Origin of the sequence: Staphylococcus sp. 2S1, assembly GCF_046721335.1 — a bacterium.
GTDB lineage: Bacteria > Bacillota > Bacilli > Staphylococcales > Staphylococcaceae > Staphylococcus > Staphylococcus equorum_A.
The window spans coordinates 230,687-461,372 of sequence record NZ_JBEUUJ010000003.1; the positions used below are offsets into that span (position 1 = coordinate 230,687).

General features: G+C 34.8%; 187 protein-coding genes, 54 pseudogenes and 2 riboswitches (2 of these 243 cut by a window edge). Of the genes and pseudogenes, 65 read left to right on the top strand and 176 right to left on the bottom strand.

Features of this window, described 5'->3' with window-relative positions:
* Both ABLV90_RS01455 and ABLV90_RS01460 read right to left on the bottom strand, forming a co-directional pair.
* On the bottom strand, positions 1-427 hold the 5' portion of the coding sequence (locus tag ABLV90_RS01455; protein ID WP_427706384.1) for a sodium:solute symporter family protein. It extends 1,112 nt beyond the left edge of the window; 427 of the gene's 1,539 nt are visible here — the first part of the coding sequence; its start codon is at positions 425-427; its stop codon lies off the left edge, out of view.
* A gap of 25 nt (positions 428-452) precedes the next feature.
* Positions 453-1,335, bottom strand: a pseudogene (locus tag ABLV90_RS01460) (N-acetylneuraminate lyase).
* 263 nt (positions 1,336-1,598) lie between these two features.
* Between ABLV90_RS01460 and ABLV90_RS01465 the strand changes: the two are divergent.
* Positions 1,599-2,471, top strand: coding sequence for an ROK family protein (locus ABLV90_RS01465; protein ID WP_460871991.1), 873 nt, complete (start codon positions 1,599-1,601; stop codon positions 2,469-2,471).
* Positions 2,472-2,577: 106 nt separating this feature from the next.
* On the opposite strand, the pseudogene ABLV90_RS01470 reads toward ABLV90_RS01465, so the two are convergent.
* A pseudogene (locus tag ABLV90_RS01470) lies at positions 2,578-3,376 on the bottom strand (MurR/RpiR family transcriptional regulator).
* 166 nt (positions 3,377-3,542) lie between these two features.
* On the opposite strand from ABLV90_RS01470, the gene ABLV90_RS01475 reads away from it, so the two are divergent.
* Complete coding sequence (locus ABLV90_RS01475) at positions 3,543-4,211, top strand: N-acetylmannosamine-6-phosphate 2-epimerase (RefSeq protein WP_460871992.1); 669 nt, start codon at positions 3,543-3,545, stop codon at positions 4,209-4,211.
* A gap of 124 nt (positions 4,212-4,335) precedes the next feature.
* Here ABLV90_RS01475 and srtA read toward each other — a convergent pair whose 3' ends face one another.
* Positions 4,336-4,935 (bottom strand): class A sortase SrtA, encoded by a 600-nt coding sequence (gene srtA / locus ABLV90_RS01480; protein ID WP_427706380.1) that lies wholly within the window; start codon positions 4,933-4,935, stop codon positions 4,336-4,338.
* Positions 4,936-5,169: 234 nt separating this feature from the next.
* Here srtA and ABLV90_RS01485 point away from each other — a divergent pair.
* Positions 5,170-5,672, top strand: a pseudogene (locus ABLV90_RS01485) (N-acetyltransferase family protein).
* 233 nt (positions 5,673-5,905) lie between these two features.
* Here the strand turns inward: ABLV90_RS01485 and ABLV90_RS01490 are convergent.
* Positions 5,906-6,580 (bottom strand): haloacid dehalogenase type II, encoded by a 675-nt coding sequence (locus ABLV90_RS01490; protein WP_460871993.1) that lies wholly within the window; start codon positions 6,578-6,580, stop codon positions 5,906-5,908.
* 1,491 nt (positions 6,581-8,071) lie between these two features.
* Here ABLV90_RS01490 and ABLV90_RS01495 point away from each other — a divergent pair.
* On the top strand, positions 8,072-9,994 hold the full coding sequence (locus tag ABLV90_RS01495; protein ID WP_427708062.1) for a helix-turn-helix domain-containing protein: 1,923 nt from the start codon (positions 8,072-8,074) through the stop codon (positions 9,992-9,994).
* A 109-nt stretch (positions 9,995-10,103) separates the two neighbouring features.
* On the opposite strand, the gene ABLV90_RS01500 is transcribed toward ABLV90_RS01495, so the two are convergent.
* The 9 genes and pseudogenes from ABLV90_RS01500 to pgsB form a co-directional block, all read right to left on the bottom strand.
* Complete coding sequence (locus tag ABLV90_RS01500; protein ID WP_460871994.1) at positions 10,104-11,828, bottom strand: glycosyltransferase; 1,725 nt, start codon at positions 11,826-11,828, stop codon at positions 10,104-10,106.
* Between the two features lie 150 nt (positions 11,829-11,978).
* Positions 11,979-13,668, bottom strand: a pseudogene (gene tarL, locus ABLV90_RS01505) (teichoic acid ribitol-phosphate polymerase TarL).
* 136 nt (positions 13,669-13,804) lie between these two features.
* The gene (locus ABLV90_RS01510; RefSeq protein ID WP_427706370.1) at positions 13,805-14,833 is read right to left on the bottom strand and encodes an alcohol dehydrogenase catalytic domain-containing protein; all 1,029 of its coding nucleotides are present in this window, start codon (positions 14,831-14,833) and stop codon (positions 13,805-13,807) included.
* Positions 14,826-15,542: a D-ribitol-5-phosphate cytidylyltransferase gene (locus ABLV90_RS01515; protein ID WP_460871995.1), complete on the bottom strand. Its 717-nt coding sequence runs from the start codon at positions 15,540-15,542 to the stop codon at positions 14,826-14,828. The genes ABLV90_RS01510 and ABLV90_RS01515 overlap by 8 nt, the downstream gene beginning before the upstream one ends.
* Before the next feature lie 404 nt (positions 15,543-15,946).
* Positions 15,947-17,597: pseudogene (locus ABLV90_RS01520) on the bottom strand (gamma-glutamyltransferase).
* A 2-nt stretch (positions 17,598-17,599) separates the two neighbouring features.
* Complete coding sequence (locus tag ABLV90_RS01525) at positions 17,600-17,758, bottom strand: hypothetical protein (protein ID WP_172793174.1); 159 nt, start codon at positions 17,756-17,758, stop codon at positions 17,600-17,602.
* Positions 17,748-18,820: pseudogene (locus tag ABLV90_RS01530) on the bottom strand (CapA family protein). The gene ABLV90_RS01525 and the pseudogene ABLV90_RS01530 overlap by 11 nt, the downstream one beginning before the upstream one ends.
* Before the next feature lie 14 nt (positions 18,821-18,834).
* Positions 18,835-19,287 carry a poly-gamma-glutamate biosynthesis protein PgsC gene (gene pgsC, locus ABLV90_RS01535; RefSeq protein ID WP_002506667.1) on the bottom strand — a complete coding sequence of 151 codons (453 nt, stop codon included), beginning with the start codon at positions 19,285-19,287 and terminating at the stop codon, positions 18,835-18,837.
* Position 19,288: 1 nt separating this feature from the next.
* Positions 19,289-20,447 (bottom strand): annotated as a pseudogene (gene pgsB, locus ABLV90_RS01540) (poly-gamma-glutamate synthase PgsB).
* Positions 20,448-20,890: 443 nt separating this feature from the next.
* Here pgsB and ABLV90_RS01545 point away from each other — a divergent pair.
* Both ABLV90_RS01545 and ABLV90_RS01550 read left to right on the top strand, forming a co-directional pair.
* Entirely contained in the window at positions 20,891-21,217 is a 327-nt protein-coding gene (locus ABLV90_RS01545) for a hypothetical protein (RefSeq protein ID WP_427706364.1), read from the top strand.
* 171 nt (positions 21,218-21,388) lie between these two features.
* Positions 21,389-22,543: an ArgE/DapE family deacylase gene (locus ABLV90_RS01550; RefSeq protein WP_460871996.1), complete on the top strand. Its 1,155-nt coding sequence runs from the start codon at positions 21,389-21,391 to the stop codon at positions 22,541-22,543.
* A 215-nt stretch (positions 22,544-22,758) separates the two neighbouring features.
* Here ABLV90_RS01550 and ABLV90_RS01555 read toward each other — a convergent pair whose 3' ends face one another.
* The 18 genes and pseudogenes from ABLV90_RS01555 to ABLV90_RS01640 form a co-directional block, all read right to left on the bottom strand.
* Positions 22,759-23,733, bottom strand: coding sequence for an alpha/beta hydrolase fold domain-containing protein (locus ABLV90_RS01555; RefSeq protein ID WP_427706360.1), 975 nt, complete (start codon positions 23,731-23,733; stop codon positions 22,759-22,761).
* A 150-nt stretch (positions 23,734-23,883) separates the two neighbouring features.
* Positions 23,884-24,402, bottom strand: a complete 519-nt coding sequence (locus ABLV90_RS01560) for a GNAT family N-acetyltransferase (RefSeq protein ID WP_069817195.1) — start codon at positions 24,400-24,402, stop codon at positions 23,884-23,886.
* A gap of 273 nt (positions 24,403-24,675) precedes the next feature.
* Positions 24,676-25,002 (bottom strand): thioredoxin family protein, encoded by a 327-nt coding sequence (locus ABLV90_RS01565; RefSeq protein WP_460871997.1) that lies wholly within the window; start codon positions 25,000-25,002, stop codon positions 24,676-24,678.
* A 179-nt stretch (positions 25,003-25,181) separates the two neighbouring features.
* A pseudogene (locus tag ABLV90_RS01570) lies at positions 25,182-26,154 on the bottom strand (D-cysteine desulfhydrase family protein).
* Between the two features lie 30 nt (positions 26,155-26,184).
* Positions 26,185-26,707: pseudogene (locus tag ABLV90_RS01575) on the bottom strand (VOC family protein).
* Between the two features lie 56 nt (positions 26,708-26,763).
* Positions 26,764-27,312 (bottom strand): GNAT family N-acetyltransferase, encoded by a 549-nt coding sequence (locus ABLV90_RS01580; protein WP_069833195.1) that lies wholly within the window; start codon positions 27,310-27,312, stop codon positions 26,764-26,766.
* A 179-nt stretch (positions 27,313-27,491) separates the two neighbouring features.
* A pseudogene (gene ptsG, locus ABLV90_RS01585) lies at positions 27,492-29,529 on the bottom strand (glucose-specific PTS transporter subunit IIBC).
* A gap of 226 nt (positions 29,530-29,755) precedes the next feature.
* Positions 29,756-31,149, bottom strand: a pseudogene (locus ABLV90_RS01590) (YfcC family protein).
* A 344-nt stretch (positions 31,150-31,493) separates the two neighbouring features.
* Positions 31,494-33,662, bottom strand: a pseudogene (locus tag ABLV90_RS01595) (heavy metal translocating P-type ATPase).
* Positions 33,659-34,027 carry an ArsR/SmtB family transcription factor gene (locus ABLV90_RS01600; RefSeq protein WP_460871998.1) on the bottom strand — a complete coding sequence of 123 codons (369 nt, stop codon included), beginning with the start codon at positions 34,025-34,027 and terminating at the stop codon, positions 33,659-33,661. The pseudogene ABLV90_RS01595 and the gene ABLV90_RS01600 overlap by 4 nt, the downstream one beginning before the upstream one ends.
* A 354-nt stretch (positions 34,028-34,381) precedes the next feature.
* Positions 34,382-36,124: a pyruvate oxidase gene (locus ABLV90_RS01605; RefSeq protein WP_460871999.1), complete on the bottom strand. Its 1,743-nt coding sequence runs from the start codon at positions 36,122-36,124 to the stop codon at positions 34,382-34,384.
* 92 nt (positions 36,125-36,216) lie between these two features.
* A pseudogene (locus ABLV90_RS01610) lies at positions 36,217-36,904 on the bottom strand (LrgB family protein).
* The gene (locus ABLV90_RS01615) at positions 36,905-37,291 is read right to left on the bottom strand and encodes a CidA/LrgA family protein (RefSeq protein ID WP_002511542.1); all 387 of its coding nucleotides are present in this window, start codon (positions 37,289-37,291) and stop codon (positions 36,905-36,907) included.
* A gap of 346 nt (positions 37,292-37,637) precedes the next feature.
* Positions 37,638-38,513 carry a cidABC operon transcriptional activator CidR gene (gene cidR / locus ABLV90_RS01620; protein ID WP_460872000.1) on the bottom strand — a complete coding sequence of 292 codons (876 nt, stop codon included), beginning with the start codon at positions 38,511-38,513 and terminating at the stop codon, positions 37,638-37,640.
* A 341-nt stretch (positions 38,514-38,854) separates the two neighbouring features.
* Positions 38,855-40,324 (bottom strand): Na+/H+ antiporter NhaC, encoded by a 1,470-nt coding sequence (gene nhaC, locus ABLV90_RS01625; protein ID WP_460872001.1) that lies wholly within the window; start codon positions 40,322-40,324, stop codon positions 38,855-38,857.
* Between the two features lie 293 nt (positions 40,325-40,617).
* The gene (locus tag ABLV90_RS01630) at positions 40,618-41,592 is read right to left on the bottom strand and encodes an SMP-30/gluconolactonase/LRE family protein (RefSeq protein WP_460872002.1); all 975 of its coding nucleotides are present in this window, start codon (positions 41,590-41,592) and stop codon (positions 40,618-40,620) included.
* A gap of 242 nt (positions 41,593-41,834) precedes the next feature.
* On the bottom strand, positions 41,835-43,115 hold the full coding sequence (locus tag ABLV90_RS01635) for a hydroxymethylglutaryl-CoA reductase, degradative (protein WP_069832825.1): 1,281 nt from the start codon (positions 43,113-43,115) through the stop codon (positions 41,835-41,837).
* The gene (locus ABLV90_RS01640; protein ID WP_460872003.1) at positions 43,115-44,269 is read right to left on the bottom strand and encodes a thiolase family protein; all 1,155 of its coding nucleotides are present in this window, start codon (positions 44,267-44,269) and stop codon (positions 43,115-43,117) included. The genes ABLV90_RS01635 and ABLV90_RS01640 overlap by 1 nt, the downstream gene beginning before the upstream one ends.
* Before the next feature lie 107 nt (positions 44,270-44,376).
* On the opposite strand from ABLV90_RS01640, the pseudogene ABLV90_RS01645 reads away from it, so the two are divergent.
* A pseudogene (locus ABLV90_RS01645) lies at positions 44,377-45,547 on the top strand (hydroxymethylglutaryl-CoA synthase).
* 245 nt (positions 45,548-45,792) lie between these two features.
* Here the strand turns inward: ABLV90_RS01645 and ABLV90_RS01650 are convergent.
* Positions 45,793-47,385: a BCCT family transporter gene (locus ABLV90_RS01650; RefSeq protein ID WP_460872004.1), complete on the bottom strand. Its 1,593-nt coding sequence runs from the start codon at positions 47,383-47,385 to the stop codon at positions 45,793-45,795.
* Between the two features lie 140 nt (positions 47,386-47,525).
* Positions 47,526-48,059, bottom strand: a pseudogene (locus ABLV90_RS01655) (methylated-DNA--[protein]-cysteine S-methyltransferase).
* A gap of 116 nt (positions 48,060-48,175) precedes the next feature.
* Here ABLV90_RS01655 and ABLV90_RS01660 point away from each other — a divergent pair.
* Positions 48,176-48,475 (top strand): YrhK family protein, encoded by a 300-nt coding sequence (locus ABLV90_RS01660; RefSeq protein WP_069818176.1) that lies wholly within the window; start codon positions 48,176-48,178, stop codon positions 48,473-48,475.
* A gap of 269 nt (positions 48,476-48,744) precedes the next feature.
* Here the strand turns inward: ABLV90_RS01660 and ABLV90_RS01665 are convergent, their stop codons facing one another.
* The 6 genes and pseudogenes from ABLV90_RS01665 to ABLV90_RS01690 all read right to left on the bottom strand — a co-directional run bounded on the left by ABLV90_RS01665 (position 48,745) and on the right by ABLV90_RS01690 (position 55,830).
* Positions 48,745-50,130, bottom strand: a complete 1,386-nt coding sequence (locus ABLV90_RS01665) for an MFS transporter (protein ID WP_069818175.1) — start codon at positions 50,128-50,130, stop codon at positions 48,745-48,747.
* A gap of 235 nt (positions 50,131-50,365) precedes the next feature.
* Complete coding sequence (locus ABLV90_RS01670; protein ID WP_427708087.1) at positions 50,366-50,731, bottom strand: alpha/beta hydrolase-fold protein; 366 nt, start codon at positions 50,729-50,731, stop codon at positions 50,366-50,368.
* Entirely contained in the window at positions 50,673-51,059 is a 387-nt protein-coding gene (locus ABLV90_RS01675; RefSeq protein ID WP_427708089.1) for an alpha/beta hydrolase-fold protein, read from the bottom strand. The genes ABLV90_RS01670 and ABLV90_RS01675 overlap by 59 nt, the downstream gene beginning before the upstream one ends.
* Positions 51,060-51,104: 45 nt before the next feature.
* A pseudogene (locus ABLV90_RS01680) lies at positions 51,105-51,570 on the bottom strand (hypothetical protein).
* Between the two features lie 157 nt (positions 51,571-51,727).
* On the bottom strand, positions 51,728-52,903 hold the full coding sequence (locus tag ABLV90_RS01685; protein ID WP_460872005.1) for a M20 family metallopeptidase: 1,176 nt from the start codon (positions 52,901-52,903) through the stop codon (positions 51,728-51,730).
* Positions 52,904-53,303: 400 nt separating this feature from the next.
* A pseudogene (locus tag ABLV90_RS01690) lies at positions 53,304-55,830 on the bottom strand (MMPL family transporter).
* A gap of 147 nt (positions 55,831-55,977) precedes the next feature.
* Here ABLV90_RS01690 and ABLV90_RS01695 point away from each other — a divergent pair.
* The gene (locus ABLV90_RS01695; RefSeq protein WP_069818170.1) at positions 55,978-56,529 is read left to right on the top strand and encodes a TetR/AcrR family transcriptional regulator; all 552 of its coding nucleotides are present in this window, start codon (positions 55,978-55,980) and stop codon (positions 56,527-56,529) included.
* 73 nt (positions 56,530-56,602) lie between these two features.
* Here the strand turns inward: ABLV90_RS01695 and pruA are convergent.
* Positions 56,603-58,148, bottom strand: a pseudogene (gene pruA / locus ABLV90_RS01700) (L-glutamate gamma-semialdehyde dehydrogenase).
* Positions 58,149-58,485: 337 nt separating this feature from the next.
* Between pruA and ABLV90_RS01705 the strand changes: the two are divergent.
* Positions 58,486-59,556, top strand: a complete 1,071-nt coding sequence (locus ABLV90_RS01705; RefSeq protein WP_427706326.1) for an acyltransferase family protein — start codon at positions 58,486-58,488, stop codon at positions 59,554-59,556.
* Positions 59,557-59,738: 182 nt separating this feature from the next.
* On the opposite strand, the gene ABLV90_RS01710 is transcribed toward ABLV90_RS01705, so the two are convergent.
* Complete coding sequence (locus tag ABLV90_RS01710) at positions 59,739-60,356, bottom strand: DUF4064 domain-containing protein (protein WP_069833184.1); 618 nt, start codon at positions 60,354-60,356, stop codon at positions 59,739-59,741.
* 201 nt (positions 60,357-60,557) lie between these two features.
* Between ABLV90_RS01710 and ABLV90_RS01715 the strand changes: the two genes are divergently transcribed.
* Positions 60,558-62,264, top strand: coding sequence for a BCCT family transporter (locus ABLV90_RS01715; protein WP_460872006.1), 1,707 nt, complete (start codon positions 60,558-60,560; stop codon positions 62,262-62,264).
* Between the two features lie 127 nt (positions 62,265-62,391).
* Positions 62,392-63,177, top strand: coding sequence for a putative hydro-lyase (locus tag ABLV90_RS01720; protein WP_460872007.1), 786 nt, complete (start codon positions 62,392-62,394; stop codon positions 63,175-63,177).
* A gap of 124 nt (positions 63,178-63,301) precedes the next feature.
* Here ABLV90_RS01720 and ABLV90_RS01725 read toward each other — a convergent pair whose 3' ends face one another.
* The 3 genes and pseudogenes from ABLV90_RS01725 to ABLV90_RS01735 all read right to left on the bottom strand — a co-directional run bounded on the left by ABLV90_RS01725 (position 63,302) and on the right by ABLV90_RS01735 (position 66,536).
* Positions 63,302-64,318: a PTS sugar transporter subunit IIC gene (locus ABLV90_RS01725; RefSeq protein WP_460872008.1), complete on the bottom strand. Its 1,017-nt coding sequence runs from the start codon at positions 64,316-64,318 to the stop codon at positions 63,302-63,304.
* A gap of 395 nt (positions 64,319-64,713) precedes the next feature.
* Entirely contained in the window at positions 64,714-65,274 is a 561-nt protein-coding gene (locus ABLV90_RS01730; RefSeq protein WP_460872009.1) for a sugar O-acetyltransferase, read from the bottom strand.
* A gap of 64 nt (positions 65,275-65,338) precedes the next feature.
* Positions 65,339-66,536, bottom strand: a pseudogene (locus tag ABLV90_RS01735) (DUF819 domain-containing protein).
* A gap of 160 nt (positions 66,537-66,696) precedes the next feature.
* Here ABLV90_RS01735 and ABLV90_RS01740 point away from each other — a divergent pair.
* From ABLV90_RS01740 to ABLV90_RS01765, 6 genes and pseudogenes are all read left to right on the top strand, one after another.
* Complete coding sequence (locus tag ABLV90_RS01740) at positions 66,697-68,118, top strand: SLC13 family permease (RefSeq protein ID WP_460872010.1); 1,422 nt, start codon at positions 66,697-66,699, stop codon at positions 68,116-68,118.
* A gap of 141 nt (positions 68,119-68,259) precedes the next feature.
* A complete protein-coding gene (locus ABLV90_RS01745) occupies positions 68,260-68,466 on the top strand; it encodes a hypothetical protein (protein WP_069818160.1) in 207 nt (68 codons plus the stop codon).
* 306 nt (positions 68,467-68,772) lie between these two features.
* On the top strand, positions 68,773-69,054 hold the full coding sequence (locus ABLV90_RS01750; protein WP_460872011.1) for a lactococcin 972 family bacteriocin: 282 nt from the start codon (positions 68,773-68,775) through the stop codon (positions 69,052-69,054).
* A gap of 57 nt (positions 69,055-69,111) precedes the next feature.
* Complete coding sequence (locus ABLV90_RS01755) at positions 69,112-71,061, top strand: DUF1430 domain-containing protein (protein ID WP_427708102.1); 1,950 nt, start codon at positions 69,112-69,114, stop codon at positions 71,059-71,061.
* A complete protein-coding gene (locus ABLV90_RS01760) occupies positions 71,061-71,372 on the top strand; it encodes a YxeA family protein (protein ID WP_427706307.1) in 312 nt (103 codons plus the stop codon). Before ABLV90_RS01755 ends, ABLV90_RS01760 begins: the two co-directional genes overlap by 1 nt.
* A 5-nt stretch (positions 71,373-71,377) precedes the next feature.
* A pseudogene (locus ABLV90_RS01765) lies at positions 71,378-72,035 on the top strand (ATP-binding cassette domain-containing protein).
* Positions 72,036-72,110: 75 nt separating this feature from the next.
* On the opposite strand, the gene ABLV90_RS01770 reads toward ABLV90_RS01765, so the two are convergent.
* From ABLV90_RS01770 to ABLV90_RS01780, 3 genes are all read right to left on the bottom strand, one after another.
* A complete protein-coding gene (locus ABLV90_RS01770) occupies positions 72,111-72,980 on the bottom strand; it encodes an SDR family oxidoreductase (RefSeq protein ID WP_427708104.1) in 870 nt (289 codons plus the stop codon).
* A 181-nt stretch (positions 72,981-73,161) separates the two neighbouring features.
* On the bottom strand, positions 73,162-75,051 hold the full coding sequence (locus ABLV90_RS01775) for an FtsX-like permease family protein (RefSeq protein ID WP_427708106.1): 1,890 nt from the start codon (positions 75,049-75,051) through the stop codon (positions 73,162-73,164).
* Entirely contained in the window at positions 75,041-75,802 is a 762-nt protein-coding gene (locus ABLV90_RS01780) for an ABC transporter ATP-binding protein (protein ID WP_460872012.1), read from the bottom strand. The genes ABLV90_RS01775 and ABLV90_RS01780 overlap by 11 nt, the downstream gene beginning before the upstream one ends.
* Positions 75,803-76,009: 207 nt before the next feature.
* Between ABLV90_RS01780 and ABLV90_RS01785 the strand changes: the two are divergent.
* The 3 genes and pseudogenes from ABLV90_RS01785 to copZ all read left to right on the top strand — a co-directional run bounded on the left by ABLV90_RS01785 (position 76,010) and on the right by copZ (position 80,294).
* Positions 76,010-77,460, top strand: a pseudogene (locus ABLV90_RS01785) (SulP family inorganic anion transporter).
* 183 nt (positions 77,461-77,643) lie between these two features.
* A pseudogene (locus ABLV90_RS01790) lies at positions 77,644-80,031 on the top strand (heavy metal translocating P-type ATPase).
* A 56-nt stretch (positions 80,032-80,087) separates the two neighbouring features.
* Positions 80,088-80,294 (top strand): copper chaperone CopZ, encoded by a 207-nt coding sequence (gene copZ, locus ABLV90_RS01795; RefSeq protein ID WP_069818151.1) that lies wholly within the window; start codon positions 80,088-80,090, stop codon positions 80,292-80,294.
* A 93-nt stretch (positions 80,295-80,387) separates the two neighbouring features.
* Here the strand turns inward: copZ and ABLV90_RS01800 are convergent, their stop codons facing one another.
* From ABLV90_RS01800 to ABLV90_RS01820, 5 genes and pseudogenes are all read right to left on the bottom strand, one after another.
* A complete protein-coding gene (locus tag ABLV90_RS01800; protein WP_460872013.1) occupies positions 80,388-81,401 on the bottom strand; it encodes a D-lactate dehydrogenase in 1,014 nt (337 codons plus the stop codon).
* 10 nt (positions 81,402-81,411) lie between these two features.
* Positions 81,412-82,571 (bottom strand): annotated as a pseudogene (locus ABLV90_RS01805) (aminotransferase class I/II-fold pyridoxal phosphate-dependent enzyme).
* A gap of 63 nt (positions 82,572-82,634) precedes the next feature.
* Positions 82,635-82,744: riboswitch (SAM riboswitch) on the bottom strand.
* 140 nt (positions 82,745-82,884) lie between these two features.
* Positions 82,885-83,644: pseudogene (locus ABLV90_RS01810) on the bottom strand (transglycosylase).
* 530 nt (positions 83,645-84,174) lie between these two features.
* Positions 84,175-85,218: a PTS transporter subunit IIC gene (locus tag ABLV90_RS01815; protein ID WP_460872014.1), complete on the bottom strand. Its 1,044-nt coding sequence runs from the start codon at positions 85,216-85,218 to the stop codon at positions 84,175-84,177.
* Between the two features lie 203 nt (positions 85,219-85,421).
* Positions 85,422-85,850, bottom strand: a complete 429-nt coding sequence (locus tag ABLV90_RS01820) for a 6-pyruvoyl trahydropterin synthase family protein (protein ID WP_427706288.1) — start codon at positions 85,848-85,850, stop codon at positions 85,422-85,424.
* A gap of 139 nt (positions 85,851-85,989) precedes the next feature.
* Between ABLV90_RS01820 and ABLV90_RS01825 the strand changes: the two genes are divergently transcribed.
* Complete coding sequence (locus tag ABLV90_RS01825) at positions 85,990-86,343, top strand: DUF488 domain-containing protein (RefSeq protein ID WP_460872015.1); 354 nt, start codon at positions 85,990-85,992, stop codon at positions 86,341-86,343.
* Between the two features lie 13 nt (positions 86,344-86,356).
* Positions 86,357-87,010, top strand: a complete 654-nt coding sequence (locus ABLV90_RS01830) for a DNA-3-methyladenine glycosylase family protein (RefSeq protein WP_427706284.1) — start codon at positions 86,357-86,359, stop codon at positions 87,008-87,010.
* 394 nt (positions 87,011-87,404) lie between these two features.
* Here the strand turns inward: ABLV90_RS01830 and ABLV90_RS01835 are convergent, their stop codons facing one another.
* The 17 genes and pseudogenes from ABLV90_RS01835 to ABLV90_RS01915 all read right to left on the bottom strand — a co-directional run bounded on the left by ABLV90_RS01835 (position 87,405) and on the right by ABLV90_RS01915 (position 99,291).
* Positions 87,405-87,986, bottom strand: a complete 582-nt coding sequence (locus ABLV90_RS01835) for a M23 family metallopeptidase (RefSeq protein WP_460872016.1) — start codon at positions 87,984-87,986, stop codon at positions 87,405-87,407.
* Positions 87,987-88,195: 209 nt separating this feature from the next.
* A pseudogene (locus ABLV90_RS01840) lies at positions 88,196-88,676 on the bottom strand (nucleoside hydrolase); the annotation flags it as partial.
* A 170-nt stretch (positions 88,677-88,846) separates the two neighbouring features.
* Positions 88,847-88,987, bottom strand: a complete 141-nt coding sequence (locus ABLV90_RS01845) for a hypothetical protein (RefSeq protein WP_460872017.1) — start codon at positions 88,985-88,987, stop codon at positions 88,847-88,849.
* A 22-nt stretch (positions 88,988-89,009) separates the two neighbouring features.
* Entirely contained in the window at positions 89,010-89,258 is a 249-nt protein-coding gene (locus ABLV90_RS01850; RefSeq protein WP_460872018.1) for a hypothetical protein, read from the bottom strand.
* Positions 89,215-89,418: a hypothetical protein gene (locus tag ABLV90_RS01855; protein ID WP_460872019.1), complete on the bottom strand. Its 204-nt coding sequence runs from the start codon at positions 89,416-89,418 to the stop codon at positions 89,215-89,217. The genes ABLV90_RS01850 and ABLV90_RS01855 overlap by 44 nt, the downstream gene beginning before the upstream one ends.
* Positions 89,419-89,604, bottom strand: coding sequence for a hypothetical protein (locus ABLV90_RS01860; protein ID WP_460872020.1), 186 nt, complete (start codon positions 89,602-89,604; stop codon positions 89,419-89,421).
* A complete protein-coding gene (locus ABLV90_RS01865) occupies positions 89,589-89,891 on the bottom strand; it encodes a hypothetical protein (RefSeq protein WP_460872021.1) in 303 nt (100 codons plus the stop codon). Before ABLV90_RS01865 ends, ABLV90_RS01860 begins: the two co-directional genes overlap by 16 nt.
* Positions 89,892-90,088: 197 nt before the next feature.
* Positions 90,089-90,214, bottom strand: coding sequence for a hypothetical protein (locus ABLV90_RS01870; RefSeq protein WP_411773959.1), 126 nt, complete (start codon positions 90,212-90,214; stop codon positions 90,089-90,091).
* 862 nt (positions 90,215-91,076) lie between these two features.
* Positions 91,077-92,810, bottom strand: a complete 1,734-nt coding sequence (locus tag ABLV90_RS01875) for an N-acetylmuramoyl-L-alanine amidase (protein ID WP_460872022.1) — start codon at positions 92,808-92,810, stop codon at positions 91,077-91,079.
* On the bottom strand, positions 92,810-93,106 hold the full coding sequence (locus ABLV90_RS01880) for a holin (RefSeq protein WP_392436364.1): 297 nt from the start codon (positions 93,104-93,106) through the stop codon (positions 92,810-92,812). The genes ABLV90_RS01875 and ABLV90_RS01880 overlap by 1 nt, the downstream gene beginning before the upstream one ends.
* Before the next feature lie 544 nt (positions 93,107-93,650).
* Positions 93,651-93,803, bottom strand: coding sequence for a hypothetical protein (locus ABLV90_RS01885; RefSeq protein WP_411773961.1), 153 nt, complete (start codon positions 93,801-93,803; stop codon positions 93,651-93,653).
* The gene (locus ABLV90_RS01890) at positions 93,793-96,162 is read right to left on the bottom strand and encodes a phage tail protein (protein ID WP_460872023.1); all 2,370 of its coding nucleotides are present in this window, start codon (positions 96,160-96,162) and stop codon (positions 93,793-93,795) included. Before ABLV90_RS01890 ends, ABLV90_RS01885 begins: the two co-directional genes overlap by 11 nt.
* An 18-nt stretch (positions 96,163-96,180) precedes the next feature.
* Entirely contained in the window at positions 96,181-96,414 is a 234-nt protein-coding gene (locus ABLV90_RS01895; protein WP_411773963.1) for a DUF2977 domain-containing protein, read from the bottom strand.
* Entirely contained in the window at positions 96,414-97,370 is a 957-nt protein-coding gene (locus tag ABLV90_RS01900) for a hypothetical protein (RefSeq protein WP_460872024.1), read from the bottom strand. Before ABLV90_RS01900 ends, ABLV90_RS01895 begins: the two co-directional genes overlap by 1 nt.
* Positions 97,357-97,698 (bottom strand): hypothetical protein, encoded by a 342-nt coding sequence (locus tag ABLV90_RS01905; protein WP_460872025.1) that lies wholly within the window; start codon positions 97,696-97,698, stop codon positions 97,357-97,359. Before ABLV90_RS01905 ends, ABLV90_RS01900 begins: the two co-directional genes overlap by 14 nt.
* A 14-nt stretch (positions 97,699-97,712) precedes the next feature.
* Positions 97,713-98,594: a phage tail domain-containing protein gene (locus ABLV90_RS01910; RefSeq protein WP_460872027.1), complete on the bottom strand. Its 882-nt coding sequence runs from the start codon at positions 98,592-98,594 to the stop codon at positions 97,713-97,715.
* Positions 98,595-98,703: 109 nt separating this feature from the next.
* On the bottom strand, positions 98,704-99,291 hold the full coding sequence (locus tag ABLV90_RS01915; protein ID WP_460872028.1) for a hypothetical protein: 588 nt from the start codon (positions 99,289-99,291) through the stop codon (positions 98,704-98,706).
* Here ABLV90_RS01915 and ABLV90_RS01920 point away from each other — a divergent pair.
* The gene (locus tag ABLV90_RS01920) at positions 99,257-99,895 is read left to right on the top strand and encodes a hypothetical protein (protein WP_460872029.1); all 639 of its coding nucleotides are present in this window, start codon (positions 99,257-99,259) and stop codon (positions 99,893-99,895) included. The two genes, ABLV90_RS01915 and ABLV90_RS01920, sit on opposite strands and share 35 nt — an antisense overlap.
* A gap of 117 nt (positions 99,896-100,012) precedes the next feature.
* On the opposite strand, the gene ABLV90_RS01925 is transcribed toward ABLV90_RS01920, so the two are convergent.
* From ABLV90_RS01925 to ABLV90_RS02050, 26 genes and pseudogenes are all read right to left on the bottom strand, one after another.
* The gene (locus tag ABLV90_RS01925) at positions 100,013-101,170 is read right to left on the bottom strand and encodes a hypothetical protein (protein WP_460872030.1); all 1,158 of its coding nucleotides are present in this window, start codon (positions 101,168-101,170) and stop codon (positions 100,013-100,015) included.
* Positions 101,171-101,183: 13 nt separating this feature from the next.
* Entirely contained in the window at positions 101,184-101,798 is a 615-nt protein-coding gene (locus tag ABLV90_RS01930) for a hypothetical protein (RefSeq protein WP_460872031.1), read from the bottom strand.
* A gap of 123 nt (positions 101,799-101,921) precedes the next feature.
* On the bottom strand, positions 101,922-102,131 hold the full coding sequence (locus ABLV90_RS01935; protein ID WP_460872032.1) for a hypothetical protein: 210 nt from the start codon (positions 102,129-102,131) through the stop codon (positions 101,922-101,924).
* 15 nt (positions 102,132-102,146) lie between these two features.
* On the bottom strand, positions 102,147-102,494 hold the full coding sequence (locus ABLV90_RS01940) for a hypothetical protein (RefSeq protein ID WP_411773967.1): 348 nt from the start codon (positions 102,492-102,494) through the stop codon (positions 102,147-102,149).
* A 44-nt stretch (positions 102,495-102,538) separates the two neighbouring features.
* Entirely contained in the window at positions 102,539-102,910 is a 372-nt protein-coding gene (locus tag ABLV90_RS01945; protein ID WP_232198610.1) for a tail assembly chaperone, read from the bottom strand.
* 133 nt (positions 102,911-103,043) lie between these two features.
* The gene (locus tag ABLV90_RS01950; protein ID WP_392436373.1) at positions 103,044-103,613 is read right to left on the bottom strand and encodes a phage major tail protein, TP901-1 family; all 570 of its coding nucleotides are present in this window, start codon (positions 103,611-103,613) and stop codon (positions 103,044-103,046) included.
* A 57-nt stretch (positions 103,614-103,670) separates the two neighbouring features.
* Positions 103,671-104,063, bottom strand: coding sequence for a hypothetical protein (locus ABLV90_RS01955; RefSeq protein ID WP_411773968.1), 393 nt, complete (start codon positions 104,061-104,063; stop codon positions 103,671-103,673).
* Positions 104,064-104,074: 11 nt separating this feature from the next.
* The gene (locus ABLV90_RS01960) at positions 104,075-104,428 is read right to left on the bottom strand and encodes an HK97-gp10 family putative phage morphogenesis protein (protein ID WP_411773969.1); all 354 of its coding nucleotides are present in this window, start codon (positions 104,426-104,428) and stop codon (positions 104,075-104,077) included.
* A 301-nt stretch (positions 104,429-104,729) separates the two neighbouring features.
* On the bottom strand, positions 104,730-105,065 hold the full coding sequence (locus tag ABLV90_RS01965) for a phage head-tail connector protein (RefSeq protein WP_411773970.1): 336 nt from the start codon (positions 105,063-105,065) through the stop codon (positions 104,730-104,732).
* 13 nt (positions 105,066-105,078) lie between these two features.
* Positions 105,079-105,216, bottom strand: a complete 138-nt coding sequence (locus ABLV90_RS01970; RefSeq protein ID WP_460872033.1) for a hypothetical protein — start codon at positions 105,214-105,216, stop codon at positions 105,079-105,081.
* A complete protein-coding gene (locus ABLV90_RS01975) occupies positions 105,200-105,349 on the bottom strand; it encodes a hypothetical protein (protein ID WP_460872034.1) in 150 nt (49 codons plus the stop codon). Before ABLV90_RS01975 ends, ABLV90_RS01970 begins: the two co-directional genes overlap by 17 nt.
* Before the next feature lie 71 nt (positions 105,350-105,420).
* Positions 105,421-106,344, bottom strand: a complete 924-nt coding sequence (locus ABLV90_RS01980; RefSeq protein WP_411773972.1) for a capsid protein — start codon at positions 106,342-106,344, stop codon at positions 105,421-105,423.
* Positions 106,345-106,364: 20 nt separating this feature from the next.
* Positions 106,365-106,877, bottom strand: coding sequence for a DUF4355 domain-containing protein (locus tag ABLV90_RS01985; RefSeq protein WP_460872851.1), 513 nt, complete (start codon positions 106,875-106,877; stop codon positions 106,365-106,367).
* Between the two features lie 30 nt (positions 106,878-106,907).
* Entirely contained in the window at positions 106,908-107,096 is a 189-nt protein-coding gene (locus tag ABLV90_RS01990) for a hypothetical protein (RefSeq protein WP_460872035.1), read from the bottom strand.
* Positions 107,097-107,108: 12 nt separating this feature from the next.
* Positions 107,109-107,255 carry a hypothetical protein gene (locus tag ABLV90_RS01995; protein WP_392436380.1) on the bottom strand — a complete coding sequence of 49 codons (147 nt, stop codon included), beginning with the start codon at positions 107,253-107,255 and terminating at the stop codon, positions 107,109-107,111.
* 172 nt (positions 107,256-107,427) lie between these two features.
* Entirely contained in the window at positions 107,428-109,176 is a 1,749-nt protein-coding gene (locus tag ABLV90_RS02000) for a minor capsid protein (protein WP_460872036.1), read from the bottom strand.
* Entirely contained in the window at positions 109,157-109,294 is a 138-nt protein-coding gene (locus ABLV90_RS02005) for a hypothetical protein (protein WP_460872037.1), read from the bottom strand. The genes ABLV90_RS02000 and ABLV90_RS02005 overlap by 20 nt, the downstream gene beginning before the upstream one ends.
* A 4-nt stretch (positions 109,295-109,298) precedes the next feature.
* On the bottom strand, positions 109,299-110,705 hold the full coding sequence (locus ABLV90_RS02010; protein ID WP_460872038.1) for a phage portal protein: 1,407 nt from the start codon (positions 110,703-110,705) through the stop codon (positions 109,299-109,301).
* A 13-nt stretch (positions 110,706-110,718) separates the two neighbouring features.
* Positions 110,719-111,996 carry a PBSX family phage terminase large subunit gene (locus ABLV90_RS02015; RefSeq protein ID WP_460872039.1) on the bottom strand — a complete coding sequence of 426 codons (1,278 nt, stop codon included), beginning with the start codon at positions 111,994-111,996 and terminating at the stop codon, positions 110,719-110,721.
* Entirely contained in the window at positions 111,977-112,420 is a 444-nt protein-coding gene (locus tag ABLV90_RS02020) for a terminase small subunit (protein ID WP_081225160.1), read from the bottom strand. Before ABLV90_RS02020 ends, ABLV90_RS02015 begins: the two co-directional genes overlap by 20 nt.
* Positions 112,421-112,513: 93 nt before the next feature.
* Positions 112,514-112,945, bottom strand: coding sequence for a hypothetical protein (locus tag ABLV90_RS02025; RefSeq protein WP_081225161.1), 432 nt, complete (start codon positions 112,943-112,945; stop codon positions 112,514-112,516).
* Positions 112,946-113,198: 253 nt separating this feature from the next.
* A complete protein-coding gene (locus ABLV90_RS02030) occupies positions 113,199-113,615 on the bottom strand; it encodes a transcriptional regulator (RefSeq protein ID WP_460872040.1) in 417 nt (138 codons plus the stop codon).
* 265 nt (positions 113,616-113,880) lie between these two features.
* Positions 113,881-115,247 (bottom strand): annotated as a pseudogene (locus tag ABLV90_RS02035) (SNF2-related protein).
* A complete protein-coding gene (locus ABLV90_RS02040) occupies positions 115,237-115,521 on the bottom strand; it encodes a VRR-NUC domain-containing protein (protein ID WP_081225164.1) in 285 nt (94 codons plus the stop codon). The pseudogene ABLV90_RS02035 and the gene ABLV90_RS02040 overlap by 11 nt, the downstream one beginning before the upstream one ends.
* A gap of 518 nt (positions 115,522-116,039) precedes the next feature.
* Positions 116,040-118,517 (bottom strand): VapE domain-containing protein, encoded by a 2,478-nt coding sequence (locus ABLV90_RS02045; protein ID WP_460872041.1) that lies wholly within the window; start codon positions 118,515-118,517, stop codon positions 116,040-116,042.
* A gap of 17 nt (positions 118,518-118,534) precedes the next feature.
* Positions 118,535-118,750 carry a hypothetical protein gene (locus tag ABLV90_RS02050; RefSeq protein WP_081225166.1) on the bottom strand — a complete coding sequence of 72 codons (216 nt, stop codon included), beginning with the start codon at positions 118,748-118,750 and terminating at the stop codon, positions 118,535-118,537.
* Between the two features lie 82 nt (positions 118,751-118,832).
* On the opposite strand from ABLV90_RS02050, the gene ABLV90_RS02055 reads away from it, so the two are divergent.
* Positions 118,833-119,147: a hypothetical protein gene (locus tag ABLV90_RS02055; protein ID WP_081225167.1), complete on the top strand. Its 315-nt coding sequence runs from the start codon at positions 118,833-118,835 to the stop codon at positions 119,145-119,147.
* Positions 119,148-119,150: 3 nt separating this feature from the next.
* Here ABLV90_RS02055 and ABLV90_RS02060 read toward each other — a convergent pair whose 3' ends face one another.
* The 13 genes and pseudogenes from ABLV90_RS02060 to ABLV90_RS02120 form a co-directional block, all read right to left on the bottom strand.
* The gene (locus ABLV90_RS02060; protein ID WP_081225168.1) at positions 119,151-119,459 is read right to left on the bottom strand and encodes a MazG-like family protein; all 309 of its coding nucleotides are present in this window, start codon (positions 119,457-119,459) and stop codon (positions 119,151-119,153) included.
* Positions 119,460-119,557: 98 nt separating this feature from the next.
* Positions 119,558-119,833 (bottom strand): hypothetical protein, encoded by a 276-nt coding sequence (locus ABLV90_RS02065; RefSeq protein WP_460872042.1) that lies wholly within the window; start codon positions 119,831-119,833, stop codon positions 119,558-119,560.
* Positions 119,833-120,246 (bottom strand): DUF3310 domain-containing protein, encoded by a 414-nt coding sequence (locus ABLV90_RS02070; RefSeq protein WP_081225170.1) that lies wholly within the window; start codon positions 120,244-120,246, stop codon positions 119,833-119,835. Before ABLV90_RS02070 ends, ABLV90_RS02065 begins: the two co-directional genes overlap by 1 nt.
* Positions 120,246-120,830: an SA1788 family PVL leukocidin-associated protein gene (locus ABLV90_RS02075; protein ID WP_460872043.1), complete on the bottom strand. Its 585-nt coding sequence runs from the start codon at positions 120,828-120,830 to the stop codon at positions 120,246-120,248. The genes ABLV90_RS02070 and ABLV90_RS02075 overlap by 1 nt, the downstream gene beginning before the upstream one ends.
* Positions 120,812-121,030 (bottom strand): hypothetical protein, encoded by a 219-nt coding sequence (locus ABLV90_RS02080; protein WP_081225172.1) that lies wholly within the window; start codon positions 121,028-121,030, stop codon positions 120,812-120,814. Before ABLV90_RS02080 ends, ABLV90_RS02075 begins: the two co-directional genes overlap by 19 nt.
* Positions 121,031-121,179: 149 nt before the next feature.
* Positions 121,180-123,131, bottom strand: a pseudogene (locus ABLV90_RS02085) (DNA polymerase).
* Between the two features lie 21 nt (positions 123,132-123,152).
* Positions 123,153-123,717: pseudogene (locus ABLV90_RS02090) on the bottom strand (DUF2815 family protein).
* A gap of 77 nt (positions 123,718-123,794) precedes the next feature.
* Positions 123,795-124,974: pseudogene (locus tag ABLV90_RS02095) on the bottom strand (DUF2800 domain-containing protein).
* Entirely contained in the window at positions 124,974-125,351 is a 378-nt protein-coding gene (locus tag ABLV90_RS02100) for a hypothetical protein (protein WP_081225176.1), read from the bottom strand. Before ABLV90_RS02100 ends, ABLV90_RS02095 begins: the two are co-directional and overlap by 1 nt.
* On the bottom strand, positions 125,351-125,530 hold the full coding sequence (locus ABLV90_RS02105; RefSeq protein WP_460872044.1) for a hypothetical protein: 180 nt from the start codon (positions 125,528-125,530) through the stop codon (positions 125,351-125,353). The genes ABLV90_RS02100 and ABLV90_RS02105 overlap by 1 nt, the downstream gene beginning before the upstream one ends.
* The gene (locus ABLV90_RS02110) at positions 125,505-125,663 is read right to left on the bottom strand and encodes a DUF2482 family protein (RefSeq protein WP_460872045.1); all 159 of its coding nucleotides are present in this window, start codon (positions 125,661-125,663) and stop codon (positions 125,505-125,507) included. The genes ABLV90_RS02105 and ABLV90_RS02110 overlap by 26 nt, the downstream gene beginning before the upstream one ends.
* A gap of 61 nt (positions 125,664-125,724) precedes the next feature.
* Positions 125,725-125,907, bottom strand: coding sequence for a hypothetical protein (locus tag ABLV90_RS02115; protein WP_081225178.1), 183 nt, complete (start codon positions 125,905-125,907; stop codon positions 125,725-125,727).
* A gap of 78 nt (positions 125,908-125,985) precedes the next feature.
* The gene (locus tag ABLV90_RS02120) at positions 125,986-126,183 is read right to left on the bottom strand and encodes a helix-turn-helix transcriptional regulator (RefSeq protein ID WP_081225179.1); all 198 of its coding nucleotides are present in this window, start codon (positions 126,181-126,183) and stop codon (positions 125,986-125,988) included.
* Between the two features lie 379 nt (positions 126,184-126,562).
* Here ABLV90_RS02120 and ABLV90_RS02125 point away from each other — a divergent pair, with 379 nt between their 5' ends.
* Positions 126,563-126,901 carry a helix-turn-helix domain-containing protein gene (locus ABLV90_RS02125; protein WP_460872046.1) on the top strand — a complete coding sequence of 113 codons (339 nt, stop codon included), beginning with the start codon at positions 126,563-126,565 and terminating at the stop codon, positions 126,899-126,901.
* Positions 126,902-126,925: 24 nt separating this feature from the next.
* Complete coding sequence (locus ABLV90_RS02130; RefSeq protein ID WP_460872047.1) at positions 126,926-127,534, top strand: ImmA/IrrE family metallo-endopeptidase; 609 nt, start codon at positions 126,926-126,928, stop codon at positions 127,532-127,534.
* A 40-nt stretch (positions 127,535-127,574) separates the two neighbouring features.
* On the opposite strand, the gene ABLV90_RS02135 is transcribed toward ABLV90_RS02130, so the two are convergent.
* Entirely contained in the window at positions 127,575-128,126 is a 552-nt protein-coding gene (locus ABLV90_RS02135) for a DUF4352 domain-containing protein (RefSeq protein ID WP_460872048.1), read from the bottom strand.
* 138 nt (positions 128,127-128,264) lie between these two features.
* On the opposite strand from ABLV90_RS02135, the gene ABLV90_RS02140 reads away from it, so the two are divergent.
* On the top strand, positions 128,265-129,383 hold the full coding sequence (locus tag ABLV90_RS02140) for a recombinase family protein (protein ID WP_460872049.1): 1,119 nt from the start codon (positions 128,265-128,267) through the stop codon (positions 129,381-129,383).
* Between the two features lie 292 nt (positions 129,384-129,675).
* Here ABLV90_RS02140 and ABLV90_RS02145 read toward each other — a convergent pair.
* Positions 129,676-130,161: pseudogene (locus tag ABLV90_RS02145) on the bottom strand (nucleoside hydrolase); the annotation flags it as partial.
* A 446-nt stretch (positions 130,162-130,607) separates the two neighbouring features.
* On the opposite strand from ABLV90_RS02145, the gene ABLV90_RS02150 reads away from it, so the two are divergent.
* From ABLV90_RS02150 to ABLV90_RS02160, 3 genes are all read left to right on the top strand, one after another.
* A complete protein-coding gene (locus tag ABLV90_RS02150; protein ID WP_460872050.1) occupies positions 130,608-130,805 on the top strand; it encodes a hypothetical protein in 198 nt (65 codons plus the stop codon).
* Positions 130,792-131,553, top strand: a complete 762-nt coding sequence (locus ABLV90_RS02155; protein WP_460872051.1) for an amidohydrolase family protein — start codon at positions 130,792-130,794, stop codon at positions 131,551-131,553. The genes ABLV90_RS02150 and ABLV90_RS02155 overlap by 14 nt, the downstream gene beginning before the upstream one ends.
* Before the next feature lie 329 nt (positions 131,554-131,882).
* Positions 131,883-132,446 carry a TetR/AcrR family transcriptional regulator gene (locus tag ABLV90_RS02160; RefSeq protein ID WP_460872052.1) on the top strand — a complete coding sequence of 188 codons (564 nt, stop codon included), beginning with the start codon at positions 131,883-131,885 and terminating at the stop codon, positions 132,444-132,446.
* Positions 132,447-132,510: 64 nt separating this feature from the next.
* Here the strand turns inward: ABLV90_RS02160 and ABLV90_RS02165 are convergent, their stop codons facing one another.
* Positions 132,511-133,305 carry a trypsin-like serine peptidase gene (locus ABLV90_RS02165; protein WP_069817872.1) on the bottom strand — a complete coding sequence of 265 codons (795 nt, stop codon included), beginning with the start codon at positions 133,303-133,305 and terminating at the stop codon, positions 132,511-132,513.
* Positions 133,306-133,619: 314 nt separating this feature from the next.
* On the opposite strand from ABLV90_RS02165, the pseudogene ABLV90_RS02170 reads away from it, so the two are divergent.
* Positions 133,620-134,570: pseudogene (locus ABLV90_RS02170) on the top strand (LLM class oxidoreductase); the annotation flags it as partial.
* A 3-nt stretch (positions 134,571-134,573) separates the two neighbouring features.
* Positions 134,574-134,807: a DUF896 domain-containing protein gene (locus ABLV90_RS02175; protein ID WP_069817870.1), complete on the top strand. Its 234-nt coding sequence runs from the start codon at positions 134,574-134,576 to the stop codon at positions 134,805-134,807.
* 106 nt (positions 134,808-134,913) lie between these two features.
* Here ABLV90_RS02175 and ABLV90_RS02180 read toward each other — a convergent pair whose 3' ends face one another.
* Positions 134,914-135,768 carry a fructosamine kinase family protein gene (locus tag ABLV90_RS02180; protein WP_460872053.1) on the bottom strand — a complete coding sequence of 285 codons (855 nt, stop codon included), beginning with the start codon at positions 135,766-135,768 and terminating at the stop codon, positions 134,914-134,916.
* Between the two features lie 265 nt (positions 135,769-136,033).
* Between ABLV90_RS02180 and ABLV90_RS02185 the strand changes: the two are divergent.
* A pseudogene (locus ABLV90_RS02185) lies at positions 136,034-137,099 on the top strand (quinone-dependent dihydroorotate dehydrogenase).
* A gap of 77 nt (positions 137,100-137,176) precedes the next feature.
* Positions 137,177-137,599 (top strand): universal stress protein, encoded by a 423-nt coding sequence (locus ABLV90_RS02190; protein ID WP_069817867.1) that lies wholly within the window; start codon positions 137,177-137,179, stop codon positions 137,597-137,599.
* Between the two features lie 87 nt (positions 137,600-137,686).
* Here ABLV90_RS02190 and ABLV90_RS02195 read toward each other — a convergent pair whose 3' ends face one another.
* From ABLV90_RS02195 to yut, 10 genes and pseudogenes are all read right to left on the bottom strand, one after another.
* Positions 137,687-138,502, bottom strand: a complete 816-nt coding sequence (locus ABLV90_RS02195) for a Cof-type HAD-IIB family hydrolase (RefSeq protein ID WP_427706196.1) — start codon at positions 138,500-138,502, stop codon at positions 137,687-137,689.
* A 57-nt stretch (positions 138,503-138,559) separates the two neighbouring features.
* Complete coding sequence (locus ABLV90_RS02200) at positions 138,560-138,940, bottom strand: VOC family protein (RefSeq protein WP_427706194.1); 381 nt, start codon at positions 138,938-138,940, stop codon at positions 138,560-138,562.
* 165 nt (positions 138,941-139,105) lie between these two features.
* Positions 139,106-139,516 carry a MarR family winged helix-turn-helix transcriptional regulator gene (locus ABLV90_RS02205; RefSeq protein ID WP_069817864.1) on the bottom strand — a complete coding sequence of 137 codons (411 nt, stop codon included), beginning with the start codon at positions 139,514-139,516 and terminating at the stop codon, positions 139,106-139,108.
* 253 nt (positions 139,517-139,769) lie between these two features.
* Entirely contained in the window at positions 139,770-140,687 is a 918-nt protein-coding gene (locus ABLV90_RS02210; RefSeq protein WP_427706192.1) for an ABC transporter substrate-binding protein, read from the bottom strand.
* Between the two features lie 130 nt (positions 140,688-140,817).
* Complete coding sequence (locus ABLV90_RS02215; protein ID WP_427706190.1) at positions 140,818-141,507, bottom strand: ATP-binding cassette domain-containing protein; 690 nt, start codon at positions 141,505-141,507, stop codon at positions 140,818-140,820.
* Entirely contained in the window at positions 141,504-142,280 is a 777-nt protein-coding gene (locus ABLV90_RS02220; RefSeq protein ID WP_460872054.1) for an ATP-binding cassette domain-containing protein, read from the bottom strand. The genes ABLV90_RS02215 and ABLV90_RS02220 overlap by 4 nt, the downstream gene beginning before the upstream one ends.
* Positions 142,273-143,095: pseudogene (nikC, locus tag ABLV90_RS02225) on the bottom strand (nickel transporter permease). The gene ABLV90_RS02220 and the pseudogene nikC overlap by 8 nt, the downstream one beginning before the upstream one ends.
* The gene (gene nikB / locus ABLV90_RS02230; RefSeq protein ID WP_069833156.1) at positions 143,095-144,072 is read right to left on the bottom strand and encodes a nickel ABC transporter permease; all 978 of its coding nucleotides are present in this window, start codon (positions 144,070-144,072) and stop codon (positions 143,095-143,097) included. The pseudogene nikC and the gene nikB overlap by 1 nt, the downstream one beginning before the upstream one ends.
* Entirely contained in the window at positions 144,069-145,547 is a 1,479-nt protein-coding gene (gene nikA, locus ABLV90_RS02235; protein WP_427708141.1) for a nickel ABC transporter substrate-binding protein, read from the bottom strand. The genes nikB and nikA overlap by 4 nt, the downstream gene beginning before the upstream one ends.
* Before the next feature lie 118 nt (positions 145,548-145,665).
* Positions 145,666-146,571: an urea transporter gene (gene yut, locus ABLV90_RS02240; protein WP_427708143.1), complete on the bottom strand. Its 906-nt coding sequence runs from the start codon at positions 146,569-146,571 to the stop codon at positions 145,666-145,668.
* Positions 146,572-146,786: 215 nt separating this feature from the next.
* Between yut and ABLV90_RS02245 the strand changes: the two genes are divergently transcribed.
* From ABLV90_RS02245 to ABLV90_RS02275, 7 genes and pseudogenes are all read left to right on the top strand, one after another.
* Positions 146,787-147,089 (top strand): urease subunit gamma, encoded by a 303-nt coding sequence (locus ABLV90_RS02245; protein ID WP_069817856.1) that lies wholly within the window; start codon positions 146,787-146,789, stop codon positions 147,087-147,089.
* A 15-nt stretch (positions 147,090-147,104) separates the two neighbouring features.
* Entirely contained in the window at positions 147,105-147,503 is a 399-nt protein-coding gene (locus ABLV90_RS02250) for an urease subunit beta (protein WP_427706180.1), read from the top strand.
* Positions 147,500-149,216 (top strand): annotated as a pseudogene (gene ureC / locus ABLV90_RS02255) (urease subunit alpha). The gene ABLV90_RS02250 and the pseudogene ureC overlap by 4 nt, the downstream one beginning before the upstream one ends.
* A gap of 10 nt (positions 149,217-149,226) precedes the next feature.
* Positions 149,227-149,680: pseudogene (gene ureE / locus ABLV90_RS02260) on the top strand (urease accessory protein UreE).
* Positions 149,673-150,362 carry an urease accessory protein UreF gene (locus ABLV90_RS02265; protein WP_460872055.1) on the top strand — a complete coding sequence of 230 codons (690 nt, stop codon included), beginning with the start codon at positions 149,673-149,675 and terminating at the stop codon, positions 150,360-150,362. The pseudogene ureE and the gene ABLV90_RS02265 overlap by 8 nt, the downstream one beginning before the upstream one ends.
* Positions 150,363-150,375: 13 nt before the next feature.
* Positions 150,376-150,990, top strand: coding sequence for an urease accessory protein UreG (ureG, locus tag ABLV90_RS02270; protein ID WP_069817853.1), 615 nt, complete (start codon positions 150,376-150,378; stop codon positions 150,988-150,990).
* Entirely contained in the window at positions 150,990-151,832 is an 843-nt protein-coding gene (locus ABLV90_RS02275; RefSeq protein ID WP_427706174.1) for an urease accessory protein UreD, read from the top strand. The genes ureG and ABLV90_RS02275 overlap by 1 nt, the downstream gene beginning before the upstream one ends.
* Before the next feature lie 175 nt (positions 151,833-152,007).
* On the opposite strand, the gene ABLV90_RS02280 is transcribed toward ABLV90_RS02275, so the two are convergent.
* Both ABLV90_RS02280 and ABLV90_RS02285 read right to left on the bottom strand, forming a co-directional pair.
* A complete protein-coding gene (locus tag ABLV90_RS02280; protein ID WP_002511563.1) occupies positions 152,008-152,214 on the bottom strand; it encodes a hypothetical protein in 207 nt (68 codons plus the stop codon).
* A gap of 124 nt (positions 152,215-152,338) precedes the next feature.
* Positions 152,339-153,421, bottom strand: coding sequence for a hypothetical protein (locus ABLV90_RS02285; protein ID WP_460872056.1), 1,083 nt, complete (start codon positions 153,419-153,421; stop codon positions 152,339-152,341).
* 340 nt (positions 153,422-153,761) lie between these two features.
* On the opposite strand from ABLV90_RS02285, the gene ABLV90_RS02290 reads away from it, so the two are divergent.
* Positions 153,762-154,232, top strand: a complete 471-nt coding sequence (locus ABLV90_RS02290) for a thioesterase family protein (RefSeq protein WP_427706170.1) — start codon at positions 153,762-153,764, stop codon at positions 154,230-154,232.
* 163 nt (positions 154,233-154,395) lie between these two features.
* Here ABLV90_RS02290 and ABLV90_RS02295 read toward each other — a convergent pair whose 3' ends face one another.
* Positions 154,396-155,541, bottom strand: a complete 1,146-nt coding sequence (locus ABLV90_RS02295) for a bifunctional cystathionine gamma-lyase/homocysteine desulfhydrase (protein ID WP_460872057.1) — start codon at positions 155,539-155,541, stop codon at positions 154,396-154,398.
* Positions 155,541-156,440: a PLP-dependent cysteine synthase family protein gene (locus ABLV90_RS02300; RefSeq protein WP_427708147.1), complete on the bottom strand. Its 900-nt coding sequence runs from the start codon at positions 156,438-156,440 to the stop codon at positions 155,541-155,543. Before ABLV90_RS02300 ends, ABLV90_RS02295 begins: the two co-directional genes overlap by 1 nt.
* A gap of 224 nt (positions 156,441-156,664) precedes the next feature.
* Between ABLV90_RS02300 and ABLV90_RS02305 the strand changes: the two genes are divergently transcribed.
* From ABLV90_RS02305 to ABLV90_RS02315, 3 genes and pseudogenes are all read left to right on the top strand, one after another.
* Positions 156,665-157,951, top strand: a complete 1,287-nt coding sequence (locus tag ABLV90_RS02305) for a homocysteine synthase (protein WP_069817847.1) — start codon at positions 156,665-156,667, stop codon at positions 157,949-157,951.
* A gap of 258 nt (positions 157,952-158,209) precedes the next feature.
* Positions 158,210-158,962 carry a threonine/serine exporter family protein gene (locus ABLV90_RS02310; protein WP_069817846.1) on the top strand — a complete coding sequence of 251 codons (753 nt, stop codon included), beginning with the start codon at positions 158,210-158,212 and terminating at the stop codon, positions 158,960-158,962.
* Between the two features lie 12 nt (positions 158,963-158,974).
* A pseudogene (locus tag ABLV90_RS02315) lies at positions 158,975-159,434 on the top strand (threonine/serine exporter family protein).
* Between the two features lie 85 nt (positions 159,435-159,519).
* Here ABLV90_RS02315 and ABLV90_RS02320 read toward each other — a convergent pair.
* The 7 genes and pseudogenes from ABLV90_RS02320 to ABLV90_RS02350 form a co-directional block, all read right to left on the bottom strand.
* Positions 159,520-160,086 (bottom strand): ROK family protein, encoded by a 567-nt coding sequence (locus ABLV90_RS02320; RefSeq protein WP_460872058.1) that lies wholly within the window; start codon positions 160,084-160,086, stop codon positions 159,520-159,522.
* A complete protein-coding gene (locus tag ABLV90_RS02325; RefSeq protein ID WP_460872059.1) occupies positions 160,040-160,417 on the bottom strand; it encodes an ROK family protein in 378 nt (125 codons plus the stop codon). Before ABLV90_RS02325 ends, ABLV90_RS02320 begins: the two co-directional genes overlap by 47 nt.
* A gap of 109 nt (positions 160,418-160,526) precedes the next feature.
* Complete coding sequence (gene manA, locus ABLV90_RS02330) at positions 160,527-161,462, bottom strand: mannose-6-phosphate isomerase, class I (protein WP_460872060.1); 936 nt, start codon at positions 161,460-161,462, stop codon at positions 160,527-160,529.
* Positions 161,463-161,478: 16 nt separating this feature from the next.
* Positions 161,479-163,443, bottom strand: a complete 1,965-nt coding sequence (locus tag ABLV90_RS02335) for a fructose-specific PTS transporter subunit EIIC (RefSeq protein ID WP_460872061.1) — start codon at positions 163,441-163,443, stop codon at positions 161,479-161,481.
* 79 nt (positions 163,444-163,522) lie between these two features.
* The gene (locus ABLV90_RS02340; RefSeq protein ID WP_460872062.1) at positions 163,523-165,388 is read right to left on the bottom strand and encodes a BglG family transcription antiterminator; all 1,866 of its coding nucleotides are present in this window, start codon (positions 165,386-165,388) and stop codon (positions 163,523-163,525) included.
* A gap of 202 nt (positions 165,389-165,590) precedes the next feature.
* Entirely contained in the window at positions 165,591-166,523 is a 933-nt protein-coding gene (locus tag ABLV90_RS02345; RefSeq protein WP_427708155.1) for a lactate/malate family dehydrogenase, read from the bottom strand.
* Between the two features lie 84 nt (positions 166,524-166,607).
* Positions 166,608-167,427, bottom strand: a pseudogene (locus tag ABLV90_RS02350) (MetQ/NlpA family ABC transporter substrate-binding protein).
* A gap of 92 nt (positions 167,428-167,519) precedes the next feature.
* Positions 167,520-167,624: riboswitch (SAM riboswitch) on the bottom strand.
* Positions 167,625-167,931: 307 nt separating this feature from the next.
* Here ABLV90_RS02350 and panE point away from each other — a divergent pair.
* Positions 167,932-168,850, top strand: a pseudogene (gene panE / locus ABLV90_RS02355) (2-dehydropantoate 2-reductase).
* Positions 168,851-169,141: 291 nt separating this feature from the next.
* Here panE and ABLV90_RS02360 read toward each other — a convergent pair.
* The 3 genes and pseudogenes from ABLV90_RS02360 to ABLV90_RS02370 all read right to left on the bottom strand — a co-directional run bounded on the left by ABLV90_RS02360 (position 169,142) and on the right by ABLV90_RS02370 (position 172,093).
* Positions 169,142-170,642 (bottom strand): annotated as a pseudogene (locus tag ABLV90_RS02360) (tripartite tricarboxylate transporter permease).
* Positions 170,643-170,656: 14 nt separating this feature from the next.
* The gene (locus ABLV90_RS02365) at positions 170,657-171,100 is read right to left on the bottom strand and encodes a tripartite tricarboxylate transporter TctB family protein (protein ID WP_069817837.1); all 444 of its coding nucleotides are present in this window, start codon (positions 171,098-171,100) and stop codon (positions 170,657-170,659) included.
* A 12-nt stretch (positions 171,101-171,112) separates the two neighbouring features.
* Positions 171,113-172,093, bottom strand: coding sequence for a tripartite tricarboxylate transporter substrate binding protein (locus ABLV90_RS02370; RefSeq protein ID WP_460872063.1), 981 nt, complete (start codon positions 172,091-172,093; stop codon positions 171,113-171,115).
* Positions 172,094-172,421: 328 nt separating this feature from the next.
* On the opposite strand from ABLV90_RS02370, the gene ABLV90_RS02375 reads away from it, so the two are divergent.
* The gene (locus ABLV90_RS02375; RefSeq protein ID WP_460872064.1) at positions 172,422-172,634 is read left to right on the top strand and encodes a hypothetical protein; all 213 of its coding nucleotides are present in this window, start codon (positions 172,422-172,424) and stop codon (positions 172,632-172,634) included.
* Between the two features lie 64 nt (positions 172,635-172,698).
* On the top strand, positions 172,699-173,241 hold the full coding sequence (locus tag ABLV90_RS02380) for a thioesterase family protein (protein ID WP_427706150.1): 543 nt from the start codon (positions 172,699-172,701) through the stop codon (positions 173,239-173,241).
* Positions 173,242-173,323: 82 nt separating this feature from the next.
* Here ABLV90_RS02380 and ABLV90_RS02385 read toward each other — a convergent pair whose 3' ends face one another.
* The 4 genes from ABLV90_RS02385 to ABLV90_RS02400 all read right to left on the bottom strand — a co-directional run bounded on the left by ABLV90_RS02385 (position 173,324) and on the right by ABLV90_RS02400 (position 177,201).
* Positions 173,324-174,466 (bottom strand): FAD-dependent monooxygenase, encoded by a 1,143-nt coding sequence (locus tag ABLV90_RS02385; RefSeq protein ID WP_460872065.1) that lies wholly within the window; start codon positions 174,464-174,466, stop codon positions 173,324-173,326.
* A 143-nt stretch (positions 174,467-174,609) separates the two neighbouring features.
* Complete coding sequence (locus tag ABLV90_RS02390) at positions 174,610-175,722, bottom strand: cupin domain-containing protein (RefSeq protein ID WP_427706147.1); 1,113 nt, start codon at positions 175,720-175,722, stop codon at positions 174,610-174,612.
* Positions 175,723-175,750: 28 nt separating this feature from the next.
* Positions 175,751-176,239, bottom strand: a complete 489-nt coding sequence (locus tag ABLV90_RS02395; RefSeq protein ID WP_427706145.1) for a DinB family protein — start codon at positions 176,237-176,239, stop codon at positions 175,751-175,753.
* Between the two features lie 20 nt (positions 176,240-176,259).
* Positions 176,260-177,201 (bottom strand): fumarylacetoacetate hydrolase family protein, encoded by a 942-nt coding sequence (locus tag ABLV90_RS02400; protein ID WP_427708331.1) that lies wholly within the window; start codon positions 177,199-177,201, stop codon positions 176,260-176,262.
* A 268-nt stretch (positions 177,202-177,469) separates the two neighbouring features.
* Here ABLV90_RS02400 and ABLV90_RS02405 point away from each other — a divergent pair, with 268 nt between their 5' ends.
* The 5 genes and pseudogenes from ABLV90_RS02405 (at position 177,470) to ABLV90_RS02425 (ending at position 179,879) form a co-directional block, all read left to right on the top strand.
* Positions 177,470-177,904, top strand: a complete 435-nt coding sequence (locus ABLV90_RS02405) for a helix-turn-helix domain-containing protein (RefSeq protein WP_411775825.1) — start codon at positions 177,470-177,472, stop codon at positions 177,902-177,904.
* Positions 177,870-178,181, top strand: a complete 312-nt coding sequence (locus ABLV90_RS02410; protein WP_460872067.1) for a hypothetical protein — start codon at positions 177,870-177,872, stop codon at positions 178,179-178,181. The genes ABLV90_RS02405 and ABLV90_RS02410 overlap by 35 nt, the downstream gene beginning before the upstream one ends.
* A 325-nt stretch (positions 178,182-178,506) precedes the next feature.
* A complete protein-coding gene (locus tag ABLV90_RS02415) occupies positions 178,507-178,689 on the top strand; it encodes a hypothetical protein (RefSeq protein ID WP_460872068.1) in 183 nt (60 codons plus the stop codon).
* A 23-nt stretch (positions 178,690-178,712) separates the two neighbouring features.
* Positions 178,713-179,361, top strand: a pseudogene (locus tag ABLV90_RS02420) (MFS transporter).
* Positions 179,362-179,552: 191 nt separating this feature from the next.
* Positions 179,553-179,879, top strand: a complete 327-nt coding sequence (locus tag ABLV90_RS02425; RefSeq protein ID WP_460872069.1) for an MFS transporter — start codon at positions 179,553-179,555, stop codon at positions 179,877-179,879.
* Positions 179,880-179,938: 59 nt separating this feature from the next.
* On the opposite strand, the pseudogene galU reads toward ABLV90_RS02425, so the two are convergent.
* Together galU and ABLV90_RS02435 are read right to left on the bottom strand one after the other, a co-directional pair.
* Positions 179,939-180,803: pseudogene (gene galU / locus ABLV90_RS02430) on the bottom strand (UTP--glucose-1-phosphate uridylyltransferase GalU).
* Between the two features lie 70 nt (positions 180,804-180,873).
* Positions 180,874-182,369, bottom strand: a pseudogene (locus ABLV90_RS02435) (glycosyltransferase).
* 191 nt (positions 182,370-182,560) lie between these two features.
* On the opposite strand from ABLV90_RS02435, the gene ABLV90_RS02440 reads away from it, so the two are divergent.
* Positions 182,561-182,920 (top strand): MmcQ/YjbR family DNA-binding protein, encoded by a 360-nt coding sequence (locus ABLV90_RS02440; protein WP_460872070.1) that lies wholly within the window; start codon positions 182,561-182,563, stop codon positions 182,918-182,920.
* A 116-nt stretch (positions 182,921-183,036) separates the two neighbouring features.
* Here the strand turns inward: ABLV90_RS02440 and ABLV90_RS02445 are convergent, their stop codons facing one another.
* The 8 genes and pseudogenes from ABLV90_RS02445 to ABLV90_RS02480 form a co-directional block, all read right to left on the bottom strand.
* Entirely contained in the window at positions 183,037-184,395 is a 1,359-nt protein-coding gene (locus ABLV90_RS02445; protein WP_460872071.1) for a PTS ascorbate transporter subunit IIC, read from the bottom strand.
* Positions 184,396-184,418: 23 nt separating this feature from the next.
* The gene (locus ABLV90_RS02450) at positions 184,419-184,703 is read right to left on the bottom strand and encodes a PTS sugar transporter subunit IIB (RefSeq protein ID WP_069817825.1); all 285 of its coding nucleotides are present in this window, start codon (positions 184,701-184,703) and stop codon (positions 184,419-184,421) included.
* 5 nt (positions 184,704-184,708) lie between these two features.
* The gene (locus tag ABLV90_RS02455; RefSeq protein ID WP_460872073.1) at positions 184,709-185,149 is read right to left on the bottom strand and encodes a PTS sugar transporter subunit IIA; all 441 of its coding nucleotides are present in this window, start codon (positions 185,147-185,149) and stop codon (positions 184,709-184,711) included.
* Between the two features lie 14 nt (positions 185,150-185,163).
* A pseudogene (locus tag ABLV90_RS02460) lies at positions 185,164-187,108 on the bottom strand (BglG family transcription antiterminator).
* 242 nt (positions 187,109-187,350) lie between these two features.
* On the bottom strand, positions 187,351-187,677 hold the full coding sequence (locus tag ABLV90_RS02465; protein WP_460872074.1) for a PTS lactose/cellobiose transporter subunit IIA: 327 nt from the start codon (positions 187,675-187,677) through the stop codon (positions 187,351-187,353).
* A gap of 10 nt (positions 187,678-187,687) precedes the next feature.
* A complete protein-coding gene (locus ABLV90_RS02470) occupies positions 187,688-188,008 on the bottom strand; it encodes a PTS sugar transporter subunit IIB (RefSeq protein ID WP_427706129.1) in 321 nt (106 codons plus the stop codon).
* Between the two features lie 30 nt (positions 188,009-188,038).
* A pseudogene (locus ABLV90_RS02475) lies at positions 188,039-188,936 on the bottom strand (haloacid dehalogenase-like hydrolase).
* A gap of 13 nt (positions 188,937-188,949) precedes the next feature.
* Positions 188,950-190,278, bottom strand: coding sequence for a PTS sugar transporter subunit IIC (locus tag ABLV90_RS02480; protein ID WP_427706125.1), 1,329 nt, complete (start codon positions 190,276-190,278; stop codon positions 188,950-188,952).
* Between the two features lie 158 nt (positions 190,279-190,436).
* Between ABLV90_RS02480 and ABLV90_RS02485 the strand changes: the two genes are divergently transcribed.
* The 5 genes from ABLV90_RS02485 to ABLV90_RS02505 all read left to right on the top strand — a co-directional run bounded on the left by ABLV90_RS02485 (position 190,437) and on the right by ABLV90_RS02505 (position 195,814).
* Positions 190,437-190,844 (top strand): winged helix-turn-helix transcriptional regulator, encoded by a 408-nt coding sequence (locus tag ABLV90_RS02485; protein WP_460872075.1) that lies wholly within the window; start codon positions 190,437-190,439, stop codon positions 190,842-190,844.
* Positions 190,820-191,635, top strand: coding sequence for an ROK family protein (locus tag ABLV90_RS02490; RefSeq protein ID WP_460872076.1), 816 nt, complete (start codon positions 190,820-190,822; stop codon positions 191,633-191,635). Before ABLV90_RS02485 ends, ABLV90_RS02490 begins: the two co-directional genes overlap by 25 nt.
* A gap of 243 nt (positions 191,636-191,878) precedes the next feature.
* A complete protein-coding gene (locus ABLV90_RS02495; RefSeq protein ID WP_069817817.1) occupies positions 191,879-192,703 on the top strand; it encodes a zinc ribbon domain-containing protein in 825 nt (274 codons plus the stop codon).
* Between the two features lie 15 nt (positions 192,704-192,718).
* Entirely contained in the window at positions 192,719-194,023 is a 1,305-nt protein-coding gene (locus ABLV90_RS02500) for a TcaA second domain-containing protein (RefSeq protein ID WP_427708168.1), read from the top strand.
* Between the two features lie 540 nt (positions 194,024-194,563).
* Positions 194,564-195,814, top strand: a complete 1,251-nt coding sequence (locus ABLV90_RS02505) for an aminoacyltransferase (protein ID WP_460872077.1) — start codon at positions 194,564-194,566, stop codon at positions 195,812-195,814.
* 249 nt (positions 195,815-196,063) lie between these two features.
* On the opposite strand, the gene nagB is transcribed toward ABLV90_RS02505, so the two are convergent.
* The 4 genes and pseudogenes from nagB to ABLV90_RS02525 form a co-directional block, all read right to left on the bottom strand.
* Entirely contained in the window at positions 196,064-196,786 is a 723-nt protein-coding gene (gene nagB / locus ABLV90_RS02510; protein WP_427706117.1) for a glucosamine-6-phosphate deaminase, read from the bottom strand.
* Positions 196,787-196,920: 134 nt separating this feature from the next.
* Positions 196,921-198,459 carry a PTS transporter subunit EIIC gene (locus ABLV90_RS02515; RefSeq protein WP_460872078.1) on the bottom strand — a complete coding sequence of 513 codons (1,539 nt, stop codon included), beginning with the start codon at positions 198,457-198,459 and terminating at the stop codon, positions 196,921-196,923.
* A gap of 377 nt (positions 198,460-198,836) precedes the next feature.
* Positions 198,837-199,870 (bottom strand): annotated as a pseudogene (argF, locus tag ABLV90_RS02520) (ornithine carbamoyltransferase).
* A 528-nt stretch (positions 199,871-200,398) separates the two neighbouring features.
* Positions 200,399-201,653: pseudogene (locus ABLV90_RS02525) on the bottom strand (MFS transporter).
* Between the two features lie 424 nt (positions 201,654-202,077).
* On the opposite strand from ABLV90_RS02525, the gene ABLV90_RS02530 reads away from it, so the two are divergent.
* The 3 genes from ABLV90_RS02530 to ABLV90_RS02540 all read left to right on the top strand — a co-directional run bounded on the left by ABLV90_RS02530 (position 202,078) and on the right by ABLV90_RS02540 (position 204,564).
* Complete coding sequence (locus tag ABLV90_RS02530; protein ID WP_460872079.1) at positions 202,078-203,667, top strand: L-lactate permease; 1,590 nt, start codon at positions 202,078-202,080, stop codon at positions 203,665-203,667.
* 236 nt (positions 203,668-203,903) lie between these two features.
* On the top strand, positions 203,904-204,326 hold the full coding sequence (locus ABLV90_RS02535) for a VOC family protein (protein ID WP_460872080.1): 423 nt from the start codon (positions 203,904-203,906) through the stop codon (positions 204,324-204,326).
* Positions 204,313-204,564 (top strand): hypothetical protein, encoded by a 252-nt coding sequence (locus ABLV90_RS02540; RefSeq protein ID WP_460872081.1) that lies wholly within the window; start codon positions 204,313-204,315, stop codon positions 204,562-204,564. The genes ABLV90_RS02535 and ABLV90_RS02540 overlap by 14 nt, the downstream gene beginning before the upstream one ends.
* Positions 204,565-204,636: 72 nt before the next feature.
* Here the strand turns inward: ABLV90_RS02540 and ssuE are convergent, their stop codons facing one another.
* From ssuE to ABLV90_RS02610, 14 genes and pseudogenes are all read right to left on the bottom strand, one after another.
* A complete protein-coding gene (gene ssuE / locus ABLV90_RS02545) occupies positions 204,637-205,176 on the bottom strand; it encodes an NADPH-dependent FMN reductase (RefSeq protein ID WP_460872082.1) in 540 nt (179 codons plus the stop codon).
* A gap of 114 nt (positions 205,177-205,290) precedes the next feature.
* Positions 205,291-206,701: pseudogene (locus ABLV90_RS02550) on the bottom strand (LLM class flavin-dependent oxidoreductase).
* 128 nt (positions 206,702-206,829) lie between these two features.
* The gene (gene acsA / locus ABLV90_RS02555; protein WP_460872083.1) at positions 206,830-208,539 is read right to left on the bottom strand and encodes an acetate--CoA ligase; all 1,710 of its coding nucleotides are present in this window, start codon (positions 208,537-208,539) and stop codon (positions 206,830-206,832) included.
* A gap of 537 nt (positions 208,540-209,076) precedes the next feature.
* Positions 209,077-209,838, bottom strand: a complete 762-nt coding sequence (gene argB, locus ABLV90_RS02560) for an acetylglutamate kinase (RefSeq protein ID WP_460872084.1) — start codon at positions 209,836-209,838, stop codon at positions 209,077-209,079.
* Positions 209,839-209,850: 12 nt separating this feature from the next.
* Positions 209,851-211,089 carry a bifunctional glutamate N-acetyltransferase/amino-acid acetyltransferase ArgJ gene (gene argJ, locus ABLV90_RS02565; protein ID WP_460872085.1) on the bottom strand — a complete coding sequence of 413 codons (1,239 nt, stop codon included), beginning with the start codon at positions 211,087-211,089 and terminating at the stop codon, positions 209,851-209,853.
* A gap of 22 nt (positions 211,090-211,111) precedes the next feature.
* A complete protein-coding gene (gene argC / locus ABLV90_RS02570; protein WP_460872086.1) occupies positions 211,112-212,143 on the bottom strand; it encodes an N-acetyl-gamma-glutamyl-phosphate reductase in 1,032 nt (343 codons plus the stop codon).
* Positions 212,144-212,183: 40 nt separating this feature from the next.
* A pseudogene (rocD, locus tag ABLV90_RS02575) lies at positions 212,184-213,378 on the bottom strand (ornithine--oxo-acid transaminase).
* A 1,076-nt stretch (positions 213,379-214,454) separates the two neighbouring features.
* A complete protein-coding gene (locus ABLV90_RS02580; protein ID WP_460872087.1) occupies positions 214,455-215,537 on the bottom strand; it encodes a gluconate:H+ symporter in 1,083 nt (360 codons plus the stop codon).
* Entirely contained in the window at positions 215,500-215,799 is a 300-nt protein-coding gene (locus ABLV90_RS02585) for a hypothetical protein (RefSeq protein ID WP_460872088.1), read from the bottom strand. Before ABLV90_RS02585 ends, ABLV90_RS02580 begins: the two co-directional genes overlap by 38 nt.
* Before the next feature lie 205 nt (positions 215,800-216,004).
* Positions 216,005-216,671: pseudogene (locus ABLV90_RS02590) on the bottom strand (ABC transporter ATP-binding protein).
* A 10-nt stretch (positions 216,672-216,681) separates the two neighbouring features.
* On the bottom strand, positions 216,682-217,605 hold the full coding sequence (locus ABLV90_RS02595; protein ID WP_427706095.1) for an ABC transporter permease: 924 nt from the start codon (positions 217,603-217,605) through the stop codon (positions 216,682-216,684).
* The gene (locus ABLV90_RS02600; protein WP_427706093.1) at positions 217,602-218,768 is read right to left on the bottom strand and encodes an ABC transporter permease; all 1,167 of its coding nucleotides are present in this window, start codon (positions 218,766-218,768) and stop codon (positions 217,602-217,604) included. Before ABLV90_RS02600 ends, ABLV90_RS02595 begins: the two co-directional genes overlap by 4 nt.
* 51 nt (positions 218,769-218,819) lie before the next feature.
* Complete coding sequence (locus ABLV90_RS02605) at positions 218,820-220,367, bottom strand: hypothetical protein (protein WP_460872089.1); 1,548 nt, start codon at positions 220,365-220,367, stop codon at positions 218,820-218,822.
* A 288-nt stretch (positions 220,368-220,655) separates the two neighbouring features.
* A pseudogene (locus ABLV90_RS02610) lies at positions 220,656-222,054 on the bottom strand (MFS transporter).
* 365 nt (positions 222,055-222,419) lie between these two features.
* On the opposite strand from ABLV90_RS02610, the pseudogene ABLV90_RS02615 reads away from it, so the two are divergent.
* Positions 222,420-223,362 (top strand): annotated as a pseudogene (locus tag ABLV90_RS02615) (nucleoside hydrolase).
* A 94-nt stretch (positions 223,363-223,456) separates the two neighbouring features.
* On the opposite strand, the gene ABLV90_RS02620 reads toward ABLV90_RS02615, so the two are convergent.
* From ABLV90_RS02620 to ABLV90_RS02630, 3 genes are all read right to left on the bottom strand, one after another.
* Positions 223,457-224,599: a CapA family protein gene (locus ABLV90_RS02620; RefSeq protein ID WP_427706087.1), complete on the bottom strand. Its 1,143-nt coding sequence runs from the start codon at positions 224,597-224,599 to the stop codon at positions 223,457-223,459.
* 190 nt (positions 224,600-224,789) lie between these two features.
* On the bottom strand, positions 224,790-225,407 hold the full coding sequence (locus tag ABLV90_RS02625; protein ID WP_460872090.1) for a nitroreductase family protein: 618 nt from the start codon (positions 225,405-225,407) through the stop codon (positions 224,790-224,792).
* Positions 225,408-225,641: 234 nt separating this feature from the next.
* The gene (locus tag ABLV90_RS02630) at positions 225,642-226,085 is read right to left on the bottom strand and encodes a GNAT family N-acetyltransferase (RefSeq protein WP_069816593.1); all 444 of its coding nucleotides are present in this window, start codon (positions 226,083-226,085) and stop codon (positions 225,642-225,644) included.
* Positions 226,086-226,596: 511 nt separating this feature from the next.
* Here ABLV90_RS02630 and ABLV90_RS02635 point away from each other — a divergent pair.
* Positions 226,597-228,758: pseudogene (locus ABLV90_RS02635) on the top strand (CDP-glycerol glycerophosphotransferase family protein).
* A gap of 68 nt (positions 228,759-228,826) precedes the next feature.
* Here the strand turns inward: ABLV90_RS02635 and ABLV90_RS02640 are convergent.
* The 4 genes and pseudogenes from ABLV90_RS02640 to betA form a co-directional block, all read right to left on the bottom strand.
* On the bottom strand, positions 228,827-229,084 hold the full coding sequence (locus tag ABLV90_RS02640) for a hypothetical protein (RefSeq protein WP_460872091.1): 258 nt from the start codon (positions 229,082-229,084) through the stop codon (positions 228,827-228,829).
* Positions 229,044-229,403, bottom strand: a complete 360-nt coding sequence (locus ABLV90_RS02645) for a hypothetical protein (RefSeq protein ID WP_460872092.1) — start codon at positions 229,401-229,403, stop codon at positions 229,044-229,046. The genes ABLV90_RS02640 and ABLV90_RS02645 overlap by 41 nt, the downstream gene beginning before the upstream one ends.
* Before the next feature lie 225 nt (positions 229,404-229,628).
* Positions 229,629-229,951: pseudogene (locus ABLV90_RS02650) on the bottom strand (DMT family transporter).
* Between the two features lie 253 nt (positions 229,952-230,204).
* Positions 230,205-230,686, bottom strand: a pseudogene (gene betA / locus ABLV90_RS02655) (choline dehydrogenase); it runs 1,203 nt beyond the window's last position.

Below are 230,686 nucleotides of genomic sequence, written 5' to 3' on the forward strand. Positions count from 1 at the left end.
AATAAATTACTATTGCAACTCTACCTATATGAAATAACACAAACAGTAATGAACCTATGACGCGGACACTCGGTCCAAATCGTGCTTCTAAATACTCGTATGCCGAAGTAACATTTAACTTTTTGAAAAACGGCACATAAAAATAAATTAACAGTGGAATAATTGCTACAATTGCAATATTACCAGCAATATAAGACCAGTCAGTTAGAAATGCTTTTTCTGGCGTAGACATAAATGTGATCGCACTTAAAGTGGTCGCATAAATAGAAAATCCTACCGCCCAAGATGGCAAACGTCCGCTTGCCGTGAAAAAGCTATCTGTATTTTGACTTGCTCGTTTTGTAAAATATGCCCCAACTAACAGCATAATTAATAAATAAACGATTACTGCTACCCAGTTCCATGTACCAAAACCTACCTGTTGCATTTACTTCATCCCCTTACGTGATGTTTTATAAATTATAGTTTTTGATTAATGTTTCCAATTTACTTCTATTACTTTCATCAAATGGTTTGAATGGACGCTTAGGTTGACCACCATCAATACCACGTGTTGCTAAAATTTCTTTTAATGTTGAATAAATGCCCATGGATAATACATTTTCAATAATGTCATTTGTATCATGTTGAATTTGATAAGCTTCCTCAATTTCACCATTTTGAGCTTTTTCAAAAATTTGTCTTGCGCGTTTGCCGTTTACATTATAAGTTGAGCCAATTGCACCATCTACCCCAGATATTGCGGCTTGAACTAACATTTCATCAAAGCCAGAAAGTATTAGTTTATTTGGATACGCTTTACGTATACGCTCAAGCAAGAAGAAGTTTGGTGCCGTGTATTTCACACCGATTACTTTTTCGTGATTGAAGAGTTCTCCGAATTGCTCAATTGATATATTTACACCCGTTAAATCAGGAATAGCATATATAATGAGATTATTTTGAGTTGCTTCAATTAATTCAAAATAATAATCTTTAATTTCTTCGAATGAGAAAGGATAGTAAAATGGCGTAACTGCTGAAATAGCATCATAGCCCAACTCTGTAGCATATTTTCCCAATTCAATCGCTTCATTTAAATCTAAAGAACCGACTTGTGCAATCATCTTCACATCATCATTTACTGCTTCTTTTGCAAGTTTAAAGATTTGTTTTTTCTGTTCTTTATTTATTAAAAAGTTTTCACCTGAACTACCATTAACATATAAACCATCTAAACCTTCTGTTTCAATTGCGTTTTTAACAATCTGTTGTAATCCTTCTTCTTTCACTTGGCCTTGCTCATCAAATGGTACCAACAACAGCCGCATATAAACCTTTTAAATTCTCTTCCATGTGATAACCCTCCATCTATTTTTCTTAAGTTATTATTATAAAAAATGTATATCATCACTCACTGATTTATATATCATCTTTCATAGATTTCTATTTACACTTAAAATTGTAAACGCTACCATAAATAGTAGCAATAGCTTTTTGAAAAGTTTCATCATTTGTTATGATATTTTATGAAAATAATTTTCAAATGTGATTATAACTACACATTTAAATACAAAGATGATACATATAATAAGAAGACGTTACAGGAGGCATCGCATATGGAAAATTATAAAGTCGCAATTGATATCGGAGGAACAGCTATTAAAGCTGCTGTTTTAGACGAAGATTTAAATTTTATCGATTATCACAAAGTTTCTACACCTGACAATATTAATCATCTTATCGTCGATACGGTATATGCATTAGTAGAGCACTTTCAACACACACACAATCTCAACCCTTTACAGGTAGGCATATCTAGCGCTGGCGTCATCGATGAAGAAAACGGCATCGTTGTCTACACTGGACCAACGATACCTAATTATAATGGAACAAATTTTCACAATTTACTCGCACCACTGAGTGCACAAGTACAAGTCTTTAATGACGTGAATGCCGCCTTACTCGGTGAACTTTGCCTTCACCAATATGAAGTGGATAATATATTTTGTCTTACACTAGGTACTGGCGTCGGCGGTGCTTTTTATAACAATACGTTGCAGTTATACAATGGAGAACGTAACAGGGCAAACGAAATCGGTTATTTATTATATAACCCGGAAGACAATAAGACATTCGAGCAACGTGCCTCAACTTCAGCACTTAAAGCTTTAATGCTATCTCGTGCTTTTCCTTATGAAGATGATGTCCCTAAACTATTTGAATTAGCTGAACAAGAAGACACGCTGGCCCTATCTATTCTTAACCAATGGAGCCAAGCTGTTGCTGAAGGGATTGCACAAATTCAAATCATCTATGATCCTGGTTTAATTCTTATCGGTGGCGGTATATCCTCTCAAGACCAACAATTACTAAAATATATCACACCAAAAATAGAACGTTTTTTACCACCACAATATGGTCACGCGACTATACAAACTACACGTACACAAAATCACGCTTCATTATTTGGTGCAATTTCTAAATTTTAAAAATGACCTGTGAAATCATGCGTTTCTTCTAACTTAAACGACGACATGTCGTTCAGTAAATATGAGGAAAGTCGCGCACCCAATTTCGCAGGTTATCTTTTTATTATCATTCATTTAAAATTACTTTTTTAGTTTGTTGATAGACATTATTCATATATTCGTCATCCGGCAATAAATAACTGACGATATCTATTAAGAAAAGTGTCGCAATTTGTGTATTAATAAATTGTGTATCATTAATTCTAGATTGATCCGTTGTAATTAATACTAAATCTGCGCATTGTGTTAACGTGCTGCCTTCATAATTTGTTATGACGACTACATAAGCACCGCGTTCATGGGCAATTTCAGCTGCGGCAATTAACTCTGTAGTCTCACCGCTATTTGAAATCGCTACAAAAGTATCAGAAGCTGTTAATAAGGACGCAAAAATTTTCATTTGATGTGCATCTGTAGAGACACTCCCTTTCAATCCCATGCGCATCATACGATAGTAAAATTCAGTTGCAGATAAGCCTGAACTACCGAGACCAAGCATAAATAATCTGACGACTACGATTAATTTGGTTTACAAAACGTTGAATTTTCTCATCAGAAATAAACTCTCCAGTTTGTTGAATAATATCTTGATGGTACTTATGAATGCGTTGAATAAGCGGGCTATTCTCAATAACTCTGTCTGTCATTTCCTGTTGTAAATTAAATTTCAAATCTTGAAAGTTGTCATAATTCAACTTATTGCTAAAGCGTGTAATGGTCGTCGGCGATGTTTTGATTGCATAGGCTAATGAATTAATTGTGGAAAATGTATCATCAAAATCATTATTTTGAATGTAATCAACAATTTGTTTATCAGTTTTTGTAAATAAATGATGATAACGTTGAACACGATTTTCAAATTTCATAAAATTCACCCTTTCAAAATAAATAATAATTAAAGTATATATGAAAATGTTTTTCATAACAACGAAAACTATTGATTATTATTTTCTTGATGTTATATTAAAATTACTAAGTCGATACAAATTAATTTTAATATTAAATCTACTAAAAGTTATGGAGTGCAAAATTATGTTACCACAAGGATTAATTGTTTCATGCCAAGCTCTATCTGATGAGCCTTTACACTCATCATTTATCATGTCAAAAATGGCTCTAGCCGCATACGAAGGTGGCGCAGTTGGCATTAGAGCAAATTCTAAAGAAGATATCATTGCTATCAAAAAAGAAGTTCACCTCCCAATTATTGGTATCGTTAAACGTGATTACGATAATTCAGACGTTTTTATTACCGCAACAAGTCAAGAAATTGACGAATTAATTGAAAGCAAATGTGAAGTCATTGCCTTAGATGCTACAAAACAACAACGTCCTAAAGAATCACTACAAGAACTTGTTTCATATATTCGTCAAGCGACACCAAATGTCGAAATCATGGCTGATATTTCAACGCTTGAAGAAGCTCAATACGCGGACGAATTAGGTTTCGATTATGTAGGCACTACATTACGTGGCTATACATCTTATACTAAAGGACATATTTTATATGAAAATAATTTCCAATTTCTTAAAGATGTTTTAGCAAATGTTGATGCTAAAGTCATTGCTGAAGGTAATGTTATTACACCTGAGATGTTCAAAGCAGTTACTAATCTTGGTGTGCATTGCACTGTCGTTGGTGGCGCAATTACTCGTCCAAAAGAAATTACAAAACGTTTTATCGACGTTATCGATAAATAATAAAAAGACCGTTATCAAGCGATTATTGCAAGCTCATGCTTGTCGTTAAACTACACTCTTGTTTAATCACAGTAGTTTAATACCATCGTCTCGATACGGTCTTTTTTTCACGTTCTAATTTCATTTAAGTTGCTTCTGCAACAAATATTTTACGGTCTTCCCATTCACCAGTTTGGTCATTATAGTTATCACAAGTGATTAAAGTTAGTTGCTGTTTATCTGATTGTTGTTCTTCTAGAACTTCAACATCTTCAGGTTTTACATCAAATATTTTAGTGATTTTATATGTCTTTTCCTCATTACCAGTTTTAAAATAGACACTGCTTCCTTCTTTTGCTTTTGGCAAATTAGAAAATTGATAGGTCGATGAACCTGTGAATGTATGGCCAGCAATTGCAATGTTTTGATCTTCTAATGATTCATCTGCTTCAGCAAAACTCACACCTCTTTTAAGTTGTGTTGGTGTCGCTGGTCCAGGATAAACTGGTGTTTTTATATCTGCATCTGGTACAGATATATAGCCTGCCATTTTTGATTTATCTTTTGGTATTTCAACATGCTTTCGTTGGTTCTTATTGTGTTGTTGATCGAAAGTTTCAACCTTTTCATTATTCTCTTTTTCAGTAAAATAATTATCAATATGTGGCTTGGCAAAGATATAAATAGCTGCCAATATAAGCAATACTCCAACAAGTGAAATGAGTCGGCTCCCCCATTTTTTCATGCTTTATAACTCCTTTATTAGCTTTAATTATTATAGAATTCTACATAAGTATAGCACAACGCATAATAGGCTATACATTCATTTCCTAAGGTAATATCTATTATATAATCTAAGATGTTAACTTTCATAACAATAAATTGCGTATTTATCATATTAGGTGTTAAATATAAATAAATGATTTTCTAACTACACTTATGAATTTTTTACAAAACCTCACTGAAAGGATGATATTTTATGATACGCCACGCAGTTCAATCTGACTTACCTAATATATTAGATATCTATAATGACGCTATACTCAATACTACAGCAGTTTATACATATAAGCCCCAAACCCTAGAATCGCGAGAAGCTTGGTTCAAAAAAAGACCGACAATAATGAACCTGTAATCGTATATGAAGAACAAGGAGAAGCAATCGGTTTTGCTACTTATGGTTCATTTCGAGATTGGCCCGCCTATCAATACTCAATTGAACATTCTATTTATGTTAATAAACACCATAGAGGTAAAGGAATTGCTTCTCAATTACTCTCAGAAATCATTCAACAGGCCCACAGCAATGGCTATAAAACATTAGTTGTTGGTATTGATGCTACAAATGATTATAGTATTTATTTACATAAGAAATTTAACTTTACGCATTCCGGCACCATACATAATGTAGGTTATAAATTTGATACGTGGCTTGATTTAGCCTTTTACCAATTAGATTTAAGTGCGCTTCCGTTGAAATAATACTATACATTTCAAATATTTGTCTTCGGCAACTTCATAAATAAAATTTAAATCTAACATATTATTTTTGTTTGAAGAGTCACATTGATTTGGGCCGACTCCTGACTAGTTAATAAAAAGACTACAGGCTCAGGCTGTGATCGCAAAAGTCTATACAAAAAATGCCGACAAAATCGTAAACTTTGTCGACACTCTGAACAGCCCTAAAATTTAGGGCTGTTTTATTATTATATTTATTTATTCATTTCTAACCATTTTGCCATTTCATTTAAATTATTCACTGTAATAGTTGGCGACTGACCGTTATTATCATATTGTTCACCTTTACGGTTTACCCATACGGTATCAAAACCAAAATTAGCTGCACCTGTTACATCCCAGGAGTTTGAAGATACAAACAAAATATCTTCTCTAGTCATTTTATAATATTCTAATATTAGCGCATAACTTGCAGGGCTTGGCTTATATTGTTTAATCTCATCTACACTAATTACAGTGTTTATATAGTCACTGATTTTGGAATTGTCGACTAATGGCATTAACATACTATCATTACCATTGGATAGTACACCTATATCAAAACCTTTGGCATTCAAACTAGAAAGTACACGTGGTATTTCATTAAAATAATTTAAATCTAAAAAGGCATCAAATAATTGATTTACATCATCTCTATTATACTGTATTTTATGTTCATCCAGTACATATCGTAAAGCATCTTTAGTTAAATCATCAAACGGAATATAGCGCCGCATAATTTGTCTTAAAAACATATGGTTTAATTGTGTCTTTCGCCATAGTTTTGAAATTGATGCGACTAGTTCATCATCAAATTGAGTCATATCATTTTCTAAAGATGACATATCAAAGATTGTTCCATATACATCAAAGATAATAGCTTTATACATATTGAACCTCCCCTTCTTGATAAAATCCAACTACTTACTCTTTAGCACAATATTGGTATGTTAAACAGTTTTGACCTAAAATTTAAAGTTATTTTATTAAATTCTCACTTTTTCTTATATGGCATTTATATTGTTCACTATAACTCGCTTTATTATACCTTTTGTAAAGTTTTAGTAAATTTATACATATTACTATTATTTATTGTTTAATCGGCTATAGAGAAATAAGAGAGGAGCTTGGTGACTATGAAAAAAATATTTGTGTCTGACATATTAAACCTTTTTGTCATAGCTTTACTATATATGATCTTTATCACGTTAATACTGTTTTCCCTTGATCTGTTTGAAATCAAGACAAGTGGCTCTATATTTTTAGAAAAACTTAGCTCTATCACTATTTTTCAAATTTTCAGAAATACTTTATTTAATGGCTTATTCACTTTGTTTTTATTTATTACTTGTTCAATTTTACTTTTTAAATCTATAGACTTATATGCTAAGCAAAAATGATTCCACTAAAAATTTATTTCTCTCTCTTTATTTAGTGCTAACTTATTTTAATTTCAAAAAAGTTAAAGCATTTTAATCATTCCACTTTAAATTGTACAAATTTTTATTATTTATGCAATTTATATTGTAAGACTACATTGTTAGTTATATAATATTTGTAGAGAATGTGTTTGCGTTTTATATAAAGGCCCATAAACGTGCCGTTTATCATCATAGTTATATTCCATTCCCAGAATTAAACTTTATGCACCCGTTTTAATAAAGCGTATAAACATGATTCTCAGCAAATGAGCATATACTACAATATAGGCCCTTTGCAAAGAGATCTAAAATCACTTTCAGGCTGTGGTTTTAGATCTTCTTGTATTGTTCACGCTTCCCCTTATTATCCTTTTAAATAAATCATAAAGTTAGTACGTCACCTTTCGTTCTAATTGCAAGAAGCGCATTACTTTTTCATTATTTAATACTTTCTCTCACTTTAATTTACAACACAAACACTTATATCCTCACTTTTATGTTTATTGCATATATTTAGCCTATATTTTAAAAATATATACAAACCCATTTATTTTCAACGCATCTAGATTTTTTCTTTTTAAATAAAGTACCTTATTTGTTAATTTAGAACACAATAATTTTAATGAATTCCCATGTTTCTTTAAGAAGTCATTTATCTAAATGACTAATTATTACTTTAAGATATCCTTTTGTTAATCTTATTTGATATTCGAACATTTTTTCATGTCACAGTTGTACAATAGCGTTATTACTATAAAGCAATCGGTTTATATTTAGGCAAAGGTGATATTTGTGATAAGTTCTTTATCTATTAGAAGTCATTACACAACTGAATTAACACGCTGTATAAATAAAGTAATTATACTACTTCCACTAGGAAAGCCATGTAAAATTAATTTGAATGGCTCAATTATAACGATAGAAAATGGCGTTATAATTAACAATGCTGATTTATATCAAATGATTGATGTTCAAGATCTTCTTGAACTAAATATCCCATTACCTTTATTTATTGAAAAGGATACGTGTTTATCCCATGCATTTTTTGACTTTAATAAAATACGTTATGTCGAGCAATTCAAAAACTTAATTTTACAAAAGCTCCAAAATAATTTTCAAGACAAAAATGCAATGAATTATTATATTTCTAATATAATTGAGTTTTTACTAAAAGAAGCAAAAGTGACATTACAAAATAATTATTTACCACCCCTATACACAAAGCACCCGCTAGTTTATCGCCTAACGCAATATATCCATAAAAACATCTATGATGCTTTAACTACTAAACAAGTATCCAAAACTTTTTTCATTTCGCAATCCTATATCTCTATTTTATTCTCAAAAATATTAACTATGAATTTTAAACACTATATAAGTTCATTAAAAATCGCTTTATCCATATTTGATTTAATACAGGATAATAAAGCGATTCATGATGTAGCAACAAAATATAAGTTTATGAATGTAAGTACTTATTCAAAACATTTCAAACATTATATTGGCGTACCTCCTAAAAGGTATATTTATCAATTTAGAAAAGGTTATTTCAACAATCCTTATCAAATAGCAATTAATGAGCCTAATTTGTCTAAATATTTTTCGGATATTTATAACTTTTCTCGTAATCAAATAGAATTGCCCTATACTTTAAATCTATCTAGCCTATCTTTTGACCAACACTTCGAAGATACTTTTATGGTTATTCGGTTAGATAATTTACAAGACTTATTAAAATTTAATTACCATGCTATACAAAATAATATTTATTCCAACTTCTCTAAAGTAAATTTTTTAATTAAAAATACAGACTTCGTGTACTTAAATGATTTAGATACGCAACAGTTATTGGATACAATTAAATATTTAATTACTCAAGGGTATGATTTAACATTTAAAATTACTACTTTAAATTTAGTAGAAACATTTGATTATCATGTACTTAAAGTATTGAAAGAAACCCTAAATACTAAAAATTTCTTAGAACAAATAACGCTATTGTTTGAACTTGAAACCAGTTCTATTAAAGATATGCCATTGCTCATCAAAAGATTAAATCACCAGTTTCCTTTGTTAAAAACAGGAATTGTTATAGACCCTTTTATTGAATATGGTCATAACCTCACTCACATTATTAAGAAAATTAATGCATTACAAGTAGATTATTTTTATGTTAATTATGACTTGATTACATTTGGAAATTTAATTTCAAAAAAAATAACTTATTCTAAATCAGAAAATACTTTAAAACAAAATATAGCGCTATTTCTTCATCAAATTGGAAGAAAACAATCAAAAAAATTAATCTTCAGTAAAATAACGCATAACGCATTGAAAGTTTATTTCAATAATGAGACTGATGCTACTCATATATTATTGATTGAACTATTGATTGAACTGAGTCAACAGATCGGTGGCTTTGGCTATGCATATTACACAGATGATAAAACACACTTTATGCTTATCAATCACCACCAAAGCGCAATGCCTATCGTTCATGTTTATAGTTTATTGAAGCCTTTTATCAACAATCAAGTTGTATTACTTTCTTATGGCATCATAGCTAAAACAAAAAACCATTATCATTTTTTACTGTTTAATAATCAAAGTAATAAGACTCATAGATCCTTAGAAGTCAATATTAGCCATAACTTCTCTAACGATTTCCCTGTTTTTACGCGGTTACTCAACCGTAATCATGGTATAGTTTCACACTTGGTACCTCACAAGCTCAACCAAAAATATATTAATCCTGCAATACTAAAACAGATAAATAATACCAACTATCCATTAGCAAAATTAAATATGCATGCTCATAAAGAACCTATGGTATTAACAGTTTCTAATTCTTCAATTTTATATTTCATGATCCCCATAAAATAATTATATTGTTAAATAAAAAATGACTGTTAGATTTCCGTAGAATTCTAACAGTCATCTATTCAATTTTGAGTTTATGCTTAGATATCTTTAAAGATATACTAATATATAATTAATACTTTAAAATTAAGTGCGGCGTTTCAATTCTAAAATTCTTTTTAAGTTCGTTTACTTTCACTTTCTCTTGAACAGTTAAATGATACGTCATCTTATCGTTTGTTGCTAAACTGTTTAAATAACCATACGTGAAGCGTTTAGACAACATAAGTGTTGTCATACCTTCTGATAATAAGTAATTGAATTTTAAGCTACGTAATTGTATTGTTTTACTGTCTTTAGAAGTAACTTCTAACATGTCATAAAGTTTATTGTTAGTTACATAGAATGACAGGTTATCAAAATCTTTTGTGAAGTATGGTGTAAAGCGATAATATTTATTATTATTTTCTGCAATTGTACTTGTCTCTACCTCATAAGGGTATTTTGCACGTTTACTACCAATACGTTTTTCCACAATCATGTTATCTACTCTCATCTCTAAAAAGGCATCCCAAACTTTTTCTTTCACCAAGTATGGGATTATATCATTCATCGACGCACTAAATTTAAAGTGAGATTGATCATTAATTGCTAATGGTACATAAATCAGCTCTTTTTTATTTCGAGATACAAGTTTTAATTGAATCATTGTCGCAACATGATTAGGATTAATAATTGATTTTAAGAATTCTAGTTCTATTTCAAATCCTTTATCATTAAATTTAAACTGTGACATTCTTAAATCAGGTTTAATCAATTGTTTGAATGTGAAAAACGGCTCATTTTCACCAAATTGTATTTCTAGCTCTCCTTGATGTGCATTATAGTTATAAAAGCGACCATTTTTATAACTTTCTTCAACCTTTTGGTAATGTTTCATATCTTTTAGACGTGCGTAATACAACAATGGTTTCAACGCATCGTTTACTAATTCATCTACTTCAGAAGGTACGTTTTGAATAAAGTCACCTAATGCATCCATCCATACTTCTTTTTTATCATCTGCTATTTTTAGAGAAAAATTATTAGTTCTTGAGAAAGAGAAATGACGATCTATAAAATAACCTAGCACCTTATGTTTATTATCTAAAGGACTGTCTAATATTGCTTCTGTTATCAATGACATGACCTTGTAAAAATCTTCTGGTGAAACGTAGGCTGAACTCATATGTTCGCCTTCACGTTTTGTAGCATAGTAATAAGGTTTATCAGCTAATACGGCTATTTTATCTGCATTAAGATAAGCTTTCATTGTAAATAGTTGATCTTCAGCGCTACGCAAATCTTCTGGAAAATCAATATTATTATTGCGTAATAATGAGGTTCTATAAAACTTAGTAGGACCTAGTGTATATATGATCCTCGAATTTTCTAGTGTCACAGAGTCGCTCGTTTCTTTAAACATAGACCTTGGAACACCACGACCATTTACACCTTCCATTCTTACTAATACCACATCTGCATTATTGTTATCTACAAATTTAGACACATCTTTTAACGTATCGTTATTAATATAATCATCAGAGTCTACAAAAAATACATATTCTCCTTGAGCAATTTGTAGTGCTGTATTTCTTGGTTTACCTGGACCACCTGAATTTGCATCAAGTTTTTTCACAATCAAATTCATTTTGTCTTTATATGGTTCTACAATTTTTAGAGTGTCATCTGTTGAACAATCGTCAACAAGTATCACTTCAAAATCTTTTTTATCATACTTTTGATTTTTTAAACTGTTTAATAACTCTTCAATATATTTTTCTGAGTTATAGCTTGGTACTATAATTGAAAATTTCACTTTATTTCACCTCATAAAAAGTGAGTTAAGATACAATGCAATATACTTAGTTTAATAGCAATTAAAATATACGCTATATCTTACCATCAGTCTATTTATCATTGTACTTAACTCACTATATTCACCTTATTATTTTAGTTGTTCTATAAGTTAACTTCCAAATACATTTCTTACTAAACGTTCACTTGATCGCCCATCTTGATATTTAAAGTGTTTGTCTAAGAAAGGTGATACTTTTTCTACTTCGTAATCGTTATTATCTAATGCTGTAATTAAATCATCAAATGATTCAATAATTTTACCTGGAACAAAAGTTTCATATGGTTCATAAAAATCACGTGAAGTAATATAGTCTTCAAGGTCGAATGCATAAAAGAGCATTGGACGTTTAAATACTGCAAATTCATATACTAGAGAAGAATAATCACTAATCAATATATCTGTAACAAATAGAATGTCGTTAACTTCTCTAAAATCTGATACATCTACAAAATATTGTTCATATTCTCTAGGTATATTCAATCTGTTTTTTACAAATGGATGCATTTTGAACAGTACAACAGCATTATTTTCACGACAATAGCGAGCAAATCTCGCAAAGTCTATTTTAAAGAATGGGTAATGTGCTGTGTGGTGGCCGCTGCCTCTAAATGTTGGTGCAAATAGAATAACTTTTTTACCTTTAATGATAGGTAAATCTTGCTCCATTTCAGCTACAATTTCTCTTTCATAATTTTCATCGAAAAGAATGTCTGTTCTAGGCACGCCTGTTGGTATAATATTCTGTTCTTTAATGCCAAATGCTTCCCCATAAAAAGGGATGTCTGTTTCAGAGGATACAAAGGCTTTTGTATAGTTTCTGTGGTTAACAGAATTAAAGAACGGACCGCCTTTTTTACCAGTACGGCTATATCCAACTGTTTTAAATGCCCCAACTGCATGCCAAACCTGTATAATTTCTTGGCTTTTTCTAAACTTCACTGTATATAGTAGTGGGTGAAAATCATCTACGAAAATATAATCTGCTTTACCTAATAAAAACGGAAACTTAAATTTATCAATGAAATTTCTTCTAGCTGAAATATTAGATTTAAACAAGGCATGAATTTTATACTTTTCATCTAAATTTTGACGCGAGCATTTCGTTATATACATACTCAAAGTTACCTGACATATATTCTCTTGAATCAGAAGTGAATAATACTGTATTCCCTTTTTTCAAGTGGAAAAATTTAGTAACTTTAAATATAGATTGAAATACAAAATTACGCACATTAAAAGAGTATCTATTGTATTTTAAACGCAAATCCATCATTTTTTTCTTAATTGGATTTACTTTCGGTTCAGGCGCTTTAAAATCAATATTTAATACAAATTCATTTACTTCGCTCGAAATCATGGGCTGAACAGCATATTCTGTTTTCTTAGAATTGCCACCTTTTTTAAATACAAACTCATAATGGGTCAAAAGATAATTATTTTTTCCATTTTGTGTTTCTTCTGCTTCATATTCTTCTAGTTGGATATCATCTAATTCATAACTATTAGGATTCAGTAACACTTCATTGATATGGGCAATATAATCAAAATCATCCTTGTAGACAATGAGATATTCACCAGATGGAAGATAGTTTCCATCATCTAAAATCGCCACGTTAAAACGTGCTCTAAATTTATTCCCTTCAATTTTCACATCATTTGTCGCTAATTCTTTAGTTTCAGTCAAATTTCGCAAAACAAAATTTTTCTTGTTAAGCTCAATATCATTAACGTGACCTTCAATAAATAATTGAATTCGCTCCCAATAGATGTCATCAATTATTATTTTAGATTTGCTCAATTTTAAAAACCCTCTCTTGTTCAATTAATTAGTTTTAAAACCCTTGAACCGATATTAATAACTAATTTAGAATAGTTGAAAATAAATATAAATTGAATTTTCAGTTATCTTGTTTATATTTATATATTCACGTTCTTTACATTGTCCATTTAAGCACAGTCTTGCCCCATGATGTGGATAAATCTGTTTCAAATGCTTTTACAGCATCATTAATGGTTTTAATATCAAATTCATTACCTTTTAGAAGTGCTAATTTTTCAACGACATCAGGATTGTCTTTATAAAATTGAGCAACATCTCTGAAATCTTGTGCACCACTTCTACTACTTCCAAACATCGTTATACCTTTTTCTAGTACAAGACGTGTATTTACTTCTATTGGATATTCACTTACGCCTAACAAACTAATTGTCCCTTCTGGAGAAATCAAATCAATAATCTGATTCACCGCAGACTGGCTTCCTTTACCGCCCACACATTCGAAACCATGGTCAAATGAGACATCTTCTGGAACTTCATGAATATGATATATATGTTCTACAAATGAAAAATGACTTAATTTGTAATCCGTTTTACCAAAAACATAAATTTTAGCGTCTGGATATAGTTTATGGAGTAAAATAGCTGTTATATAACCTAAATTCCCATCTCCCCATACGCCAAAACTATTTTTATATGAAATTGATTTACGTTCAAAACGTTGAATTGCATGCCAGGCTACACTGACTAATTCTGAATAAGCAATTGTACTTAAATCTTCGATACTATCATCTATTTCAACGACTCTATCGTGATCCATAAATACATAATCTTGCATAAACCCATCAAATCCACTCGATCTAAATTTACTGCTTGGTAAATAATTTTCAGCTATAACATCATCTTTTTCCACAGGTGTATTAGGCACCATAATGACTCTCGTACCAATCTCAAACACACCTTTATTGTCATAAACAACTTCACCAACACCTTCATGAATCAAGGACATTGGCAACTTATTTTTCAGCACTTTTTCATTTCTGCTACCTGTGTAATATCTTTGATCTGCGGCGCAAATTGACAAATACAATGGTCTTATAATAACTTTATCGCTTTTAATGTCTTCATTATTATATGTTACTTCAAATTGTCTCGGAGCAACGAGTTGATATACTTGATTAATCACTCGACATCCCACCTTTTATGATTGAGTTAGCAACTTTAAGATCATAAGGTGTCGTTATTTTTATATTGTATAATTCTCCCATAACTAGTCTTACAGATTTGTTTGCTACAACTAGTATCTTACAGGCATCTGTCATAATTTTCTTATCGTCGCTTGAGAGCTCATTATAACTATTTCTTAACAAATTAATATTAAATGATTGAGGCGTTTGACCTTGATACATTTCACTTCTAACTGGTATAGACTTTATAGACTCACCATCTTCTGATGTGATGATTGTGTCAGTCGCAGTTATTACAGTATCTACTGCACCATATTTTAAAACACTTGCTATGTTCTCTTTAATAATGCGATGTGTTAAAAATGGTCTAACTGCATCATGTGTAACGATAACATCTTCATCAGTAATACCGTTTTCGGCTTCTGTTGCTTCTATAATACTCATAATCGTTTCATTACGGTCCTCGCCGCCTTGCACTACTTTAATTCTGTCATCATTAATATTATGTTTACGTAAAGTATCTTTTGTATGAGAAATCCATTTTTGAGGTGTAGCAATATAGATTTTATCGAATTCACTTGTTAATAAGAATTTCTCTACTGTATGAATAAGAATAGGTTTCCCATCTAAATCTAAAAATTGTTTTGGTAATGGAACATTTCCCATTCTTGATCCAATACCTCCGGCCAAAATACCAGCATATATCATATATTTCCCTCCTATGTAGTTGTTGCTTTTTCAGTTTTTATTTTACTTTTTAAATTTTATTATTAAATATCTTGCTATATAAACATATTTTATAAGTCCATTTTTATACTCTACTCATAAAATGCATTATATAAACATTATATTACCAACTATTATGGTCTTTTTCTACTTATATCCATCCCCGTACAAGTTAATACAGTTTTTTTCTAATTTCAAACCATATCTTTACTTTAATAATAAATATTACAGAACTTTATAAAATTTATTTCCGACTAACATCCTAAACTTATTTAAATTAATATGACAAAAAAGCAGACTTCCTTAAATAGGAAATCTACCTTTTCACTTTTTGTCATCAAATTTATGTTGTTTTCTAGAATCATCAATTTAGCTTGCGTCTTATGTTATCTATTACCAACATCGTGACCTATTTCTACAGTCTTATCATTTTTATTGTAAAGTGCTCGCTTGCACACTACCAAAGTTAGGATCATTTCGTTTTTCTTCTACTTTAAAACCTAAACTTTTGAAAATAGCAACATCTGCCTTACTCATAGCATTTTCATAAAACACTGTACCACCATCATTGTAAAAGCGTGGCTTATCTATTGACTCTTGAAGCGTGCCATTACCCTTTAAGTAATCTATCAGGACTTCATTGGTTGTGGTAGGAATCTTATTACCTCCTGGCGTCCCAATACCCATATAATAATCAGGACCCACCACTATACTTGGAGCTGTATATGATCTAGGTGTTTTATGTTTCCCACCATGGTTAGGGCTTAACGGATCAGAAGAAAAGTTTGATAAAGAGTTATTCATATAGAAGCCTTCCTTCATAAAATCACCTGAACCAAAGAAACTTGATAAGGTATTAGTCGTACTTGTTACTTTGCCCTCTTTATCAACTACAACAAAGTGTGTTGTACTGGTATTATCTACATTATTTGTATTGAAATTACTTTCAAAGTTCACTTCATTTAGTTTGCCTAGTAAATAATCTTGAGATAAGTATTCATCGTAATCTTCATCTTGGCCATTGACTATATCTCTATTTCGATACATAAGTGCTCTCGATTTTAAAATACCAGTAATATAATCTAAACGGTTATTAGGGGTAGTTTGATTATTTGGATCTATTTGCTCATTTGTTGGTGCAGATTGGGTATTTTGTGGCACTTGATTGTTTGTTGCTTCATCTATTTCTAAACCTTGAAGCATCAATGTGCCACCTAATGGATTAGATGCAGAATATACTTTAGTATTTAAATAATCTGTACTAACCGGTTCTTTTTTCGTGGTTTTATAACTATTAAAATCTTTTTCAGTTATTTCTTCATCTACTTGATCAGAAACACTTTCGCCCACTTTATCATAGAAATAGTCTGGCCCATGATCTCTAATTCCTTTAATTGTTTTAGCTAATTCTGGCTGTTTAACTACTTCGCCTTCTCTTTTAGTTTTGTCATCTTCAAAGAATGGTGAGTTTCTATCAACATCAGAACCATATAATTTTAAACTGCGTTCTAATTCCGAATCCACTTCAAACCCATCTTCTGCTAAAGGAATCACATAGTTTAAGATTTTCTCTTCATCCATTTTACCCGCTTCTTTATGGGCATCATGTATCCCTCGTACAAAACCTGGTGTGCCTATTTCGTCTTTCTCATCATATTTAAACGATGAAATATCTTTGTATTGCCATTGCTTTGGCGCAACATTCGGTTTGCCATCATAGGATAACATCGCGCCTCCTCCACCTAAGCCAGAGGAGTGAGGCTCGGTTATTGCTAATGCATATGAAACACCCATGGAAGCATCTACAGCATTTCCTCCATCTTTAATAATTTTCTCACCAACACGGCTTGCTATTGGGTTATTAGACGCAACACCATAATTTTCATCAGATGGGTTTTGATCATGATCAGCAATCTTATTTTCATATAATTCATCTTTATTATAATTATCTTCTTTGGTTGCTATAAAAAAGATAAAAGAAATGATTATAGTAAGGAGTAAGATTACGATGAGTGTTTTTTTATTATAAATACTCATACTTAAGCTCCTTTAGACAAATATTGGTGATGCGATGTTTTAAGTTCATTTTGTTCATATTGATCTAAGCCTTCATTCGCACGAGCAAATACAATTAATAAAAAGATGACTAATACTATTGAAACTACCGTAATGCCCACCCATTGTGTTTTAATGTTCATATACGTAACCTCCATTCTCTTTTTTAAGGTCTACACTCTTACTTTCAATATTGTTCAATAATTTAATTTCTTCCACTTTGTTAGGATTGGATTCTGTAATTTTTCCACCTTGTGATTTAATTGGTGTTACCATAAATTCTGAATCTTTACCATTCCAATTTTGCTGAACAGCTAAGCCTTGTTTATTTTTAGATAAAAAATCTTCAGAAGTTACGTTACCAAGGCTATAAAAAATACTCGTATCTTTGTATTTTTCTATCTGTTGAATAACTGAGTTATGACCGATAATGACATCTGCACCAAGCATCAACAAGTGAATGTGCATATTTCTTTTGTCTTGTTGTAACAGCGCGTTCATCCGTTATTCCCCAATCAACATTAGCCACAACATAATCATTTTCCTCTTTTAACTTTTTAATTAATGGAATATAGATATTCGGTTCTAAACTCACCGATGTTGTATTTTTCAAGGTGTCCGTGTAATCAGATTCAACGTCTGTAAACGAAACGTTGGCAATTTTTTTACCTTTAACTGTTTGCTGTACTGTTTTACTATTAATAGGATTCGAACCATTTCCAGTTAAATAATTATAACCTGACCTGCCCTTCTACCGCTCTACTAAACTCTCTCGCTGTTATATTATCGGTGACTTTGTTGATAATATTTAAACTTTTAATATTTAAACCCTTCAAAAACATGACGTTCTCTAAATTCATATTAATATTTGTCTTTCTATCATCTGAAAAATTAGTGAGTTTTAAACTTGCTGTTGAGTAATCACTCGCATTTAAAACACTTTCTATCGGACTAAAGGTGTCATTAATATTATTTTTCCTTATATGCTTATTCATTTCTATATTGCCTAAATAAGTCATCCTTATATCATCCTTGGCTTTCTTCATAGCTTGAACTGGTTCAACTTTTTGTGATGACATAGTGAATATTAAAAGTGCAATTGCCCCTATTAAAATAATGCCGGTGTATATAGAGTTGCGTTTTTTGTGACGTTTCGTCCATTTTAATACCCGTTCCTCTATAGTAAATCGTTTAGATTGTTTCATATTTATGCTCCTTACTAATTGATAAAGCTATAAAAGAATAAGATGACATAAGTAATACATGTTAATAACATACATGTAGATAAAGTAATAATGACACCTTGTTTTTGAATTGTATTTGCTATGATACCTGGAATAACAACGCCAATCCCTGACATCTCCACCATTTCAAAAGGAGTTAAGGGATAAATGATGTCAAATACAAACTTTAATACCATACCAGTAAGTATCATTGCCGCAAATTTTCTACGACCATATAAAATTACGATTTTGCTTACACCATGATTAACAATGAAATATGTAATGCAACTAATAATGAGTACAGATAGTAACATAATCGGCTGATCAAAAATCAGTGCTAAATATCCTGGTACTACTAATCCAGCTGGACTAATACCAAATTTTTCGGCAAAGATGAGACTTAGTACAATGCCCACAAATAATGAAAAATATAACTCTGAACCTATCATATTATTTGATCCCTTCTATATATTGCGCTATTTCTTTACCTGGTCCGTGAATGTTACCAACACAGAAAATCAAGGCATTTTGAGACTCTTTATATAATGCGCGCTCAACTTCTTTTATATCTTTACCTTCGAAGTTTAAATACTTCTTATTCGGCTGGCCTTTCATTACATCGTTGACCATTTGAGTACTTTTACCAGTACAAATTAATGTATCGAATTCGACATCCTTTAAAAAATCTTCACAAAATTGTCTCGTTCTGTCGATCCTGTCAGAGCGACAATTTAATATAAGTACAATTTTTTTATATGGATAATTATAGGTTTCAACTTTGTCTAGTATTGCTTTTGAAGATTTCGGCTCATTTGCGAGCAAATGCATTAACATAAACGTTAGTTGAATTGTTAGCATTAAAGTATTTAACTTCAACCGCTCCAACATCAGGTGGCGCATTTAACATGCCACTCAGAGCTGTATCTCGATCTATGCCCATTGCTTCGGCAACGCCCATAGCAATTGCAACATTATCTGGGAATACAATGTAACCGAACTTTCTGAGATAGGATTCAGGTACATCTTCTTTATTAACAACAATTAATTTTGTTTTACGTTTTTTAGCAACTTTAGCAAAAAATTTAGTATAATCATCTTTCATCACTACAAGATGTCCTTTGTATGGAATGGTTGCGGTAAATGCTTCGGCTACCTCATCTAACGTTGGACCTAACACATCCATATGATCTTCCATCACATTCACAATCACACCAATATTTGCTTTCACTAAGTCTTTTTGGAATGTAATTTGATAATCTGGATTAACTGCCATACATTCATTTACTAACGCATTGGCTTTTTGTTTTACAACTTTGCGAATAATGTCACGTTGTTCGCCGATATTTGCTCCTTGAGGCTTCCTATAAACTGGATACTCTCTTGGTGTAAACCAATACAGCATACGTGCATCTGTCCCTGTTGTTTTACCTATAACTCGGTAGTTATCCTCACGCAGTGTACTGTAAATCAATCTAGTTATAGTAGATTTACCTCTTATACCATTTATATTTATGCGTATCGGTACTTTTTCTAATCTGTAGGAATGTTGTTTTTTCTCAACAATACCTAGCCAAAGAATGAGACCTACACATATGATGATGAGTAGCAAATTTTATCCCTCTTTTCAGCAGCGTATTTAATTTTATGTATATATCAAAGCGAGGTTAATCATGTTCTTAATACATAGTGAAGATGTATCAACTAAAAATAGCATTCACAACGTTTAAACAATTCCTACCTATCAATACCGTTATGCTACCATGCAGTTATTGATTTAATATAAATTGTTTGAATTATTGATTAATATTTCGTAAATTCAAATTTACAATACATGTAATATTCATCTTTTATCTTTATAAACCCTTATTTAATGGCATTTATATTTTTAGAAAAAATAAATATTTTTTATCGAAAAATTTAAATTTAATTTAGTATTGCGGTTTATTTTGCCATAAACAAATATATAATATTTACTGCTTCTTAACATGTTATTAAAAATTAAATGTTATCTTATGTGTGTAGGGAACAATAAATCTATATAGGAGGCAGTTTATGAGTAAATCTGTTAAATTAGTAGTTTCTATATATCTTGGTGTTGTATTTCTTATCACTTGTAGCTATCTCATTATGATTTTAGTTGGAAGTATGCAAGGTAATGATATGAAGGGTGCAGTATTAGATACTGATAAGCCTACAAACATTGAAAATGTAGAATACAATAATGAAGCTTCATCTGAAAAGACAACAACTGAAAGTAATCGCGTACCCGATGAATTACAATCTAATCTTACTAGTTCATTAAAAACAGAAACTTTATCACACAATGTTAATACTCATACAAGGTCCCTAGATCGCACTTCATCTAAGAGCCATGTATGATTTTTTTGTTAAACATACGATATGGGCTCAAAATATAAATAAAAACTCGAATAAATTTCACTTTCATTATTTATCCCCTATTTCAATACGTTAAAATTTAATTAGTCGGAATCTTCAGATATAATTAAGTTGACAGATGGTTATTATTTAAAGAAAAGGGGTTTTATTAAGATGAGTAAATTTTCAGAAGCAGAAAAAGTTCAAGTACTAGAAGATTTAGTAAGTATTAAATCTGTTAATGACCACGAAATTGAAGTATGTGAATATCTTAAAGGTTTATTATCTAAACATGGTATCGACTCCAAAATAATTAAAATCAACGATACACGTGCAAATTTAATAGCAGAAATTGGTGAAGATGGGCCTGTTCTAGGTATTTCAGGGCATATGGATGTCGTTTCAGAAGGCGATAAAAATAAATGGACATATGACCCATTCAAATTAACTGAAGTAGATAATAAATTTTATGGACGTGGTTCTGCAGATATGAAATCAGGACTTGTTGCATTGGTTATCAGCTTGATTGATATCAAAGAACAAGGGTTAATAGACCATGGAAGAATTCGTTTACTCGCAACTGCAGGCGAAGAAATCGTAGGTGAAGGCGCAAAAGCTTTCCAAGAACAAGGTTATATGAAAGATGTCGAAGCACTTGTTATTGCCGAACCATCTCAAGATAGAATTGTTTATGCACATAAAGGTTCAATGGATATTCGTGTTACTTCAAAAGGTAAAGCTTCACACAGTTCGATGCCACACCTTGGTTTTAATGCGATTTCGCCACTCGTGAAATTTGTTTATAAAGCGGATGAAGGTTTTGAAAAATTTGATAAAAGTAATACGCTTTTAGGTAATGCCATTATGAATGCTACTATCTTTAATGGCGGTAACCAAGTGAACTCCATTCCCGAACATGCTGAGTCAGAATTTAATATACGTACAATCCCAGAACATGATAACGAACAATTCATTTCCTATTTCAATGAAATTTTAAAACAAGTTGAAACTGATCATACAGATATTGAAATCGACACTTATATGTCTAGACCACCTGTTTATACAACGGGTCAAAATAAACTAGCAGAATTAGCACACGAAATGGGCACCAAATATTTAAATGCTGATTTACCTTTAGAAGCTTCACCAGGTGTAACCGATGCTTCTGACCTACTTGTAGATAAGGACGAAGATTTTTCATTTATTATGTATGGTCCTGGTTTAGTCAGTCAAGCGCATCAAGTAGATGAATATGTAGAAAAAGATGTGTATTTATCATTTATTGACCTATTCACAGAATTTTTCCCAGCTTATTTAAAAAATAAATAATACTACTTACGTGCGTCGTTTCCTAAAATAACTCGCGTAAGTAGTATTTTATAAAATAAAGGACCTTCCAAAAATTGAAAGGTCCTTTCAGTATGTCGACAAAGTCTAAGACTTTGTTGGCAATTTTTTTATGCACACTTTACGTAGTCACAGCCAAAGTCTTGTAGTCTTCGGCTCGTGCTTTTCTGCAGAAGTCGGCCAAAAAACAGCCTTTTTTAATGTTTATTGACAATTTGCTTTAGTTGTTCTAAAAATTGTCGTCTTTCCGGAATTGGAAAGATTGGATGAATATGGAATAAATTATAACCTGGTAAGAAATCATGTTCTATATTTTTTTCATTTAATAAGTTCGATAATTTCACTGCATCTGGGTATAACGTTTCTTTTGTGCCTATTGAAATTGTAATGTGTCCTAAGCCATCTAATGCACCATTTATTGGAGAAACACGCCAATCTGTTAATGGTGTGTCGCCTGTCCACAATTCTATGAAATATTGTGTACCTTTAATGCCTAACATAGGATCTATTTTTTCATACACTGGTGCTTCAGGATTAGATAATGTTAAATCTAAAACAGGAGAAATCAAGACAATATTACTTGGCTGTTCTAAGCCTAATGTTTTGATATATTGTGCAAATGACAATGCAATTTGACCGCCTGCCGAATCACCAATGATAATCACTTGTTGTGGATGTTCTACTTGAGCAATTATATTATTATAGATTTCAGTAAGCAATTCAAACGTTTCTTTGTAAGTTGCATGTGGGACTTTGGGATATACAGGCATAATGACTTTCGCATCCAATTCATCTGCAAGTATATCTATATACTCAAAGTGCATTTTAATGGGGTCTTGGAACCACGCACCTCCATGTAAATACAGTACAACTCGCTGCTGGCTATCTGCTTTATCATTCACTACATATGTCGTTGTATTTTGTATGTTTGTAGTTCGAACATCGTTACGAAAGCTATAGCCCGTGCCTTTATGTGGCCCCTCTGTATCTTTCATCACAATTTTCAAGATTTTTTGCGCATTTTCTACACTTTCAAATGGCTTTTTCATTTGAGTAGCTCTTATCATTGCTTCATATAAAAAGCTTTTATAACTACGTTTTTCTTTTACTTTAGCATAAAAGTAGGAAGTTATTACACCAATACTCGTTAATGCTACAATTTTTTTCAACAAAATATATAACCTCCTTCAATTCGTCTGATATATATATTTTATAATAAAGTAGTTCACATTTTTAGTAAAAGCAATTACGCAAGCTTAATATTTTAATTTTATGTATATATCATTGATTGCTCAATCTTACCTTGTCTTTTCGCCAGACAACTACAACATGCGCATAGCATTAGGAATAAGGTCTTGATCTAATATCATTGCCATATAAAGTTCATCATAGTAATGTTCATCCATATAAATCGATTCACGTTTAATACCTTCGATTTTAAACCCTAATTTCTCGTAAAAGTTTATAGCAGGTGTATTCGATGTGATCACATTTAATTCTAAGCGTCTTAACCCCTTGCGCTTCGCCCACCTAATTGTTTCACCAAACATTTTTGTTGATAAGCCTTGCTGTTGCTTGTTGTTAACGAGCCCTGTCACAATATAACCAATATGTTTCACCTTAGACAATGTACTAATATGTGCAGACAAATAGCCTAAGATTTCATTATCATCTGTTTTAACACCAATATAAAAATTGCGCTTAATATCATCAATAAATGCTTCTTTATCAAAACTACGTTCATCTGGCAAATACAACATATACTGCGTTTCTTGGTCGATTTTCTTCATACAAGTATATAATGCCTCTGCTTCATCAGGACAGATTCTTTCTATTCGCATATACATCCCCCTATTGCGCTATTAATATTCTTTATCATACATTAATTTTAAGAAACATGAAACTTTTAATCTAATTACCCTCATTTTTATTTGAGACAATTTAATTATTCTGTGTTATTAAAAATATCAACAACACAAAGATGGGAACATGAAATCAAAATTTCAGTTTCCATTGGTAGTGTTAACTGAGTCATATTATAATTTTTATACATAAGACACCTCGTTTTAAAGTTATGTTAGAGTAACTTTAAAACGAGGTGTCTTATTTTTGTATTAATTTATACTTTGATACATCAAATTCAACTGATGTTCAAATCGTTGCATATCAATAAAACGACCTTGTCTGTGCATTTCTTTTCCATCTAAATATATTAAATCTACCGGCACAGTAAATATCGATAGTTCACCGACGATAGCTTCTAAATTGCTTTGATTTATAACGCCTAGTGACACATTAGTGTATTCACCTACAAGTCCTTCTATCTGTGGTAAAACTGCATGACAAACGCTACAATTGTCTCTCATCACATGTATAATCGCTAATTTATGTTTGTTAACAAACGCGTGAAATGATTCTATCGTAGTCAATGTTTGCGTCATTTTAAACACCTTCCTCGTCACACAAATTGTATCTCATTATGAAACATTTTCAGAAGAATAATCAACGTATTTGCTCCAAAATACAATAATATAATATTTAAAAACAGCTCATATCCTTTGAGCAATTGTCCATTTTATATTTTTAAAGCATCGCTTTCGACTTTTATAGTGTCTACGTATTATTTTACATCAATTAATTGTTCAATTCGCGTTCTTATCTCTTGTGTATAGCCTTGTAAACCACCTGTATGAATAAACAAAATGCATTGCTTGATCATCATAATGACCTTGTTTTATTTCCTCAACAAGTCCTCGAAAAGCTTTTCCAGTATATGTGGGATCTAATATTATTCCTTCTTGTTGCGCGATGTCGATATAAAATTGGAGTTCTTCATCCGTTGCTTGACCATATCCTAAACCAATATATTCGTCGTTGATTAAAATGGATTCAAACGAGGCCGTCTCTTTGTCTAAATCTTTAATAATCTCAATGACTTTATTTTTAAAAGTTTCAGCATTTTTGTTTACAGCATATCCAATGATTTGAGTTTCTAAGTTATTACTCGTTTTGCCAAACCAAAGTCCAGCGTATGTTCCACCAGAACCTACAGCTAAATTAATAGAATCAAACTGAACGCCTAACGTGATTTCTTGTTCTAATATTTCTTCATAAGTATTGATATAACCATGAGCGCCTATCCAATCAGATGCACCTGCAGGTATTTTAAATGGCGTTTTACCGCCTTCTTCTAATTCTATATACAATGAATCCATTGCTTCTTCTCTTGAAGCATTGGGTTCTATAAGATGTATATGAGCGCCTAACATCGTTGCCAAAAACAAATTCCCTTCATAGTATTTCTTTGTGCCTCTCAATATTAAATGACATTCTATATTATATTGTGCACAGACAGCGACAGTTGCACGCGCATGATTAGATGTGATTGCTCCAGTTGTAATGACTGTATCATAACCGTTATCTAATACATACTGTATTGTATATTCTAACTTCCTTACCTTATTACCTGAAATTTCGGTTCCTGTATAGTCATCTCTTTTAATATAGATGTCTTTACCTAGTGACTGACTTAGTGACTCTAATTTATGAATAGGTGTCTTTAAATTCGCGATATTTAATTTTCTTTGTAACATCATCGATTCCCCTTAGTTAAAGTTTTATATTTATTTTTTAGGTATAAACACTTTAGTTTCACTGTCATCTGGATAATAATAACCCTCAGGAATAGTTTGTAATTCAATTAAACTTCCCCATGGCGTGCGTATATATACGGTTTTATTATTTGCTGTATCTTCATATTTTGTATTACTGTGTGGTTCTGAAATCGGTTTGCCCCCTGCTTGTATCACTCGCTTAAGAGTAGCTTCAAAATCATCTACGTAAAATGAAATATGTGTAAAACCCATATCTTGTAACGATGCTCGGCCTTTGCTGAGCCGCATCTTTAAATTCAAACATTTCTATATTAGGTCCATTATGAAATACCATCATACGTTTCTTTATAATTTTTGCCCCTTGCTCTATATCTAAGACATGTTCTACAAATTCACCTGATCGTGCATCATCGGCTTTTGTTTGACTATCATAGGCTACCTTTCCGTCCAAAGCTTTTTTGAAAAAAATAGTTGCAACTTCAATATCTGGTACCGTTAATCCAATATGGTTTATGCCTCTTGTGATATCCATATCCATCCCCTTTCAAATTATTATTTTTAAAACGCGATGAAAGTGTTTAATTTATTTTAGTGAAAGTGTTCTTTTAATAATATATAACGGTTCATATCTCTAAATACTTCTCCATCGAATAGATCTTGATAATCAGTAGCAACAAAAGAAAAGCCAACTTTTTCAGCCACTTTATTGCTTGGTATATTTCGAACATCGGCTAAAATAGTCAATTTATTTAAGCCTAATGTTTCAAATGCATAATGACACATATACTTCACGCACGTCGTTGTTATTTGCTTACCTGTATAATCTTCAGCAATCCAATAACCAATTTCTGCTTTGCGATTCTTCGTATCTATTTTATGTAAATCTATGGTACCTATAAGATCATCTTCATAATAAATAAGAAATAAGCGACCTGTATTGTCCGCATGCTGTTGAATCATCATTTTCAAATATGCACTTTCGTCTTGGACTGTAACATCTTCCGTAATAAATTCTAGAAATGGTTCTAAGTGTGAAAAATTTTCTTTAATTGTTTGATATAATGCTTCAGCCATATTTGACTCTGGTGGCACAAGTGTTACTTTAGGCATCACTTGCATTGATGGTCTATAGTTCATAATTTCACCCTCATTTTTAGTATAATCATAACTCCTATGATATTTATAATTTCAGAATATTTCAACATTTTATCTTAAAAAATAAAAAACAGTTCGAATTTTTATTAATTCGAACTGTTTGAGTTGCTATATAACTACATTATTGCAGTTTCACTTAAAGTTTATATTTTTATGATTATTTAGTCTTGTTTAACTGTCATAATCAATTGCTCTGATTTCACGTCTGTTACTTCAGTTATTTCAAGTGTTCGGTTTTCTAAGTTTGTTAATATCAATGGCGTCACAATACTAGGCGCGTTTGCTTTAATATAGTCTAAATCAACGTGCATTAGCGTTTGTCCTTTTTTAATTGTGTCTCCTGTACTAACCATACTTTCAAAACCAAGCACCATCTAATTTAACAGTATCAATACCAATATGGATAAGTAATTCTATACCTTCATCTGACTCAATACCAATGGCGTGTTTGGTAGGGAATATTGTTTTCACCGTACCGTCAAATGGTGCCACAATTTCTCCATCTTCAGGAACAAATCCTACACCATCGCCCATCATTTTTTGAGCGAAAACTTGATCAGGCACTTCTGATAAAGGTATGATTTGACCTTTACCTGGTGAATAAATTTCTACTTCATCCAAATCGTCCATCTGCGTTACTTTATTATCGTCCTCTACTGGCACTGTCGTTTCACTTGGTTTTGTAATTTCACCTTTCATAATCATAGCCATATCATGCTTGATTTGATCGGATTTAGGACCGAATATTGCCCGCATATTATTACCCACTTCAAGCACGCCAGAAGCACCCAATGCTTTCAATCCACCAACATCGACCTTACTCTTCTCTTTTACTTCAACACGTAGGCGTGTGATACAAGCATCAAGATGTTTAATATTCTCTTGACCACCCATTGCATCTAACACTTCAAATGGTAATTCACTTGCTGTTGCAGTAGAAGCTTCAACTTGCTTGTCTTCACGACCAGGCGTTTTGTAATTGAATTTTGTGATTAAGAATCGGAATACAAAGTAATAAATTACTGCGTATACCAGTCCTACTGGAATCACTAGCCACCAACTTGTTTGGTTCGGTAACACACCTAATAATACAAAGTCTATAAAACCACCTGAGAATGTATATCCTAAATGCACGTCTAATAGATACATTGTTAAAAACGCTAAACCATCCAATATTGCATGAATAAAGAATAATAATGGCGCTACAAATAAGAATGAGAATTCTAATGGTTCCGTAATACCCGTTAAGAACGAAGTTAAAGCTGCAGAACCCATCAAACCAGCCACAATTTTCTTACTTCCAGGTTTCGCTGTATGATAAATAGCCAAAGCAACTGCAGTGTAAGCCAAACATCATTACTGGGAATTCACCCTGCATAAATTTACCTGCTGTTAAATGGCTTCCTTCACGAATTTGTTCAACAAAGATACGTTGGTCACCACGAATAATTTCTCCTGCTGCGTTAGTCCATGAACCAAATTCAAACCAAAACGGTGCGTGGAAAATGTGATGTAAGCCAAACGGTATTAATAAACGTTTGATAAATCCGAATAAGAATACAGATAATCCTGTATTGGCGTCAAGTAAACCTTCACTAAATGCATTTAAACCCGTTTGAATATGTGGCCAAATTAAAGCCATAGGAAATGCTAATACAAACGAAGTCAGTGCCATCATAATCGGCACAAAACGTTTACCAGCAAAGAAACCTAAATATGATGGTAATGAAATATTAAAGAATTTATTATAACACCAAGCAGCAAGCGCCCCAATGATAATACCGCCAAATACCCCTGTTTGTAATGTTGGTATACCTAATACACTCGCATAACCACTCGCGAGCATCTGCTACATTATCTTCTGTGACATGTAAAAATGCGCCCATCGTTTTATTCATAATGATATAGCCGACAAATGCGAGCAATAGCTGCAACGCCGTCACCACTAGCTAAACCGATTGCAACACCCATCGCAAATATGATTGGCAAGTTATCAAATATAATACTACCTGCACTCGCCATCATATCAGCAATATTTTGAATTCCTCCATTTTGTATAAATGGAAGGTATTGTTGTAAGGATTCCCCTTGAATTGCTGTACCAATTGCTAGTAATAAACCAGCGGCTGGTAAAATTGCAACTGGTAGCATTAACGCTTTACCAATTCGTTGCAATTGTCCAAAAAACTTTTTAAACATATACAAAACATCCCTTCTCTATCTTTACCGTCAAAACGCACACAAAAAGGCATGAGCAAACAGACTATTCCCGATAGTCGCTTTGTTTGCTCATGCCTGCTTAACCAGTAACACGCAATATGACGATTTCTTTTAATTTAGTATATACTAAGTTAAAAATTTATACAATATCCATTCGTATTCTATTTTTCAAAATGCTATAACTTCTTTTCACTATGATGTGCAATTAATAACCGATTATTAACGCGATAGACATCCCGATACTACAAATCACGACCCATATCACAATTAATTTCCACGCAAATTTAAGCCATTGTGTGTAAGTAATTTTCCCAACAGCTAATGCGCCCATCAGAATTGCGGACGTTGGGAATAAAACATTACTAATCGCATCGCCATATTGGAAGGCAAGCACAGTAACTTGTCTATTAATGTTTAATAAGTCAGATATAGGCACCATTAAGGGCATTGTTGTTAATGCTTGGCCTGAACCAGATGGTATAAAGAAATTCAAGCAAAATTGTAGTATAAACATTGCTATGATTACCATTGAAGAAGGTATATCTGCTAATAAAGTTGTCATGCCATATACAATTGTATCGATGACTTGACCATTCTCTAAAATTACAATAATACCTTTAGCAAAACCAACAATCATTGCTCCAAATAGTATATCTTTCATACCTTCAATCATTGCATCAAAAGTGCCATTCATCCCTAAGCCACCAATGAAACCTGCTAATAAACCAGCGAGTAAAAAGTTGGCACTCATTTCATTAAACGACCAACCATAAGTAAAAATACCATATACGTTTAATACAATCGCCGCAACAATTAAACCTAGACCCATTGCCTGTCTTTTCGTAAAGCGTGGCGTGGACATTCTAGCTTCCACATCACCTTCTGCTTGTTCCAATTCATAAACGAGACTTTTAGTTTTATCCTTCTTAACTTTTCTTGCATAAAACATTACTGTCATTATCGCGGTCGCTAAAATAAATAGATAGATGATTGTCCTTAATCCCCAACCTGAAAACATGGGTAATTCAGCTACAGATTGCGCTACACCGACTGTAAATGGATTGAGCATACCACCTATAAATCCACTGGCTGCCCCAAGTATTACCATTGCGGCGCCTGTAAGTGCGTCATAACCTAATGTTCGAGCTATAATGATACCGATTGGCACGAAAATAATCGTTTCTTCTGCCAAGCCAATAGAAAACCCTAGGATAGAGAAGATAGTCATTGTTAAAGGAATCATAAATCCTTTATATGTTCCTAATGCTTGCATCGCTTTATTAACACCATTTTCAAATGCGCCTGTCTTATGTACGATACCGAATGCGCCACCTACTAAAAAGATGTAGAATACAATTTCTCCACCACTGATTAATCCTTCAGGTATCGCTCTAAATATATCGAAAAATGATACACCATGTTGTTCAACTTCTTGATAAGATCCTGAAACAAACAAGGTTTGTCCATCTTTTTTCTCACGTTCAAACTCCCCGTCGGTATCAAGTATGTAAGTAAGCTTGAAAAGGCAATAATTATTAATAATAATGCATATGTATGTGGCGTTTTAAAACGATTTGATTTGAAAAATGATTTGAACATCACGCTCTTCCTTTCTTCACCCAAACTAACGTCAGTCGCTATTTGTTGTTTATTTACATATATAGCCTATTTTTTGTGAAATAAGCTTTTCTGTTACTTGTTTTTTTATACAAAACGCCTACTATATATAGACGAGATACAGGGAACCCTGTAATCACTTCTGTTCATATTTTACGCTGTAATTGTATATAAAAAAGCTTAATCTCTCAACATCAAATTTGAGAAATTAAGCTTTTATCTTATATTTAGGGGGAAGGGCTTTTCAGCCAAGAGAATGTACTTTCTCGAAAGTGTTCGATAATACTCGCTTTTATTGTTTGACGAAAAAATTGTCTGCTTAATTGTTACTCATTTTCTTTAACTCGCATAAGTCTCATACCATTCAATGCCACAAGTAGCGTTGCACCCATATCTGAAAGTATCGCGATCCAAAGTGTTAGCCAACCCGGAATAACTAAAAGCAATGCAATAATTTTTATTATTATTGCAAAAGTAATATTCGCTTTAATGATATTCAGCGTTTTACGACTCAGTTTAATCGTAAACGGCAGCTTATTCAAATCATCTCCCATCAATACTACATCTGCCGTCTCAAGTGCTCGCATCCGTGCCTGCTCCACCCATAGCAACACCGACTGTCGAAGTCGCTAAAGCTGGCGCATCATTGACACCATCTCCAACCATAGCCACGCGTTTATATTTAGATTTTAATTGTTTGATCACCTTAAGTTTATCTTCAGGTAGAAGCTCTGCTTTTATATCTGTAACACCAACTTGATTACCAATCGCTCCCGCAGTATTCTGGTTATCACCTGTTAACATGACAGTGTTTTCAATACTTGCCTGATGTAGTTTGTGCAGTGCTTGCTGACTCGTTTCTCGCACTTCATCAGCCACAGCGATTATGGCTTCGACACCTTGATCCGTTCCTACTAGCATCACTGTTTTACCTTGCTCTTGAAGAGAGGCAATTAAATTTCTAACTTTATTTTCATTGTTTGCAGTTAATAATTCTGAAAACATTTTTGAATTTCCAACGTAAGTCATACGACCATCTATGCTACCTTTTATACCTTTACCTGTAATAGAAGAGAAATCTTCTACAATAATATCTGAATAAGAGATGTGTTCAGCATTCGCTTTACTCATAATTGCAGAAGCCAATGGATGTTGAGATCGATATTCTAATGCGACAATAATGGACAGTATTTCACGTTCATCCACTCGATTATTGATAACTTTGAAATCAGTCACGACTGGAACACCTTTAGTCAAAGTGCCAGTTTTATCAAATGCGATTGCTTTCAGTGCTCCGATTTCTTCTAAGTAAATGCCACCTTTGACAAGTACACCTTTCTTCGCGACATTACCGATTGCCGATACGATGGCTATTGGTGTAGAAATAACAAGGGCACACGGGCATCCAACCACAAGAACTGCAAGCCCTTGATATACCCATTTATCCCAACTTGCTTCAAAGAATAAGGGCGGCAATACAGCAACCATTGCCGCAATCGCTATGATGACAGGTGTATAGTATTTTGCGAATTTATCTACAAATGCCTGTGACGGTGCACGTTCTGCTTGTGCTTCCTCCACGAGATGTATAATTTTGGATATTGTAGTATCTTCAACTCGTTTTGTAATTTTTACTTCTAGAAATCCTTCTTCATTTAATGTGCCCGCAAACACATCATCATCTTTATACTTTTCAACTGGAACAGATTCACCAGTGATTGCTGATTGATTAATTGATGAGTAGCCATCAATTATAATACCGTCCATCGCAATTTTTTGACCTGGTTTTACAATCATAATGTCACCAACGACAATATCATCAACATGTACAGTCATTTCTTGATTATTACGTTTGATTAAAGCCTTGTTCGGCGCAACATCCATCAATGAAGTAATCGATGCTCTGGCTCGATCCATGGAGAAGCGTTCTAATGATTCGCTAATTGAAAATAGAATCACCACAACCGATACCTCTGCCCATTCACCGATAAGGACACCACCTATAACAGCAATTGTCATCAATGTTCTCATATCGAACTCTAATTGAATCAAATTCTTGAGACCAGTTGTTATCATGGAAGCGCCACCAACAATCATTGATGTGATAAATAAAAGCGCCGTTACGATATTTTCATTTCCATTAATAAACATGGAAATGAAACCCGCGCCATAAATAACGCCGAATAAATCAATGTACTATGTTTCTTATAAATCGGAATCTTTTCTTCTTGTTCATCCTTTGAATTCGAAGTTGTACGTGTTGTGGTTTTTGGTATTACTTTTAAATTTTCAAACGCACCGGCTTTTTCCAATTCCTCAATACTTGCTTCACCTTGCACAGAGATTTGAGAGGCGCCAAAATTAACACTTGCATCGTGTACATTAGGCAGTTTTTTAACATTAGTTTCAAACTTGCCTGCGCAATTGGCACATGAAAAACCCTGTACTCGATATGTACTACTTTCTTTATTTGTTACTTTGTCTTGTCTGCTCAGACATTAGCGCTCACTTCTTTCCTATGCGTTAACGCCATCATCATAATCTGCTTGATATGTTCATCATCCGGCGAATAGAAAGCCATTTTCCCTTCTTTTCTGAACTTGAGTATTCCTTGTTTATTAAGCATACGAAGATGATGAGAGGCATTTGCGACCGTCACACCTATGATATTTGAGATATCGCATACACATAATTCTTCTTCCTGACATAAAGCATAAGTAATTTTAGCTCTATTTTCATCCGCGATTGCTTTCAAAAGTTGAGAAACACCGGAAATATCTATACTTTGTAAATCATGCTGTACTTTATTAACCTTTTTTTCGTCATAACAGAAAACTTCACACGTTTCATTTTTATTCATATCCTCCAACCTCTCATTAAAGTATATATTTGAATATTATTATACATTCATCTATATACTCATTCAAGTGTCCACTTTAATGAATAAGGATATGTAACACTAAAATTTTTATGTAACATACTAAATAAAAATACCACCACTGTTTAATTTAAATATATTATATTATTTTCGTTTAAAAAATGGCAGTAATTTGTGCCGACTCCTGCGGGAAAAGCACTTGCCGAAGACTACAGGGTGAGGCTGTTCCCGCGGAAAGCATGCACAAAAAAGTGTCGACAAAGTCCGAGACTTTGTCGACACTCTGAAAGCTACCAAGCATAAAATTGATTGGTAGCTTTAATATAATATATAAGTTTAGAAGAAACGTTTTACCGCTGTAGACATTGGAGGTAACTCCTCTAGGTCTAATTTTCCATCTTCTGTAATTGATCTAAATGCCCATTTACCATAATTCATTGCTTCATCCATCACAATCTTACCTGGTAAAGGCGCCGCAGTTTCATCAACGTACACATTGACAATTGTTGGACGGTCTTGTGACATTGCATCTTCAACTACTTCATCAATTCTATTTGGATCAGTTAATGTGTAACCAACGCCACCACAACTTTCAGCAAATTTTGCGTAATCAATATCTGTGAAATCAATTGCATATTCTAATTCGCCAGTTGCTTGTTGTTCATATTTAATAAATGAAAGTTGTTGGTTATTTAATACAAAGAATGTCATTGGCAAGTCATATTGTACTGCTGTTGCAAAGTCTTGCATTACCATTTGGAATGCACCATCACCGGCAATACCGACAACTTGACGGTTAGGATATGCAGTTTTAGCGACAATGGCACCTGGCAATGCACAACCCATTGTACCTAACCAACTAGATACAATAAATTTATTGTTAACTGTTAAGTTTAAATAACGCGTTGACCATACTGTTGACGTACCCACATCAATAGAAAAGATTGCATCGTCTGTTCTCACTTGGTTAATCGCATCCATTAGACGCTCTGGTCTAATTGGCTTACTGTTATCTTCTATATCTTTTGCCATCCATGCATCCCAAGTTGCTTTTCTTTCTAATGTTTTAGTCAAGAAGTCACGCTCTGATACGTGTTTAACTGAATCAGTTAATTGTAGCAATGACAATTTACTGTCACCAACAATACCCACATTCACATCGAAACGATGGCCAATATTTTCAGCATTGTTATCAATTTGAATTGCTTTAATATTTTTCTTAGGTAAATAATCCACATAAGGATAATTCGTACCTATCATGATTAATAGGTCAGCATCTTGTATTGTTTGGTAAGATGTTTTCGTACCGATTTTACCTAGATTACCAATATTATAAGGATGCGCATCTGCTAATAAACCTTTCGCGGGTAGCGTAATAATTGAAGGGATTTTCACCGCTTCAATAAATTGAAGTAGTTCATCTTTGGCATGTTTAGCACCCATACCGACAAGTACTACTGGACGTTTACTTTTATTGATAAGCTTAGTTGCTTTTTTAATACTACGTGGTTTTGGTGTTACACGTGCTGGTGGTGCAGTGTCCACTTTTGTATTTGTTGTATCTTTAACTTTATTTGTTAATAAGTTATTCGGCAAGATTAATACGGCTACACCTTTTTTCTCATATGCAGTACGAATCGCTTCATTGACAATACCAAATATATCTTTGTCATTTTCAGATATTTGACGGTTATAAACTGACACGTCATCAACTAATTTGCTAATATCTGTTTCTTGGAATGCTTTCGTACCTAAAGCCGTGCTATCTGTTTGACCAGCTAAAATAAGTTGAGGTACATTGTCCATTTTTGCATCATACATACCATTAAGTAAGTGAATTACACCAGGACCACCAATACTCAATGCTACCCCAATTTTACCAGTCAATTTTGTATAACTTGAAGCAGTTAGACTTGCTACTTCTTCGTGTCTAACATTAACAAATTTAATATTATTTCTAACTGTTCTTAAACTATCTACGACTGCATCTATAGAATCTCCTGGAATACCATATAAATGATCAATATCCCATGCTTGCAACGCTTTTACTAATGCTTCATTTGCTTTTATTTTTGCCATTTTTAAAATAGCTCCTTTCAAATTTCAATCATTTTAAATCGTTGATTCTTTTGATGTTGTTTTCAGTAAAATATCTAGTTCGTTTTTAAAACTTAATATAATAAGAGGACGAGTATCGGTAAGACAATAGAACTTAATACGGCTGTTAAAATCATGCCGATAGAGCTAAAAGCACCCGACTCACCATCTATTTCAAATGCTTGTGCCGTACCAAATGCATGTGAAGCATTACCGTACGTTAAACCTTTTGCAATAGCGGTCTTAAATCTTCCCACTTTTAATAAATAAGACCCTAATATACTACCAATTAATCCTGTCGCGACGATAAACATAACAGTAATCGTATCTACCCCGCCCAGTTGATTTGAAACTTCTATACCAACTGCGGCAGTCATAGAGCGTGGTAACATCGTCATAATAACTTCTCTTGAATAGCCTAATATTTTCAACAAGCAGAAGATAAATACGAAGTTTAATATCACTGCTGAGAAGACACTACTGAATATGATATTGGCATGTTTTAATATTTTATGACGGTTTTGATATAACGGAAAAGCTAAACAAACCACTGTACAGTTTAATAGATAGTTAATCCATTGACCGCCAACCATATAACCTTGATAATCTACATTAAATAGAAGCAAGATAGCAATAATACCAATAGAAGATATGAGTGCTTGGATTTAAAAAAGGTTTTTTAAATTTTTGCTGTAATTTTTTAGCTCCAACATACATAACAATTGTTAAGACAATCATTATCAAACCATTTAAAAGTGTCATCTAATCTTGTCCATTCCCATATTCCGTAGTTCTAACCATTTTCTCCGCTATAAACCCTGAAATTAAAGCAACACAGCAAGTTCCTAAAATAATCATTGCGAAGAATAAAATGAAATTTAAATTAATCTCAGATACGACATCCATGACGCCTACAACGGACGGTACAAAGAAAAATACCATAGTTGTTAAGAAAAAATTCGAACCTTTACTAACCCATTGTGATGGGATAATTTTGAATTGTAGTAAGAGAAAAAATAAGATTAAGCCTACGATGCTTCCCGCAATTGGAATGTGCAGAACACTTTGCAAGACATTTCCAGCATACGTAATAGCCATAATCATTAATATTTGAAATAAAACTCTAACTACCTTTAGTGACATCTGCATTTTTATCATCCCTTTATCGTCATTTTTATTTGGTGTTTTGTTGATTACATATACTAGTATAAGCCCGTACGTAATATAATAAAAATATTGATTATCAATGACACCTATTACTTTTATTCATGTAAGCGATTGAGTCTATTATATTTCATTATATTAAATACTAAAATTAAACTTTTAATATTTACCCTTTTCATTCAAAAGTCTTTGTTATCACAACACTTACATGACTTTGTATTTGATTATTTACGTTGTTGTAAACAAAACAAGGGCAGGAAGAAATCAAAATTTGATTTCTTCCTGCCCTCTCAAGACTGACTAGAAAAACGATAAGCTATATAAGTACTTTTTATAATCGTTGTTTCATAAATTTAATCCACTTTTTAGTCGCATGACTTAAATATTTATCCTTCTTCCATATAACGCCTAACTCCCAACGCATTGTCGGGTCATCAATTTTTATACTTTTAAAATTACCATCAAGTAAATTCACAATATTCTCTGGTAAGATACTCACACCAAGATGTGCACTTAATAAATTTTCAATAAAGTTCCACTGAGAAATTTTAGAAATTGTATTTGGCACAAATCCTGAATTTTTAGCCGATTCAATAATTTTGTCATTTAAATAGAAATCTTCATTAAATAGTATAAAGTCCTCATCTTTTAACATACTCATATCTACTTGTTCATAATTCGCCAATCTGTGCTCTTTATTCAATACGAGTTTCAATTCTTCTTCGTATAGTAACACAGAATGAAAAATGGACTGATCTACTGGAATTGTGGTAATACCAATATCAAGCTCATCTTTAATTAACTGAGTCTCAATCATCTTCCCACCATTTTCCACTAAATTGTATGTTACATTTGGATATTTCTGATGAAACTCACCAAGTATATGAATAAACTTATTCATGTTCATCACTGCAGATAAACCTATACTGATATGACCTGTTTCTAAACCAAGTAGACTATTAACCTCTCTAGGCAAATCATTATAGAGTGTTAAAATTTCTTTGCTTTTTTGATAAAACACTCTTCCCGCATCAGTCAATGCAAGTTGTCGTTTACTGCGATCGAAAAGTGTCATGTTCAATTCTTTTTCTAAATCTTTTATCGCTTTACTAATTGTTGGCTGAGCAATATATAAAGATTTGGAAGCATTTGTCATACTATTTTGGTTTACAACTTCAACAAAATACTTCATCTGTTTAATATCCATGCACGTTCTCCTCTACTTGAAACATAATTAATACTTTCCAGTATACGTTTAAATTTCAATATTTCAATATTAACTCGTTACAAAAACGTTAACACACAGCCCCTTATTATTTTTAAATACTTATCAAAAACGAACCCTAAACATGAAAAATGCACTCCTAAAAATTGAAACTACATTCAACTTTGGAGTGCATTTATTTTTCAATATATTCGGACAATTTTAATTAATCAGATATATATCTATAAACTGAGTTCATATTATATTATTTACCTTGCTACACTGGTGTTAAATACAACTGTTACAAATCAACATGATGACTGATTTTAAAACACAATGCTGTATTATGTTAAGTTCGCTTCTTCTTCTTTTCTATTTTGTTCAATTTCTTCTTCACTTAATCCTATGATTTTAAAACCGATATATCCAAATATAATAGATATGATTGGTACTGTGTAATTTAAAATTGCATAAGGCGCATATTCTATAACAGACACACCTAATGTTGAAGCAATAAATACACCACATGTATTCCATGGTACAAATACAGACGTTAACGTACCGCCATCTTCTAAAGCTCTGGATAAATTTTTAGCATGTAAATTTTTCTTTTTAAATGCCCCAGCGTACATTCTAGATGGGACGATAATGGATATGTATTGTTCGGAACATGTAAAGTTTGTACCAATACATGACACTATTACAGATGCAATTAATGATCCAGTAGTTTTAGCAAATTTTAAAATAACTGAAATTAATGCAGTTAACATGCCTGAATATTCAAGTACGCCACCAAATGTCATTGCGACAAGTGTAAGTGAAATCGTATAGAACATCGATTCTAAACCACCACGGTTAAATAATTCATCAACCAGTGAATTGCCTGATTCAATCGTGTAACCTGTTTGTAGTGCTGTTAACCCCTCTACAATGGAATCACCTTGTATAAACAGTTGCGCGAAGAACCCTAATATAATACCTACGCAAATCGATGGGATTGTTGGCACTTTGACTACTACAAGTGCGATGACTGCCAATGGTACTATGAGTAACCACGGTGTAATCACAAAACTATCTTGCATCGTAGTCAGTATTTCATCTATATTTTTTGTATCAAAATTTTTATCACCAAAACGTATACCGATAAAGAAAAATGCAACTAGTGATATTACCAAAGCCGGTATTGTTGTATAAAACATGTGCTGAATATGTTCAAATAAATTAACACCAGACAAACCAGAAGCTAAATTGGTCGTATCAGATAATGGGCTCATTTTATCTCCAAAGTAAGCTCCACAGATGACTGCGCCCGCAACCATACCTGGAGAAATACCCATGCTCAGGCCAATACCCATAGATGCTACGCCTACTGTCGCCATTGTAGACCAACTACTACCTATAGCTAATGCCACAACGCCACAGAGCACAATTACTACGACTAAAAAATATCTTGGATCGATTAATTGCAGTCCATAATAAATCATAGTAGCTACTACACCACTACCTATCCACGAGCCAATTACTAAACCTACGAGAATAATGATTACTATAGCGGGCAATGCATGTCGAATCCCCTTATACATCATTTCTTCTACTTCGCTAAATGCGTAACCATGTAGCATGGTTATAATAATCGCGACTGCCGTACCAATCATTAATGGTATATGAGGCTCTTTTTCAAGCACAGCTACCGTAAATAACATTGAAGTTATCATAATGATTAAAGTAATTAAAGCAGACGTAAGTCCTAATTCTTTCTTTGTCCTAATCTTTTCGCCATTATTTTTAGTTTTCTTATTAAAAATAGTAGGCACCCCCTTTGTTATTTTATATCATACTTAACTTTTTATGCGCTTTCAACAGCGTATTTATTATTTAAAGGTAGTTATTATCACATTTGTAGTTATTTTACATTATCCAAATCACTTTTTTTATACACATAGGTCACTATTTTTTACAACTCGCTTTTTTATAAAATAATACGTCAAATTATATTTCCCGATTTTTATTAAAGAGCATTACTACGCATTAAGAACCTTAATATAGAAAAAATGTAACTCCGAGTCGAAGTTACATTTTTTCTATATCTGTTTATTCAGTTGGAGAATTAATGAAATTGATAACTATGATGGCCTTTAGCAAAACCTTTAGCAGTAAATAACCAAGAGTCTCCACCCATTTCTATATCGTTCGCACTAATAATTAATTGATCTGTGCCAGGAATAAAGGCAGGATGCGTTGATCTCAACATGTGTCCTTGGTCACGTCCTGGTATCAAGATTTGACCTATTGGATAGCCTTTTTTATTAAAAACAAGTACTCTTCCTTGGCCATACATTGCCACATAAAGGTTGTCATCGCTATCAATGCAACAAGAGTCTGGGCCTTCATGTCCTGTGAAGTGATAAGGAATAGAGGCACCAAATGGCGCAATCGTAACACCATCATCCAATAAATCTATTCGATGTAATCGATTTGCATTTGTCTCTGTAACCCACAATGTTTTTTCATCAGTACTTAAGGCCACACCATTGGCCACAGCAAGATTCTGAATAACAGGTGTAATCGTTTTATAATCTGATGACACATAATATACGCCACCTTTAGGGTTTGTAGAATAACCACGGAAATCTGTAAAATAAAATCCACCTTTACTATCAAATACTAAATCGTCAACGCAATATTCAGTATCAATATCTGAAACAATTGGAACTTCTTGTTCACCTTCTGAATCTACTGCGAAGATGCCTCCTGAGCTTTCAAAATCTCCCAAATAGCAAACAAAAAGTCTTCCATCTTTATGTATTTTAACTGTCGCTGGATTTTGTTTTTGTGATTGAAATAGTGTTGTCACTTTTTTCTCTGGCAAAGCTACGTGAAAGATTGTGCCCCCAAATACTTCACATAAAAGGAGATTCCCATCTTTATCAAAGCATAGCCCTTCAAGTTGTAAACCCTCATCAGAGATTTTTAACCATTGTTCTGCCGTAACCGTTTGGATATCCGCTTCATGTGCAAGTATTGGCACAGCTGTACTTGCATTCCCTTTATACGATAATGTCGGAATGTTGTTGTTTTCCATTATTCATACCCCTTTTCTACTTTTTCTTATATCACAAGTATATGATAGTATTTTCTTAAAATAAAATCATAACCGTAGCATTGCGTAATAAAAATAACGTTATAACATTTTAATCAGGGACATCTATTTTTCTTCAGACTAAGCACGCTAAAAAGGGGGAGACATTATTGTGTCTCCCCTAATATATCCAACTATGATTCAATGATAACTATCAAATTGAAAGTGCTTTATATACGCTACTTCTATTCGTTCTCTCTTAATTGATCTAACAATTGCTGTGCTGTAGCTGTATTGGCTCTTGGCTCATCTTTCAACATATCTGCGACTTGTGCGATTTCTTTACCTTCTGCACCCACGACAATGGCTAATGATTTATACTGTAAGCTCATATGTCCTTTTTGGATGCCTTCTGACACTAATGCACGACAGGCAGCAAAGTTTTGTGCCAAGCCAACAGCCGCAACTACATGTCCAAGTTGTTCAGCGGAATCTACTTTCATTAAATCTAGCGCTGTTTTAGCAATTGGTAACACTTTTGTGCCACCACCGACTGTCGCTAATGTCATAGGAACTTCAATCGTCCCAACCAGTGTCTGACGTTGCTCATCATAATGCCATGTTGCTAAGCCACGATACTGTCCATCTTTGCTTGCATATGCATGTGCAGTTGCTTCAACACCGCGTGTATCATTACCTGTTGCCAAGACCACAGCGTGGATACCATTCATTACACCTTTATTATGCGTCGCCGCACGGTGAATGTCTACTTGAGCTAATACAGAAGCACGTTCCATACGTTTCGCTACTGCTTGTCCATTGCGGCCACCCTTGGATAAAGCGGAAACTTCAATTTCACCTTGCACTTTAACTACAGACGCTGTCGCATGGTTAGATAAAATACTCATTAAAATATCAATATTGTCTAATTCATTTTTTAAATAAGCTGTAATACCTTCTAAAATTGTATTCAGCATGTTCGCACCCATAGCATCTTTTGTATCTACAAATACTTTTAATGACAATAAGCCTTCCGCTGAAAACGTGTCAATTTCTATGCGGCGGTAGCCCCCGTCTCTTTCTATAATTGAAGGATATACTTCGTCAGCAATTTGTTTGATTTGTGGTTCTAGCTGATTAATTTTTTGTGCAAGTGCCTGTGTATCATTTACGCCATCAAAAACAATTTGGCCAATCATTAAGCGTTCACTAGATACCACTTTGAAACCACCCGTTTGATTGACAAGTTTAGCGCCATAGCTTGCGGCCGCAACAACTGAAGGTTCTTCTACCATCATTGGCACGACATATGCTTTTTGATCAACAATAATTTCTGGTAGTAATCCTACAGGTAAAGAACCTTGGCCAATCACATTTTCAATTAGACTATTCGCAATCTCTTCAGGAATAAGTGGGTTATTTAGCAATACCGCTTTATTTTCATTACTTAACCAACCTTTTTGAACAAGTTGCTCTAATTTCTCTTCACGAGATAAATGACGAAATGACTTATCTAACGCTTCCATTATTTATTCCCCTTTTCAATTTCTAGTGCTATACCTAAGCCGCCGCCAATACAAGCAGTAGCGATACCACTTTGTTTACCCTCTTGAGACAATACATTCACAAGCGTCGTCACCAAGCGTGTACCAGTTGCACCGATTGGATGACCCAACGCAATCGCACCACCATATAGATTGAGTTTTTCTTCAGCTATGCCTAAATTATCTCGAACAGGAATACTTTGTGATGCAAATGCTTCAGTCATTTCAACAACATCTACATCATCAATATGTTTACCTGTCTTATCTAATAATTTTGTAACTGCATGATAGGGTGCATAACCCATATAATCGGGGTCACAACCTATTTCAGCATGCTCTCCTAGAAGTGCTAAAATTTCATGTCCTTGTTCTTTTGCATAAGTCGCGTCCATTAAGATAATCGTTGAACCACCATCATTAATACTAGAAGCATTACCACCAGTAACTGTGCCATTTTCTTTGAAAATTGTTTTTAAAGTTGCAAGTTTTTCTATACTCGTATTACCACGTATACCTTCATCACTTGTCATCCATTCACCATTTACGTCTTTTAACGGTACGATTTCATTATCAAATTTACCCGCTTCAGTCGCTTGATGTGCTTTTTGATGAGAATCATTTGCAAATTTATCTTGTTGTTCACGTGTCACATCGTATTTCTCAGCTATTTTTTCTGCTGTAATGCCCATTGGCACATTTGAAAAAGCATCTGTTAAACCGTCATGCATAAAGCTTTGAACAGGTGATTCTCCCTCTTTTAAAATAAGTTGTGGTGCGTTCGTCATACTTTCTACGCCACCAACTGCAACTACTTTCGCTTCTCCCAATTGGATCGCTTGTTTACCGAGGATAATTGATTTTAGTCCTGAGCCACACACTTCATTAATTGTCATAGTCGGCGTTGTATTCGGTACACCTGCATTGATACTAATTTGACGCGCTGGATTTTGTCCACTTCCACTTTGTAACACATTGCCATAAATGACTTGATCTATTGTATTTGGATCCAATTTAATTGCTTCTATCGCTGCTTTTAATGTTTTCTTTCCGAGTTCAACTGCTGAATAATTACTTAACTTCCCTTTAAATCTTCCAATTGGTGTACGTTTTGCACTTACGATTGCTATTTTATTCATTTTCAATCTCCTTTATTTACAGTTAATTTTAAATCATTGTATTTTATAAGCGTGATTTGGTATGATACAGGTGCTTATTTATATATAGAAAGGTGTCGATACGCTTTATGACAATTGGTATTGATCAAATTAATTTTTACGTTCCAAGATTTTATGTAGATATGGCTAAACTTGCAGAATCACGTCAAGTTGACCCAAATAAATTTCTACTTGGCATTGGCCAAAATGAAATGGCAGTTAGTCCAGTAAGCCAAGACATTGTTACAATGGGCGCAAATGCCGCAAAAGACATCATTACTGATGAAGATAAAAAACAAATCAGTATGGTTATTGTTGCAACAGAATCTGCAATTGATTCTGCGAAAGCTTCAGCAGTACAAATACATAACTTGCTTGGCATTCAACCATTTGCACGTTGTATTGAAATGAAAGAAGCTTGCTATGCCGCAACACCAAGCAATTCAATTAGCTAAAGATTATTTAGCACAACGTCCAGATGAAAAAGTATTAGTTATCGCTAGCGATACTGCACGTTACGGTTTAAACTCTGGTGGCGAACCTACACAAGGTGCAGGTGCAGTTGCTATGATAATATCACAAAACCCACGTATTCTTGAACTAAATGATGACGCAGTTGCCTTCACTGAAGATGTCTATGATTTTTGGCGTCCAAGTGGACAACCATATCCTCTCGTTGATGGTGCATTATCGAAAGATGCTTACATTCATTCGTTCCAAGAAAGTCGGAATGAATATGCTCGTCGCTACAATAAAACATTAGATAATTTTAAATCATTATGTTTCCACGTACCATTTACTAAAATGGGTAAAAAAGCACTTGACTCAATTTTAACAGATTCTGTTGATGAACAAACAAAAGCACGCTTAACTTCTGGTTATGAAGATGCTACATATTATAATCGTTATGTAGGTAACATCTATACTGGATCTTTATACTTAAGTTTGATTTCATTATTAGAAACACATGACCTGTCTGCAGATGATACAATCGGACTATTCAGTTATGGTTCTGGTTCTGTAGGCGAGTTCTTTAGTGGTAAAATTGTAAAAGGCTACCAAGATGCACTTGATATTCAAGGACATAAAGACCTTTTAAACAACCGTACTGAAGTTTCAGTTGAAACATATGAATCTTTCTTCAAACGTTTTGATAATTTAGAATTCGATCACGAAACTGAATTAGCTGATGAGCAAAAGAATATTTTCTATCTTGAAAGTATTAATGATCATATCCGTAATTATAATACCTTAAATTAAATCTGAAATCACTTAATCGTATCATGATTCAGGAACATAATTTAAATTATCATATTTAGCTTATGCCTTTAAATTATGTGCTGAGACGTCTTAACTGAATTTAGATAAATTTATGTATATAAAAAAGCACATTCATCAAAATGAATGTGCTTTTCTTTTTATTCAATAAACAAAAACAGAGGAGATATTTGTCAATTTACGACTGTATCTCCTCTGTTTTATGTACGTATCATGTTATAACGTAATTATTTTTCCGCTTGTTCTTGTTGTTCTTGTTCAATCTTACGAGTATATGCTTCGTATCGCTCTTTATTGGGCTGTAATGTCAAACCTAGATATTTCCGTTCTTTGTTTGCATCTTTATATAAAGCAATCATCATTAATATCACTACAAAACTAAACGGCAGTGCGGATATAATGGCAGCTGATTGTAAGGCGTCTAAACCAGTGTCCCCACCAGCTAATAATAAGACATACGCAATAGCCGCTAATGCTAAGCCCCAGACAATTTTAACAAAACCTGAAGGGTTTAACGTACCATGTGCAGTCTGCATACCTAATACATAAGTCGCTGAATCTGCAGAGGTAATAAAGAATGATGCAATAAGCGCTAAAGCAATGATTGAAAGGATAAACCCAAAGGGTAATTCATTAAAGATTCCAAATAGCTGTGTCTCAGGCGGTAATTTAAATAGTTCACCATGTTTTTGTCCTACTGTGATACCTGTCGTACCAAAAGCACTAAACCAGATGATACTAATCACTGTTGGAACACCTAAAACTGCAACAACAAATTCTCTAATACTACGTCCTTTTGAAATCCTAGCGATGAATATACCAACAAATGGACTCCAGCTCATCCACCAGCCCCAATAATATATCGTCCATGTTTGCATCCAGTCCGATTTTTGTTCATTTAATGGCGCTACGTCTAAAGTATTAAGTAAAATCGAATTCAAATAGTCTCCTGTGCCACTTGTCATCATGTTTAAAATGAGTAGCGTTGGACCCACGATAAAAACGATTAAGAGTAGTAAGCCTGCTAATACCATATTTAAATTACTTAAATATTGGATACCTTTACTTAAACCGCTCCATGCACTATATAAAAACAAGACAGTAACGACTGCTATAATAATACCTTGAACCAGTGAATTAGCTGGTATACCAAATAAATAATTAAGACCAGCATTGATTTGAATGGCCCCTACACCTAAAGAAACCGCAACACCGATTACTGTTGCAAAGACTGCTAGCACATCAACAACCGTGCCAATAGGCCCATCTACTTTATCTCCTAAGATAGGACGTAATGTTTTTGAAATTAAACCATTTTCTCCTTTACGGAACTGTGAATATGCCAGTGCCAAAGCTACAACACCATACATCGCCCATGGATGAATCCCATAGTCCAGAAATGATGATTGAAATGCTTCTGACATGGTTGCTTTTGTTTCAGCATCTGCAGTTGGCGGCGCTAAATAATGCGAAATAGGCTCTGATGCGCCATAGAATACTAAACCTATCCCCATACCCGCACTAAATAACATCGCTAACCACGAAATAGTACGAAATTCTGGTTTATCCGAAGGTTTACCTAGCTTTAATTTACCGATTGGGCTAAATGCTAGAAACACACAAAAGCCTAATATTACAGTATATAACAACATATAATACCAACCGAATGTATCTGAAACCCAAGTAGACACACTACCTGTAATACTCCCAAATTGTTGTGGGAAAATTGCACCAACCAAAACAAGTAATCCTATGATGGCAGCTGAATATATAAATACACTTGAAAATTGTTTTTTCTCTTTTGGCAAAATGCTCACCATCCCTTAATTTTTTAGCAAAGACGTGTAATAGAATACCATACTGAGTTAAATTATCAACTTAGTTAGAGATTTTTTACAACTTACAAGCGTATTTAAGAGTGGTTTTTGAAAAAATTAACTTATTTCTCAATACTACGGGCTCAAGGCTTTGTACTATTTTTCGGTCTATAAAATGCATCCATATCCATTTTTTCTAATTTAAGTAACTCGATTTTGGTATCAATGCCGCCACCATAACCTGTTAAGCTACCATCTTTACCAACAACTCTATGACAGGGAATGATAATTGAAATTGGATTGTTGCCTACTGCACCACCCACTGCTTGTGACGACATTTGGGTTTTACCTCTTTTTTCCCTATTATTTGTGCGAGTTCTCCATAAGTTACTGTCTTGCCATAGGGTATTTCTAAAAGTGCTTGCCCAGACTTGTTCACGAAATTCCGTACCTGACGCTTTTAAAGGAAAATCAATTTCTGGAATATTTCCCGAGAAATACGCGTCTAACCAATGTTCTACTTTATCAAAGATAGGTTGTTCTGTTTCAACTAACTTATCATCATATTTTAATTCGAAATCGGTTTGATTGGGTAGCCACAAGCCAGTGATATGCTCTCCGTCAGATGTTATTGCAATGCGTCCGATAGGTGCTTGATAGTATCTTTTATAATGCATGATGCTCCCCTCTTTCTGTCCTTCTGAATTTGTTTTATCATAAATCTTTCTTGGTTTTATGTAAACCATTAAGGGAATGAGTAAGACAACTCAAGATATGTATGGGAGGCCTTTCTATGTCTAAATCTAATCAACAAAATCCTATTAACAAAAGTGCTGATTTAAATTTTAATACACCTCAAAGATCTGAACGTCTCACAATGATTTATAAAGCACTATACCAATTAAACGATGTAGTTCTTGGCATCATATTCTTAATAGGTAGTTTTTTATTTTTTAGTGATTCTACTGTCACATTAGGTACAATACTGTTTGTAATCGGTAGTGTACAGATGACGGTTAGACCGCTTATTGCATTGTCACATGATTTACATTTGGCACATAAATATAAAAAATCAGAAATGCATGATGAATAGTACATTTTATCATTCAACGTAACAAACAGCCTGGGACATAGCACATGTCTCAGGCTCATTTTTTATATTGGCAGTGGCTGACTGAATTGAAAATGCGCTTATATCAAGCTTTTAAAGAACTACTACTTCATTTATGAAGACAAGTAGTTCTTATGCAAGCGCTGAAGCGCTTATATTCCATTTTACAGTAGCTGTGCCGGGTCGGGTTCATACGACGAAATTTTATTAGCAAAATTAGATTTCTGTCCCACTCCCTTTAATTTTAATATTTACGTATTTATTTTACGTGTTGGTATGATTAATGCACTTGCAAGAACACCACAACCAACGATACAAGCACCAACGATAAAACCTGTTGTTGCCGCTGTATGTACGCTTTGTCCACTTTGCATAATCGCTGTGTAAATAGAAGTCATAATCGCAATACCAAAGGCGCCACCAAGTGTTGAGCCCATTTTAAATATACCGGAAGCGACGCCCACTTTTTCTGGTGGTGTAGTTGAAACTGCAGTACTCAATGCAGGTGTTGCAAAAAGACCCGTACCTCCACCAAAAAAGACTGATGCAATTAACGCTACAACGATATATCCTGAGGTACCAAAGAACGTTAAACTAAATAATAATATACCTATTGCTGTAAATATTGGTCCGATAACCAACGCACGTTTCGCACCAAATCTTTTAATACTCTTTTCACCTAAGCGCACAACAATAAGAAGTGTAATTAAGTACGGTAAAGTAAGTAAACCTGCTTGGAACGCACTAAATTTCAATCCACCTTGCGCGTACATATTAAATAAAGCAATCACACCAACGCCTGTGTTAAGTAAGAAGTTCGCAAGTACTGCGCCTATATAAGGCTTGTTTTTAAATAATTCCAAATCGATAAACGGCACTTTTTTGCCACGTTCTACTTTGAAGAACATAAATACACATATGATAAAGACAGCTAATAATACTAATGTCGGTGTACTCAACCACCCCATTTTATATCCTTGCGTAATGACAAAACTAATACTCGCGATCATAATCACAAATATTGTCAGTCCAACATAATCAAAACGATTTGTTTTATCTTTAATTAATTCACTTTCTGGTAAATGTTTTAATAACATCATTGCTACAAGCGATAATATAATCGACAAAATAAAAATAGATTGCCATGATATAAACGTTGCCATCGCTCCCGCAAAGAAGGATGATAAACCTGTACCACCAAACGCACCAATTGACCAAAAACTCAATGCTTTTTGTCTTTCGTCCCCTTCAAAAAAGTCATTGACGATGGAAATCGTCGCCGGCATGATAATTGCTGCTGATAAACCTTGCACAACTCTACCTAGAATCAGTAATACAACGTTACCTGAGACGATAAGCATAAGTGAACCAACGATACTTAGTATGAGTGCAATACGTGTCATCTTTACCTTACCAAATTTATCTGAAATATTACCAGCTACTACCATAAACACACCGGTAACAAATGACGTTAAACTTATAGAAATATTGACTATACCTGGACTAGCTCCAAAAGTTGACTGGATTTGAGGGCCAATATTTAAAAATGATTGGGCAAATAACCAATAAGTTAATATTGATAATACAATACCCGTCAACAATTTACCCCCTGAAATTTGTTTCATTTTTTCTACCATAAAAGCATCCCCTATGTTTGTTAATAATATAAAGTTAGAATTTCAAAAGACACTTGTATTCGTATTTTACAAATGAGATTATTACACATTTTAGTGCACGATGATTTCTTTTAAAATTTCTTACACTTTAAATATTATCATTAATTAAACATAAAGGTCAGAATTTACATGCCGTTATTTTGAATTTTCTGATAACTAATGACTATAATTTGTCATATTTTCGTGGGTATATTAACTAAAATAATTTTTTTACCGCTTTATTAAAGTATTTTTTAAAATACATTTTCTGATGTAGCCCTTTACTACTTGTAACGAAGTGAAATGACATTTGTTCAGAAATTAAGAGTTCATTTAAAATGTCTACGCCTTGCTCAGTTTGAGCTAAGATATTGGTATTGATATCTGGATGTTGCTCATCTTCAAGCATGCCAATGTACCAGTAAACATGTTCTTCTGCTTTAATAATATGTTGTTGCTTCATAAATGTTAGAAAGCCTGGATACCATATTGAAGGTGAAATCAGTATATATGTGCCAAAAGCATCAGGTTTCTTGAATAAAGCATAAAGCGCAACTAATCCACCTAGTGACGCCCCCAGCAATACTTATATCCCTACGTTGTTCAGATATATTGAAACATTTTTTTAAATAAGGCAACAATTCATCAGAAATCCATAAGATATAATCATCCGCTGCTTTATAAAATGCTTCATCCTCGACTACATCTTGCCAAGACGCATAAATTGTATCATCATCATTCGGCAGTAACCCCACAAATATGACTTCTCGTTCAATATCCTTAAATAAATCATCGCCATCTTGAACAACAACTAAAGGGTATGGACCAGCGTTACGCTTAAAATATCCTTTAGGTAATTTCACTTTAATATCATGGTGTTGAAACCGAATATTGAAATTTCTTATATTCATAGCAATCAACCCTCTTCCTATTCACCGCTTTGACCTCAGGTGATTTTATAGAAAATTATATAATTCGACATCATTTTCTTTCGCATATTCTAAAGCAAGTATTTCCAAGATATTAATGAGTGTCGGGTTACCTTTAACTTTAATATATTGGAATTTCAAATTATGTTCTTCAGCTTTAATATTTTTTAATTCTGATTCATCTAAATTTTGTTGTACTACATAGGCTTTTCTAAATTTTGCTGTACCAAGCATCTGATTTCACATTGAATTGTGCCGACTTATCATTTAAATCTTTTTGAGTAAGTTTATATCCCGTCATAAACCCACCTGCTTGTCCTACATATAATGGTTTTTTATTTTTAAAGATAACAAAAATACCTTTTTGTTCTTGGACTGCACTTCTACTTTCTTTATCAAATGTAAGTGCCTTTGACTTATCATATTTGAATAATTTTTTTAATGGTTTATTATAATCTTCAAGCAATTCACTTAATTTTTTATCCGCATTCATTTTAATCATCCTTTTTCATTTTTTTATTATTCTATATATACACTTTAATGTGACTACATAAACTACATGTAAAATAAGAATAAAATCATAGGCGCACAAAAATAAAGGTTGTAGCCCAGTATAATAAGCTACAACCTTTATTTGATGTTTTAATAATTTATTTTAAGTAATTGAATACCGTAACGCCTACTGCTTCAGTCGCTACGCGTAATGATTTTTCACTGATATCAAATTTAGGATGGTGATGAGGATGAATGTCATCATTATCAGGGGCAACACCCGCATAAATAAATGTGCTAGGTATAGCTTTAGCATAATATGCAAAATCTTCAGATGGTGGTTGTGCTTCACATCTTTCTATACCTTTAATCGCATCTGTATCAGCGTTTTCAATAGATTCTGCAACAAATTTTGTGAACTCTGGATCATTGTATAATGCGGGGTAATCATCATTATATTCTAATTCGCATGTCACACCAAACATTGCCTCTAAGCCTTCAGTTAAACGTTTAACCTCTTTTTTAATCGTATGTTTGGTATCATCAGTCAAGGCACGTACATCGCCTTCTACTTCAATACTATCTTTAATCACATTAAATTGTCCTTTGCCATCAAATGAACCAATCGTTACGACGCCTGTTTCAAAAGGATTTAAGCGTCTCGAAACAATCGTTTGTAAAGCATTAACAAAATATGCTCCAGCTACTATACTGTCGTTTGCCGTATGTGGTGAAGAACCATGTCCTCCCTGCCCATTCACTTTAAGTTTAAAGAAATCTCTACCTGTTTGTACATTGCCTTCACGGTAATATACATTACCAGATGGCATATGACTCATCACATGGACACCTAATACATGGTCGACTCCATCTAAGACACCATCTTTAATCATCGCTTGTGCACCGCCTGGAGGCACTTCTTCAGCAGGTTGATGAATAACAACAACTTTACCCTTAAATTGATCCTTCAGTTCGATAAGTGTTTCTGCAAGAATTAGCATGTATGCTGTATGTGCATCATGACCACAAGCATGCATCACACCTTCATTTTTTGAAGCAAATGCTAATCCCGTATCCTCTTGAATTGGTAGAGCATCAAAATCAGCACGTATTGCTATCGTCTTACCAGGTTTCCCACTATCGATTGTCACCTTCAAACCATTCGGACCTACATTCGTTTCTACTTCACAATCTTTATCTTTATAAAAATCTTCTATATACTTAGGCGTTTCTTCTTCATGGAAAGATAACTCAGGATATTGATGAAGATAGCGGCGTATCTCAATCATTCGGTTTTCTTTCTCTTTCAATATATCTATTAATTGTTTCACCATGACAATTCCTCCTACATTAAATATATTTAACTTATTTACATTATATACTTTTTGAGTGTAATTTATGTGTTAGACCCTTTGGTAAATGACGTAGATGTGATGCTTCTTTAAATGATGGGAGCATAATCAATATAATCATCAACAATAAAAATATCACCTTTCTGGTATCGATATATTTCATTCTATTTCCATAACGTCAATCTACTTCTCAGCACTAACACAAAGCGTAATCCATCCTTTATGCTCGCTGTTACATTGTTTGGTTCATTAAAAATTAAAAATCCGGCTATACTCTATGCTATTTTATTGATCTTTGGACAACAAAACTGCCAACAAAACCTGAGATTTTGTTGGCAGTAAGTGATGCTCTTAATAATTAAGCACCTTAATATAATTAAACTTATTTTTTATTAATCGTTTTCTCGATTAATTCATTCAACTTGTTAATGTTTTTACTTTGTTGTGCTAACAGTGACATAACGTCTTCATCTTTGTTTTCTGTACTTGATGTTGTATTACGTTCTGTACTGTTATCTACATTATTAGCGTCATTATTATCGCTGTAATAATGCGGTTGTTTTTTACCTGCTTGATAGTCTTCTAATGCTTGATATAAGAAATCTGTCTGCGCCGTTTGTTGCGCAATCTCGTCATATAACATTTTAGTTTTTCTATCAACTGGAATTTCATTGTTATTTTTAGTTGTTGTAGTTGATTGTTGGTGAATGTTGAATGTACGATCATAACTTTCTTTTGATGTGCTGAATTTTTGAGCAGGCATCATACTTTGTAATTCATGACCTTCAATATCTACACTTGGTAAAATTCTGTTTAACCATGCTGGCATATACCACGATGCTTTACCAAACAACTGTGTAAGTGCGGTATCAATAGTAAACGCACGATAAATGCATCGAATAACACACCGAAACCGAGTGCTATACCCATTGATTTAATCATCACGTCATCTTGGAAGACAAATGCGATGAACACACTGAACATAATCAATGCCGCAGCTACCACAACTGGGCCACTTTCTTTAATACCCACTTTGATAGCATGTTCATTGTTTCGTGTCTTACTGTATTCTTCATGAATACGTGACATTAAGAACACTTCATAATCCATTGCGAGACCAAATAACAAACCGATTGTTATCACTGGCAAGAATGCGAGTAATGGTCCTGTAGTATCAACACCAAATAGACCAGACATAAATCCTTCTTGCATAATTAATGTCGTAAAGCCAAGTGTTGCTACTAATGATAATACGAACCCTAGTACTGCTTTCAATGGAATAATGATTGAGCGGAATACTACCATTAATAGAATAAATGCTAGCGCTACGATGACACTCGCAAATAATGGAATTGCTTCATTTAATTTTTGAGACATATCAATGTTGATTACACTTTGACCAGAGACTTCTGTTTTGAAATCATATTTATCTTTTGCATCATCATTATAATCTCTTAAATCATGGACTAAATCATTGGTAGATTGCGCGTTAGGTCCTTTTTCAGGAATTACAGCAACTAAGGCATAATCTTTACTATCACTTAGTTGTGGAGGCGTCGCCATATCTACGTTATCCATATCGTTAATATCTTTTGTCATATCTTGTAAATCTTTTTGTAATGCTTGTGGATCATCTTTCTTATCTTTAACATTCACAAGCATAGCAATTTGGCCATTATAGCCTTCGCCAAATTTGTCAGAAATAATATCATATGCTTTTTTCTGTGTTGTATCTTCCGATTTCATACCATCGTCTGGAATGCCTAAGCGCATATCACTAATTGGAATTGTCGCTACTACTAGAATAATAAGCCCAATTAAGACTGTCGCTAAAGGTTTACCTACAACAAATTTTGACCAAGCTGTATCAACATCGCCTTCAAATTCTGATTTACTTTGTTTAGGCTTTATACTCTTATGGAAAATACTGATTATTGCAGGTAATAATGTTAATGCACTAATTACCGCTACTAATACACTAATCGCTGACGCATAACCCATGACTGCTAAGAAGTCTATGCCAACGAGGGCTAACCCACAAACTGCAATAATTACAGTTACACCAACAAAGATAACAGCGCTACTGCTGTACCTACAGCTAAACCGATAGCTTTAATATGATCCGGTTCTGTCTTCACTATTTGACGATATCTAAATAGTATAAACAGTGCGTAATCTATACCTACTGCAAGTCCAATCATAACAGCTAACGTCAATGTAACGTTTGGAATATCAAACGCGTAAGTAAGTAATGAAATAATACCTACACCCGTACCTAACCCAAGTAATGCACTAATGATTGGCAAACCTGCAGCAATAAATGAGCCAAAAGTAATTAATAGTACGACGAATGCTACGATAATGCCTATTACTTCTGAAGCACCACCAATTTCAGTAGATTCCATGCCTGTACCCATTAATTCAGCTTGCACGTTATGCTTGTCTTCTAATTTTTCAACTTCATCTTTCACATTATCTTTAGAATCTGCTTTTAAAGCTGTAGCAGACACATCATAATTGACATCTGCAAAAGCAGTTGTTTTATCTTTACTTATTTGCTTATTATCATAAGGATCAGAAACATTCTTGATATCATCATCATTGTCTTTGATGTCATTCAATGTGTCTTTGATATCTTTAGTCATGTCTTCCTTAACTATGCCGTTCTCAGAATCGCTTTTAAATACAATCCTTATTTGAGCTTTTTCACTATCCTGGTTAAATTCATCTTCAATTTTTTTGTTAGTATCGAGTGACTCTAAACCATTCATAGTGATGTCATTATCAAATTTAGGTGAACTTATTGTAAGCGGTATAATAATTGCCACGAGTAAAACGACCCATGCAACTACACTCCACCATTTATGTTTTGCAATAAACGAACCTAATTTATACAAAAACTTTGCCAAACTATTGCCTCCTAATTTAATCAACGTTATAGTTTATACATATAGTGTAGATTATTTATATTAACATTTTACAAGCTCAGCCGCATTATAAAAAGAACTAATTATACGAATGTGTCTATTTAAACTACAAAAAAGGAGAAGTGTAGAATGAATGAAAAAGATCTCCGTGTTATTAAAACCAAACGTGCCCTGTCTAAGAGTTTTTATGATCTCTTAGAAAAACAACCCTTTTCAACAATTACTGTAAACCAAATTTGCAATGAAGCTTTGGTACATCGAACAACTTTTTATAAACATTTTTACGATAAATATGACTTACTCATTTATTTAATTACTTATTTAATGAAAGATTATTTTTCAATTGATTTTAAAGAACGTATTAACAATCCATTTACTATTATGGAAAAAACAATAACAGATATCGATGAACTTAACAAAGTTAAAGAAAAGCAAATAGAAGACAAAGATTTTGAACGAACGATTACAAATTATTTCATCCGTGTATTACAAAATGACATTAAAGATAATATGTCACGTATTTCTGTAGATCCAAGTGTTCCAATCGAACTGATTTTTTATGTATATGGCGCAAGTTTATTTGGTTTTATGGAGTGGATGCGCGACCACAATATCAAACGTCCCGCACACGAAATAGATGAAATCTTTCATAAAATGATTAATATCAAAGTAAAGACGTAAAACAATAAATTCACACCAAAAAGCCTCTCACTGCAAAGCAATGAGAGGCTTTTAAATTATTTTATAATTTTAATTAGAACATTTCTGAAGCGACTTTTTGTTCTAAGAAGTTTAATAGATAGTCTGGGCTACCTGTTTTAGCGTCAGTACCTGACATTTTGAAACCACCGAACGGGTGATAGCCAACAACTGCCGCAGTACATCCACGGTTAAGGTACAAATTACCTACATCGTATTCTTCAACTGCATGAATCCAGTTTTCACGATTATTAGTAATTACAGCACCTGTTAAGCCATAATCTGTATCGTTAGCAATGTCTAATAGTTCTTCAAAGTCATTACCTTTAACAAAGCCAACAACTGGGCCAAAGATTTCTTCTTGCATGATTTGGTCTCTTGATTTTAAGTCTGAGATGATTGTAGGTTCAATAAAGTATCCAGTAGTACCATCCGTGCCACCACCGAACTCTAATTTACCTTCTTTACTGCCAATTTCAATATAATTTTTAATTTTGTCGAATTGTTTTTTATTAATAACTGGTCCCATGTTCGTGTTATTCTCAGTATTGCCTAATGTTAAATTCTTAGTTAATTCAACTGATTTTTTCAATACTTCATCATATACATCTTTGTGTACGATTGCACGAGAACATGCTGAACACTTCTGTCCTGAGAAACCAAATGCAGAACTTACAATAGATTCTGCTGCTAAATCAGTGTCGATATCTTTATCAACTACGATTGCATCTTTACCGCCCATTTCAGCAATAACACGTTTTAAGAACTTTTGTCCTTTTTGTACTTTTGCAGCTCTTTCAAAAATTCGAGTACCTGTAGCAAGTGAACCTGTGAAAGTTACAAAATGCGTGTGTACACTATCTACAAGATAGTCACCGATTTCTTTTGGATCGCCTGGTACAAAGTTAACAACACCTTTTGGTAATCCAGCTTCTTCTAAAATTTCAATTAATTTATATGCAGTTAATGGTGTATCTTCTGCTGGTTTTAAAAGTACTGTGTTTCCTGCAACTACTGGCGCTAATGTCGTACCAGCCATAATTGCAAACGGGAAGTTCCATGGTGGAATTGTAACACCAGTACCAATTGGTTTATAGAAGTATTTATTATGTTCTCCTTCTCTATCCAATGTTGGTTTACCGTCCGCTAATTCCATCATTGACCTCGCATAGTATTCAATGAAATCAATACCTTCTGCTTGCGTCACCTACAGCTTCATCCCATGGTTTACCTGCTTCGTAAACCATCACTGCTGAGATTTCTTCTTTACGACGTCTAATAATTGCCGATACTCTAAGTAAAAATTCAGCACGATCTTTGTGTGACCATTTCTTCCATGATTTATAAGCTTCGTTTGCAGACTCAAATGCTTTATCCACATCTGCTTGAGTTGCTTTTGAAACTTCTGCAATAACTTCAGTAGTATTGGCAGGGTTGATAGATTGATACGTATCTTTTGTGAATATTTCTTCCCCATTAATTACTAAAGGAATTTTTTGATTTAATTCACCTTTAACTTTCTTTAAAGCCTCTTTAAATGATTCTACATTTTTACTGTCTGTAAAATCGATACCTGGTTCATTCTGATAATTAACTACCATTTTTCTACCCCCATGTAAGTTTGTAAATAGAAAACACAAATGGAATTATTCCATTCTTGATTTTATTGTATATGTATCACACCACAAATGCAATCGCTTACAATCACTTTTTTTAATTATATCGTATCTAACCTATTTCGCATTATTCCCTAAAATTTGCTATTATATTCATTGAAATTTATTGTTGTTATTGTACAAATAGTAAATGCTAATTTAATAAATTTTATTCTAATATTTACACTGAATTCTCATTACGTATGTTACTATTTAAACTTGAATATAATCATATCAATATTTATTTCAAAAATAAAAGAACAATCGAGAGGTTAAGCTATTTATGAAAACATATACGTCTGTTATTTTTTGGATGCGTACTATAGCTTGTTTAAGTATTGTTCTCATTCATTCGATTACAACCACGTTTTCCAAGATGGATTTTGTGGGACATGGCACTGCCATTAGAATATTTCAATTATTGCTAATGTTTAGTACGCCATTATTTGTATTCATTTCAGAATTTTTATTAGCGAAAAATTATCAGGTTAAAACAAAACCTGGTTTCTTTAAAAACAAATTGATTTATTTAGGTATCCCATATATCGTGGTTAATCTAGCTATCTCATATTTCTATTTTGAACCTGAGACATTAGAAGATTACTTTGGACATGTTTCAAATACGATGTTTCACGGTGGCGCTGTGACATACTTTATTGTAATTATTTTCCAATTCTATATACTACACATTCTCTTTGCTAAATACATCATCAAATGGAAGCCTATTCCTGTAATTATTGGTGCAACCATATTCGCCACATTGTATTGGGCATTTAGAGAATTTGTACCCCCATCAGAAAATCCAATTTTAGGATTGTTTTGGGGAAGAGAAGGTTGGATGCTCTTTTTAGGTTGGATTAGTTATTTCTTACTTGGTTTTTACACAGGCATATATTATGAGTCTCTCATGAAGAATATTAAAAAATATACTTGGCTTATTGTTTTTGGCACAATCTTGTCAGCGGGTATATTAATTAGTAACTATTTATTCGGTGTTAGTACTTGGGTAGAATCTAAACGCTTTGATATACCATTTTATGTCACAATGGTGATCTTGCTATTTTTCTTATTCTCATCCTATGTAAAATATGTACCAAAATTCGTATTATTTATAAGTAACTACTCATTCTGTATATATTTAGTTCATTACTTCTTTGTCCATGATTTAGGTTTATTGAGAGCGGATAGTTCATTAAGAAACATTGCTTTCACTTTCATCCTCACAGTTACAATATCAGTTTGTTTAGCATATGTATTCAACTTATTCAAACTCGGAAAATTTATGGTAGGTGGTATTGGACACATCAATTATGACAAAGTATATGAAAGTTATAAACACGGCAAAATGGACTAGTAAACTAACAAATTATAATGAAAAATTATATATCAAATACAATAATTAAAAGAGGACTAGCTGATTGTAAAATACAGCTAGTCCTCTTTCTTTATTTTATTATTCATAGGGTTACCGTTCATCAACTTACGTTCACCATGAAAGTATCCTATTTAATTACTTAAACTGACTTTGTTCCATTTTTATTTATCTTTACGATCTTGGCGACGTTGATACGTATGTTCACCAGAAGTCGATGCTTCTTCTTTATCATCGCCTAGTTCCCCTTGCTCTGTAAAGTCTCTGTCATCAGAATGTTGTTCAGGTGATTCATCTTTTAATTCAGCATTTCGCTCTTGATAATGATTGTCTGTATTGCTTCTATTATTTGAATGATTAACACCTTCATAGTTTGGTTTATGGGCTTTTCTTACTAATAATAAAATACCGGCTACTAACCACAATAATGCGGTAATCCAATTAAATGTAAATACTGTAACAATTGCAATTAATATCAGTACTACACCTGATACCTTAGGAATTTTATTGATTAATAATGCAAATATAATTGCGATAATTGTACATACGATAACGGCTCCTAAAGCTATAATAAACAAACTACTCGCCATCTCTAATAATTGTGACGGTGTCATTTGACTTGATAACTGGTTAAATTCTTGACTATTATTCATTGATTGTATGAGTGAGTCTTTCACACTCGCATCATTTAAAAATGGCGTTACGATAGCCATTAAAAATATTAAGATAAACTGTAAGATAATGCCTACCCAGGTTAATATTTTTTCCACAGTTCTTTTCATAATTTTCCTCCTCAGGAATTTACTTCTTGCTTCATTGATTCTATACCCCACACAAATAACGTTATGCAATTATATGACTGCTCAATCTATTCTATTGTATTTAAACCTTAAAACAAACAAATTTAGCCCAATGAATATCAAGATAATAATAGGGGTATCTAATTATTACCTAAATAAACAAAGGAATGATTAAAAAACGCCATGAATAATAAACATAAAAGAAAAACAAAAAATCGTAATTTGGTCTATATTATCTCAGTAGCTATCATTTTATTCATCACTTTAGTTGTCGGTATTTTCCCAAAGGGGTTTGGAACATACGCACAACAAGTTTATGACTACATATCAAATTCTTTCGGATGGTTATTCTTAGTTATTATTTTTATTTTAGATATCTTTTTAATAGCGCTAGCTGTATCGCGTTACGGACGCTTTAAATTAGGTAAAGATGATGAAGAACCTGAGTTTTCTATGCATTCTTGGATTGGGATGTTATTTTCAGCAGGCTTAGGTGTAGGGATTGTCTTTTGGGGCGTGGCTGAACCATTAAGTCATTATTTACATTCTCCCTTCCCAGGTACGGTCGCAGATGAGTCCGCCGAGTCTGCAAGAGTAGCAATGGGTTATACATTCTTCCATTGGGGGATTTCACAATGGTCTATATTCGCAATTGCCGGACTCACCGTTGCTTATTTCCAATTCAGAAAAAACCGTGACGGACTCATTTCAACAGCAATGGAGCCTGTATTTGGCGAAGCATATAAGCGCCCTTACAGAAACATCATCGATATTTTAGCTATTATTGCGACAGTGATGGGTATCGCAACTTCAATAGGATTAGGTATTATGCAAATTAGCGGCGGGTTAGAACATGTCTTCAACGTACCTAATAATAATATTACTAAAATCACAATTACTGTTTTAATGGTAGCTATTTTCTTAACTTCGGCAGTAACTGGTTTAAATAGAGGCGTGAAATGGCTAAGTAACATAAATATAGGCTTAGGTGCCTTACTCCTTATCTTTATGTTCATTTTTGGTGATTTAAAATTTATTTTCGAATCATACACTTTAGCAATTGGTGATTATTTGCGCCATTTTATTGAATATAGTTTACGTATTAGCCCATACACTGGAGACAATGGTCGGATTCAACAATGGACAGTCTTCTATTGGGCATGGGTGATTTCATGGTCGCCATTTATCGGTGGATTCGTTGCGCGCGTTTCACGGGGACGTACGATAAGAGAATTTATCGTTGGCGTACTCATTATTCCACCACTAATTTCATTTACTTGGATTGCTGGTTTTGGGGGCACCGCAGTTAAAATCGCACTCAACGAGAATGATAATATTGCTAACGTTGTAGATCAAGACTATACCGTAGCCTTGTTTGAATTATTGTCTAAATTCCCTCTTGCTGACATTACGAGTGCTTTAGCAATCGCACTGATATTTATATTTATTGTCACAAGTGCTGATTCAACAACACATATTGTCTCGGGCATGGCAACAGGTGGCATAGCAAATCCTAAGACGAAACACAAAATAATTTGGGGCGTTTTAATCGGGGCAATTTCAGTATCTATGACAATTGTCGGTGGATTAACAAGTTTACAAACTGCCTCTGTCGTCACTGGGCTCCCGTTCTCTATTATCTTACTCTTAATGATTGTGTCACTGATGCGTGCGTTACGTAGAGAACCAACGAAACATTTTAAAATGACACATATAGATGATGACAAAGATTATTCAATTCCACTAGAACAGCGTGAAGATGAGAATACTAGCGATTCAAAAGATGATTCAGTAAATGATAAACAAAGCACTATTAGTAATGATAAAGAAACTGAATCAAACAAAGAACATAGAAAAGATAAAAAACACGAAAATAATAACGACAAATAAAATGATCCCCCTTCATTCTCTAACTAATGGAGGGGAATTTTTATAAACTTGGAATATACATATATTTAACTGTTATGACTTATTTTTGCTAAACTAACGATAAGTCTTAAATTAAGGGGATGGTTTTATGAATTTAGATAATATACAACCACATAAATTAAGAGAAATGATTAGTAATGGCGAGCTTACTGATCCTACAAGTGGTATGGCTAAAGGTTACGTACAAGCTAATGTCGTTATTCTACCTTCAAGCTATGCATATGATTTTTTAAGGTTTTGTTTTAGAAATCCGAAAACATGTCCACTTTTAGATGTATCAGAAAAAGGTTCTACCACATTTCCTTTCTACGGAAAATTTGCAGATATTAGCACAGAAGTGGCAGAATACCGCGTCTATCGTTATGGAGAACTTGTTGAATCACCAACAAATGTCACACATCTATTTAATGATGATATGGTTAGCTTTTTAATCGGTTGTAGTTTCACCTTTGAACATGCGTTATTAGAAGCCGGCATTCCGATTCGACATATAGAAGAAGAGCACAACGTACCTATGTTCATCACTGATATACCCGCAGAACCAAGTGGCGAATTCACAGGTAATATCACTGTAAGCATGCGCCCGATGACAATGCGACAAGCCATTAAAGCAACTGAAATTACTTCGCGTTTTAAAAATATGCATGGGACTCCACTACATATTGGTGACCCGTCTAAAATAGGTATTGATAATATTACAAAACCTGATTTTGGAGAACCTGCCACAATAAAAGAAAATGAAGTTCCTGTCTTTTGGGGATGTGGTGTGACACCACAATCTATCGCTCTAGATGCGAAGCCAGAATTGATGATAACCCACGCACCAGGACATATGTTTATTACAGATATACTTAATAGTCAAATCAGTGATTAATAACTAGTTAGTTATTACTGATTCAAATATCTCAAAAATAAATGGACGTTTAGATTTCATTTGAAAAATCTAAACGTCCTTTATTCATCAATATTTTATAGTTCAACGCATTACAGCGTATGTTTTAACGGGATTCTATATCCTCTTGCGTTACAATTGGATAATTTTTGAAAATTTTAGAACATACATAGCCTACAATTAGACCAATAACAGCGATAATTGAGCCATAAATGAAAATTTTCAATGGATCATTAAATCCAAACATGACTAAGAAACCAGCTAGTGGTGTTGCCGTACCAGTTGCATCATTTATCATTCCAGAAGAAGCGATAACCGCACCTGCCAATGCACCACCTATAAAATTCGCAGTATATATTGGAACGGGATTCGCCGATACAATATCTGCTTGAGATAGCGGTTCAATACAAACAGCAATTCTTGATTTACGATCACCTAATTTCAATTTATTAAACATTGTGCCGTTAATAAATGATGATGAGAAAGAAACCATAGCGACAATTGCCATTGGCATACCAGTCAGACCAAGTAATGCCGTTAAAGCCATAGAACTTAACGGTGCTGTTCCTACTACTGTAATAACACCACCAAGAATAATTCCCATAATAATTGGGTTGATTTCTGTAGAACTTTGAATGATGTCACCTATTTTTAACAATGAATTATTTACTAATGGGGTAATACCCGTCGCAACTAATCTTGCTAATGGCGCAATAATTAAAATACCTACAATCAAATCTATACCATCTGGTACTTTTCTTTCCGCATATTTCATTAGATAACCAACAACATACCCAGCTACGAAACCAGGTATTAAATCTAGCCCTCCACATGACGCGACTATAACTAAAGCATATACAGGTGAAACACCGATAGCTAATGCTACAAGTCCAGCTGCAGCTACACCGCCAAGACCTCCAGCAAGATCGCCAAGTTCACCTAAAAATTTAATACCTAATAGGTCGCCACCTACGTATTTATGAAATGCCTCAACTAAGAATGTTGCTATTGCGGCATTTGCTAAAGCACCCATTGCACGCATACCCATAGGTGCTCGATATGTAAACAGTGTAAATAACGCTAATACTACAACTAAAAACAAAGTTCCAATTAATATATCCATCTTTGAAATGCCTCTTTCCTTTTCTTGAAGTAGTTATGTTTTGTGTGGAAATAATTGTTTCAATTCTAACTATAAGCGGATTTATCGATTCCTTTCTAAAAATCAGATTCATCTATCTTATATATTAATCTACAATTATACTACTTACCTTTTCACTCACATTTTTATATCTTAACACATTTCACTATTATATTCCGAACAATTTTATTATTTTAAATTTAAGCCCCGCGGAATATTTTTCTACATTATTTTAATTTGTTTTTTAATATTACACGATTTAATGATAATGACTATTGTAGATTATTTTTATATTTCATGATTATTTACACTATGTACAAGAAAAAAGCGATGGTAACATCCATTACGTAATGAATGCTATCATCGCTTTTTATCTATTAATTATCTATTTTACTGATAGGTTTAGTCGGTGACCCGACTGCTACTACATTTTCTGGAATATCCTTAGCCACAAGACTATCTGCCCCAATGACTGCTCCATCACCAATCGTAACACCTGGTAAAACTACAACATTGGCCTCTAGCCACACATGATTTCCAATAGTAATTGGCAATGCTTGCTCTAATCCTGAATTTCTTTGTTGATATTGAAGAGGATGGACAGCCGTGTAAAGTCCGCATTTAGGACCTATAAAGACATGATTTCCAATGAAAATCTTTCCGCCATCCATAAAATAACAATCATGATTTACAAATACGTTATTTCCTAAAAAAACATTATAGCCATAATCTACTTGAAATGGACTTAATATTTCTAAATTATCTGGCTTATCATTGAGTAAGTCAGTTAAAATTGCATTGCGTTTTTCTGAATTGCTCGGCTTTGTGTGGTTTAATTCAAAGCAAAGATCTTTCGCTTTATTTCTTTCAACATCCAAAGCTTCATCAAAGTTAGCGTCATACCATTCACCTGCTAACATCTTTTCTTTTTCACTCATACATTTACCCCTCCCTCACTAAATTTCGTCAAATACACCTACGTATTCTAGCACCTTTTACAATTTATCCCAGTTGGATAAGTAATTGATACATTATTGTTCCGAGCATAATTACCTATTACATAACCCAATGTACCAATAATAAGTATCGGTCCCACTAAACCAGACCAGCCTTTTCCAATAGCTAATGCTGCTGCAGTAGTAGGTCCTCCCGCAGTTGCATTACTTGCTAACAATATTTCTTCAATTTTAAATTTAAAGAGCTTACCTAAAATAAGACTTAAACCTAAATTGAAAATCAAAATAATAATGACAAAAACAAACAACAATGGTGCAGTTGTAATAATTGTAGCAAATGAAGCCGGTGTACCAATGACTACAAAGAATATATAAATAAGGAAAGTGCCGATTTCTGATGCACCTGCTAACTTCTCAAAGAAATCTCCCCAGATAGCAACAACGATTAATGTCAATGTTGTTAATAATAAATATGAATCACCAAAGAAAGATACAATAATTGTTAATATGAGATTACTTTTAGGTACCCATAGTTGTATCAATTCTGCTATTTTGAAACTAACTGCCACAAGCGCAATCGCACTTGCCATTGAAAATGCAATATCTAATAATTGAATTTTTTTCGGTTGCCAAAATGACTGATGTGTCTCAGGTGTCGTTTCAGTTTTATAATTAGTAGTAAAATGTTTTTTTATCCAAGGCATTGATGGAAGGGCTATAAGTAATATGAAATACAGTGCCATAACACTGTTATCAGCAACTACTGTCGAAGAAACCATGTCTCCAGGTGTTTGAAATTTAGAACTCAAAGCTGCAAAATTCACGCCACCACCAATGTAACTTCCAGTCATCATGGCACCTATTTTAGAAAGATAAGGTATCCATTGATTTAAAGTAAGAAATGCGACCACTGTACCTATCATTGTCCCTACTGAAGCAATCATGAAAATGAATAATAATCGTCTACTTTCTTTCCATATCTTTAAAATATTTGAACTGAATAATAATAATGGAATAGAAAGTGGCACGATAAAATCCCTTACCGTGTCATACACTGGTGAACTCGTTGGTATCACTTTAAAGTTTGATAAGAGCATTGCCCCCACCAGTGCTATAATTGCTCCTGAAATTGTACTTGCCCACTTGTATCGCTGTTCTAGGAATAAACTAACTGTTGCCCAAACTATAATAATAGCCCATAACGTCCACGTGTCATCTTTAGCTATAAGTGCACCTAATACCATGAACTTCCCCCTTGAAATAAATTTTTATTTTAAGATATTAAATACATTTTAACAGCATTTTTCATTAATTTTTATAATTTTCTGAAAAAATACATTGTTTTGCTCTTTTTAAATTGATATTCTTGCAACTGTAGACAATAACAAGGGGGGATTTTTGCATATGAAAGAAAAAATTGGTTTAATCTTAGGACCATCACTTTTCATCATTTTTTATTTTATACCTAGTATTACAGGTTTAGCGGATGAACCACGTGCTGTTCTTGCAGTCACACTTTTTGTGGCTACATGGTGGATTACAGAAGCAATTCCCATACCTGCTACATCACTCATTCCACTGATATTACTACCTTTGAGTGGTGGTACAAATGAACAAGTAGTCGCGAGTGCTTATGCTGATCCAATCGTATTTATGTATATGGGCGGCTTTATTATCGCACTGGCAATTGAAAAATGGAATTTACATAAACGAATTGCTATGACCATCATTTCTTTGATGGGTTCAAATAGTAATCGTATTATTTTAGGTACAATGATTGCAACTGCATTTATTTCAATGTGGATTTCCAATGCGGCAACTGCACTCATGATGTTGCCAATTGCTTTAGCATTAATAAAAGAAATTAAAGATGCACAATTCCTCAAACCAGAATCAGCGCACAAATTCGGGAAAGCATTATTATTAACTGTCGCTTATTCTGCATCTATCGGCGGCTTAGCAACGCTTATTGGTTCAGTACCAAATGCAGTTTTCGCAGCCATCGCTTCCTCTACTTTAAATAGAGAAGTGTCCTTTGCGCAATGGATGTTATTCGCCTTACCATTAACAATTATATTGTTAATCATTTTATACTTATTAATGACAAAATGGTTATTTAAAATTGAAGACTCCGATAAAATATCTTCAGATTTTGCAAAGAAAGCTTTACATGATTTAGGTCCGATGAGTTTAGAGGAAAAATTAACAGGTATTGTTTTCCTTTTCGTTAGTATCTTGTGGATTGGTGGCGGTCTCTTGCCTGCTTCCTTAAACTTATCAGACACAGTTATAGCAATGTTAGGTGCTGTGTTACTCTTCCTTATTCCCGCTAAGTCATCTAATGGCGCGTTACTCGTATGGAATGACATGAGTAAACTACCATGGGGGATATTGTTATTGTTCGGTGGTGGCTTATCCTTAGCTGCTGCATTTGAAGATTCAGGACTGACAAAATGGTTTGGTGGTATGTTAGGTTTCGTCGAACCTTTACCATTAATTCTTGTTGTTATCGTATTGACGACAGCTATTTTATTCTTAACAGAAGTGATGTCTAATACAGCTGTTTCTAATATGTTAATGCCAATCAGTATTGGTTTAGCCGCAACAATTAGCCAAGACCCATTTATTATTATGGGAATTGTCGCAGTATCCTCAACCTGCGCATTTATGTTGCCAATTTCAACACCACCAAATGTTGCTGTATTTAGTTCTGATGAATTAGAAATGCAAGACATGGTTAAAGCTGGATTTATTTTAAACATGTGTGCAATTGTTATCATCTCGCTATTCGTATATTTCTGGTTACCTATTGTATTCGGTTTATAAATTATAAATAGACGTTACTTAATAGTTTGTAACGTCGTGATACATCTAAGGTATGATATAATTTCGATACTAGGGACGCATGTCACAAAGTACAAAACGGTATAGAATAAGTATATAAACTTATAGAAGGAGTCATTTATTATGAAGACAATCATTAAAGGGGCCATCGCAGTATTACTGATATTAGGCGTAGTTAAAACATTCCAAGACCATGACGTACAAGCAGAAGTAGTTAATTATTATAACCAAGCTAAAAATGGTGAATTGCTTCAAAGTATAGAAAGTGTGAATTTCGATTCATTAAAGCACTTACAATTAGATGATCTTATCCCTTCTGATTTCTTTTAAAGTTTATCAACTTTCTTCTAGATAATTACAGAACAAACGTTATCTGATATGTCGGGTGTCAATCTTGTCCCAATTTCGTATCGATAGTGTAATTGTTGTACCTTATTAACATAAATTTCAACAAATAGATTAGCCAAGACAACCTTCATACAAATAAATTAAGCGCATCTCCTAATATTTAAAGGAGATGCGCTTTTTTTGTGGGAAAATATAAATTTTTAAGGGGTAAGTGTAAAAAAAGCATAATGACATATTTCGATTATAATTATATAATAATATTAATTTATACAACAGGAGGCTATATAAATGAAAAAGACTATTATAAGTATTTTATTGTATTTAGCAATAGTATTAGGCTCTGGAACAATAGCAAATGCGACAACTATCTATGCACAAGGTGGAATTTGGAATTATGGAGTAGGAAGCAAATATGTTTGGTCATATTACAGTAATAATTATAAAGCACATGGCTCTACAGCAGTGGGTAAATATAAATCCTATAGTGGAAAAACGAGAGCTGGTATCCAAGCTAGAGCATCTGCTCCAAAATCATTCTTCGTAAATAGAACATATTACAACGTTTACTAATAATAGCAAGGAAATGAATACAAATTGCATTCATTTCCTTAATTGATGAGGTACTGTATGAAAATAATAAAATTGACCTTAGATATTATAACGCTTTGTATCATTACTATATTAGTCCTGATATTCACATTAAGAGAAGAGGAAGAATTATTACCTGGTAGTCATACCATATTAAACATTTCTGCTTGGAATTATAGTCACAATAAGCAAGAAATTTATAAAACAATTGAATCCATTTCCCAAAAGGAAAATATAACAATCTATAAATCTATCTTAAATACGAATCAAGACACATACAAATATATATACTCATTTAATGAAGAAAAACCAAAATTCCAAAATCATATTAAGTATAAATATATCAACTATGACACCCTTCTTAGTAAAGATGTCCGAGGGAATTATTTTGTAATGGGCGCTTCATTTGATCCCCACAATATTAAACAGCTACTACAGGAAAAAGGCGTAGATTCAGAAATACTTAGTTTAAATAAATTCGTCTTATTTTTATCTGTCATAAATGATAAGGGACTGCTATTCCCTATGGTTTCAATATTAATACTTTATATTTTTTATTTTTTACAAATAGCCAATATAAAATTCAAAGAATATGGTATTAAAAAATTACATGGTTATTCAATTTCAAAAATAATATCTGAAGATATACGTAAGAAATGTTTATACTACACTTTCTTATTAAGTTTCTTTTTAATTTCTATACTAATTTTATCACTAGCATTGGACATTTTAGACAATACTTTTACTTTTATAGTACGTGTTTTCTTAGGCATAATCATTTTATTCAGCGTACTTTTTTTAATTTCACTTTGCTCTTATACACTATTTATAAAGACAGATATACCACTAATTATCAAAGGCAAAAAACCCTATACATTATTACGAATGATAACTGTATCGTTCAAGATAATTATTCTAATTGTATTAGCAATTTTGTTAGTACAAAATTTAAGTTCATATCATGAATTGAAAAAGATTAAAGAAACTGAAAAGTACTGGACAAAGTTAGATGATTATTACGTCATTGAAGTTGCACCACTTAAGTACACTCATTCAGAAGAAAGTGATATATCCAAAAAATTTCATAAATTAATCTCAAATACTGAAGCAAAACATGAATCATTACTTATTAGACACAATAATTTATATCATCCCCACCCTACGAATTACACTCCCGAAAATGGTAATGTTGTTTTTTTAAATAGCAATTTCGTAGATTTCTATAATAGTGCATTTAATAAACGATTGGAGCTTTCCAATTCTAAAAATACAATTGACTTATTATTACCAACTAAAGCGCATAACTTTAAAAAAGAAATTAAAAAAGATTTCAAAGATTGGATTAACTTCCAACAGGATAATAATCGAAATAAAGAAATTAACATGAAACAAACAAATGATAACTTTGAAATATTTACTTTTGATACCAGATCTAGTTTAAAAAATAATTTTAGTAAAAACCCTCTAGTTGTATTAATAGATGCAACAGACCTAGGAGATAACTTTTATTATTCATCAGTCACACAAGGTAGTTACTTGTTTAAAGATTTTAAAAATACCAATAAACATTTGAAGGAATATGGATTAGAAGATGTTGTAAGTGGCATTACAAATTACAAAGACATCGTATTAAAGGATTTTAAAGCACTTAACATAAAAATGCTTATTATATCTATTTCAATACTTTTATCTTTTATCACACTGGTATTAACAATAATTTTTGATATCCAACAATACTTTGAAAAAAACATGAAATTTTTAATGATAAGAAAAATACATGGTTTCAATTTGATTAAAAATCATAGTGAATACTTACTATTGAGTAATGGTTTAGTCATTTTAGTTGGTGTTATATCTATAGCAGTTATGAATAACAGCACAATCCTCCTTTTATTTATCTTTATTATAATTATTCAAATATTAATACAAAGTATATATATAAATAAGTTAGAAAAAAATAACCTAATCAATTTAAAGGAGTTAGAATAATGAGTAAAAAATTAACTATCGTTATTATTATTATCATAATACTTACTGTTACTACATTCCTAACAAATGATAACTTTGATAGATTTAACCCTTTTCTACAAGAAGAAAAATCGTATGCCATAGTTAAACAACACACACAGCAATATAACGATGTCACAGCGTATTCCAAGAATGGGGAAAAATTGAACTATAAATTAACATTCGGTGGTTATGATCCAAGTAAAAAGTTTGTAGAAATCATTCATAAAGGGACATACGTGAAAGAAATACACTATATTGAGAAACAAGCGCTCCCCAAAAATATTAGGTGATGATAATGATAAAAATACAAGGATTAACAATTACAAAAGAAGAAAATACTATATTTAAAGATTTAAATTACTCATTTAAAAATGGTAAGTCATATGCCTTAATGGGGTATAGCGGATCCGGTAAATCCACATTATTAAATAGTATTGCTCGGATTTGAAAAAATAGATTCAGGTCATATATATCTTAATGGCAAAAAATTAATTGCTGATAACCATTTCTATAAAACGCAATTAGGTTATCTATTTCAAAACTATGGATTAATAGATAATTTATCAGTTGATGACAATTTAGATATTGGACTAGCCTTCCAAAAACATTCGAAAGCAGAAAAACGAAAACGTAAAAATATATTATTAAAGGAATTAAATGTAAATGTTGATTTAAAGCGAAAAATATCAACATTAAGCGGTGGAGAACAACAACGCATCGCTTTAATTAGATTGTTATTAAAAAATCCTAATATTATACTAGCCGATGAACCAACAGGATCATTAGATAGAATAAATGGAGAAAAAATTCTAGATAAGTTATTAGCATGTTTAAATGACAATAAAATTATCATAATAGCAACACATGACATTGATGTTGCTAAAAAGTGCAATGTTGTCGTAAACATGGAAGCTTTAAAAGATTCGTTATTCAGCAATCTCGATACATTTTAAGGAAAACAAAAACAGCGAGACCCCTTTTCAATAGGAGTCTCGCTGTTTGACTTCTCTTAATCCTCATCTATAAATTTATGACGTCATATAATCTCCACCATTGACGTGTATGACTTGCCCAGTAATATACGAACTATCTGCGTATGTTGCTAAAAATACATAAGATGGTGCCAGTTCAGCTGGTTGCCCTCTACGTCCCATTGGTGTGTCAGAACCTTGATCTTCAACTTTGTCTTCTGTGAATGTTGCTGGAATTAATGGTGTATAAATCGGGCCAGGTGCCACTGCATTGACACGAATGCCTTTTTCAATCAACGTAGTTGCCAACGAGCGTGTGAATGCAACAATCGCGCCTTTTGTTGCTGAGTAATCTATAAGATGCCCCGAACCTCTATAAGCTGTCACACTTGTAGTATTAACAATCGCGTCACCATCACTTAAATGTGGCACTGCGGCTTGAGATAAAAACATCATTCCAAAAATATTTGTTTCAAATGTTTCTTTTACCTGTTCCGGTGTGATATCTTCAAAATTGTCTTTTGGAAATTGAACACCACCATTATTAACTAATATATTCAATCCACCAAAGTCATTCACGACTTTTTCAATTAAGTTTTGTGATGATGTTACATCTTTCAAATCATGTGCATAGGCTTTTGCTTTTACACCTAAAGCTTCCAAACGATGTACTACCGCTTCAGCATCTTCATGTTCATCATAATATCCAATCGCAACGTCTGCGCCCTCTTTAGCATATAGTGTTGCCACTGAGCGTCCAATACCTGAATCTCCACCGGTAATCAAAGCAACTTTTCCTTTCAATTTACCACCACTCTTGTAATCTTTCATTTCTGAAAGTGGCTGTGGATTCATATCTTTTTCAATTCCTGGCTGTCTATCTTGCGTATAACCTTTAATTTGTTTATGAAATTCAGTTAAGTTCATTTGTAATACCTCCATTTTTTACGCCTATTACTTGCTAGATACCACTTCAGAACATATACAAACATTTTGAATTTTTAATTAGTTTTGAACAATATAAAACGAATGCACTAACAACACACTATAACTGCTCCGTTATAGTGTGTTGACTAAACTTTTAAATTATTAATTTTATTATTCGGATTTAGATAGAATGTTTAACGATTCTACTTGAATGGATAAATGACATAACTGCAAATATGCAATAAACGATTGAATATGCACCCATAACAATATAGACAGGTAACATATTTGTAGTACTGAGGATCAACATAAATGCTTTAGCCGCAAAATATGCATGTAATAATGACACAACAAGTGGGAGTCCAAAATTAAACATTACTTTAAGTCCTAACCCTTTGAGCATATCACTATGCGTATATCCAATTTTGCGTAATATACGAAAACTCGGTATCTCATCTTCTGTTTCATCCATCTGTTTAATATAGATGATACAACCTGATGCAACTAAAAATGCTAATCCTAAGAATGATGTGACAAATAATAAAATACCTGCAGAGTCATTCAATTCTTGACGTACTAATTTTTGAGGATAGATATCAGAATGAACCGAATAAGCAATTTTATTAGCTTCTTTCCAATTATTTTGATTCTTCAAATCATAACCAAATTGCGCACGTGTTTCCTCGCCCTGTGGTTTTAATTGATTATATTGCTGTTCACTTATGAGTAATACAGGTGAAGCAAAGCTGACATCATTTTTAAAATCCACTTCTTTTTTAGCATCAATTACTTTAAATGTTTGCGCTGGTTTAGTGTCAAATTGAATTTTTGTATTTAAATTGAATTTCATTATACCCGCAGATGAAGCCATATTTATCATTTTAGCTTTATGATCCGTAATACCTTTATCATTAAAATATTTATTACTTGTTATAAACATTTTATCAGTTTCACCAAAATTACTACTGTAATCATAAAAATTCTCTTTAGTTACTTTTAATTGAGTAACTTCTTTATATACTTTGTTATAACCTATATCCTTTTGTTTTAATTCATCTTCAAATTGTTGTGCTTGTTTATTTTTTAGAAAATTGAAATCTTGTGGTGAGGATTGTTTCACTGTATCGTCAATCGTTGACTTACTGATTGCACCAAAACACAGCACGGTTACAGTAACAGCAGATATCGTCGCTATTATTGTGAGTGACAATGCATTTTTCTTCATTCTGTGCATAATTGAAGACGTAAATACAACATCTGTTATAGACACGTTACCACTTTTTGAACGTTTTACTGTTTTAAAAATCAACGACACTGAACTTCTAAAGAACAGGTATGCACCTACAATAGTTAAAAACAGAATGGCGAATGGTGCGAACATTAATTGCTCTGCGAATTTGCCAAACAGTTCAGTAGACATGTAGTAACCAAAAACAATCATGGCTATGCCTAAGATACCCGAGATAACTTCAATAACTGTCATCTTAGATTGAGTTGCTTCAGATTTTGTACTATCATTCATCATTGATAATATACTGCGCTTACGTAAAAAAATGAAACTTTGTGCCATAATCAATAGGAAAGACACGATAATTAATAAAATGGTTTGTATAACAGCAGGTAATTGGAACGTTAATGATACACTCGTGTCTATAGTTAATACCTTGAGTACAATCATTAAGAGAATCTTCGAACCAAAGACACCAATAATGATGCCCATCAATCCTGTTATTAAAAACATTGCGGCCTGTTCAATTAATAATATGCGCATAATATTTCTTCGTGTTAAACCTATCAATTGATATAAAGCAAATTCGCGTGTCCGTCGTTTTATAAATAATTGATTTGCGTACATTAAAAATATAAGTATAATCGCAAATAAGAAATATGATCCTACTTCAGACCCTTTTCTAATAATAGACATTGAATTTACATTGTTTATACTCTCTGTATACTTTAATGTAACGAAACTAAAATATAATACGATACTGACAATCAACGAAAATATATACATCGCATAATGCCGTATATTTTGTCTGAAGTTCTTAATTACGATTTGATTAAAACTCATTCGCTACACCACCCAAGGCAGTTTGCATATGAATGATATTTTTGTAAAATGCTTGATTCGAGTCATCACCTTGGTATATTTCAGAATGAACACTACCATCTTTCAACATAATGACACGATTAGAATAGCTTGCTGCCACTGGATCATGTGTGACCATTACAATCGTTGCATCTATGCTTTCATTCAAATCTTCAAGTCTATTGAGAAGATCTTGTGCGCTTTTTGAATCTAATGCGCCTGTAGGCTCATCAGCAAAAATAATAGCAGGTTTATGTACCGAGGCACGTGTTGCTGCAGTACGCTGTTGCTGTCCTCCAGAAATTTCATTCGGATATTTATGACCCAGTTCATGAATACCTAGCGCTTTTGTTACTTCATTATAATTATTTTCTTTTTCTGCTTTAGACATTTTTTGAATTGATAAAGGAAGCATGATATTTTCTTTTACTGTTAATGTGTGTAAGACACTATAATTTTGGAAAATAAAACCTATCTCTTTTTTACGAAAATCTGCTAACGCTTTGTTGCTCATGTTATTTATTTTATTGCCATTAATTTCAACTGTGCCACTCGTTATATAATCAATAGAACTTAGGACGTTTAAAAGTGTTGTTTTACCAGAGCCTGAAGGCCCCATTATGGTAACAAATTCACCTTTTTCAATTGAAAAATCTATCCCTTTTAACACTTCTTGTTGCTGATGTCTGTTACCGTACTTTTTTGTTAGTCCTTCTACTTTTAATATCGACATGTTTATTCACTCCTTGTCATCTTTTTCTCTATATAACTATCATAGCTAATTATTTTTTCTTTTCGTTTGTTATAACTAACAAAAAGCTATTTTAAAATGACAACTTTGTCACTTATATGAAATTGTTTTGATTCTAATTTTTTAAATCTACACTTCTGTCATATGATATAATAGTCTAATTGAATTTTAAATAAGGAGTACAAGAAGATGTTAAATAAACTTAAACGAGAATGGCTCACTGCTCCGGGCACCAATATCCTAGCTGGTATCCTTGTGGCGCTTGCGCTCATTCCTGAAGCCCTCTCATTCTCTATCATTGCCGGCGTAGATCCTATGGTCGGTCTATATTCTTCATTTATTATAGCAGTTGTTATTTCTTTTGTTGGCGGTAGACCAGCAATGATTTCAGCAGCTACAGGGTCTGTTGCCTTAGTCATTGTGCCATTAGTAAAGGACCATGGCGTTCAATATTTACTGGCGGCAACAATATTAATGGGTATTATACAAATTATTTTTGGTGTATTAAAAGTTGGTCGTTTAATGAAGTTCATCCCAAACTCTGTCATGATTGGCTTCGTTAATGCTTTAGCGATTCTTATTTTTATGACACAGATTAAACATATATTTGGTATATCGATACCTACATATTTATTTGTTATTGCTACACTACTCATTATTTACTTATTGCCACGAGTATTCAAAAAAATTCCCGCGCCACTTATCGCAATTGTTTTGCTTACTATTGTTTACTTAGCAACTGGCGCAAAAGTCGAAACTGTTGGTGATTTAGGACAAATCACACGTTCATTGCCACAATTTTTCATTCCTGATGTGCCATTTAACTTAGAAACATTACAAATTATTTTGCCTTATTCGTTATCTATGGCAATTGTTGGACTTGTGGAAAGTTTATTAACTGCACGTATCGTAGACCAAGCAACTGATACGTATAGTAGTAAAAATAGAGAATCACGTGGACAAGGTATTGCCAACTTCATTACAGGATTCTTTGGTGCAATGGGTGGCTGTGCTATGATTGGTCAATCCGTAATTAATGTTCGCTCTGGTGCAACAACGCGTCTTTCTACTTTTACAGCTGGTGTATTTTTGATTGTTTTAATTATCGTATTTGGTGATTGGGTCGTTCAAATTCCTATGCCTATATTAGCCGGTATCATGATTATGGTATCCGTAGGGACGTTTGATTGGCATTCATTCCAATTTATGAAAAAAGCACCACGCACTGATGCATTAGTCATGGTACTTACTGTAGCTATTGTGCTATTCACGAGTAACCTTGCCTTAGGTGTTATCGTTGGTGTCATTGTAAGTGCCCTTTGTTTTGCTACAAAAATTTCAAATGTTACTGTAGATTATGAAGAAGTCGATGAAACTATTCACTACAAAATCAAAGGACAGATTTTCTTTGTCTCTATAGATTCTATGATGAATCAACTTGATTTAGAATTACGTAATAAAATAATTTACTTAGATTTTAGTCAAGCTCACTTATGGGATGATTCCGCAGTGAATGCGATTGATACTTTAATAGAAAACTATCATAAGAAAAAAATACAATTTATGTACAACACCTCAACAAAGACAGTCGTAAAATTGTTTCAGAATTAAGCAAAGTAAACAAACAACATCTTTTATAAAATATGAATCTATGAGATTGAAATATCGGTAAGTTTTTAAAACTAAGCCCTTATTTCAATCTCTTTTTTTAAACACAAAAATTGACATTTATACCTAGCGGGGGTATATTAAAAATATAGCAATTTAACAAACGACTCTGTCACTAATATTTAATTATATATATATGAAAGGAGGTAGTCTTCATGACCGAAAAGAAAAAAACGACTTTAGGTATCACTGGTATGACTTGTGCAGCATGTGCAAATCGTATAGAGAAAAACTTAAATAAAATAAATGATGTAGATGCCACTGTGAACGTTACAACTGAAAAAGCAACGGTTGCTTATAATCCTGAATCAACAACCATAGAAGATCTTACGCATTCCATTGAAAAAACAGGTTATGGTGTCTTAACCGAAAAAGCGGAACTCGATGTTATCGGCATGACTTGTGCCGCATGTTCGAATAGAATTGAAAAAGTATTAAACCGCGACACTGGCGTTGCACATGCTAATGTCAATTTAACTACTGAAAATGCAACGATTGCTTATAATCCAGAAATGACTTCTATTGATGATTTGATTAAAAAAATTCAAAAAATAGGTTATGATGCAAAACCGAAACAAGTCGCCAGTGAAAAAAGTTCGCAAAAAGAACAAGAGTTACAACACAAACGTACTAAACTTATTATTTCAGCAATTTTAGCGAGCACCCTTATTGCTTACAATGTTCGTGCATCTTTTTGGTATGCAAATTCCGCATATTTTTATGAACCCATGGTTTCAATTTGCATTAGCTACACCCATCCAATTTATTATCGGTTGGCAATTTTACGTAGGTGCCTATAAAAATTTACGCAATGGCTCTGCCAACATGGATGTGCTTGTCGCCTTAGGTACAAGTGCCGCATACTTCTATAGTTTATATGAAATGATTAAATGGTTAAGCTTTGCGAATTATACACCACATCTATATTTTGAAACGAGTGCAGTGCTAATTACATTGATTCTCTTCGGAAAATATTTAGAAACGCGCGCAAAAACACAAACTACAAACGCTTTAAGTGAATTGCTCAACCTTCAAGCAAAAGAAGCACGTGTGTTACGTAATCAAGAAGAACTAATGATTCCATTAAGTGAGGTTGTACAAGGTGATTACCTTGTCATTAAACCTGGTGAGAAAATACCTGTAGACGGTAAAGTCATTAAAGGAACCACTTCTATAGATGAATCTATGTTAACTGGTGAATCCATACCCATTGAGAAAATTCAAAATGATAATGTCATCGGTTCCACAATGAATAAAAATGGTTCTATTACAGTAGAATCAACTAAAGTTGGGAAAGATACAGCGCTCGCTTCGATTATTAAAGTTGTGGAAGAAGCACAAGGATCTAAAGCACCTATTCAACGCCTTGCTGACATTATTTCTGGCTATTTTGTGCCAATTGTAGTTGGCATTGCTTTACTCACATTTATTATATGGATTACACTCGTACAAACAGGACAATTCGAACCTGCCTTAGTTGTCGCCATCGCAGTGCTCGTAATCGCCTGCCCTTGTGCACTTGGGTTAGCTACACCTACTTCTATTATGGTAGGTACTGGAAAAGCTGCGGAGAATGGTATTCTTTTTAAAGGTGGCGAGCATATTGAACGTACACACCAAGTCAATACTGTTGTATTAGATAAGACAGGTACAATTACAAATGGTAAACCCGTAGTCACTGATTTCGATGGTGATGATGACGTGTTACAACTACTCGCAAGTGCAGAAAAAGGTTCTGAACATCCTTTAGCGGAATCTATTGTGAATTACGCTAAAAAGAACTATATACCATTTTTAGAAGTAGCGCATTTCGAAGCAATACCAGGTCACGGTATAAAAGCAACGATTGATGGTAAATCATTACGCGTTGGTAATCGCAAATTCATGATAGAACAAGATATTGCAATAAACAGTGTAGAAACACAATTATCACGTTTTGAACAAGATGGAAAAACAGCAATGATGATTGCCATAGATAGCGAATTAAAAGGAACAATCGCTGTTGCAGACACTGTTAAAACTTCAACAAGTGAAGCAATTCAACAACTTCATGATTTAAATATTAAAGTCGTGATGCTCACCGGAGATAACGAACGTACTGCACAAGCCATTGCAAAACAGGTAGGCATCGATACAGTAATTGCCGACGTACTACCTGAAGAAAAAGCCTCAAAAATTGTAGCGCTACAAGATCAAGGCAAGACAGTAGCCATGGTTGGTGATGGTGTCAATGATGCACCGAGCACTTGTACAAGCAGACATTGGTATTGCAATTGGTACAGGTACAGAAGTTGCCATAGAAGCTGCTGACGTTACAATTCTTGGTGGAGACTTATTATTAATTCCAAAAGCCATGAAAGCCAGTAAAGCAACGATACGCAATATTCGTCAAAACTTATTTTGGGCATTTGGTTACAATGTAGGCGGTATACCGATTGCGGCATTAGGGTTACTCGCACCATGGGTCGCCGGTGCTCGCAATGGCGTTAAGCTCTGTGAGTGTCGTCACTAATGCATTGCGACTTAAACGCATGAAATTATAATTCAATTTTAAAATAATCATAATAAAGACATTCATTATTTTAAGGAGGTGATTTGTATGACTGCAGAAACAATTAAAGTAGAAGGCATGAGTTGTGATCACTGTAAACAAGCAGTAGAGTCAGCACTTACTAACCTTGATGGTGTTAACACAGCAGATGTTAGCCTTGAAGAAAATAATGTTAAAGTAGATTATGATGACAGCAAAGTCGAAATGTCTCATATGAAAGAAGCAATCGAAGACCAAGGTTATGATGTAAAATAAATGAATAGTACACAAATATAGTGGACGCCTCATCTTTGATGCGCCCACTTTTTTTATTACTTATATTACTTTTAATATTATGTTAAAACCACTTTATAAAGTATTGACACGCAGTCCTGTATCACCCGTGTTCAATACTTCTAGTGTTGCATCTAGTGCATCCACAATTAAATTTTCGACTGCCGCATCTGTATAAAATGCAATATGAGGAGACACTATAACATCTTGTCGTTCAATTAATTGAGTTAAAATATCATCTTTAAGTTCTGTGCCTCTTTGATCACTAGGGAACAATCCTTTCTCTCCCTCATATGTATCAAGCGCCGCACCTTTTAACGTTCCATTATCCAAGGTCGCTATAAGTGCACTTGTCTTTACAATCGTGCCACGTGCACAGTTGATAAATACAGCCCCCTTCTTAAACGTATTAAATAAATCTTCATCAAATAAATAATCATTTTCTTTACTCGCTGGAATATGTACAGTGACAATGTCTGCATCTTTTACAGCTTCAGTCACACTATCTTTATAAGTTAAATATGTTTCGCATTGCTCATTCGGTTCAATATCATATGCCACAACTTCAGCGTCAAACCCTTGAGCAAAAATTTTACCTACAATAGAACCAATACGTCCTGTGCCGATTACAGCGACTTTTAAATCTCTGATAGAACGTGATAATATCGCAGGTTGCCATCTGAAATCATAAGATGCTGTTTTTTGTTGAATATCATTATAATTACGAATTAAGTTAAGTGCTTGAGACACTGTATATTCTGCAATTGAATGTGGTGAATATGAAGGTACATTTGAAATAATCAAATTATATTTTTGAGCTAAATCTAAATCATAGCTATCAAAACCTGCACTTCGTTGCGCAATTTGTTTAATACCAAAATCATGTAATTTTTTGTATACTGCTTCATCTAATGAAATTTGCTGTGATAAAGATAAACCATCAAATCCTTCTACACGATCTACTGTATCTAAAGTAAGTAAATCTTTATCTAAATCCACTTCTACTTTGTTTGTTGTTGCCCATGCTTCTATGTAAGGAATATCTTCTTCACGCACGCCAAAAGTTTGATTCTTGTCATCTAAATTCACTCCTATTTTATTATTGATAAAGATATTTAAGCGATTGAATACGTTCTGCTTGCTTCCATCAATGCTTGATCATCAAGTGCCAATGAAATACGTACATAGTTACGCCCATGTTCACCAAAAGGTATGCCAGGTGCAACAAGTATAGATTGTTCTTGTAATAAATATTCAACAAACGCTTCGCCATCGTATTCAGATGGTGTTTTCAACCATAAGAAAATACCGCCCTTCATCGGTTCAAAAGGTATATCTACTGCTTTGAGTTTTGCTTCAAATTGGTTTCTACGTCTTTTAAATGTTTCGTTTTGTTCTTCTAAAAAATCATCATAATGATTCAGCGCGTAAGTAGCCGCATCTTGTAACGCACCGAACATACCAGCGTGTGTATGCGATTGATATTTCTTCAATGATTGAATCATGTCTTTATTCCCTACTGCAAAACCCACTCTGAATCCTGACATGTTGTAACCTTTAGATAGTGAAAAAATTTCTACGCCTAAATCTTTCGCACCTTCAGATTGAAGCAAACTTGGGTTCTTACCATCAAAACCAAATGCACTATATGCAAAATCATGAACAATTTTAGTTTTTGTATTTTTAAATTTTGCGACAGCTTCATCAAATACAGCCTTTGTAGCTACTGAACCCGTTGGATTATTAGGATATGTTAAATAAACTAGACGTGTATTAGCTAACACATCTTTATCTACTTTATCCCATTCAGGTAAATAATACGGCGCTTTAAGCACCAGTCGCTCAGGTCTGCGCATCAGCCAACATCACACCTGCCAAATAATCCGTATAACCAGGATCTGGTAGTAATACATTTTCTCCCGGATTAACAATACATGTTGGGAGTGCTACTAAACCATTCTTCGTTCCATATAAAATACAAACCTCTTCTTCTTTATCTAATTCTACTTGATACTGTCTTTCATAAAAATCTACAATTGCTTGTTTCAAGCTATCTTTACCATGAAATGCTACATACTTCTGATTCTCAGGAAGACGTATCGCATCGGCGAAACAATCAATAATACCTTTTGGCGTTTCGCCATCAGGGATACCGACTGCCATATTGATTAATGGTAAAGGCCCATGTTCAACCTTTTGCCCCATCGTTTTACCAAAGTAGCTATCGGGAATTTGTGCTAATATATCTGAAATTGACATTAAAAAGTCCTCCTATATAAAAAAACTATATACCCAATGAAGTGGCATATAGTTTTCACATGTCACCTATCTATCAAGTCATGTCACTTGTTGGAAGTAGCACAGTACTTACGACATAAGTCTGCTCGCTGAAGTCTCATAGGGCCAAATCCCTCAACTTCTCTGGATAAGTTTTCGTTTATTTAATTAGCTTTAATTTTATCAGAATATTCGCTCTTGTCAATAAACTTTAAAGTATATAAAAAAAGAGCGACTCTTGTGAGTCACTCTCTTGATTTACATCACTAAATTTTATGATTTAGCGATATAAATCCTACCACCAACCGTGTGATGAACGGAATGCTAATGCCGCATCAATTGAACCGTAACGTTCTTTAGCGTAATTTAACATACCTTTAGTTTGAGTAGATACTGAACCAGTACCCCATGATTCTTTAGTTTGACCTAAACCACTGTAACCAGCTGGGTTAACAGCATTTGGGTTACCGCTTGATTCAGGTAATACGATAGTATTCCACATAGCTTCTGTACCACCAGCAGCTAAGAATTGAGCTTTAACTGATCCACCTGTTGCGACAGCTGAAGTTTTAGCAGCTTCGTAAGTTTTAGTAGTTGTACTTGTTTGTGTAGTTTCAACTTTTGTAGTAGTTGAAGCTTTAGGAGCTGCAACTGGTTTTACGTCAACATTACTTGATTGTTGTTGCGTACTTACTTCGCTTGTTGATTTTTCGTTCGAGTTAGTAGTTGCTTGCGCGCTAACGTCTTGAGTTGTATTTGTAGAAACGTTAGAAGATGCAGTTTGAGCACCTGCTACATCATATTCCCATGACCATGATTGACCATCTGAAGTGAATGTATATTCATAACCACCTAATACGAAATCATAGTTGTATGCACCTGCGTGTAATGGCTTTTCATTTAATTCTGCAGCACCACTTTGTGCTAATTCAGCTAAATGCGCTTTGTCGATGTTTTCTTCTGAAGCGTGAGCTTGATTGTTGTCTGCTGTTGCTTGCGTATCCTGTTACACCTAATGCTACTGCTAATGATGATGCTAAAATTGTCTTCTTCATAATTAAAAAATCCTCCATTTAAATCTTTTTAAGTAAAATTATATTTTCGTTAATTAAATTATCCTATGTGCTTCAAGCAATTAATTTTTATGTATTATTTTTTCGCCACAAATAATATACCATAAATTTCGGTCAATTATATTACACTAAGATAACAAAACGTTACAGATAAAGCTTCTCTTTGTAACATTGAAATATAATCGTTTTGTTTTGTTACGCTCTAAACAAATAAAATATACTTTTCATATACCTCTAAATGTTATTATATTGCGCTTTATATCAATTTTCTTACGAATTTTTCATATAGTCTGAAATATTACAAATCCATCTACTGTTATCAAACTGTAAAATTAAAATTCGACATAAAATTTATAATTTGGGGCGAAACTTGCAATTAATTTTGTCGAAATATAAAAAAAGACCACTGTTATGTGGCCTTTTAGATTATCTAAATACATTTTTAAAAAATTAATTTGTATGTTAGTTTATTACAAATCATTACTCGCTTCATATTCAAAATATATAACCTCTTATGCTAAGAATTTATAAATATTACTATCATATAGTTTTAATACCTTCATATAGAAAAGATTAATTAAATACCCCATAATAAATGGAACTACAAAGAATGTGATAAATACAAGTAATAAATTCATTAATATCGAGTCTTCCATAAATTTAAAGGCACTAATGGGTCCTACAAGTCCGATAATACCAAATCCGGCAGATTCTTTTGTACCTTCTATACCAATAAGTCCACCTACAAATCCTGTGATAAGTGCATTTGTAAAAATCGGTAATAAAATAATAGGATGTCTTACCATATTCGGTATCATCATTTTAACGCCGCCTAGAAAAATTGTGATCGGCACGCCTGGTCTATTCATTTTCATTGTTCCCGCAACAAGTGCACCTTCACACGCTACGATACCAAGCGAAGCAGAACCAGCTGCTAAACCACTTATACCTATTGCTAGGGCTGTAGCAACGGTGGATATCGGTGAAATAATTATGAAACTGAATGCAAGTGCAATAAGCATAGACATTAATATAGGTTGTAATTCTGTAAATGAATTTACCAGATTACCTATACCTGTAGTAATCATTTGTACGTATGGCAGTATGAGTACGCCTATAAATGCGACCAAGCCTCCAACAATTGTTGGTAAAATAATTAGCGTTAAACTACCAAAACGTTCTCCTACTATTAATATAAAAAACACTGCAATTGCCGCAGTAATCATTGTATTGATTAAATCCCCAACGCCTACAAGCGTCCATACACCATCATTGAATTGTGCAACGCCACTACCAACAAATGCCGAACTTGCAACTACTGCTGTAGCTAACGGCGTTAGATTGAAGCGCATTGCAATCAATGCTCCTACAAGAAGTGGTACTGTAAATTGTATACTTTCTACTACTTGTAACATGGTTTCGAATATTGGATGCGTTGGTGAAAGAAATTTAAATAGTTCACCTAAAATTGCATTTGGAATCAGACCTGCAACAATCGCTATTGCTACACCTGATAATACATTATTTATAAATTGTTTCGGACTGATTTTCATCATAGCAGTTCCTCCTAAGTTGTAATAATTACTAATATATCATATTATCTTAATTTTCAGAATATTACTTTTGTATTTAATTTTTTAAAATAAGTCTGGTAAAACAGCAAATAAAAAGCCAACAGATAACGATTAAGTAATCTGTTGGCTATTCATTATATATTTAATTGGTATCTTATGATTTTTAGTTTCTTCCATAATAGCTTTTATTTTTCCATTAATTCAGAAGTTATGACAAGACCTTGTGTTTCAGTTTCAAAAAATTCCAGCTTTTGCAATTTATTATTTTTTGGTAATAAACTATCGAATTGTTCCCAAATCCAAAAAGCGATATTTTCAGCAGTAGTATTCATATCCGGCAACGTTTGATTCACTAATTTTCCATCTAGATAAGGCGCAATTTCTTTTTTATATAACTTATCAACTTCATTAAAATCCATTGCTAGACCGTAATCATCAATTGCAGATAAAATTTCAATGTTAAATTTATATAAATGATGCTCTAAATCTTTGTGGAATTTTTCAGTGAAATAAATACGATTGTCACATGTGAATTCATAATAGTTTTTTATACATACATCGTTATCTCGATATTTGAATTGTTGAGGTGGTTGCACATTATCGAAATTTGTCATTAAACTCCCTCCTATTCTACGCTTTGTATCTATATACCCTTTCTCATTCTTCTATAATTAAAATAACTATGTTTTTCTCTATTCACTATAGGTAATTAAGTATTATAAGAGGTTTTTATTTATAGAAAGGATGAATGGTATGACTATTCACATTCAAAGAATTTATGATAATGAACAAAAAGATGGTGTACGTATACTTGTAGACCGAGTTTGGCCAAGAGGTGTATCTAAGGAAGATGCAAATTTAGATCATTGGTTAAAAGAACTTGCGCCTACATCTGAGTTAAGAAAATGGTTCGATCATGATCCTAAATTGTACGCCGCTTTCAAAGAAAAATATGAAAAAGAATTACGTGAAAATGACGATCAGCAAGCAACATTTAACGAACTTAAAGAAATCATAGCAAATACTAAAAAAGATATTATTTTATTATTTGCGGCTAAAGATGAAGCGCATAACCAAGCTGTCGTACTTCAAGACTTGTTAAAATAAGGTGATGTTAGAAATGACCACATGGGATATTCATGTACAAGATAACTGTGTTCAACAATTAATAAAAAAAGATGCAACATTAGCATTACTTATTAAAAAAATTGGGAATATCCAAATCAATATTCGTCCTGATCCATTAAAATCTTTAATTCGCTCTATAATAGGACAACAAATTACAGTAAAAGTGGCCGCATCTATTTTCAAACAGTTAACGGATGCTCTCAATGATGAATGGACAGTTGATAAACTGTCTGAAATCGAAGATACGCAAATGAGATCTTTTGGTTTATCTAAATCTAAAATTAATTATATTCATAATTTAGTAACACATATACAACATGGAAAACTAGATTTAGAAAATTTACACAAGTTAAGCAACGATGAAGTTATTCGTACGTTAACTGAAGTGAAAGGTATTGGACAATGGACTGCCGAAGTTTTTTTATTATTTACATTACAGCGTCCAGATGTTGTCCCTGTACATGATGTTGGCCTACAAAGGTCAGCGCAATGGTTGTACGATACAACTAAAGCGCAACGAAAAGCACAGCTTTCTTTATGTTCGGAACGTTGGGAGCATTGCGCTTCTATTGGTGCGTTCTATTTATGGGAAGCTATACATCAAGATTATTTAGCTTACGATTCCATACATGACATCAATGACTAATATGTATACAAAAGTTTTAATTATAAACAAGGACATGAGACATAAATAAATGTCTCATGTCCTTGTTTTTTTACAGTTTTTACCTTGATACAATCTTTGTTTATTAATTTCATTGTTAAATACTTATTGGAAATGTAGTTACTCTTTTTGCGTTAATTCATCTATATATTCATTTTATGTGTGTTTCCTCTATAGATGTTCCATCAATAATAAAGACTGCTTTATTTTATCGTTTTTATGGCAGTTATTTGTGACGACTCCTGCGGGAAGAGCACTAGCCGAAGACTACAGGCTGAGGCTGTGCCCGCGGAAAGCGTGCACAAAAAAACTGCCAACAAAGTCGCATACTTTGTTGACACTCTGAGCTTTGGCAACATATTACCAAAGCTTTTTATTATTTTTTATATAAACTTTTTTCGCCATCAGGCAGTTTTTCTACAAATGATTTAGGATCTTCAGCATACGTATTACCAACGCCACCATTCATTCTTTGGAAATGAAGATGAGCGCCTGTAGTTTGTTCACCAGTATTTCCTGAAAGTGCAACGACATCGCCGCCTTGCACTTTGTCACCCACTTCAACCTTAAAATCATTTAAATGCATATACCACTGATGATACTGACCATTTGATTCCGAAATTTGTAAGACTTTCCCACCTAAGTCATTATTAAATGTACGTGTTACCGTACCATCTGAAGCAGCTTTTATAGGCGTATCTTCTGGTAAATGATAATCTATACCGTAATGTTTGCCATCAAAATTACTTCTCTCGTATTCACCAAATGTTTCTGTTTCTCTACTTCCATCAAATAACATGCTAAATGAGTTGTCACTATCTTCATCAGCCTCGTTACTACTTTCTTCAGTAAAAGTTTTATTCATACTGTCTTGAATGTCGTCTATGTTAATAATGAGTAGTGTTAACGGAACTATAATAATAATAAGTAAGACAATTGTTTTTATCGTATTTTTCACTATTCAAATCACCTTTAATATATTTAAGTTGTGATATATTAGTATACTTTTTATAGTTTTGATACGCTAATCATACAGCTTGGACAAGGCTCATACTTTAGTTTGACGTAACTAAAAAAGTCATCGTATATCGTTTATACAATGACTTTTTTCACTACTCTAATCTTATTTTAGATTACACTTCTTAAATTTTAAAATTACACATTGCATTAAGCACTATAACTTCCAAGCATATTTTCCATCAGTTTCCATACGCTTTCAACATCCACTGCAGTAGCAAAATAAGCATTTTTTTCTTTATCTGTAATATCATTTAAATCGACTGCCATCGTCCCATATGTAAGCGGACTTTGATGTTCAATATCTATGTGTGTATGTTGCATCGTAAACAAATCTGGTTGTAATAAATACAAGATAGTACAAGCATCATGTATTGGACCGCCATCCATATTAAAATGTGTTTTGTAAGTTGCTTTGAAAAACTCCAAAAGTTCAACGACAAATTTAGCAATTTGATTGTCGATTCGCTTAAATCGATTAATCACTTCATCCGTTGCCAATACTTGGTGTGTAACATCTAGTCCAAATACATTAATCGTCACTCCACTATCAAAGACACGTTTAGCCGCTTCAAGCATCTACCCAAATATTGAATTCCGCGTTAGGCGTCCAATTACCGAATAACACACCAAAACCCCCACATATGCCACGCCTGGCCTCAGCCCTAATTCAAATATAAAAATAAGAGCCTAACCTCATTTGAGGCTGGGCTCTTTTATTGCTCTTTTAGAATTGTATCAGAATATTCATATAGCGTCATAGCTTTTTGAAATGTTACGTTTTCAAGTTTAACCTCGCCCTTACGTAAACGAGTGATAAGTGAACGTTGTAGGCCTGTTATAGCTTGTATTCTGTTTGCTCGGTACGTTTGACTCTAACACTTGATTTATACGCTCTGTGAGTCGCTGAGTAGTGTCTGTGTTGATTTTAGTATCAGTCATCGCCTGCACCTCCTAGTCAATATTATTGTGTCCAGCCCTCGTCAAGGTCTAGTTCGTCTGCATGTTGTGTTGCATAATCATCTAGTTGTGACTGTAGTTCGTGTAACTCGTCTGCGTCAGCACCTTGACTTGCTCTTTCTTTCATATGTTTTATTAATCCGTTATATTGCTCCTGTATATATTGATTATCTGACATGCCTTGTTTCATGTCCTGTTTCTCTGTATTTTCATTCTCGTGTGATGGTATGGTTGCTCGGCGCTGTTTGTTCATTATCAGCTTGTTGTGTTGGCGTTTCATTTGATTGGTTGTTCTGTTCATTTGTTTGTGCGCTATCGTTGTCGCTTGATTTAAGTTCTTTATATGCGTATAACCCTGTTAAGCTTAGGGCTATGATTACCGTTGCTGTTATAAAGCCGATGAAGAATTTCATTTATCCTATATCCTCCCATGTTAAGTTTAGCTCTTTCATTACTTCTTTGATTTCCTCGTCAAGTCTGTCTCTCGTTGTCGGGTCGTTCGACTCTTCCATAATCTCTAGTAGGCTGAGAAGTAAGCCTGAAAACACTGCATGTTCTTTTTTATCCATGTTCTTACCCTTTTTTAGTTTTTCCGACATTGGCTTTTATAGTGTGCCTCGCCTATTCTACTTATATTTTTACGCATTTCTTGTAAGGTTGACTCATCTATATAATTTTTCCATCTCAAAGTTTCAGTAATTGACCATAAAGCATGTTTTTGTGTAGCAACACCAAAATCCCCCTTTTGGAATTTGCAACTTATTCCGTACCCTTTACCCCCTTTGCGTATTTCAAAATCTAAACCATTACAACTTAGGCTCATGTGTTTGTTGTCACCACTGTGTTCTAAATTAAAATCTTTAGCAAACTTCTTAATGTTTCTCATATTCTTACTCCTTTTTATTTTCTGTCCATATATTTAAAATGTACTTTCCTGATTAACTTGATGATTTCGGGGAAAAATACTAATACAACACATATAGCAATTGTAATAAGCATGATATGTTGAAACCTCCCTGAGAATGTAATATAATAAATTTTGAAAAAGGGATAGCCCGAATTAACGGGCTTTGTAACAATGGATTATTTTTCATCTTGGTTGTTGTGCTTTCGGTCTAGATAACCGAGGTGCCACAATCTAAGTTGTTTTATTAACGCCGGTATTCGGAGCGCAATTCCGAACGCTAGCGTTTTTATTATGTCCTCCACTTTTACACCCCCTTTTTCAAGAGAGTTTGTAAGGCGCTTGATTACCTTACAAAATTCATTATACAGACTTTGTACCAATATCGCAACATATTTTATACATTTTATGCAAAATTCCTGCGTTGCCACCCATTTTTAAGGTGGAAAATAGACAAACCCCTTGCGCCTCTAATGCTAAACCCATGCGTTGCCCAAAACACCCCTAAAAAATATTCCCAAACTTATAAAAATACGTGTTAGGGAATAGCCTATGTAATAATACACTTTCTATATTCCCTATACTCTATTTTTTAACTCAATAGGAACTTTTATGGAACCAGGGCAACGATAGACCTTAAAGTCAACGGGCTGTTGGTGTTTACCCGTTGCCCAGGTTAGAAATTCAGGGCAACCAAGTGGAACCAGGGCAACGCCTCGAATTCGAGATGATTTTTAGGGCAACACACATATTTATGCACAAAAAATGTCTGTTTTGCATATATTATGAATATATTTTGCATAAAATAAAAACGACCTATGAACGGTCGCTTGAATAATTTGAGTGTAGGAATGAGAGATAACAACCTAAGAAACACAACACAGCCATGTAGATAGCCCCTAGCATTCTCTCTATTCCTAATGTAACTGTAAATAGTAAAAAGATTAGAGCTCCCAACCCTAACGCTTTCATTAATTCCCTTAAATGTAATAACAAATTTATCCCTCCGAAAAATGCTTACTTTTCCATTCTATACAAATTTGAATATGTGGTAAACGTTATTTTTCAAAATTGAACATAAAAAAATAGGGCAAGCACAAACCAAAGTGCCTACCCTAAAACATAATATAGTATTAATTAAGTGAATTGTATTTATAATAACAAATTTTAGTAAATTTCAACAACCCTTAGACGTTCATGCCACACCCAGCCGTTATTGTTAGAGCTGTAAACACGAGCCCAACCGTCCAAGATTTCAAATATATAGAAATCGTCATAGCCTGCTTGATACGTTTCATTTGTGAGGTTCCGGCTGTAGTTGCCTTTACTTCCTGAACGTTTTGCAATCGTAGCGCCGTAGTAATCGAGTTTACTTCTAAATTTCGCACTACGACCCCACTTGATTGTATCTGGTGGAATACCTCCAACTCTTAACTTGCTAGCTTGTTTCGCTTTCTCTTTTTGGCTAACGGCCTGCTTGTCAGCCTTGTCGTGTTTGCTGTCGCCACCTGCTGGCTTGTAAATCTCAGTAATGCGTAAACGCTCATGCCAAACATAACCGTCATTGCTAGGGCTGTACACGCGCGCCCACCCGTCACGTATTTCATAAACATAGAAAACGTCGCCCTGTCCGTATTCTTCGCTAGTCAATGTCATGACATTATTATGATTAGGCTTGCAAATTGTAACGCCCTCATTGTCTGCGACTGCTTTGAAATATGCCTGATTTGACCATGTAAGGTTTTGAGGCGGTATCGTGTTGAGTTTCAACGCTTTGCCTGATTTCTTCTCTTTAGGCTTAACTGCGCCGATGTCTGCAAGGTCGACACTGTCGTCAGCAAAGTCAGGGACGATAAAGTGCGTTAAGCCTGAGTAGTCATCGACTCTTAGCTTAGGCGGGCTGTTTGCTAAAGTATCAAAGTTCTGCTCTAATATTGTGAATGTCTCAGTACCGCCTGAGTTATCCCACACTAGGCCTGTATGCCCCCATTTGCTATAGATGCCCTCTGTATATACAGCAATTGCTGTTACAGGTGGTATATAGTTTTGCGTGTTCTCGACAACTTTCCAGCCTTTAGGCATAACATTATTGATAAGGTCTTTTGCGTTGCCCCAAAATCTGACACCTTTTGTGACATGATGTACAAAATCAGTAATAACATCGACACATTGATATGCAAACTCGTCGTCAAAATCAATGTATTGGCCTTTCATACTGTGCATGTACTCAATAGCCTCTTTCAGATTGACATGCGACTGAGGTGATTGCGTCGGTTTTTCTTTTGTCGGCTCTTTGACCTCATCGGGCATGTTGTCATCTTCTTGCACACCGCCGATGTATTTGTTCACTAGCTTATCAAGATTGCTGATATTGCGGCTGTAACCTGCTGCCTCGAGTAAGTTGCCAGGGTCAACCTTACCTGCTTGAATGTCTTGGTGGCCTGGCATCTCTGTTTTGTGGTCTATCTTCCAGTAGTCGCAAAGATAAGCCAAGATACGCGCTAAGTTATCAAGTGACTTTTTAGAACGTGCTTTATCTGTGAAATATGACCCCTCAACGCCAAATGCGGCATCGTTTGAGTCTAGGCCGTACCAATTATTATCTGTAACGGCGTTATAAAGCACATGCCATGCTTTCTCTGTAACAGGTATGCAAATGATTGCCTCTTTGTCATCAACGAAAACATGCGCACTCGCTACAAGCGCCCAGTCGATGTTATATGAGTTTCTGTAATAGTCCACATTGTTTTGTGCTGTAGTGCCTTTATTGCCTGTATCGTGCGCTACAGCAAAGGCCGGTGTACCTGTTGTGAGCTGTTGCCCACTGCGTCTTGTGCCAATCGGCAATAAGTCGAAATATACATCTACGCCGTTCCATTTACCTATATATTCTCTTGCCATTACTTAACGCCTCCGCCTCCGATTTTATTTACGTTTTTGCCCTCACGTTTCTTGAATGTTTCCCAAATACCAGTTGCCATTAAGCCACTGATTAGACCAGCTAACAATCGACCTCCAATAGACAATTCTGAAACTATTTCAGGAATGAAAGTTGTTACACCGCCAATGACTACACCGACAACCATGCCCGCAACGGGCAGCCAATTTTTAGGTACTACATTCAATTTCTTTAATACTTGAACTAATGCGATTGTGATAACTGAAATCACACCCGCAAATGCGATAATTTGTTCCATTTATAAAAACCTCCGTTAATTTAAAATAAAAAGGCCACCACTATAAGTGATGACCTAACTGAAATGTTAGCCGCAATGGTCAAACCAAAAACACGTCCAAAAATCAACGCCGCCTAACGCTAAACTGTTAAATATATCTAACATATACTCACCTCCTCTCAGTGCGGCACTGAGCTACAAGCCTGCCCACATTCTCAAGCCCGCCCATGCTCGCTGAGGTTAGTATCGTAATAATTCCGCTTATAATAAGCCAAGATAAACGGCTAAACCGCTTTTTACTTTCTTCTCGCTCTTTGTTGACTGCATCAAGCGTGATATTCATTTTTTGATTTGTTAGTTCTTGCGAGTGTTGCCCTCTCTCAATTTCGCGTAATGAGTCGTTTATCTTCTCAATAGAGTCTCGAAAATGCTGCCTGTCCTCTTGCTCGCGTATCTTCGATTTTCCGAAAACGTTTATCATTGTATCGGTCTTTGTCCTCCAGAATGTGGACTCTACGCTCAATATCTTTTGTTTCTACATCTGCCAAAGTTACACCCGCCAATGCTACTCGTCGTTATAGTCTACTTGCGATTTGTACGCCTCTAATTCTCTATGAGTCGCCTCTAGTTCAGTCTGTAACTGCACTGAGCGTTGAATTTCTTCAAATAGTCTGTTTTGTAATACAGCTTTCTCAATATCTTGTTCATTATTTGCCATTAGTTAATGCCTCCAATTTTTCGTTTAATTGTTGAATTGCTCTAAATGAGTGGGCAAGCATGTCGTACAAGTTAACGCCCTCACCGTCAATAAAGTTTTCAGGCGTTTTGTAGTTATCGCCTATTACTAAACCATAATGCTTTTTATCATTACTGTTATTTTTATAATTAAATGTATACAAGTCTGTCTCTTTAGAGATTACTGACAATGCGTCATCTTCCCATTGATTGATATTTTCCTTGTATCTCTCAAGCGATTTGTTGTTAAAACCTGAGGCCTGAACTTCTTTATATATAGGGTTTCCGTTGTTATAGCCGTTCATATCAGTAACTCTCAAAGCACCGTTTACACAAGCATATAAATTAGTATTTTTTGTCAGCCAATCCCCTTGAAAGCCTGCGCCGTAAAAGTACCCTGAGCCTATGTCCCCGTTATCATTAGTGGCGTACACAACAGGCAACTGTTTAGCAAATCTTATGCCCGACCCCATTTTTGTACCTGAGCCTGTGAGGTTTCCATACAATAAAGCCCCGTCAGTTTCTAGTGCGCTCGGATTGTCTTTAACATAGAACTGAAACTCATTTACGCCCATTCGGGTATTTGAAAAGGGTCTCATATAGACTGAATATTTATTGCCGCCTATGTTCACCGTGTCATCTGCCTCAATGACCATTCTGTTAGAGTCAGACCTTAGAGCGACAACGCCAAGCCCTGACTGTAAGGTCACACCCCTTGCGTCGCCCCCGTAAGTGTAGTCGAAAAATTCTAATGTACCTGATGCCTCTCGAGGGTTGCCGTCAAGGTAGGTAGATATTCCGAAATCAGAAACGTAGATAGAACGGTCATTGTCGTTGTTCCTAAATCTTAAATGACCATCTTTAAATCTTGTAAAAACGTTATTCGTAGATTGTTCACTTTGCCATGTACGCTTATAAGTACCGTATAAGGTCATTTCGTCGTTTTGCATAGTGATATATTTGTCGCCGTCGCCGCCGACCACATTGACAAGGTTTGCATCTAAAGTGCCGCCTCTGATGTAATCGGCGTTCAATGAGCCTGCAGTAATCAAGTCGGCATTTATCTGACCACGTGTGATTGCATTGTGAAACGTTTCGCCCCCGTCCTTGCTGACACCTAAACCGCTTGAGTTGAGCAGCGTCACATAGTTAGGGTTGTCTTTATCAACGGCCATGATGCCTTGTTCACTGAATGACAGCTCACTTGCTGTGTCCATTAGCATTTGAGTTGACTCTTTGATAGCTGCAGGCAGCACAGACTCTTTTATTTTCGTACGTCCCGCAAGCAAATCATTCATGTTAGATATTGCACCCGATTGGGCTTGCTTGTATCTCGTCTCACGTTTAGGGTCGCCGACCACGATTGACTGCTTAATAACTTTATGGTGAGCGTCACGTGTTGTTTTAATCTCTTGTATTCTCAGCAATCTATTAAAGTTGATTGTTTCATCAATAACGGGTATCTCGTCACCTATCTCGGGTTGTGCAAACGGGTAATTTTTACCAAGCGTTACGAAATCAAGCTCAATACTCATCTTGAGTGATTGCTCAACTTGTTGCCTCATCATATCGTCCATAAGGTCTTTATCTGTCACACGTCCGTCAGTGACGGGAGGAGCCTCTCTGATACCGAATAGCTCAATCATCGGGCTTGTCTTGCCTTGAGGATATTCCAGCTTATAGTTAGCCGCATGTAAGTTGTCAGCCCCGTCATAATCAAAATAACCTTGAACATAGGTATAAAAGTTTGTTGCGTCCTCCTCAAAACTGATGTCATTCGCGTTGAGTTTCTTAGAAATGTAATAAGCTGGACGACGCGAAATGCGTTTGCCCAGCCTAAATGTTTTTGAAGATGCTACATACTGAAACTCAAAGCCGTAACGGTCTAGCCAATTGAGGAGCATTTCAAACTTGCTTTGCCCGTCGCCTGCATTTTCCCATTCCTTAGCGTATACGCCGTCTAACAACGTGTAGCTGTACGGTGTGTCATCAAATATCAAGTTTAAGAAGTCAACGCCTGTGCGGCTCCCTGTGATATTCTCATACACCCTGTGCGTTTCTAAATAGTCGAACTGTGCCTCTTTAGCTGTGATTTGCACGACCCGCTTATCTTTATACGCTTTTCGGTTTGCAATAACGACAACATAAACCATGTCGTCAGGTTTGCCTGTGACGTTCTCTACTTGCCATAGTTTAGAAATGTCATTAATAAAATGCGCTGTTTGGTCGTTTTCAATCACGTTGAAAGTCAGCATACCGTCACCATTCATGCGCACTGTGTGATTAGTAACGGTTTCTACAGGATAGGCTTTCCCGTCTAAGTCTTTAAGAATTAAAGCCATTTAATCACCTGCCTCTATTTATTCAATCTCATGACTAGGCTCAAAGTCAGGATTGACTGTAATTTTACCGTCTTTATAAAGAAAATAACCATTTTTAAAATCAGTCATAAAGTTTTCAGGTGCTACGTCGTAAGATACGAAAATACCCTCGTCGCCTAGACCTCCGACAATTGCATATTGAGTTATTTCATCATTTGCATTAACTTTTATGTTTAGCTTGTCATTGATATTGCCCTCTGTGTCTATATTCATTATTTTACACCTACAATCTTTTCTATTATTACAGTGCTATCTGAGGAGCCGCCGCCGCTGAATGTATAACTAGCCTCATTTGTGATAGTTAAAGTAGTCAGGTCTGTCCTAGCGATTGCCATTTCATAGGCTTTCGCGTTTGAGGCATCATTGTAAACATTGTTGACACTAATAACAATCCCGTCAGAGTTTTGAGCCTCAAAAATTTTAGTCTGTTTTCCAGGTGTTGCATTGAAAGAAACAAGTAAATACTCGAATTTATCATAGGGAGCCGCAAGTGAAATGGTTGAGTCTACACCTGAGGCACTGCCTTTGAATAACTCGACTTTAGTGCCGCCTACAGGCTCCCATTCTTTCCACTCTTTATAATATCTTTTCACAAACTCTTGATTTGAGTTGTAAGGTCTAAATCTAATATGTTTTAAATTATCATAGTCACTGCGGACAGAAACCTCTGAAAAGCCTGCTGTTGAAGATACAGGCAAGTCTATTGGCGTGCTTGTCGTGTAGTGAAAACCTGGCTCTAAAGCGTGCGGCTTGTCGTAATCGTCGGCCAATGAAATTGTTTCATGAGCGCCCTCATCTGTAGTGAGTTTGTATTTTTGCCAATTGCTAGTGTCGATATTTTGAAAATCTTCAATCGCCGCAATAGCTGCCTGTTTGGCACTATCCACCTCAGCAAGTGCTGTATCTTGCTTGTTAGTGAGTTTATCCATTGAGTCATTAAATAATGCCGTCAGTTCTTCCGTTTTACCTTTAAGCGCTGCCGTACTATCGCTTATTTGACTCTCAGCCTCTTGCTGTGCTTTATTAATTGAATTTACGGCGCTTTGTTCCGTTTGTTTAATATTGCTCTCAGATTGGCTCTGTGTGCTTTCTATGGACTCGATAGCTGAGTCCTTTGTAGATTGCACCTCTTGCGTGATGTTTTGTATTTGCTTTTCATAAGCGAGCAACAATCTCAGACAACTCATCTTTGAATGGCTCGAACGGGTCTAAGTCAATCTCGTTGAACGGTTGCCACTCACCATTTACAAAACCGTAAACACGCTGCTCGTCAATAACTGTAATGAGTGACTTGTCAGCCGCTTCACTTGGCAAGTCTGCAGCCGTCTGTACTGGCTCAAGCATTTTCATTGTGTTAGCGTCTTTGATTTCTTCCCACATGTCCTCACTGATGCGTCTGTCGGTTTCATCAACCAAACTGTACAGCTCATCATAGTTATCGTTGTGATTATCAAGGTTTTTCAGGTCTAATGGTGTGGTGATTTCTTTTCTTGCCATATTGTCATGACCTCCTATAAGTAGTAAAAACGACACTCGACCTCGATAGTCAGGTCATAAGTGCCGTTAAACATTAATTTGTTTAAGCCCTCTTGTAATTCAGGCATTTTGTAATTTGTTGCGTTTAATATGCTTAAATCATTATTGAAATAGCCGCCCATTTCATAAGTGACAGTGTCGCCTGCGTTGATGTTGGCCTCTGAGCCGTCAATATGAATGTCAGTGTCGTTAAAACCGAATTTTATCGTGTCGTCTAAATCTTGATTGAATTTAAGCCTTAAAATTAAATGCTGGTTAAATTGGTCGATAGGTACATCGCCGATATTGTATACATCGAACTCAGTGCCTGTGTTCACATCGAACGTGTATTGTCTTGTAGCAGGGTCTCTACTCAAGCCCATGCCGTATGACCATATAGGGTTTTTTGTGTAATGCAAACCGTCACGCTCTAAGTCTATTGATGTGCCTATGCTTTCAGCAAATGGCAGCTCTGTCGTATGGAACGCTAGCTCACCTTTGCCTTTAGCATTATGCTTGTTTTGCTCTATCTCAGTAGCGCCTGAAAGCCTTACAAGATAACGTTTGCCTGTGCTGACCTCATTCTCTGATTGCGTCTCATCAAATACGGTATCTTTGCCGTACTGGTCAATTGATACTGCGTTTGAGTTCTTCACATCTTTGAATGTATAGCCTGCCACTTGTGGCCTGCGCATTTCTTGAATATAAAAAGGCTCAGTTTTAGTCGTTAATTTATACATTAAATCTCTGAATAGTGGATAAGATGCCAAATTCTGACCTTGAAATGAAAAAGGAACGCTAATATCGCGCCCCTTGTATGTTGCCCCCATGTCAAATGAGCCGTTAAGCCCTTGTATGTCACGGGTTTCCTCCTCCATTTCGATACCACTAATCACAACGTCAGTAACGTCCACGCCGTACTCACCTAATGTGAATGAGTCGCCGTTTTGTCGTGTGATTTTTAGGTCGATAGGTCACACCTCCTTATTAGAATGATAATACCTCGCCGTCACGTGCGTTTACGCCGTTGACTTTAGCTGTCAGAACTTCGTCGTCAGTGTCTAGCTGTATGCGTAAGTTCATTGTGCTAGGCTCAGCTTTGACTGTTGTCGTATGGTTTGCCGTAACATGACCGCGTGTAGATAAGTTGTTTAATTCGCGATTAATGCCTTTGACTGCGGGTCTAGCCTGTAAGTCAGGTCTGAATCCTTGTGTCATTTGTTGTGCAATTCTTCCTGTATCGCGAACAACTTTCTTGCCGCGGTCGTTTAAGCCTATCTGCATACCTTGCATTGTGTATTGTCCGATTTCTTTAAACACTTTAGACGGTGAATGTATGCCTAGTAATGACTTAGCGCCCGCAACTGCGTCGCCTACAACGCCTTTAGCTGCACTTATCAATTTACCGGCCATCTGTTTAACACCGTTTATCATGCCTTGAATCAAGTCAACACCTGCTGACACCATGTCGCCAACGAATGACTTGGTCGCACTCACTGCGTTTGATACGCCTGATGTGACTGCGCTGACTACATTGCTCATGCCTGATGTGACTGCACTGATAATGCCGCTCATTGCTGATGTGATAGCGCTTAGAACATTATTCCAACCTGATGTTACTGTGCTAACAATATTTGAAATGAATGAGCTTATCGTGCTAACGATTGACGACCAAATGCTTGATACGGTTGACGCAATCGAGCTTAGAATTGATGAAATCGTACTCATCACATTATTCCGGCCGCTTGATACCGTACTAACGATATTTGAGATAAAGCTAGAAATCGCACTCACGATTGACGACCAAATGCTTGATACGGTTGACGCTATTGAGCTTAGAATTGATGAAATCGTACTCATTACGCTGTTCCAACCGCTCGACACGGTACTGACAATGCTTGAGATAAAGCTAGAAATCGCACTCACGATTGATGACCAAATACTTGATACAGTAGATGCAATCGAGCTGAATATTGATGATGTTGTGCTTGATATGCTCGACCACGCTGAGCTTACTGCGCTTACGATACTTGAAACGATAGAGCTTATCGTGCTAACTAGCGACCCCCAAATTGAGGACGCTATGCCGACCAATCCTGACCACATAGAGCTTGCTGTGCTAGTGATAGCCGACCAAATAGAGCTTAATATGCCAACTAGCCCCTGTACTACGGCTTGAATACCTGAAACGATACTCTGCCAAATTGAGGAGGCCTGACCTTTAAGCGCCTGCCAAGCTGTTATAGCATTTTGCTTAATAGAGTTCCACAAATTCATAAGCCAATCTTTTAAGATATTAAAGATGTTCTGTGCTTGCTGTAACAATGGCCTGCCAAATATTCTCGCCTGCTGATTTAATCGTCTGCCAAGCGCCTGACCAATCGCCTGACAAGGCTTGAAGTAGCGCTGTAATCGTACTAACGACAACCTCCATTGCGACTGTTATGACCATTTTGATAAGCTCCCAAGCAACCTGCGTTGCGGCCTTAATGGTATTCCACGCTTGCCGCACGATTGGTGCGATTAAGTTTACCGCCGTCTCTACGACAGTTACAATATCCTGCCAAGTATTTTGGAATATCGGCACAAGTGGTGCTACGATTTCTTGTATTCTTGAAATCAATTGAGATACAAATTGCACAATAGCCTCGACGGCTTGCATTACTGCATTTTTTATTGCGTTCCATGCGTCTATCATTTGACCTCTTAGCTGCTCTGAGCTAGTAAGTAGTGCTGCGAATATGCCTATAAGCGCTGCTACTACGCCGATTATAGCCCACACTGGAGCTGTAACTGCGCCAAATGCAGCCGCTAGAGTTGATAGCATACCTTGAACTACTGTGCCAATGCCTAGAAAACTAGAAAATTGTGATGCTAAAGGAATGATAACCTGTATCACAAATTGAATTGCTGGCCATAATGCCATAAATGCGCCCGCAAGTGAAGTCACAACGCCGATTAATACGCCGATGACTGGGTGCGTTGCTGTCAATTGAGCTAACCACTCGGCAAATGCGTTTGCGACTTCTAGCACTTTAGCTCCTAGTGGGGCTAACGCTACGCCAATATTGACTAATACTCTAATAATATTGCCTATTAGGCTGATTAATACAGGGCCATTTTCTTGCACATATTGCACAAATTTTTGGAAACCGTCTGACTCAGCAATCGTCGCGCTCCACTGCTCGAAACGGTTGGCCATTTGAGCTAACGACTCAAATATAACCTGTGAGTTAGGCGCAAATGCTTTCATTAGGTTGAATATGCCCTTAAATGTTGAGCTGAATATATCGCCAATGATAGGCAAGTTTGTTTTTACAAAATTTGTGAAATCTTGAATGGCTGTGCTGCCCTCGACACTTGTCGCCCACTCATTGAACGATTTGCCCATGTTTTCAAAGCCTTTAGATATCCATTCAGTCAGTGGCGCAAGATTAGTTAATACTGCGACCAAGCCTGAGCCGAAATTACCTGCTCGCGCTTAACATATTGTTGAATATGCGTACGCCTGTACTGCCCATCATATCAAAGAAATCAGATGCGACTTGTGAATTTTTAGCCCAATCAAGTGTCGCCGCACTGGCTGTTTCCATACCTTGTGCTACACCTGATAGGAATGGTGTTAAACCTGCAAGTGCGGCCTTAGCCGCGTTCACTGCATTGGCTAACGTGTTAAATATCTCAGATTGGTTTTGAGCAATAACGCCCTGCCATGCTGATTTAAGACTCTGTACGGCTGATTGGTAGTTCTCGACTTCGCTAGTGACGGCCAATGTGCCGTCCTCGACCATTTGCAATGCGCTCATAGCCATTGCTCCGAAACCGACAACGCCTGCGCCTGCTGTAGCGAACGCGCCAACCATTCCGATTGCTCCCCCGCCTACGGCTGCTGCTGCGTTAAGTACAGCCATTAAAGCAGGAACTAATGACGCTATTGCGGGAACTAAGGCTGTGACACTTGATAGGAACATTCCCTTGAACACGTTGCCTGCTACAGTTCCGACTGTGCGGATATTGCCTGCGATTGTGCTTAGTGTGCTTTTGAAATTATTAGTTGCTCGCTGTAATAGCCCTGAAAGCACTTAGTGCAGGTCTACTGTTTACATCGAGCCGTGTGCGATGTCTGTTCGGAATTGATTTCAACATGGCTTTAAATTTTGCAATTTTAGCTGATGCTTGCTGAGCTGTTCACGTCTAGTGTTGACTTAGCTCTCATTCGGCTGAAACTGTTCATCGAGTTTCTTGCTCGCTTTCATCTTAGCCCTAAAACTTGATGTGTCAGCGTCAACGTCAGTGTCTTTCATACCCTCAGTAGCGGCTTTAAACTGTTCAGCTATACGTTTAGCCTTATTAAAAGCACTTCGGAACTTCGACACGTTAGCATCAATACTTGTACTTATCTTGTAGTCTGCCATGTATTCCCTCCTCTGCTATGATTTGTTATGATTTCTGATTTGTTTCAACACATCAAGGGACGGTTTGTCATCTTCTTTGCTTGCTGACTCGCCCATTTGTACTGGCTCACCACGGTTAAGCCTGTTAATGTTCTCTTGATAGTTGATAATATCGTCAGCTCCATTGTATTTGAACTCATTCTCGCCTTTTTTGCCGCCTTTTTTCTTTTGCTCAGCTTTAGCATCACGTATAGCAAAGGCTAAACGGTAAATGTCGTATTCTTCCTTGAGCATTTCATATTCGCGGGCATACATGCGATAATTGAACTCAGTCAATGTCATCATTTCAATTTCTTTCATATCATAAACGCCTAGCTCACTCATGCAAAGGATAACCGCTCTGTCATAGGTGAGCTTGGGCTGTTCTTCTATTTCTTCGCTGCTGCTTTCTTCGCTTGTCTGTATTCTTCGGGAACGAGGTTTTGGGTCATAGGTTGCTTTCCCAGCTCCTTAATGATTTCTTCTGCGAACTCGTCGAGTCCTTGCTCTGAGGCAATATCATTTAATACTTCTGAGATTTCTGCATCTGTTTTAGGGGCTTTCTTGTGGTGAGAAGTTGCGGCAATGATAGTATGACCAATTGCTACGGGGTTGCCGCTTTCTAAGTTAGGCGCTAGCATTTGAATACCTTGACCGAAACTCATTTGCTCCATTTCCATACCTAATTTCTTATCAATGTCATTCATAAACTTAAAGCCAAATGATAATTCGATTTCTTTTCCGTTAAATTTAATTTCCATAATATAATTACCTCGCTTATTTTTGTATTAATTAAAAAGACGGGCTGTGCGCCCGCCTGTGCTGTCTTTCATTCCCTACTGAACTGATAACCTAACACTTTTAATATTAGGCTTTACATCAATTATTTCAGGCTTAACTGGGTGTAGACTCACCTGTGCCGCCGTCACCTGTGCTGTCGTCAGGTTGTGGAATAGCCACAAGTCCGTCGTCTGCGGGGTCGTCAGATGTTGTATCGTGGAAACCATAAGCCGTTTTGTTTTGCTCTACGATTTCAGGTAGTGAGGCATAGCCTCTTTGTTTCTTAGCGTACACGCCGAACTCAGTCTCGAACTCTGCAATAGAGTCAGCCTCATTGGTACGTGTAATGCTGTTCCAAGTGCCTTGACGGTACTCAGCCTTATATTGCCCTTGTTCGTTTTGGACTTTTTTGTTGATTATCCATAACTCGTAAGCCGTACCCTCCTCAGTAGCGTCCTCAATCTCATCACTCAACTCGTCCTCAACGTCCATATAAGACGTGATAGTTACAGTTGACTCTAATGTACCACCTGAGCTAACTGAGCCGTCAATTGTCGCCTCTTGGTCTGAGTCGCGTTCTGTTTCACGCTCAAGTTCAGTTATCCACATAATTTTGTTTGCCTCTACGGCCTCGCCTGCTTTACGAATTAATGCAAGCTCGTCAGTACCTTGTTTAATTGCCATAATGTCATGACCTCCATTTATTTAATAATAAAAAGGCACACCTGCTATGAGGCGCGCCTAAAGTGTTTGAAATTCTGTATCAATAATACTGTGCTGTAAATGCGTGTTTGTCGTATCGTCGTTTATATCATTTGTATTGATGCTGACCAATGAAACACGATAGGAGGGTAGCTGCTCAGTTTTCATGAGAATATCTTGAATTTGAATATATAGCCTGTCATGCGTCTGTAGGTCGTCCGCGTCGCTCCATAAGTGAATACGTGCATTAGGCTCGCCGCCGTAATTGTCGAATGATTGAACTGTTACAAGGTCTTGTATTTCTTCAATCGCAATGAACGGATAGCCTAGCTCTGTATATTGGTCTACTACTCTAACGACTGGAACGCCTAGCTCGCTGAACGCTTTATATAAATAATTAAATAGCTCATACTTTATTGATTGCTTAGCCAATGTCTTGCCTCCTAACTGTTTATAAGTCGCTCAATATCTGCTGGAATTTGCTTATCATATTTCTGATAAATTTGATACATGAAAGTCTCAGGTGCCATGTAACGCGTGCCGTATTCAAGGAAACCTGAGTAGTGTGCATTTGAGGCTATGAGGTAGCTCAGCTTACCTTGCTTGGTGTCCTCGACCATGCGGGCTAGGTTGCCCGTCCAATAGCCTTTAGTCATAACACGGCGTGCCTCTTTCACTGTATCAGCCCGAAATTGCTCACTTCTTTTCTTGAGAATGAAATCAACATCGTCCTCAATGTCGTCCTCAGCATCTTCTAACGCCGCTATCAGCTTGCCAAGCCCTTTAACCTTAGCCATTGTTCACCTGCTCTAAATACATCACTGTGTCGTGTCTGTAATAGGTATGGCGTACAACAATGTACTTGCGGTCATTTATATAGGCATGGCTGACGTTATCCATTATTTGGCCTCTCAGCCTTATGATGCTTACATCACAGCCGCACATTGCCGAACTCGACGGCTGTGCGTTCAGGTGATAAGGGCGACTTGTGACAAGGTATGCTCTTATAGATAATACGTTCATCTTTTTCGGTCTTACCTGTATCGGGGTTGTACCGCTTATCCCCCTCATATACAAGTCTAGCGCGTTGGTCATACCTCAATAGAATGTCACACTGCCTGTGCGGCCTGTGCCTTGCTGAGGAGGATATAGACGCTCAATGAAACTCAGGAACTCGTCAAAGTCATCGTCTTGGAACTTTGTTGAATGTCCGTCTAATGTTTCTGAGGTCATGCCCTCTGCGCCGACACGGTTATATCTTTTGACCGCTACCTCCTCGACAACGAAATCAAGCCTTTGCGGTACATCTTTTTCGTTGAGGGGTAGGAATGTGAGCAAACGTTTTTCAGTATTATCTATAATTTTGCTGAGCAATTCGTCCTGTTCATTATCCGAAATGGATAACAAAGTCTTAACATTTTCAAGGTAAGCCATTCGCTATGCCTCCTTATTCAGCGCTTACGTCTGCTGTGTCCTCAGTTGTTTCAGTTGATACGTTTTGAGGCTCAGCAGGTGCGCTTTCCTTAGTAGTGAAAGCGGGCACGTCAACCTTAGCCGACTCACCCGCATCATTGCTGAAAGTCACTTGATAAGTGCCTGCTCGCGTACTCAGTAGCAGCATCTAAGCCGTCAATCGTAACTGACGCTGTGCCGTCTGATGCACGCTCTGCTTGTCCTACAACGTTTTCACCTTGATATACTTTTAATACGTCTGCCATATTGTAAAACCTCCTAAATTTATTTCACTGTCAGCCTAGCTGATTTGACATTCGGTCTAACATCAATGCTATTAGGCTTCACTGGGAGTAGTTTCGCCACCGTCTGCGGGTGCCTCAATTGCTACTGACACAACTGCGTCAACGTTTTCAGGGAACATTGAGATAGCTGATGCGAACACTGTATCTGCTGTTAAACGGTTTGATTGAATATCATGCAATACGCCTACAAAACCTGTTTGGTCTGTCGCAAAGTTAAATGCACGGCCTAGCTCACCTTGAGGGTTTGCATAAGCTACGTTTAAGTTTTCTGCTGTAGTCATGTAAACAGTGCCTTGTGGTACGTCAGCGAACTCAATCACTTGCACGCCTACATATGGTGTCAATAAGTTCAAGCCAAATTGCGCTCCGTTTGAGTTGATGAAACCGTCTGCTAAATGACCTGCTACGTCGTTAGGGTTTACTAACGCGATTGGCGTTACTTCATCATCTAATAATACAGATAAGTTAGCACGGCCACGAGATAAAGCACCTTGTAAGTTCTTACCTGATAACGCCTCGTTGTTCGTACGGTCAGGGTTGTTTACTGCGTCCTCAATAGTGCTAAAGAAGTCAGTTCTGAATTTCTTCTGAACATAGCGGATAAGCTCAGCGTCTGTACGGTTGATTGCTAAATCATAGCCGTGTGACTGAATAGCCTCTGCTGATGTTGACTTACGGAACTTGCGGAACTCAAGCTCTGTGATGTTCACTAGCTCACGCTCAACTTTAGTTAATGGAATGATGTCGCCCTCAGCAACATCACCGTTTGGAGCCTCTGACTCAATTACGTTGAAACGATACTGTTTTAATGCTGAGCCTACGTTCATTGGAATTTTGTTTGTGATGCCTAATGCTGTGAACAATTTGTTTAAGCGTTCACCCATTTTATTTGCGAAATCAATCGACTTTGCCTCTCCTAATGCCTGTACATCAATTAAGTTGTTTTCTACTGCCATAATGTAATACCTCCGAAATTTTATTTAAATAAATGCATATTTTGTGCAATGGCTTGCTGACGTGCTGAGTCATCTTTGATTTGTTCGATTGACTCTCGTGTAACGCCGCCACTGCCATTTGAGTAATTCTTAGGTGTGCCTTGATACAATTTAGCCTGTACCTGCTCTTTGACCATGTTATTAAGCACATCATTGAAAGCCTGCACGTTTGCTTGAGTTTGGTCTGCTGTATCAGCCGTGACTATCTCAAGCGACTCGTCGTTTGGTGTGATTTCATTATTCTTGAATACATCGCTTGCATGCTTTTTCATTTCGTTGCGTGCCTCTTTAGCCTTGTAAGCGTCTAGCTCTTTTTGCATTTGCTCGCGCTCATATTCAGCCTTTTGGTCTTTGTTCATTTTTGCCAACTTCTCAGCCTCTTTGACTGCGTCCTCTTTGTTTTTCTTCTCACGTGCTAAACGGTCTTTAAGAATTTGGTCAACTTCTTCCTGTGTGAACGTTTTTCCGCCTTGCTCGGTCGTCTTTATCGTCAGAGTCTGCTGCCTTGTTGGTCGGTTTTGTCCTCATTGCCGCCTTGCTCGGTCGACTTTGCCCTCATTGCCGTCGCCTTGCTCAGCGAAATGTTGTAAATTTAATCTTAATTTTTCAGTCATATTGTTACCTCCATTTATAGCCCGTCGGCTGTGATTTCCATACATGCTTTTAATGCCGTCAGCACGTTTTGGGCATAATAAAAAGCCACCCCCGAGCAATAGGGAAGTAGCTTAAATAAAGTTATTTGGTTTAAATTGCTTTTCTTTTTCTTCGGGTTTAGCTTGATTGCTCGGGTGCGTTTGATTAAGTTTTATCAGCTCTTTGTGTATGCCATATAGGCTTTCAGCAATAGAGCGTAAACATTCAATAGCTTTCATTATGAAAAGTAGCCCTCCTCGTTGGCATGTTCGCCGAAACTCTTGCCGTCCGCTACACGCTCATTGATTACTGCGGCTTGTTCATCTAACGTTAAGCCTCTCAGGAACATTAGGGGCGGCTCCTCATCGAACTTAGCCTCATAGGCCTTGTATGCTTTATCTAATTCAGTCATTATAACCCCAACCTTTTCACTATAGATTTGAGCATTTCTAAATATAATGCGTATGATTTGGGAACTTCTTTTTGTAAAACTTCCCGTTTGCTTTCACTCATAAACGTTTCTGACATCTCTGCAAAGGCCTCAAGGTTTGCTTGTAGAGGCGTTTTGTATGCAGGGTGTTTCTTCCAATATGATTTGCCGTGACCATATGCAATGTTAATTCTGCCGTTAGTCGCTGCCTCAATCATATCAGATAAGCCGTCAGAGTCGCCTAAATGATATTGCTCTCTGAGTCGTCTGACCATTTTTATGCGCCCGTCGTCTATGCGCGGCTTGCTCGGTCTGTCCCAAAGGTCAGTGTTGCCGCTCTTGTGTGCGTCTTTAAGCGTTTTAAGCTCGGCTTTGGCCATGTCGTCTATTTCTTTTTTCAGAACGTCCGCCAACATTTCGCGCTCGTCCGTATCTTCATTCATGAAATAGTTAGGGTCGGCTGAATAAGCCCCATTCAGCATGTTTTTAGCGCCTTTCAGCTCTTTTTGGATAGATAGGTCAATCATGTGCGAAAACTCGTGTATGACTGTCTTATAGCTGTCTGTACCCTCACGTATTTCGCCACTTATTCTTACTTGGTCACGTTCACCAAGATTTGAGGTCTGCATTTTCACTTTTTCTGACATCGGGTCGAAATGAGCCGTTTTGTTACTTGGTAAATTTTGAATGGTCATATCAGGTGCAAAGTGATTCCATATTTTACGGTATTCCTTAGCGCCCTCAGCATCTTTGTTGTTATCAAGCTGACGTTTTATTTCGTCTATTTGCTCCTCACCAAATGCCTCAGTGAGCTGCTCATTGAAAACTATTTCTTCGGGTGTCGGCTCAGGGTCGAGCTGTTCATCAAGCTCATCATCAACATTCTTGAGATTATACTTGCCCTCACGCTCTTTGAAAAACGCCTCTAGCTCGTCCTCAATCTCATCAACTGCGTGCACTGTTGTTGACCTGCAATAAGGGTGGAGCGGCGGAACGTTCACGCCTGCGACCATTTCAGAAACTTTTATCTTATTGCCGTCTGCATGTCTGCACTCGTCGGACGTGCGGTCATCTAGCTTGGCGACAAATTCGATTGTGGCATCTTCCCCGATTGTTTCCTTGTAGTGCAGCTTTTGTGCCTCTGTCTGCACTCTAGCCGTTTCTGTGATAAGCAATCGCTTAGCATCTGAGGTTGTAACGCCTAATTTCTTTTTAAGCTCAGGAACGAACTCGTCAGGGTGTCGACCTCTCAGCATTGTGTTTTGCACTGTCTTGAGTACGGTCTTGCGTGTCTGCTCCATATCTGCCCATAAGCGCTCGCTCCATGTTTCACCGTGAAAATCAGCGTTGACAATAGCTCGTACATGATTAGGCTTGATAAGTGCGCTCTCGCCTAGTATGCCCGCCTGACGTTCGACCTCTCTGTCTACTGAATTAGTCAGGTACTCGTTCATTTCTACCTCAGTGAGCGCTGTGCCGTTCACCATGATAGCCGAAAGCTGCCGCAATAACATGCGCTCACGGCTTACATACATTTTAGTATTGTATTGTCTGAGTTCAGCATTGGCTTTCTCGCTGAAATCTTTATTCTTAACGTATTGAGCGACTCTGTCCTCGAACTCTTTGATGTCCGTCTTTTGAATTTTCTTCTTAGCCTCGTCGACTGATATGCCCTCAGCGTCTGCGTATTTAGCATAAAAGCTGTATATCTCATTGGCTAACTGGCTCATTGTCGAGTTGGTTATGCTTGCGTACCTCGTCGATAACATCATCGTCTTTTTTAGCCTCAACTGCTATGATACGTTTTGCTCTATCACGCCAATATTTTTTGCTTGTTAAGTCTGCCATTTAATCACTCTTTCAGTTCGTCGTTAAAACTGTACTCGCGATTGTCCGCACGTGTGAGCTGTTCGTCCTCCTCTTGCCGCAAGCGTTCAAGCTCAGCGTCAGGGTCGTCGATAAAGTCCAACAATCCTAAACGCGTTTTCTCTGATATTGTGCCCGCAAGCAAGTTGACTACTTCCACATTGTCTTTCATGGACTTAGGCAGGTTAGGCGTAAAGGATATATCCATTTCTTCATGGTTATGCGTTTTAGTGCCTAGAATGTTTAAATTATTGAATAGCAGCTTGTAGCGTTTAGCCAATCCTTTTTTAAATAAACGCTCCTTAACAGCTCTTGCTTGCTCTAATCCGAATAATTTATATTTCATCGCCTCACCTGACTGCGCACCTGTGAAATTCTCATCTGTCAGGTCAGGGGTGTTAGTAAATTTATGAATATCGTTTTGCAATCTTGTTTTGTAGGCCTCTGACCCTTGCACATCGTATTGCTTATAGATGTATTTGACATCGGCATTACCCTCGCTGCCATTTGCGTTCATTTCAGGCTTAACATGTATCATGTTTGCATCTTTGAATTTCTGTGCGTCCTCGCCGTCCATTTCAACGTTGCCGACTACTGCAAGCATTGCATCGTTTGTGTCAGTCATATAGTTCGCTGTGTCTGATTGAGCCGCATCGTACAAGTCAATTAAGCTGAGGACGTTCTCAAAGTCGCCCTGCTTAAATTTATTGTTCAGATACTCAATGATTGGCACATCGTTATAATGATGTTCAATGTCCTGTACGCTGTTTAGCTCACCTTTGCGGATAGTATAGCTGTGCAGGTGTGTTGCTGTGTACACATCAATATGATTGGTTGTGTAGCCCTCAGCGTCCACTGTGTCATAATATCTTACGCCCGCAATGATTTTCTTATCAATATCATAATTGTAAACAACGAACGTGTTTTTAGGGTCGAGTGTTAGAAATCTATCTTGTTCGTTTTCGTCCCTGAACACAATCTCATATGCACGGCCATATATGCTTAAATCAAGTGCAATGTCACTGTTCACTGCATCTGCATCGTTTGCATCGTTCAAGTCGTGTATAACCTGCTGTGTGTCCTCATCATCGTGTGCGAACGTCAGCGGATTGCCTGTTAGATAACCGACAATAAATTGTGAAATGTATTTTGCAAAGTTATGCACTGCACGGTGGTCAGCTTTCTCTGCATCTTTTCTGCGCTCACCTGTTAATATGCCTGTATTATCGCTTAGGAAATATTGCTCTAACATATTAAGGCGTGGCGCTTGTTCTATTTTGTGGCGCTCTACTAGCCTCTGCGGCTTAGTATAGTCCTGCACAATCTCGTCAGCATTTTCTGCCAATAAGTCTGCGTTTGCTAATGTGCTAAATTTCTTTTTCAGTTTAGACAAGTGCTCGCACCTCCTAGAAAAATTGTTTTAATCTGCGCAATTCGTTTGCGTCTTTCTTTTCTTCTCTGTTTTTAATCATAAGCTCCTCAACTGCATATCTGAGTGAGTCAATACAGTGATTGTAAGTATCAACAGGCTCGTTGTAATACTCATCGGTTTGCTTATCTTTTTTCCATGTGTAATTGTCTAGCTCCTCAATTGTCTTGTAGCATCTTTCATCTACCACAATATCGAACTGGCTTATAAACTGTATGCCTGACATGATACTGTCAGCGCCTTTCATCGACGGCTTGATGCGCTCAATGCCCTCGCGTTTCATTTCTGCAATTGATTTCTTCTCAGCACTGTCTGCTGTGATGCGTTCCTTTGCATAGCCTAGCCGCTTAATGACATTGGCTAGCTCATCGTTTAACATGCCTGTCTTGACGTATTCCTCTAATATATAAAGTTTCTTATTTTTCTTATCAATCTTCACATGAATAAAAGCACTCGGGTCGTTAATGTAACCATAATCGAGGCCGAAAAACGACGGTAAGTGCTTTAAATCATCTTTGTTTAATATGTCTGTGTCGTATTTAGGAAATACGCGCTTATCGAGTGTAGCAAATTCGCCCAATGCGTATATTTTGTAATAAGCAGGGTTTCTGTTCGCTAAATCTTCAAGGTTTTGCTTGGTCATTTCATCAAGAAACTTATTATCTTTGTAGCTTGATTGTTTTATTAGTGTGTTGCTGTGAGGCTCACCTGTAAAGAAATACTTATAAACCCAATTGAGCTTGCTCACAGGGTTGAACATCAAGAATATTTGTTTGTTTAAATGCTTACGTTCCCTCAGTCGTAGTGTCAGCTGTGTGTAATCGTTCAAGTGAAACTCTGAGGCCTCTTCCATTACTACGTCACTGATACCTTTAATTGATTTGATTTTCTCGCTATTATCCATACCCTTAAACAGGAACACAGCCCCATTAGGCAATGTGATACGATTATCTGTTTTGTTCCACTCGCAAAAGTCCCAAATTGCAAAGTCAACCAGGCAACCTTTCACGTCCTGGAATAGGCTGTCTGCAATCGTTGCCCCGACTTTCCTGAGCCAAAGTATCTTGCGTGGATATTTCCAATCCTGTAAGGCTTTGAGCACGACTTTCTGAACTACGCCGTGCGACTTACCTGACGAACCACCTCCATAATGCACCTCTGTGAAATGGCTGTAGTCTGTTAGGATATTGAAAATATTTCTGTTAAACACTTTTGCCGGCTTAGGAAAGTTAAGATTAATTGTCGCCGTCGTCATCGTCATAAGCTCCGATGTTCAAATCAATGTTACGCTGAGTAATTTCTTGCTTGTCTGTAAAGATTGCGTATCGTTTGCCCAGCAACTCTGCTGACTTGATACGCTGTGCTGTGTCTGCTCTCTTAGTGTGCTTTTCTACATCTGATAAAAAGTCGCCCTTAGGCACAACGATATTTTCCTCGTCCACCTCTTCGCCTCTCATGACTGATGTAAGGAATTGGAGCACTTCATCTTGTTCGGCAATTGTTTTCTTTTTCAATTCCTCAAAACGTGCCTCAACATAAGCTTTGACACTCTTATTCTCTAAGAGTTTGTGAGCCCCTGTGCTTGCATATTTTTCACTATATCCAGCTCTTACTGCTGACTGAAATGCGTTCGCTGTTCTTATGTATTCGTCTGCAAAACGTTTCTGTCTCTCATTCATCGGATATTACCACCTCATTATGCTAAATGCTTAGTTAAATTTGTGTACAAAAAAGCACCCACCGTAGTGAGTGCCGATAAGCGTTTCATTTTATCATTTTCTAAGTTCGTCTATAAAATTCTCTCTATCTTCTTCATGAATGTACGCTAAACCATAAACAGAAATTTCCGAATCTGATACTTCTTTAGATAAAACGTACACGTTGTGTTTCTCTTCTAGATTAGCTATTTTATTTTGGACAAAAGTTTTTGTTGTCTCATCTATACCGATTTCAATACGGTCAAATTTGATATCTCTTGCTATCCCTTTATCTTTAGATTTAAACCCTTTACTAACATAAAATTTAGTTACTAGATTAAGTATTTCGTCTAAATCTTGAAACTGTGTTTCATTCAATTGAATTTTAGCTATCATAAAATCCCCGTTTATAACAATAATACGGTCTTTAGTGTCTGTATCTTGATGAATTTCTCCCCCATGTTTTACATCTTCTATGTAAAACTCAAAACTTGTTTCATATTCCATTTTTATTGCCTCCCTTAATTTTATACTTTAATTTTAGCATAAAAATAGCCGACTGAGGTGCTCTCAGCCGACTTAAAGGAGTAAATAAGAATGTAATAAAAGAAAAATTAGGTCTGTGTCGCAACATAAAATTAGAAGAAGTCGAATAAACAAGCCAAGATTATCCGTAATCACTGCTAGTGTTCATCTTTTTTGAACACATTACCATAATAACCCCTAAATTCCTGGTTTTCCATAGGTAAAAAAACCAAATTTAGACATAACCGATAAATTTTGCTAATTTTTCAAGCTGTGCTGTTTTAAATCGTCTCATGCCTGAGTGGCTTATGTAGTATCTATCAGCAATAGCGTTCCAAGTGTTGCAATCAAAAGGCTTGTCCCAAAACTTAAGCCTGTATATCTCGATTATTTCATCGTCACATTGATTTAAGTATTTTTCAGTACCTTTCACAACGTCCCGCAAGCGTCTATATTGTGCGTCTTGGTTACATTTAATGACCTGTTGCTCAATTGGGTTGTTAACAAAATTTGCTTTGCCACCCTCAGGGTTGTCAGGTTCATGATTACTCATGAGCTCATATTCTCTGAACTTCAACTCTTCTCTGTATCTGTCTAAATTTTCAATATAGTCCTCTAATTTTGCATAATCAACCTTTTTCAACTCTTGCATGATTTGGCCTCCTAGAATAAGAATGCGTAAATGTTTTGTATTCCTACAAGCAACAACCCTAGTATTATCAGTGCTGTTCCTAGAATAATTGCTGTAAAAACTGTGTATATTAAAATCTCAAGTAACTTTTGATATATTTTCATGTTTTAACCTCCATAGCGTATAAACTAATTTAAACTCCTTATTTTATCTTTTAATCTATTTGTAGGGTAATTATCCTATTTTGTATTTATGTTCAATGTGTGGAGGCTGAGAGGCCTCAGAATTAAAGTAAACGTGCTTTTACTGCGTTCATAAGTTCATTCTGACCAAGTTTCTTATTTTTGAGTGACTCATAGACTTTTTGGTCAATGCTGTTCTCAGTAAGTAGATGATGAATGACAGTCGTTTTCTTTTGCCCTTGTCTGTAAAGTCGAGCGTTGGCCTGCTCATAATATTCAAGGTTCCAAGTTAGGCCAAACCAAACCATGATTGAACCTCCATACTGTAAATTGAGTCCATGCCCCGCACTTGCCGGGTGCGTGATAAGCATTTGTATTTCGCCATTGTTCCGAAGCGCTCCATATAGTTGTCACTGTCTAAGGTCTCAGCAAAGCTGTAGCGTTCCAATAATCGCTCCTTATCATGTTTGTAGTTATACATAACAAGTATTGGCTGGCCTTGTGACTCTTCGACTATCTCGTCTAACATTTCTAGTTTCTTATCATGTATGTGAGTAATAGAGCCATCATCAGCATAAACGGCACCATTAGACATTTGTAACAGCTTATTGCTCAAGTCGGCTGAGTTTAACGCCACTATGTCTTTATCGTCGTCTATGTCGTTCTCAATGACCATGTTCTGCTCTAGCTCGTCATATAAGGCTCTTTCTTTTTTACTTAGCTTAGCCTCTTTGACTGTGTCGACACGTTCAGGCATTTTCAAATAGTCCTTACTTTCCATGCTGACAGTTACATCGCTAATCATTTTGTAGATTTCATCTTTCGCACCATCTTTCAGCTCCCAATTGAATGTGTGCTCAGCAACCTTATGCGTTGGATAAAAATATCTTTGTCTAAAATGAGTTTTGAACTTTCCTAAACGCTCGCCTCCATCAATCAAATATATCTGAGCCCATAAGTCCATAATATTTTTAGGTGCTTGGCGTTCCTGTAAGTCCTACGAACCTATCAAACAATGGCCATTTCTTTTTAAGTATCTTAAAGCGTTGGCTGTCTGAGTTCTTGAAAGTAGATAACTCGTCAATCACGACCATATCGAACGGCCAATCTTTTTTAAATCTTTCACATATCCATTTCGTGTTTTCTTTGTTCGTGACATATATGTCTGCATTTCTCTCTAGCGCCTCGCTCTCGTCGCTTAGGTGTGCCCGAGCACAAGCGAAACATCTAAATGAGTTAAATGCGTCCACTTCTCGACTTCCTGTGCCCATGTGTCCTCTGCTACACGCTTAGGAGCTATGACCAGCACTTTGTCTACATCAAGATAATCATATTTGAGTTGCTCAATTGCTGTGAGCGTTGAGACTGTTTTGCCGAGTCCCATATCTAAAAAGAGACCAAATCTTTTGTTATCTATGATTTTATCTATCGCATAAGCCTGATAGTCATATGGCTTAAAATCAATTGCCATTCTTGACCACCTCGTTTATAAATTTATCGACGTCACTTTTTGAATATGGAACATAAACAGGTACGCCCCTTTTCTCAAATTGTCTGTGCATATATTTTTGTAATTTTGAGAGCCGACCTTTTTCCTGTTTCAACTCAACAAAATAAATTCTATTTTCAGGAAGTATCACAATCCTGTCAGGAACACCTGAAACAGATGAAGTAAATTTCAGACATAACCCTGAATATTTCCCGACTTCATTTTTGAGATATTCTTCGATTTTGCTTTCTCTCATTTTTTCATCAATTCCTTGCTAAAATGTAGTTTTACACCCGTTTTTAATGTAATTTTACATTGAAACTGCCCTCACGCCTACTCCCCGTAAGGCTCAACCCTTGCGTTGCCCAAAAATCTCTAAATTTTTTCGCCAAACTTATAAAAATACGTGTTAGGGAGTAGCCTATGTAATAATACACTCTCTATATTCCCTATACACTATTCTTTAGCTCAATGGGAGTTTTTATGGAACCAGGGCAACGATAGGACTCAACCCCTTGACATATAAGGGCTGAGGCCGTTGCCCTGCTTAAAATTTTAGGGCAACCAAGTGGAACCAGGGCAACGCAGGTTTTCTTGCGTGTCCCAGAAGTAGGGCAACGCAGAAAATTGCCTGTGAGTGCTTTTTAAAAAGATGGCCGTTTTTATGGAACCAGGGCAACGATAGCCTCCCAGGCTTACAGGCTCAAGGCTTTGCCCCGTGTCCCAGCTCCAAAAAGCAGGGCAACGCATGGGCAACGCAAGAAGTCTGACAATTTAATCATTTTCGACCCTTGAAAACGCTTTTTGAGCTCCATATCCTATGCCAAATTTTAATCTGCCTCGATTATTTCCCGTATAAGGTTCCCAACCTTTTAAACTTTTTAGCACTGATTTCAATTCCGTTTGTATCATTCTAGGGAAGTTACCTTTGTCTTTGCCTAAACATTCACACCATACCTCAGAGACGCAAATACGGTCTCTGTACTCATAGCCTGCTGGCTCTTGAGGTAATACATCAGGATTGCCTGACTGAATATAGGCACGTTTCGTGTCTAGGTCTAAGTCACGCCGGCTGTAGTCCTGTGTGTAAGGGATAGGCGTGTCGACAAATTCCTCTACAATGCCTTGATACACACTTTCCTCTGTATGTACGGCCTGACGCTCGCCCATTTTGCCCTCTAAGTGACTAGGCAAGTACAGCTTTTCGCCGTCATTGTAGCGCTGCTTAGCCTCTGCCCATAACTGCTTAGTAAGTGTCGGGTCATCTAGCTCATTAATGTTCTTGCTAGCGTTGCGCTTATCTACGGCTAACGCCCAAAAACGACGCCCTCCTGTTTCATCACGTAAGAAATCTATTTTGTTCGTTGTTCCGAAGAATACGCATTGACGAGGGAAGTCCTCAGCATGTCGCCCGTAAGCTACACGGAATGAGTCAACTTGCTTACTGATAAAGTGCTTAATAGCCTCAACCTCTGCTTTTTTAGTAGCAACTAGCTCAGCCATTTCAATAAGCCACGTTCCCTGCAATGCCTCATAGGCCTCCTTGCCTGTCACGCTTGTAAGTGACTCACTGAACCATGCGCCACCCATTTTGCGCAATACGGTTGACTTGTACTGACCTTGACCACCGTATAACGTCGTCATGTAGTCGAACTTAATGCCAGGCTGATAAATACGAGCTACGCCGGCCGTAAATGCTTTTCTCGTCACAGCTCTGTTGAGCTCTGTATCTTCCACGCCTAAATAATCAATGAATAACGTGTCTAATCTTTCGACACCGTCCCACTCTAGGCCGTCAAGGTAATCTCTGACAGGGTGGAACTTGTTCTCTGTAGCGATTTCATTCACAGCGTCATCTGTTTTACTTCTATTGTAAATACCGTGTTCCTGCTCTAAGTAAATGCGCAGGCCTGCGTCATCAGCGTCACGCCAATAGCTCACTGTGTCCTCTTTGCGCCACGGCGTTGAGCCTAATATGCTCAAGCGATTGTTAAATTCATCATAGGCAATCTTGCCCGCTAGCTTGTCATCATGGCGTAGGATTAAGCCGATGTTAGGCGTTGTGGCCAATACGTTGCCTTGCTTATCCACGTCGAGCTGTGTCGCCCATTTGTAGTGCTCACGACGCTCGTCACGTTCAGCCTTGTCAATGTAGTCGCTGAAATCGTCCTCAGCCTCGTATGTTTCCATCATCATGTTTATTTTAACTTCGCCGTCGTTCTGTGCGAGTTTCTGCATTGAAATGTAAGATGGTAGGCGATTAATTGGCGTATCTTCGGGCGTCTCTTCGTCTTGTATGCCGAACTTGTGTACACGTAATAGGTCAAAGCTGTTGCATAGCTCGCCCCCTGCCGGGTCTGTTCCGTGGTGGGAATAGGCGAACTTGCCATTTTCATAGATAACTAAGCCCCCAGCTGTTGAGCCTCCTATATATGTGTAGCGTGTGTCGTCGTATTGCTCGTAGACGTCAGACAAGTAATGCTCTATTACGTCGTGTATGTCGTAGGCTCTACAGAACGCACCAACGATACCAGGTTTATTGTGTGGGTCGCCTTGCTTATCAGCTAAGCGTTTGTAGCTTGCTGTTTCACGTTCTGAATATGGCCACTCGAGAGGGTCTTTCCAGTCTTTGTATTCAGCCGGCACGTCGTCAGGGTCAATGAAAGGTGCGTCCTGGTACGTGAACAGATATTCAGCGTCGGCGCCGGTACTTGGCCAATACATGAGCCTGTGTGGCTGATAGGTTGTATCGTCAAAGTAATCAATGCCGATTGACTCTGCGACCTTACGTGCTACAGCCTCATACTCGTCGCCGTTAACGTGCCTTTTAAGTGGAACAACAAAGCGCGTGCGTGGCGTCGTAGCTCTATGCTTATGTGTTGAGTAGACAGCATAGGCATGACTGAAAAACATTTCGATGATTTCGTCCATGTTCTCGTCAGCAAAGTCAATGTCTAGCGTCAGCATTGAACGGTTCATCACATAGCCTTTACGGCGTTTGCCCTCTTTGAGATAACCTCCGACGAAACCTCCCACGTCTTTAATTTCTGATTGTTCAGCCTTTTTCATTGTGTTGTATTCTGCGATAGTTTCCTGTGTTCTAGTAGTCACTGAGAGCTTTTGCAATAATTCGCTCCAGCTCTTCTCAGTGTTACGCCAATAGCTTGATAGCCTGCTTGTCGCTTGTGCGTATGTCATTTTGCCATCGTGTTTTAATGTTTCTAATGGCTCGATATTGTCTAACTCGTGCATGGCTGTTTTGCTCCTTTCTATTTGTTTAGGTCTATGTGTTCGTGTTCAGCAAAGTCGTTTGGTACGATGTCGCTGTCATCTTTAATAACTTGTTCTATTAGGCTCATATCCTCAGTGCTGAGGCCTAATCTTATTTGTAGGGCTTTCAGCCTCTTACGGTCTCTCAGTTTCGTTGTGTAGTGCCTTGCTAGTTGGAAATTATCCTCTAACTCTTGAACTGTGTAGCGTGCCATTATTTGCCCCCTTAAAATTAAGTACCTTGCAAGCAGTATTTCTGATATACTAATATCAATATCATGTGAAAGGTTGATTGACTTGGATTATTTTATGCCTCCGTCGCTTTACTTCAAATTATTAAAAGCTAACTTTAAAGATAAAATTGAAATTAATGACAACTATAAGCATTTAGACTTGATAGAAGAAGATGGTCTGCTTGAAAAAACTAATATTTTGCATACAGGCGTACAAACCCATGAAAATATGACTATATTCGGTAAACCATATGCAGGAAAATATAGACTAACTACTAAAGGTAAAAAGTGGTTCTTACAGTCTACTTTAAATATTGGATATGCTCTCTGTACCCTTATAGGTGCTCTTATAGGTTGGCTTTTAACTCTTCTATTTTAGATGTTAAAGGTCAGCCTCCTTAATAAATGAACCATTGCGCATTTCGCCCTTACGGTCTTTAATCTCTTCATAAGCGTAGGCCGTACAATCCTCAATAGGTAGCCCTAGCTGTAATGCAAGTATGACAAGTGTGACGTATGCGTCGCCTATGCTATCTTTGATTTGCTCTGAGTTGCCCTTAACTAAGCCTTGACTTAACTCGCCAATCTCTTCAACTACTTTAAGCATTTGCTTGTTAGGGTCTGCCTCGTGCAATTCTTTATCCTCTGCCCATTGTTCGATTTTCTTTGTTAAATCTATTAAATTACTCATTGGTTGTGTCCTCCTAATTATGGTAGCTCTTACGCCCCTAGCCTCTAGGGCTGTTTTGATATAGTTCATGTAGCTCTCTTTTCTTTAGCTCTATAAGTTCAAACCGAACTCTCATGTACGGCAGGCTTGCTCGGTGTGAGTTCCAGCTTAAATGCAACAAAGTCCTCTATACGCTCAAAACGTTTCTGCCATAATAAAGCGTCGTATTGTGCCTTAGCTGACGCCTCATAAATATGTGAGAGTTTGTTCTGCTGTTCTCTGACAAAGCCCTCGAGATTTCCCTTTTGCTCTCTGAGTCGTCTATTCTCTTTTCTCAACTCGAGCATTTCCTGCTCAAATTCGCCCAGCTTTTCAGTAATTTCATCAAAGTTCATTATTTAGCCTCCTGCTCGAGTTTCTCTCTGTAGCGTCTTGCGTAATCCTCAATTTTCTTGAGCTCTTTTATACGGTCATCTTTACGACCTAAACGAGTTGAATATCTTTGCAGGTTTGACTTCATAGCACCTTGAAACTCTTCGGGTGTCATTTGCATGTACCAAAAGTCAATGAGGTCTATGCCGTCATCAGTATTGCTCTGATAGTGTTGCTCTTCAACTGTCTCAGATGGCTGTATAACTGTAATTTTCAATGAGTCGTCTATGTGATACGTTTCTGTTCCATCGTAGACCGTTGCTCTCATAACATCATGGTGTAGCTCAGTTACTTCTGCTGTAACCTCAAAACCTGAGTCGATAGGGTACTCGAAAGAAACTATATCGCCTTTATTTAACATGTTTATTGTTGTCATTATTTAACCACCTTTGGGAATATGTTATTTTCCATTAAATGCTGTGTATACTCGCCCGGCGTGTGCTGTTGGGGTGTGCCATCGAATAAATGAGGTTTACGCTCTCTGTACTTACGAGCTTTGTACTCTTCCATTTTTCTACGTCTGCGCTCTTCTTGTTTACGCTGTTTGATTTTCTGCTCTTCAATGTCCTTTTTCACTTCATTAAAGTCGTTGGTCACAGGTGCCTTTGTCAGTGCCTCTTGTACTGAAAAACCTCTGTTCAAACGTTTAGCAATTGTTCTTGGGTCAAGCCCGACCTCAATTTCTGCCTTTTCCATTTCATCAGCGGGAATGTAGAACGTGCGCTCGCCTGTATTGTGGGTGTAGCAAATTTGCCCGTCGTGCAATTTATATTTAATACTGAAATTGATTGCCTCGTAAGGTTTCCAGTCGTTGTCGAGTCTTGCCTGAACATCGTCTATTGATACGAATAGCGATTTTAATTTCAATCTGTCTGCGTCATCTAGCCATATAATCTCACCGTTTGGCGTTGTTGGGTATTTGGTTCTTCCCTCAAAGTGCATTAAAATCGTTCCTCCCATTTCTTCAACTCTGATTTTCCAGTCATGGCTATAACTTCACTTGCCATGTCGTCATAATATTCGCTTATATATTCGTCTGCTTTCTCTGAGACATCGTCCCAGTTATTCGCTGTAACAGTGACCTCTGCCTCGTATTCAATAGTGAGCTTGACAGGCACCTTGTAAGTGCCCCACTCGCTCACGCCATCTAGTGCGCTCATGTTTTACCTCCTATAAGATAACGATTAAAAGTAGTAGGATAAGCCCAAACAGAAACGCTACAAGGGCTGTTCCATATACCAAACCGACTAATAAATAAAATGCTATTTGGAAAACTATCTCTAAAAATTTAGTCATTAGTTAGCTCCTTTTAATCTTTCATGTAGAACGGACTCACAAAGCCGTCGCTGTTTAAGTTCAAGCCCTCAGCCCAATCAACAGGCAGGCTCATAATGTCCTCTATATCTTTCAAATGTTCGTGCTTGGTCGTCAGGTACTTCGAGAATTAGTTCATCGTGCACATGAGCCACTATCTTGTAGCCTTGTTTCTCGAGCCTGGCCATTGATACGCCTAACAGGTCTCGTGCTGTAGCTTGTACAATGTTCTCGACCAGCTTGCCTCCATATGTTTTAACTGTCGTCCATTTACGATTTATGTCTAAGCCTTGAAACTCAACGACTGTCGAGCCCCAGCTGTTTTGCGCTGTCTTTGCGTCTCTGTAGACAATACAGCGACCGTTTGGCAACTCTAGTATTAGGTGGCCTCTATAAGTGTAGAACTTAACCCCGTTTGCCATTTGTGGCTTACCACTGCGAATAGCTTTGATTGCTGAGTTCTGACAGTTATACCAAAATGACTTGATATTCGGGTTTGCCTCTCTCCAGCTATCAACTAGGGGCTTGAGCTCGTCCTCTTCAATGCCCATGTCTAGGGCTCCCATTGATTTGAGGGCGCCCGCTCCTCCTTGATAACCGAGTGCAAGTTCGGCCACTTTACCTTTTTGCCTCAAAGGGCTGTCTTTGCCGATACTCTCTACAGGAACATCGAACATTTGAGACGCTGAGGCCTCGTATATCTTGCCGTGTGTATTGAACACATCTAAGCGCCACTGCTCGCCTGCATACCATGCAATGACTCGTGCCTCAATGGCTGAGAAGTCACTGACAGCTAGCTGATAGCCCTGCTCAGCTGTGAATGTCGTTCTGACAAGCCGGCTGAGTATATCCTGATAGCTATATTCGAGTGTTAGGTCTAACCAATCGAAGTCCTGCTGTTTGATTGACTCTCTTGCTATGTCTAGCTCTTCATCAGTCATTTTGTGCTTAGTGAGGTTCTGCATTTGTACGCCTCGACCAGCCCATCGGCCTGTGCCGGCTCCGAAGAATTGGAACATGCCTCTAATACGGTCGTCCTCACATGCCATGTCATACATTTTGTTGTATTTCTTTACGCCGGTCTTGCTCATTTGCTGTCGTAGCTCTAACATATTGTGAGCTCTGCCTGACGTTTTCTCTAGGTACTCGCCGACTGTTTTCTTTTGCAAGTTCTCAATCTTAACGCCCTGCTCACGAAACCATGCCATGAGTTGTTGCTGGCTGTTAGGATTGTCGAGCCCTGTCAGCTTTTGAGCTTGTTCTGCGAGTTGTGCCTGGCTGATTTTATCTAGTTCATAAGCCCCCAGCGATGAGCTGACGGTCAATGTGAACACCTCTGTCATTTATGTGTTGGTCAATCGTCCACAATTCCTGCTCACTAGGTAGCACCTCAAAGTCTGATATCTCTTCGCCGATGGCCATTTCAGCCTCAACGTCTTTGATACAGTAATCAATAAACTGTTGCCATTTCTCTGTGTCATGTTCAGGTAAATTTCGAGTTCGGCCACCATTCACTTTTGTCGGTTTGCAAGGAACTGAAAAATATCTAATTAAGGCCTTACCTGCTTTGTCTTTTTGTGCGTCTACTTCCAGCACCTCTGCACATTTTTCAAGTGAGGCCGGCAGGCCAACACGTGTAGCGTCGACCATGTCACAAGCCCATTCGTCAGGTGGCATTGCTGTTCTGAAATGCTTTGCTAAACAAACACGCTCAAATGACGCATTAAAAGCTCGTTTCTCGACTGATGGGTCAAGTAAGTGCCATTTAAACTGTTTGTACAATCTGTCATCTATGTCGTGCATATCAATAGCCTGTACTTGCTGGCCATCAATAGAAAAAGCAATGATTAATATTTCAAAGTCAGGAGCCTCGGCGTACCGATAAGCCCCTGTATCTTTCAAGTTGTAACTACTGTAAGTCTCAATATCAATGTGCATTACTGTCATGACGTTGCCTCCCTTGATTGATTAGTCAAACAGTTCATCTAGGTTGTCGTTATCAAGGTCGATAAACTCTGCGAACTCGTCCTCTGCTTTAGCGCCTCCACCGAGCAAGTGGCTCGCCGTCTTTAGCTTTCATGATATTGCCTAATCCACACGCTATGCCTTTACTTCCTGATACAACATAAGGGTAGAAGTTAACTGTTACTCGGATATAGCAACCACTGTATACCTCGTCAGGGTCGTCAGTGCGTTGGCCGTCCATATCTAATACTTGAGGTTTACGTTTCGTCTTAGCATTTAGGAAATAAGCGTTTTGGTAAGCTTCGTCGTCCTCTCTGTCTGTGTCGCCATCACGTAAAGGCGTTGAAAGGTTAGTCGGTATCTTGCCACCGAATTTTTCCTTGCCGTTTTGCTTAGCGTTCTCAATTGCTTTTTTGATATTGTTTATTGATTTCTCGTCATTTTTGTCGATAATTAAGCTCACGTTGTACTTAGGTTCATCGCCCTCGTTGATTGCTTGAGGTTCAAAAATGTGTGCGTAGCTTGCTCTTGCGTATACCATTACTCTTGTTTTTAATTGTTCTGCCATTGTGAAAAACTCCTTTAAATTTGATTTATAATATAGTTTGATTTGTTGCATAATATAGTATTAATGGCCGTAGCCTTTTATTTATTAATAAACTCAGTAAAATCACTTTCAGCACTGTTTGTGATAGGTTGACGTTTGTCGTCCTCAGTCACTAGAGTCGGTTTGCCTTGTGGCTTTTCTACTAGGTCGCTTAATAGCTCAGCGACTTTCTTCTTACCGATTTGTTTCTCTAGTTTAGATATGCTTAACACTTTTGTTTCTGATACTTCATCAGGGTCGTAGTGCTTTTTGAGCCTTTCAAAAACTTGTTCGTTATCAACATATTTTCTGCTTGCTCTGCTCTCGACCACTTTCCAGCCGTCAAAATTGCGATTGTTCTCAAGCGCCTGTTCTCTGCAATAATCTTCAACATCACTAGCCCGGCGTTTAATATCAGGTAGTTTGTGAAGTAGCTCAGCAAGCTCGTCGTCAGTGAGCGTCGTTGGGGTCGTCTGCTCTTTGTCGGCGTTCAAGTTTGCCTCTGCTCTAGCTCTGCATGAGTGGCGTATCTTACAAAATCGGCAATGATTGCCTGGTTTAAACTCGCCTTTGCCCTCTATAGCTTTTAGTGCCTGAGGCCTAACTACGTTAAGCCCCCAACTGACTAAGTCGTCAGCTGTCATGCTCTCAGATGACACGTTGTGCAATCTCGGCTGTATGATTGTTGTCTTGATTGTGTGAATGTCCTCAAAGTCTTTGAGTAGCTCATAGGCACCTAGCCCGTACAGCCTTAACTGCGGATTGTTAAGGGCTGACACTTCGACGCCTTTGCCGAATTTGAGGTCTACAATCTCAACTGTGCCGTTGTAGTAGATGATTACGTCGCCTGTACCGAATGACTCAGGTACGTATCTTGTGAGGTCAAGTCTATGTTCAAAAAACAGGATAGGCTCGTCTTGAGCTCTTGCCTCGTTGACTTTTTCCTCGACAATATCGACGTACTGCTCAACGTATTCTCTTAACTCTTCTGAGTAGTATTCGTTTTGCTTGTAGCGTTCTAGTTCTTGCTGGAACTTATCCTCAGTCATGCCATCATAGAGCCTTACGAAATACAGCTCTGACAGCTCATGAGCGAATGTTCCCTCTTCTGCAAATGTTGTTGTCTTGTCGCCTATGCCCTCACTTGCTTTAATGCTCGGGAGGACAGTTCAACCACTGATTGGCACTACTCGCTGACAAATATGCGTGCTTTCTGCTTGAGTGGTTTTGTGAAGTCATTACATCGCCTCAATAGCGTCTATAATGCTTTGACGCTTGTCAGCTTGAACGTCGCTTACCTTAGAGGCGCCTGACTCTTTGATTAGAGCCTTAACTTTGTCTTTTTGCTCTTTAGTACCACTTTTGATGATTTGAGCAATAGCTTTCTTGAATGTAGCCTCGTCAGGTGCCTCAGCTGTTGCCGGTGCCTCTTCTTGTTTAGGTTCTTCCTTAGCTTTCGCCTCTGCTTTTGGCTTTTCTTCTTGCTCTTCGGCTGGCAACTGCGTCCAACCTGCTGGCTCTTCGGCTGTGTTCGTGAAGTCCTGCAATTGTTTAGATTTCAAATCGTTAGAACGTTTCAACTCGTCTCTGATTTCTTGTAGGATAGTTTCTAACATTACTCGTCAGCCTCCTCTTGCATTTCTGATACGATACTTTGCATTGTTAGTAAATATGCTATTTGCTCCATATCTTCGTCTTTGCTTAGTAGAGCTGTTAGGTGTTGGGAACTTCCGACCATTGCCCCTTGTCCGATTATTTGCGTACCCTCTTCAAGGTCTTGGGCAAGCCCGAGCATGTGCTAAGGTCACAGCTGTGTGTTCTGTTTCTTTATTGATTTGGTTTACAAGTTCATACAACTCTTTAGTTTTATCGCTTAATAATTCTGTGATTTCGTTCTCTGACATGTCCTTGATTTCTTTAGTTAGCATTTGCGCTACCTCCTAATTTGATTTACAATGTTCGTACAATTAATTTTCTTAATGCTCGGTCTTACTCGTTGGAGCGAGTGAGGCCTTTTTTGTTTTCTTCCATTTCTGAGAATGTGAGCTCTGTCATAGCCCCGACTGCAAATGAGACAACTGTCCCGATATAAACATCGAACATCATCGCAACTGCTAAACCGATAGCCACTGACAAAGTTACTGTATAAAAACTTGTTGTTAGAGTTTTCACTATACATAGCCCCTCGCTTTCATAAACTCATACCAAAACTGAGCTACTCTTTGAGGCATGTATTCTTCAGGACTTTTCTTATCGTTGGCCATGCTTAGCCACCTCTTTTTCTTTTAGATACGCTCTAATTCGTTCTTTCTGCAATGTAGCCTCTCGACGCCCATTTAATATGTCGTTTAAGTATGGCGCTGATATGCCTAACGCTTGAGCTAACTGTCTTTGTGTTATGCCTTTACGTTCAAGCTCTTCAAATACATCTGAACCGAAACTGCTCATTTTTTACCTCCTTTTTAGCGTATACTCTAAAATGTTACTAAAAACTCTTTACACCGAATTAGCTAATATGCTAATATTAAAAATGTAGTAATTAGCTAATTAGACATACTTATCCCGTTGGATGGGGTTGCATTTTTTGAGTATTGCTTTTTAGTTGCTACGTGTTAAAACCTTACAACAACAGCCTTATAATTGAAATTTACGTTTTGGAGAACTAAATATCTATTTGCTGTGTTTGTAAGCTAATCAATAGCACATGTCATACTATAATAGAGAATTAGCTATAATGCAACAATTAATTTTAGCTTTTTCGCTATTGGAGTAGTTAGAGAATTAGCTAACCGTTGATATGACAGTGTTTTAAAGGGAGCAAAAAATTTTGAATTTATATGAGAAAATAAAAAACATGTGTGATAAAGAAGGAATTTCTATAGCTCACTTAGAACGTGAAACTGGTATTTCTAACGGGCAAATTAAACGTTGGGCTAAAAGTAGCCCTAGCGTAGAGAACTTAAAGAAAGTCGCAAACTACTTCAATGTTTCTTTGGAATTTTTAGCCGACGATACAACAGAACCATCTGACATTGAAATGTCTCAGGATATTCGTATCATGCAACGTCTTGCTCAAAACATGAGCGAAGAAGATAGGAAAAAAGCTATCAAAGTATTTGAGGCGTTCTTTGAAAATTGGGAAGAAATGACAAAAGATGATAAGTAACTAATCGTTAAGGGAGTTTTACATTTGAATTATGAAGAAAATGAGGCGTTTACGCGTGCAATAGAAACTGCAAATCTGATACTTGGATATGAGAATAAATTTCCAATAGATATAAAAGGGGTTATTAACAGCGACCCTGATGTCGAATTATTTACTTTCGGCGAATTTGCTAAATTGTCAGGTATCAGCAGGTCAGATGTTTCCAAAATTGGCCAATCTTATGAGGCATTTCATTTTAGAAAAGGGAGAAAATCTATAATTGTATATAATGCCTTGAGATACTCAAAGAGATTACGTTTTACGCTTGCTCACGAATACGGTCACGTCAAACTAAACCATACAGGAAAGTCTATATATGACCCTGATAAGTCTGACATTGAGTACACAAAAGAAGAATTTGAGGCCGATACATTTGCAGGAAATTTGCTGTTTCCATTGCATAAACGCTACGAATATAGGAGGAAAAGCTCGTATGAAATAGCAAATACTTTCAATATAAGTTTTAAAGCCGTCCGTGTCTCTATGTACCGGCTCGAGGATTGTCTTGCTAGTGGCATTGACCAATATCTCACAGAGCCACAACTGAGAACACCTGACGGCTATATTAATTTTTTAAGAGCTTGTGATTTTTAAACAACAAAAAACCCCACATAGTATGTGAGGTCAAAATGTATTAATTCAGTTTTATGTTAGCTTTTTGATTTCCGAACATGCCTGATTTGACTTGCATTTTTGTCTTATCTGATTGAGCAGTTGACTCAGATACATCAAACACTACTTTACCTGTTTTTTCATTACCAGGGTTAAGTTTTTCTAAAAAGAAACCAATGTCACTCGGGTCTGAGGCTGACGTGTTGGCGTCAGTAGATGCTGAGGCATCTGCACCATTTGTTGCGTCGCCATCAATTATTTTAAACAATTCTGTATCAATAGTAATAGCTTTATCGCCATTATTTTTAACTGTAACATCTGCAACTATGTATTTGCCGTCAGCGTTACTTGAAACGTATTGATTACCTACTGAGTCTGCCGTTTCAACACTGTTAACTGTGTACTCAAGGTCATCAACTTTTACTTTTTCGCCTATTTTGGCGTCTTTCGTTTCATCTTTGTTAGAGCCGGAGCTATCGCCACCACCAAAAACGGTTGCAATCACAGCAATTATGATGACAATTACAACCACAACACCGAGACAGCCTAAACACCCAAATAATCCCTTTTTCATAAATTCAATCCCTCTTTTCAGAATTTTTAGTCAAGCATGTAACACTTTAGCAAATACTATTTCAGATTTAAAGGGTTGAATTCAACAGTGTTCTGTGATAATTAAATTAAGTTATATTTTAGAAAGGGTTTCGATATTATGAAAAAAGTTGCAATTTATACAAGAGTTTCCACTTTAGAGCAGGCCAATGAGGGTTATTCTATCGAGGGTCAAGAGCAACGCTTGAAAGCATATTGCCAAGTTCATGATTGGGACAATTTCGAGTTCTTTGTGGACGTCGGGCAATCTGCCGGCAATACCAAAAGAGCAGGTCTGCAAAACTTACTCAACAGATTAGACGAGTTTGACCTCGTGCTAGTCTACAAACTAGATAGACTTACACGCTCAGTGCGTGACCTTATGAGCCTGCTTGATACATTTGAAGAAAAAGACGTTAAATTCCGTTCAGCAACTGAGGTATTCGACACCACAAGCGCAATAGGTAAGTTGTTCATAACGCCGGTAGGTGCTATGGCCGAATGGGAACGGTCAACAATTACTGAGAGAACAACACAAGGGCGTCGCATAGCAACAGAAAAAGGGGTGTACACAACTGTGCCCCCGTTCTTCTATGACAAGATTGAGGGTAAACTCTACCCTAATGACAAAAAAGAAATCGTGGATTATATCGTCAGCAGGGCAAAAGCTGGCGTCAGCATAAGAGGTATTACAGAAGAGCTTAACAACTCAATATACAACCCACCTAAAGGCAAGCGCTGGGATAAGTCAGTGATTAGCTACGTTCTGACGTCGCCTGTTTCTCGTGGCCACACGCATATAGGCGATGTGTACGTCGAGAATACGCACGAGCCTGTCATCAGTGAAGAGGATTATACAATCTACATGCAAAGCATTTCACAACGCACACACTCACGAGGTATTAAGCACACTGCTATTTTCAGAGGCAAGCTGACCTGCCCTAATTGTGCCCACTCGCTCACACTCAACACCAGCAAACGGACAAAAAGGGACGGCTCAGTTGATTATGACGAACGCTACATTTGTGACCGTTGTCGGAGCGATAAGTCAGCCGAGAACATCACGATACAATCAAAAGAAGTAGAGAGAGCTTTCATTGATTTTATTCAGCACGGCGAAATAGAGGTCAATGTCGAGGACACAGAAGAGCAGGAAGAGCAAAGCGTCATTGATGTAGACAAGATTAAGAGACAGCGTAAGAAGTACCGAGCAAGCATGGGCTATGGACTTAATGAGTGATGAAGAGTTTCAGTCTCTAATCAAAGAAACTGACGACCTGCTCGACCAAGCACAACAGACAGCAACTAAGGAAAAAGGAAAACAAAGACAACCATAAACAAATAGAGGCCACTCACGACCTCATACTTAATTTGTGGGATAAGATGGCCAAGCAACGATAAAGAAGATTTGATAAACGCCTCAATATCTAATATTGACTATAATTTCTATCGAGGACATGGCCACGGTAAAAATCGCACCCCTAACTCAATGAGCGTCACGCACATAGACTATAAAGTTTAGATGGGGTTTGTGGGTAGAGCCTCCCAAACGTACCGCCTCCCATGATTGTTATAGAATCGATATATTGCGTGATACTTGGATCTTTAATTAATGCAGTTGCTATGTTAGTTAATGGGCCTGTCGCAACAATGGTAACTGGTGCTTCACTTTGCTTTAATGTTTTAATAATGACATCAGCAACATGATCAGGCGTAGGTTTAAGAGACGGTACTTCAGGTAATTTTGGACCATCCAAACCAGTGTTGCCATGAATTTGCGAGGCAAATGAAGCTGGCTTAATTAACGGACGTGTTGCACCAACTGAGACATTGATATCTCCTCTCCCCATAACTTCAAGCACATTCAATGCGTTCTTTGTGTTTTTTTCAACAGATTGATTACCTGCCACTGTAGTTACTGCTAAGACATCAAGTGAGCTGTTTTTTGCACCAGCTAAAATTAAAGCAATTGCGTCATCATGTCCTGGATCACAATCCATAATAATCTTTTTACTCATATGCTTCACTCCAATCAAAATATTTTAGACGTGCTTGCTCATTTCAAACCTTAAAATTATAACTAATACTAAAATTTGCTATAACAAAATATTCCTCTTAAACTTTGCGATATTTCCAATTCTTTATTTCGAAATCTTGCTACATTACTATCATACTACTTTTTAACATGGTATTAATAACAATAACTAACCCATATTCACACCAAAAACCATATTAATAATTCAAATATGAAATATTTAAAATAATAAAAAACAGGGAACAATTACAATAGTAATTAAAAATTTGAAGAGTTATTATGAAATTTTTTATTTAAATGATACAAACATAAGCTTGATCGTTTAGGCTACGTTTAAAAAGCTAATGAATTTGCTAACGTGTTACTAAAAACCTGTAATTAAATTTATAGAACATGTGCTAATTATAAAAATTAAAGGAAGTGTTATCAATGAAAAAAATAGATTGGCATGCGCATTATATTTCACCTGGTTACAATGATTATTTAGATGAATGTTTTAAAGGTAAAGGCGATGGCATATCCACGCCCACTTTTTCAGTGGATGCATATCTGAAACTAATGCGTGCTTTAGATATTGAATTTGGCGTGTTATCTATTTCTAGCCCACATATTAGTGCTCGCACTTGATGAAGATATCTTGCCACTTACAGAAGAAGTGAACCAATATGGCGCTCAAATTGTGGCAGAACATCCTGATAAGTTAGGATTTCTCGCAACATTACCATTACCATTTGTGGAAGAAAGTATTGAAACCATTGACCATGCACTAGATAAACACAACGCTTTAGGTTTCACATTACCTACAAATGCGAGAGGTATTTATCTAGGTGAGCCAGTGATTGACGATGTACTAGCTAAATTAAATGCTAGACATGCGATTGTTGCAATCCATCCAAATGAACCAAAGCCAAGTGTAGCGGTCATGAAAGATGTGATCTTGCCACCTTTAATGGAATTTATTTTTGATACGACCCGTACAATTATTTATATGAGTCAGCAAAACGTTTTTAGTAAGTATCCTCATATTCAATGGATTGTCCCTCATGGTGGGGCTGTATTACCAATCATAGCGCAACGTGTGAAGATAGGTAATGAAACGTTTAATCATAGCAACAACACTGATGATTTGGAGCAAGTAATGAAACACCTTCATTTCGATTTGGTCGGTATTGTGATTCCTTATCAGTTGGCTAACCTTTTACCTTGGGCCGATGAAAACAAAATTATATATGGCTCTGATTCGCCATACACGCCACATAAAGCAGTTCATGTACTTTCAGAGCAACTAGAAGAAAATGACATTGTCTCAAGTTCAACTTTAGAAGCCATATTATACCAAAATGGGAAAGAATTGCTCAATAAATATAAAAAATAATATATTTAGATATATACTTTATCTAGCCATAAATAAGAGGCTGGGACATATCACATGTCTTAGCCTCAGTTTTTTATATTGGCAGTGGCTGACTGAATTGAAAATGCGCTTATATCAAGCTTTTTTCAATTCTAGTCAGCTGTGCCGGGGTGGGACGACGAAATTTTATTAGAAAAATTAGATTTCTGTCCCACTCCCTTATTTTTAATGTTCAATTTTATATTTATTTTTACTCATTACAAATCAAGCACATTGACATTCATGAACTAAAGCCAGATAATTTGTATAAATTATATTATTTGCAACTTATTTAAGGAGGTGCGAAGTCAATGACGACAACACATATTGATCCACGAATTACTAGAACAAAAAAATTATTGATGGATGCCTTTCGTGACATTGCTAAAGAAAAAAAGTTACAAACCATTACAGTGAAGGATATAACTGAACGCGCAACTGTTAACCGTGCTACGTTCTATGCTCACTTTTATGATAAATATGACATTATGGACTACACATTGTCAGAAACCATTCTTAAAAATTTAAACGATAACTTAACCTTATCTTCTGAACTTAATGATGAAACATTATGCAAAACGTTCATCACAATTACGAGTTATATTGAAGAAACACATAATGAATGTAAATTAAATAGTGTCGCATATGGTGAAGTAGTTGAAAAGAGAGTGAAAGAAGAACTGGAAGATATTTTCTTAACGTTAATTGTACAAAAACATCCAACTGAAGACAGAGAAGCATTAGCTACGAGTGCTCGCTTTTTATCTTGGGGGCTATATGGCACAGCTAAACATTGGTTTCATACGAGTAATACTTCTGCACGTAACTATATCGAAAAAGCACTACCTTTGTTTATGAGCCAAGTATTAAAATAAATTATACAAAAAAGCCTCTAAAGCAATGCATATTTGCTCTAGAGGCTTAATATTTTTCAAAAAACTATTTTTTGTTTTCATTAATAAAGTCTAGTACATCACCAGTTAACGCGACGCCATTGTTACTTTCGCCTTCTACGCCACCGTAATGTAATCCTACTACTTCATTATTCGCATTAAAGATTGGAGAACCAGAGTTGCCGCCAAATGTACTCGCACCATATGTAAGTTGCGTGCCATTATTTGTCAGTACTTCCCCCTTACTTTCCCACATTGTAGCTAATGATTTATCACCCGGGTAGCCAGTTACTGTCACAGGATCACCTTTACTAACACTTGATGCATCTTGGATTGTTGCAGGTTGTACTACATCACCTACAGACTGCCCTTCATCATTGGTATTGAAATGTACAAGTACTAAATCTTCTTGACCAGGATAAGGTTGGACATCTTTTTCCGTAAATTCACCATACGGAAATGAACCTTCATTTTTAGCCGCAGGTGCAAATGTCATATCGCCGTTTGAAAGATTAGCAACATGCTTATTTGTTAATACAGTATTTTTATCGATGACTACACCTGTCGCTATATTTGATCCCATATTCATGTAGCCTACTGATTGATAATGACCTGTAGTGGTATTTTCAATTTGTGTTCTATCTTCATCAGGTAATATGACCCTTGGCATAACTTCTGATGATTGATTATTAGTTGTATTATCATTTTGTTGCGTTTGTGTTGGCTGAGTTGTTGTATCGTTATTTTGCGTATCCGTAGCCGCAAAACTACTAAATGGTGCAATTGCGAATAACATTACTAAAGAAAAAGCTATACTACCTATCATTTTTCTTGTAAACATAAATAACCCTCCATCAAAATATATTATACTATTAAAATTTAAAGAAATTTTCAAAAATAATCAAATGTTAATATTAGCTTTTGAAAATATATCACCTTAATTTATAAGTTTTTTTAATAGTATATTCTTAGCTTATACCCTATCTTCGAAAATAGTATCACTTTCAAAACAACACATTTCTCCTTATGTCGTTTAAACAATAAATCGATAAACATGTTGTTTGCATTATATTTCATAACGTAATACAATACATTTAAGCAACAGGTGTTAGTTAGTTAATACTTGTTGCTTAACTAAAGTTAGGAGGGATAGACGTGACAACAATTCAAAAACACAATGGTTTCAAACGGACTTTTCAACAGGATCATTTGACGTTAGGCTTAACGTTACCTTTTGATAATTCTGAACACATCGCATTGTCGTTGGAACATCAAGTTGATTTAGCACAATACGCTGAAACACTTGGATTTACAAGCCTTTTTGTACGGGACAGTCCGCTTTATAGCCCACATTTAGGAAATGTAACGACAAACTACGATCCGTTTGTATTTTTAACTTATCTCAGCGCCAAGACATCGAAAATCGCTCTCGGAACATCTAGTATTGTTGCTACATTACGTCATCCAATTCATATAGCGAAAGTCGCTACTTCTCTTGACTTGATTTCAAATGAGCGATTATTGTTAGGTGTTGCTACAGGAGATCGATCATTCGAATTTCCAGCTTTTAAAGTAAATACAGACCATTTAACTGAGCAATTTCAAACAGCGATAACCTCTATAAATGATTTATGGAAAACACATTCGCCACAAATCTCAAATTCTATATTTGAATTATATGAGGATGCCGGTTTACAAATATTACCAAAACATAAGCATATTCCAATGTTTGCTACTGGGTATTCAAACCAAGATATATCTTGGTTAAAAGCGCACATGGATGGTTGGATGTTTTACCCACAAGATTTTCAACAGCAAAAGAAATTATTACAAGATTGGCATCAAAACGATGTATTCAAACCTTTTATGCATCCACTTGTTATCGATTTGTCGACGAATCCAAATGAGTTGGTTAAACCTATTAAAGGTGGTTATCGCTTAGGTAGAAATACTTTAATAAAAATATTAAAATCATATGAACGTATAGGTACAAATCATATCATGCTACATTTAGTTGAAAATGAAAGAACTTATAAAAATATATTAACAGAGGTAGGAAATTATATTATTCCACACTTTCCACCTCATGAATTACAGGAGGAAAAAATTATGACATTATTAGATAGAATTAATATACTCGCAAATAAAGAAAAAGTTGAAACATTGAGCATTGAAGAAAAACAAGAACAACATGTATTAAGACAAGAATATTTACAAATGATTCGTGGACAAGTTGTTAACACATTCTCAACTTTGAAAGTCGTTGACCCTTTAGGTGAAGACATTACGCCAGATAAAGTCTATGAATTACGTGAAAATATGGGTACTTTAGATTTAAATTAAATTTATAACTATATAATAAATATTCACAAAAAACGGCTGTGCGCTTTCATATCAAAGCGCACAGCCGTTTGTTATTTCTAAGTTTCACAATATGCAGTTACTTATATCAATCATTTAAAATTTGTTGCATTGAGCGATCAACACTATTCGCATACATATTTCCAAATTTTACTAAGTGCACCATTAATAAATAAAGTCTATAAAATTCTAAGCGTGCCTCTGCGCCATCGCTCAATGGATAATGCTTATTATATTCATCATAAAATGCTTGAGTAAAACCACCAAACACAGTAGTAATACCTAAATCAAATTCTCTATCACCATATAATGGTGCCGGATCAAATAGCGCGTGCGAACCATCTTCCAAGAACATGTAGTTGCCTCCCCATAAGTCTCCATGTAACAAGGATGGTTTGCTTGTATGTTGATTCAACGCCTCTATAATGACCTTACGTACATGTGCATATGTTTGAGCATCATCATCTGTCCAGCGTTTTAATCGCAATAATTCATCTTTTAAATGATCCAGACGGCGTTCCACGAATAATGTTGTCCATGAATCTGTCCAGCTATTATCAAATGAAATATCTCCGCCTTCATAAGGTAAATCAAAGCCAAATTTTCCAGCTGATTGTTGGCTATGCATTTTCGCAACAAGCTGTCCTAATTCTTTTTGACTACCGGTCGTACCTTCATCTAAAAAGGTTAATAATAAATAAGCATCGCCATTAATTTCTCCACTCCCAATTACTTTAGGCGCAGTAATTTGAGCTTGCTCAAAAAGGTTTAAACCTGCAATCTCTGCTGCAAAGAACGCTTCATTACGATCACGTTGCACGAGTAAAAAATAAGTTTCATCGGGCGTTTTCACTTGAAATGCTTCATTCACATCTCCACCACCAACAGATGATATAGATTCTATATGATTTAATGGAAGTTGTGCTTGCCATTCTTGTTTCATTTGTACCCCTCCATAACTTTTCAACTATAATATCGTTACTTCATTATTATTACCGTTTTCAACATATATTAATCAATAATGCTTATTGTCATACATTTTATGTGACACTTCTTAAAATTATCTTGATTTACTCTAGGCATATATTCAGTAAAATGCTAGTCTATTAAAGACATCATTTTCAATATGGCCAACAATATAAATTAACTTTTGGCTTAAATACATATTTTCAATACTAATAAAATTCGATTAACGGAGTGATAATCTCATGTATAAACTAATCAAACCTATTTTATTTCAATATGATCCTGAAAAAGCACATGGTATGACGATCGACGCACTGAAATTCGTACAAAAACATTCTAAATTATTACCAGTCATCGAACAATTATTTCATTATGAGCATGCGGCCCTACATCAAAAAATTCATGGTATTCATTTTAACAATCCAATTGGTCTTGCGAGCAGGCTTTGATAAATCTTGTGAAGTTCCTAAAGCTTTAGAAAAAGCAGGATTTGGTGCAATAGAACTCGGTGGTGTTACACCTAAACCACAGCCTGGTAATCCAAAACCACGTATGTACCGATTAGTTGAGGATAATGCTTTAATTAACCGTATGGGCTTCAACAATTTAGGTATGAATAAGGCACTTAGTAACTTACGTAAATATAGCTATCAAATACCTGTAGGTTTGAATGTGGGCGTGAATAAATTTACTGATTATGAATCACGTTATCAAGATTATATAAAAGTAATTGATACATTTAGAAATGATGTAACTTTCTTTACTGTGAATATTAGCTCACCTAACACTAAAAATTTACAAAGCTTCCATGACAAAGATGAATTCTCACAGCTTTGTTCTGCAATTCAATCATATAAAGACAGTCACGATATCAACGTTCCTATTTTTATCAAGCTGACTTCAGATCTTGATTTAGATAGTTTAGGTCGTATGTTGGACCCTATCGTTGAAACTTTTGATGGCATTATTTTAGCTAATACCACTCAAAAACGTGAACAGTTACATTCTGACAATCAACATGAAACTGGTGGTTTAAGTGGTAGACCACTATTTGAGCGTAATCTAGAACTCATTTCTTATGCTTACAAACAAACAAATGGTCAGTTTTTAATTATTGGTACTGGTGGTATATTTAATACAAATGACGTTATTACAATGATGCGCCATGGTGCTTCACTGGTACAACTCTATAGTGCATTAGTATTTGAAGGTCCAGGTCTTACTAAAAAATTAAATAAGAACTTGGCAAAATATCTTAAAACAGAAGGTTATGCGCATATAAGTGATATTATAGGATTAGACGTATAAAATTCAGCAATTATTTAATTTAAAATCATATTACATTATTTTTATTAGGGTATGTAAATAATAAAGGAGGCGCTATTATGTACAAGAAAATACTATTAGCTTATGACTTTGGCAACACATTCGATAACGTTCCGAAAGAACTACAAAACTTAACTGCCGGCGTAGATGACGCAGAAATTACAATTTTCAATGTTATTTCTGAAGGAGAATTGCAAACCTCAGTACGCTATGATGGTAAACATTTTGAAGAATTAGCAAACGAAAAGGGCAAAGAACTTGATCCATTTGTTCAAAAATTAGAAGATCTTGGTTTAAATGTTCGCGTGAGATTTAGTACAGGGTACATCAAGCAATCTATTCTACAAGAAGTAGAAGAAAATCATTATGACATTATCGTCATGAGTAATAAACGTGCAAAATCAGACATTAAAAATGTCCTAGGCAATGTCACTCATAAAATTGCTAACAGCGCGAATCTTCCTGTATTAATTATAAAATAATAGGTATATAAATAAGGAAGCCTCCATCTAAATCTTGGAAGCTTCCTTATTTTTTTAGCATTATCGTCGATTATTTTCGACTTCTATTTATTCTTGATCCTCTTGATTCAAGTATCTTTCAATCACTTGTAATACACCAGAGTCATCATTAGATGGTGCACGATGTTGGGCTATTTTTTCAAGTTCTGGACTACATTTTGCCATAGCATAACTATGGGTCGTCAGTGCAAGCATTTCTAAGTCATTATTAGCATCTCCAAAAGCTAATAATTCGTCTTTATCTATTCCCCATTGGTTTAAAAGTGCTTGAATCGCCACACCTTTATTCACACCAGGTAAAATAAGATCCACACTCTCAGCACCGCTTGTCACGGCACGTATTTCGTGTGCATATTCACTTTCCAAACCAGCTTTAACTTGCTTTACGATATCGTCATCTTTGATTCTCATCGCCACTTTAACAAACTGGTCATCTTTGATATCACTAAAGTTTTCAACTTTTTCAATATCATAGTAATAGTTGGTAATAAAATTCATAAATTCATCGCTACAATTACTTTTAACATATGCTGATTTAATCCCACTTACTATAACGTCAGAGATATTATAATCCACCATAATTGTCTGTAAAATGTCAAAAGTAAGTTGCTGGTCAAAATGTGAGGAAGATACTAACGTATCATTAACATATGTAACAGCACCATTTTCTGCTACATACGTAATTTGTGATTCCTTGCCTGGGAAATATGATCGTAATTGCGCATATTGGTTTCCACTTGCTACAATAAATTTTATATTACGTTTCGTTACTTCTTCAAATATTTTTTCAAAATATATTTCATCAAACGTATGATTGGATTTAAATAACGTTCCATCTTTGTCTACTGCAATTGCTTTTATCATCGGTATACATCCTTCCAAATTCGTTATCAACCCTAACAATATATGTTACTACTTACTTTACATCACAATAATATTAAATAAATGACCATCTATGTCACTAAACAAACCACCATAAAACCCTTCTAGCATCGTACCGCTCTGCAATACTTTACCGCCTGCTTCTTCAACTTTATTCAATAATGCATCAACCTCTTGGAACTGGGATACGGAAATAGAAACTAATGCTTCATTTGAGCCTATATTAGAAAGGTGAGCTGCTTTTTTAAATTGGCTATGCTCAATAAGCATGATAATTTTATTATCAATCGTTTGAATTCCTCTCATTTTATCCAAAACAGCGTCATTTTGCTGAATTTTAAAGCCAATTGCGCTATAAAATGCTTCGCTTGCTTTAAGGTCTTTTACTGGTAAATTTAGCCACGCTGATTGTATATCCATTTTAACATGCCCCCTATTTTTACTCACCATACCATATCTCACTCTATATGGGGCATTAATCATCTGCTTTAAACTACATAATCCTTATCCACTTACATTGTGATTATACTTATAGTTCAAGTAATTATTTCCTAGGTTATACTATAAAAGCTAAAATCTAACGAATTAATCATCATTAATTTGAGTGAGTTTACGAATTTGCGATAGGTCGATCTTTTCAATCAATTGTTCATATGTGTTTAATGCCTTTTTAGTCATTGTTAATCCTTCTTCAGTTAGATAGATATACATAGCACGCTGATCTTCAACACATTCTTGTCTATAAACGAGCGGACAATCCATTCTTTCTATCCTAACGATTAAACGCGACATTGCACTTTGACTCAAATCTACAATTTTGATTAAATCATTCATTTTATATTTTTTTCCTGTTGCTTTATAAATTTCGTATAGTACATAAAATTCTTTTAAGCTTAAATGATATTGTTGTTTTAACGTTTTTTCTATTAATGATTCTGTATAGTGCACATATTTTGTCATTTCAATCCAATTATTTATTTTTTGCTGTTGTTCCATATAACATCCCCCAATACTTATCTAACATCTCTATTTATTCTTATTTGAATTTATCGATTTAAATTACGTCTAAGCTTGATTCAACTGTTAATCCCATAATTTACCATTAAAAAGTGAGCGCATTCACTTAAGATTAACACATTCATTATTAAATAAAAAAGTACGCCTAAATACAACTAGCAACTTACTTTTTAATAAAAAAACATACTGGAAGGCTTTATAAATAAAAAGTCCTCTCAGTATGTTCAGCTCACTATGAATTGCTATTTAATAATTTCTCTTTTAGATCTTTACGTTCATATTCTAATGAATATGGATCATTCAACCAATAAATACCTTCATCTACTTTAAATGTATGATTGTTTTGTACCGCTTCAGTATTTTTCCAAATTTCTTTATTTTCAAATGATAAGTCTGACCCTTTTGCTACAGGAGTCACAACATAATCGCCAGCCATTTCAGGAAGCTCTTCTTCTGAGATATCAGCTAAATCATTTTTCTTCGTTGCTTTTTCTACTGTCTCTGGCATTTTCAGACCAAATGAGTCATATAAAATCTCACTACCATGACCATATGTCTTACCTAGTGCATAGATTTTTTTATCAAAGTCTTTGATGATAGACACTGTTGTATCTGCGCCAATGGCATCTTTAATTGCTTTACCATCATCTTTTGTTTTTTGCTCCCAGTCTTCAACCCATTTTTTTGCTTTATCTTCTTTGCCAACAATTTTCCCAAGTTCTAAGTGTTGTTCTTTATAGTCATGTTTTGCATAATCAAAGGCAACAGTAGGCGCTATTTTTTTCATTTTTTTTAAGTTTTTATCTGTATTATAAGTAATGATTAAATCTGGTTTGAGTTTCGCGACGCTTTCTACATTTTCAGCATCTACCTTCTCAACATCTTTAAATTTTTCTTTTAATACTTTACTGTCATCAACGATATTCGCAACACCTACAACATTTGCATCAAGTTGTTTTAAACCACCTGCATATGTTGCCCCTAAAACGACAATACGCTTAGGATCTTTAGGTATTTTCACTTTATCTCCTGAGTCTTGTTTGTAAGTTGTTTTTTCGCTATCTTTTTTAGACGACTTGCCTTCTGAGCCATTGCTACACGCCGCAAGTACAAGCACCAACACTAACAAAGGTAATAATAGTTTCTTCATTGTTTATGTCCCCTTTTTTTATAGTATTTTAAATTATACAGGAAGTTGTATTAAACACAATCATATATAAAGAATTACTATTTGAAATTCTAAATGATTGTGAATGTTATATAAATAAACAGTTACTTTCTTAATATATAGAAAGTAACTGTTTTGTATATTCATGCCGTTGATCACTAAATAAATCTTCTATACTAAAATCGTCTACAATGTGACCATTTTTCATTACAATAACTCTTTCAACCAAATGATTTAAAAAGGCCATATCATGCGAAATCATCAACATGCCTTTTTGTGTTCTGTGATGATAATCTTTTAGTACTTCAATCATTTTTTGCTCTGCAATAACATCTAAGCTAGCTGTGATTTCATCACATAAGAGCATATCTGGTTCCAACATCAGTGTACGTATTGTATTAAATCGCTGTAATTGGCCGCCACTTAATTCATCAGGTAACCTATCTAACAACTTAGCATCTAATTCCATAAATGTCATCAATGCTTTCATTCTTCGATTTACATCACTCGTATCCGTGCCTTTATAATACTGTATAGGTTCTGCTAAGGATTTTCCTATATTAAACTTCGGATTAAAACTATCATATGCATGCTGAAATATAGGTAATAATGTTAATCCATGTGTGTTGATTTGTCCCTCGGTCGGTTGAAGTAAACCTAGCATGAGATGCGCTAAAGTGGTCTTTCCTGAACCACTTTCACCTACGATACCAATAATTTCATCCGCTTTTATAGTCAGGTCAATATGAGTTAAAATAGGCGCTTGATCATATTTAAAGTTTATTCCTGTTAATTCAATCATAAACATTCTCCCTTCTTAGGCTGGCTACGGGAATTAAATAGCTCCAAGCTATAGGGTTTTACATTGTGATTTTTAAAGGCTGTAACATGATTAGAATCTATCACTTCTCCGTGACGAATTACATGAATCCAGTCACTAAAATCTAAAACGTGGGATAAATTATGTGTGATGATTAATAACGTCACTTGATGCACTTCTGCTAAATGTTTAATTAAATTCATTACATTATAACCCGTTATCGCATCTAATGATGAGGTTGGTTCATCGGCGATAATGACTTCTGGGTTTAACATCAAAACACTCGCAATTTGTACCCTGGCAAGTTGGCCTCCAGATAAGCTAAAACAGTATCGTTCCATAACTTGATCAGGTGCTAAATCTACCCATTGTAATGCTTTTGTGACAAATTGCTTTGCCACTGTTTTTTTCACTTTATAGTGCATTCTATAAATAGCCATAAGTTGCTTACCAAGTTTTGTATGATCATTAAAGCTGTGTGTGTAGTCCTGAGAAATAAAGCCTATTTCTTTGCCTAATAAAGTATGCATATCTCTGACAACTTGATTTTTGTAATGTAGTGCATCGAATTCCATATCTAATGCGCGTGGTACACGTTGAACAAGTGCTTTAGCAGTTAAACTTTTACCAGAACCACTTTCACCAACTAGGACATTCACTTTACTTTGCTTTAGTCCTAGATTGATATTATGGATGAGTTCAGTTCCTGAATTATCTTTGATTGATAGATTGGATATCTCGAGTATATTAGTCATCCAAATCACGCTTCCCTTTTAATAATTTATCTCGTAACGCATCACCAGCTAAATTGAATAATAATATTGTTAGTGTAATTAAAGTTGCTCGGCACAATTAATAATAATGGATAAGAACTAATATAGTCACGTCCAGCATTAAGCATTGCCCCCCATTCAGGTGAAGGTGGTTGCGCACCTAATCCTAAAAAGGATAGTGATGAAATATAAAGTATGATTTTACCAAAATCCACAGTCATCAGCACAATAATAGATGGCGTAACTTGTGGTAAAAAATGCTTCCAAATAATTGTACGCGTTGGCACATTAAAAAGCTTAGCCATTTGTATATAAGGTTTCATCATTTCACTGCTTACTACAGAACGCGTAAGTCTTGTATATGTCATCCATTTAATTATTGTAATGGCGATGACTAAATTCCAAATACTTGGTTTAAAAAAGCCGGCAAATGCAATCATCAATACAAATTCTGGAATACTTAGTCCAATGTCAATTAAACGCATAATCACTGTATCAACGATGCCTTTTTTGTAGCCTGCTAAAAGTCCAAGTGGTACACCAATAATTACTGTAACAAGTAATGTAACCAAACTAATGAGTAAAGTGTATCTTGCTCCAACAATAACTCTCGATAATAAATCTCTACCATAATCATCTGTGCCTAACCAATGGACCAAACTTGGCGTTTCCAAAGCATTACCTAAATGTACTTCTAATGCACTATGAGTTGAAACAAAAAATTGCGCTATGATAATTATGATGAGATAGAAGGCAAAAACATAGAAAATGAGATTGTGTTTATTCATATGTTTCATTACATCTCACCATCCTGACGCGCTACTTTAGTCTTTTTACGTTTTTTATTGTATCGCCGTTTTGGATCTAGCCATAATAGCAGTAAGTCACTGATTGTGTTAGCTAGAACTACAAGGAACCCGATCATAAGGACTGCACCTTGCACGACAGGATAATCCCTTGCTCGAATACTATCGACTAAGAAATGGCCAATACCTGGTATGCCAAATAAGTTTTCAATAACCACTGTGCCTCCAATAAGACTGCCTATAGACATACCCAAGACTGTAACGACCGGTAAAATAGCAGGTTTAAACAAGTCTTTCCATAAAATATAACGTTCAGACATCCCTCTGAGACGAGCCGCTTCTACTTCTTTTGATTGGTACAATTCTACTAAATTAGAACGCATTAACCTGACATAATAGGCACTCATACCTATGCTAAGTGCTATCACAGGTAAGACGTACCCCGCTAACGAATCTAATCCGGATGATGGGAGTAAGTTGAGTTTTTGAGCAAACACATAAATCAATAATGTTCCCAAAAAGAAAGACGGTATACTAACAGTAAAAGATGTTACTATACGGATCAATGTATCAATCCAAGTATGATAGTATTTCGCCGCAATAATACCTAATGGCACTGCTACAATAAAAACAATAATAATAGTCAAAACAGCTATGAATGCTGTAGGTGGCGTATAATAAATCAATTCATTGATTACAGGTTCACCGGTTTGATAACTCGTACCAAAGTTCAATTGTACAATTTGTCCTAACCATTGAATATATTGGATGACTACGGGTTGATCTAAACCTAATTTTTGTTTAGTGGCTTCAATTTGTTCACTTGAAACATTAGCTACATCTAAATGTAAGATTTTGTCGACTGGGTCTCCTGGCGTAAGTTTCATTAATATAAACGTGATAGTAGAAAGGACAAACAATACAATGATCATTTGTCCAATTCTAGAAAGTATATTTTTTAATATCATTGTTTTTTATCTACTTTATAATCGATAAGGTAGACGCCTTCAGGTGTTGCTTTTAAGTTTTCTACATCTTTACTCATACCGACGATATTATCATTATATGAAATATAACTATTTGCTAAGTCTTTGTTCGTTATATCAATAATTTCATTCGTTAAATGATGACGTTCATTTGTATCTACTGTTTTATTAAATTGATTTATTAGTTCAGTCACTTTGTCATTGTCATAATCACCTGCGTTAATCGCACCTTCTGGTTTGTACGCTTGGTTGAAGAAATAACCTGTGTCTCCTCTTGGAATCGTACCAAAGCTATAAAGTGACGCATCCCACTGACTTTTATCTTTGAGATAACCTTGAATATCATCGACATTACGTAATTTAATATCAATATTTGCTTTTTTAGCATCTGATTGGATGACTTGTGCAATTTTTGGAAGCTCTGGACGTCCATTATATGTTGAAACTGTTAATTGTAATGGATGTTCTTTTGTATAGCCTTCTTTTTCCATGATTTGCTTGGCTTTATCTATATCTTGTTTCTGTACTTGTTGATTCTCTATGAAATCTAATTTGGTATTAAAAGGCCCAGTCGCTGGTTTAGCGTGACCTTTAGACACATTTTCAGCAATACTTTCACGATCTATGACTTTATCAAGTGCTTCGCGTACAGGTTGCGTCATCTTATCGCTTGTATGGTTATACAAGAGTAAGCCTGTTCTAAATCCTGAGACATTTGATACTTTTGTTTTATCACTCTCTTTTAGTGTTTTTACTTTTTCAACAGGTACATCTGTAATGACATCTGCTTTACCTGATTCTAAATCACTTGTCCGTGCGTTACCATCCTCTTGATATGTAACATTGATATGATCTAGTTTCGGTTTACCTTGCCAGTAGTCTTTATTTTGATCTAACTTAATTTTTTGAGATTGCTTATAGTCTTTAATTTGATATGGCCCAGTACCAACAGGGGTTTTATTTACATCGCCTTCTGCTTCCGTATCATAGATTGCAGAAAATGGACTAGCAAGCTCTGAAACTAACTCAGGATATGCTTCTTTTGTCGTAATCGTAACATTTTGTCCATCTACTTTAATGTCTTTGATAGGAAGTGAACCTTTTACTAAGTCACTTTTCTCAATACTTTCTTCTAAACTAGATTTCACTGCTTTACCAGTCACTTTTTTACCATTTTGGAATTTAATATCATCTTTTAATTTTAGATCTAGTTGAGTTGGTGACTTTTGATTATATGATTCAACTAATAATTTTTGAACTTTCCCTTCTGCGGAGGCTTTAAACAAAGATTCTGCTGCGCCAATTTTCACTGGTACATCTGTTTCATAAGGGGCGATTGAAGTTGTTTTTAAAGGTAATTCAATGTCTAAAGTGTTTCCTTTAGATTGACTTACAGATCCACTGCAACCTGCTAAAGTAATTGCCGCGGTTGCAAACAATACAACTATTTTTTTCATTTATATTCCTTCTTTCTAAAAAATCACTCTTAAAATCAATTAGAAATTTATAGTTTAAAACTCATACAATAAGGCTTACTATCCTTTCAGCCCTATTGTTTTAAGTTTAAATATTATATCACTCTATTTGTTGTTCTTTCATTTGATTACCCGCAAATAGCATAATCCATGTAGCAATAATAAATGGCAATGTAAATACCGGCAAGCCAAATGGTGTTAATAGCGTAGTCATGCCCGCATGTAAAACGACAGTTAGCAAAATGCCTAACACAATACTTATATAACGCGGAATTCTAGTACTAAACGCTACACCTAAAGCTAACACTGTAAGTATGACATTATAGCCAAACAGGCCATCATTAATTTGGTCGTGATTGCCACCAAGTATCGTGACTGCCGCAAAACCTATAATATTTGCAATTATTGCAAATGTACCAGCTTTTCTAGAAGCAATAAAAATACCAATAAGAATTAATATACCCGCAATCATATTTTTGAGTAAAAAGATTTCACTGAAGCCCGTTAAAAATGCACTTATAAAGTCGATACTATGACCAGAAAACTCAATTTCCTGAACAGTATTCGGTAAAATATTTACATCTGCATTCACAAATTTAAATTGGAATGACATGAGTAATACAATCCAACTTACAAATACATACGGCATTGTTAACATTGGCACACCAAATGGTTTGAAAAACTCTCTAAATGCCGAACCAATAGGCATTGTTATAATAATTGCCACTAATACAATAACCACACTATACCATTCTGGTACTAAAAATAATGTTAATGCAATGGCAGTAAGTACGGGATTAAATCCGGCCAATCCTGTATTGATTTCCTCTTCGGAATAATTCGTTCGTTTTGCAAGTAATAAGGAAATGACACTTGCACTCAAAGCCATTAGCCCCACTTTCCAATTACCTACAAAAATACCTGCTAAAACAAACAACCCTGTCCATGGATTGTTCAATAATAATACTTGCGCAATATTCTTCAATATTATCCGAATAGCGTCCACATCGTCACCTGATTTCTATATACTTTGACTTAAATAATAATATATTAATATCCACTAAATTTAAAGAGATACATATCGCCCGTAATAAAATTCATTTTTTTATTTTTTCACACTCTCAAGGGGTTATTCTTGTAGTTAAATAGTATTCGGAATATCATTATATAGCGGACATAATTAACGTACACGATATAAATAATGGAAAGGTAGTGAAGCTCGTGCATTTTACACAACGTGAACAAGATAAGTTGATGTTAGTCGTAGCATCAGATTTAGCACGTAGACGTCAACAACGCGGTTTAAAATTAAATTATCCTGAGGCAGTAGCCATAATTAGTTTTGAACTGCTTGAAGGTGCTAGAGATGGGAAAACCGTGGCTGAACTGATGAGTTACGGAAAACAAATATTAAGTGAAGATGATGTAATGGAAGGCGTTGCCGACATGCTAACAGAAATGGAAATTGAAGCGACTTTCCCTGACGGAACTAAATTGATTACCGTCCATCACCCAATCGTTTAAAGGAGGATTTATATTATGAAACCTGGTGAAATTATAGTTAAACGTACAGAAATAGAAGTAAATAAAGGTCATAAATCCACAATACTTAATGTGAAAAATACTGGAGATCGACCAATACAAGTTGGCTCACATTATCACTTTTTTGAAGCAAATCCAGCGCTAGATTTTGACCACGAAAAAGCCTATGGTAAACGACTAGATATTCCGGCAGGTGCAGCCGTTCGTTTTGAACCAGGTGATGAGAAAGAAATTCAACTCGTTGAATATTCTGGCAAACGAAAAATTTATGGTTTTCATGGTGCAGTAAACGGGCCAATTGATGAATCTCGTGTCTATCGAGATGAAGATTTATCAACAGAAGAAGTTAATGAAGAAAACGAAAATGCGAATAAAGAAAGTGGGTATAAAGCATGAGTTTTAAAATGACGCAATCACAATATACAAGTCTTTATGGTCCAACTGTTGGTGACTCTGTAAGACTTGGAGATACAAATTTATTTGCAAGAGTAGAAAAAGATTACGCTACGTATGGCGACGAAGCAACATTTGGTGGCGGTAAATCTATCAGAGATGGCATGGCTCAAAACCCTAATGTCACGCGTGATGATAAACAAGTTGCAGATTTAGTTATGACAAATGCAATGATTATCGACTACGATAAAATCATTAAAGCTGATATAGGTATCAAAAATGGCTATATTATGGCAGTCGGCAAAGCTGGTAACCCTGATATTATGGATAACGTAGATATTATCATTGGTGCTACGACGGATATCATTTCTGCAGAAGGCAAAATCGTAACTGCGGGTGGTATCGATACACACGTTCACTTTATTAACCCTGAACAGTCACAAGTTGCACTTGAAAGTGGTATAACTACACATATTGGTGGCGGTACTGGTGCATCTGAAGGTGCAAAAGCAACTACAGTTACTCCAGGACCATGGCACCTACACCGCATGTTAGAAGCAGCGGAATCATTGCCATTAAATATCGGTTTCACTGGTAAAGGACAAGCAGTAAATCACACTGCATTAGTAGAACAAGTACATGCTGGTGCGATTGGCTTAAAAGTACATGAAGACTGGGGCGCAACGCCCTCAGCATTAGACCATGCTTTACAAGTCGCAGATGACTATGATGTTCAAATCGCATTACACGCCGATACATTAAATGAAGCTGGTTTCATGGAAGAAACGATGGCCGCAGTAAAAAACCGCGTATTACACATGTACCATACAGAAGGTGCTTGGTGGTGGCCACGCGCCAGATTTAATTAAATCTGCTGCCTATCCAAACATCTTACCTTCTTCTACAAACCCAACGCTTCCATACACAGTAAATACTGTAGACGAACATTTAGATATGGTCATGATTACCCATCACTTAAACGCCGCAATCCCTGAAGATATCGCATTTGCTGATTCACGTATTCGTAAAGAAACAATTGCGGCAGAAGATGTATTACATGATATTGGCGTATTTAGTATGGTAAGTTCTGATTCTCAAGCTATGGGACGTGTCGGTGAAGTTATCACACGTACTTGGCAAGTTGCGCACCGTATGAAAGAACAACGCGGCGCATTAGAAGGTGACAGTAAACATAATGACAATAATCGTATCAAACGTTATATAGCGAAATATACGATTAACCCTGCAATTACACATGGTATTTCAGATTACGTTGGTTCTATTGAAGAAGGCAAACTCGCCGATATTATCATGTGGGAACCTGCTTTCTTTGGCGTAAAACCAGACGTTATCCTTAAAGGCGGACTCATTAATACAGCCATTAATGGAGATGCTAACGGTTCTATCCCTACTTCCGAACCATTGAAGTACCGTAAAATGTACGGACAACTAGGTGGCAATATGCAAAGTACTTCAATGACTTTCGTATCTTCAACAGCATACGAAAATGATATTGATAAAGTACTCGGCTTAAAACGTAAAGTGAGACCTGTTCGCAATATTCGTAAGTTAAGTAAAGCAGATATGAAAAACAACAATGCAACACCAAAAATAGATGTTGATCCACAAACATATGAAGTATTCGTAGACGGTGAAAAAATCACAAGTGAACCAGCTACTGAACTACCGTTAACTCAACGCTATTTCTTATTCTAGGAGGTAAAAAATGATCATCGAAGAAATTGTAGGAAATATCGCTAACATTGCTGATAGTGAAAAAGGTAAGCATACAGAAAAAGTATACTTGGAAAACTCTGATTTAGTTAAACGTATTCAGCGTGTAACGACAGACCATGGTAATGAAATTGGTATACGTTTAAAACAACCTATTGATTTACAATATGGTGATATTTTATATAAAGACGATACGAATATGATTATCGTAGATGTGAATTCTGAAGATTTACTCGTTATTAAACCACGTACGCTCCAAGAAATGGGAGAGATCGCGCATCAACTTGGAAACAGACATTTGCCAAGCACAATTTACAGAAACTGAAATGCTTGTACAATACGACTACTTAGTAGAATCTTTATTAAAAGATTTAGGGATTCCATACGAACATGAAGATCGTAAAGTAAATAAAGCATTTAGACATATAGGTCATTCACATGACTGATCATGCACACCTACGTCTGTTTCAATTTTGTGATTCCCAATTTCCGACAGGTGCATTTAGTCATTCATTTGGACTTGAAACTTATATTCAGCGGGACACAGTACATGACGAAGAAAGCTTCCAACAATGGCTCACGCTATTCTTAAACGAACAATTGACATACGCAGATGGCTTAGCCATGCGCCTTGTCTATGATGCGCTCAATCAAAATGATTCAGAATCTATATTGCGATTAGATAAAATTCTTTTCGTGCAAAACTTACCAAAAGAAACACGACAAGGTTCAAAACAAATGGGTAACCGCATGGTCAAACTCGCTTCAGAACTTTATGATAGTGACTGGATTGACTGGTACAATGCACAACTAAAAGAGAAGAAAGCCAAGTTGCATCCTGCCATTTGTTTTACGATGCTCGGACATCATTTAGGGGTCGATATCGAAACAATTATTGATTATTATTTATATCAAAACGTGTCTAGTTTAACTCAAAATGCTGTACGTGCAATTCCTTTAGGGCAAACTGTTGGTCAACGTATTGTCCATCATATGATTCCACTTATGAAAGAGACAAGAGACCATATCATGACATTGGATGAATCCCAATTAGGCATTACTGCGCCAGGATTAGAAATCAACCAGATGGAACACGAGAACGTCAATGTAAGAATTTTTATATCTTAGGAGGACAATTTTTATGACAGAGACAGTTAAAATAGGTATCGGGGGCCCTGTCGGTGCGGGTAAAACCCAACTTATCGAGAAAATTGTTAAACGTTTAGCAAAAGACTTAAGCATTGGTGTTATCACTAATGATATATATACAAAAGAAGATGAAAAAATATTAGTTAACTCAGGTGTATTACCTGAAGATAGAATTATCGGTGTTGAAACAGGTGGATGCCCACACACAGCAATTCGTGAAGATGCGTCAATGAACTTTGCGGCAATTGATGAATTAAAAGAACGCAATGAAGATATAGAACTTATTTTCATTGAATCTGGTGGCGATAACTTAGCCGCAACTTTCAGTCCGGAACTCGTTGATTTTTCAATTTATATTATTGATGTGGCACAAGGCGAAAAAATTCCACGCAAAGGTGGACAAGGTATGATTAAATCTGACTACTTTGTAATCAATAAGACTGACTTAGCGCCTTATGTTGATGCATCATTAGAACGCATGGCAGAAGATACAAAAGCATTCCGCGGTAACCGCCCATTCACTTTTACAAACCTTAAAACCGATGAAGGCTTAGACAATGTACTTGAGTGGATTGAACAAGATGTATTTCTTAAAGGATTAGCTTAATGTCTGAATCAAATCCACAATGGACCGGCCAATTAGATCTAACTGTTTTTAATAACGGAAAAAAATCTGTTGCGCGTGATATCTTTTTTGAAAGAGCATTAAAAGTAATGCGTCCAGTTTACTTAAACGGCTCTGATATTCCTACATTTTATATTGTAAACGTAGGTGGCGGTTATTTAGATGGTGATCGCTATAACATGAACTTCAATATAGACACTAATGCGAAAGTCATATTAACTTCGCAAGGTGCAACAAAGATTTATAAAACGTTGAATGACCATGTGGAACAATATCAAAATTTCAATATTAAAGATAACGCTTATGCGGAATATGTAGGCGACCCAATTATCGCTTTTGAAAATGCCAAATTCTACCAACATAATACATTTAACTTGAGTTCAACAGCAGCTTTATTTTATACAGATATTTTAACACCTGGATATTCTAAAGAAGGTAAAGCCTTTAGCTACACATATATGCATTTATTAAATGAAATTTATGTAGATGATGATCTCGTTGTATTTGATAATATGTTACTTGATCCAACTAAAAATAAAGTTGATGATATCGGTTATATGGAGCATTATAGTCACTTGGGTTCTTGTTATTTTATCCACCCAAATGTTAACCAAAAATTCATAGATAACGTATTCGATCAAATTAAACACTTGCAACAAGCATATGATTGTCGCTTTGGTATTACACACTTACCAACACATGGTTTTAGCATTCGTATTTTATCTAACAAAACGCAAGTAATTGAAAAGATTTTAACGACATTACAAACTTACGTTGTTAAAGAAATCTTCAATCGTGACGTTGACTTTTTAAGAAAATATTAGTTGTTCTCGAGGTTGGACATAAACACCTATCCTCAAAATAAAAGGACTAATCCATTTAATAATGGATTAGTCCTTTTTATATTTAAAAATTTACGATTTTGCCCGATTCTAAGGGAAGCATGCATAAAATCAAAGTTCATAACGTTCTATCGATATTTAACTACAGACACAACTTTTAAATTAAATTAAGTAACCAGACTAAACTTATCACTAATAAAACAATCGTAACGATATAAATCAATAACTTTTGCCCTTTAGTTAAAGTTTTTTCACCGTCCGTAAACAAACTAAATAACGAACCATCTTTGCCCATTAATAATGCAATAGAATAAATAAGTAAGACTAAAGATAAAATAAATAATATTAATGCAACAAATACCATAATAGTACTCCTCTCACAATACAATCTGTTTTTCTTAGTTCTATGCCTATTCATTCTATCTTAATATTCAAATTTGTAAAATAAAGCCTATATAAATGATCATAGTGATTTTATTTCTATTATATTATGGTAATTGTCCTTTTTTCTCTAATCGTTTAACTTTAAATGGTGCGTAAATTAATACCACAATTAATACTAATCCTAAATAACCAATAAATGGATAAAAGAACGACATTAAGTCTGTAAATCCTGCAAAGCTTACTGCAAAGCCAATTAAAATAGATACGATATAAAATACTTTAAACTGTATTGTTTCAGGAGTAGTAAAACGTGTAGCAAGTGAATAGAACATACCTAAACACGTATTAAATATCATTAAATAGATAATGATAGACATAAGGACACCTAAAATTGGTGAGATATCATTGACAAGCCCTAACATCGGCATTGGTAAATCTCCTACCGTTTCAATTTTAGAAAGTATCGCAAAATGACTTATCATGATCATCACACCTAAAACGAATCCTCCGACGAAACCGCCCCATGCGCCTATCTTAGGATTTTTCTCACTACCACCCATAACGATTGCCATAGTTGCCCCTAAACTGATATTTAACGAAACGTAATTAACGCCTGAAATAAACCAATTCGGCACCGCTGATGTATGTTCCTTAGCTATGTCAGTAAGTTCAGTAAACGTACCTGACATTGTAAACAAGCAATACACAGCAACAACTAGAATAGCTATAATCAATAACGGTGTAATATTACCGATAACTTTAACCACATTATCTACACGTAACATACCGAATAAAAATACTAAAAGAACCATTAATAGCGTTCCAATGACTGCCGGTATACCAAACTGTTGCTCAAAGTTCGAGCCACCACCAGCGAGCATTACGACACCAAATCCAAACAAGGCGATGATGAGTACAATATCTATCACCCATGCAAGCACTTTACCAAACAATGTACCGCCTGTTAATTTATGTATTACATCATTATGACTCTGAGCTTTAAACTTACTACCTAGCCATACAAGCACCATACCAATATATGAAAATAGCATTGTTGAAACAATTGCCGCAAATATGCCCATCATACCGAAACTAGTAAAATATTGTAGAATTTCTTGTCCTGAAGCAAATCCGGCGCCTACAATGATACCAATTAAGGCACTACCTATTAAAAATACCTTCTTCATAGTAATCCCCTTTGTTAGTAGTAATTTTTGTTAAAAACGTAAAATCATCATTGTGAAATAGATCGCATTACATTATATAACCCCTTTGTACACATCTATCAATGTAACTTCGTATTGTCTCCCACAGCAATGTAAACGTTTACATATTCATAGTAACTCACTTGGCTTTAATTTTCAAACCGCTAAAAACACTTATCCTTGATGGTATTTACATTATATAATACGCACTTTTCAACTAATAATAATATCATTATAGAGAAAACAAATTTTTAAACTTTTCACTATAAAACTGATACAATTATGTAGTCCAATATTAATAGATAATTATAGGAGTGGTCTCATGGTAGAAGAATACATATATAGAAATACTGTACAACCATCTTGGATTGACCGTAACAACCATATGCACGACGCACAATATTATTCAATATTCAGCGATGCAGTTGTTGGTTTCTTTGAATCTGTAGATTTATCAATTTCATATCGTCCTAATCAAGAAGTAACGATATTTAGTATGGAAGCACATATTTCATTTTTAAAAGAATTACTACTAGATGATTCGTTTTATATTAAAGTTCGCATTTATGATTATGATGCCAAAAGAGTTCACCTCTTCTTAACAATGTATAATCAGCAAGACGAACGTAACGCTACATATGAAGTTATTATGATGGGTGTAAGTAATCAAACACGCCGTAGCATGAATTTTCCTCAACCTGTTTATGATAAAATCAAAGCTTATTTTGATCGTCAACAATCTTTCGAGGTACCTAAACAACTCGGTCATGTGATTAGTATACCTAGAAAATAACTATGCGATACTTAGAAGACTTTTATTGAATCTAAATTTAGATTCAGTAAGCATTTCTCAATATAGCGGGCAAAGGCTCCAAACAGTAACATATTGATAACACACAAAATATTATCTTATATAACAAAGAGAGCCTCTAAATGATTAGAGGCTCTCTTATTAATTAGTTTAAGTGATCTAAAGCTTGTTTTAAATCTGTTACTAAATCTTCAGTGTCTTCAATTCCAACTGAGAGACGAATTAGACCATCTGCAATACCTTCTTTGGCACGAATGTCTTTAGGAATAGATGCATGTGTCATTAATGCTGGTACAGAAATTAAACTTTCTACTGCGCCTAAACTTTCAGCTAATGTGAAATATTGTGATTCTCGAATAACTGCTTTGGCGCTTTCTATATCCTCAACTTCAAAAGCAACAACCCCAGTATGTCCTTCTGATTGTGCTTCGTGGATATCATGGTTTAAATGTTCAGCGATACTTGGATGGAATACTTGTTTAACATTTGGATGTTGTTGCAACATTTCAATAATTGAAAGTGCATTACGTTGTACTTGTTCCATTCTTAGCCCTAATGTTTTAATACCACGAATTAATAAATAACTATCTTGTGGTCCCAACACGCCACCTGTTGAATTTTGAATAAATCCAATACGCTCAGCTAGGTCCTCATCATTTGTAGCAACTAGACCAGAAACAACATCACTATGACCACCAATGTATTTTGTAGCTGAATGCAATACGATATCAATACCCAATGTTAATGGGTTTTGGAAATAGGGTGTCATAAATGTATTATCAACAACTGATATCAAATTATGTTTCTGCGCAATTTCAGCTGATTTTTTAATATCTGTTACTCGTAACAATGGGTTTGATGGTGTTTCAATATATAACATTTTTGTTTCTGGTTTAATATATTGTTCCACTTCATCTATATGTGTTGTATCTATGAAATCTGCTTTTATTCCAAAACGTGAAAATACTTTTGTTAGTGCTCTGTATGTGCCGCCATAAACATCGGAATTTATTAATAAATGATCACCTTCGTCTAATAACATGATTACTGCAGATATGGTCGCCATACCAGAACCAAATGCATAACCATATTGACCATGCTCTAAATCAGCAATAAGGCCTTCTAATGAACTACGTGTTGGATTAGCTGAACGAGAATATTCATATCCCTGTCTCATATCACCGATGTCATCTTGCATAAATGTACTTGTTTGATAAATTGGTGTAGTTACTGCACCTGTATATGGATCAGTAGTAGATCCGCCGTGAATTAATTGTGTTTTTTTATTCATTAATGATTCTCCTTATAATTAAAGATTTTTTGTGACATGTATCGATCACTACCATCAGGAAAAATCGTTACTATAATGCCACTATTGATATGTTTTTTTACTTCTAATGCACCTTGTAAGACTGCACCAGAGGAACTTCCTACAAGTAAGCCTTCTCGTTTTGCCAATAATGCTACATTTTCAAAAGCGTCTTTATCAGACACTTTCACAATATCAGAAACTAAGGATTCAGGTAAAAACTGAGGCCACTTTTCAGAACCGATGCCTTCAATATCATGGGCGTGTTGAGCTCCTCCACTTAATATAGAACCTTCTGGCTCAACAATGACATTCTCTACATTAAATGAAGTTAAATGTTCTGCCACACCTGTAAATGTGCCGCCTGAACCTATACCTGCTACAAAATAATCTACTTCAGGCAACTTTCCTGTTATTTCTTTACCCAACGTTTCTAAATATGCTTTGGGGTTGTTCGCAGATTCAAATTGATTTAAATAAAGTGCGCCCGTTTTCAATTCAAATTGCTTTGCCGCTTCTTGAGCACCTTGCATGCCTAATGCTTTCTCAGTTCTTCTAACCTCAGCACCTAAAGCTTTAATAATGGATATTTTTTCTTCTGCAAAACCTTCAGGTGCAAAAATCACTGCATTTATATTATGATGGTTAGCCGCAATAGCTACGCCAATACCCGTATTGCCTGCTGATGCCTCTACTACAGTTCCACCTTTTTGTATTAAGTTGTTCTCTAAAGCTTTTTCAATTAAATACTTTCCAAGTCTATCTTTAATACTGCCGCCAGGATTGAATTGTTCTAATTTAGCATAAATTTGAACATCTTCATTACTAAAAGATTTTAATAATACCATAGGTGTATTGCCGATTAAATCATATGCAATCATTATAGTCCTCCACACACAGGTGTTTTTAATGTTTTTATTTATTCCCTACTATACTGATATGAATTATAAATAGTTTCATCCCTTTTTGCAAATTTTATAATTAAAATATTGCAAAACACTTAAAATAAATCCTTACTTTTTTAATAAGAATACTTGAATTCACTATATAGCTCTTGTATAGTATTAGTTATCAGAAAATTCAAATTTATAGGAGGATTTACATTATGAGTCAGAATTCATGGCATTTAGACACATTATCAATTCATGGCGGTCAACAAGTGGATGATTCAAAATCACGTGCAGTACCTATCCACCAAACAACGAGTTATGTATTTGATAGTACAGACCATGCACAAAAATTATTTTCGCTACAAGAAGACGGTAATATTTACACGAGAATTATGAACCCAACACAAAATGTCTTTGAAGAACGCATCACGGCTCTAGAAGGAGGCGTTGGCGCTTTAGCTACTGCTTCAGGACAAGCCGCAATACATCTCGCATTATTAAACATTGTTGAGACAGGTGATGAAATTGTTGCTTCTTCAAACTTGTACGGTGGTACATATAATTTATTAAAAGTGACATTCAAAAAATTAGGCATTAAAGTCCATTTTGTAGATCCTAGCAATCCTGAAAACTTTAAAAATGCTATTACAGATAAAACGAAAGTTGTTTATGCAGAAACAATTGGCAACCCTCGTATTGATGTTCTAGATATAGAAGCTGTTGCAGATATTGCACATGATAATGGTGTTCCATTAATTGTTGACAATACATTCCCAACGCCTTATTTATTACGTCCGTTTGAGTACGGTGCTGACATTATTGTTCATTCAGCTACTAAATTTATTGGTGGACATGGTACTTCAATCGGTGGTGTCATTGTTGATAGTGGTAAATTCAATTGGGATAACGGTAAATTCCCTGGCTTAGTAGAACCAGACCCTAGTTATCATGGCGTGTCTTATGCGAAAGATGTAGGAGAAGCCGCATATATCACTAAAGCACGTGTTCAATTATTACGTGATTTAGGTGCATCTGTATCACCTTTCAATGTTCATGAATTCTTGATTGGTTTAGAAACATTACATCTACGTATGGAACGTCATTCAGAAAATGCTTTACGTATCGCACAATACTTAGAAAAACATCCAAATGTAACATGGGTAAACTATCCAGGTTTAGAAAACAATGCTTACAATGAATTAGCTCAAAAATATTTACCAGATGGCCAAGGCGCTATACTTACATTTGGCGTTGATGGTTCAGTAGACGATATTGCTAATTTTGTTGAAGGATTAGATTTATTCTCACACGTTGCAAACGTTGGTGATTCTAAATCATTAATTATTCATCCCGCAAGCACAACACACTTACAATTGTCACCAGAAGAACAAAAAGCTTCAGGTGTACTTCCAGAACTTGTAAGATTATCAGTTGGAACAGAAAAAGTAGAAGACATCATTTCAGATCTTGATAAAGGTTTTAAAGCATCACTTGGAAATTAATGAAAAAAATTTCCTTAGTGATGCTAAGAATCTAGTTCACACTCTAAAAATATATAACATCAAAAACGCCCAACTTTGATTTGTTTGGGCGTTTTTAGACTGCGCGCTATTATCCTACCACACAAACCGAAGTCTCCTGTATGTGTAATTTTTATATTTTAACGCCTTTATTCTATATCATAAAGAGATTTACCTTTGTGTTTGTTAATTAATATTGGGATAATAACAATAATTAGCCAATAAGTGGGAGGTGCATGTTTGGATAATCAAAAAGATAAAATAACCATGAATGTCATATTACTTACCGGTAAAATACTTTTGTCCTCTGGCGCTGAAGTATCACGTGTTGAAGATACTATGCGTCGTATAGCAATTTGTATGGGCTATTACAATAGCCAAGGATATGTCATAAATGTGTTCATCAACTTTTCACTAAGTGAAGAACACGATACACGCATTTTGCGTATTAATAAAAATACCACCAACTTATTGAAAATATTTCAAGTTAACGCAATTTCACGGAAACTCACAAGTAATCAATTATCTATAGAAGAAGCTTACGACCTTTTAAAAAATATAGATCGCACATCAGTAACAATTCCACTGTGGAAGAAAGGGATAGCAGCTGGCATTATCTCGCTGAGCTTTTTATATTTACAAAATGGTACATGGCCAGATGCGATTACCGCAATCATAGCCGGTGCTACAGGATTTTTAATTGTAGAATTTATGCATAGCAAGTCACTGACTATGTTTATCCCTGAATTTGTAGCCTCTTTTGTAATAGGAACAATCGTTATCTTTGGGTCTAAATTATTCAATGTTGATAATATGTTTGGACCTGCCATGCTTGCTTCAGTTATGCCAATCGTTCCTGGCGTATTAATAACAACTGCAATACAAGATTTATTTGGCCGTCACATGCTTATGTTTACAGCAAAATTTTTGGAAGCATTAGTTATTGCTTTTGCGATTGGTTCAGGCATAGCAATTGCGTATTCACTATTTTAAGGAGGATTCTTCATGACTATTTTAATTACATTCTTATGCAGTTTCAGCGCCTCCTATTTCTTCAACGTGATTTACGATTCGCATAAAAAGGTATTTCTTCCTGCTGGATTTGCTCGGAGCCATGGGTTATATCGTCCATTTTATTTTAAGCGAGCACGGACAAATGGATACAATATATACAAGTTTATTGGGTAGTTTAACACTAGGTTTAATCAGCCATACTATGAGTCGAATATATAAAGCGCCTGTTGTGCTATTTATGATCCCTGGCATTATTCCACTTGTTCCAGGTAGTATTGCTTTCAGTGCGACACAACAGCTCGTTACGCTTAATTTTACTGACGCGACTAACACATTCATTCGCGCTATTTTGATAGCAGGTGCAATTGCTTTAGGTTTGTTGATTTCAGATCAATTATCTAAAACATTGAATATACGAAAATACTTAGCTATTAAAAGAAATAAACTTTAAAAAGACTACACACTATTGTTATACACTTCAAATAGGTTTATAAAAACGTTATTTGATAGTAATACAATACATGTGTAGTCTTTTATTAGGATTCATTCACAAAATATAAACCCGTTAATACATTGGCTTCTAAATCACTTATTTTAATACTAATCGGACTATTGCGTATTAAATGATGTGCTTTTACATATGTTTCTATACTTTCTTTATAAGGCAATGCACTTTGTGTCACGCCACCACCTAATACAATATGATAAATATTAAATACACTAAATAAATTTGTACACAGTTGTTGAGTTAGTTTTAACACTTCTTCAATCATTTGAATTATTGTTTCATCTTCCCCTTGGACGTACATTTCAATAGCTTCTTTCGTACTCACTTCTCTTTGTGAAATATCACTCGCTTTTCTGCTAATCGCTAAACCGGAAATTTCATTTTCAACACAGCCATATTGCTTACAGACAGGACATTGGTAACTGCTATCACTTTTAATTACTGTATGGCCAATCTCACCAAAATTCCCGTCAACGCCAGAAACTAATTGTCCTTGTTTCATATAGGCCATGCCAACACCTGTACTAATCGTTAAATAAATAAAATCCTCAGTTTGTGCTTTTATATACTGATGTTCTGCTAAAATTGCGAGCATCCGTATCATTAACAAATTGTGGCTTAAATTCACTATTCTGCGTTATATAAGCACCCGCATTAAATCCATTATATTTTTGCAAATTAGGTGGGTTTAAAAATACGCCTTGAGTATAATCACACGGCCCTGGCATCGCAATATTTAAAACAGTCTTATCGACGTCCTTATAATTTGTTATATAGTCATTCGCCAGACTTATAATTTCATTGAATTCCTTTTCTGGCACATCTTTATTCGTTTTAAATTTTTGACTCGCTACGATTTCTAAGTCTTCATTGATAAGCCCAACAATCGTTTTAGTTCCTCCAATATCAACACAAATTTTCAACATCAAGCACCAACTCCATCATTTATTATTTTATCTTAATTATGTATAAAAAGAGGCACAGACAAAACCAATTTGCCTTGTGACAAATCAAATTCATCTCGCCTCTCCTTATTTATACATGGCTGACAATCATCGTCATGTCACCATTAAATTGAATCTCATCGTCTTCTGTTGTCAGTATAAAGTGCGCACCTTTGTTTAAACTGTAGTCGCTTCCGTCTACAATGATTTGTCCGCTGCCTTCAACAATTGAAACAAGACAATAGTCCTGCGGTTTTCTATAATTTAAGTTACCATCGATTACCCAACGTTCAACTGTGAAAAAATCATTGGACACAAATTGTGTGTACTGCTGTCCTTGGATATTTTCATATATTGGCGTTGTATTAGGTGAGTCTTCTGAAAGATGAATTACTGCTTTACTCTGTTCTAAGTGCAAATCACGTTTGTTTCCATCTTTATCTACACGATCATAATCATATATTCTATATGTCGTATCCGAAGATTGTTGTGTTTCTAAAATCATAATACCTTTTCCAATAGCGTGTACTGTTCCAGTTGGTACATAGAAGAAATCTCCTGCTTGTACTTTTACTGTTTTAAAAATGGTATCAAATTGTTGTTGATCAATCATTTCATTTAATTCATCCTGATTTTTAGCGTTTACATCATAAATAATCTCTGCATCTTCTTGTGCATCTAGAATATACCAACACTCTGTTTTGCCATATTCACCTTCATATTTTTGTGCATATTCATCATTTGGATGGACTTGAACTGATAATTTATCGTTTGCATCTAATATTTTCGTTAATAAAGGAAATTTAGCATCACCAGTTTCACCAAATAATGCTTTATCTTCATTCCATACTGTTTCTAGTGTTTTACCTTTATGTTTACCATTCTCAATTATATTCGGTCCATTGGGATGTGCTGAAATCCCCCAACATTCACCTATATATTCATTAGGGATGTCATAATTGAATGATTTTAAAGCCGTACCGCCCCATATACGTTCTTGAAAAACGGGTTGTAAGAATAATGGCATATGCGCATACCTCCACTTATATTTCTTTTAGTATATCGTATATTTGTTCTGTATGTGTTGCATCGATTAAACTTTGACGGATATCATCATCCATTAGCACTCTAGATAAACGCTGTAACAATTTCAAGTGCGTATCACTACTATCACTTGGTACTGCAATTAAGAAAACAATTTTTGGTAATGTGCCATCTAAGCTATCCCAATTCACGCCTTGTTTATTATTCATAACTGCTACGATTGGTTTTTTCACTGCATCTGATTTAGCATGAGGAATTGCCACATTCATGCCTATAGCCGTTGTCGACTCCATTTCTCGTTTTAAGACGTCTGCTTTCAGTCTTTCCGTATCTGTAATATAATCATATTTATTTAATTGACCTACAAGATGTTCAATTGCTTCGTCTCTTGTCAATTTCTTCTCTGATATTTCAATTACCTCTTGCTGAAATACTTCAATTTCGTCATCTGTTGTTGCTTGTTTATCTTCGCTTATTTCAGCGCTATTTTGCGTTGCTACTTCTGTATCATTCTGAGTTTGCGCAGCCATTCCTGCGTCTGTATGCGTTGCATCTCCAGCTATTGCTGGTGTTTTTCTTCTTAGTGTCAATACTGAGAACATTGTCACAACACTACCTACAATCACTGCTATAAAGAACCAAAACACTTGATCAATACCACCAAGCACAGCTACGATAGGTCCACCATGCGCTACTCTATCACCTACACCACCAATTGCTGCAATCGCCGCAGCAATCATGGCTCCTATCATATTAGAAGGTATAATACGTAAAGGATCTTGGGCAGCAAAAGGAATCGCACCTTCCGTTATACCAAATAATCCCATTGTAAATGAAGCTTTACCCATTTCTACTTCACCTTTATTAAACTTGCGTTTGTTGATAAAGGTTGCAAGACCTAGACCAATAGGTGGTGTACATACTGCAACAGCAACCATACCCATTACCGCATAGTTTCCTTCAGCAATCAGTGCTGAACCAAATAGAAATGCAACTTTATTTACTGGTCCACCCATGTCAAAAGCAATCATTGCGCCAATAATCAACGCTAAAATCACGATATTTGTTCCTTGCATACCTTTCAGCCATGTCGTTAAGCCTTCAAAAATACTAGCAATCGGTGCGCCAATTAAGAAAATAAAAATGAGCCCTACGATAAGTGAAGATATTATCGGTATAATGATAATCGGCATAATTGGAGCCATTACTTTTGGTATTTTAATATTTTTTATCCATTTTGCAATGTAACCCGCTATGAAACCTGCTACGATGCCACCTAAAAATCCTGCACCTGCGTCACTACCATAAAAACTACCATCAGCGACAATCGCACCACCGATCATCCCTGGCACAAGTCCCGGTTTATCTGCAATGCTTACAGCAATATAACCTGCCAAGATAGGGACCATAAAGCTAAATGCTAAATTCCCAATATTTTCAATTGATTTCCAAAATGAATCTTCTGGTATTACTAAACCTTCAGGTGTAGCTTTGCCCCCTAAAGTCAATGCAATCGCCATTAATAGTCCACCAACAACGATAAATGGAACCATAAATGAAACACCATTCATCAAATGTTGATATATCATTTGCACGCCGCTTTTTTGCTCTTCATCATCTTGATTAGAAGTGCCTGTCGCATTAGCGTCATGATGTATGTGCGCATCTTTATCGATAATACGTTGAATGAGTTCTTGTGGTTTATGAATACCTTCTCTAACACTTTCATTAATTAATAATTTCCCATCAAATCGAGATAAATCTACTTGGCGGTCTGCGGCAATGATAATCCCATCCGCTTCTCTAATTTCTTTCGCTGTTAAAACATTTTCAGCACCGACGCCTCCCTGCGTCTCTACTTTAATGTCTACACCCATTTCTTTACCTGCTTGCTCTAATTTCTCTTGAGCCATATACGTGTGTGCTATCCCATTTGGACACGATGTTATCGCTAAAATTTTCATAACGTTCATCCTCCTTACTTATAATTGTAAACGCATTCATAAGCATATAAAAAAGAATAATTGCCGTTGGTAGTGGCAATTATTCTTTCACTAACTGAATTACTTTATCTTTTAAAATTTGATCTTCAAGCACTAGCAACTGATCTACATCATTTTCAGTTAAATTAGCTATCGTATGAATGATTTTTTTCATGGTTGGAATATCTTGTTCTGCTATTGCTAAGAAAAAGACTAATTTCGCCCTATTTTGTTTCCGACCAAAACCCTGCATATTTTTAAAAATTACCACGTGTGATTTCAGCACCTTTTCAGGGTCGCCATGGGGAATACTAATACCCTTTCCTATAAAAGTAGAAGAAAATTTTTCTCTTTCTAAAGCACTTTGAATATATTTTTCGGTAACTGATTGGTTGTCTCTGAAAATAATTTGCGCCTGTTCAAATACATAGGATGCTTCTGTTAGCTCTTGTTTGTCTGAGTGTACATCAAATTGAATGGTCGCTAATTCATCCTGATTTAACACAGGATTTTGCTTATGGCGTATAAAGGATTGAATTTTATTAGCATCTTCGTTGGAAAATAGTGGCGAAACTTCCATTACTTGCAATGTATCTGGCACCTGAGATTTATCTACAAAGTGTGTCGTAATTAAAGCATCGACACCTGAAAAATCATACTGTGACACATCTTCTAACTTCAATGTATCTATCACGTATATCCTATCATCTAAATTTGCTATCTTAGCTTCCAATAAACTTGAAATACCCAAACCATAATAGCAAGTAATTACGATATTAAAACGATTTTTCTCATTACGATCTATGGATGATTGAAAATGTAATGCTAAAAATGCAATTTCATCTTCTACTAGATTTATTTTTGCGTCTTTAGACAGATGATTTACAGTTTCATATAAGGTGTTAAAAACAAAAGGATAATGTTTTTTAATATCTTCCGTTAATGGATTGTTAATGTAGACATTTTTAGCAATGCGTAAATAGGTTCTACTAAAATGTGAATAAACATTGTCTCGCAATGCTTTATCTTGGGTGAAATTCACTCCTACACTTTTTTCCATTTGATATATCATTCTATCGATGTAACTTTTAACGAACACTTTTTCTAAGCCTAAATCGTATTTATTAAAATAGTAACTAATAAAAAATGAAAACAATTTTGCAGTTTCATCACTTAACCCATATGCTAATTTTTGATTTATTTCGTCTATACAATGTTGGGCTATAATTTGTGATTCTTCATCTATAACCCACGAAGCATCATCGTCATTGTTTCTTTTAAATATAATAATAAGATGTATAAGCAATTGTCGAATTCGAATATCGGAAGTTTGTATTTGGTAATCACTTAAGTTACTTTTAATAATTTGAAATATCATTTGAATATGTGCTTCCGGTATTTCATTTAGAATGAATTGCTCTACGGTCTGGTCTTTTGTCGAGAGCTGATTTAAATGCAGAATCGCATTTCTTATATTCATTTCGTTACCATTAACTGTGATACCTTTTTTCTTAGTAATGTTTACACTAATATCAAATGATGTACACCATGATTGTATTCTATTTAAATAGTCATTTACTTCTGATTTTGTTAAATCAAAGTCGTTTTCCAATTGATCAATGGTCATAGGTTGTTGATGCATTAGCAACTGATAGCCTAATTTCAACAGTATTTCACTTTCTTTATTCGTAAATGCTGTAACGATTTCTGTCAATTGTTCCACACTATATAAGGTACGGTTCATTTTATATCCTCTACCTTTTACACTAACAATAAGTTCTTCCACTAACTCGCTATTAATATACTTAATATCACTTCGTACAGTTCTGTTGGAAACATTCAAGTAGTTCGCTATTTCGTTTGCACTTAAATAATCATTGTTATTATTTAATATTAAACGAATAAGTTTAGCATGTCTTTCTTGCATAGCCGCACCGCACTTTCCACATTATTACACGCCTTATTAGTAAGCGCTTCCTATAATATCAAATACATTGTAGCTATAACTCATTATATAAGCAAGGAGTTCACTGTTTGCATAACGTTGCATTAATTTCTGCTGTAAATTATTGTTTTAAATAAAAAAGAGATAGCAACTGAAATTATCATTCGTTACTATCTCTCAATTATTAGTTTGTTACTTTACTAATTGTTTGTTGTATATATTGATGTGCCACTTTAAGCTGTTCAATTTCTGTTTGGCTGAGTTGAATTTCAAACCTCTGTTTAATACCCTCACGTGCCACTAATGTAGGTAGACTAAAGGCACTCTCATTCAAACCATATTCATTACTTATTGAAGTTAACGGCATGATGGTCTGTTGGTTTAATGCAATTGCTTGTATTAAATAATTAACTACTTTCGATATCGCTACATTTGTCCATCCTTTTTTATAAAACACATCCATAGATACCTGATCAATTTCTGAAGTTATACGTGTTTTATCGATTGGTGACGTATGCGTCAATTGTTCAAATTCATCTAATGTCATGCCATAAATTCTAACTTTACTCCATGCCGGCACTGCATGTTGTCCATGTTCTCCAATCACAAATGCTTCAACATTCTTAGGGTCAACTTGGTAATATTTCGCAATCAATGTTTTAAAGCGAGATGTTTCCAAAGCTGTTCCAGTACCCATTATTTTATGAGAAGGATATTGAGATGCATTGCTCATATAAGTAATTGTATCTACTGGATTGGAAACTAAAATAACAATCGCATCTTGTGTCACTTGATTAATTTGTTTCATGACTTCCTCAATCATAATTCGGTTACCTTTCGCAAGCAATACACGATCGCCCTCATTAGGATCTGTTGGCACACTCGCTGTAATCACAATGAATGATGCATCAGCTAAATCTTCATAACTACTTTCTCGAATATTGATGTGTGTTGAATTCGGTAAACCTTGCGTGTGCAAATGATCCAGTGCTTCACCACTTGCTCTTTCTGTATCTGTATCAATTAATACAATATCTGAGAATAAATTTAAATTTTGGACGTCTGTGAGTACTTGGCTTCCTACTTTACCAAGTCCAATGATTCCTATTTTGGACATTTTATCCCTACCTTATCTATAGAATATTAATATATGATACTTTTAACTACTATATAAAATGTAACAAACGCATTGTGTTATATCTTATTTTTCATATGGAATGACATCTTGACCGTATTCTTTTTTAATAAAGTCTTGTGTATCTTTTGATTGTAGTATTTTAATTAACGTTTGATATTTTTTATCATCTTTATGTCCTTTTTGAACGGCAACTATATTTGCAAATGGTGATGATTTATCCTCAACTGCAATCGAATCTTTATGTGGTGTTAGACCGTTATCGATAGCATAGTTAGAATTCATAATAACTGCCGCGCCTTCTTTACTGTTATATGTTTTAGGTAGAAATTCAGCGCCTTGTTTGTTATTAAATTTTAAATCTTTTTTATTTTCTACAATATCCTCAAATTTTGCATCTTCAATATTTACACCTTTTTTAATTTTAATTAAGCCTTTATCAACAAAAAATGATAAGAAGCGTCCTTCTTCAGCAGGGTTGTTCGATACATAAATCGTTGATCCTTTAGGGATATCTTTAATATCTTTATATTTTTTACTATAAACACCCATTGGCGTAGTTAAGACTTTTCCTACTTCTTCAATATTATAGTTATGATCTTCTTTTTCAGCTTTTAGATAAGGTACATGTTGGAAAAAGTTTGCATCTACATCGCCTTTATCCAATAATTTATTAGGTACTTTATAGTCATTCACCGTCTTAATTTCTAAATCATAACCTTCTTCTTTCATTGCTTTTTTAGCATGTTTAAGCACTTCGCCATGTGGTGCTTGGAGATGTTGCTATCGTGATTTTTTTATCTTCACCTTCGCCCTTTGAATTTCCGCATGCTGCCAATATAACTACTAATACTAATAATGAAACTAAACTTATAACCCTTTTCATCAAATCTCTCCTTATAATTTGTTTTACTTTACGACTAAAGCTATGTATAAAAAAATACTTTCTCTTCATTTTCAAGAGAAAGTATCCACCTTCTCTCATCTTTGAAAGTAAAATTACTTTCTGTGAATTAGCACCATTTCAAAAACGACGGTTGCTGGGCTTCATAGGGCACATCCCTCCACCACTCTAGATAAGAGTAAATCATATGCAATTGATTGTTTTAATCCTAGCATCGCGATCATGATTAGTCAATGAGTTTTTAGAAAATTCTAAATCATTTGCTTTCATAAATATTTTCACTTTCGTTCCATGTGAAACAATAATCATTCTGATAAATAACTTTATAATTTGAGGAGTTTAAAGAAAGAATAATACCTTAATTTAATATATACATCTACAATAATAATATAAAATATATATAAAAGTATGCGTAATAATTTTATGAAGTGGTATATATACATTAACGAGATAGAAACAATACATAACATGAGGAGTTGCATAATAATGAGAATTTTAGTCTTAGGAGCAGGTGGTATCGGTGGTTACTTTGGTGGTCGCCTAGCTGAAGGTGGTCAAAACGTTACATTTCTAGTACGTTCAAAAAGAAAAGCATATCTAGAACGAAATGGTCTATCTATTCATAGCGAAAAAGGTGACTATCATTTTAACCCTCAACTTATTACAAGAAAAGACCGCGTGAAACCATTTGATGTAGTACTCTTGTCTTCTAAGTCTTATCATTTAGAACATGCCCTTGAAGATTTAACACCATTTGTTAATGGCAATACGGTGATTATTCCATTACTTAATGGAATCGCACATCTACCGAAGTTACAGTCAACTTTTGGCGACAATAAAGTCATGGGTGGCTATTGTGTCATTGAAACGACGATAAACCCCGTAGGTGAAATCGTTCATACAAGTCCTTTTGACAAACTCTTTTTTGGTGAATTGAATGGCGACCAAAGTGAACGTGCTGAACAAATTGCTCAAGCTTTTTCAAATACTAAGGCTGAATTTATTTTAAGTTCAAATATCCAGCAAGGTATGTGGCATAAATATTTAATGATCACTGTACTATCAAGTCTTACTACACTCATGCATGCGCCAATTGGACCAATTCGTGATAGCGTGGGAGGCGTAGATTTTATTGAGTCACTATACAACGAAGCCGCTTCAATTATGCGTGCACATAATGCGCCCATTTCGGATAATATCGTCGATCAATATATGAAATCACTGCCGAAATTATCTTATCACTTCAAGACTTCTATGCAACGAGATATGGAAAAAGGATTAAATATTGAAGCAGATCATTTACAAGGTTATTTGTTACATTTGGCGAGCATCATACCAAATAGATGCGCCTCTACTAACTACTGTTTATCAAAACCAAAAAGTATATAAAGAAATGCTTCAATAATAACTATTTATTATTGATTTCAGAGTGTCGACAAAATCTATTGTTTTGTTGGCATTTTTTTGTGCACGCTTTCCGCGGGCACACCTCAGCCTGTAGTCTTCGGCTAGTGCTTTTCCCGCCGGAGTCGGCACAAATCACTGACTTTATTTAAACAAAAATAATTTTATTATTAAAGAAAGATTGTCTCAAGGAAAAATACCTATAAAAAATAAACCAAGTGCTATAAAAGCACTTGGTTTATTTATGTTTTGAAAGTATTCATAATAAAACATATTGAAAAGTTTCATTATGTTATTTTTTTATCATTAATTTTTTGAAACCATTTATAATCAGCGGATAGAACAACGCTAAAATAGTCATCAATGATAAAACGATACTAATTGGGGATCCCAAAAATATATCTCCTACATTGTTATTACTAACTATTAAGCTTTTACGGAAATTCTGTTCCATATCTGAACCTATAATTGCCGCCAAAATCAAAGGTGCAAGTGGAAAATCTAATAATTTCATAACTAATCCAATAATACCGAAAATAATTAAAATATAGAAATCAGTTATACTATAACCTAATGTATATGTACCGATAAACGCTAGCACCAAAATAAGTGGATATAAAACTTTTGGCGGTGTACGTAATATCTTTAATAACAATCCTATTAAAGCAATGTTTAAAATCACTAAAAATATATTACCGATAAACATGCTATTAACGAGTGTCCATATCGTTTCAGGTTCGTTTGCAAATAATAAAGGCCCTGGTTGTAAGCCTAGCATAACTACCGCACCTAAAATCACAGCTGTTGTCCCTGAGCCTGGAACGCCCATCGTTAATAATGGTATTAAAGCACCTACTGATGCTGACATTATTAGAAGCTTCTGGCGCAACTACACCTTCTATTTGACCTTTCCCAAAATTCTTACCATTTTTAGAAATTTGTTTTTCGGTTGAATAGCTTAACATTGCCGCAATAGAGCCACCGGCTCCTGGTAAAACACCTATTAGAAATCCAATAGGGCTTTGTCGAAACATAGCACCTCTTGTTCGTTTCCAATCTTCTTTTGATAATTTCATTGATCCTACATCAGCTTTAGGTGGTTTCAATGCATCTAAATGTAAATAATTATATAACACTTCTGCTACTGCATATACACCAATGATAACTACTAAGAAGTTGATACCTTCACTTAGATGAGGTATGTCAAAAGTGAAACGATAAATACTTGTTTGTAAATCAACACCTACTGTACTAACGATTAAACCGATACTCGTGGCAATAAACCCCTTAACCATCTTTCCAGATGATAAAGTTACAATAGCTGAAAGTGTAAATAAGAATAGTAAAAAATATTCTTGTGGACCAAATTTTAAAGCGAAGGCAGACAATGGCTTAGCTAAAATGATAAAACCAAACACTGCAGTAATACCACCTATTAATGAAGCTATAGCTGAGATAGTTAGTGCTTTACCGACCTCTCCATTTTTGGTCATCGGGTAACCATCAAATGTAGCCGCAATCGCTGAACCATCACCTGGCGTATTTAATAAAATCGAACTTCTCGAGCCACCGTACATGGCGCCATAATAAATTGAAACCATCAAAATCAGTGCACTTACTGGTTCCATACCGAATGTCACAGGTATCAGTACTGCAACCGCAGTCGCAGGTCCTAATCCAGGTAACATACCTACCACTGTACCTAGAAAACCACCGATAAGTACCCATAAAAGGTTCATCGGATGAAACGCAGTTGATAATCCTTCTAAAAAACTACCTGCATCAATCCCCATTTAAATCACCCTCCTTAAGGTAAACTGACATTCAATAATTGTGCGAATGTGTACCATGCAATGCCAGAAAAAATCACCGTAACTAAAATATTTTGTAACCATCTTTTATATCCATTAATTAAGAACATAATCGCACCTAAGAATATAATTGTTGAAATTAAAAAACCAAGACGTTCGAATATTAAAGCGTATATCACTGTTAAGATAATTGTTAAAACGATACGTATAAATGTTTTTCTTTCTAGTAATTGTGAAAAAGCTGTGAATTCTTCGTGACGTTTTTTAAACTCTTGATAAAAATAAACAATGCTCATTATAAGAAGTAATAAACCAACTAACATTGGAAAATACATCGGACTATTAGGGTCTCCAATGTTTGATTTTGGTATATTAATTGTTAATACTAAATAAACTACACCAAATAATATTAATAATACTGGAAAGACAAGTCGTGACATTTATACTCCCCCTTATTTCAGACCTGAATCTTCGACTAATTTTTTATATTTCTTGCGTTGTTCTTTTAAGAACGCTTCACTTTCTTCGCTATCTTTGTAAAAGTTTTCCCAATCATTGTTTTTTCTTATTTCTTGCCATCTGTCAGATTCAACTACTTTTTTCATTGTAGTATCCCAATATTCACGTTGTTGTGGTGTCATATCTTTCGGTCCCATGACCCCACGCCAATGTGGAAATACGACATCAACACCTTGTTCTTCCCAAGTAGGCACTTCTTCAATACCTTCAACTGGTTTATCCGCAGTGACTGCCAACATTTTTAATTTCCCAGTTTGGTGTTGTTCTTTAACTTCAGAGACTGCAGTAGATGCAACATCTACGTGACCACCTAATAAAGCCGTTTGTAAATCTCCTCCACTCTTATACACAAGGAAATCTATTTTTTCTACATCAACACCTTGTTCTTTTGTCGCTTGAACAAATGCTAAATGATCATTGTTTCCTAAACCTGGTGCAACACCTATAGTTAAGGATTCTGGATCTTCTTTTAGTTTTTCCATCACTTCTTTACCAGAGCTTAAATTAGATTGATTAGATGCTGTTAAACTAATCCATTCAGTTGCTAAAATAGCAATAGGAGTGAAATCATCTGTACTTAAATCACTTAGCCCTAATTCATTATTAGATAATAATAAACTAGAATTAATAGATATGGTGTTCGGTGACCGTGATTTTAAATATTGCCAACCTACCTCTCCACCACCTCCAGGTTTATTAATAACATTGACATTTTGCTTGGTTAAGTTTTCATCAATCATAATTTTTTGAATGGCACGAGCTGTTGTATCCCACCCGCCTCCTGGAGAAGCCGGTGCAACAATTTCTACCGTTTCATTGGGAAATTCCTTATTTGACGCATTCGAATTATTATCTTTGCCACAACTTGCTAGCACAATTGAAAAAATGACAATTAAAATCCCCCATCTTTTCATCCTAATCCCCCTTTTGTTGAAAGCGTTTACAAACTAACTTTATATTATCAGATAATTCAGTCTATTAAAACATTAATTTATGCTTTTTATGTTTTTCTTATTTGAAAGTTAACATTTTAAAAGTTATATTAAAATATTAATAAAAGTGCTAAGTATTATTTAAAAAGGGAATCAATAATCTTCGTTATAATACTTTATCTAGTAGTTAAAATAAATGCTTAATCACAGTAGAAACAGGATATATTAAGTATAATGCTTTCTTTAAAATTCTATTTTAATCAAATATGTATTAATAAGGATTAAACGCATAATTTTGGAGGGATTTACTATGGGACAGAATCATCCATTTGATAAAGCTACACAACTAACTGAAGAAACGCCAGGTGTTTATAGTGGCCATACGTCCGAAAAGTATGCCAATATGATTGGGCCGTTTGGTGGTGTTATTGCATCTACGTTACTTCGTGCCGTCTTAGAACATCCAGAACGATTAGGAGAACCAAGCATCATTAACTATCAACTACGCAGCACCTGTAGCTGATGGCGATTTTAATATTATAGCAACACCAACTCGAACAAATAGATCCACTCAGCATTGGTATATTGTGCTTTCTCAAAATGATAAAACTGTCATTACTGGAACGGCTGTTACTGCTCAACGACGAGATACTTGGTCTACTACCGAGATAGCTTTCCCTAATGTACCAGCTGCTGAAAAAGTTGCACTTCCTTCTATAGAGGGCGCACCACCTTGGTTACAGAATTATGATATACGAATTATTAAAGGGGCACCACTCGCGTTATCACAAACACAATCTAACAATGCTCATGATTCAACGACGCTTCAATGGATACAAGACAATCCAAAGAGAAACCTCGATTTTCTCTCACTTACTTCAATATGTGATGCTTTCTTTCCACGTATTTGGGTGCGTCGTGAAAAAATGGTACCGATTGGAACAGTTTCACTTACCATTTATTTTCATGCTGATTCAGAAACACTTAAAACACATGGCGATCGAGAAGTCTTAGGTCATACGCGTGCGCTAAAATTCTATGATGGCTTCTTTGATCAAACTGGAGAAATATGGAGCTATGATGGAATTTTACTCGCGACGACGAGCCAATTTGTTTATTATAAAGAATAACTATCTTAAATTTCATAAGAATTAAAAAAAGCTATAAAGCATCTACGACATAGATGCTTTATAGCTCAATTTATGAAATATTTTAATGACTTACTTCTTCATTTTGAAAATGCCCACCATGATATTGATCTACATATTGATAATCATGTTCTGTACGCGCTTTCAAAATTGCGTTTCTTAATAGATTATTCACTTTATTTTTACCATGTATGATTTCGCCCCATACACGTGCATTTTCTTGTACAAATGTGGTGCGTGGTTTACGCTCTTCTTCAAATTCTTTAAATGCTTGTTCATAATTTGTTTCATGTTTTTCTAACATATCAGCCATGAATGATGCATCTTCTAAAGCTTGGCATGCGCCTTGAGCAAGATACTGTAGCATTGGGTGCGCCGCGTCGCCCATCAATGTGAAGTTGCCTTCTGACCATTTATCAATTGGCTTGCGATCAAACATTGGCCATCTTTTTTGTCTTGAAATATAGGAAACTGCAGTTTGCACTTTATCACATGTTCCTGAGAATACTTCATCCATTTCTTCTGGTGTACCCCAGTCATCTGCGAGTTCATTACCTGGTTGATAGTTTTTACTTTTAAATACAACAACTTGGTTATAAAGTTCACCTTTACGTACTGGATATTGTACAACATGCATATCAGGACCAATCCACATATAGACGTCGTCCAGATTACCAATATTAGTAACTTCTTCCATTGGAATTGCACCTCTATATGCAACATATCCTGAACAAATAGGTTCGTCATCAATTAAATAACCGCGTGTAGTAGACCATAAACCATCTGCGCCGATAACAGCATTTGCTTCATGGCTATCACCATTTTTAGCTGTAACTTTTACATCTCCGTTGTTTTTTGTTTCTATGTTTTTGATGTATTGATTTGTATATAATTCAATACCAGGATGTTCTTCACATGCTTCTAATAAAATACGATGCAAATCAGAACGATGAAGTACGATATAAGGTGCACCATATCTCTCACGATAGTTTGAATCGATATCTAGCGCAGATAATTCTTCACCCGTAAATGCGTTCATTAATACTAACCGTTTTGGAAAAACAGCTACTTCATTAATCTTATCCATTACGCCTAATTTTTGTAATACATTTGTACCATTCGCCGCAAGTTGAATACCCGCGCCAATTTCTTTGATTTCTGGTGCCTTTTCTAAAACTTTAACATCATTTCCATTCTGAGCAAGCACCCAAAGCTGTTGCTAAACCTCCAATACCGCCGCCAATAATGATCATTTTTTTATTTTCATTACTCATGATGTTTACCCCCTTGTTTTAAAAATCAACTTTAAAAAATTATTATGATTAAGTTATTTTATATCATGTAATGTTATTAACGAAAATCGTCTGTAAATTCGCTAATTATTTTTTGATGCCCCTTGTTTTCTTCTAAACTATTTCCTCTTTCTAACTCAAAGCGATCCATAATTGGAATATCATTAACTGAGAATAAATATGAATCTTCACTTGCTACATGTTCATGCCAATTCCAGTTTGGAACTACAAAGTAATCCCCTTTTTTCCAATTAAATTTCATACCATTAATAACGGTATAACCAGATCCTCTATGCACACAATATATAACTGAGTGTGTATGTCTATGTGCTTTTGTATGATGGCCTTTAGGTAAATGTGTCATTCTAGAGCCGACCGTTGGGTTAGCAGATTTTCCTGTTGACGGATTAATATATTCAACTGTAAATCCATCATATGGATCAGGTTCAAAGTTCATAAGACCGTTGATTGCATCTACAGTACGATCCCATTTATAGTTAGCCAGTGGTGCTACATCAAATTTGTCATCACCAATTGGACGTACCATTCCACCTCGATATCTTTTTTCAGAGAAGTTATCTGGAACATCAGGTTGTTGCAATCCATCTTCGTATGGTTCAAAGAAAGTACCACCTAGATTATAAATAGTAGGAATATCTAACGCATCCATCCATATCATTGGTTCATCACCTAAATGACCATGACCATGCCATAAATTTTTAGGCGTTGTTAAAAAATCCCCTTCTTCCATAAATATACGTTCACCTTGAACAATTGTATATGCGCCTTCTCCTTCAGTTATAAATCTGAGTGCACTTTGCGTATGTCGATGTGAAGGAGCTTCTTCTCCTGGTTGTAATAATTGCACTGCCGCATAAAGCGTCTGAGTTGTTGATACATGTCCCCATGGTTGACGATAAGTTAAACCTGGGTTTTGAAAATAGATAGCACGACGCTCGCCACCTCTGTCAGGCGTAAATATTTCCGCTGCCTCTGATAATTTCTTCTTCAACAATTCCCCACTCCATAAATAAGCCTGTGCCTGTGATTGTGGTGTCTTATTCATTACTTCAGGAATTGCTTCCCAAAGTGGTCCTAAATTATATTGTTGAATATCTCGTGTGAAATCTTTTACGTCATTGTCTTGTAAGAAACTTCCTTTATCTGCCATAAAAAAATCTCCCCTTTATAATATGATTTTATTCAGTTACTTTACTTAAATTTCTTTTAATTTGTCCAAGATGCTTTTCAATATGCTCGTCAATAAAATGTTCAATAATAAATGAAACAGGTTTATTACCAAATTTTTCGAAATTTCGATGTGGATTTTCTTCTGTTAAACGGCTTTCGTCAATTTTTGAAAGTCTTTCATTTACTTCGTCTTTCAAATTTGAAATTGATTGTATAACATTTTCAACATTTAATGCTTCTGGGTTAGACACTGCTTCTAATCTAGCTTCATCTTTCAAACCTCTTCCCCATTTTGAACCTGGTTCTGATAATACTGTTTCAGTTTCGCTTAACCAATATGAAGTCGCTTCTTTAACATGATTTAAAATTTGTAAAATAGACCATTCATCTTCTGTTGGATTCCAACGTATCGTTTCTTCTGGCAAACCATCTACTACTTCTAAAATATTATCTAAAGTACTTTGAATTGATTCGATATACGTTTCTATTTTCGACATTTTATATGCCTCCTTCAAATTTATTTTTGTTTATTTTCTGCAACTACTTTATTTTCTAAAGCACCTATTTTATCGATTTCTATTTTTACGACATCGCCATCTTTCATAAATACTTGTGGATCACGTGCTGAACCTACGCCACCTGGTGTACCTGTTAAAACGATATCTCCTGGTTTCAATGTTGCTAATCCAGATAAGAAAGCAACTAATTTTTGAACTGTGAATACATGATTAGATGTATTTGAACGTTGCATTTCTTCACCATTTAAAGTGAGTACCAACTCTAATCCGTCTGGATCTTGTAATTCATCAGAAGTCATAATCCATGGCCCCATTGGCGCTGTGCCATCTACTGTTTTTCCTTGTAGCCATTGTAATGTTCTTTGTTGAATATCACGATAAGTCACATCGTTAACGATTGTGTATCCTGCTACATAATTAAGTGCGTCTGCTTCAGGTACGTTTTTTGCTTCTTTACCTATTACAAAAGCAAGTTCTGCTTCATAATCTAATTTATCTGAGATAGGATAATGAACAATATCGTCTTCTGGACCAACAATTGTATTATCAAATTTAGCAAATACTACTGGATTTTCAGGTAAGTCACGACCCATTTCTTTAATGTGTTCTTCATAATTATGTCCTACGCAAAACATTTTTCCTGGATTTTGAATAGGCGCCTCTATTTTCACGTCTTCTTTTTTATAAATTAATTGATGATTTAATACATCTGGTTTAGCTTGTGCAAACTCGATTGCTTCTTTAGCATAGTTTAAACTTTCTTCTCCACCTTCAATGAACCCCTTCGCATCAGATGGAACATATGCTTCAGCAATCGTTTCACTACGATATTTCTCCTTGCTTTGTAATAAAGCTTGAAATGCGTAGTTTAAATCTACTACTTCATTTTTTTCTGTTAATGTACCTAACCTAGAATAACCATTTGTTTTAAAAGTAATCAGTTACATAAAATATCTCCCTTTGTTTTAAAATTTAAGTTTTCTTTATCAATAAAAACTTATTTTTTCTAATGATTTTCCACTCATGTGATAATGAGTTCACCATTTGTAAACAATTATAATTAATTGTCAGAAAATTGTCAATCTTCCTTTTCGTAGTAATTCATTTCTATTAGTATAAAAAGTTATTATTTCAAACTAAAATTTAGGAAATGTATAGTGGTAGAATATTGTGCTATAATTTGGTTGCATGAAGGAGCGTGAGTAATAAATGGCGGATAAAAAGAGTAAAGACTATATCCAATCTTTAGATACAGGTATTAAAATATTGAATGTTTTACAGAAATCTAAATCTCCTATGAAATTTAGTGAGATTCAACAAATTACTTCTATTACGAAAAGTAACTTATATAAGTATATGAATACTTTAGCTAATAATGAATTAGTCTATCGTAATCCGGCTACAGGTGAATATCATTTAGGGAACCAACTCATACAACTGGGTATGTCGGCAATGGGTAATTTAGACTCTCTAGCTATTGTGACACCATACTTACAAGAAATTGGCCGTCACAATAATAATACAGTGCTGTATTCAGTAATCACTAGACGAGGCCCAGTCGTTACAAAAATTTGGCATGCAGAAGGTATTTTAAATATTGGTGCACAAATTGGTACAGTACTCCCCGAAATCTTCTTCCGGTAAAATATTTGCAACCTTTTTTGATGAAACTCAAAAAGAGTACGAAGATGAAGAATTAAATAAAATTCACAATCAACAAATTGCTTTTGCTGAAGAACCGTTGATCCCTGCAATTTCTTCTGTTTCTTTCCCTGTGTTTACATTTAATAAAGAATTAGAAGGAATCATTTCTGTTATAGGAGTAAAAGACAATTTACCAGATTCGGTAGACTCACCAGATACATATTATTTATTAGAAAAACAAAAAGAAATTTCTAAATTATTAGGATTACACCTTTAATATTCAAGATAATTTAAATTATTTTCTGTAGCTTAGTCTAATAATTGAATATATAATCACCCATTAAATTATTTTAATGGGTGATTTTTTTAAGCTTTAAATGTCATATTGATTTCGCTACTCACCCCTTTTCTACTTAGTTTTCTAACAGTTTGAATTACCACTCCATAACAGTTAAATATTCTTAATTTTCACATTTTTCATTGTAATTGTAAAAAAACACCTATATAATCACCACTAAAGAACAAAGGACACTAATATGATAAATATACTGTTTTATTATTATATTTTATTATTAGTGTTTAATTTCATGGAGGGTATATTTATGGGGGAAATCAATACAACCAAAGTAGTTAATAAAAGTAAGTTCAACAAATTTCATTTCAAATTAATTTTTTGGAGCTTTTTTCTTATTATTTTCGACGGCTATGATTTAGTTTTGTACGGGACAGCAGTACCTATGTTAATTGAGGATTGGGGGCTCTCCGAAATTGAAGCGGTACTTTAAGTAGCTATGGCCTATTCGGTATGATGTTTGGGGCTATAGGTTTTGGCATTTTAGCTGATCGTATTGGTAGAAAAAATGTCATAGCAATCACATTGATTTTATTCAGCTTATTTACATGTCTTTGTGGGTTTGCTCGCAAATACAACACAGTTTGGCATCTATCGCTTTTTAGCAGGTTTAGGTTTGGGGGGTATCATGCCTAATGTCATTGCACTAGCAACTGATTTTGCACCTGAAAGAATGAAAAATCTTGTAGTTTCAATTGTGTTATGTGGCTACTCAATTGGTGGTATTCTTGCACCAGTATTAGGGTTAACATTAATGCCTATCGGAGGTTGGCGTTCAATCTTTTGGGTAGCAATTTTACCTATATTTGCACTACCTTTTTTACTTAAACAATTACCTGAGACTTTTAGTTATTTAAATCGTACTAATAGGAAAAAAGAAGCAGTAAATACATTAAGAAAAATTGATCCAAAACTTAACATATCTATGAACGATACGATAAAAGATATCGAAGTTTCTACTACTAAAGTGCCTTTAATGGACCTATTTAAAGAAAATCGGGCGCTCAGTACAGTCTTATTTTGGTTAACTTTCTTTTGCTGTTTGTTAATGATTTTTGGTTTAAATACATGGCTACCAAATTTAATGATGCGTGCTTGGATATGAATTAAATTCTAGTTTAGTATTTTTAATCGTATTACAAGTTGGAGCAATCATTGGAACACTTATAATCGGAAGACTATGCGACAAATTTGGTTCCAAAAAACTACTTGTGCCATTATACATTGCTGGCGCTATCTCTTTATCTCTATTGTCTTTAGGTAAAGATGTTAATATATTTGTTATTTATATCTTAATTGCAATCGCAGAGCGCTGCTACCATAGGTTCACAAAATCTCGTTCAAGCTTTCGTATCGCAATATTTCCCAGCTTATATTAGATCCACAGCGCTAGGTACAGCTTCTGGTATTGGGAGAGTCGGCGGAATGATTGGACCACTAATGGGTGGCTTTTTACTCACATTTGCATTACCTATGCCGTTGTACTTTATCGCTTTTGCTATTCCAGGTTTAATAGCTGCCTTAGCACTTTATTTAATACCAATGCAGCATGCAAGTGAAGAATATAAAAAAACATATCAGGCCAAAAACGTGCCGAAAGACGTACCAAACGAAGTTAAATAACTTAATAACCAAAAAATCTCAACCAATGTTGGTTGAGATTTTTTTATGCTTTATTCATATTATATATTTAGTGATTTAATAAAATCAATTATATCTTCAGACATTTCTTCATTATCTAAAGCAAACTGTATTGTTGTTTTGACAAATCCTGATTTCTCACCAACATCATAGCGATTTCCTTCGAAATCGAAAGCATAAACGCAATCGTCACTATTTAACCGTTCAATTGCATCTGTTAATTGTATTTCCCCACCTGTACCTATTTCTTGGCTTTCTAAATAATCAAATATCTCTGGTGTTAATACATAACGTCCCATAATCGCTAAGTTTGATGGTGCCGTGCCTTTTTCAGGTTTTTCTACAAATTGTCGAACACCAAATAATCGATCATTTGATTCTAATGGATCCACAATACCATATCTGTGTGTTTCACTTTCATTCACTGTTTGCACACCAATGATTGGTTTACCAGTTTTGTCATATTGATTCATTAATTGTTTAATTGTTGGTGTATTTGACTTCACAATATCATCACCCAATAATACCGCAAAAGGTTCATTACCAATGAATTGTTTCGCCGACCATATCGCGTGACCTAGACCTTTTTGTTCTTTTTGCCTTACATAGAACATATTAGCTAAATTACTTGAATATTGTACTGCATTTAATAAGTCTGTTTTGCCCTTAGATTTAAGTATCATTTCAAGTTCGTTTTGATTATCAAAATGATCTTCTATTGCTCTTTTATGTTTACCTGTAACTATAATAATATCTTCTATACCGAGCATTCACTGCTTCTTCAACTATATATTGAATCGTAGGTTTATCTAATATTGGCAACATTTCTTTCGGCATGGCCTTTGTTGCTGGTAAAAATCTTGTACCTAAACCTGTTGCGGGTATAATCGCTTTTTTAATTTGCATAAATTTTCTCCTCTATATCTAAACACAGATCCACATTTTGCGTTTTGTAATTTTAATATTTGCTTAATTTCTATCGTCTAAGTTGCTCCAATAATTCAGCATAATTATCAATTGCTGTTTGATGTTTTAATCGTTCATTATTTTTTACGTTGTTAAGTGGTTCATCAACAATTTTCATCATGCTTTTTGCAAAATATGAAATATTATTAGGTTCGACTAAGTATCCGTTCTGTCCATTTTCAATTATTTCTCGGGGGCCATATTTAACATCATACGAAATAACAGGGCATCCAACTGCTATACTTTCCATAATTGTTAAGCCAAATCCTTCAAAATCACTTGTTAATAATGATGCTCTTGAAGCTTTAAATTCTGCTAATGGATTGGATGTATAATCATTAATCTCAACGTACTCATTTAAAGCATATTCATTTATTAAATCTTTAATCATTTTTAATTGATCCGCTTCATCTTTTCCATATAATACTAATTTACTTGTGTAACCTGCTTCACGAAATAATTTATACGCCTTTATAAGATGGTCTAATTGTTTTTGTAATCCAAATCTACCTATATAGATAAATTGATCTTTAAAACTTGAAGGTTCACGAGAAGGCTCCGCTACTTCAATAAAGTGGGGAATTACAGCAAAACGGTCATCATCAATAGAATATAAATTTTGTATATCTTTTTTTGATGGTTCGTTAACACTAAATATTTAGTGACACGTTCTGAATTTGTAAGTGCATATTTATAGGAATTTTTTACATTACTGCCGTCTAAATGTGAGTTGTGAAAAACCAACACATTTTTAGTATTATTCGTTTGTTGTAGTAATGCTCCGTCTAAAAGTCTGGCGTCATTAAAGACAATATCTCCATCCTTTAAACGGTTTTGGAAATAATATTGAAAAAGCTGTTTTTCATTTTCAAATGCTTTAAAATGTTTACCCTCTTTATATAATTGAACTAATAATAGTGTTGTGTTCTCATCATCAGCAAAAAACTTTTCACAATATTTATAACCTTCTCTATCGTAGAACTTTTCTGCAATTTTCCCATAATTTTTAGTGGAAAAATAAACTTTTTTATGCAATTCTCCATAAGTATTATATTGATGTCTCTCTACTCTTTTTTTACAATAAGGCGTCATAAAATCTTCGAATTCTAAAATATTACTTCCTGTTCTGAATTTTCTATATAGAACATATGTATCGCCGTCATAATAACGAACGACATCCCTATTATTCTTTCTGATTTCACTTGTTAATCCTTCAATATCCCGTTCAACTTCATGATATTCTATTGTGTCACTATTAGCGTGTGGATTATATAATAACTTAAAATCAGATAGCCAATCATAAATATTTTCTACTCTAATTTGAGCATTTAATTTATTATTTTCCACAAATGATTTAATAACGTCATAATAGTTAGGATTATAATTTGTCGTTAATATTGTGTTTGTTTCATTTAAATCATTATGCATTAATTGAATTCTATTTAATAACGCTTTCGTTCTTCCACCATGAACTGGTGGTAATGTTGATGTAATTGTGTACAACATTTATAACATTCCCCCGATATCTTCACTTGCAATATCAATATTGTACCACATAAATCATATGTATTTAAATTGTTATTTAATTTCATTTTACAATTTAATATAATGAACAATTATATTGTAAACTAACAAAAATGAATTTCGCTAGAGATTAAATTAAAACAAATCGGGAAGATAATGATTAAGAAGGTGAAATGATGTTAGATAGGGAAGAAGTTTTTAATTATGTAAATCGTAAGTATGATGTGAAACCAGATTACCCTTGGAAAACTTATTCGAATTTTGCGGCTTTAAGACATAAAGCTAACAAAAAATGGTTTGCTTTAGTGATGAATATTGCTCAAGACAAATTAGGGTTAAATGGCTCTGATGAAATAGATGTATTAAATTTGAAAATCAGACAAGAATTTATTGGACCTTTAAGAAAAAAAGAAGGATTTTACAAAGCCTATCACATGGATAAATCCAATTGGATAAGTATCAATTTAAATGAGATTAACTCTATAAATCATATTAAAGATTTAATAGCAGAAAGTTATGAGCTAACAAATTAACTTTTACAGTTTCATTGATTATTTTTAATAAGACTTCATACTAAATTGACATAAAAAAACAGGTAAGCATCCTTAATTTATAAGATGCTCACCTGTTTTATTTTAATTATTTAATTTTACTGTTCCTCTGCTTCTTTTTGATTCGTACGTTTTTGTAATAAAATTGCTGCCATTGCTAAGATTAAGACTAAAACGGCGATACCGATAAGCCCTAGATATTTCGCAATATTACCAAAGACGATACCTACAACTAAGAAATCTGTATCTGAGAATGTCGTTGCTGCGCCACCAAGTTCACCTAGGAATGGCAAGAACAGCAGTGGTAAGAATGTAATTAACAAGCCATTTAATGCTGAACCTGCTATTGCACCTCTAATACCACCACGCGCGTTACCAAATACGCCAGCCGTTGCCCCAAGGAAGAAGTGAGCTACTACACCTGGAAGTATAACTACCCCACCAAATAAGAATAAGACGAACATGCCCAAGACCCCAACTATAAAACTGACAAAAAAGCCAATTAATACAGCATTTTGTGCATAAGGGAAGACTATAGGACAGTCTAATGCTGGTTTTGTGTTAGGTACTAATTTTTCAGAAATACCTTTAAACGCCGGCACGATTTCAGCCAATATTAAACGTACACCCGTTAATATGATAAACACACCAGCTGCAAAAGTAACCCCTTGAATCAGTGAAAATACAATAAAGTTTTGACCGTCACTAATTTCTGTATGTACGAAGGTTGGACCCGCAAATAACAGCGCCACAAAATAGAGTAATGTCATTGTTAATGAAATACTGATTGTACTTTCTCTTAAAAAGCTCAAGCCTTTAGGAAAATTAATTTCTTCTGTTGATTTAGACTTTCCTTTAAATAACTTTCCAATCTCTCCGGCTGCCCAATAACTGATCGTACCAAAGTGACCTAAAGCGACTTGGTTAGTCCCAGTTATTTTCTTCATTGTTGGTTGTGCTAACGCTGGTAATATAGCCATAATCAATCCTAAAATAATAGATCCTGTGATTACTGTCAATGTCCCAGTGATATTACCTACTGACAGTAATATAGCTAAAAAGGCTGCCATATAAAATGTATGATGACCTGTTAAAAAGATATATTTCAAATTCGTAATACGTGCGATAATGATATTAACAATCATCCCAAATACCATAATTAATGTTGCTGTTGTGCCATATTGTTCTAAAGCAATTGAAATAATCGCTTCGTTATTAGGTACGACACCTTGCACGCCAAAAGCGTGTTGGAATATTTTTCCAAATGGTTCTAATGATTGTGTTACAACATTCGCCCCTGCACTTAACACTAAAAATCCAAGTATCGTTTTAATCGTACCGGACGTGATGTCAGTGGCTGATTTTTTCTGCATAATTAGACCTATTAAAGCAATTAAAGCAACTAATATAGCAGGTTGACTCAAAATATCAACGATAAAATCTAGGATAGGTTTCATAACGTTGCCCCCTTACTTCTAATTTATAAAATGTTCAAATCACTTAATTTCTCATTCAATTTATTTTGTAACTCTTCTTTATCTAGAATGTTATCTAAAACAATAACGTCCCCTAAGTGCTTTGTATTTTCTTCTAAATCTCTACCGCAAATAAATAAATCTGCCATATCAGGGCTTGCAGACATGACATCACTGTGTTCAACTTTAACGTCTGATGGTGCATTTAAATTTTTTAAAGCTTCCTGTGCATTCATTTCCACCATAAAGCTACTTCCTAAACCGTGACCACATACAACTAAAATTTTCATTTTCATCATTCTCCTTTAAATATATTTATTATTTCATCAATGTCTGTTGTCGCTAATAATTTATTAACTGTGTTCGAATCCCCTAAGATTGTTGCTAAATTTCTTAAAATTTCTAAATGTCCCTCGTTATCAACAGCGCTTAATACAAACACGAGAGACGCATGATGTCCGTTCTCAGAAAAGTTAATATGGTGATTCAATTTCAATAAACTTAATCCTATTTTTTTAACATCATCACTCGGTCTAGCATGCGCTATTGCAATTTCAGGTGCTATTACAATATAGGGCCCTAATTCTTCTACGCTATAAATCATCTTTTCAATGTATTGTTGTTTAAAGTACCCTTGTTCTAGCAGAGGTTCAGATGCAACACGAATTGCATGTTTCCAATCATCCACTCGATCTCGTATCTGTACTTTATCCGATGATAAAATTTCCGGACTCATTTATATCCCCCTTATTAATGTTGACTTACATCACGAATACATGACATGATATCTGCTATATTTCCAGAAAACAGTGTTGCTCTCGTTGCTTCCTCCATGATTAGCTCGCTAAATTGTCGCAAAGCATTTAAATGTATCTGCGGTCGCTCCGTAGCTAATGTAATAATGATATGCACTGGATCATATTGCTGATGATTAAAGATCACACCCGTTTTAAAATGAACTAAACTAAATCCCACAGGTTGTTTAACATGTTTATGGTTAGCATGAATCAATGCAATATGAGGACTAATTACCATATAAGGTCCAAATGCATCTAATTGTTCAATAATGTCAGCGAGCATAGGCCTCATCTACGATTTGATCATTTACAAGCGGTGATACACATTGTCTAATTGCATCATTTCTTAAAAGTGTTTGCTGTTGTGTCAATATTCGAGATTGTGGTAATACTTCTTGTAACGTTGGCCCTAACCCTTTAACATCATTTACATATCGCTCTCTTGAATGGTTAATAATTTCATTTAATTGCTTTCGATCGTCTTTATTTAAAAATGGCGAAACCCTAATTACTGGTACGCTTGCTTGTTCAAAAGGAACCGTAGAAATGATATAATCAATACCTTCATGTTTTAGCATTACTTCATCTATTTCATATATAGAATAAGCATCTACAATTTCTAATTCTGGATAAATATGATCCATCCTACTTTTTAATAATTGAGATGTTCCTATACCTGATCCACAAAGTAACACGACTTTAATGGCATTTGTGGTCACTGCTGAAATCCGTTCAATCGCAGAAGCAAAATGCAATGTGATATACGATAATTCATCATCAGTAAAGTGTATTTGGTAATTTTCTTCAATGCCCCATACATGCCTTTTAATTCCTTCTATAATATGGTGATACTGCGTATGGATTTCCTTATTTAAAGGGTTCGCATGCGTCATATCAAACTTCAATCGATGAATTGCAGGTCTCAAATGTACGATTAAACCATTTGCTAATTTGCTATCAGACATTAAATCTAGTCCTAACTCACCACTCATACGTTCAATCAATTGTTCTGTTAATATCTCTAAATCGCCTATTTGTTGATTGAGTTCATTCACTTCTGACGTTTTAGCACCCAATAAATGTAAAGTAATAAAAGCTGCTTCACTTTTTGGAAATTCAATCTGAAAAATAGCTTCTAATTTTTCTTTAATTTTAAGTGCAATATGAAATTGCTCTGTTTTAGCGAGCTTTTCATACTCTTTATCAGGTATATCGAAGGCAAAATGTTCATTTGTACGATGAAGCGCAATCAAAATGTGATAAATCAATCCATCAATTGCACTTTGAACTAATTGATATTTTGCATCTAATAATATAGAAGTTACTGTTAAACGAATTTGTTCTAACTCTTTATTCGAAAAAAGTTGATGACCCATGTGATGTGTGTGCGTTTGAAAATATTCATGTACACGTGTGGCATAGGCTTTACGATAAGCATTTTCCTCACCCTGAATTACAAACCCTTTATTTTTCTTGTACTCAAGAAACAAATCGTTTTCTTCTAACCAAGATTGAACATTTTTTAAATCTTCAACAATTGTACGACGTGTTACTGAAACCAATGTTGCTAATACTTGGGATGATGTGGGTTCAATCGATTCAAACAACTTCAAAGTGATATATAATATGCGTTCTTTCTTTGAATAATGCATCGATGTTCCCGTATATTTTGGCTCTAATGTTGCCAACTGAAGCGCTGTCGTTGTAATCTTTATCCCCTCATATTTATTCCGATGAATCGTTAAATCTAATTTATCTTCCATAGTTTCAATGTATTCAAGGTCATATTGTATTGTTCTTTCAGATACATTGAACTGTGTTGCTAAATTATGAATTTGAACAAAGGCTTCACGTTCAAGTAAGTACGTTAATATATGATGTTGTCTCTTGCTTAACACATCGGCAACCTCCTTACAGTTATATTGTAATCGCTTTCTTGTACGTGTGGATGTGTAATCTATTTCGTCTCACAATACGAAAAGTTGCACATCTAAATAAAAAATACTATTTTTAAATTATAAAATGCATAGACCTAATTTGATACTTCTTTGTTTATTTTTCAAAACAAAAAAGATGTAAAAGTAATTAAACTTTTACATCTTTTGCTGACATTGATTCAATACCATAACAAATCATACAATTATTTATTATTTTTTACTTCTTTATATAAATCTATCATTTCCTGGGCAATATCCTTAAAAGTGATTGCTGTCATTAAATGGTCTTGACTATGCACTGTTAACAGCGTCAAATTGATATGTTCACCTTGTGCTTCCTTTGTTAACATATTCGTTTGTACATGATGTGCTTCAAGCAAAGCGACTTCAGCTTGTTTCAGTTTCGTTTCCGCTTCATCAAACGCACTTTTTTTAGCTGCAAATATGGCTTCCATCGCATGACTTTTAGCATCACCACTATAAGCAATGAGCGACATTGCAAATTCCAAATTCTTCTCTTCTTCAGTCATTGTTCCACCCCTATTCGCTCATTAAACGTTCCGCCGCACTTAATACGTTTGCGCCGTTCATCGTACCGTAATCTGTCATTTCAATGACTTCTACAGGTATGTTTTTGTCTGTACATTTTTTAGTATATTCATCTTTTTTAAAACGGACTTGTGGACCTAATAACAAAACATCTACTTGAGCATCTTCAATTTTTTGATCCGCTTCTGTCGTTGAGACTGCAAATATTTCACGGTCTAAATCTTGTTTTTCAGCTTCTTTTTGCATTTTCTGAACTAACATACTTGTACTCATTCCAGCTGCACATACAAGCATTATTGTTTTTTCTGCCATATAATTCCCTCCATTTATTATTACTATACCCTATCTGTTAATTGATCTCGCTATCATGGATAATGTGTGGCGTTGTCCACGTATCGCTTTACTTAATTCAAAAATATTTTCTACAGGAGCTAAACCGCCATAGCACTGCGTCACCAATATGTTGAATATCCACACCGCATATTTTATTTCGAATTGCGAAGTCCCTAATTGTACTGGCGTCAGAACTCTCTTGACTTGTCCCTATTGCTGACATGACTAAACCACCATGATGATGGACTGCTTTCACTATGTCTTTTAATTGTGCTTCATCAAATCCTGGAACTGTTCCAATAGATGGTACTAAAATAATATCAGCACCTGCATCAATAAATTTTTCAACATATGCTTTAGTAATTACAGGTTCATCTACACTTGCACTGTGCATTTTTCCGGCTATAATCAATCCTGAAAAATTTGCTCTTGTCTCAGCAATTGCACCAACAATTTTTTCATTAGATACGCCAGTACCTGGATTACCTGTCATGCAAATAAAGTTTATGCCTAATTTTTCTAAAGCTTTTACTGTTTTCGAACTTGCTTGTCGTCCTTTAGCAATATTTAATTTTTCTTCTGCCATGCTCGCTTGCTCATCTACTGGTTCTAAATTGACACCTATAGGTCTTGCAACAAGACGTCTTAATTCTTTAATGACATGTTTTTTCTCATCTATATTTTCTACTTTAGGATTGAACGCGTCTAATCCATTTAATAAAATCAAATCTGCTCCGAATGCACGTGATAGTTCTGCATTTGTTATGTCTGGTATGACTGGTGTACGCGTAACAACATTCTCTGCTAAAACAACGCGACCATCACTTGCTTTGATACTTTGTTTTAATTCTTCGGCCGTCATTTTCACTATTTCTGAGGCATTAGCACTTAATAATCTCTTAACCATATTATCTACTCCTTTATTTTGGTTCTTCCGTTTCTTTTTTTCCGTTTACTTCTTTATCTTCTAAATATAAATTATATTTCTCCATTGCTCTATAAAATGGGTAATAGAGTAAAATATCGATAATGATACATACAATTTGAACCAATGAACCACTATAATGCCCTGTCGCTAAAAATCCACTGATGATAGGTGGTATCGTCCATGGCATCGCCGTCCCATTGGTGAGATGCACAATCCCGCTCGACATTGCGAAATACGTTATCGTCGCATTAATCATTGGTGCTAATACAAATGGAATAATTAATCTCACATTAAGTACAACAGGCAAACCAAACAATGTTGGTTCATTAATATTAAATATTCCCGGCATTAAAGTAAGTGGTGCCATCGTTTTTGTGATTTTACTGGAACGTTTTTTAAAAGCTAATATCGCAATTACGATGACTAGACCTATTGTTGAGCCGCCACCACCCATAAATACAAAATTATCAATAAATGGTTGCGTTATGATATGCGGTAAGTCTCCGTGTGGATTGGCTTGATATGCTAGACGGTTTTCATCAATATTTTTCAACCAAATTGGTTGCATAACTGCATTTACTACGTTTGCACCATGGATACCAACAAACCAAAAAGCACTATTAAGACCAACTAAGATAATGGTACCGATCAAGCTTCCTCCCATCAGACTTAACGGTACGCCTAATGTATTAACAATTAATTCATGGATGTTGCCAAACGGTAAATTATCCAATGCGATATATACAGCAAGCCATAATATGATAATCGCTGCCCCAGGTATTAATGCACTAAAACTTTGTGCGACTGCTGGCGGCACTTGATCTGGCATTTTGATTCTAATGTTTCTATTGATAAACCACTGAAAAATTAACCCTGAAATAATACCAATAATAAGTGCTACAAATAAACCCTGACTTCCCATATATATTTGAGGTATTGCTTCTTCAGGTACTTTATCTCCAGTCATTACATTCGGTGTGACAACTAAAAATGCTGACATCGCAATAATACCGGCTGAAACCCCATCTGTATTATATTGCCGGGCAATACTATGGGCGACACCAAAACTTGCAACTAGTCCCATTAATCCGAATGTCCCATTCACTGCTTTCATTAAATATGGTTGAATCCCCTGTGCTTCTAGCCACTCTATCCAGCCTGGTATCGCAATACCACTGATTACTAAAAATAATGAACCAATAATAATCAAAGGCATTGCAACGATAATGCCATCCCTCATTGAAATCAAAATTTTATTTGATCCCAATTTAGAAGCGACTGGTAACAAATGTTTTTCTAATGCGTCATTAAATTTACTCACATCAACACCCCATCGTAGATTCGATTTTGAAAACGCTTTCAATGTTTTTGATTAATTATAATTTATAATCAATTATGTGTCAATATAGTTGCAACTTTTTATTTTTAATATAATAATAAGAGTATTAAGAAATTATGGTGATAAAAATGAAAGCAAACATGACAAATAAACAGCGGATGATACGTGGCCAAATTTTAAATGAAATATACGTACGTGGCCCTATATCAAGAGTTGACATAGCAAGAAATACAGGAATTACACCAGCAACAACAACTGCAGTAACCGCAGAACTAATACAAGATAATCTCATTAAATCTACGGATATTGAAGTTGATCATTACGATATTGACACTAAAAAAACATCAGGACGCAAAAAAATATTACTTACAATTTGTAATAAATATAATTACTATGTTGGTATTGAATTAGCCAGAGATTTTGTAACGTTATGTTTAACTGACAATCTTGGCAATATCGTTGATCAGAATATGATTGATATTACTACAACACAATTCTTAAAAAAATCACTCCAAACTTTATATTGGAAGAACTTAATCATTTCTTAAAACAACATGCGGCTTATAATATTCAAGCAGTTGGCATTGCTTTACCAGGTCACTTTGATGAAATAGATCAACAAATTGCTTCGAATAGTGATTGGTCCGGTTTTGATTTGAAAAATTTACTTTCTCGTATTGACCTGCCTGTATTTTTAGAAAATAACGTACATTGTATGAGTCTATATGAACATTTACTTACATCAGAAAATGATGGCGAAAATTTCATCTTCTTCCATGCTGTAAAAGGGATTTTTTCATCTAGTATGTACCGTGGTAATTTATATGGAGTTTCCAATTTTTCTGTAGGGGAAGTCGGACATACCATCATCCATCCAGACGGTGAACGCTGTGAATGTGGTCGTAGAGGGTGCTTACAAAACTATTTAGGTGGTATGAATATTATAAATAAAGCTAAAGTTATTTATAGAAGTGCTCAAAGCACATATCTCACAAGTTTAGTAGCAGACTCAAATGATATAACTTTAGATACTGTTATAGAAGCGTATCGTTTAGGCGATAGTGGCATCGTACAAATTATCAAAGATGCTATGCGTGCAGTCGCAATTACGCTCAATAATTTAACCATGTTAGTAGATACTAATAAAATTTATTTGCATGGTCCATTATTTAACAATGATATTACAGATGTCATTTTAAAAGAATATTTAAGTTATCAAAACTTATACGGTGGATTAGGTGAAATTGATTTTCAAATGAAAGTTTATCACCCCATTAATGGGGCCAAAGGTGCCTGTGCCCTTGCCATCCACCAACATTTAATTTGGTCAGAATTATAGGTTATGTCAAAATATAATAGTTCGATAAAAGAGATAGCGGAGGATTTTTTGTCTTCCGCCTTCTTTTTTGATTTCTAACACTTCTTAATGACAAGTATTATCTATAAAAATTTTTATCCCTCACAAAAATTAAATAAAAATAACTTTTTAAATTATTAATTTTTTCCTTTTTTGAAAAAGCGGTGCGCACTAGATATAACTGTGATATTCTATTTTAATAAACATATTATAAGGGGGATTTTTATGCATTGCCCAAATTGCGGGGAGTCAGTTACAAAAAAAGATTTATTTTGTGGCGAGTGTGGTACCAAATTAACACTTCAAGATCAATCATCTACTGACAATCCAACTACTAATCAACATACATCTCAGTCTGATGCATCACAGAATCATGAACCATCTCATACCTCTCATCAGCCAAAACAACCAAGTCAATCAAACAAAAACATTACCAAACATTCTGATGATATTTTTAATGAGGCAAAATTATTTTTCTCCAGCTCATTTTCTAGGACAGATGAGGCAGTTATAAGTAAACATCAATTTACATTTAAAACGCTTTTCAGTCTCATTATTGCAGGGTTTATAATTACACTTATTTTATTATCTTTAGTTATACCAGCAGAGGTAGCATTTTTTGCGACAAGTAAGGCTAATATCGTTTTTAACATTACCTTTTACATACTAATATCTATTTCAATAATTTTTGCCATTACATTATTATTGATTAAACTGCTAAACATTAAAATCAGTGTACATAAAGCACTTTCCGATTTTGTATTAATTAATACTTTTTCTGTAATTGCGTTCTTATTAGGCTTATTATTTCTAGCTATTAATGTGCCAAGCTTTGGATCAATGCTTGTTTTAATTTCTATGCTATTTACATTAGTGTCACCAATTTATCTCACAACAAAGCACAGTCATATGCACCAACTTCGTATGCCCGTGATTTATGCTATTTTAATTTATATTCTTATTTTAGGTGTCCTCCTTCGCATTCTTATTGAAGGAACAGTTTCAAATTCTTTAAGTGCTTTAGATTCATATTTTAATACAGATTATTAAGGAGAGAGTTAATTAATGAAATACTGTAGTAATTGTGGAGCCGAAATTAAACCAAACCAAAAAGTATGTACACAGTGTGGCACACCTGTACATCAACAACGTAGTACAAATAACAACGACAATCATAATAAAAAATCAAAATTACCACTTTATATTACAATTGCTGTCATTGTAGTTATCATTATTGCATTATTTACAGCTTATAAGATAATTGAAAGTCAGCTTTCACCGACAAAACAAGCTGAAGCTATTTCAAATGATTTAAAAAATAATAAGCCCAGTAACTTAACTCATAATTTAAAAGCAAACGGCGGGTCTCTGTCTAAAGACGAAGCCAAAGCTGTCTATAAATATATTAATGAAACAGATAGCCCTGAACGTGTTGGTGATGAAATTCAAAGCGCCGCACAAGGTATGAAAGATAATACAATGGGTGGCACTTCTGTTACGGTTGGCGATAACGAACTCATAAACATCTCTCAAGATGGTAAAAAATGGGGCATATTTAAAAACTATAATTTTAATGTAAATGAAGCGTCTGTTACCATTCTTCCTGAAGAAGATAGTACGTTATCTTACAAACATAACGACGATACGAAACAAGTGAAACTAAAACAAGGTAAGACAAAAACACTTGATGACTTCCCTATTGGAATATACGATTTAAAAGCTACTCAAAAAGTAGATGGTAAAAAGTTTGATGGTGTCGTTCATATCGATATGTCTGAAAGTAACGATGCTGATCCTCAATTCAAACAAAAGCGTTTTACTGTAAGTACTGACTCAGCATATATCGATTCAGATTCACTAAAGCTTTATATCAATGGTGAAAAACAACAAGACTTTGATGAATACGCTAGCGAAACATTTGGTCCATACTCACCTGACGAAAAAGTAGAAGTATATGCTACAACTGAAGTTGAAGATAAACAATTCACATCAAATGTCGAGAATGTTTCAAGCCCTGAAAACGACGAAGAAGAAGTTGACGTTACTTTAACCTTTGATGATGATGCTATTAGCGACCATGAAGACAAAGTATTTGAAAAAGAAACTCAATCTGAAGATGACGAAGACGCATCCAGTTCAGATGAGGAGGATGTCACACGTGATAATGTTATAGACAAAGTCGAATCATATGAAGGCGAAAGTTTAGACACTGATACTTATACTTATAAAGAACCTGAAGAAACAGATGATGGTTGGGGATTTTCATTTACCGATAAAGACGGTAATTTAGCTGGATCATATACTATAGATGATGACGGTTATGTCACAGAATATGATGAAGACGGTAAAAAAGTCAATTCTGGATATTAATATTATTTTATAGGGAGTGGGACAGAAATCTAATTTTTCTAATAAATTTCGTCGTATGAACCCAGCCCGGCACAGCTACTGTAAACAAGTGCTTCAGCGCTTTTAAAGAACTACTTGTCTTCATAAATGAAGTAGTAGTTCTTTAAAAGCTTGATATAAGCGCATTTTCAATTCAGTCAGCCACTGCCAATATAAAAAATAAGCCTGAGACATGTGCTATGTCCCAGGCTGTTTTTTATTTAAATAAATCTTTCTTGCTTCTTTTCAAAATAATTTTAATAATATGTAGTTATTCACGTTATTCGAACATCTTCACTTCCCCTTTTTTCTAATCACTCTACGCCACTTTCATTTATCTTTTTTAATTGTCACAATTTTAGTAACTTTTATATGTAAATCTATACTGATGTAATATTACATGTTAGAATTTTATTGAATTAAACTCGTAATATTTATCTATAAATATCTATAAATCCACTAGATCCTAGGGATCTGGACTGCTGATCCAGGTTTCTTATTATTTAAGAAATAGGTGAAAAAATGAACTTCGTAGAATTAACAGCAAAAGAATTCACTGATTTTATTAATCAACATTTTGTGCATTATACCCAGTCTTATTCTCATTTTCATTATAGAAATCAGAATAAGAACGATGTACATTTAGTAGGCGTTAAAGAAGATGATAAAGTGATAGCGACTTGCCTATTAACAGAAGCTAGGGCATTAAGGTTTTTTAAATACTTTTATTCTCACAGAGGTCCTGTTTTAGATTATAGTAATCCAATATTAATTAAATTCTTTTTTGAAAATTTAAAAGTATATTTAAAAACTCAAAAAGCATTATTCGCTTTAATAGATCCATATATTTTAGAAAATATTAGAGATACTGATGGAAAAATAATTGAACACTATGATAATGAAAAGCTTAAAAATGCATTATCAAAATTAGGTTATGCCCATCAAGGTTATAGTATTGGTTACTCTACTACTAGCCAAATTAGATGGTTATCTGTTTTAAATTTAAAAGATAAAAGTGAAAGTACCATATTAAAAGAAATGGATTATCAGACACGTCGTAATATTAAAAAAACTTTTGAAATGGGTGTGGAAATAAAAACATTGGATATTTCAGAAACCGATGTATTCTTTGAACTATTTCAAATGGCAGAAGAAAAGCATAATTTTAAATTTAGAGATAAAGCTTATTTTGAGGAAATGCAAAAAATTTATGCTAATCATTCTATGTTAAAACTCGCGTATATCAATTTAGAAAATTATAAGCGACAATTGCAAAAGAAAAACGATAACCTTCTTTTAGAAATTAAAAATTTAGAGAATAAATTACAAGAAAACACTAATTCTAAAAAAACAAAAACGAAATTGAACCAGTTAACGCAACAACAAAACAGTTACGAAAGAAAAATTAATGAGACGATTGAATTAATTTCAACAGAAGGAAATATCTTGAATTTAGCTGCTGCATTTTATATATACACGAAAGATGAAGTTTATTACCTATCTAGTGGTTCTAATCCTAAATACAACCAATTTATGGGGTCTTATCGTTTACAATGGGATATGATTAAATTTGCCATAGAGAACGACATTCCAAGATATAATTTTTATGGCATTACTGGAGACTTCAGTGAAAATTCTGATGATTATGGTGTACAGCAATTTAAAAAAGGCTTTAATGCACACGTAGAAGAATATATTGGTGATTTTATAATTCCAATTAGAAAATTTTTATACAAACTATATTTATTAAATAAAAATAGACATGTTACGTAAATTAGATTCAAAACCAAATGCTGTAAATGTATTTGGTTTTTGAATCTATTTTTTGTTCATTCATTACTCAATACCACTTGAAAATGTCGGCGATTTGGTCCAATTCCTCATTAGTTAATAATGTACTAGCCGAATACTATAGGCTGAGGTTGCGCCCGCGGACAGCGCGCACAAAAAAATGCCAACAAAGTCGGAAACTTTGTCGACATTCTAAACCAATACAAACTTGTATCGCTTTTGTATATTTATTTAATTTAAAGCTGAATCATCAACGATAACTTCTACATTCGGATGTTGATGCAATATTGAAGCAGGAAGTGATTCTGACACTTTACCATCCATTAATTGTTGGATTGCATCTTGCTTATTACTTCCAAACGCTATTAGAATGATGCGTTTCGCACTCATAATAGATGCTAAGCCCATTGAAATAGCTTGTTTAGGTACATCTTCAATATTATCGAAGTGTTGACTGTTTGCTTTGATTGTTGAATCCGTTAAATCTACTACGCGTGTTTCACTTTCAAATGATGAAAATGGCTCATTAAAACCAATATGTCCATTTTCACCGATACCTAAGATTTGAATGTCTGCTGGCCCCGCATTGTGTATACATTGCTCATAGGCAATACATTCTTTTTCTACATCTTCTGCATCACCTTTAGGTAAATAAATATTATCTTCGTTCCAAGTGCTATTATGATTGAATAAGTGCTCTTTCATATAAGCATGGTAACTTTGTTCATGATCTGCCGCTAACCCAATATACTCATCTAAATTAAATGTCACCACATCAGTTAATTCTGTGTGATTAACATTAATTAATTCCGCTAAGTATTTATAGATATCAATCATTGTACTTCCCGTAGCAAGTCCTAACACAGCATTAGGTTGCGACTTTATTTGTTTCAAAAGCTCTATAGCAACATATTGACTCGCCGTTGTGCGGTCTTTCAAATTTATAACGTTCATATTTCTACCCCATTCTTTCTAATATCACTATATATTTTCATAATTAACATTTAATAACCTATATTACATAATTATCTGTTTTTTATCAAATTAATATAAAATGAATCATGCATACAATACTATTATACGCTTGTTTATGACTGTTCACTATCTAATAGTTCTTCTACTTCATTTTTTATCGTAGTTACATGGGGACCATAAACAATTTGAACGCCGTTCCCCTTCTGAATCACGCCTCTCGCTTCGGTCGACTCTAATATTTTTCTATCAACATCTTTATCAGTCTTTAAGGTAACTCTTAATCTTGTTGCGCAACAATCAACGATATCAATATTCTCTTTACCACCAAGACCTTGAATAATCGTTTTAGCACGATCAGTTGCTTCTACAGTTTCAGCCGCTTCGCCTTCTTCACGTCCAGGTGTTTTGAAATTAAATTTCGTGATGCAAAATCTGAATATAATATAATAAAGCATAAACCAAACGATACCTATTGGAATTACCCACAAGAAATTCGTCTTAGCATTGCCCCGCAATATACCAAATAATAGATAATCAATGAAACCACCACTAAATGTTTGACCAATCGTAATATTAAATATGTCTGCGAGCATAAACGCTAAACCATCTAAAAAGGCATGTATGACATAAAGAACCGGTGCTACAAATAAGAAACTGAATTCTAATGGTTCTGTAATTCCTGTTAAAAATGATGTTAACGCTGCAGATAACATTAATCCGCCAACGACTTTTTTACGTTCTGGCTTTGCAGTATGGTAGATTGCCAATGCAACACCACATAAACCAAACATCATAGTAATGAATCTACCTGACATATATCTTGATACACCTGAATAATATTTAGTAACATCAGGATCACCCAATTGAGCAAAAAAGATATTTTGTGTACCTTGTACAATTTGTCCTTTCACTTCTAAAGTACCACCCAGCGCTGTCTGCCAAAATGGTAAGTAAAAAATATGATGTAAACCAAATGGTCCCAAAAGCCTTAAAATAAAACCAAAGAAAAAAGTACCAATAACTCCTGTTTTATCTACAAGTCCTCCAACACCAAATATCCAACCTTGCACAGTTGGCCAAATAAAGAACATCACGACACCTAATATAATAGAACCTAATGCTGTGATAATAGGCACAAAACGTGAACCGCCAAAGAATCCTAAATAGGTTGGCAAGGATATTTTATGGAACTTATTATGTAAAAGCGCTGTCATGATGCCGGTTATAATACCGCCAAATACGCCTGTTTCCACTGTTTGTATTCCAAGGACTGTACTTTGACCTTCTTTAGCTAAATTACCGTCTGCTAATGTATCTGTAATAATTAACAAACCATTCATTGAAGCATTCATAATGAGGAACCCTAACATGGCGACTAAACCTGCTGTTCCTTTATCACTTTTGGCTAAACCAATCGCAACACCTACTGCAAAAATGACAGGTAAATTTTGGAAGACAATATCACCTGCAGATGACATTAATATAAATATATTTTGTAATAGTTCAATATCCAATAAAGGATATGCTTTGATTGTATTTGGATTACTTAATGCGCCACCAATACCTAACAATAAACCGGCTGCTGGTAAAATTGCTATAGGTAACATAAAGGACTTACCGAATTGTTGTGCTTTCTCAAATAGCTTACTCATAATTGATTAACCTCCTAATTACCATAAATATACAAGCAAAGAAAATGATAATCAATACAATTCGTCATTATGAAAAACATTTTCAAAAGGATATAACGCTTTTTATGTAAGCCCTTTATTATAAACCTCGTTTAGTTCACTTAAATAACAGTTTTCTTTATACATTAAATAATCTGTTTCACCCATTAGGACACTTCACAATCTACATCGTCATATTAAAAGTTTCACGGCAGTGTTTTGAGCCAACATTTTCGGTAAATAATAGTGCTGAAGACTACAAGCTATGACTTCGTAAGGTGTGCAAAAAAATGGGGAGGGACAGAAACCAAAATTTGAAATTTGATTTCGTATTCCCTCCCCTACGACTATTGCTTCGCTTAAAATATATCGCCTAGTGTCACTGACATAATTGCTTTTATAGAATGTAATCTATTTTCAGCTTGATCAAATATCACAGCGTGCTCACCTTGAAATACGTCATCCGTAATTTCCATTTCAGACAAACCATATTTTTCATAAATCTGTTGTCCTACTTCAGTGTTTAAATCGTGAAATGCTGGTAAACAATGTAAGACGATTGCATTAGGATTCATCGTATTCAATAACATTGATTCATTTACTTGGTAAGGTAATAATTCATTAATACGGGTTTCTAAAACAGATTGATCCTCACCCATTGATAACCATACATCTGTATAGATAGCATCTGTTTGATAAATTGCTTGATTCACGTCATCCGTAATTAAAATTTCACTCTGAGATTGTGCGAGCATAATCCTTAGCCATCTTTTGAATTGCTTCATCAGGTTGTAAAGATTTAGGTGCGGCAATATGTACGTTAACGCCTAATATAGCTCCAGTGATAAGTAAATCATGTGCTACATTATTTCTAGCATCACCTACATATGTTAATGTTTTACCTTCTAAAGTTCCCCAATTTTCTTTTAATGTAAAGAAATCCGCAATCATTTGCGTTGGATGCCACTCATTCGTCAAGCCATTCCAAACTGGCACATTGGCATTTTTAGCTAAAGATTCTATATCTTTTTGATGATAACCTCTAAATTCAATGCCGTCATACATACGACCTAATACTTTTGCAGTATCAGCTGTAGATTCTTTCACACCTAAGTGAATATCACCTTGGCCAAAATACTCTGGATAAGCGCCCAAATCATACGCGAGCAACACTAAATGCCGAACGTGTTCTTGTAGAGGGTTTTTCAAAGAGTAACGCTAAATTCTTTCCTTTCAGATAAGGATGAGGGATCCCACGTTTTTTCTTTTCCTTTAACTCTCCAGTAAAATCTATTAATGTATTCAATTCTTCTGCTGAAAAATCGCATGTTTTCAAAAAGTGTTCTCCTTTAAAAACTTGTAACTTATTTAAAGCTGTTGTGTTCAACCCCATTTTCATCACTCCAATATTTTTATAAGATTTATATACATAATATACGTAATTCACATATAAAACAAGTATAAATATGCTTTATTATGTATATTGTTGAATTTTAGTTTAGAATGTTATCTTTAATTATTTGATAAACAGCACTCATTTTAACTAATGAATTTAACATTTATGCAGTTTTTCAAAGCATTTATGCACTGTGAATTTTCAATAAATAACACTTGTGAAATTTATTTTTTGAGTTATGTATGAATACGCATTGTACTACTTTTTTGTACTACAATGACGCTGAAATACTTAATTGACGGAGGTGATTGATTCTGTTAACTAAAATTGTGACTGTAATCAAACAGATCGTTGCTCAATTTATTTCTGGTGGCTTCCAAGAAAAATAAGTCATTCATTTCCACCCCATTTCAAAACGATTGCATAATCAGCTTTTAAAAATAAAAGAGTCCCATTCTAGTTTTAAAACTAGAATGAGACTTTTTTAATGGTAAATATTTATTTTTTAATACATAATTTTTACGATTACGTTGCTTCTTTCTTACTAAGCTTTGCACGCTCTTCAGGCGTTTTTAAGAAACGTGTCATAATTGCACTTGCTACATATAATCCAAAGATTAAGTACATCATGCCTTTTACGCCAATACTATCGTAGAATAACGCTACTAATCCAGGCCCAGCAAATACACATAACCCTGCACCTAAGTTTAGTATAGCCATCGCTGGCCCTTTGTCGCCATCACCTACAAGCGAAGGTACGAGCGCAGAAATTGGAACAAATCCTGCTAGACACATACCCCATAAAAACCCTACAGTGCCGATGACAAATACATTACCTGTAAATAATTCTGGTATAAAATACAATCCTAATGTGAACACAGCACAACCAATACCGCCGATGTATGAGATTGTATTTTTCCAACCAATCTTGTCACTCAATGCACCGAATATTATATTAAATATAATATTCGCGAAAAAAATTGTTCCCCAAATATTAAGCCAAGTTGTTGTTTCAATACCCTTTGATGCTAAATATATAGGCAAGAACAACGGGAATGCATATTGTGATGCTTGATTAATAATTCTTACAATACATGCCACTGCGACACGTGGTTCTCTTTTTAATATCGTAATTCCGAGCACCCATTTCTTTTACATGTTCTTTCACACCATGGCCTTTATCTTCTATTTCAAATTGATCTCTGTTTACAAATACAGCTAAAAACGTTCCAATAAGAACCCATATAATAGCTGTCCATAAAGTGAACACATGACCAAACCATTGAATTGCGAATGATGAATAGAATGATCCAAGCACACTTAAACCACCTGTAAATACAAACCAGAACCAACCTACTGCCGCACCTAATCGTTTTTGAGGTGAACGGTAAGCCACCCACACTAAAAATGAATAAGCAAACAACGGATAACCAAATCCTCGAATGGCATACGACGGAATCATTAGTTCATAATTCATCGTAGGTATTGCAAATCCTACAAATATAATATGACCAACAATATACAGCCCTGTGCCTAACAACATAACTTTACGCGGTCCAATAATTTCGACCAAGACGCCTGAGAACCAAGATCCAATTGCAATGGTCACACCATAACAAGTCGTTAAAATTGCAGTTTGTTGAACGGATAAGCCGTGATCATGAAGATAAGGACTTATCCAAGCAAGTTCTAATCCATCACCCATCATAAAGATTAATACGCCAATATACCCCCATAATAAAGTTGGTGGCATACCCATTTTCGATAATTTTTTATTCATATTTAACACACCCCTATGTAATTAAATTGATAACTTGTGGCTACTTATACAATTACAAAACATACTAAAATCCTAAGTGATAAAAATAAATTTTAATTGCTGCCTTTCATATTTCATCGTATAGAAAACGCTTTCATATATTGTCTTTATATTATTGTATTTTTTCTAATAATGCAAATTTATTTTCGTTTTCTTTCGTTTTCTTTCGATTAATGATTATTTTTAGATACTTTTGATATAATCAGCACTTCTATAGCACTTTATTAATTCTACATAGCTATTTTTTTGATACGTTTAATAATTTATTTAAGTTATATATTAATTACAGAAGATTGATTTTTATTTTGAAAACGTTTACAATAATTATGATTTAATCATCATATGACTAGATGATATTAATTTTGTAAGTTAGGGGTTAAAATATATGCTGTTATTAATTGCTTTAAGTGCAGTAATTGTACCGTTTATCTTTTTAGTGCTACTTCGTATGTCAGCTTTAAAAGGTATGATAATCAGTGCAATTGTTGTTACATTATTGGGAATATTTGTTTGGGGTATGAAAGGTAATGTTATAATTGCCTCATTATTACAAGGTACACATAAAACGTTTACGATTCTATATATCTTATTCGGTGCACTTGTACTACTTAATACATTACGACAAACAGGAGCTGTAGATCGTATTAACGCAGGTTTTGAAAAAATATCTGGGGATATGCGTGTTCAAGTCATTATCGTGGCATTCTTATTTGGGTCACTCATTGAAGGCGCATCAGGTTTTGGTACTCCTGCTATGGTGACAGCACCATTAATGGTAGCTTTAGGTTTTAGACCAATGGTCGCTGTGGCTACTGCATTAATTGCAGATAGTGTTGCCGTATCATTCGGTGCGGTTGGCACACCTGTCATAGTTGGACTTAGTACATTGCAAGATGCTGACAGTGGATTTTTCCAATCAACAGCTGAACGCATTGCTACATTAGATTTATTAAGCGGTATTTTTATACCAATTATTTTAATCATTACTATGGTTGTCTTCTTTGGTAAGAAAAATAAAATGAAATCTATACTTGAAATGATACCATGGCTCGCTTTAATCGGTATTGTTTACGCGGTTTCAGCATTTGCTTATGCATTTTTATTTGGTCCGGAGTTCGTAGCAATATTAGGTTCGTTGACTGGACTTGTTGTAGCAGTTGTAACTGCTAGCAAAGGTTGGCTATTACCTAAGACTGAGTGGAAAGACGCATTAGATGAATCTGCAGAAGTGCAAAAATCAGAAGAATCAATGAGTTTACTTACTGCTTGGGCACCATATTTAATGGTAGTTGTCTTATTATTACTTACTAGAACAGTACCATTTATTAAAGAATTCACAACAAGTGTTTTAGATTTAACTTGGACTAACATTATGAATTTTGAAAGTATTTCATCAGATTGGGAAGTATTGTATTCACCAGGAACCATCTTATTACTATCCGCAATATTTGCTATCATTATTCAGAAAAAACCATTTAAGGATATGGCTGAAGCTAGTGTAGAATCCTTAAAAACGATTAAAATAACTGGTATTACACTTATTGCGACACTCGCAATGGTTCACGTATTCATTAACTCTGGTATTAATGCTAATGACTTAATTAGTATGCCTGAATATATAGCTAATGCTATGTCCGAATATTTAGGCCCAGTTTGGTTATTTGTTGCTCCGTTCTTAGGTGCTTTAGGTTCCTTTATTACAGGAAGCGCAACAGTATCAACACTTACATTCTCACCAATTCAAATGAACATCGCAAACGCAATTGGTGCTGATTCATTTACTGTATTAGTCGCACAAGTTATTGGTGGCGCTGCAGGTAATATGATTTGTGTTCATAATGTTGTTGCAGTGTGTGCCGTGGTAAATATGCCGGGTGAAGAAGGTGGCGTAATTAGAAAAACACTAGCGCCTGCCCTCATATATTGTGCACTCGCAGGTATTAGTGCATATATCTTCACACTGTTTTTCTTCTAATTTAGTTGAAACTTAATAAATAAATAAAACAGACTAAGTGCTTTGATTAGCATTTAGTCTGTTTTATTTATTTATTAATACTACAAAACACCTGGGATATTCAATAGATTAAAGTGTATTTTTACTTTATAACTTCGTTATATTATCATACTCCTTAATATTTTGATAAAGTACAATTAACTTATTAATTAAATTTATTTGCCAAACTAAACAATGGATTGGATGGGGATCTACAAATGAAATTTAAAAACGTTACGTTATTAACCTCTGAGTTGGAAGAAACTTTGCAGTTTTACGAAGAAACATTAGAATGTCCTGTTCAAGTTCTTGATCACGATTCTTTTATTGTTCAAATTGGGGAAACTCAATTAAATTTTCAAAAATCCGAAGAAATCAATCAACCGTTTTACCACTTTGCAATAGATATTCCTTACAATCATTTTTACGATATGAAACAACACTATCAAAATATTTTATTTTTATTGATGGAAGATGGCCAACATACAACTTATTTTGAATCTTTCGTTGCACATTCAGTTTATTTTAATGATCCTTCAGGTAATATTGTCGAACTCATTGCAAGAGTATCTAATATGACGGATGAACCTGAATTTTCAAGAATTAGTGAAGTTGGATTTGTCTGTAATGAGTCTGGATGATGTGTATCAAGCTTTAACCAATCACCATCTTACAACACATGAAGGGCATTCATTTTCTCCAGAAGCTTTAAATTTTATGTGTGATTCAGAGGATGAGAGTTATATTTTGTTAACACCTGAAAATAAAAAATGGATTTTTTCCGATAAAGCATCTACTGCATTTCCGATAGCTATTGAAACACAAGACTTCAAATTAACTTATGATGACAAACATCAATGGTCTTTAGTATCTTTATAAATTTATACATAAAAAAGGATGGGTGCGTGACATAAATAATGTCTCGCTTCCATCCTTTTTATATTCAACATATTATTCTCTGACTTGTGATTTGTCACTGACAAACTTTTTTAATGTTTTATCTAATCCATCTTTGGCTTCTTGATCATAATCATAAGTGCCGTCTTCATTTGAAGTGATGTGTTTATCTAATATAAATCTGCCTTTGTGAATTGTGTCTGCACCTAGTTCTTTAATCACTGGATCCAAACTATATTGAATTGCTAATACATGCGCAAAGGTTCCGCCTAATGCTAATGGCAATACTGTCTTACCTGTGAAAGCGCCTCTTGGCAATAAATCTAAATACGTTTTAACAATACCTGAATAAGTCGCTTTAAATACAGGAGATACGATAATGATACCATCTGCGTTTTCTATTTTTTGATGCGTTTCATTAATAGATGCATTAGAAAAATCCGCTGTAATCAACGCTTCTGCGTCTAATTGATGAACATGTACAACATCTGTATCAATACCTTCATCTTCTAGATATTTTTCAGCATACTCGACAATACCTGTTAAACGAGATTGTAATTTATTTCCACCTGCAATGATTGCTACACTTGCCATCTTTAATGTCCTCCTTTATTTATTCAAACTGCTTATACTTTCTCAGACACCTGACAGGATCTCAATTTTTAAAAACTAAACATTTTATTGTTATGCATGTTGTTTCTATTGAATTTAAATTTCTGCTGTACTATAACTATATTGCTTATTAAATTGCGGTTTATATTGTGATCCTGGATGCGTAGATCTTAAATACTTTTCACCTTTACCGAATAAATTTTCTCTAAGAGTTGTATTTTCTTCATCATAATCTTTACGATAAACGCCACGTTCTTGTAATATTGGAACCACTTTTTCTATGAAATCTTCATATGAATTTGGTATCGTTCCATACGCAATATTAAACCCATCTACATCAGCAACTTCAACCCAGTGCTCTATTTCATCAGCAATTTGCGTAGGTGTGCCGACAAAGCGAACTGAGCCAATACCTAAGCCATGATGCTTAATAGCTTCTTTCAACGTCCATTTACGTGTTGGATCTTTCGCATAAATATCTAACAAGCTTTGAATCGCATCTGTTTCAATATCTTCTAAATATTGATCTGGGTCAAATTGAGAAAAGTCTATGCCTGTGTGTCCACTTAATAAAGCGACAGTTCCTTCATAAGTGATATGTTCGATTAACTCTTGATGTAATTGTTCTGCTTCTTCTACCGTATCACCAATAACGGGAACAATCATAGTAAACACCTTTAAATCTTCTTTATTTCTGCCTTGTTGTGTTGCTCTAGAACGAATGTCATTTACATCATTAGCTAGGCCTTGAAGTGAGTGATTCACGACAAAGATTGCTTCTGCATGTTTACCTGCAAAGTTACGTCCTTTATCCGAAGCTCCTGCTTGAAATAATACTGGTGTACGCTGTGGAGATGGCTCTACAATATGTGGCCCAGGGACATTAAAGAAACGCCCACTGTGATTAATTAAATGTACTTTATCTGGATCTGCATACGTGTTGGTAGCTTTATCTTTTACAACGGCGTCATCTTCCCAACTACTTTCCCACAATTTATATGTTACATCTAAAAATTCGTCTGCACGATCGTATCTTGTTTCTTTAGGCATACGTTCTGTTAATCCTAAATTTTCCGCTTCACTTCCTAAATAAGATGTCACAACGTTCCAACCAATTCGGCCATGTGTTAAATGATCTAATGTAGAAAATTTTCTCGCAATATCATATGGTTGAAAATAAGTCGTAGATACAGTTGGTGCAAATCCTACGTGTTCTGTTGCTTGCGCCATAGCAGATATCACTAATAATGGATCATGATCTGGAACTTGTACGGCATGTTGTACAGCTGTTTTATAATCATTGCCATATTCACTATACGTTCCTAATACATCAGCGATAAATAGTGAATCGAACTTCCCTTTTTCAAAAAGCTTTGCAAGCTTCACCCAATAATCGATGGTGCCATGTTGTGCGCCTTCATGTTTGTCATGTTTCCAAAGACCAATTGCATGTGGTGCTTGGTGAGTTCTGAATAAAGCCATTAAAATGTATTTGTTTTTTTCCCATTGTATTACCTCCTATGAGTTTAAGTCACGCTTATGCTTATATTTCATGGTTGTGATTTTATTTTTTCATTTATTTTGTAAAATATTTTTATATTAATCAGATAAATTTAATCGGATATTAGTTGAAAATTATTTTTCAATCGTACTTAAATCTCCAGCTGGCAAATCTAATTCCCAAGCTTTTAAGACACGACGCATAATTTTACCAAAACTTGTTTTCGGTAATTTATCCATAAAATCAATTTCTCTTGGTGCGGCATGTGCGGCTAAACCAGTCTTAACAAATTGTCTTATTTCAACTTTAAGTTCATCCGTTTTTTCTACGCCTTCACGCAATGTGACATATGCTTTGATAATTTCACCTCTTACGTCATCAGGGATACCAATAACTCCTGCCTCTGCAATCGCTGGATGTTCTACAAGTTTAGACTCAACTTCAAACGGGCCTACTCTTTCGCCTGATGTCATAATCACATCATCTACTCTACTTTTGAAGAAAAAGTAATTGTCTTCATCTCGATATGCTGAATCTCCAGAAATATACCAACCATTCACAAAATATGAATTGAATTTTTCTTCATTTTTCCATATTTTCCTCATCATGGAAGGCCATCCTGCTTTTAACGCTAAATTACCTAATGTATTCGGAGGTAATTCATTACCTTCGTCATCGACAATACTTGCTGTAATACCTGGTAATGGTTTACCCATAGAACCCAATTTAATAGTCTGACTTGGATAATTCACAATCATTAATCCACCGGTTTCTGTCATCCACCAAGTATCTAGTATACGTCTGCCATATACTTCATTGCCCCAACGAATCACTTCTGGGTTTAAAGGTTCACCGACTGACAAAATACTTCTTAAAGTTGATAAATCATATTGCTTAGTGAATGTCTCACCTTTACTCATCAACATACGTAATGCTGTAGGTGCGGTATACCATAATGTAACTTTATATTTTTCTATCATTTCATACCATAATTCTGGAGAGAATCTTCCACCTATGACACAATTTGTTACGCCGTGAAGCCAAGGACTGAATATGCCGTAGGACGATCCTGTTACCCAAGTTGGATCTCCAGTACACCAATAAATATCATCTTCTTGTAAATCTAATACATATTTTCCTGTAATGTAATGCACAATCATCGCATCCTGTGCATGTAAGACGCCTTTAGGTTGGCCAGTTGACCCAGACGTGTAATGCAATACAAGTGGGTCTTCACGATTTAGCCATTCAATGTCGAAACTATCACTCGCATGCTTGAACGCTGTATGAAAATCAATATGTTCTGGTGATACATTGTCACCCACAACTATAATAGTTTCTAAGTCTGGTAATTTTGAGTAAGGCACACGGGGTAATAAATCTTCTGTTGTAACTAAGACTTTAGCATCCGCATTGCTTAAACGTTCTTCTACTGCTTGATCCATAAATGCTTCGAATAATGGACCACATATTGCTCCAGTTTTTAAAATACCTAAAAATGAAAAATACAGTTCTGGCATTCTAGGCATATACACAAACACTCTATCGCCTTTTTCTACGTTAGCTTCTGTCTTTAATAGATTCGCTACTTTATTTGAAGCTAGCTTTAATTCTTCGAAAGTAAAAGATGCTTCTTGTGCACTGTCTTTATAATTCAAGGCAATTTTTTGCCCTTTACCGTTATCTACGTGACGGTCTATACATTCATATGCCATATTTACTTTTCCTGTTTCATACCAAGAAAATGCTTTTTCCGCTTCTTTCCAATCAAAGTTATTATATGTATGTTCATAATCTTGAAGATTAAAGTTTCCTTTTTCACCTTTTAAAATTTCAGTTGTCATGTGTATGCCTCCTATAAAGATTTAAAAATCATTATAGATGGAACTTTCTGAATATTCAACCTATTATTTAATAATTCCGAGATATTTAGTATGATTTAAATCTTTGAAACCTAGAGCCACATATCTTAGCAGTTTTACAAATAATTTTAAACTTTTTTAATTGTCCTACAATTTCATTTTAAATTATTATAACTTAAATGATATTTATTATTCATTTGATTATGATAGCTTTGGTGTGAGAATTGATAAGAAAAATAATTATCACGCTAGCTTAAATTTTATAATTGACGAGGATAAATATGGTATTAACACCTCAAGGGATATAGAGGTCTTTTGAGAAGATATTTGAGACTCATGGATGTATTTGGTTTATTTAGGGAAACTGAGGATAATAGGCGATTATATAGCATTGTAATGAATGATTGAACTTGTATTTTTAAAAATTGCAGTGATTTGAGGTGATTCCCAAGCTAAAAAAGACTAACTATTTATTGTTAATAAATAGTTAGCCTTTTTTTAAATATATGATTGGTCGTACTATTGTTGGATGGTTGTACCAACGTTTTGACCACTTTGTAATTTCTTAATAATATGTGATTCATTACCTGCGACAATGACTACTTTTTCACAGCCTGATTCAATCGCTTGAATCGCATCTTGAACTTTAGGAATCATACCACCATATATTGACGCTTGATCAATATAGTGATTGATACGTTCAGCATTCAGTGTAGCTTGCACTTTTTTATCAATGATGACGCCAGGAATATCACTTAATAGATAAATTGGCGCCTGTAAAAATTGTGCGATTTTATATGCTAATGTATCTGCATTAATGTTATACAATTGCCCTGTACTTCTATGTTGACCTATAGATGCAATGACTGGTACAAATTGTTCTGTTAACGAAGCAAGTACAGAAGTATCGACATCTGTAGGTTCACCGACATAACCATATTTATCGTCTAATGGGATGACATCAAATAATTTTGCATCTACGCCATTTATACCAATACTTTGAATATCTGATTTATTAATTTTGCTAACAAGCGTTGGATTCACTGATCCAATTAATGTCTGACTTGTCACTGCAAGTACTTCACGCGTTGTTACTCTCAAACCATCTTTAAATTGTGTAGACACGCCTTGTTGCTCCAAAGCTTCATTAATAAAAGGTCCACCGCCGTGTACAATAATGGGTTTAAATCCTTGTTGTCTTAAAAGTGCAATGTCTTCTATTGTTGAATCATGTAGATTTGTCAGAGTGTCGCCACCTATTTTAATTACAATATAGCTCATTGGTCACACTCCTTAGGTTCTATATGAAGCATTGATACGTACATATTCATATGATAGGTCACAACCATATGCCGAAGCTGCGCCTTCACCATTACCGACTGATGCTTCAATATAAATGTTATCTGCTTCTAATTGTTTTTTTAAATGTAACTCATCAAATTCAACTGACATGCCTTCTTCAACAACAGGCACATTACATAAAGAAACATTCGTCTGACTTGGTTCTATGTCTTCAGAAGCATAGCCCATTGCTGTAACGATTCTTCCAAAGTTGGCATCTTCGCCATGAATTGCTGTTTTCACAAGGCTTGATGATACAATACTTTTAGCAATTTTTCTTGCTTCTGCAACATCATTTGCACCTTTAACTTTAGCCGTAACTAATTTCGTTGCACCTTCACCATCTTTAGCTATTGATTTAGCAAGATACTGACTCACGAAATTTAATGCATATTCAAACTTTTCCCAATCAGGGTGTAACGTATCGAGTTTATTATGGTTCGCTTGTCCATTTGCTAAGCCAAGCACCATATCGTTTGTACTAGAATCTCCATCAACTGTAATCATATTAAAAGAGTTATCAATCGTTTGTTTCAAACAATTGTCTAGCGTGTCCGCATCAATTTTGGCATCTGTCGTAATAAATGACAGCATTGTTGCCATATTCGGATGAATCATGCCTGAACCTTTAGCTGTTCCTCCAATTGTTACAGTTATATCATCAATTTCAACTTGCACAGATAAATGTTTAGTAAATGTATCCGTTGTTAAAATCGCTTGATTGAAAAACTCGCTTTGATTATATTGTTCTTTTAAGACATTTTGTGTACCATGTTGTATCTTATCCATAGGTAAAAACGATCCTATAACGCCCGTAGATGCAACGCCTACGCTCTCTTTGGATAAATTCAAATGCTCTGCTACCCATGCTTGAGTGTCTTTGGCATCTTGAATACCTTTTTCACCAGTACATGAATTAGCATTTGCTGAATTCACTACAATGGCTTGTAACGATTGATTATTTTTAATCGTTTCTTCAGTAACTTTTAACGGCGTCGCTTTAAAACGGTTCAGTGTATAAGTACCTGCTGCTGCAGTTGCTGTCGTAGAGTATATCCATCCAAAGTCTTTTTTCTTTCTTCTTAATCCAACATGCATGCCTCCGACTATAAAACCTAATGGAGAACTTACATCACCTTGTAAATCTATTTTCAATTGGTTGAGTGTATCTAACGTTTCAATATCTTTCATCCCATCTCACCTTTCTTTTATATTACGGATATACAGGTAGTTGTATTAACCCTGTTGCTTCATTTAATCCATACATTAAGTTTAAATTTTGTATCGCTTGGCCACTTGCACCTTTGACTAAGTTATCAATAACAGAGACAATCACTGCTGTTTGTGTTTCTTCGTCAACATACATACCAATATCACAGTAATTACTACCATATACTTCTTTAGTTTTAGGGTAATTACCTAAATCTCTAATGCGTACAAAGGGTTTACTATCATAATATTGCTTGAAAGTTGCATGTAAATCTTCGCTAGTAGTTTGCTTGTTTAACTTCACATATATCGTAGAAAGTATGCCACGTGTCATTGGTACTAAATGTGGGGTAAATACTACTTTGATATCTTCATCTGCTAAATGCGAGATATACTGTTCTATTTCAGGCTTATGCTTATGTTTACCAATCGCATAAGCACTCAAGTTCTCATTCATTTCAGCGTAATGGACGTGTTGTGCCAGTGACCTTCCGGCCCCTGAAACACCTGTTTTGGCATCTATAATAATTGAGTCTTGTTGAATTATTTTTTGATCTATTAACGGATGTAACGCTAATAATGTAGCAGTAGGAAAACAACCTGGATTAGCTACAAGTTGTGTATTGTTTTGATCTACTTCAGACCATTCTGCAATACTATAATTTGCATCATCTAATTGTTGTTGTGTCGCAGTCGCTTCACCATAAAACTGTTGATAGACATCTCTATTAGTTAATCTGAAATCACCTGATAAATCGATGACTTTTATATTTTTCTCTACCAAATCAGGCGCTATATGTTTACTTACATTTGAAGGTGTAGCAAAGAACATCACATCACAGTCAACTGTTTCAGTGTCTAAAGCCTCGTAGCGATGCGTTAAATGAGTTAAGTGAGGAAATGTTTCTTTTATTGGTTCATCCGCTTTAGAATGTGAAAAGATATATTTAATTTTTACATCTGGATGGTGCTGTAATAATCGAATTAATTCGACCGCACCATAACCACTTCCTCCTACTATCCCAACTTCTATCATGACGTTCATTCCTTTCTGAATATTCGAACTTTTTTAAGTGTTATGCGTTACTTTTTTCTAAAACTTCTGTTATTACTTTTATAACTTTATCAATGTCTTCATCTTCAATAACAAGTGGTGGTGCAAGTCTAATAATATTTCCTTGTGTTTCTTTACATAGCACACCTTGTTCAATCATCTCTTGACAATAAGATTGTGCTTGGTTCAGTTAATTCAATGCCGATAAATAATCCTCTGCCTCTCACATCTTTTATGATGTTGCTGTCTATCAGCTGTAAATGGTTAAGTAATTTTTGTCCTTGTTCAGCAGAACGTTCGATTAAGTTTTCATCAATTAACACATCTAATGCTGCCATTGATACTGCACATGCAAGTGGATTACCTCCAAATGTCGAACCATGTGTGCCAGGTGTAAGTACTTTCATCACGTCATCATTAGCTAACACTGCTGAGATCGGATAAAGACCACCACCAAGTGACTTACCTAATAAGTAGATATCTGGTTCTACACCTTCCCATTCCATTGCAAACATCTTACCTGTTCTACCAAGACCAACTTGTATTTCATCTGCAATAAATAGAACGTTATGTTCATCACATAAGTTTCGAACCTCTTGGATGAAATAATCTGGCGGTACGTTGACGCCACCTTCACCTTGGATTGGCTCAAGTACAATTGCTGTTGTATTTTCGTTAATGAGTGATTTCAAGCGAGTGATATCTCCGAAATCCATATATTGCATATTATCTAGCAAAGGTCCAAAACCTTTTTTATAACTTTCTTGCGAAGATAGCGATAAGGCACCTAGTGTACGACCATGGAAATTACCATTCATTGCAATAATTTCGCCTTGGTTTTCCGCTATACCTTTAACATCAGATCCCCATTTACGTGCAATCTTAATTGCCGTTTCAATGGCTTCAGTGCCTGTATTCATAGGCAACACTTTTTCCTTATTGGCAAGGGAACATATTTTCTCTTCCCATTTGCCTAAATTGTCGCTATATAATGCACGTGACACCATAGTTATTTTTTCGCTTTGCTCTTGAAATGCTTTTATAATTTTCGGATGACAATGCCCTTGATTGACGACTGAAAAACCTGAAATACAATCAATGTAGCTATTATCTTCAACATCCCAAACTTTAGCACCTAGACCTTTCGTTAAAGCCAGTTTAAGTGGGCTATAATTGTTCGAACTGTATTGATCTGTTAGTGCAAATAAATCATTCATCGAAACCCTCATCCCTTTTCTATAAATATTCTAAATTTTGAATTAATATCCATAAATCATACACGTAATTTTACAATTAGTCAAAGACTAATTAAAATAATAATTAAATAAACGATTGTTTTAAAGCCTTTTTACAAATTATATACAGATTTAACATTTCTTTAAATACTGCGATGTCAAACTACAGAATGTATATATGTTGTATGACTTGGTGCCTGTTGGCTTGTAAAAAATTTGTTATGTAATTATTTCATGGTAGTACCGCTCTATTATTTTCATAAAAAGGCAAACTAAGTTTACTTTTCACTTAGTTTGCTTAATATTAATTATCACTATCTAAGATTTTTCATTTACTATTTTAGAATTATGTTTTTTACGTAAATTTTAGCTTTAATCTTTATTGATTTGCTTAGTACATTTAAAAAGATAAACTTCGCCGTAAAATGCTGTATCAAATTTTAATAATTAGATATGAAATCATGCGGGGAATAAATCTCGTTAATACAATATTTAACGTTACTTGTTAACAATAAGAAAGCAACGCTTACAAAGTATAAAATAATTCATAAACTGCTACCATTTTATTTGCGTGCTTGCTAATTTATTTTACGTTCAAAACAAGGCGAATGCACTTTTTATACAAACTCTTGTATACGAAGTTATTATACGCATATAAAAACTCAAGTCAAATCGACTTTTCAATCGGTAATAACTGTATATAAAAGTATCTTTATACAAATTAGGCTTACTTAATGTATAAAGATATGGCACAATTCATTCGCCTTCAGTCCTATAGATAAAGTCCATAGCGTGTCATTTTACGATGTTACTCATTTATTCATTAAAAGTATATTCACATTAAATATCACTTTTACGCTTAATGGCCTTCAAACGTTGTAACACCAACACTTTCAGCCAATTCATCGCCTTTCAAATCACAAATTTACCCTTATTTTACTTTTTTATTGTATTTATACACAAATGAAGCAGTATCTACAAGGAATTGTGTTTAATCCATTCAGATACTGCTTTTTATGATGTTACTCAAATATATAATTATGCTTTTAGTAAGGTGATTACATAAATAAATCTAGTATTAGAACAACAATTAATCCAGTAATTGATGTCGTCAATAATAAGACGCCCCATGTTTTAAAAGTGTCTTTTATTGAAATATTAAAGTATTCTTTAAATAGCCAAAATGAAGCATCATTTACGTGTGTAATGGTATTACTACCTACCGCAGTAGCAAGAACCATAAGCACTGGACTTACGTTAAATGTAGGGATCAGTGGTCCTACAATACCTGCTGCAGTAATCGCTGAAACTACACCTTGCCCAGTAGCAATACGAATTAACGCTGTAATGAGCCAAGCCATGATAAGTGGTGAAATATTAGTATCTTTCATAATGTCTGCTATATAGTTCCCAACATTAGCTTCTAATATAACTTCTTTGAACGCACCACCTGCACCGACTATGAATATAATCGTTGCAACACCTTTCAAGCCAGTTTCAAATGTCTTCATCATGTCATCCATATTTTTACCTTTTCTAAGACCGAAGATAACAATAGCAGTTAAAATAGCAATAATAAGACTGATTTCTGCACTTCCTATAAATGTCACAGCTTCATGTAATAATGTATCTTCAGTTATAAATAAACTTAGAATTGTTGAAATAGAAATTAAAATAGCAGGAATAAGTGGTATAAATAAACTCATTCCAAAACTTGGCATTTCACTTTCAGAAAAAACCTTGTTCTTTTTTAATAACGGAGGTACTGGGTAATCCATTTTCTTCATAAACTTAGGCAATACAACACCAGCCATAATTACACTAGGTACAAAGACAATAATGCCTAATATATAAACCATACCCATATCTGCATTGTAAGCATCTACAAGTGCAGTTGGCCCTGCTTGAGGTGGGAATATACTATGAGATAGTGTCGTGGCGACAACCATAGTAATAGCTAACTTCATAAATGGTGTTTTTGCTTCCACAGCAATACTAATTACTAATGGTGCTAAAATCATAAATGCCACTTCATAAAATACAGAAATCCCAAATACAGCACCTACAATAATTAATGCCCAATGCACATGTTTAGCACCAAATTTATTTATAAGTGTTGATGCAATGCGTTGTGCTCGCACCTGAATCCACCATTAATTTACCGAGTACTGCACCAAATCCAATAATAAGTGCAAGACTTCCTAACGTTGATCCTAATCCTTCTTTAATCGTGTCTAATATTGCAACAGGTTTCATCCCGTTTATAAAACCAACCACTATTGCTGAAAAAATGAGTGCTAGAATACTATTGATTTTGAGCTTAATATTTAAGAATAATAGTAAGGCAACCCCTATTACGAGTGAAATGAGTGGTAGATGTTCGCTTAAAAATGACAATTTCATGTCCTCCCATCCCTTAATAACTTATGAAAGCGAATTCACAATTCCTAATTATAATAGATTTAATTAAAAATAACAACGTTGTTATTTAAAAATTGCATTTAATTTAATTTCTCAAAAGGTATTCAACATATTAATATAAAAATAAAAGCATACCCGTCACTGTATATAAGTCGCTTTATAACAATAACGGATATGCTTTTTAATTTTATTTATGATACGTATCAAAATGCCATTGCTTATCTTTCAGAATATCTCTATAGAACGGATCAGTGCCGATCACTTTAATGCGATCTGCTAACGCTTCTACTTCGTCTAAATGATGTGTGGTTAATATAATCAGACATTGTGCTTTCATTTTATTGAGCAAGCTATGAATATCATATCTTGATTTCAAATCTATACCTACAGTTGGTTCATCTAATATTAATATTTGCGGGTTGCTTAAAAGTCCTATTAATACATTCACTTTTCTTTTCGTGCCACACTGATAGTTTCGACACAGCAACTGTTCTATCTGTTAAATGAAGTTGGGAAGCATACTGGTTTATCGTGTCTTCGGTTATAGGATTTTTGCATAATGCCTTAAAGCAATTGATATTTTCATTTACTGTCATGTGTTCAAATAACGCAATATCTTGAGGTACATAACCGATCATATCTTGAAGTTGCTTTTTTGCAACTTGGTCACCAAAGTAAGTAATATTGCCATAATCCGCTTCCTCTAATCCTGAAACCATTCTTAACAAAGTGGATTTTCCAGCCCCATTTTCACCAAGTAAAATAGTTAACTGTTTATCTTCAAATGTCATATCTAGCGATTCAAAGATGCTTTTACTACGGTAATGTTTTTTGATATTTTGTAATTCTATCATCTTATCACTCCTATAATTGTATGAAGATATAAATTAAACCCATCACCAGTGCATATATAAGTGTCATAAATAGTCTATGACTTAATGTATTTACTTTAAATAATAGCCAAGCTACGCCTAATTCATAAATTAAAATAACCCATAGCGATTTCACATAAAACATCAACGATAAATTTTGCTGAAACACGACTGCTGTCACACTTAATAAAACCATTAATATCATAGTATGTGCAATAACATATGTGCCAAACAATTTAAGGCGACTATAGCGGAACATAAACAGTCTTGCCAGCGCACCATTTTGTTTCAATCTTTGATGTAACACAATTTGAACACTGCTGACGCATAATAAAATTGCAAAGACAATACTTAATGATATAGAAGTATTAGAACTGTGATTAATAACATAATGCGCAATCTTTGATTCTGGTGTTTCTTGATTTAATTTTCTATTAACTGCTTTTAACGAAGTATCTTGATCATTATCTTCTAAGTGCGACTTCACTATATTAGGTATTTGCTGTTCATACAAAGAACGACTAATCATTTCTAACGTAATATCTCCAATAAAGTCATCTCTGCCATATAGGGTTAGTGCATCTTTTAAATGATTACTATGCAACTTGTCACTATAATTTTCTGGTATTTGCAAACTGACTACCGCTTCTTTTCTAGTAACGCGTTCCTCAATGTATGCTTCCTCAAGCGGCACATGCTCTACTTGCACAAATTCATTGCCATCTATAGCTTCAATCAAATTTTTAGATGCTGACGAACGTTCTTGATCTTGGACTGCCACTGGTATTTGAAACGATTGATTGAGTGTCTTATATACGCCCCACACCGCTAATAAGGTACATAATAATAGTAGCGCTAGTAACACGTATTGTTTCCACTGTTTTACAATTACGATAAAAAGGTAAGGTTGAATCATTTACGATACCTCCCAACAATGACAAATATTAATACAACAAATGATAATAGAAAGCTAATATAAAACATGAGCGGCGTTTCTAAAATGTAATTATTTAATATGATTTCCAACATTTGATTTGTTACAAAACTAAATGGTTGTACCGTGAAAATACCATTGAATAAATGCTTGAAATATATAGTAGGTATGATTAGACCTGATAGTAACAATATGATAATGCTGAATATACTTTTCAAAATATAATTCATCCATTTAGATGATATTAAATCAATAATCGTCAGCCAGATTATCAACATCAAGATATAATATATGAGTTGAATCACTACAGTAGACCAATTGTAGCTTTCAAAATCATTCGGCAATACATTGAGCATCCAAAACAAGCCAACTACAGCCCAGATACTTGTATAAAATAATGTAAATAAACTTCGAATAAGCGTCAGTTTCTCAAATGAAAAATGATACATACTTAACCTAGATTTCAGTGCTGTTACTTGATTCATTTTTAAAATTGAAAATAATGATAAAGCGAAGATAAAAATAGACGCTAAATAGCCGGTTATCACATAATAGCTCGCAGTATCGTATATTTGTACAGGTTTATAATCAAATCCACCTGTACGATTTAACCCTGTAAACAATAAGTCTGTTAATAAAAGCATCGTGTCTTCTTTTCCTGCATCCTCTGCAAGTGATGTATAAGCGAGTCCCCCACCCATAGACAACATGAGTCGATTGTACACTGAACCTGTTAATTGATTAATAACTAAACTTTTAGTCGATTGTTTATCATATGTATAAACTGAAATAGGCAAGTTACCATTTTTATAAAATGACTTAGTCATTCCTTTTTCAAACACATAGTATCCTTCTAACTTCTGAGCTTTTAACAATTGGTGTGCTTCGTGTTTATTATAGCGCTTGATACTAATATCTTTGCCTAAGTTTGTCCCATCGCCCATCGATTTAAGTATTAATGCAGTTTCTGTCGATTGATCGCGATCTACAACACCAATTCTAAATTTGGAATCATCTTGATTAAATTGTTGTATGACAAGTAAGGTTGAAAACAAACCAATGATAATTAACACTAAATATAAAAATAAATGCCATTTTTTCAATAAAAAAGAGTGGTAAATGCGAAACAATTGTAATGTTCTCATTTAACCACTCCTTTCATTAATATTTTAGTTTAGTTTAAATTCTTGCAATGCTTATTTATCTTCAAGATCTTTCACAACATCTTTCAAGATGTCTCCAGCATTATCAGAAATTTCTTTTTGTAATTTACTGAAGTCACTTTTAGACATTGTATTTAAGTCTTTCGCACCGGCTTTATCAAACTTAATGTCTTCTTTAAGTTTAGTTTCGCCTTTGATGTTAACTGTAACAGGTTCATATTGAACTTCTGTAGTAATGTCGAGATCTTGTTTCTGTGAATTATTCTTCACATCAGTCTCTAATTTATTTTCATATTCAATTGTAGTTTCATCGTAGTTTGCACTGATTTCGACATCGCCTTTATCAGTACGTTTGTTACCGTCCACTGTTTCTTTATTTGTAACTTTGATATCTGATTCTTTAATACCATCATCAAAACCTAAAGTATATTTATCTTCATACTTATCATCATCTTTTGTTGACTCACCTTTAAGCGAAATCTTAGCCTCATCAGCAGATACGTTATAATCCATAACTAACTTGTCATCCTCGATTAGACTTGTACCCTCTAATTTAATTTCAGCACCGCTGTTATCTTTCAATCTTAAATCACGTTTAAGAATTTGATTATCATCTTCCCATATTACAGATTTAATACTTGGGAATTCATCTTTATCAGCATCTTTCACTTCTTCTAAAGCTTCATCAATTGAATCATCATATTCTTCAGCATTAAATTGGTCTTCTGCAATGCCTTTAATATCTTTATCTTCTTTAGCTTTTTCTAAAACTGCTGTCAAAATTGATTTCGTTTCAGCTTTGCTAATATTCATTGTTACTTTATTCGTATCTTTCTCTTCGCCATCCACATCGATCTTATCGTCTTCTTTTTCAAAATTATCATCATCAAGTTTATCGATAATTAATTCACTATAGCGTTCACTAATTTTCTCAACTTTTTCTTGTGAAATTTGTGTACCAGATAATAGAGAATTTAAATTCAATGTATCATTCGTGATTGCTGAATTGTTGCTGTTCATACTTGATGAACTACTTGAAAAACTGCTTGACGAACTAGTTGATGAACTATCCACTGTTTCACCCGTTAATTTTTCATAAACATCTACGAGTTCATCATTTTTAGCTTTGTAAACATCATCTAAAATTGGTGCTGAGTAATATTGATTGTCCTTATCTGCTGCCCATTGAAACTCCCCAATTTCATTGTCGGCTACAGTAGGGTTTAATGCTAGTACTGACTTTTCGTTCTCTGGATCATGTCCCATTTTAAATCCTAACCCAGAAGCATCTATTGCAGATTTTGGTATATCAGATGATTTAAGTAATTTCTCTGGTACATCTGCACTTGCATCTAAACTAATTAAATATGACTCATCTTTCATTTTGTCTTGAAATTTAAATTCATTTTCAAAACGGTCCTCAGCGTATTCTTGCATTTGCTTAGCGGTTTCTTGCTCACTTAATAAATATGTGTTCTTCGGTGAATTTTTCATGAAATAATAAGTAGTCGCACCACCTATCCCAACAACGAGTAACACCCCAATAACGACTGCTATGACAATCTTCACTGTCTTTGACATATCGTCCAACCTCCCATAAACTTTTATTTCTTTTATAATATCACAAAACTTATAATATTAATTAATTAATTTGATAATTTTTATAATTTTTTACATATTTTTAAATTATATATTTATACTTTTTATACCAATGATATTATTTAATTAAGTGCAATATATTGTGCTTAATTAACGATTGTACAAATTATTACAAATCACTCTTATAGATTCATCACATAAAAAAGACGCAATGCCCATGAATAAGCATTGCGTCCTTTCGAAATTATTTAATTCTTATAATTCACTTTATTAATCTTTTTTAACTTCATCTTCCCACCAAAGTGCATCTTTAGGATTTTGAATGACGTCTTCATAATCTTCTTGGTTTTCAACGTTTGGATAATTTCCTCTCAATGATTTATTTGATGTTGATTTAAACATTGTTAAGAAAATAATAAGTCCGATGACGTTAATAAACATCAAATAATATGAAGGTGAAATTTCTTGACCTGTCGTTTGTACTAACATTGATAGAATAAATGGTGTCAAACCACCAAATATTGCGAGCACCGATATTATAAACAAGTGACAAGGTACGTAATCTCACTTTTGTATGGAACATACTTGGTAACACTGATGGCATTACGCCTTCAAATGTAGACATGAATAGTGCGATGATAAATAATCCTAAGATAACGACTGGTATCATTGGAATACTCATGAGCCAGAAAGCAAGCACAGAGAATAAACTAAAGCCAATTAAACCAAATAAAATCGTCTTCTTATTACCAACTTTATCACTGTACCAACCAAAGAAAAATACGGTTGGTATCATTACTAACATCGTGACTGTACTCAGTATAGAACTCATGGTGCCCCCTAAGTTAATGGTTGAGTTTAAGTACGATGGCATAAAGGATAGCACCATGTAGTTAGCCACATTTAAGAATGCTACACCGACGAAACAAACGATGATATCTTTCCAATAATATTTAAATATATCTAAATAAGAATATTCTAATTCTTCTTGTTCTTCTAATGTCGATTCATAAGCAGGACTTTCGTCTAATCCTGTACGCAAGAAGATACCTACAATACCTAATGGCGCAGCAAGGATAAATGGAATTCTCCAACCCCAGTCTGCCATTTGTTGATCGCTTAACAATGCATACATAAGACCAGCTAGAACTGCCGCCATAATACTACCCGCGAGTGTACCAATTTCTAGTCCACTACCTAACTTACCACGTGCTTTATCTGGTGATGATTCTGCTATGTACGTCATCGCACCAGCGTACTCTCCACCAGTTGAAAATGACTGAATCATACGTACTACAAGTAATAGAATTGGCGCCCATATACCGATTTGATCTTGCGTTGGTAGTAACCCAAGCATCAATGTTGAAGCCGCCATAAGTAATATTGTTGATGATAATACAACTTTCCGTCCATATTTATCCCCTATATGACTGAAGAAGATACCACCAATCGGTCGTACTATAAATGCAAAAGCAAATACAGCAAATGTAGATACAATTTGCATCTCTTGCGGTAAATTACCAAAGAAATTGGCACTTATAACTACCGCTAATTGCGCATATAGCCCGAAGTCAAACCACTCAATTGCGTTACCAATACCTGTGGCAACCACACTTTTTTTAGCTTGATCGGAATCTACCCTATTAACTTTTTCTTTTTTAAACTTCACAAAAAAAACACCCCTTAATTTTTGTCTATCAATATAACATAACATAACCTGTGCACAAATTTTTAAACAATTTAAATTTAATGTTCCATGTATTTTGCGTTTAAAATGCATAAATACTTATATATCAAAACGATACAGCACCCTACTTTATTCTCTATATTTATTATAATTACCATAGCATTGGACTTCATGGATTAAAAAATAAGATCAATTAGATAAAATTAATTCATTTTAAATCACATTATGTTATATAAATACTTTTTACAACTCAAAAATCATTCTTAAATTAATTATTCAGAACGAAACATATTGATTTCTTTGGTATAATAGCCTCATAAAAATGAACATATGGAGGCACTCAAGTTATGAAACAAATTTATTTTAACCATGATGGCGGCGTAGATGACCTCATCTCTTTATTTCTTTTAATACAAATGGATGATGTAGAGCTTATTGGTGTAAGCGCAATTGGCGCAGATAGTTATATCGAACCGGCAGTAAGTGCATCTCAAAAAATAATTAACCGCTTCTCCGACCAACCAATACATGTGGCCGCTTCAAAAGAACGTGGTAAACATCCTTTTCCAAAAGATTGGCGAATGCATGCATTTTTTATGGATGCATTACCTATTTTAAACGAATCATCAAACCAACAATCTTTGTTATTAAAACAGCCTGCTTACCGAGATATTATAGATAAATTACAAGACCATTCTCAAAAAGTCACTTTACTTTTTACAGGACCCTTAACAGATTTAGCCAAAGCTATCACAGTAGAGCCTACTATTGTTCAGAATATCGACCGCCTTGTGTGGATGGGTGGTACATTTTTAGATAAAGGTAATGTAGAAGAACCTGAACATGATGGTACAGCTGAATGGAATGCTTTTTGGGATCCTGAAGCTGTTCAAATTGTGTTTGATACGGATATCAAAATAGAAATGGTAGCTTTAGAAAGCACGAATCAAGTGCCTATGACATGGGATGTTAGACAAGCATGGGCTAACGAACGTCATTATCCTGGTGTAGATTTCTTAGGTGTAAGCTATGCTCGCTGTCCCACCATTAACACATTTCCAAACGAATTCTACTTACTTCTTATGGGATGTATTAACAACAGCTTACATTGGCATGCCTGAACTCGTTCACCAACATAGCGTAAATGTATCTGTACATACTGAAGGTGCCGACCAAGGCCAAACGTATATTGACAACTTAAATGGTAGAGCTATTTCAGTTGTTGACCACGTTGAACATGATGCTTTCTTCAAATACATCACTGATTTAGCTAAAAAAGTCATACGTTAAAAAGTAAATACTAGTTTTACTAATATAAAAAAGAGGGATCTCCAATTTTTGGAAGATCCCTCTACTCATTAAATATTATTAACAGACACATATATTAGTAACTATCCGGAGTTAAATATTGTTTATCGATGACATCTTTAGTAATTGTTTCTAAACGCTGTTTCGTAACGTCATTTTCGTGATCATAGCTTAATGCGTGTCGTTTTGCTAACTTATCATCGTATCTTTTGAGTGGATACATTTTAAAACTATGTCTTGTGTTGTCATCTAGCGGATGAGCTATTTCATAATGCGTAATTAAAGATTGCCATTTAACATCTTTAATCGTTACACCCTTGGGCAATTTCTCAATATTAAAACGAATATTACCCCCTAATACATTACTTTCATCACCAGTAGTTTGCCCATTCAAAAAATTTCCCAGGGAATAAGCTACAAGTGTCTTATGATTGTCTTTACCTTCTACCCATTCTATAGGTTGGATGACGTGAGGATGTGTCCCAATTACAACATCTACTCCTGCATTTGCAAATACTTCAGCATATTTTTTCTGTTTGCGCGTTGGTTTATGTTTACCTTCACTTCCCCAATGTGCCGACACAATAACCGCATCACTTTGTGTTTTAGCTTTCGCTACATCTTTTTTAATCTGAGCTTCATCAAAATAGTTGATATGATACGGTTTTTCAGGAGAAATATCATTTGTGCCATATGTATAACTTAATAGTGCAACTTTGATTCCATTCCTCTCAACAACGGGTATATGGTTTCTCTCTTTTTGTGAATTAAACGCGCCAGTATATAAAATATCGTCAAATTTTCCCCATAAATTTATCTCATTCAGCAATCCATCGGTCCCTTGATCAAGCGCATGGTTATTCGAACCATTAACGATGTCAAACCCCACATCAACGATATCATCCGCTATATCCGTCGGCGTATTAAATTGTTTGAAGCCTGAAAATCCTTTTTCATCTCCACCAATTGGTGATTCTTGATTTATATACGAAATATCCGCAGATTTAATGTCTTCTTGTAAGTATTCATACATAGGTTTAAAGTCGAAACTATTATCATCTTGTAATGCATCCTGATAAACTACTGGATGGATTAAATTATCTCCAACTGCATAAAATGAAATTTTATCTACTAATTGCTTTTGGTCTTGCAAGCATAGTCCACTAAAAAATATAAAAACAGTAAATAACAGTGTCATCATTATTTTATATTTCCACATAGCTTTCCCCCTTTGACCATTTCAAAAAACATTCATATTACATATATTAATTCTATTATAATTAAATATCTCAATTTATTATAGAGTATTTACAATAAACTCAAACTTCTTTAACAATATAATAATTGGGGCTCAGACATAAATTTATGTCTCAGCCCCAATTGGATTCAGCTTATAATATTATACGTGCTTAGTAATTGTTTCTGCTTGGTAAACGATATGAACCATGAGCAGGATTTTTTGCTTTTCCTATCGCTATAATCATGACAGGTTCATAACGTTCTGAATCTATATCAAAGGTTGTTGCTATTTGATCACTTTCAAATCCACCTATTGGATTCGTATCATAACCATAAGCTCTGGCAACTAACATGAATTGCATAGCGACTAGACTACCATCAATTTTTATAATATCGTTCATTTCACTTTTTTCTAAACTTCTATAGAAAGGTAATACTTTCCCAAGCAATTCATCTTTCACATCTTCGGGCATTAACCCTTGCTTAACAGCGTTACTATAGATTTCTTCACCGTATTCATGACTTTGCATATCCCCAAAGATAACTACCATTGCGGACGAAGTATCATTTTGACGTGTATTAAAACGTATAAGTGGACGTAATTTATCTTTACCTTCATCACTTTCTACAACTAAAAAGCGCCATGGTTGCATATTCACTGATGACGGTGCTTTTGTTGCTTTTTGAATCATTTCATCCATTTCTGAAGTTGGTATTTTAACTTGCTCATCAAAAAGTTTTACAGATTTTCTATTCATTACTATATCTTCAAAGTCGTTATTAATCATTATTCATTTCTCCTTAACTATTTTTAACAAAATCAAATTATACTCAATTTATTTATATTTACAAATCATCTGTTTGAGAATGAAATAAATAGTAACGAGAACTTAAATAATCATGAACAATACTTCATCAGAAACTTAATATAAGGATACGTTTTTCAAAAAATCTATTATACTCTTTTTAATTAAATACAATTCATTCACTTAAACTTCACGAGTGCAAAATCACAAGTTGTTCTAATCTGTTATTTGCATAGACATCGTTATATTTCTATCACAAAAACCCATTTTTTCGTATAATTTTTTAGCAAAGTTATTCGCAAAAACATTCAGCCTTACTTCTTTGATATTTTTCGCTTTAAAATACTCGCCGACAAATTGTATTAATTCTTCAGCGACCCCGTGTCTTCTATATTCATCAAATACATACAACTCATATATAAATCCATACTCTTCTTGAATAAAATAATCTGTTTTGTCATCTATAAGTACGAAACCTTTCATGTGTGATTCTTCTATTAATACATAATATTCAGCACCTTCGCTTATTAACTGTTTTGACACTGATCTCATCGCATGATCTGATAAGTCAAAGTCTGCTGTTATTGCTTCTTTAAATACAGTCGGTATCGTCTCATTGATTATTTTCAATTCTTCTTGGTTTGCTTTTCTAATTGTCATTATTATGCACCCTTTCTTCAACACACTTTCATTGTAAATACTTACAATCATTGTTATATCACTTTACATTTCAAATAATTTTTATTACTTTGACAATACCCTAAATCAAAAGAAATTAATTTCAAGACTTTGCACAATAAAAACTTTATCGTCTGACAACTTTAATATCAATAGAATTCTTATTAACTACTGGATATATTGTATTTTTATAGTAAAATAGGATAGTGACTTTATCTATATACCATTAATTACAGGCGGCTTCACTATATTATTAAGATGGTTTTTGTAATATACAAATACCTATTTTTCAAATGTGAATACTGTACATGATACAATGGATGCTTTACAATCAACAGATCATCCGATGATTGACAACCATTGTTTTTTTAATAGAGCATTTCAATAACTTACAACGCTATTATCAATAGTTGAAAATATTATAAAAAGTTCGATATATTCTACCTTATATCAAAATATAAAGAGAAAATTTTTTAAAAAGAGGGAATAAATAATGAAGTCTATATCTGTCATAGTGACTTATTACAACTCAGAAGACTATATAGAAAGATGTTTAACTAGTCTTAAAAAACAAAGATTTCAAGATTTTGAGTTAATTTTAGTTAATGATGGTTCAACTGATAATTCAAAAACAATCGCAACACAAAGTATTGCAAATTGGGATATACCAATAAAAGAAATTGATTTACAACAAAATACAGGTCATGCACATGCAAGAAATATTGCCATGCAAGAAGTAGATGCACCATATTTTATATTCATTGATTCAGATGATTATTTAGCTTCTTATGCACTTGCATTTTATATGAAAAAAATAAATCAATTTGACGCACTTATTTCACCAATACATTCATTTACACTTGATATACCACAATATATAGACCAAGACTTAGTGCGTGTAGACTATTTAGATACGAAAACTAAATCAAATCAATTTTTACGCAAAAATTCAGCATGTAATATTGTCTTTAAAACGGCTATCGCACGTGGACATAATTTACAATTTAATGAAGCCTTAGATGTCTTTATTGACTGGTCTTTCATATTAGATTTCATAAAATACTCAAACGGTTTTGTACGTGTGAGTCGCTTCCCATTTTATATCAAAGGCGAAGTTTATGACCCATTCTTAAAACCAAGGTTATCTAAACAAGATTTCGGCATCGTCTTCAACGATTATGTTTATAGTTTTTCAGATTCTATCCAACGCGCACCTTTAAAAGAAAACAAACGTTTCATAAAAAATAAAATGAAAAATTTATTTAAATATTCGTTTGAGCCTTCGTTGAGAAAAACACCTGAAAGATATGAACAAAATAGTGAGTTATTACCAAGCGTTACAAGACAACTCTTTCCTACAATTTTCAAAAATGAAAAACCTTTATTTATCGCTGAAGCACTCATGCTTATGTTTAATAAGAGAAAATCAGCATTTAAAATTAATCAGCTTAGAAATAAAGCAAGATTAGCTAAAAATGTTGTTTTACGCAGAAAAAATAAACATCGTGCACTTTACCAATTGACAGATTCTGAAAATAAAGTTAATCCAAAAACAATTGTATTTGAAGCTTTTGGTGGTAAAAATTACAGCGATAGTCCTAAATATGTTTATGAATATATGATGAAACATCATCCGAATTATGAATTTATATGGGTATTAAAAAAGCCTGACAGCATACAAATACCAGGCCCAACGAAAAAGGTTCGAAAAATTCTAAAGCATACTATGATGCTTATTCTAGAGCAAAATATTGGGTATCAAATGCTAGGCTCCCACTGTTTCTAAATAAAAAGCCTAACCAAGTCTATATCCAAACTTGGCACGGTACGCCATTAAAACGCTTGGCAAACGATATGAAAGTCATTCGTATGCCTGGAACAACAACAGATCGTTATAAACGCAACTTCAGAGAAGAAACAAATCGTTGGGATTATCTCGTTTCACCAAATGCTTATTCATCAAAAATATTTGAAACAGCATTCTGGATGAACCCAGAACAAATTCTAGAAATTGGTTATCCTAGAAATGACGTTTTAGTTAATCGTTCACAAGACGAAGCCTATCTTCAAGAAATCAAAGAAAACTTAAATTTACCTGAAGATAAGAAAGTGATTATGTACGCTCCTACATGGAGAGATGATGAATTTGTTAAAAAAGGTAAATACTTGTTTGATTTGAAAATAGACTTAGATAACTTACATGAACAATTAGGTGACGAATATGTGATTTTATTAAGAATGCATTACCTAATTTCTAATGCCCTCGATTTAAGAGGTTATGAAGAGTTTGCAATTGACGTTTCAAATTACAGTGACATCTCTGAATTATACTTGATTTCAGATTGTTTAATCACAGATTATTCGTCAGTCATGTTTGATTACGGCGTACTAAAAAGACCACAGTTCTTTTTCGCTTATGATTTAGATAAATACGGTCAAGATTTACGTGGTTTCTATCTTGATTATCATAAAGATTTACCAGGTCCAATTTATCAAGATGCTTATAAATTAGCTGATGATTTGAAAAACTTAGACCAGGTAAAAGTAGATTACAAAGATAAAATCGACACTTTCTATAATGACTTTTGTTCATTAGAAGATGGTAAATCGTCTAAAGCAATTTCTGATTTAATTACTGGTCAACAAGACGAGTAGTTTTTATACAAGCGTTTCAGCGCTTGTATTCCTTTATTAAATTAGCCTTATGGGGTGGAAACAAGCAATCAAATTTCAAATTTTGATTGCTTGTTTCCACCCCTATTTTCATTTAATTTTTGAGCTAATAACTGCCAAGCTCTGTGATAATTATCGTCTAATTGTACAGGTTTAAAACCAAACTCAAGATACATATTGATGGCTTTATAACTTATCGTTTGTGAAGTTAAATAAGCTTTATTATGATGTAACGCTAAAATATTCATTGCCGCACTAAGTAATGGCTTAGATAACTTTTTGCCTTGATATGCTTGGTATGATACCAACCCAATGAATTCTCCCCATCATTTGACTATCATCACCTAAATAGCCATACCATGCAGTAGTCGTGCCTACAACTTCCTGCTCTTCATTTTCAATGAAGATACAACGTTGTTCCATCTCTGTTACATGATCTCCAAACTCTTTATCAAACCTTTCTAATGCCATGTCCTCAGTTGTAAACTCACCTGCTAGCGTTTCTATATAAGCCCATAATTTTTCATCGCCTTTACGAAATTTCCTAATGACAAAACCTTTAGGCACATCATACTGTGGTATGTCATCTAACTGTGTTCTCACCATTTGTACTTTAATATTTTCCATTCTGCCACACCCCACATCTTTAAATTTGTTATATCAACTTATGTTTATAATAGCCTTATTCTCATCATAAAAACACCTATTACAACTTCAAATAAAAACTTATCAATTATGCACATTATAAATTTATGAAAAATATAAAAAAACTGCCAACCAAAAAGTTATACACTTTTGGTGACAGTGAAAATATCTATGCTTATCTAGGATGATATTCAAATCTATACTTCCTTATTTTGAAACACCTATCGTGTTCAACAATACAATACCTATGAGTATAAACACGATTGCTATGATGCCTGTGAGATTTAGGTTTTCATTAAATAAAACGACTGCGAGTACTGTACTTAGTACTAATCCCAAACCAGCCCAAGTGGCGTAACTTAAGCCTAACGGTAGATATTTCATAGCTAAACTAAAAAATAAAAACAAATCATAAATGAGATGATTGCTGATAAACTTGGGTATAATTTACTAAAACCTTCAGAAGCCTTAAGTGAAACAGTGCCTGTTACTTCAGTAATAATAGCAATCAATAAATATAAATAAGCCATAATACTCCTTCCCTAAATCGAAGCACTTGGAAAGTTAATCGTTTTTATATTAACGCTTTTACCAATCACGCTACTTCCATTTAATCAATATCAAAGTCCTATTTAACTATTGGATCAATAGTTCTCTTTGTAATTTACAACTCTAAAGCAGTATCATTTTAACAGCTACAAATAATAAGCAACTGGTGAAAATCATTAAATTTATGACTTCACCAGTTGCTGTTTTTAAATTATATAGATTGGTTCATTGCTTTTATTTTACTGTTCCCGCATCTTTGTCATGTACACCATGACGATAGAAATCAACGTTTTCTGGTTCCATAGGTTTTTTACCACGGATAATGTCTGATGCTTTTTCTGCCATCATTAATACAGGTGAGTGGATATTTCCGTTTGTAGTGCGCGGCATTACAGATGCATCTACAACACGTAAGTTTTCCATACCATGTACTTTGAATGTCTCAGGATCAACAACTGACATTTCGTCTGATGCTTGGTCCCATTCTACAGCTACATGATGGGTGTAATGCTGTTTCGCCATCACGTTTAACCCATTCAATAATTTCTTCATCTGTTTGTACTTCAGGTCCTGGAGAAATTTCTCCACCATTAAATGGATCTAAAGATTTTTGAGACAAGATGTTTCTAGCTACTTTGATGGCTTCAACCCATTCGCGTTTATCTTCTTCAGTAGATAAGTAGTTAAATACGAAATCTGGTTTTTCAAATGGATCT

Excerpts from the sequence above, each read along its gene's own strand:
- ABLV90_RS01465 (WP_460871991.1), top strand. The coding sequence starts at position 1,599 with ATGGAAAATTATAAAGTCGCAATTGATATCGGAGGAACAGCTATTAAA.
- ABLV90_RS01475 (WP_460871992.1), top strand. The coding sequence starts at position 3,543 with ATGTTACCACAAGGATTAATTGTTTCATGCCAAGCTCTATCTGATGAG.
- srtA (WP_427706380.1), bottom strand. The coding sequence starts at position 4,935 with ATGAAAAAATGGGGGAGCCGACTCATTTCACTTGTTGGAGTATTGCTT.
- ABLV90_RS01490 (WP_460871993.1), bottom strand. The coding sequence starts at position 6,580 with ATGTATAAAGCTATTATCTTTGATGTATATGGAACAATCTTTGATATG.
- ABLV90_RS01495 (WP_427708062.1), top strand. The coding sequence starts at position 8,072 with ATGATTGATGTTCAAGATCTTCTTGAACTAAATATCCCATTACCTTTA.
- ABLV90_RS01515 (WP_460871995.1), bottom strand. The coding sequence starts at position 15,542 with ATGATATATGCTGGTATTTTGGCCGGAGGTATTGGATCAAGAATGGGA.
- ABLV90_RS01525 (WP_172793174.1), bottom strand. The coding sequence starts at position 17,758 with ATGAACATTAAAACACAATGGGTGGGCATTACGGTAGTTTCAATAGTA.
- pgsC (WP_002506667.1), bottom strand. The coding sequence starts at position 19,287 with ATGATAGGTTCAGAGTTATATTTTTCATTATTTGTGGGCATTGTACTA.
- ABLV90_RS01545 (WP_427706364.1), top strand. The coding sequence starts at position 20,891 with ATGAGTAAATCTGTTAAATTAGTAGTTTCTATATATCTTGGTGTTGTA.
- ABLV90_RS01550 (WP_460871996.1), top strand. The coding sequence starts at position 21,389 with ATGAGTAAATTTTCAGAAGCAGAAAAAGTTCAAGTACTAGAAGATTTA.
- ABLV90_RS01560 (WP_069817195.1), bottom strand. The coding sequence starts at position 24,402 with ATGCGAATAGAAAGAATCTGTCCTGATGAAGCAGAGGCATTATATACT.
- ABLV90_RS01565 (WP_460871997.1), bottom strand. The coding sequence starts at position 25,002 with ATGACGCAAACATTGACTACGATAGAATCATTTCACGCGTTTGTTAAC.
- ABLV90_RS01580 (WP_069833195.1), bottom strand. The coding sequence starts at position 27,312 with ATGAACTATAGACCATCAATGCAAGTGATGCCTAAAGTAACACTTGTG.
- ABLV90_RS01600 (WP_460871998.1), bottom strand. The coding sequence starts at position 34,027 with ATGAATAAAAATGAAACGTGTGAAGTTTTCTGTTATGACGAAAAAAAG.
- ABLV90_RS01605 (WP_460871999.1), bottom strand. The coding sequence starts at position 36,124 with ATGGCAAAAATAAAAGCAAATGAAGCATTAGTAAAAGCGTTGCAAGCA.
- ABLV90_RS01615 (WP_002511542.1), bottom strand. The coding sequence starts at position 37,291 with ATGCAGATGTCACTAAAGGTAGTTAGAGTTTTATTTCAAATATTAATG.
- cidR (WP_460872000.1), bottom strand. The coding sequence starts at position 38,513 with ATGGATATTAAACAGATGAAGTATTTTGTTGAAGTTGTAAACCAAAAT.
- ABLV90_RS01630 (WP_460872002.1), bottom strand. The coding sequence starts at position 41,592 with ATGGAAAACAACAACATTCCGACATTATCGTATAAAGGGAATGCAAGT.
- ABLV90_RS01635 (WP_069832825.1), bottom strand. The coding sequence starts at position 43,115 with ATGGAAGCGTTAGATAAGTCATTTCGTCATTTATCTCGTGAAGAGAAA.
- ABLV90_RS01640 (WP_460872003.1), bottom strand. The coding sequence starts at position 44,269 with ATGAATAAAATAGCAATCGTAAGTGCAAAACGTACACCAATTGGAAGA.
- ABLV90_RS01650 (WP_460872004.1), bottom strand. The coding sequence starts at position 47,385 with ATGGTGAGCATTTTGCCAAAAGAGAAAAAACAATTTTCAAGTGTATTT.
- ABLV90_RS01660 (WP_069818176.1), top strand. The coding sequence starts at position 48,176 with ATGTCTAAATCTAATCAACAAAATCCTATTAACAAAAGTGCTGATTTA.
- ABLV90_RS01665 (WP_069818175.1), bottom strand. The coding sequence starts at position 50,130 with ATGGTAGAAAAAATGAAACAAATTTCAGGGGGTAAATTGTTGACGGGT.
- ABLV90_RS01675 (WP_427708089.1), bottom strand. The coding sequence starts at position 51,059 with ATGAATATAAGAAATTTCAATATTCGGTTTCAACACCATGATATTAAA.
- ABLV90_RS01685 (WP_460872005.1), bottom strand. The coding sequence starts at position 52,903 with ATGGTGAAACAATTAATAGATATATTGAAAGAGAAAGAAAACCGAATG.
- ABLV90_RS01695 (WP_069818170.1), top strand. The coding sequence starts at position 55,978 with ATGAATGAAAAAGATCTCCGTGTTATTAAAACCAAACGTGCCCTGTCT.
- ABLV90_RS01705 (WP_427706326.1), top strand. The coding sequence starts at position 58,486 with ATGAAAACATATACGTCTGTTATTTTTTGGATGCGTACTATAGCTTGT.
- ABLV90_RS01710 (WP_069833184.1), bottom strand. The coding sequence starts at position 60,356 with ATGAAAAGAACTGTGGAAAAAATATTAACCTGGGTAGGCATTATCTTA.
- ABLV90_RS01715 (WP_460872006.1), top strand. The coding sequence starts at position 60,558 with ATGAATAATAAACATAAAAGAAAAACAAAAAATCGTAATTTGGTCTAT.
- ABLV90_RS01720 (WP_460872007.1), top strand. The coding sequence starts at position 62,392 with ATGAATTTAGATAATATACAACCACATAAATTAAGAGAAATGATTAGT.
- ABLV90_RS01725 (WP_460872008.1), bottom strand. The coding sequence starts at position 64,318 with ATGGATATATTAATTGGAACTTTGTTTTTAGTTGTAGTATTAGCGTTA.
- ABLV90_RS01730 (WP_460872009.1), bottom strand. The coding sequence starts at position 65,274 with ATGAGTGAAAAAGAAAAGATGTTAGCAGGTGAATGGTATGACGCTAAC.
- ABLV90_RS01740 (WP_460872010.1), top strand. The coding sequence starts at position 66,697 with ATGAAAGAAAAAATTGGTTTAATCTTAGGACCATCACTTTTCATCATT.
- ABLV90_RS01745 (WP_069818160.1), top strand. The coding sequence starts at position 68,260 with ATGAAGACAATCATTAAAGGGGCCATCGCAGTATTACTGATATTAGGC.
- ABLV90_RS01750 (WP_460872011.1), top strand. The coding sequence starts at position 68,773 with ATGAAAAAGACTATTATAAGTATTTTATTGTATTTAGCAATAGTATTA.
- ABLV90_RS01755 (WP_427708102.1), top strand. The coding sequence starts at position 69,112 with ATGAAAATAATAAAATTGACCTTAGATATTATAACGCTTTGTATCATT.
- ABLV90_RS01760 (WP_427706307.1), top strand. The coding sequence starts at position 71,061 with ATGAGTAAAAAATTAACTATCGTTATTATTATTATCATAATACTTACT.
- ABLV90_RS01770 (WP_427708104.1), bottom strand. The coding sequence starts at position 72,980 with ATGAACTTAACTGAATTTCATAAACAAATTAAAGGTTATACGCAAGAT.
- ABLV90_RS01775 (WP_427708106.1), bottom strand. The coding sequence starts at position 75,051 with ATGAGTTTTAATCAAATCGTAATTAAGAACTTCAGACAAAATATACGG.
- ABLV90_RS01780 (WP_460872012.1), bottom strand. The coding sequence starts at position 75,802 with ATGTCGATATTAAAAGTAGAAGGACTAACAAAAAAGTACGGTAACAGA.
- copZ (WP_069818151.1), top strand. The coding sequence starts at position 80,088 with ATGACTGCAGAAACAATTAAAGTAGAAGGCATGAGTTGTGATCACTGT.
- ABLV90_RS01815 (WP_460872014.1), bottom strand. The coding sequence starts at position 85,218 with ATGATGAAAATCAGTCCGAAACAATTTATAAATAATGTATTATCAGGT.
- ABLV90_RS01820 (WP_427706288.1), bottom strand. The coding sequence starts at position 85,850 with ATGACAAATTTCGATAATGTGCAACCACCTCAACAATTCAAATATCGA.
- ABLV90_RS01825 (WP_460872015.1), top strand. The coding sequence starts at position 85,990 with ATGACTATTCACATTCAAAGAATTTATGATAATGAACAAAAAGATGGT.
- ABLV90_RS01830 (WP_427706284.1), top strand. The coding sequence starts at position 86,357 with ATGACCACATGGGATATTCATGTACAAGATAACTGTGTTCAACAATTA.
- ABLV90_RS01845 (WP_460872017.1), bottom strand. The coding sequence starts at position 88,987 with ATGACTGATACTAAAATCAACACAGACACTACTCAGCGACTCACAGAG.
- ABLV90_RS01850 (WP_460872018.1), bottom strand. The coding sequence starts at position 89,258 with ATGAACAAACAGCGCCGAGCAACCATACCATCACACGAGAATGAAAAT.
- ABLV90_RS01855 (WP_460872019.1), bottom strand. The coding sequence starts at position 89,418 with ATGAAATTCTTCATCGGCTTTATAACAGCAACGGTAATCATAGCCCTA.
- ABLV90_RS01860 (WP_460872020.1), bottom strand. The coding sequence starts at position 89,604 with ATGTCGGAAAAACTAAAAAAGGGTAAGAACATGGATAAAAAAGAACAT.
- ABLV90_RS01865 (WP_460872021.1), bottom strand. The coding sequence starts at position 89,891 with ATGAGAAACATTAAGAAGTTTGCTAAAGATTTTAATTTAGAACACAGT.
- ABLV90_RS01875 (WP_460872022.1), bottom strand. The coding sequence starts at position 92,810 with ATGGCAAGAGAATATATAGGTAAATGGAACGGCGTAGATGTATATTTC.
- ABLV90_RS01880 (WP_392436364.1), bottom strand. The coding sequence starts at position 93,106 with ATGGAACAAATTATCGCATTTGCGGGTGTGATTTCAGTTATCACAATC.
- ABLV90_RS01885 (WP_411773961.1), bottom strand. The coding sequence starts at position 93,803 with ATGGCAAATAATGAACAAGATATTGAGAAAGCTGTATTACAAAACAGA.
- ABLV90_RS01890 (WP_460872023.1), bottom strand. The coding sequence starts at position 96,162 with ATGGCTTTAATTCTTAAAGACTTAGACGGGAAAGCCTATCCTGTAGAA.
- ABLV90_RS01895 (WP_411773963.1), bottom strand. The coding sequence starts at position 96,414 with ATGAATATAGACACAGAGGGCAATATCAATGACAAGCTAAACATAAAA.
- ABLV90_RS01905 (WP_460872025.1), bottom strand. The coding sequence starts at position 97,698 with ATGGCAAGAAAAGAAATCACCACACCATTAGACCTGAAAAACCTTGAT.
- ABLV90_RS01910 (WP_460872027.1), bottom strand. The coding sequence starts at position 98,594 with ATGGAGGAGGAAACCCGTGACATACAAGGGCTTAACGGCTCATTTGAC.
- ABLV90_RS01920 (WP_460872029.1), top strand. The coding sequence starts at position 99,257 with ATGCCTGATGTGACTGCACTGATAATGCCGCTCATTGCTGATGTGATA.
- ABLV90_RS01915 (WP_460872028.1), bottom strand. The coding sequence starts at position 99,291 with ATGAGCGGCATTATCAGTGCAGTCACATCAGGCATGAGCAATGTAGTC.
- ABLV90_RS01935 (WP_460872032.1), bottom strand. The coding sequence starts at position 102,131 with ATGGCAGACTACAAGATAAGTACAAGTATTGATGCTAACGTGTCGAAG.
- ABLV90_RS01940 (WP_411773967.1), bottom strand. The coding sequence starts at position 102,494 with ATGAGTGAGCTAGGCGTTTATGATATGAAAGAAATTGAAATGATGACA.
- ABLV90_RS01945 (WP_232198610.1), bottom strand. The coding sequence starts at position 102,910 with ATGGAAATTAAATTTAACGGAAAAGAAATCGAATTATCATTTGGCTTT.
- ABLV90_RS01950 (WP_392436373.1), bottom strand. The coding sequence starts at position 103,613 with ATGGCAATTAAACAAGGTACTGACGAGCTTGCATTAATTCGTAAAGCA.
- ABLV90_RS01960 (WP_411773969.1), bottom strand. The coding sequence starts at position 104,428 with ATGGCTAAGGTTAAAGGGCTTGGCAAGCTGATAGCGGCGTTAGAAGAT.
- ABLV90_RS01965 (WP_411773970.1), bottom strand. The coding sequence starts at position 105,065 with ATGGCTTACCTTGAAAATGTTAAGACTTTGTTATCCATTTCGGATAAT.
- ABLV90_RS01975 (WP_460872034.1), bottom strand. The coding sequence starts at position 105,349 with ATGGCAGACGTATTAAAAGTATATCAAGGTGAAAACGTTGTAGGACAA.
- ABLV90_RS01980 (WP_411773972.1), bottom strand. The coding sequence starts at position 106,344 with ATGGCAGTAGAAAACAACTTAATTGATGTACAGGCATTAGGAGAGGCA.
- ABLV90_RS01995 (WP_392436380.1), bottom strand. The coding sequence starts at position 107,255 with ATGAAAGCTATTGAATGTTTACGCTCTATTGCTGAAAGCCTATATGGC.
- ABLV90_RS02000 (WP_460872036.1), bottom strand. The coding sequence starts at position 109,176 with ATGAGCCAGTTAGCCAATGAGATATACAGCTTTTATGCTAAATACGCA.
- ABLV90_RS02005 (WP_460872037.1), bottom strand. The coding sequence starts at position 109,294 with ATGGCAGACTTAACAAGCAAAAAATATTGGCGTGATAGAGCAAAACGT.
- ABLV90_RS02015 (WP_460872039.1), bottom strand. The coding sequence starts at position 111,996 with ATGACGACGGCGACAATTAATCTTAACTTTCCTAAGCCGGCAAAAGTG.
- ABLV90_RS02020 (WP_081225160.1), bottom strand. The coding sequence starts at position 112,420 with ATGAATGAGAGACAGAAACGTTTTGCAGACGAATACATAAGAACAGCG.
- ABLV90_RS02025 (WP_081225161.1), bottom strand. The coding sequence starts at position 112,945 with ATGGAATATGAAACAAGTTTTGAGTTTTACATAGAAGATGTAAAACAT.
- ABLV90_RS02030 (WP_460872040.1), bottom strand. The coding sequence starts at position 113,615 with ATGCAAGAGTTGAAAAAGGTTGATTATGCAAAATTAGAGGACTATATT.
- ABLV90_RS02040 (WP_081225164.1), bottom strand. The coding sequence starts at position 115,521 with ATGAGAGAAAGCAAAATCGAAGAATATCTCAAAAATGAAGTCGGGAAA.
- ABLV90_RS02045 (WP_460872041.1), bottom strand. The coding sequence starts at position 118,517 with ATGCACGAGTTAGACAATATCGAGCCATTAGAAACATTAAAACACGAT.
- ABLV90_RS02050 (WP_081225166.1), bottom strand. The coding sequence starts at position 118,750 with ATGGCACGCTACACAGTTCAAGAGTTAGAGGATAATTTCCAACTAGCA.
- ABLV90_RS02060 (WP_081225168.1), bottom strand. The coding sequence starts at position 119,459 with ATGAGTAATTTAATAGATTTAACAAAGAAAATCGAACAATGGGCAGAG.
- ABLV90_RS02065 (WP_460872042.1), bottom strand. The coding sequence starts at position 119,833 with ATGAACTTTGATGAAATTACTGAAAAGCTGGGCGAATTTGAGCAGGAA.
- ABLV90_RS02070 (WP_081225170.1), bottom strand. The coding sequence starts at position 120,246 with ATGACAACAATAAACATGTTAAATAAAGGCGATATAGTTTCTTTCGAG.
- ABLV90_RS02075 (WP_460872043.1), bottom strand. The coding sequence starts at position 120,830 with ATGGGAGGAACGATTTTAATGCACTTTGAGGGAAGAACCAAATACCCA.
- ABLV90_RS02080 (WP_081225172.1), bottom strand. The coding sequence starts at position 121,030 with ATGAGCGCACTAGATGGCGTGAGCGAGTGGGGCACTTACAAGGTGCCT.
- ABLV90_RS02100 (WP_081225176.1), bottom strand. The coding sequence starts at position 125,351 with ATGTTAGAAACTATCCTACAAGAAATCAGAGACGAGTTGAAACGTTCT.
- ABLV90_RS02105 (WP_460872044.1), bottom strand. The coding sequence starts at position 125,530 with ATGCTCGGGCTTGCCCAAGACCTTGAAGAGGGTACGCAAATAATCGGA.
- ABLV90_RS02110 (WP_460872045.1), bottom strand. The coding sequence starts at position 125,663 with ATGCTAACTAAAGAAATCAAGGACATGTCAGAGAACGAAATCACAGAA.
- ABLV90_RS02120 (WP_081225179.1), bottom strand. The coding sequence starts at position 126,183 with ATGAGCAGTTTCGGTTCAGATGTATTTGAAGAGCTTGAACGTAAAGGC.
- ABLV90_RS02135 (WP_460872048.1), bottom strand. The coding sequence starts at position 128,126 with ATGAAAAAGGGATTATTTGGGTGTTTAGGCTGTCTCGGTGTTGTGGTT.
- ABLV90_RS02140 (WP_460872049.1), top strand. The coding sequence starts at position 128,265 with ATGAAAAAAGTTGCAATTTATACAAGAGTTTCCACTTTAGAGCAGGCC.
- ABLV90_RS02150 (WP_460872050.1), top strand. The coding sequence starts at position 130,608 with ATGAAAAAAATAGATTGGCATGCGCATTATATTTCACCTGGTTACAAT.
- ABLV90_RS02160 (WP_460872052.1), top strand. The coding sequence starts at position 131,883 with ATGACGACAACACATATTGATCCACGAATTACTAGAACAAAAAAATTA.
- ABLV90_RS02165 (WP_069817872.1), bottom strand. The coding sequence starts at position 133,305 with ATGTTTACAAGAAAAATGATAGGTAGTATAGCTTTTTCTTTAGTAATG.
- ABLV90_RS02175 (WP_069817870.1), top strand. The coding sequence starts at position 134,574 with ATGACATTATTAGATAGAATTAATATACTCGCAAATAAAGAAAAAGTT.
- ABLV90_RS02180 (WP_460872053.1), bottom strand. The coding sequence starts at position 135,768 with ATGAAACAAGAATGGCAAGCACAACTTCCATTAAATCATATAGAATCT.
- ABLV90_RS02190 (WP_069817867.1), top strand. The coding sequence starts at position 137,177 with ATGTACAAGAAAATACTATTAGCTTATGACTTTGGCAACACATTCGAT.
- ABLV90_RS02195 (WP_427706196.1), bottom strand. The coding sequence starts at position 138,502 with ATGATAAAAGCAATTGCAGTAGACAAAGATGGAACGTTATTTAAATCC.
- ABLV90_RS02200 (WP_427706194.1), bottom strand. The coding sequence starts at position 138,940 with ATGGATATACAATCAGCGTGGCTAAATTTACCAGTAAAAGACCTTAAA.
- ABLV90_RS02205 (WP_069817864.1), bottom strand. The coding sequence starts at position 139,516 with ATGGAACAACAGCAAAAAATAAATAATTGGATTGAAATGACAAAATAT.
- ABLV90_RS02210 (WP_427706192.1), bottom strand. The coding sequence starts at position 140,687 with ATGAAGAAACTATTATTACCTTTGTTAGTGTTGGTGCTTGTACTTGCG.
- ABLV90_RS02215 (WP_427706190.1), bottom strand. The coding sequence starts at position 141,507 with ATGATTGAATTAACAGGAATAAACTTTAAATATGATCAAGCGCCTATT.
- ABLV90_RS02220 (WP_460872054.1), bottom strand. The coding sequence starts at position 142,280 with ATGACTAATATACTCGAGATATCCAATCTATCAATCAAAGATAATTCA.
- nikB (WP_069833156.1), bottom strand. The coding sequence starts at position 144,072 with ATGATATTAAAAAATATACTTTCTAGAATTGGACAAATGATCATTGTA.
- nikA (WP_427708141.1), bottom strand. The coding sequence starts at position 145,547 with ATGAAAAAAATAGTTGTATTGTTTGCAACCGCGGCAATTACTTTAGCA.
- ABLV90_RS02250 (WP_427706180.1), top strand. The coding sequence starts at position 147,105 with ATGAAACCTGGTGAAATTATAGTTAAACGTACAGAAATAGAAGTAAAT.
- ABLV90_RS02265 (WP_460872055.1), top strand. The coding sequence starts at position 149,673 with ATGACTGATCATGCACACCTACGTCTGTTTCAATTTTGTGATTCCCAA.
- ureG (WP_069817853.1), top strand. The coding sequence starts at position 150,376 with ATGACAGAGACAGTTAAAATAGGTATCGGGGGCCCTGTCGGTGCGGGT.
- ABLV90_RS02275 (WP_427706174.1), top strand. The coding sequence starts at position 150,990 with ATGTCTGAATCAAATCCACAATGGACCGGCCAATTAGATCTAACTGTT.
- ABLV90_RS02280 (WP_002511563.1), bottom strand. The coding sequence starts at position 152,214 with ATGGTATTTGTTGCATTAATATTATTTATTTTATCTTTAGTCTTACTT.
- ABLV90_RS02285 (WP_460872056.1), bottom strand. The coding sequence starts at position 153,421 with ATGAAGAAGGTATTTTTAATAGGTAGTGCCTTAATTGGTATCATTGTA.
- ABLV90_RS02290 (WP_427706170.1), top strand. The coding sequence starts at position 153,762 with ATGGTAGAAGAATACATATATAGAAATACTGTACAACCATCTTGGATT.
- ABLV90_RS02295 (WP_460872057.1), bottom strand. The coding sequence starts at position 155,541 with ATGAATAAAAAAACACAATTAATTCACGGCGGATCTACTACTGATCCA.
- ABLV90_RS02300 (WP_427708147.1), bottom strand. The coding sequence starts at position 156,440 with ATGATTGCATATGATTTAATCGGCAATACACCTATGGTATTATTAAAA.
- ABLV90_RS02305 (WP_069817847.1), top strand. The coding sequence starts at position 156,665 with ATGAGTCAGAATTCATGGCATTTAGACACATTATCAATTCATGGCGGT.
- ABLV90_RS02320 (WP_460872058.1), bottom strand. The coding sequence starts at position 160,086 with ATGCTCGCAATTTTAGCAGAACATCAGTATATAAAAGCACAAACTGAG.
- ABLV90_RS02325 (WP_460872059.1), bottom strand. The coding sequence starts at position 160,417 with ATGTTGAAAATTTGTGTTGATATTGGAGGAACTAAAACGATTGTTGGG.
- manA (WP_460872060.1), bottom strand. The coding sequence starts at position 161,462 with ATGCCATTATTCTTACAACCCGTTTTTCAAGAACGTATATGGGGCGGT.
- ABLV90_RS02335 (WP_460872061.1), bottom strand. The coding sequence starts at position 163,443 with ATGAAAATTTTAGCGATAACATCGTGTCCAAATGGGATAGCACACACG.
- ABLV90_RS02340 (WP_460872062.1), bottom strand. The coding sequence starts at position 165,388 with ATGCAAGAAAGACATGCTAAACTTATTCGTTTAATATTAAATAATAAC.
- ABLV90_RS02345 (WP_427708155.1), bottom strand. The coding sequence starts at position 166,523 with ATGTCCAAAATAGGAATCATTGGACTTGGTAAAGTAGGAAGCCAAGTA.
- ABLV90_RS02365 (WP_069817837.1), bottom strand. The coding sequence starts at position 171,100 with ATGTCACGACTTGTCTTTCCAGTATTATTAATATTATTTGGTGTAGTT.
- ABLV90_RS02370 (WP_460872063.1), bottom strand. The coding sequence starts at position 172,093 with ATGAAAAGATGGGGGATTTTAATTGTCATTTTTTCAATTGTGCTAGCA.
- ABLV90_RS02375 (WP_460872064.1), top strand. The coding sequence starts at position 172,422 with ATGGGACAGAATCATCCATTTGATAAAGCTACACAACTAACTGAAGAA.
- ABLV90_RS02390 (WP_427706147.1), bottom strand. The coding sequence starts at position 175,722 with ATGGCAGATAAAGGAAGTTTCTTACAAGACAATGACGTAAAAGATTTC.
- ABLV90_RS02395 (WP_427706145.1), bottom strand. The coding sequence starts at position 176,239 with ATGTCGAAAATAGAAACGTATATCGAATCAATTCAAAGTACTTTAGAT.
- ABLV90_RS02405 (WP_411775825.1), top strand. The coding sequence starts at position 177,470 with ATGGCGGATAAAAAGAGTAAAGACTATATCCAATCTTTAGATACAGGT.
- ABLV90_RS02415 (WP_460872068.1), top strand. The coding sequence starts at position 178,507 with ATGGGGGAAATCAATACAACCAAAGTAGTTAATAAAAGTAAGTTCAAC.
- ABLV90_RS02440 (WP_460872070.1), top strand. The coding sequence starts at position 182,561 with ATGATGTTAGATAGGGAAGAAGTTTTTAATTATGTAAATCGTAAGTAT.
- ABLV90_RS02445 (WP_460872071.1), bottom strand. The coding sequence starts at position 184,395 with ATGAAACCTATCCTAGATTTTATCGTTGATATTTTGAGTCAACCTGCT.
- ABLV90_RS02450 (WP_069817825.1), bottom strand. The coding sequence starts at position 184,703 with ATGAAAATTTTAGTTGTATGTGGTCACGGTTTAGGAAGTAGCTTTATG.
- ABLV90_RS02455 (WP_460872073.1), bottom strand. The coding sequence starts at position 185,149 with ATGAGTCCGGAAATTTTATCATCGGATAAAGTACAGATACGAGATCGA.
- ABLV90_RS02465 (WP_460872074.1), bottom strand. The coding sequence starts at position 187,677 with ATGACTGAAGAAGAGAAGAATTTGGAATTTGCAATGTCGCTCATTGCT.
- ABLV90_RS02470 (WP_427706129.1), bottom strand. The coding sequence starts at position 188,008 with ATGGCAGAAAAAACAATAATGCTTGTATGTGCAGCTGGAATGAGTACA.
- ABLV90_RS02485 (WP_460872075.1), top strand. The coding sequence starts at position 190,437 with ATGACAAATAAACAGCGGATGATACGTGGCCAAATTTTAAATGAAATA.
- ABLV90_RS02495 (WP_069817817.1), top strand. The coding sequence starts at position 191,879 with ATGCATTGCCCAAATTGCGGGGAGTCAGTTACAAAAAAAGATTTATTT.
- ABLV90_RS02500 (WP_427708168.1), top strand. The coding sequence starts at position 192,719 with ATGAAATACTGTAGTAATTGTGGAGCCGAAATTAAACCAAACCAAAAA.
- ABLV90_RS02505 (WP_460872077.1), top strand. The coding sequence starts at position 194,564 with ATGAACTTCGTAGAATTAACAGCAAAAGAATTCACTGATTTTATTAAT.
- nagB (WP_427706117.1), bottom strand. The coding sequence starts at position 196,786 with ATGAACGTTATAAATTTGAAAGACCGCACAACGGCGAGTCAATATGTT.
- ABLV90_RS02515 (WP_460872078.1), bottom strand. The coding sequence starts at position 198,459 with ATGAGTAAGCTATTTGAGAAAGCACAACAATTCGGTAAGTCCTTTATG.
- ABLV90_RS02530 (WP_460872079.1), top strand. The coding sequence starts at position 202,078 with ATGCTGTTATTAATTGCTTTAAGTGCAGTAATTGTACCGTTTATCTTT.
- ABLV90_RS02535 (WP_460872080.1), top strand. The coding sequence starts at position 203,904 with ATGAAATTTAAAAACGTTACGTTATTAACCTCTGAGTTGGAAGAAACT.
- ABLV90_RS02540 (WP_460872081.1), top strand. The coding sequence starts at position 204,313 with ATGAGTCTGGATGATGTGTATCAAGCTTTAACCAATCACCATCTTACA.
- ssuE (WP_460872082.1), bottom strand. The coding sequence starts at position 205,176 with ATGGCAAGTGTAGCAATCATTGCAGGTGGAAATAAATTACAATCTCGT.
- acsA (WP_460872083.1), bottom strand. The coding sequence starts at position 208,539 with ATGACAACTGAAATTTTAAAAGGTGAAAAAGGAAACTTTAATCTTCAA.
- argB (WP_460872084.1), bottom strand. The coding sequence starts at position 209,838 with ATGAGCTATATTGTAATTAAAATAGGTGGCGACACTCTGACAAATCTA.
- argJ (WP_460872085.1), bottom strand. The coding sequence starts at position 211,089 with ATGAAAGATATTGAAACGTTAGATACACTCAACCAATTGAAAATAGAT.
- argC (WP_460872086.1), bottom strand. The coding sequence starts at position 212,143 with ATGATAGAAGTTGGGATAGTAGGAGGAAGTGGTTATGGTGCGGTCGAA.
- ABLV90_RS02585 (WP_460872088.1), bottom strand. The coding sequence starts at position 215,799 with ATGAAATTGTCATTTTTAAGCGAACATCTACCACTCATTTCACTCGTA.
- ABLV90_RS02595 (WP_427706095.1), bottom strand. The coding sequence starts at position 217,605 with ATGATTCAACCTTACCTTTTTATCGTAATTGTAAAACAGTGGAAACAA.
- ABLV90_RS02600 (WP_427706093.1), bottom strand. The coding sequence starts at position 218,768 with ATGAGAACATTACAATTGTTTCGCATTTACCACTCTTTTTTATTGAAA.
- ABLV90_RS02605 (WP_460872089.1), bottom strand. The coding sequence starts at position 220,367 with ATGTCAAAGACAGTGAAGATTGTCATAGCAGTCGTTATTGGGGTGTTA.
- ABLV90_RS02620 (WP_427706087.1), bottom strand. The coding sequence starts at position 224,599 with ATGTGGAAATATAAAATAATGATGACACTGTTATTTACTGTTTTTATA.
- ABLV90_RS02625 (WP_460872090.1), bottom strand. The coding sequence starts at position 225,407 with ATGATTAATAACGACTTTGAAGATATAGTAATGAATAGAAAATCTGTA.
- ABLV90_RS02630 (WP_069816593.1), bottom strand. The coding sequence starts at position 226,085 with ATGACAATTAGAAAAGCAAACCAAGAAGAATTGAAAATAATCAATGAG.
- ABLV90_RS02645 (WP_460872092.1), bottom strand. The coding sequence starts at position 229,403 with ATGGAAAATATTAAAGTACAAATGGTGAGAACACAGTTAGATGACATA.